177 protein-coding genes, 1 other RNA gene and 1 pseudogene are annotated in these 201,857 nt (G+C 40.6%); 84 read left to right on the forward strand and 95 right to left on the reverse strand.

The window, feature by feature from the left end; all coding sequences use genetic code 11:
• The 3 genes from QVH07_RS15100 to QVH07_RS15110 form a co-directional block, all read right to left on the reverse strand.
• Positions 1-1,279: phage tail-like protein (locus QVH07_RS15100; RefSeq protein ID WP_493340810.1), on the reverse strand; the 1,279-nt coding region annotated here is incomplete at its 3' end.
• Between the two features lie 74 nt (positions 1,280-1,353).
• Entirely contained in the window at positions 1,354-2,919 is a 1,566-nt protein-coding gene (locus QVH07_RS15105; protein ID WP_290001960.1) for a T9SS type B sorting domain-containing protein, read from the reverse strand.
• A 455-nt stretch (positions 2,920-3,374) separates the two neighbouring features.
• Positions 3,375-4,097, reverse strand: coding sequence for a nitroreductase family protein (locus QVH07_RS15110; RefSeq protein ID WP_290001961.1), 723 nt, complete (start codon positions 4,095-4,097; stop codon positions 3,375-3,377).
• A gap of 96 nt (positions 4,098-4,193) precedes the next feature.
• On the opposite strand from QVH07_RS15110, the gene QVH07_RS15115 reads away from it, so the two are divergent.
• Entirely contained in the window at positions 4,194-5,678 is a 1,485-nt protein-coding gene (locus tag QVH07_RS15115) for a DUF5687 family protein (RefSeq protein WP_290001964.1), read from the forward strand.
• On the forward strand, positions 5,675-6,370 hold the full coding sequence (locus tag QVH07_RS15120) for an ABC transporter ATP-binding protein (RefSeq protein ID WP_290001967.1): 696 nt from the start codon (positions 5,675-5,677) through the stop codon (positions 6,368-6,370). The genes QVH07_RS15115 and QVH07_RS15120 overlap by 4 nt, the downstream gene beginning before the upstream one ends.
• Before the next feature lie 14 nt (positions 6,371-6,384).
• Here the strand turns inward: QVH07_RS15120 and QVH07_RS15125 are convergent, their stop codons facing one another.
• From QVH07_RS15125 to ssrA, 3 genes are all read right to left on the reverse strand, one after another.
• Positions 6,385-6,681 carry a hypothetical protein gene (locus tag QVH07_RS15125; RefSeq protein WP_290001970.1) on the reverse strand — a complete coding sequence of 99 codons (297 nt, stop codon included), beginning with the start codon at positions 6,679-6,681 and terminating at the stop codon, positions 6,385-6,387.
• A gap of 5 nt (positions 6,682-6,686) precedes the next feature.
• Positions 6,687-6,887, reverse strand: a complete 201-nt coding sequence (locus QVH07_RS15130) for a hypothetical protein (protein WP_290001971.1) — start codon at positions 6,885-6,887, stop codon at positions 6,687-6,689.
• Between the two features lie 169 nt (positions 6,888-7,056).
• Positions 7,057-7,458: a transfer-messenger RNA gene (gene ssrA / locus QVH07_RS15135) on the reverse strand.
• Between the two features lie 204 nt (positions 7,459-7,662).
• On the opposite strand from ssrA, the gene QVH07_RS15140 reads away from it, so the two are divergent.
• Both QVH07_RS15140 and QVH07_RS15145 read left to right on the forward strand, forming a co-directional pair.
• Positions 7,663-8,808, forward strand: a complete 1,146-nt coding sequence (locus tag QVH07_RS15140; protein ID WP_290001974.1) for a DNA polymerase III subunit gamma/tau — start codon at positions 7,663-7,665, stop codon at positions 8,806-8,808.
• Between the two features lie 47 nt (positions 8,809-8,855).
• Positions 8,856-9,377: a hypothetical protein gene (locus QVH07_RS15145; RefSeq protein ID WP_290001979.1), complete on the forward strand. Its 522-nt coding sequence runs from the start codon at positions 8,856-8,858 to the stop codon at positions 9,375-9,377.
• On the opposite strand, the gene QVH07_RS15150 is transcribed toward QVH07_RS15145, so the two are convergent.
• The 4 genes from QVH07_RS15150 to QVH07_RS15165 all read right to left on the reverse strand — a co-directional run bounded on the left by QVH07_RS15150 (position 9,374) and on the right by QVH07_RS15165 (position 13,876).
• Entirely contained in the window at positions 9,374-10,360 is a 987-nt protein-coding gene (locus QVH07_RS15150) for a DUF3078 domain-containing protein (RefSeq protein ID WP_290001982.1), read from the reverse strand. The two genes, QVH07_RS15145 and QVH07_RS15150, sit on opposite strands and share 4 nt — an antisense overlap.
• A 24-nt stretch (positions 10,361-10,384) precedes the next feature.
• Entirely contained in the window at positions 10,385-11,935 is a 1,551-nt protein-coding gene (locus tag QVH07_RS15155) for a lytic transglycosylase domain-containing protein (RefSeq protein WP_290001983.1), read from the reverse strand.
• Between the two features lie 65 nt (positions 11,936-12,000).
• The gene (locus QVH07_RS15160; RefSeq protein WP_290001985.1) at positions 12,001-12,645 is read right to left on the reverse strand and encodes an O-methyltransferase; all 645 of its coding nucleotides are present in this window, start codon (positions 12,643-12,645) and stop codon (positions 12,001-12,003) included.
• Positions 12,646-12,649: 4 nt separating this feature from the next.
• Positions 12,650-13,876, reverse strand: a complete 1,227-nt coding sequence (locus QVH07_RS15165) for a M16 family metallopeptidase (RefSeq protein ID WP_290001989.1) — start codon at positions 13,874-13,876, stop codon at positions 12,650-12,652.
• A 128-nt stretch (positions 13,877-14,004) separates the two neighbouring features.
• On the opposite strand from QVH07_RS15165, the gene QVH07_RS15170 reads away from it, so the two are divergent.
• Positions 14,005-15,294 (forward strand): aminopeptidase P family protein, encoded by a 1,290-nt coding sequence (locus QVH07_RS15170; protein WP_290001991.1) that lies wholly within the window; start codon positions 14,005-14,007, stop codon positions 15,292-15,294.
• Positions 15,295-15,349: 55 nt separating this feature from the next.
• Here the strand turns inward: QVH07_RS15170 and tsf are convergent, their stop codons facing one another.
• The 8 genes from tsf to QVH07_RS15210 form a co-directional block, all read right to left on the reverse strand.
• The gene (tsf, locus tag QVH07_RS15175) at positions 15,350-16,180 is read right to left on the reverse strand and encodes a translation elongation factor Ts (RefSeq protein WP_290001996.1); all 831 of its coding nucleotides are present in this window, start codon (positions 16,178-16,180) and stop codon (positions 15,350-15,352) included.
• A gap of 147 nt (positions 16,181-16,327) precedes the next feature.
• Entirely contained in the window at positions 16,328-17,092 is a 765-nt protein-coding gene (rpsB, locus tag QVH07_RS15180) for a 30S ribosomal protein S2 (RefSeq protein WP_290001997.1), read from the reverse strand.
• A gap of 38 nt (positions 17,093-17,130) precedes the next feature.
• Entirely contained in the window at positions 17,131-17,517 is a 387-nt protein-coding gene (rpsI, locus tag QVH07_RS15185; RefSeq protein WP_290002000.1) for a 30S ribosomal protein S9, read from the reverse strand.
• An 11-nt stretch (positions 17,518-17,528) separates the two neighbouring features.
• Complete coding sequence (gene rplM / locus QVH07_RS15190) at positions 17,529-17,972, reverse strand: 50S ribosomal protein L13 (protein ID WP_290002003.1); 444 nt, start codon at positions 17,970-17,972, stop codon at positions 17,529-17,531.
• 176 nt (positions 17,973-18,148) lie between these two features.
• On the reverse strand, positions 18,149-18,859 hold the full coding sequence (locus QVH07_RS15195) for an RluA family pseudouridine synthase (protein WP_290002006.1): 711 nt from the start codon (positions 18,857-18,859) through the stop codon (positions 18,149-18,151).
• A gap of 43 nt (positions 18,860-18,902) precedes the next feature.
• Positions 18,903-19,994 (reverse strand): sensor histidine kinase, encoded by a 1,092-nt coding sequence (locus QVH07_RS15200; RefSeq protein ID WP_290002008.1) that lies wholly within the window; start codon positions 19,992-19,994, stop codon positions 18,903-18,905.
• Between the two features lies 1 nt (position 19,995).
• Positions 19,996-20,685 (reverse strand): response regulator, encoded by a 690-nt coding sequence (locus tag QVH07_RS15205; RefSeq protein ID WP_290002010.1) that lies wholly within the window; start codon positions 20,683-20,685, stop codon positions 19,996-19,998.
• A 133-nt stretch (positions 20,686-20,818) separates the two neighbouring features.
• The gene (locus QVH07_RS15210) at positions 20,819-21,616 is read right to left on the reverse strand and encodes a DUF3108 domain-containing protein (RefSeq protein WP_290002012.1); all 798 of its coding nucleotides are present in this window, start codon (positions 21,614-21,616) and stop codon (positions 20,819-20,821) included.
• A 178-nt stretch (positions 21,617-21,794) separates the two neighbouring features.
• Here QVH07_RS15210 and recA point away from each other — a divergent pair, with 178 nt between their 5' ends.
• A complete protein-coding gene (gene recA, locus QVH07_RS15215) occupies positions 21,795-22,823 on the forward strand; it encodes a recombinase RecA (RefSeq protein ID WP_290002014.1) in 1,029 nt (342 codons plus the stop codon).
• Positions 22,824-22,889: 66 nt separating this feature from the next.
• Here recA and QVH07_RS15220 read toward each other — a convergent pair whose 3' ends face one another.
• The gene (locus tag QVH07_RS15220) at positions 22,890-24,137 is read right to left on the reverse strand and encodes an ABC transporter permease (protein ID WP_290002016.1); all 1,248 of its coding nucleotides are present in this window, start codon (positions 24,135-24,137) and stop codon (positions 22,890-22,892) included.
• A 129-nt stretch (positions 24,138-24,266) separates the two neighbouring features.
• Between QVH07_RS15220 and queA the strand changes: the two genes are divergently transcribed.
• From queA to QVH07_RS15245, 5 genes are all read left to right on the forward strand, one after another.
• Complete coding sequence (gene queA / locus QVH07_RS15225; RefSeq protein ID WP_290002017.1) at positions 24,267-25,316, forward strand: tRNA preQ1(34) S-adenosylmethionine ribosyltransferase-isomerase QueA; 1,050 nt, start codon at positions 24,267-24,269, stop codon at positions 25,314-25,316.
• Positions 25,317-25,361: 45 nt separating this feature from the next.
• Positions 25,362-26,030 (forward strand): 2-C-methyl-D-erythritol 4-phosphate cytidylyltransferase, encoded by a 669-nt coding sequence (locus QVH07_RS15230; protein WP_290002019.1) that lies wholly within the window; start codon positions 25,362-25,364, stop codon positions 26,028-26,030.
• A 128-nt stretch (positions 26,031-26,158) separates the two neighbouring features.
• Positions 26,159-26,947, forward strand: a complete 789-nt coding sequence (locus tag QVH07_RS15235) for a LiaF transmembrane domain-containing protein (protein ID WP_290002020.1) — start codon at positions 26,159-26,161, stop codon at positions 26,945-26,947.
• 30 nt (positions 26,948-26,977) lie between these two features.
• A complete protein-coding gene (locus QVH07_RS15240; RefSeq protein WP_290002022.1) occupies positions 26,978-28,015 on the forward strand; it encodes a sensor histidine kinase in 1,038 nt (345 codons plus the stop codon).
• Positions 28,012-28,743 carry a LytR/AlgR family response regulator transcription factor gene (locus QVH07_RS15245; protein ID WP_290002024.1) on the forward strand — a complete coding sequence of 244 codons (732 nt, stop codon included), beginning with the start codon at positions 28,012-28,014 and terminating at the stop codon, positions 28,741-28,743. The genes QVH07_RS15240 and QVH07_RS15245 overlap by 4 nt, the downstream gene beginning before the upstream one ends.
• A gap of 26 nt (positions 28,744-28,769) precedes the next feature.
• On the opposite strand, the gene QVH07_RS15250 is transcribed toward QVH07_RS15245, so the two are convergent.
• A complete protein-coding gene (locus QVH07_RS15250; RefSeq protein WP_111322787.1) occupies positions 28,770-28,991 on the reverse strand; it encodes a DUF2795 domain-containing protein in 222 nt (73 codons plus the stop codon).
• 79 nt (positions 28,992-29,070) lie between these two features.
• Positions 29,071-30,318: a DUF349 domain-containing protein gene (locus QVH07_RS15255; RefSeq protein ID WP_290002033.1), complete on the reverse strand. Its 1,248-nt coding sequence runs from the start codon at positions 30,316-30,318 to the stop codon at positions 29,071-29,073.
• Between the two features lie 129 nt (positions 30,319-30,447).
• On the opposite strand from QVH07_RS15255, the gene ettA reads away from it, so the two are divergent.
• Positions 30,448-32,127 (forward strand): energy-dependent translational throttle protein EttA, encoded by a 1,680-nt coding sequence (gene ettA / locus QVH07_RS15260; RefSeq protein WP_290002034.1) that lies wholly within the window; start codon positions 30,448-30,450, stop codon positions 32,125-32,127.
• Positions 32,128-32,631: 504 nt separating this feature from the next.
• On the opposite strand, the gene QVH07_RS15265 is transcribed toward ettA, so the two are convergent.
• The 3 genes from QVH07_RS15265 to QVH07_RS15275 form a co-directional block, all read right to left on the reverse strand.
• On the reverse strand, positions 32,632-34,995 hold the full coding sequence (locus tag QVH07_RS15265) for a tetratricopeptide repeat protein (RefSeq protein ID WP_290002040.1): 2,364 nt from the start codon (positions 34,993-34,995) through the stop codon (positions 32,632-32,634).
• Positions 34,996-35,720: 725 nt separating this feature from the next.
• Complete coding sequence (locus QVH07_RS15270) at positions 35,721-36,674, reverse strand: glycosyltransferase family 2 protein (protein ID WP_290002043.1); 954 nt, start codon at positions 36,672-36,674, stop codon at positions 35,721-35,723.
• Between the two features lie 104 nt (positions 36,675-36,778).
• Complete coding sequence (locus QVH07_RS15275; protein WP_290002047.1) at positions 36,779-37,456, reverse strand: class I SAM-dependent methyltransferase; 678 nt, start codon at positions 37,454-37,456, stop codon at positions 36,779-36,781.
• A 308-nt stretch (positions 37,457-37,764) separates the two neighbouring features.
• On the opposite strand from QVH07_RS15275, the pseudogene QVH07_RS17740 reads away from it, so the two are divergent.
• Positions 37,765-37,972: pseudogene (locus QVH07_RS17740) on the forward strand (hypothetical protein); the annotation flags it as partial.
• A gap of 13 nt (positions 37,973-37,985) precedes the next feature.
• Here the strand turns inward: QVH07_RS17740 and QVH07_RS15280 are convergent.
• Positions 37,986-39,218, reverse strand: coding sequence for a metallophosphoesterase (locus QVH07_RS15280; RefSeq protein WP_290002050.1), 1,233 nt, complete (start codon positions 39,216-39,218; stop codon positions 37,986-37,988).
• Positions 39,219-39,428: 210 nt separating this feature from the next.
• Here QVH07_RS15280 and QVH07_RS15285 point away from each other — a divergent pair, with 210 nt between their 5' ends.
• Complete coding sequence (locus tag QVH07_RS15285) at positions 39,429-40,745, forward strand: pyridoxal phosphate-dependent aminotransferase (RefSeq protein WP_290002056.1); 1,317 nt, start codon at positions 39,429-39,431, stop codon at positions 40,743-40,745.
• Between the two features lie 111 nt (positions 40,746-40,856).
• Here the strand turns inward: QVH07_RS15285 and QVH07_RS15290 are convergent, their stop codons facing one another.
• Both QVH07_RS15290 and QVH07_RS15295 read right to left on the reverse strand, forming a co-directional pair.
• Entirely contained in the window at positions 40,857-41,153 is a 297-nt protein-coding gene (locus QVH07_RS15290) for a four helix bundle protein (protein WP_290002059.1), read from the reverse strand.
• 82 nt (positions 41,154-41,235) lie between these two features.
• Positions 41,236-42,156, reverse strand: a complete 921-nt coding sequence (locus QVH07_RS15295) for a zinc dependent phospholipase C family protein (RefSeq protein ID WP_290002061.1) — start codon at positions 42,154-42,156, stop codon at positions 41,236-41,238.
• Between the two features lie 206 nt (positions 42,157-42,362).
• On the opposite strand from QVH07_RS15295, the gene rpsT reads away from it, so the two are divergent.
• From rpsT to QVH07_RS15335, 8 genes are all read left to right on the forward strand, one after another.
• Entirely contained in the window at positions 42,363-42,617 is a 255-nt protein-coding gene (gene rpsT / locus QVH07_RS15300) for a 30S ribosomal protein S20 (protein WP_290002062.1), read from the forward strand.
• Positions 42,618-42,710: 93 nt separating this feature from the next.
• The gene (gene radC / locus QVH07_RS15305) at positions 42,711-43,406 is read left to right on the forward strand and encodes a RadC family protein (RefSeq protein WP_290002065.1); all 696 of its coding nucleotides are present in this window, start codon (positions 42,711-42,713) and stop codon (positions 43,404-43,406) included.
• Positions 43,407-43,409: 3 nt separating this feature from the next.
• Positions 43,410-44,027, forward strand: a complete 618-nt coding sequence (locus QVH07_RS15310) for a DUF1684 domain-containing protein (protein ID WP_290002067.1) — start codon at positions 43,410-43,412, stop codon at positions 44,025-44,027.
• A 93-nt stretch (positions 44,028-44,120) separates the two neighbouring features.
• Entirely contained in the window at positions 44,121-46,535 is a 2,415-nt protein-coding gene (pheT, locus tag QVH07_RS15315) for a phenylalanine--tRNA ligase subunit beta (protein WP_290002070.1), read from the forward strand.
• A 1-nt stretch (position 46,536) separates the two neighbouring features.
• Positions 46,537-46,821 (forward strand): hypothetical protein, encoded by a 285-nt coding sequence (locus QVH07_RS15320; RefSeq protein WP_290002074.1) that lies wholly within the window; start codon positions 46,537-46,539, stop codon positions 46,819-46,821.
• 1 nt (position 46,822) lies between these two features.
• Entirely contained in the window at positions 46,823-47,107 is a 285-nt protein-coding gene (locus tag QVH07_RS15325) for a cell division protein ZapA (protein ID WP_290002077.1), read from the forward strand.
• Between the two features lie 59 nt (positions 47,108-47,166).
• A complete protein-coding gene (gene rny, locus QVH07_RS15330; RefSeq protein WP_290002078.1) occupies positions 47,167-48,732 on the forward strand; it encodes a ribonuclease Y in 1,566 nt (521 codons plus the stop codon).
• Between the two features lie 122 nt (positions 48,733-48,854).
• Positions 48,855-49,586, forward strand: coding sequence for a zinc-dependent peptidase (locus QVH07_RS15335; RefSeq protein WP_290002082.1), 732 nt, complete (start codon positions 48,855-48,857; stop codon positions 49,584-49,586).
• Between the two features lie 48 nt (positions 49,587-49,634).
• Here the strand turns inward: QVH07_RS15335 and sucD are convergent, their stop codons facing one another.
• On the reverse strand, positions 49,635-50,516 hold the full coding sequence (gene sucD, locus QVH07_RS15340; protein ID WP_290002087.1) for a succinate--CoA ligase subunit alpha: 882 nt from the start codon (positions 50,514-50,516) through the stop codon (positions 49,635-49,637).
• A gap of 231 nt (positions 50,517-50,747) precedes the next feature.
• On the opposite strand from sucD, the gene QVH07_RS15345 reads away from it, so the two are divergent.
• The 4 genes from QVH07_RS15345 to QVH07_RS15360 are packed head-to-tail and all read left to right on the forward strand — an operon-like array spanning position 50,748 to position 54,250.
• Positions 50,748-51,926 carry a hybrid sensor histidine kinase/response regulator gene (locus QVH07_RS15345; protein WP_290002089.1) on the forward strand — a complete coding sequence of 393 codons (1,179 nt, stop codon included), beginning with the start codon at positions 50,748-50,750 and terminating at the stop codon, positions 51,924-51,926.
• The gene (locus QVH07_RS15350) at positions 51,926-52,567 is read left to right on the forward strand and encodes an ABC transporter ATP-binding protein (RefSeq protein ID WP_290002093.1); all 642 of its coding nucleotides are present in this window, start codon (positions 51,926-51,928) and stop codon (positions 52,565-52,567) included. The genes QVH07_RS15345 and QVH07_RS15350 overlap by 1 nt, the downstream gene beginning before the upstream one ends.
• Complete coding sequence (locus QVH07_RS15355; protein WP_290002095.1) at positions 52,554-53,786, forward strand: ABC transporter permease; 1,233 nt, start codon at positions 52,554-52,556, stop codon at positions 53,784-53,786. Before QVH07_RS15350 ends, QVH07_RS15355 begins: the two co-directional genes overlap by 14 nt.
• A 35-nt stretch (positions 53,787-53,821) precedes the next feature.
• The gene (locus tag QVH07_RS15360; RefSeq protein WP_290002100.1) at positions 53,822-54,250 is read left to right on the forward strand and encodes a hypothetical protein; all 429 of its coding nucleotides are present in this window, start codon (positions 53,822-53,824) and stop codon (positions 54,248-54,250) included.
• Here the strand turns inward: QVH07_RS15360 and QVH07_RS15365 are convergent, their stop codons facing one another.
• Positions 54,251-55,072, reverse strand: coding sequence for an aminotransferase class IV (locus tag QVH07_RS15365; RefSeq protein WP_290002101.1), 822 nt, complete (start codon positions 55,070-55,072; stop codon positions 54,251-54,253). It abuts the gene before it with no gap.
• 119 nt (positions 55,073-55,191) lie between these two features.
• Here QVH07_RS15365 and QVH07_RS15370 point away from each other — a divergent pair, with 119 nt between their 5' ends.
• A complete protein-coding gene (locus QVH07_RS15370) occupies positions 55,192-55,614 on the forward strand; it encodes a hypothetical protein (protein ID WP_290002104.1) in 423 nt (140 codons plus the stop codon).
• Here the strand turns inward: QVH07_RS15370 and QVH07_RS15375 are convergent.
• Genes QVH07_RS15375 through QVH07_RS15385 form a run of 3 tightly spaced genes read right to left on the reverse strand, consistent with a single transcriptional unit; the run spans position 55,611 to position 57,239 of the window.
• On the reverse strand, positions 55,611-56,057 hold the full coding sequence (locus QVH07_RS15375) for a c-type cytochrome (RefSeq protein WP_290002107.1): 447 nt from the start codon (positions 56,055-56,057) through the stop codon (positions 55,611-55,613). The genes QVH07_RS15370 and QVH07_RS15375 overlap by 4 nt on opposite strands.
• Positions 56,057-56,707: an SCO family protein gene (locus QVH07_RS15380; RefSeq protein WP_290002109.1), complete on the reverse strand. Its 651-nt coding sequence runs from the start codon at positions 56,705-56,707 to the stop codon at positions 56,057-56,059. The genes QVH07_RS15375 and QVH07_RS15380 overlap by 1 nt, the downstream gene beginning before the upstream one ends.
• Positions 56,700-57,239: a CopD family protein gene (locus tag QVH07_RS15385; RefSeq protein WP_290002110.1), complete on the reverse strand. Its 540-nt coding sequence runs from the start codon at positions 57,237-57,239 to the stop codon at positions 56,700-56,702. The genes QVH07_RS15380 and QVH07_RS15385 overlap by 8 nt, the downstream gene beginning before the upstream one ends.
• A 120-nt stretch (positions 57,240-57,359) precedes the next feature.
• Here QVH07_RS15385 and QVH07_RS15390 point away from each other — a divergent pair, with 120 nt between their 5' ends.
• From QVH07_RS15390 to QVH07_RS15400, 3 genes are read left to right on the forward strand one after another with little or no spacing between them, the layout of a single operon-like run.
• The gene (locus QVH07_RS15390) at positions 57,360-57,698 is read left to right on the forward strand and encodes a hypothetical protein (protein ID WP_290002111.1); all 339 of its coding nucleotides are present in this window, start codon (positions 57,360-57,362) and stop codon (positions 57,696-57,698) included.
• Positions 57,695-58,681, forward strand: a complete 987-nt coding sequence (gene meaB, locus QVH07_RS15395; RefSeq protein ID WP_290002114.1) for a methylmalonyl Co-A mutase-associated GTPase MeaB — start codon at positions 57,695-57,697, stop codon at positions 58,679-58,681. The genes QVH07_RS15390 and meaB overlap by 4 nt, the downstream gene beginning before the upstream one ends.
• A gap of 11 nt (positions 58,682-58,692) precedes the next feature.
• Positions 58,693-59,433, forward strand: a complete 741-nt coding sequence (locus QVH07_RS15400) for a PdaC/SigV domain-containing protein (protein WP_290002118.1) — start codon at positions 58,693-58,695, stop codon at positions 59,431-59,433.
• Here QVH07_RS15400 and dnaA read toward each other — a convergent pair.
• Positions 59,430-60,854 (reverse strand): chromosomal replication initiator protein DnaA, encoded by a 1,425-nt coding sequence (gene dnaA, locus QVH07_RS15405; RefSeq protein WP_290002121.1) that lies wholly within the window; start codon positions 60,852-60,854, stop codon positions 59,430-59,432. The genes QVH07_RS15400 and dnaA overlap by 4 nt on opposite strands.
• 274 nt (positions 60,855-61,128) lie before the next feature.
• Between dnaA and QVH07_RS15410 the strand changes: the two genes are divergently transcribed.
• Together QVH07_RS15410 and scpA are read left to right on the forward strand one after the other, a co-directional pair.
• The gene (locus QVH07_RS15410; RefSeq protein WP_290002123.1) at positions 61,129-62,508 is read left to right on the forward strand and encodes a methylmalonyl-CoA mutase family protein; all 1,380 of its coding nucleotides are present in this window, start codon (positions 61,129-61,131) and stop codon (positions 62,506-62,508) included.
• On the forward strand, positions 62,505-64,616 hold the full coding sequence (gene scpA, locus QVH07_RS15415) for a methylmalonyl-CoA mutase (RefSeq protein WP_290002129.1): 2,112 nt from the start codon (positions 62,505-62,507) through the stop codon (positions 64,614-64,616). Before QVH07_RS15410 ends, scpA begins: the two co-directional genes overlap by 4 nt.
• A gap of 47 nt (positions 64,617-64,663) precedes the next feature.
• Here scpA and QVH07_RS15420 read toward each other — a convergent pair whose 3' ends face one another.
• From QVH07_RS15420 to QVH07_RS15470, 11 genes are all read right to left on the reverse strand, one after another.
• Complete coding sequence (locus QVH07_RS15420; RefSeq protein ID WP_290002132.1) at positions 64,664-65,533, reverse strand: SDR family oxidoreductase; 870 nt, start codon at positions 65,531-65,533, stop codon at positions 64,664-64,666.
• An 88-nt stretch (positions 65,534-65,621) separates the two neighbouring features.
• Positions 65,622-66,038 (reverse strand): DUF2141 domain-containing protein, encoded by a 417-nt coding sequence (locus QVH07_RS15425; RefSeq protein ID WP_290002134.1) that lies wholly within the window; start codon positions 66,036-66,038, stop codon positions 65,622-65,624.
• A 31-nt stretch (positions 66,039-66,069) separates the two neighbouring features.
• Complete coding sequence (locus tag QVH07_RS15430; RefSeq protein ID WP_290002137.1) at positions 66,070-66,513, reverse strand: nuclear transport factor 2 family protein; 444 nt, start codon at positions 66,511-66,513, stop codon at positions 66,070-66,072.
• 48 nt (positions 66,514-66,561) lie between these two features.
• Positions 66,562-66,882, reverse strand: a complete 321-nt coding sequence (locus tag QVH07_RS15435) for a 2Fe-2S iron-sulfur cluster-binding protein (RefSeq protein ID WP_290002140.1) — start codon at positions 66,880-66,882, stop codon at positions 66,562-66,564.
• A gap of 15 nt (positions 66,883-66,897) precedes the next feature.
• Positions 66,898-67,902, reverse strand: coding sequence for an NAD(P)/FAD-dependent oxidoreductase (locus tag QVH07_RS15440; protein WP_290002142.1), 1,005 nt, complete (start codon positions 67,900-67,902; stop codon positions 66,898-66,900).
• A gap of 77 nt (positions 67,903-67,979) precedes the next feature.
• Entirely contained in the window at positions 67,980-68,426 is a 447-nt protein-coding gene (locus QVH07_RS15445; RefSeq protein WP_290002144.1) for a MarR family winged helix-turn-helix transcriptional regulator, read from the reverse strand.
• Between the two features lie 74 nt (positions 68,427-68,500).
• Positions 68,501-69,463 (reverse strand): ABC transporter ATP-binding protein, encoded by a 963-nt coding sequence (locus QVH07_RS15450; RefSeq protein WP_290002146.1) that lies wholly within the window; start codon positions 69,461-69,463, stop codon positions 68,501-68,503.
• 5 nt (positions 69,464-69,468) lie between these two features.
• Positions 69,469-70,497 carry an iron ABC transporter permease gene (locus QVH07_RS15455; RefSeq protein WP_290002147.1) on the reverse strand — a complete coding sequence of 343 codons (1,029 nt, stop codon included), beginning with the start codon at positions 70,495-70,497 and terminating at the stop codon, positions 69,469-69,471.
• Positions 70,490-71,647 (reverse strand): ABC transporter substrate-binding protein, encoded by a 1,158-nt coding sequence (locus tag QVH07_RS15460; RefSeq protein WP_290002148.1) that lies wholly within the window; start codon positions 71,645-71,647, stop codon positions 70,490-70,492. Before QVH07_RS15460 ends, QVH07_RS15455 begins: the two co-directional genes overlap by 8 nt.
• A gap of 188 nt (positions 71,648-71,835) precedes the next feature.
• Positions 71,836-72,261, reverse strand: a complete 426-nt coding sequence (locus QVH07_RS15465) for a nucleotidyltransferase substrate binding protein (RefSeq protein ID WP_290002150.1) — start codon at positions 72,259-72,261, stop codon at positions 71,836-71,838.
• A 22-nt stretch (positions 72,262-72,283) separates the two neighbouring features.
• Positions 72,284-73,732, reverse strand: a complete 1,449-nt coding sequence (locus QVH07_RS15470; RefSeq protein ID WP_290002152.1) for a S1C family serine protease — start codon at positions 73,730-73,732, stop codon at positions 72,284-72,286.
• Positions 73,733-73,964: 232 nt separating this feature from the next.
• Between QVH07_RS15470 and QVH07_RS15475 the strand changes: the two genes are divergently transcribed.
• From QVH07_RS15475 to QVH07_RS15500, 6 genes are all read left to right on the forward strand, one after another.
• Positions 73,965-75,131, forward strand: coding sequence for a 1-deoxy-D-xylulose-5-phosphate reductoisomerase (locus QVH07_RS15475; RefSeq protein WP_290002155.1), 1,167 nt, complete (start codon positions 73,965-73,967; stop codon positions 75,129-75,131).
• Complete coding sequence (gene rseP / locus QVH07_RS15480) at positions 75,131-76,447, forward strand: RIP metalloprotease RseP (RefSeq protein ID WP_290002158.1); 1,317 nt, start codon at positions 75,131-75,133, stop codon at positions 76,445-76,447. The genes QVH07_RS15475 and rseP overlap by 1 nt, the downstream gene beginning before the upstream one ends.
• A 134-nt stretch (positions 76,448-76,581) precedes the next feature.
• Positions 76,582-79,059, forward strand: coding sequence for an endopeptidase La (gene lon / locus QVH07_RS15485; RefSeq protein WP_290002369.1), 2,478 nt, complete (start codon positions 76,582-76,584; stop codon positions 79,057-79,059).
• Positions 79,052-80,032, forward strand: coding sequence for a type IX secretion system protein PorQ (porQ, locus tag QVH07_RS15490; RefSeq protein WP_290002161.1), 981 nt, complete (start codon positions 79,052-79,054; stop codon positions 80,030-80,032). The genes lon and porQ overlap by 8 nt, the downstream gene beginning before the upstream one ends.
• Before the next feature lie 9 nt (positions 80,033-80,041).
• Positions 80,042-81,439 carry an ATP-dependent protease ATPase subunit HslU gene (hslU, locus tag QVH07_RS15495; protein WP_290002164.1) on the forward strand — a complete coding sequence of 466 codons (1,398 nt, stop codon included), beginning with the start codon at positions 80,042-80,044 and terminating at the stop codon, positions 81,437-81,439.
• Positions 81,439-82,158 carry an SDR family NAD(P)-dependent oxidoreductase gene (locus tag QVH07_RS15500; protein WP_290002165.1) on the forward strand — a complete coding sequence of 240 codons (720 nt, stop codon included), beginning with the start codon at positions 81,439-81,441 and terminating at the stop codon, positions 82,156-82,158. The genes hslU and QVH07_RS15500 overlap by 1 nt, the downstream gene beginning before the upstream one ends.
• Here the strand turns inward: QVH07_RS15500 and QVH07_RS15505 are convergent.
• On the reverse strand, positions 82,155-82,652 hold the full coding sequence (locus QVH07_RS15505) for a SixA phosphatase family protein (protein WP_290002167.1): 498 nt from the start codon (positions 82,650-82,652) through the stop codon (positions 82,155-82,157). The two genes, QVH07_RS15500 and QVH07_RS15505, sit on opposite strands and share 4 nt — an antisense overlap.
• A gap of 87 nt (positions 82,653-82,739) precedes the next feature.
• Between QVH07_RS15505 and QVH07_RS15510 the strand changes: the two genes are divergently transcribed.
• On the forward strand, positions 82,740-82,931 hold the full coding sequence (locus tag QVH07_RS15510; RefSeq protein ID WP_290002170.1) for a cold-shock protein: 192 nt from the start codon (positions 82,740-82,742) through the stop codon (positions 82,929-82,931).
• Positions 82,932-82,966: 35 nt separating this feature from the next.
• On the opposite strand, the gene QVH07_RS15515 is transcribed toward QVH07_RS15510, so the two are convergent.
• Complete coding sequence (locus QVH07_RS15515) at positions 82,967-85,588, reverse strand: mechanosensitive ion channel family protein (protein ID WP_290002172.1); 2,622 nt, start codon at positions 85,586-85,588, stop codon at positions 82,967-82,969.
• A 231-nt stretch (positions 85,589-85,819) separates the two neighbouring features.
• On the opposite strand from QVH07_RS15515, the gene QVH07_RS15520 reads away from it, so the two are divergent.
• From QVH07_RS15520 to QVH07_RS15530, 3 genes are all read left to right on the forward strand, one after another.
• Positions 85,820-86,248 (forward strand): Hsp20/alpha crystallin family protein, encoded by a 429-nt coding sequence (locus QVH07_RS15520; protein ID WP_290002175.1) that lies wholly within the window; start codon positions 85,820-85,822, stop codon positions 86,246-86,248.
• A gap of 163 nt (positions 86,249-86,411) precedes the next feature.
• On the forward strand, positions 86,412-87,911 hold the full coding sequence (locus QVH07_RS15525; protein WP_290002176.1) for a S1C family serine protease: 1,500 nt from the start codon (positions 86,412-86,414) through the stop codon (positions 87,909-87,911).
• A gap of 187 nt (positions 87,912-88,098) precedes the next feature.
• Positions 88,099-89,241, forward strand: a complete 1,143-nt coding sequence (locus QVH07_RS15530; protein ID WP_353890995.1) for a serine hydrolase domain-containing protein — start codon at positions 88,099-88,101, stop codon at positions 89,239-89,241.
• A gap of 3 nt (positions 89,242-89,244) precedes the next feature.
• Here QVH07_RS15530 and QVH07_RS15535 read toward each other — a convergent pair whose 3' ends face one another.
• The 5 genes from QVH07_RS15535 to QVH07_RS15555 form a co-directional block, all read right to left on the reverse strand.
• On the reverse strand, positions 89,245-90,192 hold the full coding sequence (locus QVH07_RS15535) for a tetratricopeptide repeat protein (protein ID WP_290002181.1): 948 nt from the start codon (positions 90,190-90,192) through the stop codon (positions 89,245-89,247).
• Positions 90,193-90,237: 45 nt separating this feature from the next.
• Positions 90,238-91,767, reverse strand: a complete 1,530-nt coding sequence (locus tag QVH07_RS15540) for a SulP family inorganic anion transporter (protein ID WP_290002183.1) — start codon at positions 91,765-91,767, stop codon at positions 90,238-90,240.
• A gap of 116 nt (positions 91,768-91,883) precedes the next feature.
• Positions 91,884-93,155 carry an NDP-hexose 2,3-dehydratase family protein gene (locus QVH07_RS15545; RefSeq protein WP_290002185.1) on the reverse strand — a complete coding sequence of 424 codons (1,272 nt, stop codon included), beginning with the start codon at positions 93,153-93,155 and terminating at the stop codon, positions 91,884-91,886.
• Positions 93,148-94,083 carry a glycosyltransferase 61 family protein gene (locus QVH07_RS15550; RefSeq protein ID WP_290002186.1) on the reverse strand — a complete coding sequence of 312 codons (936 nt, stop codon included), beginning with the start codon at positions 94,081-94,083 and terminating at the stop codon, positions 93,148-93,150. The genes QVH07_RS15545 and QVH07_RS15550 overlap by 8 nt, the downstream gene beginning before the upstream one ends.
• A gap of 67 nt (positions 94,084-94,150) precedes the next feature.
• Complete coding sequence (locus tag QVH07_RS15555) at positions 94,151-95,047, reverse strand: NAD-dependent epimerase/dehydratase family protein (RefSeq protein WP_290002188.1); 897 nt, start codon at positions 95,045-95,047, stop codon at positions 94,151-94,153.
• 216 nt (positions 95,048-95,263) lie between these two features.
• Here QVH07_RS15555 and QVH07_RS15560 point away from each other — a divergent pair, with 216 nt between their 5' ends.
• From QVH07_RS15560 to QVH07_RS15580, 5 genes are all read left to right on the forward strand, one after another.
• Entirely contained in the window at positions 95,264-96,037 is a 774-nt protein-coding gene (locus tag QVH07_RS15560) for an MlaE family ABC transporter permease (protein ID WP_290002191.1), read from the forward strand.
• Between the two features lie 4 nt (positions 96,038-96,041).
• A complete protein-coding gene (locus tag QVH07_RS15565; RefSeq protein ID WP_290002193.1) occupies positions 96,042-96,788 on the forward strand; it encodes an ABC transporter ATP-binding protein in 747 nt (248 codons plus the stop codon).
• On the forward strand, positions 96,785-97,768 hold the full coding sequence (locus QVH07_RS15570; RefSeq protein WP_290002195.1) for an MlaD family protein: 984 nt from the start codon (positions 96,785-96,787) through the stop codon (positions 97,766-97,768). The genes QVH07_RS15565 and QVH07_RS15570 overlap by 4 nt, the downstream gene beginning before the upstream one ends.
• 144 nt (positions 97,769-97,912) lie before the next feature.
• Positions 97,913-98,446 carry an RNA polymerase sigma factor gene (locus QVH07_RS15575; RefSeq protein WP_290002197.1) on the forward strand — a complete coding sequence of 178 codons (534 nt, stop codon included), beginning with the start codon at positions 97,913-97,915 and terminating at the stop codon, positions 98,444-98,446.
• 1 nt (position 98,447) lies between these two features.
• Positions 98,448-99,272: an anti-sigma factor gene (locus tag QVH07_RS15580; RefSeq protein ID WP_290002198.1), complete on the forward strand. Its 825-nt coding sequence runs from the start codon at positions 98,448-98,450 to the stop codon at positions 99,270-99,272.
• A gap of 167 nt (positions 99,273-99,439) precedes the next feature.
• Here QVH07_RS15580 and QVH07_RS15585 read toward each other — a convergent pair whose 3' ends face one another.
• Entirely contained in the window at positions 99,440-102,577 is a 3,138-nt protein-coding gene (locus tag QVH07_RS15585) for a WD40/YVTN/BNR-like repeat-containing protein (RefSeq protein WP_290002200.1), read from the reverse strand.
• A gap of 78 nt (positions 102,578-102,655) precedes the next feature.
• Positions 102,656-103,999, reverse strand: a complete 1,344-nt coding sequence (locus tag QVH07_RS15590) for a DUF6600 domain-containing protein (protein WP_290002203.1) — start codon at positions 103,997-103,999, stop codon at positions 102,656-102,658.
• A 363-nt stretch (positions 104,000-104,362) separates the two neighbouring features.
• Here QVH07_RS15590 and QVH07_RS15595 point away from each other — a divergent pair, with 363 nt between their 5' ends.
• The gene (locus tag QVH07_RS15595) at positions 104,363-105,493 is read left to right on the forward strand and encodes an endo-1,4-beta-xylanase (protein WP_290002205.1); all 1,131 of its coding nucleotides are present in this window, start codon (positions 104,363-104,365) and stop codon (positions 105,491-105,493) included.
• Positions 105,494-105,582: 89 nt separating this feature from the next.
• Positions 105,583-105,981 (forward strand): hypothetical protein, encoded by a 399-nt coding sequence (locus QVH07_RS15600; protein WP_290002206.1) that lies wholly within the window; start codon positions 105,583-105,585, stop codon positions 105,979-105,981.
• Here QVH07_RS15600 and QVH07_RS15605 read toward each other — a convergent pair.
• The 12 genes from QVH07_RS15605 to QVH07_RS15660 form a co-directional block, all read right to left on the reverse strand.
• Positions 105,978-106,976, reverse strand: a complete 999-nt coding sequence (locus tag QVH07_RS15605) for a Gfo/Idh/MocA family protein (RefSeq protein ID WP_290002207.1) — start codon at positions 106,974-106,976, stop codon at positions 105,978-105,980. The two genes, QVH07_RS15600 and QVH07_RS15605, sit on opposite strands and share 4 nt — an antisense overlap.
• A gap of 4 nt (positions 106,977-106,980) precedes the next feature.
• The gene (locus QVH07_RS15610; protein ID WP_290002208.1) at positions 106,981-108,018 is read right to left on the reverse strand and encodes a zinc-dependent alcohol dehydrogenase family protein; all 1,038 of its coding nucleotides are present in this window, start codon (positions 108,016-108,018) and stop codon (positions 106,981-106,983) included.
• A 12-nt stretch (positions 108,019-108,030) separates the two neighbouring features.
• Entirely contained in the window at positions 108,031-109,419 is a 1,389-nt protein-coding gene (locus QVH07_RS15615; protein ID WP_290002209.1) for an ADP-ribosylglycohydrolase family protein, read from the reverse strand.
• 17 nt (positions 109,420-109,436) lie between these two features.
• Positions 109,437-110,468: a serine hydrolase domain-containing protein gene (locus tag QVH07_RS15620; RefSeq protein WP_290002210.1), complete on the reverse strand. Its 1,032-nt coding sequence runs from the start codon at positions 110,466-110,468 to the stop codon at positions 109,437-109,439.
• Complete coding sequence (locus tag QVH07_RS15625) at positions 110,465-110,977, reverse strand: DinB family protein (protein WP_290002211.1); 513 nt, start codon at positions 110,975-110,977, stop codon at positions 110,465-110,467. The genes QVH07_RS15620 and QVH07_RS15625 overlap by 4 nt, the downstream gene beginning before the upstream one ends.
• Positions 110,978-111,183: 206 nt before the next feature.
• On the reverse strand, positions 111,184-113,619 hold the full coding sequence (locus QVH07_RS15630; protein ID WP_290002212.1) for an ABC transporter permease: 2,436 nt from the start codon (positions 113,617-113,619) through the stop codon (positions 111,184-111,186).
• Between the two features lie 323 nt (positions 113,620-113,942).
• Positions 113,943-114,791, reverse strand: coding sequence for an agmatine deiminase family protein (locus tag QVH07_RS15635; RefSeq protein WP_290002213.1), 849 nt, complete (start codon positions 114,789-114,791; stop codon positions 113,943-113,945).
• Positions 114,788-115,330 carry a hypothetical protein gene (locus tag QVH07_RS15640; RefSeq protein ID WP_290002214.1) on the reverse strand — a complete coding sequence of 181 codons (543 nt, stop codon included), beginning with the start codon at positions 115,328-115,330 and terminating at the stop codon, positions 114,788-114,790. The genes QVH07_RS15635 and QVH07_RS15640 overlap by 4 nt, the downstream gene beginning before the upstream one ends.
• 167 nt (positions 115,331-115,497) lie before the next feature.
• Complete coding sequence (locus QVH07_RS15645; RefSeq protein ID WP_290002216.1) at positions 115,498-116,385, reverse strand: cytochrome c; 888 nt, start codon at positions 116,383-116,385, stop codon at positions 115,498-115,500.
• 162 nt (positions 116,386-116,547) lie between these two features.
• On the reverse strand, positions 116,548-118,011 hold the full coding sequence (locus tag QVH07_RS15650; protein ID WP_290002218.1) for a metallophosphoesterase family protein: 1,464 nt from the start codon (positions 118,009-118,011) through the stop codon (positions 116,548-116,550).
• 4 nt (positions 118,012-118,015) lie between these two features.
• Positions 118,016-118,546, reverse strand: coding sequence for a TIR domain-containing protein (locus QVH07_RS15655; protein WP_290002221.1), 531 nt, complete (start codon positions 118,544-118,546; stop codon positions 118,016-118,018).
• A 17-nt stretch (positions 118,547-118,563) separates the two neighbouring features.
• Complete coding sequence (locus QVH07_RS15660; RefSeq protein ID WP_290002224.1) at positions 118,564-120,033, reverse strand: Gfo/Idh/MocA family protein; 1,470 nt, start codon at positions 120,031-120,033, stop codon at positions 118,564-118,566.
• Positions 120,034-120,617: 584 nt separating this feature from the next.
• On the opposite strand from QVH07_RS15660, the gene QVH07_RS15665 reads away from it, so the two are divergent.
• Together QVH07_RS15665 and QVH07_RS15670 are read left to right on the forward strand one after the other, a co-directional pair.
• The gene (locus QVH07_RS15665; RefSeq protein WP_290002229.1) at positions 120,618-122,012 is read left to right on the forward strand and encodes a vWA domain-containing protein; all 1,395 of its coding nucleotides are present in this window, start codon (positions 120,618-120,620) and stop codon (positions 122,010-122,012) included.
• A 4-nt stretch (positions 122,013-122,016) separates the two neighbouring features.
• A complete protein-coding gene (locus QVH07_RS15670; RefSeq protein ID WP_290002231.1) occupies positions 122,017-123,021 on the forward strand; it encodes a hypothetical protein in 1,005 nt (334 codons plus the stop codon).
• Between the two features lie 112 nt (positions 123,022-123,133).
• On the opposite strand, the gene QVH07_RS15675 is transcribed toward QVH07_RS15670, so the two are convergent.
• The 7 genes from QVH07_RS15675 to QVH07_RS15705 form a co-directional block, all read right to left on the reverse strand.
• On the reverse strand, positions 123,134-125,818 hold the full coding sequence (locus QVH07_RS15675) for a tetratricopeptide repeat protein (protein WP_290002233.1): 2,685 nt from the start codon (positions 125,816-125,818) through the stop codon (positions 123,134-123,136).
• Positions 125,819-125,820: 2 nt separating this feature from the next.
• The gene (locus QVH07_RS15680; RefSeq protein WP_290002236.1) at positions 125,821-126,486 is read right to left on the reverse strand and encodes a hypothetical protein; all 666 of its coding nucleotides are present in this window, start codon (positions 126,484-126,486) and stop codon (positions 125,821-125,823) included.
• A 193-nt stretch (positions 126,487-126,679) separates the two neighbouring features.
• A complete protein-coding gene (locus QVH07_RS15685) occupies positions 126,680-128,164 on the reverse strand; it encodes a sodium:solute symporter family protein (protein WP_290002237.1) in 1,485 nt (494 codons plus the stop codon).
• The gene (locus QVH07_RS15690; protein WP_290002241.1) at positions 128,164-129,096 is read right to left on the reverse strand and encodes a dihydrodipicolinate synthase family protein; all 933 of its coding nucleotides are present in this window, start codon (positions 129,094-129,096) and stop codon (positions 128,164-128,166) included. Before QVH07_RS15690 ends, QVH07_RS15685 begins: the two co-directional genes overlap by 1 nt.
• Complete coding sequence (locus tag QVH07_RS15695) at positions 129,093-130,094, reverse strand: sialidase family protein (RefSeq protein WP_290002244.1); 1,002 nt, start codon at positions 130,092-130,094, stop codon at positions 129,093-129,095. Before QVH07_RS15695 ends, QVH07_RS15690 begins: the two co-directional genes overlap by 4 nt.
• A gap of 34 nt (positions 130,095-130,128) precedes the next feature.
• Positions 130,129-131,316 (reverse strand): alpha/beta hydrolase family protein, encoded by a 1,188-nt coding sequence (locus tag QVH07_RS15700; RefSeq protein WP_290002247.1) that lies wholly within the window; start codon positions 131,314-131,316, stop codon positions 130,129-130,131.
• 12 nt (positions 131,317-131,328) lie between these two features.
• On the reverse strand, positions 131,329-132,759 hold the full coding sequence (locus QVH07_RS15705; RefSeq protein WP_290002248.1) for a PhoPQ-activated pathogenicity-related family protein: 1,431 nt from the start codon (positions 132,757-132,759) through the stop codon (positions 131,329-131,331).
• Positions 132,760-132,870: 111 nt separating this feature from the next.
• On the opposite strand from QVH07_RS15705, the gene QVH07_RS15710 reads away from it, so the two are divergent.
• Genes QVH07_RS15710 through QVH07_RS15720 form a run of 3 tightly spaced genes read left to right on the forward strand, consistent with a single transcriptional unit; the run spans position 132,871 to position 137,783 of the window.
• Positions 132,871-134,970: a glycoside hydrolase family 97 protein gene (locus QVH07_RS15710; protein WP_290002249.1), complete on the forward strand. Its 2,100-nt coding sequence runs from the start codon at positions 132,871-132,873 to the stop codon at positions 134,968-134,970.
• Positions 134,971-134,995: 25 nt separating this feature from the next.
• Complete coding sequence (locus QVH07_RS15715) at positions 134,996-136,084, forward strand: sugar-transfer associated ATP-grasp domain-containing protein (protein WP_290002253.1); 1,089 nt, start codon at positions 134,996-134,998, stop codon at positions 136,082-136,084.
• A 52-nt stretch (positions 136,085-136,136) separates the two neighbouring features.
• Entirely contained in the window at positions 136,137-137,783 is a 1,647-nt protein-coding gene (locus QVH07_RS15720) for a sulfatase family protein (protein ID WP_290002372.1), read from the forward strand.
• A gap of 204 nt (positions 137,784-137,987) precedes the next feature.
• On the opposite strand, the gene QVH07_RS15725 is transcribed toward QVH07_RS15720, so the two are convergent.
• From QVH07_RS15725 to QVH07_RS15750, 6 genes are all read right to left on the reverse strand, one after another.
• Positions 137,988-139,061, reverse strand: coding sequence for a serine hydrolase domain-containing protein (locus tag QVH07_RS15725; RefSeq protein ID WP_290002256.1), 1,074 nt, complete (start codon positions 139,059-139,061; stop codon positions 137,988-137,990).
• A 1-nt stretch (position 139,062) separates the two neighbouring features.
• Entirely contained in the window at positions 139,063-140,382 is a 1,320-nt protein-coding gene (locus tag QVH07_RS15730) for an aminotransferase class I/II-fold pyridoxal phosphate-dependent enzyme (protein WP_290002258.1), read from the reverse strand.
• Between the two features lie 51 nt (positions 140,383-140,433).
• Complete coding sequence (locus tag QVH07_RS15735) at positions 140,434-140,901, reverse strand: hypothetical protein (RefSeq protein WP_290002261.1); 468 nt, start codon at positions 140,899-140,901, stop codon at positions 140,434-140,436.
• Positions 140,902-140,985: 84 nt separating this feature from the next.
• Positions 140,986-142,143 (reverse strand): sialidase family protein, encoded by a 1,158-nt coding sequence (locus QVH07_RS15740; RefSeq protein ID WP_290002262.1) that lies wholly within the window; start codon positions 142,141-142,143, stop codon positions 140,986-140,988.
• 53 nt (positions 142,144-142,196) lie between these two features.
• The gene (locus tag QVH07_RS15745) at positions 142,197-142,388 is read right to left on the reverse strand and encodes a hypothetical protein (protein WP_290002263.1); all 192 of its coding nucleotides are present in this window, start codon (positions 142,386-142,388) and stop codon (positions 142,197-142,199) included.
• 135 nt (positions 142,389-142,523) lie between these two features.
• Positions 142,524-144,002, reverse strand: a complete 1,479-nt coding sequence (locus tag QVH07_RS15750; RefSeq protein ID WP_290002264.1) for a sulfatase family protein — start codon at positions 144,000-144,002, stop codon at positions 142,524-142,526.
• A gap of 137 nt (positions 144,003-144,139) precedes the next feature.
• Here QVH07_RS15750 and QVH07_RS15755 point away from each other — a divergent pair, with 137 nt between their 5' ends.
• From QVH07_RS15755 to QVH07_RS15770, 4 genes are read left to right on the forward strand one after another with little or no spacing between them, the layout of a single operon-like run.
• A complete protein-coding gene (locus QVH07_RS15755) occupies positions 144,140-145,357 on the forward strand; it encodes a sulfite oxidase (RefSeq protein ID WP_290002265.1) in 1,218 nt (405 codons plus the stop codon).
• On the forward strand, positions 145,358-145,849 hold the full coding sequence (locus tag QVH07_RS15760) for a cytochrome C (protein ID WP_290002266.1): 492 nt from the start codon (positions 145,358-145,360) through the stop codon (positions 145,847-145,849).
• A 50-nt stretch (positions 145,850-145,899) separates the two neighbouring features.
• Entirely contained in the window at positions 145,900-146,259 is a 360-nt protein-coding gene (locus tag QVH07_RS15765) for a SpoIIAA family protein (RefSeq protein ID WP_290002267.1), read from the forward strand.
• 30 nt (positions 146,260-146,289) lie between these two features.
• Complete coding sequence (locus QVH07_RS15770) at positions 146,290-147,138, forward strand: ThuA domain-containing protein (RefSeq protein ID WP_290002268.1); 849 nt, start codon at positions 146,290-146,292, stop codon at positions 147,136-147,138.
• A 230-nt stretch (positions 147,139-147,368) separates the two neighbouring features.
• On the opposite strand, the gene QVH07_RS15775 is transcribed toward QVH07_RS15770, so the two are convergent.
• Together QVH07_RS15775 and QVH07_RS15780 are read right to left on the reverse strand one after the other, a co-directional pair.
• Complete coding sequence (locus QVH07_RS15775; protein ID WP_290002269.1) at positions 147,369-147,560, reverse strand: helix-turn-helix transcriptional regulator; 192 nt, start codon at positions 147,558-147,560, stop codon at positions 147,369-147,371.
• The gene (locus QVH07_RS15780; protein ID WP_290002270.1) at positions 147,557-147,949 is read right to left on the reverse strand and encodes a hypothetical protein; all 393 of its coding nucleotides are present in this window, start codon (positions 147,947-147,949) and stop codon (positions 147,557-147,559) included. Before QVH07_RS15780 ends, QVH07_RS15775 begins: the two co-directional genes overlap by 4 nt.
• A 291-nt stretch (positions 147,950-148,240) precedes the next feature.
• Here QVH07_RS15780 and QVH07_RS15785 point away from each other — a divergent pair, with 291 nt between their 5' ends.
• Positions 148,241-149,134, forward strand: a complete 894-nt coding sequence (locus QVH07_RS15785) for a hypothetical protein (RefSeq protein ID WP_290002271.1) — start codon at positions 148,241-148,243, stop codon at positions 149,132-149,134.
• 268 nt (positions 149,135-149,402) lie between these two features.
• On the opposite strand, the gene QVH07_RS15790 is transcribed toward QVH07_RS15785, so the two are convergent.
• The 9 genes from QVH07_RS15790 to QVH07_RS15830 form a co-directional block, all read right to left on the reverse strand.
• Complete coding sequence (locus tag QVH07_RS15790) at positions 149,403-151,619, reverse strand: T9SS type A sorting domain-containing protein (protein WP_290002272.1); 2,217 nt, start codon at positions 151,617-151,619, stop codon at positions 149,403-149,405.
• Between the two features lie 135 nt (positions 151,620-151,754).
• Entirely contained in the window at positions 151,755-152,105 is a 351-nt protein-coding gene (locus tag QVH07_RS15795) for a GtrA family protein (RefSeq protein ID WP_290002273.1), read from the reverse strand.
• Positions 152,092-152,241 carry a hypothetical protein gene (locus QVH07_RS15800; RefSeq protein WP_290002275.1) on the reverse strand — a complete coding sequence of 50 codons (150 nt, stop codon included), beginning with the start codon at positions 152,239-152,241 and terminating at the stop codon, positions 152,092-152,094. The genes QVH07_RS15795 and QVH07_RS15800 overlap by 14 nt, the downstream gene beginning before the upstream one ends.
• Complete coding sequence (locus QVH07_RS15805) at positions 152,238-153,419, reverse strand: glycosyltransferase (RefSeq protein WP_290002277.1); 1,182 nt, start codon at positions 153,417-153,419, stop codon at positions 152,238-152,240. The genes QVH07_RS15800 and QVH07_RS15805 overlap by 4 nt, the downstream gene beginning before the upstream one ends.
• A gap of 3 nt (positions 153,420-153,422) precedes the next feature.
• Positions 153,423-153,977, reverse strand: a complete 555-nt coding sequence (locus QVH07_RS15810; RefSeq protein ID WP_290002279.1) for a hypothetical protein — start codon at positions 153,975-153,977, stop codon at positions 153,423-153,425.
• The gene (locus QVH07_RS15815) at positions 153,974-154,795 is read right to left on the reverse strand and encodes a hypothetical protein (RefSeq protein WP_290002281.1); all 822 of its coding nucleotides are present in this window, start codon (positions 154,793-154,795) and stop codon (positions 153,974-153,976) included. Before QVH07_RS15815 ends, QVH07_RS15810 begins: the two co-directional genes overlap by 4 nt.
• Entirely contained in the window at positions 154,792-157,800 is a 3,009-nt protein-coding gene (locus QVH07_RS15820) for a glycosyltransferase family protein (protein WP_290002282.1), read from the reverse strand. Before QVH07_RS15820 ends, QVH07_RS15815 begins: the two co-directional genes overlap by 4 nt.
• 21 nt (positions 157,801-157,821) lie before the next feature.
• A complete protein-coding gene (locus QVH07_RS15825; RefSeq protein ID WP_290002283.1) occupies positions 157,822-158,901 on the reverse strand; it encodes a mannose-1-phosphate guanylyltransferase in 1,080 nt (359 codons plus the stop codon).
• A gap of 24 nt (positions 158,902-158,925) precedes the next feature.
• Entirely contained in the window at positions 158,926-159,801 is an 876-nt protein-coding gene (locus tag QVH07_RS15830) for a glycosyltransferase (protein ID WP_290002285.1), read from the reverse strand.
• 180 nt (positions 159,802-159,981) lie between these two features.
• Between QVH07_RS15830 and QVH07_RS15835 the strand changes: the two genes are divergently transcribed.
• From QVH07_RS15835 to QVH07_RS15860, 6 genes are all read left to right on the forward strand, one after another.
• The gene (locus QVH07_RS15835) at positions 159,982-161,331 is read left to right on the forward strand and encodes a sigma-54-dependent transcriptional regulator (RefSeq protein WP_290002288.1); all 1,350 of its coding nucleotides are present in this window, start codon (positions 159,982-159,984) and stop codon (positions 161,329-161,331) included.
• Positions 161,332-161,473: 142 nt separating this feature from the next.
• On the forward strand, positions 161,474-162,016 hold the full coding sequence (locus tag QVH07_RS15840) for a heme NO-binding domain-containing protein (protein WP_290002290.1): 543 nt from the start codon (positions 161,474-161,476) through the stop codon (positions 162,014-162,016).
• Positions 162,013-166,077 carry a PAS domain S-box protein gene (locus QVH07_RS15845; RefSeq protein WP_290002293.1) on the forward strand — a complete coding sequence of 1,355 codons (4,065 nt, stop codon included), beginning with the start codon at positions 162,013-162,015 and terminating at the stop codon, positions 166,075-166,077. Before QVH07_RS15840 ends, QVH07_RS15845 begins: the two co-directional genes overlap by 4 nt.
• A gap of 2 nt (positions 166,078-166,079) precedes the next feature.
• On the forward strand, positions 166,080-166,574 hold the full coding sequence (locus tag QVH07_RS15850; RefSeq protein WP_290002296.1) for a cupin domain-containing protein: 495 nt from the start codon (positions 166,080-166,082) through the stop codon (positions 166,572-166,574).
• A gap of 209 nt (positions 166,575-166,783) precedes the next feature.
• Entirely contained in the window at positions 166,784-167,170 is a 387-nt protein-coding gene (locus tag QVH07_RS15855) for a response regulator (protein WP_290002299.1), read from the forward strand.
• Positions 167,171-167,178: 8 nt separating this feature from the next.
• Positions 167,179-169,887, forward strand: a complete 2,709-nt coding sequence (locus tag QVH07_RS15860) for a DUF4184 family protein (RefSeq protein WP_290002301.1) — start codon at positions 167,179-167,181, stop codon at positions 169,885-169,887.
• A 108-nt stretch (positions 169,888-169,995) separates the two neighbouring features.
• Here QVH07_RS15860 and QVH07_RS15865 read toward each other — a convergent pair whose 3' ends face one another.
• Positions 169,996-170,844 carry an N-acetylmuramoyl-L-alanine amidase-like domain-containing protein gene (locus QVH07_RS15865; RefSeq protein ID WP_290002303.1) on the reverse strand — a complete coding sequence of 283 codons (849 nt, stop codon included), beginning with the start codon at positions 170,842-170,844 and terminating at the stop codon, positions 169,996-169,998.
• A gap of 134 nt (positions 170,845-170,978) precedes the next feature.
• On the opposite strand from QVH07_RS15865, the gene QVH07_RS15870 reads away from it, so the two are divergent.
• On the forward strand, positions 170,979-172,547 hold the full coding sequence (locus QVH07_RS15870; RefSeq protein ID WP_290002307.1) for an L-serine ammonia-lyase, iron-sulfur-dependent, subunit alpha: 1,569 nt from the start codon (positions 170,979-170,981) through the stop codon (positions 172,545-172,547).
• 10 nt (positions 172,548-172,557) lie between these two features.
• Here QVH07_RS15870 and QVH07_RS15875 read toward each other — a convergent pair whose 3' ends face one another.
• From QVH07_RS15875 to QVH07_RS15885, 3 genes are all read right to left on the reverse strand, one after another.
• A complete protein-coding gene (locus tag QVH07_RS15875) occupies positions 172,558-173,082 on the reverse strand; it encodes a hypothetical protein (RefSeq protein ID WP_290002310.1) in 525 nt (174 codons plus the stop codon).
• Between the two features lies 1 nt (position 173,083).
• On the reverse strand, positions 173,084-173,593 hold the full coding sequence (locus QVH07_RS15880; protein WP_290002311.1) for a hypothetical protein: 510 nt from the start codon (positions 173,591-173,593) through the stop codon (positions 173,084-173,086).
• Positions 173,594-173,896: 303 nt separating this feature from the next.
• Entirely contained in the window at positions 173,897-174,337 is a 441-nt protein-coding gene (locus QVH07_RS15885; RefSeq protein WP_290002313.1) for a hypothetical protein, read from the reverse strand.
• Between the two features lie 442 nt (positions 174,338-174,779).
• On the opposite strand from QVH07_RS15885, the gene QVH07_RS15890 reads away from it, so the two are divergent.
• The gene (locus QVH07_RS15890; RefSeq protein ID WP_290002314.1) at positions 174,780-176,078 is read left to right on the forward strand and encodes a tyrosine-type recombinase/integrase; all 1,299 of its coding nucleotides are present in this window, start codon (positions 174,780-174,782) and stop codon (positions 176,076-176,078) included.
• Positions 176,075-176,758: a hypothetical protein gene (locus QVH07_RS15895; RefSeq protein WP_290002316.1), complete on the forward strand. Its 684-nt coding sequence runs from the start codon at positions 176,075-176,077 to the stop codon at positions 176,756-176,758. The genes QVH07_RS15890 and QVH07_RS15895 overlap by 4 nt, the downstream gene beginning before the upstream one ends.
• 32 nt (positions 176,759-176,790) lie before the next feature.
• Here the strand turns inward: QVH07_RS15895 and QVH07_RS15900 are convergent, their stop codons facing one another.
• Both QVH07_RS15900 and QVH07_RS15905 read right to left on the reverse strand, forming a co-directional pair.
• The gene (locus QVH07_RS15900) at positions 176,791-177,795 is read right to left on the reverse strand and encodes a hypothetical protein (RefSeq protein ID WP_290002317.1); all 1,005 of its coding nucleotides are present in this window, start codon (positions 177,793-177,795) and stop codon (positions 176,791-176,793) included.
• Between the two features lie 91 nt (positions 177,796-177,886).
• Positions 177,887-179,122 (reverse strand): hypothetical protein, encoded by a 1,236-nt coding sequence (locus QVH07_RS15905; RefSeq protein ID WP_290002320.1) that lies wholly within the window; start codon positions 179,120-179,122, stop codon positions 177,887-177,889.
• A 149-nt stretch (positions 179,123-179,271) separates the two neighbouring features.
• Here QVH07_RS15905 and QVH07_RS15910 point away from each other — a divergent pair, with 149 nt between their 5' ends.
• The 16 genes from QVH07_RS15910 to QVH07_RS15985 form a co-directional block, all read left to right on the forward strand.
• Complete coding sequence (locus QVH07_RS15910; protein ID WP_290002323.1) at positions 179,272-180,750, forward strand: type I restriction-modification system subunit M; 1,479 nt, start codon at positions 179,272-179,274, stop codon at positions 180,748-180,750.
• Positions 180,750-182,828 (forward strand): GmrSD restriction endonuclease domain-containing protein, encoded by a 2,079-nt coding sequence (locus QVH07_RS15915; protein ID WP_290002326.1) that lies wholly within the window; start codon positions 180,750-180,752, stop codon positions 182,826-182,828. Before QVH07_RS15910 ends, QVH07_RS15915 begins: the two co-directional genes overlap by 1 nt.
• Positions 182,825-184,288, forward strand: coding sequence for a type I restriction-modification system subunit M (locus tag QVH07_RS15920; protein WP_290002329.1), 1,464 nt, complete (start codon positions 182,825-182,827; stop codon positions 184,286-184,288). Before QVH07_RS15915 ends, QVH07_RS15920 begins: the two co-directional genes overlap by 4 nt.
• Positions 184,281-185,459, forward strand: coding sequence for a restriction endonuclease subunit S domain-containing protein (locus tag QVH07_RS15925; RefSeq protein ID WP_290002332.1), 1,179 nt, complete (start codon positions 184,281-184,283; stop codon positions 185,457-185,459). The genes QVH07_RS15920 and QVH07_RS15925 overlap by 8 nt, the downstream gene beginning before the upstream one ends.
• 30 nt (positions 185,460-185,489) lie before the next feature.
• Positions 185,490-185,849 carry a hypothetical protein gene (locus QVH07_RS15930; protein WP_290002336.1) on the forward strand — a complete coding sequence of 120 codons (360 nt, stop codon included), beginning with the start codon at positions 185,490-185,492 and terminating at the stop codon, positions 185,847-185,849.
• 82 nt (positions 185,850-185,931) lie between these two features.
• Positions 185,932-186,411, forward strand: a complete 480-nt coding sequence (locus QVH07_RS15935) for a hypothetical protein (RefSeq protein WP_290002340.1) — start codon at positions 185,932-185,934, stop codon at positions 186,409-186,411.
• Between the two features lie 236 nt (positions 186,412-186,647).
• A complete protein-coding gene (locus QVH07_RS15940) occupies positions 186,648-188,417 on the forward strand; it encodes a putative endonuclease domain-containing protein (RefSeq protein ID WP_290002342.1) in 1,770 nt (589 codons plus the stop codon).
• 2 nt (positions 188,418-188,419) lie between these two features.
• The gene (locus QVH07_RS15945; RefSeq protein ID WP_290002346.1) at positions 188,420-190,255 is read left to right on the forward strand and encodes a DEAD/DEAH box helicase; all 1,836 of its coding nucleotides are present in this window, start codon (positions 188,420-188,422) and stop codon (positions 190,253-190,255) included.
• A 27-nt stretch (positions 190,256-190,282) separates the two neighbouring features.
• Positions 190,283-193,936, forward strand: a complete 3,654-nt coding sequence (locus QVH07_RS15950; protein ID WP_290002349.1) for a DEAD/DEAH box helicase — start codon at positions 190,283-190,285, stop codon at positions 193,934-193,936.
• The gene (locus QVH07_RS15955) at positions 193,936-194,616 is read left to right on the forward strand and encodes a coiled-coil domain-containing protein (RefSeq protein ID WP_290002352.1); all 681 of its coding nucleotides are present in this window, start codon (positions 193,936-193,938) and stop codon (positions 194,614-194,616) included. Before QVH07_RS15950 ends, QVH07_RS15955 begins: the two co-directional genes overlap by 1 nt.
• A gap of 1 nt (position 194,617) precedes the next feature.
• Entirely contained in the window at positions 194,618-197,581 is a 2,964-nt protein-coding gene (locus tag QVH07_RS15960) for a type I restriction endonuclease subunit R (protein ID WP_290002354.1), read from the forward strand.
• 167 nt (positions 197,582-197,748) lie between these two features.
• A complete protein-coding gene (locus QVH07_RS15965; RefSeq protein ID WP_290002355.1) occupies positions 197,749-198,093 on the forward strand; it encodes a helix-turn-helix domain-containing protein in 345 nt (114 codons plus the stop codon).
• On the forward strand, positions 198,090-198,401 hold the full coding sequence (locus tag QVH07_RS15970; RefSeq protein WP_290002358.1) for a hypothetical protein: 312 nt from the start codon (positions 198,090-198,092) through the stop codon (positions 198,399-198,401). The genes QVH07_RS15965 and QVH07_RS15970 overlap by 4 nt, the downstream gene beginning before the upstream one ends.
• Positions 198,398-199,882: a DNA primase family protein gene (locus tag QVH07_RS15975; RefSeq protein WP_290002361.1), complete on the forward strand. Its 1,485-nt coding sequence runs from the start codon at positions 198,398-198,400 to the stop codon at positions 199,880-199,882. The genes QVH07_RS15970 and QVH07_RS15975 overlap by 4 nt, the downstream gene beginning before the upstream one ends.
• Position 199,883: 1 nt before the next feature.
• Positions 199,884-201,308 carry a DUF6965 family protein gene (locus QVH07_RS15980; RefSeq protein WP_290002364.1) on the forward strand — a complete coding sequence of 475 codons (1,425 nt, stop codon included), beginning with the start codon at positions 199,884-199,886 and terminating at the stop codon, positions 201,306-201,308.
• Positions 201,309-201,435: 127 nt separating this feature from the next.
• On the forward strand, positions 201,436-201,857 hold a 422-nt coding region (locus QVH07_RS15985; RefSeq protein WP_290002366.1), incomplete at its 3' end, for a terminase small subunit.

Below are 201,857 nucleotides of genomic sequence, written 5' to 3' on the forward strand. Positions count from 1 at the left end.
GTCCAGTTTCTCCTTGTATTCCTTGAGCACCAGTTGCTCCAGTTTCACCTTGCGCTCCGGTTGCTCCGGTTGGTCCGGTTGCTCCAGTATCCCCTTGAGGTCCGGTAGGTCCAGTTTCACCTTGCGCTCCGGTTGGTCCGGTTGGTCCGGTTGGTCCGGTTGCTCCGGTATCCCCTTGAGGTCCGGTTGCTCCGGTTGCTCCAGTTTCACCTTGCGCTCCGGTTGCTCCGGTTGGTCCGGTTGCTCCAGTTGCTCCAGTTGCTCCGGTATCCCCTTGCGCTCCTGTTGCTCCGGTTGGTCCAGTTTCTCCTTGTATTCCTTGAGGTCCGGTAGGTCCAGTTTCACCTTGTATTCCTTGAGCACCAGTTGGTCCAGTCGGTCCAGTATCCCCTTGAGGTCCTTTTTCACCCTGTGCTCCCTGCGGTCCGGCAGGTCCAGTAGCTCCGGGATCGCCTTGATCTCCTTTTTCACCCTTTTCACCCGGAGGGCCCTGAGGTCCTTCCGGTCCTGTTGAAGTAGGGAGGGTTACCGTATTTCCTTCTGAAATGGAGAGTTGGTCGCCATTTATAGAAAGCGTTTGTAATTCGTTTGTGATGGATCCATCTACAGTATCAGTGTTGCCGAAATCATCGGTTATGGTAATCGTACCATCACCATTATCGGTTATTTGAGTACGTCTGGCATCAAAATTCAGGCTTATTCCCGCGGCATTAGTGAAAGTGAAGGTGCCGTTACCGTTATCAATTAAATCATTATTGGCATTGAAAGTGACTGCAGTGCCGTCTTCAGAAGTGTAAGTGAAGGTCCCATCACCGTTATCCACAAGGGTGGTGATGGTTTGAAGATTTTGGACAATTTCCTCCAAGTCAAGAGGTTGGAAGTCAAGGTTCTCATCTAGGAATCCAATAGTTCCATCATCTGTAATAGTGAGACTGCCCTGTAATTTCAACTCTACATCGCCAATCTCATTGTTGATGGCATCTAGGTTTTCTGTATCCAGAACCTTATTCCAGGCGTTATTGCGCCAGAAATAAAAGCCAGGCTCGATATTCTCGCCCTGATTGATATTAAAAACCAATAGCCCATCTATTGGGCCACCGGGCAGCAGTGCTGCATCATCGGGAGAGTTTAAGGATAACCTCGGGATTAAAATTCCTAGGTTTTCCGATTCAATATGAAGAATAGTGGACGGGTGTGGATTTTCTGTCCCGATCCCTACCTGGGAATATGCGCTACCGAATAGCAGCACCAGAAACCCGGAGAGTAGTAATTTTTTCATTTCTTCTTATTTAGATTTAATCTTCACTTTCAGTTTTTTATATACTTCGGCCTCTCGGCCAAAGCTTAAGTCTTTTAATCTTCTCTGATTATTTGAATCCAACCCTTGAAGGTTTGGTCACTACCATCTTCTTCCACCACTTCGAGAGTATAGAAGTAAGTTCCTGCTACTAGACCTTCGCCCTTCCAGTCATTACCATAGTTATCAGTTTCTAGAAGCGTGTCGCCCCATCTATTGAAAATGGTAATCTTGTTGGAGATGAACTTATTTAATCCTTTGATTTCAAACTGGTCGTTGAAACCATCATTGTTTGGAGTGATTACATTAGGAATGAAAAAGGCCTTCACTTCATTTTCATCCGTATCCACGTTGTCTTCTAGATTTTCATCCTCTTCGAAGGATTCTACTTCAGCCACATTGATTATTCGACCTGGGTCGCTAGCTCTCACTCGAAGTCTGAAGGTCGCTTCATCTCCTCCAATGAATTCAGGGATCCGGATAATTACCGTTTGACCGATCACTTCAACCTCAAAATCTAAGAGACCGAAGATGGATTCACCTTCAACAGAAATATATTCTAAGCCAGCTGGTAGATTGTCTACCAGGACGACATCTGTCGCCACCACTTGGCTATTGTTTTGAAGAGTAAGCTCGTATTCAAATTCATCACCTTCCCAAATAGATTCTCCGAAGGACGTTTTGGCAATACTCAAATCGGTTTTGCCCACCAAAATACCAAGAGTGAATACTCCATCCCCTGCAAATTCCACATCGGCAGTTATGATTTGTTCATTGGTATCGATGACACCGCCTTCACTAACCCAAAGCTGCTGTGCATCATCCCAACTAACAATGGACATTTGGTTTAGCTCACCAAGAATAAAAGCTGGAGTGGTTACGTCTCGCCAGGATAGCGTGAGAGCCATTGGGGTTTCACCCGTATTTAGATTCTCTAGTTCCCAGTATTCTGCATCATCGATGAGCCGAATGTTTCGATCAATTTGATCTCTCGGGTATTGGCCATCTGGATCCTCGAAAAAATACCGCCCGTGTAAATTGAGATTGTCTCCGCCAGCGGCAGGAGCGGCTCTAAGAAATCTAAGAAACTGCTCATCCCCTACAGGAAAGAAAAAATCTGAATCGGTCTCAGTGCCGACTTTGCCATCCACAAAACTCTCGTCTGAAGAATTTTGTGAAATACCACCTATCCCAAAACCAAAAACAGGATCGCTAGGGTCAGAAACCACAATCCCAGAGTTGAACTCTCCCGAGCCGAAAACACGGAGATTATTTTCAAGAGAAAAACCTTGACCGTTATCAAGATTCAAATTCCAAAATTGAAATTCACTTGACCCCGAAATTGATTGATTAGATAATCCCTCCAAACGCGTGAGCCCTGAACTTAAGTTTGGGGAAAACCCAAATAGACCATTATTAGTCAGATCGGATTTGAGAATTAGAGTTCCATCATTGATAAATCTCCCAGTAGTCTGATTTTCAAGAGTGAAAGCAGAATATAAAACAGCACCTTCTTTGACATAAAGATCTCCGGAGTTCACAAGTTGAGCCTGGGCAGAGTATGTGAAAACAAGAACTGCCGAGGTAATAAATATGAAGCGTTTGATGACTTCTGAAATCATAGATGAAATAAAGATGGTCTCGATAGGTTTACTTTAAATACACTAATCTTCATTCGATGGCATGAATAATGCCGAACAGTATATTTCCAGAATTATTATTTGAATATGCCAAAATTCTATATATAAATAACTGAAAATCAGAAGATTATATTTAATTGTTTTTTAAACAAAATTGGTGATTAAGCTTTAATTTCGATAATTAAAAATCAATTAGAAGCCTGAAATTCAGTGGGTCATGGCCATTTTCTTAGAAATTGAATTTCAAATCAAGATCCACTTGACTAAGCATCCAAAATTTGATTTTTAAACAACCAAAAATAAAAAGGGTTTAAGAAATTATATAAGAAATTCAAGACTTTTTCTCTGATAAAACTCAATAAAATGATTTATGGATTGAGTAGATTCCCAAAGAAAATTGGGTTGGTAAATCCACAGTATTAAATAGGGGGATTAACTTAAATTTCTTTTATCAGTGAATCTGAATTGACCCTAAATCGATCTCCATACACTCCTTCAGGAAGGCCTCTTCCGCACCCTATGATCATACAGATCTCTGATCCTGACGGAAGGTCAAGTAGCTTTTTTATTCTTTTGGAGTCATAACCCTCCATTGGACAGGTGTCATATCCTATAGCCTTCATACCCAGCATGAAAGTCATAGAAGCAAGTGCTGCGGATTTGTGAACAGAAACTCTGACATCTGATTCGCTGACTTCTCTGACCATTGGCCTTTTGAAACCGACAAAAAATGCTATTAATTTTTTGATTAGGGACCATCCGGGAAACTTTCTGTAAAGTTTTGGAATCAGGTTTCCGTAATAACTAAGCGCCTGCTTTTTTTTCTTTTCAGACTGATTTTGTGTAGCATCTTTTATGTATTCGTAATTAGCTTTAGCTCTGGATTTCCAGGCATCTCTTCTTGTTAAGACTACCACTAATTCTCTGGCGGTAGTTGCTGCTTTTTGCCTCATACAAAGCTCCGCGAGTGGTCCTTTAAAGGGAGAAGTCTCCGGAATTCGGATGAATTGATATAACTGGAGGTTAGAACTATTTGGTGAAAGAATAGAAGCTTCAAGGGCCTTTTTTACCAGATCATGATCAAAGGGGGTTTCGGTATCAAAAATTCGTACAGATCGCCTGGATTCAACTATATCAAAAAAGCTATTGTCCTCGCTCATAAAATTCATTGATGTTTTTGTCTGACTTATGCCGGGAAATAAGGTCACATTCCCTATATTTTGCCTCGAATTTAACTCAAATAATTCTTTGTGCTTATGATTTTTGAATTGATCCGGCTTCAGTGGCTAAAGGCTTTTAGGTCTACATCCTTCGGGAAAAGTGCAGCTATCTCAGCCGTTTTGATATTTCTGGCGGCCCTACTTCTATTGTATGTGCTATTGGCAGGACTTTTCCTATCTGAAATAATCGATAAAGTAGCGGAAGGTCAGGACCCTCTTGAATTATTGAATTCATGGCTTATTTATTTCTTTTTGGGTGAATTTATGTATCGATATTTCATTCAAAAGCTGCCTGTCATTGAGCTGGAAAGTCTTTTACATTTACCAATAGGTAAGCGTAGAATCATTCACATGCTTTTGGTGAGATCCTTCGTCTCTCCTTTAAATATTATCGCCTTGTTACTATTCCTACCTTTTTCCATTAGTCATGTGGCTGAGGTGAATGGGGGAATAGGTATGCTGGGATGGCTTGGTCTTATATTATCCTTCAGCTGGACACTTCACTGGTTTATGCTTTGGTTCAAACAGCGGTTTGAAGATAGCTTTATTGGGCTGGTGGTTGTCTTTGCTGTGTTGTTGATGGGGGGAGGACTTAGTTATATGGGGTGGTTTAATGTTGGAGAATGGGTAGCACCTATGTTCACTCTTGCCTCAACCAGCCTGATTCCATTTTTTGTCTTTTTGGCATTGTGTATAGGAATGTACTTCATTACTTATAATTATTATCTCAATAATGCCTATCTAGAGGATCTTTCAGAGGAGGAAGAAATTAGATTTGCGAACCAAAGCCTTGGTTTTCTCTCTAGATTTGGAGATGCCGGAGAGATGGCAAATCTGGAATGGAAATTAATTATCAGACATAAGAAAAGCAGGACTTATCTGATGCTCTCTGCTTTCTTTCTTCTTTATGGATTGATATTCTATACCAACCCAGTTTATCAGAGCGAAGGAATAAACTTCATTTTCATTTTCGTCGGGGTATTTATCACAGGAATTTTCATGATCCAATATGGGCAGCTGTTTCTAAGCTGGAACTCGGCTAACTTTGACTTTTTTGTCAATCGAAAAGATGGTTTAGAATCCTTGGTCAAAGGAAAGTATTTACTATTCGTAGCGATTTCCATTCTGTGCTTCGTTTGCTCGGTGCCTTATGCCTACTTTGGTTGGAAATTTTTATTCATTCACTTTGTGACATTTCTCTTTAACATTGGGATTTTAATGCACGTGATCATTTATCTGGCCCTTTGGAAACCTAAGCCAATGGATTTAAATAAGGGTGCCATGTTTAATTATGAAGGTGTAGGAGCAGCTCAGTTTCTGATGATCATTCCAATGATGATTTTACCTTATGTCATTTATCTTCCTTTTGCATTTTTAGTCAGTGAATATGCTGGATTAATTGCCTTGGGCGTACTTGGGGCTGTAGGAATTGTATTCTTTAAGCCTTTGATGGCTATTAATTTAAAAAGGCTGCTTGCGCAGCGATATGAAATTTCATCATCATTTAGACAAGAAGTATGATTAAAGTAGAAAACCTTAGGAAGCAATATAAAGAGGCCGTTGTATTGGATGTTGAACAACTGGAAATCCCCAAACAAGAATGTTTTGGCTTGGTTGGAAATAACGGAGCTGGAAAAACAACTCTCTTCCGAATTATGCTTGACCTGGTTCGGGCTACATCCGGATCCGTGACTATGGATGGGGAAGATGTAAGTAAAAATGAAGATTGGAAGGCTAAAACAGGTGCCTATCTGGATGAACATATGCTTCTAACCTACCTGACACCTGATGAATATTTTGAAACGCTTCGCAAAATTTATCACATGTCAGAGGCTGACTTAGAGCTCCATCTGGAAAAATTCACTGAGCTTTTTAACGATGAAATAAGAGGTAAAAAGAAATATATTCGGGACCTCTCTAAGGGAAACCTCAAAAAAGTAGGAATTGCTGCCGCTCTCTTAGGTAGTCCTGAAGTAGTTTATCTTGATGAGCCGTTTGAAAATCTAGATCCTAGTTCTCAAATCAGGCTTAAAAAACTTATTCTTCAGGAAAAAGAAGTCTCAGAAACTACATTTTTGATCTCTTCCCATGACCTAAACCACGTAACCGAGATTTGTGACCGTATAGTCTTGCTGGAAAAAGGTAAAGTAATCAATGACCTTCGGGATAGAAATGCTATGATGAGCGAGCTGGAGGCTTACTTTACAGGATGATTTCTTACAAATTTTTAATTAAAAAGGTTTCTAAAGAAAAGCTGAATCAGGGTGAATTTACCCGGTTGGCCTAGCAATGAAGCATCGCTCCTGAAGATTTCCTTTTGGTTCAAAACAACCCGTATTCGTTGTGCTAACTCAATTTCAGGAAGGTTTCTGAGTAGCTTTAACGCTTTAAAAGAAGAAATCCCTAAGTCAGGGATTCCTTCGCCTTGAACGGCAATGCCGATTTCATCATTATTGCTTAACACAGTTATTTGGTGAGTTTCTGAAGAAACTTTTAAATCGGCCTCTAAATGAATTAAAGACATGGAAACTACTTTTCGCTGGTAGAGATTTTGAGCTTGCCATTCATCTTCCAAGTTGTGAAAGTTTCGCTATCTCCGACCTCTTTTGGAACTCCCAGACTGAAATCCTCAAAATGATAAGTGATAATGGCTCCTTTTCCAGTAAGCTTTTCATAAAGGCCAATGGCTAAATCTGGCCATGATTGAATGTTTTCTTGTGTCTTTGACATGTTAAATAGTGGTTAGTTCTTATAAAACACTAATAGGCCAAAGGGCTGATTGTTACTATTTTTTTGGATTTCCCGGCATGCAAAAGAAATCTAGATTATCTTACTCATTATTGATTACCCTTGAACCAAAAAAAATAAACCCTTGCCAATCAACTGTTTGACAAGGGTTAAGTGGAGCTGGCGAGATTCGAACTCGCGTCCAGATAAGGAAACACCGTACCGTCTACATGCTTAGTCATCGATTGGTTTTCGACCGGATTATGGCGGATGACACGCCTTGCACCGGCTTAGCGATTAAATCTTAGGCCCAGTTAATCACATCCTGAGCAGCAGTCCCATCTGTCGACACCTCAAAATCCACCCCGAAAGGACAGAGGGTGGGGAGATGTGGCCGGGGAATTCCGTTTGGGAACTCAACCCTTTAAGCGATCTATCCTATTAGGCTAGATTATGCTGCCATGGCGTAATTAGATTCGCCAATTATGGTTTGTATGAATGGTTCAAGGCCGTACATACTCCGGCCTGCATGCGAGCCCGTTATTCACACTTACTGTCAATACCGGTCAGCCCCATTAATCAGAAGACAAAGTTAGCCTTATTTTGGTTCCGATGAAGAGGTTTGTGATCATCATAGATCTCGATCTATTTTCAGTTTTCAGTCGACTGCAATCCACAAACTTCATAAATCCATCTGACTATCAATGCCTTGACAAAAAGCTTCGGAAAAGACACTGATTATGGACGTTGAAAAGTCAGTTTTTTATATCTTGCGGCGATGGAAAATTTTGTCGTTTCGGCAAGGAAATACAGACCGCAGAATTTTAAAAGTGTAGTAGGCCAGGAGCATATTACGACCACTTTAAAAAACGCGATCAAGAATAATCACCTGGCTCAATCCTTTCTTTTTTGTGGTCCGCGAGGAGTGGGAAAAACCACCTGCGCCAGAATTTTAGCTAAAACTATCAACTGTAGCAACCGCACAGATGACTTCGAGGCCTGCGGCACCTGTGATTCGTGTAAAGCCTTCGGGAACAATGCCTCTTTTAATATTTACGAACTAGATGCAGCATCAAATAACTCCGTAGATGACATTCGGAACTTAGTGGATCAGGTTCGATATGCCCCACAGCAAGGAAGCTACAAAGTATACATCATTGATGAGGTTCACATGCTTTCTGCTGCGGCATTTAATGCCTTTCTGAAAACCCTAGAAGAGCCTCCGAGTTATGCAATTTTTATCCTTGCCACAACTGAGAAACACAAGATTCTCCCCACTATTCTTTCCCGATGCCAAATCTTTGATTTTAACCGGATTCAGATCCGAGATATTTCAAAACATTTGGCCTACATCGCGGAGCAGGAAAAAGTTGAATTCGAAGACGAGGCCTTAAGACTTATCGCTACTAAAGCAGATGGAGCTTTAAGGGATGCACTATCCATTTTTGATCTCATTGTCACCTATTCTGCCGGTAACAGGGTGACTTATGCAGAAACTATTGAGAATTTACACATCCTGGACTATGATTATTATTTCAAAGTTGTGGATGCTTTTCTGGCCGAGGATGCGAGTCAGGTCATGTTGATTTTTGATGAAATTCTTAAGAAAGGCTTTGATGCTCATAACTTCCTCGTTGGTCTGGCCTCTCATTTAAGGGATTTGTTGGTGGTAAAAGACCCGGCGACAGTTGAGCTACTTGAAGTTTCTGAGGATGCCCAAAGCAAGTATTTGGAACAATCCAAAAATGCTACTGTCTCATTTTTACTTTCTGCTCTGAATATCATCAATCAGGCTGATGTGAATTATCGAATGAGCAAAAATCAGAGGCTTCACGTAGAGTTGGCTTTGATGAAGGTTTCTAAACTTCAGCGGGCTTTTAAGCTCACAGCTTTGGCGGCAGCAGAGGCAAAAAAAAAAGCATAGACAAGCCGGTTTCTCAACCTCAAACATCCAGTAAGCCAAAGCCAGCTTTGGCCGGAGGCCAAAAACCACGGCAAAAAACTCTAAGTATTCCAAAGAGTCTCTCAGAAACAAAAAAACTTCTTGAGGAAGAAAGCCAAGAAAGTCCGAAGCCTCTTGAAGTCAAAGAAAAACCACAATCAGAGGAATCTGCTCCAAAAAAAATAGAGCTCAATCAGACCTTATTGGATGATTTGATTTCTCAGATTAAAGTCAAATGGGAGAAAGAAGAGAAAAGCCTTGATCTGGCTGTAATCAATCAGGAACTCAAATTGAATGGCTCAACCGTAACCATAGTGGTAGTGGGTCATGTTCAGGAAGAACGAGCAAATAAGATGATTCCTGAGTTGGTTGGTTTTATTAAGGAAAAGGGAAATGTCCGAGAGATTTCTGTAAAAGTGGAGGTGAAGGAGGAGCAGGATAAAGATCAGAAGAAGATTTTTACCGATTCGGAGAAGCTTGAATTCCTCAAACAAAAGCATGGAGCTCTTGCCGAATTACAGAGAAGATTTGGTTTAGATACCGATTACTAAAAATCAAGGGAAATGCCGAAATTTATAAGATTTTGGAGTTGTATGGCCTGTTTTGAAGTTCCGTCATCTTGTTCTATAAATACTTCCTCATCATAAATTATTACGGTTTCAATTCGCGTGGAAATAAACTTATTTACTTTGAGCTGGATGGTAGAATTAAAATTCACAACCATATTTCCAAATCTCTCATAATTAGAAAAGAGATTTAGGTTAGCCTTCCAGGTGACATTCTCCATGATCTTAAAATTTGATATGGAGGTGTTGAGGGAAACACCTGCTTCTGCACGAACATTCTCCCCGGGGGTCACACCAAAGGCACCTGCCTGACTTAAAGAATCATCCATGACAATGGTAAATCGACCGGTGAAAGGAGAGAGAATCATTGAAACCTTACTTTCATTCTCGTAGGTTTTCCGATAATTCAGACCTGTGGAAGATTGAAGATACCCTGGTGCTAGGAAGTCTGAAATTTTGTCCCTGGTTTCCACATCTCCAGTTCTGCGATATTTAAAACCTTCAAGGAGTTGAGTTCTAAAATCTAATTGGGTGGATAAATAATATACCTCCGATAGCTCTCTACCGTAATTACTCACGAAAATGAAGTTATCGTTTGTTTTCCTGGTCTTAAAGTTCCTGTCCTCCTGTCGGTTAAAGCCCATATTGAGGTTCAGCTGAGTATCCCAGACAATCTTTTCTTTTTTGTAGTTGGCGAAAAGGGATAGGCCTGAATTCAGGGCGAAGGAACTGGCTCCACCCGCTGCCCAATTGCTTAAGGTGACTTGCTGGATATTTAAGTTATAATTTCCCCCTGTGCTCCAGAAATTTTCCTTTTTGGGTTCTTCAATAAGAAGAGAATCTCCCAACATGAGCAAGGTGTCCCCATTTATCAGCACTGTATCCGGGATAGCCTGGATGTCCTGACCGAACGTGGAGGAGAGGCCCAAAACAAATGAAATGGAAAGTATTGCTAGAAACTTCTGCATTAAGGGAAAAAGCCATTGCTTTATTTAAGGCGCGAAGATAACCAATTTCTGACCTATGCTGATCAGATTATCGCTACCTATTTTATTCCAATTTTTAAGTTCATTCACCGAAACCCCGTACTTTCTGCTAATCGCAAAAAGAGTTTCACCTTGCCGAACGGTGTGATACGTTTGGGTTGGTTGTGTAGGTGTCTGAGCCACCACTTCGGGTTCAGGTGTAGCTCTAGTTTCTGCCACTACCGTTCTGTTTCTAACTGGATCAGGATCTATTTTGACTATTGGAATTTCTTCTCCTCGCTTTCTATGCTCCTGAAGGTTTAAGACCATTCCTACTTTCAAGTCCTTGTCTTTTCGGATTCGGTTTTTGTTTTTAAGGGAACTGAGCTTAATACCATACTTCTGAGAGATGTCCCAAAGTGTTTCTCCCGGTCTTACAATATGTGTTTCTACCTCCGCCTTCGTTTTTTTCTTTTTGGTGTAGTAATATTCACCAGCTTCTATTCTTTCTCCTTTTTCGAGGTCATTTAACCGACGGAATTTCTTCTCTCTAATCCCGAGCTTGTCAGTGAAGGTTGCTTGGGTGGTTGTACTTTTGGCTTGGACAGCTTTGATGTCATTTACCTTAATCTGATTTACTTCAGAAGCCTTACCTGTATTTCCGGTTACCCTCGGGTAGCTATCTGCCACAGAATACTTCGGGTAGTTTTTGGGTTCAGTTTTCTTCGGCTCCGAACGAATAATTGCTGGCTGCGTTTCTAGCTGACCCTCTGAAATGTAAACCAGAGTATAGGTTTTACCGGATGGGATTTTCCCATTACTTGTCCATGTATTGTATTCCTCAAGGTGATCTTCGGTAACATTGTATTTTTTGGCCAAAGCTGCCAGAGTTGTCGGTCCGTTCACTTTCACTTCTACTAGTCTTCGGTTACTCACAAATTGCCCGATTCCACTTTCGAAGGCCACTTTATGAGCTAGGAATTTTTTGAAATACCAATGCGTATTTCGATCCACGTTTACTACTCTTTGACCATTGTATTTGTCACCAAAGTATTTTTTTGCACCACCTAAACCCATTTGATAGGATACCAAGGCACACATCCAATTGTCGAAGTAGTTATTATGCTTTTTAAGATAAAGGGCTGCTCCCTTGGTGGAGGCGTTGATATTCTTCCTTTCATCGATCTGCCGATCAACTCTCAGGAAAACCTCTTCAGCAGTGCCCTGTTTGAATTGCCAGAATCCTACTGCATTAGAGGTGGACACCGCATCGGAAATCAAACTGCTTTCCTGGATCACCAGATATTTCAAATCTTCTGGGGCATTATTTTCTCTCAAAACCCGCTCAATAATGGGCATGTAAAGATTCACCCTATCCAGTTTAACCTGAAAATGCTTTTGACTTCTGTATTGGGCATCCACATCCAGCTGGATTTCTCTTCTCGCCTGAGGATTGATTCGAACGAGTAAATCAGCAAATTCCATTTCTGCTGGAACCTGCGGTATTTGCGCGAAAAGTTCCGCAGTAACCAAGGAAAAGAAGAGAATGGTCAGTAGAAATCTTTGGATATATTTCATTGAAAAAAGGCTTTAACTCAGAGCTAGCCTTCACTTCGCAAAAATGATTCCCAAATTTAAAAAAATCACCTTTTTCTTAGCATCATTAGTCCATCTCTTATAGGTAGGAGTGCATTTTCAACCCTAGTATCGTCCTGAATTTTCTGATTGAATTCAATGAGCGCCAAGGTGTCCTTATCCGATGAATTGACTTCTTGGGAAAGCACTTTTCCAGACCAAAGGACATTATCTGCCAGGATAAAACCACCCGTCGGGATTTTATCAATGAGCATATCGAAGTAATTACTATAGTTCAACTTATCCGCATCAATGAAGACTAAATCAAATGGACCATCCAACTCGGGAATAATTTCTAGGGCATTCCCCAGGTGATAGTCGATCTGAGAGGACATTCCACTTTCTTCAAAAAATCCCTGAACCATGGTTTCTAGTTCATCATTGATATCAATAGTGGTTAGGGTACCGCCTTTAGCAAGTCCCCGAGCTAAGCAAATTGCAGAATAGCCAGTATAGGTGCCGAGTTCTAGAATTTGCTTTGGCCGGATCATTTTTGAAATCAATTCCAGAAACTTACCCTGGAAATGTCCTGAGATCATCCTGGGAAGCAGGACCTTGGCTTGGGTGGTTCTGGAAATTTTTTTAAGTAGTGTATCCTCTCCAGAAGTGTGATCTTCGCAGTATCGGCTCAAATTTTCATCTATGAAATCCATATGATTAATGAGGTAGATAGGTGAGGGTGCTCAGTAAATTTTCGTCAAAAGTCTCTTGAGCAATATCCTGAAGTTCTGATGCCTCTGTTTTTCTAATCAGATCAAAAATATGATCCAGAGAATCAATTTTTCCATGGTCGAGAAGGCTCTTTCCATAGACCAGCATTAAGGCGACATAGTTCTCCTCGGCCATAGCCATCTGACCAATGACTTGCTCTTTTGCCATATGCAACTGCTGGGTTCCAAGCCTTTTATTCCGAAGGTTGGACATTTCTTTCAGTACCAGGTTTTGAGCTTTGGAAAGGGTTTTCTTTTCCGTTCCAAAATAAATCCCAAAAAAACCGACATCAGAAAAGGGTTGATATGAGGACTCTATGCTATATACGAGCCCGTGCTTTTCACGAAGGGTCAAATTCAGTCGACTATTCATACTCGGACCACCTAAGATATTATTCAGAAGGAAAAGTTTATATCGATTGGGATCATGTAATGAATAGGTGGGTCTTCCCATGGCGCAAAGAGACTGCGTCACCTCCCTTTGGATGGTCTGGTTCTTAGGAGCATATGATTGGAAATGACTTCTCGCATAAAGACTTTTTTTAGGCTTGATTTCACTCAGCGGGCCTTCGATTGCCTTTAGAGCTTTGCGAAAGCTAATATTTCCAACTACCGAAAAAACCAGCTGCTCTGTATCCAAATGAGTCCCGATGAAATCAAAGAAATCATTTTGGGTGAAATTTCCCACGGTTTCCTCAGAACCTAAAATATTCCTACCCAGTGCATGATTTTCAAAGACGAGTGCATCCAGTTCATCCTGAATAGAGTCATCAGGAGAATCACGGTACATAGCCATTTCTTCAAGAATCACCTGCCTTTCTTTTTCTATTTGTTTTTCAGGGAAAGTGCTATTAAAAGTGATGTCAAAAAGTAACTCGGCGGATTTTGGATAGTGATCCTTTAAAGTGGACGCATAAAAGCACACCTTTTCTTTAGTGGTGTAGGCATTGAGTTCCCCGCCAAGGGATTCCAATCTGTTAAGGATGTGGAAAGTCTTTCTTTTTTTCGTGCCTTTAAAGGCCATGTGTTCCCAAAAATGGGCAAGGCCTTCCTGTTCTTTGGTCTCATCTCTACTTCCAATATTCAAGATGAATCCGCAATGTACCAAGCGGGTATGCAACACTTCCTGATGTACAATTCGAATTCCGTTTGGTAGTTCTTTGATGTTAACCATTTCTTTTGAATAGGGAGTCAAAGCTAAGCAAAAATGACCTCTTTTAAAGGGCTGGGAATAATGTTAAGTTTGTACAGCCCGGTGGAAGAAATTCCATCCTTCTGTTTAATTCATTAATAATACAATCCATGAAATATATACCACTTCCCAAGGAGCTCTATGTGAAAAACCGCAGCAAGCTGGCTGATAAACTTTCGCCAAAAAGCGTAGCCATTCTGAACTCAAACGACATTATGCCTACCAATGCTGATGGTACAATGAAATTCAGGCAGAATAATGACATTTTTTATCTATCAGGTATTGATCAGGAAGAAACCATTTTGCTTTTGGCGCCTGATTGCCCCGTGGAGGATTACAGGGAAGTTTTGTTTCTAAGAGAAACTAATGAGCACATTGCTGTTTGGGAAGGGCATAAATACACAAAGGAAGAGGCCTTCGAGGCTTCAGGTATTAAGAATATCCAATGGCTATCAAGCTTTGATCAGATTTTTAATACTGTCACCGCTCTCTGCGAAAATATCTATCTGAATACGAATGAGCACTTGAGAGCTGGAGTGGTGGTGCAAACCAGAGATGCCAGATTCATTGATCGCTGCAAAGCACAATTTCCCCTGCATGAATTCAATAGATTGGCACCCCTAATGCATGAGCTAAGAGCTGTTAAAGAGCCGGAGGAAATAGCACAGCTTCAGAAGGCCTGTGATATTACCGAGCTTGGCTTTCGCAGAGTTTTGGGTTTTGTGAAGCCAGGCGTCACCGAATATGAAATTGAAGCTGAGTATTTACATGAATTTGTGAGGAACCGAAGTAAAGGGTTTGCCTATGAACCTATAATCGCAAGCGGTTCAAGCGCATGTGTTTTACATTATTTGGAGAATAATAAGGCCTGTAATGATGGTGAGCTTCTGCTTATGGATGTTGGGGCAGAATATGGAAACTACAATGCAGACATGACCCGGACCATTCCTGTAAATGGAAGATTTACGGATCGACAGAAAGCGGTTTATAAGGCTGTTTTGAAGGTAAAGGACGAAGCTAATAAAATTCTTTCACCTGGAATCTCCATTCAGGAATACCATAAGGAGGTTGGTCTGATTATGCAGGGAGAACTATTGGCTTTAGGTCTTATTTCTCAGCATGATGTAGATAAGGAAGACCCTAAGTGGCCTGCCTACAAAAAATATTTCATGCATGGTACTTCTCATCATATAGGGCTTGACGTTCATGATGTAGGAACTATGCATGAGCCGATTTCTGAAAACATGGTTTTCACGGTTGAGCCAGGAATTTATATTCCTGATGAAGGTTTCGGAATCCGTCTGGAAAATGATGTGGTGGTAAAATCCGGTGGGAATGAGGATCTTATGAAAAACATCCCTATCCATCCGGATGAAATAGAAGACCTGATGAATGGATAAAAGAAAAGCTCTCCCGATTGGGAGAGCTTTTTTATTGTTCTTAGGATATTTTCGATTATCCGATAGATACTCTTTTGAAAGCAGAAACAGTCATTCCTTTGCTCACACTATCAAGGTATTGTGCTATAGACTTTTTGCTGTCTTTTACGAATGCCTGGCTTAGCAAAGTATTCTCTTTGTAGAACTTGTTAAGCTTGCCCATAGCAATTTTCTCAAGCATAGCTTCTGGCTTACCTTCAGCTTTTGCCTGCTCCATACCAACAGCGATTTCTCTTTCTACAATTGAAGAATCAACTCCATCCTTGTCAACGGCTACTGGGTTCATAGCAGCAATTTGCATAGCTACGTCTTTTCCAGCTTCAGTTGCATCTGTTCCGCTAGTGTTTGTCAATCCTACCAAAACGCCCAACTTACCATTTGAGTGGATATAAGGAACTACACTTTCAGCGTTTACAACCTCAAAGTGAGAAATGGTAATTTTTTCTCCAATTTTTCCGGTCATTTCTACGATCTTCTCAGCAACAGTGATTCCTTCAAAAGGAAGAGCCATGATTTCTTCTACGGTATTTGCTCCACCTGCTACAGCTGCCTCTAGAAGAGAATTAGCGAACGCTCCGAACTCTTCATTTTTTGCAACAAAGTCAGTCTCACAAGTTAAAGAAAGAAGTGTTCCTTTAGATCCATCTTCGGAAACAGAAGTTACAACCACACCTTCTTTAGTTTCTCTATCAGCTCTGGAAGCAGATACTTTCTGTCCTTTTTTTCTGAGGATGTCCACGGCCTTTTCGAAATCGCCTTCTGCTTCAGTCAAAGCCTTCTTGCAATCCATCATACCGGCGCCGGTCATTTGTCTCAATTTGTTTACGTCTTGTGCAGTAATTGCCATTTTTTTATCGGTTTATTTTACACGGAAATTTTATCGGACTAAGCTCAAAATGAGTCTCAGTTTTATTTTATTAGGTTTTAAACAAAAAAATTGAACATAGACCATAGCCTGATGTTCAATTTTTTTTCAATCAAATCATGCAGTGGATTATTCCTTTGTCTCTGCAGCGTCTAGTGCCTTTTTCTCTGCTTCTTGCTCAGAGAGTTTTGCTTCTTCTTTGTCCTTCTTACGCTCAGAAAGACCTTCTTCGATAGCAGCACCGAAAGCTTTAACTAGTAAGGAAACTGATTTGAATGCATCGTCATTGGCAGGAACTGGGAAATCTACCTCATTTGGGTTAGAGTTTGTATCCACCAATGCGAAAACAGGGATACCAAGCTTTTTCGCTTCGGCAATTGCAATGTGCTCACGTTTGATGTCGACTACAAAAAGAGCAGCTGGAAGTCTAGTTAGATCGGCGATACCACCGAGCACATTTTCCATCTTTTCTTTCTGACGGCTAAGCATCAATCTCTCCTTCTTCGCCAGATTCTTGTAAGCATCCTCTTTGGTCATTTTCTCCAAAGTAGACATCTTCTTCAAGGATTTTCTGATTGTTGCGAAGTTGGTAAGCATACCACCTAACCATCTTTCAGTAGTGTATGGCATATTGAGTCTGCGTGCTTCTTCAGCAACCAAGTCTTTGGCTTGCTTTTTAGTAGCAACGAACATTACTTTTTTACCGGAACGTACGATTTGCTTCACTGCGTTAGATGCTTCTTCGAGGCAGGCAAGCGTTTTATTTAGATCGATAATGTGGATCCCGTTCTTCTCCATAAAGATATATGGAGCCATTCTTGGATCCCACTTTCTCGTTAAGTGTCCGAAATGAACACCAGCATCTAGTAAGTCTTTGTATTCTAGTTTGGCCATTATTATGTATGTATTCTATTGATAAAGAATGATTCTGATTATCTCTTAGAGAACTGGAATCTTCTTCTTGCTTTTCTACGTCCTGGCTTCTTACGCTCGACCATTCTAGGGTCACGAGTAAGGAAACCTTCTTTCTTCAATGCTGGTCTGTGCTCTTCGTCAAATTCACAAAGCGCTCTGGAGATCGCCATTCTAGCTGCTTCAGCCTGACCTTTGATTCCTCCACCGTCTACATTGATTTTGATGTCGTAGTTACCATCCACACCCACTAGGGCTAGAGGCTGCTTCACTACGATCTGGTGCAAATCAAATGGGAAATAAACATTCAATTCCTTATTGTTCACACTGATATTTCCTTTGCCTGGAGTCATGTAAACTCTGGCAACTGAAGTTTTTCTTCTACCGATTGTGTTGATCACGTCCATGATTTATTCGATTAAAGGGTGATAGTTTTTGGCTGCTGTGCTTCGTGTGGATGCTCAGCTCCTTCATATACATATAGGTTGCCATAAAGCTTTCTTCCCAATCTGTTCTTTGGAAGCATGCCTCTCACTGCTTTTTCCACCAAAATAGCTGAAGATTTATCCTTCAGTATTCTTGGAGTAGAGATTCTCTGTCCACCTGGGTATCCTGTGTGTCTCACATAAACTTTTGAGTCCCACTTATCACCAGTTAGACGGACTTTGTCGGCGTTGATCACGATCACATTGTCACCGCAATCCACGTGAGGAGTGTAGCTAGGCTTCACTTTCCCTCTCAAGATTTTTGCGACTTCACTCGCCAATCTACCTAGAACTGCAGACGAGGCATCCACTACGACCCACTGTTTGTCTACGGTTGCGGCATTGGCTGAGATGGTCTTGTAACTCAAAGTATCCACTGCGTAACTGTTTAATTTTTAGCTTGTTAAATATATTTTCCCCTCAAAAAGGGACACAAAGATAGAAGTAATATTTTTTTCATCCAAAAAATACTGAATACTAAGTCCTAATTTTCATTGGCTTAGCTATCCTGAGACTCCCAGTCAAAAAATTTTCTTTTGATTTAGACGCAAATTTAAAGGGATTTTTCCAGTTGCTGGACTAAAACACGGAAGTCTTTTGGATAGGGGGCTTCTGTAAAAATGCGTTCTCCTTCCATTCCATCAAAGGCTATAGAAAATGCATGTAAAGAGACTCTTTGCATAATCGGTAATTCTTCAGTTTCCTTTTTAAGATTAAAGCGCTTTTTCAAGGAAGAAAGAAAGAGTGGCTCCCCTCCATATAATGTGTCTCCACAAATAGGAGCTTTGAGATATGCCAGATGTACCCGGATTTGGTGCAAACGTCCGGTGAGGGGCTTGCATTCTACTAGGGTATGGCGATGGTATTGTTTTAAAGTCTGCACAAAGGTTTGAGCAGGCTTTCCATCTTTAGCCACTTTAGCCACACCTTTATTATTAGAAAGAAGGTTTCTGTCGACAAGCTCGTTTTCGAAATTTCTCGATCCATGAATTACAGCATGATAAATCTTTTCGACTGTCCTGTTTTCAAATTGTATGGCAAGATTTCTATAAGCATCTGGATTTCTTGCAATCACCAGACACCCGGAGGTTTCTTTATCCAGCCTATGGCAAAGCTGTGAATTCTCATCATGCTTTCGAGCTAGGTCAAGGATATTTTGTGCTTCATGCCTGTCATCTAAACTGCTCAGATAAGGTGGCTTGTTAATCACGAAGTAATCCTTGTTTTCAAATATGATAAGTGATTTGAAATCTACTTTTTTCATTCAGAAGGAAAAATGTACTAAGGCCTGCGAAGTTAGCTAAGAATTAGTTAGGATTGACTTCTCTGCTTATTTCGTTTTCTGGAGCTTTATCCTCCTTTACCAAAGGGAGAGAAAAACTAAAAATCGAACCTGTACCAACGGTCGAACTTACTGAGATTTTACTTTTATGGCCTTCCAAAACATGTTTTACTATGGCTAGCCCGAGTCCAGTACCACCTTTTTCCTTGGATCGGCTTTTTTCCACTCTATAAAAACGTTCAAAAATACGCTTAAGGTCCTCTGCGGGAATTCCCCTTCCATTGTCCTTCACCGAAACCTGAATACTTGATTTTCCTGATTTCAACTCCACCTCCACCATCGCTCCTTTTTTCTTGTTATTATAGTTGATAGCGTTAAATAGGAGGTTTTGGATCACTCGGTAAATTTTATCTTCATCTCCATAGGTCAGATGATTGGCTTGCTCATCATATTTGAAGGTTAGCTCGACCCCTTTTTTTGAAGCTTTATGTTCTAGTTGATCAATCACCTCATTTGCCAGATTTTTAAGATTGAATTCTCCAAAATTAAAATGAATATCTCCGGTTTCGATTTGATTAAGTGTCAAAAGGTCCTTCACCAGCTTGTCCAAAGAATCCAGATTTTTGGCGGCACGCTTAAGAAACTTCATCCTAACCTGCTTGTCATCAATGGCCCCATCTAATAAGGTATGGATGTAACCTTGAGTGGCAAAAATGGGGGTTTTCAGCTCATGAGAAATATCAGCTACAAACTCCCTTCTATACTCTGCGTTCTTTTGGAGGGTGTCAATTTCCTTTTGCTGAGCAATTGCATAATTATTGATCACCTTGTTGATTTTCCGCAAAGGAGAAACCGAAGCATTGGAGCCTTTTTCCTGGTACTCAGAGAGATTTTTTTTCTGAATTTTCTCAAGTAGACTATAAATATTTCCGATTTCCCGGAATACCAGAAACTCTAGTGTGATGGTGATTAAAAGATATGAAGCCGAAAAGGCCAGACCTGATGCCACCAAAATCAAGGTCAGCGTTGCGTCATCCATTAATGATAAAAATGCCGCCACCATAAGGGCGATGACAACAGATAGAATTAGGGAGATGCCACGAGATGACCCAAGCATATCAACTCAGATCAAATTTATACCCTACACCTTTGACAGTCTTGATATAGTCATCGCCGATTTTCTCTCTCACCTTTCGGATATGCACATCGACAGTTCGTGCCAAAACGAATACATCAGCTCCCCAGATATTCTGGAGGAGTTCATCTCTGGAAAAGACAGTATTTGGATTTTTTGAAAGGAAATAAAGTAGCTCAAATTCCTTTTTCGGAAGAGAAATCTGTTTCCCTGCCTTATTCACTGTATAACTACCTCGATCAATGATCAAATCCTTTATTTGAATTTTGGTCTGCTCTTGTTCTTTCTTAGCCTCTCTACGGAATAAAGCTGAAATTCTACTCATCAAAGCTCTTGGTTTGATAGGCTTGGTGATGTAATCATCTGCTCCTACATCGAAAGCAGCCACCTCTGAGTATTCTTCCATCCTGGCAGTCAGGAAGATGATGAATGTGTTTTTAAGCTCCGGGATCGAACGAAGCTGTAGACAGGTTTCCACCCCATCTTGCTTGGGCATCATGATGTCTAGTAAAATAACATCCGGCAGAAATTTTCCTGCAATTTTTACACCCTTGATGCCATCTTCGGCAGTTTCTACCTGATAGCCTTCCTTTTCAAGGTTATATTTAAGTATCTCGATAATGTCCGGTTCGTCATCTACTACCAGAACTTTAATCTTACTTTTCTTCCCCATGGGTTTACGCCTGTTTGGTTAAAAATAGAGAATTTTGGACAAAAGATTTGCCTTGGACTTTTTGATCACGAAAGAAAAACAAAAGCAGGAAGTGAAGGAAATAGAATAGATTAACATAATGTTAACCTATTCTTCAATAAGGATTCTTCAGACCTTTCGCAGAGACCAAATCAAGGTCCAGAGAACCCACAAATAAGTTGGCCTTAATTTTTACTGGAATCTTGTTTTCATCTTGAGTAACCCAAACCTTGATTGGGTAATCCCCCCGGAAAATCTTGTTTTTTGGAATTTTAGGACTGAAAACATAAGTCTCTTGAATTCCAAAAACCGTTTCAAGACTTTCTCGACCCTCATATATGAGTTGGATCTTATATACTTCTTTATCAAAGAATCCCTGGATTACAATGGTTTCACCACTTTTTAGAGCTCTAAGATCCTTGCTCCGCAAAAAATAAAAACCACTGACAATATCCTGAACTTGACCTGGAAGATTAAAAAATCGTTTTTCTTTGACATTTTTGTTGTCGCGGTCATACAGAGTGGTGTAAGCCACTTTGGCCTCCTGGCCAAAGTCAATTACCTCATGCTTTCTGTAATTTCCCTCTTCGATATGTCTGTATGACTGAATAGGAAGCATAGTTTTTGGGTTCAAAATCGAACCCCAATTATCCTTCACTTTGCCGAAAACTTTGGCAGCACCTTTGGTTTTTCCATAGGCGTCGATACGCATGTGTTCTCGATTATTGACATACTCGGGCTTTCTGTTAATTTCAAGCTTTGCATCAGCAAGATTTAACCACCCATAACTCACTTCAAAATCTAAAACCTCACCATAGGTAAAGGGGAGGTCCTCTCCCTGGGAATTCTGGGCAAAAGCCGTTTTAATGCATAGTAAAAGAGCAAGGAAAAGAATTGTGGTGTGTTTGGACATTTTTACTTTGACAATCTCTGACAATTACGTGAAAGTCCCGGAGTAAGATTCAAAAAGCTGTAGTATTAGGCGCGGAAAATTACGAATTTAGGGATGTAAAACAATAGACCTTTACCATCTTGGTTCTGGGGAGGGGTTTGATTAATTTCACTGAACTATTCTTAATAAAAATTAACTCATGAGTAATAACGCAGAAAAGCTAAAAGCTTTACAACTCACAATAGATAAACTCGAAAAAACTTACGGTAAAGGCACCGTAATGAAGCTAAGTGATAATCATGTGTTGGATATTCCGGCGATTTCCACAGGTTCATTGGGTTTGGATATGGCACTAGGAATTGGAGGAATTCCCAGAGGTAGAGTAATCGAAATTTACGGACCGGAATCTTCTGGTAAGACTACGCTGACCATGCATTGTATTGCTGAAGCCCAGAAGGCGGGTGGTCTGGCCGCATTTATTGATGCGGAGCACGCATTTGATAAAACGTATGCTGAGAAGTTGGGTATTGATATTGATAGCCTGCTGATTTCCCAGCCTGATAATGGAGAGCAGGCGCTTGAAATCGCCGAGCATCTGATCAGATCTGGTGCGATTGATATTATTGTGATTGACTCGGTGGCAGCTTTGGTTCCAAAGGGTGAACTGGAAGGAGATATGGGAGACAGTAAGATGGGCCTTCAGGCTAGACTTATGTCTCAGGCATTGCGAAAGCTTACCGGAGCGATAAACAAGACCGGATGTTCTTGTATTTTCATTAACCAACTCAGAGAGAAAATCGGGGTGATGTTTGGAAACCCTGAAACGACGACTGGTGGAAACGCTTTGAAATTTTACGCCTCTGTTAGATTAGATATTCGCCGAATTGGCCAAATCAAGGAAAGTGCGGATAACGTTTTAGGTAATCGAACCAAAGTAAAGGTGGTAAAAAATAAGGTAGCTCCTCCTTTCAAAATCGTAGAGTTCGATATCATGTATGGCCAGGGGATTTCTAAGGTAGGAGAGATTTTGGATCTAGGAGTTGAGTTCGACATTATCAAGAAAGCCGGGTCATGGTTCTCGTATAACGGGGAGAAGCTTGGTCAAGGACGGGATGCTGTCAAAAATATATTATTAGATAACCCGGAGCTCATGGATGAACTAGAAGCCAAAATCAAAGGCGCGGCAGGTTTGATTCCTGTGGATCCGGAAATGGAGGCTGAGGATTGATAAAAAGAATAAGCAACAAAAAAGGGAGATGATTTCATCTCCCTTTTTTGTTGTTCACTAACAAGTTTAAGCCCGAATAGCCTCGACAGGATCGAGTCTAGCAGCCAGTGTGGCGGGTACTATTCCAGAAACAACTCCAATGATGGAAGACACCCCAAGACCTAAGACTATATTTTTAAACGATAGAACAAGATCCAGACTTCCCAACTGTATAAAGCTGAGGAAATAAACTAATACAATTCCAGTTAGTCCACCGATTAAACTTAGACAAACAGCCTCAAAAAGAAACTGAAAGAGAATGAAGTAATTTTTCGCTCCGAGGGACTTTTGAATACCGATGATATTGGTTCTTTCTCTGACAGACACAAACATGATATTTGCGATTCCAAATCCACCTACCAGAATGGAGAATCCACCGATTACCCATCCAGCCGCAGAAATCACATCAAAAACGGATCCGATAGCATTCTGAACAAACTCGGTTTTATTAAGTGCAAAATTGTTTTCTTCTTTTGGCTTGAGCCCTCTCTTAGCCCGAAGTAACCCGGCCATCTCATTTTCCAAAGCCACTAATCCAATATCCTCCTCGCTGCCCTTTGCCGCGATGGTAGGCTCCACTCCTCTACGCCCACCCACGTAATACATTTTACCGAAGGCCCCAAAGGGAATGAGCGCTGTTTGATCTTTGGAGGAAATTTCGAACAACCCTCCTCCTTCTTTTTCAAAAAGACCAACCACGGTAAATTTCATACCTCGGATTTTTACCTGTTTTCCAATGGGGCTTTCATTTGGAAAAAGGGTGGTAGCTATCTCGTTGCCTATGATGGCGACATTTCGCGCAGCCTGGATCTCAGATCCAGTAAAAAATCTGCCTTGCTGTAAAGGTACATCGAAAACGTCCGGATAAGTATCTACGACTCCGGTAATTTGTGTTCCTTCAAATGCACTGGAACCAGCTTTAACAGTTGTTCCGGCGGAAACAGAAATGGTTACAGCTTCAGCAGATTTTAGTCTTTCCTGAAAAAATTCATATTCTTCGAATGATCCAGGAGGCCTTCTGAAATATTTCCACCATGGATAGTCTCTACCGTCATTAGTAAAGGGAAACCTCCCTACGTTAATTACATTGGTTCCTAAGAAATCGAAAGAAGATTTAATGTTATTTTCAAGGGAATCAACCAAGGTGAAAACCGCGATAATGGCGAAAATACCTACCGTAACTCCAAGTAGAGATAGGACTGTTCTGGTGAGATTCGTTCTCAATGCGCTAAATGCGAAAAGGAAGCTTTCCCAGATTAGGCTGAAGGTTTTCATCGTCTAACAATAGTTGGTTTGAAACAATTTGTCAAGTTAGCGGAAATTCGGCATTTTTCTTACTATCTTTGCACTTTTTAGAGAAGCAAAAAGTAAATTTCAGTACTGAATTTCCACTAAAATATCTATATGAAATTATCAAATTTCAAGTTTGAAGTCCCCAAGAAACTAGTCGCTCACTATCCAGCTGAAAATAGAGATGAATCAAGGCTTATGGTCCTCCATCGTGAAACAGGAGATATTGAGCATAAAGTTTTTAAGGATATCACAGATTACTTTGGCGAGGGAGACGTATTTGTTACGAACGACACCAAAGTTTTTCCTGCGAGGTTATACGGCAACAAAGAAAAAACAGGTGCAGAGATAGAGGTTTTTCTACTGCGTGAATTGAACCCTGAGTTAAAACTTTGGGATGTTTTGGTCGATCCGGCCAGGAAAATTCGTGTGGGAAATAAACTTTATTTCGGAGATAGTGATCTGGTGGCGGAAGTTATAGATAATACCACTTCCCGAGGAAGGACTATTCGATTCCTTTTTGATGGAACTGAAGAAGAATTCCACAGAACTATCGACTCTCTTGGAGAGACACCTTTGTTAAAAGAGTTTATCGATAGAAAGGTGGAGCCGGAAGATCGTGATAGATATCAGACCGTATTTGCCAAGAATGTAGGAGCTGTGGCTGCCCCAACCGCGGGTCTTCATTTCACCCCACATTTGCTGAAAAGGCTTGAGCTGCAAGGAGTAGAAGTTACTCCCATTACTCTTCATGTGGGCTTGGGAACTTTCAGAAAGGTAGAAGTTGAAGATTTGACCAAGCATAAAATGGACTCTGAAAATTATTCCATTCCTGCCAAGACTGTTGAATTGGTGAATAAGGCATTGGATAATAAAAAACGAGTGGTTTCTGTAGGAACAACCTCTCTTAAGACCGTCGAATCTTCAGTCACGGCTAATGGACGATTGAAAGAGAGCTCAGGATGGACGGATAAATTTATCATTCCTCCTTATGAGTTCAAGATTGCTAATTCGCTTATCACCAATTTCCACTTGCCAGAATCTACGCTGCTTATGACAGCCGCTGCTTTTGGTGGATATGATTTGGTTATGAAAGCCTATAAGGAAGCCATTAAGCAGAAATACAAGTTCTTCTCCTACGGAGATGCAATGTTGATTTTATAATATTTAGCCCCGAAAGGGGCTTTTTTTATCCCAAACCAAAAAGAGTTGAAAAAGTATGCTGTGATCGTGGCCGGAGGTAAAGGCACCCGAATGGGTAGAGAGCTTCCCAAGCAGTTTTTACCCTTGGGAGGTAAACCCTTGCTGATGCATACTTTAGACAAATTCCAGGCTTCAGATCCGGACTGTGAGCTTATTTTGGTTCTTCCGAGCTCCGAGTTTGAACTTTGGCGTTCCCTTATTGAAAAACACTCATTTGATGTTTCACATTCCTTGGTGAAGGGTGGGCAAAGCAGATTCCAATCTGTTAAAAACGGAATTTCCTCCATTTCGAGCGATGAAGGCTTAGTTGCCATTCATGATGGGGTACGGCCTTTCGTGACAAAAACAGTGATTAAACACGCTTTCGAGACTGCGCAGAAAGAAGGAAGCGCGATTCCCGTGGTCACCCTTAAGGACTCCATCCGAAAAGTGGAAGAAGGGAATTCAATTTTTCAAGATAGAAATCAATTCAGGCTGGTTCAAACTCCTCAGACCTTTCGGTTGGAAGAAATTAAAAAGGCCTTCGAAGCCGAAGAATCGGATTTTTTTACCGACGATGCTACTGTCTATGAGCATAGCGGAAAGCAAGTTACTTTGATAGAAGGAAATCGGGAGAATATAAAGATTACCACTCCCGAAGATTTAGACTACGCGGAATACCTTTTGAGAAAATAGGAGGAATAGCTCATTCATTTACCGACTTTTTCCCCGGGTTGACCGACTTTTTTCTTTTGATCACCTATTCATACTCAGGAAGACTATAGCTCTGAAGTAAGTTTGAATATCATTAAACAAAAAAAGACATGCCAGCTAACAGATCTTCAAATGACTCAGGATTAATTTTCGGATTCATAATTATTGCTATTGGGGTTTTAATACTCCTGAACAAACTTGGTTTTTTTATTCCCGGATGGATATTGTCCTGGCCCATGATTTTGGTGGCCATAGGAACATTTACCCTGGTGAAACACGGGTTTAGGAGTTTCTTCGGTTCTATTATGTTGGGACTTGGATTGTACTTCCTTTTCGAAAGAGAATTTGGTTTTGACTTTGGAATCGAGCGATACATATTTCCAGTGGCCTTGATACTACTCGGGCTCTATTTTGTCACTCAAAGGAGAAAAGAGAATAAAATCCTCTCCGACATTGATTCCCAGATCAATAAAAGCATGAAAGAGGCAAAGGACTCTATGAATAGTTCTCTAGGAGGAGAAAAACAATCTAATCCATTCACCAGTGCAGGTTCCACTTTTAATGATAGGCTGAACATCGATGCGATTTTCAGTGGGGTCGATAAGCGTGTGATGTCAAAAAACTTTCAGGGAGGTAAGCTTACCGCCGCATTTGGCGGGATAGATATAGACTTTACCCAGGCAGATTTTAAAGGAATTGCGACCCTGCAAGTAGATGTAATCTTCGGTGGAATGAAGCTCGTAGTACCACCTCACTGGGATGTCCGCACTGAAGTTTCTAACATTGCGGCTGGAGTGGAGGACAAGAGAATCTACAGAGATTCTGAAGTTGATCCAGAGAAGGTTCTGCTTCTGAGAGGAACCGTTCTATTCGGAGGTTTGGAAATCAAATCATTTTAACGAGATTCCAAGAGGCTAAAATTTAAAGACTTGTTTTCAAGAGCTTTTTCTAAACCAACTACTGCCAACTGGGTCATCCAGGGAGCCAATCTAATTTGGTTCCTTGGAACTTTCCTTTTACTTAGTTTCTATGGGGTTGAAACTGAGTATGCATTGGCTGATGCTATTCTTTTCACCTTAGTCTTTTTTGGGGGAGTTACTGTTCTCGACAGGATTTTTAGCTTTTATATTCCCAAAGGAAGTAATAACTGGCTTTTGCTGGCTTTACCCTTAGTAATAAGTGCACTCGGTATTTTGATTCATTACTATTTGCTAGGGTTTTTTATCTCTGATACAGATTTTTTACAGATTCAAAAATCAATGGTAATACTTCGCTCCGCAATCCTTTGGGTGACCTTCACCCTGGTCACTCTAATAGCTTTGGTGGTGGCCAAGCTAGAGCTTCAGGAGGAATCTCAAAAGAGAGAAAATATGATGAAAGACCTGTCTAAGGAAGCCGAACTCGCTCAACTTAGACAGCAACTTCAGCCTCATTTTCTTTTTAATAGCCTTAATTCAATTAATGCTTTGGTCATGTCAAAGCCTGACAAAGCCCGAGAAATGGTCATTCAGCTCTCTGACTTTCTCAGAGGGACTATTCGAAAGGATTCTCATGAGCCTGTTACCCTCAAGGAGGAATTGGGATATCTGCAGCTTTACTTGGACATAGAAAAGGTTAGGTTCGGGCATAGGTTAGATGCAGATTTTAAGGTAGAGGAGGAAGCTGAGAATCTTTTGGTTCCTCAGCTCCTAATCCAGCCTCTTTTGGAAAATGCCATAAAGCACGGTTTGTACGGAGTTACCGATGAGGTAAGGATTCGCTTTGAAGCCAAGAAGCAAGGAGGTTATTTAGAGATAACGCTGGAAAATCCTTACGACAAGGAACATACTGCACAGAGTGGTGCTGGTTTTGGCTTGAGTTCTGTGGCTCGAAGATTATTTTTACTTTATGGGAGGAAAGATCTTTTAAGCACTGAAAAACTATCGGAGGTTTTTAGGGTGAACCTCAAAATTCCTCAATCAAAATGATAAGAACGCTGATCATAGATGATGAACCTTTGGCCGCTGGGGTAGTGGAGGAATATCTCACTTCATTTCCGCAGTTTGAGGTTTTGGGAACCTGTCATAATGGATTCCAGGGATTGAAAACCATCCAGGAGCTGAAGCCTGATTTAATCTTTTTGGATGTTCAAATGCCCAAGATCACTGGCTTTGAAATGCTTGAACTGGTCGATGATCCTCCGGCTGTAATTTTCACCACAGCTTTTGATGAATATGCAGTTAAAGCTTTTGATGCCAAGGCCATAGATTATCTATTGAAGCCTTTTTCAACGGAGCGATTTTCTCAAGCTATCGATCGCTTTTTAGACCAAAGGAGTGCGGGACAGTCTACGGATGAGTCGGAGACGATCACAGCTTTGGCAGAAAAAAGTAGTCGCTTAGTCGTGCGCGTGAAGAATGAAATCAAGGTGATCGCCACTTCGGAGGTTATATATTTTGAGGCTCAGGATGACTATGTGGCTATCCATACAAAAGATGGAAAATATCTGAAAAAACTAACGATGAAATCCCTTGAGGCATCTCTGTCAGAGAGTCCGTTTGTAAGGTGTCACAGATCATATATGGTAAATATGGATCAGATTTCTAAGATTGAGCCTTACGAAAAGGATCATTACATCCTGAAGCTAAAAAATGGAGAAACCATACCCGTTAGCAAATCAGGCTACTCCCGGCTTCGGCAAGTTTTGGGGATATAAAAAAGTCCCTCGAAAGGGACCTTGATTTAATATTCGTCTTCGTTAAAGAAGAAGTCATCTTTGGTAGGATAATCCGGCCAAATTTCTTCTATGGTCTCGTAGGGCTCACCATCATCTTCCAGTTCCTGAAGGTTTTCAACGACTTCCATCGGGGCTCCCGATCGGATTCCATAGTCGATCAACTCATCTTTTGTGGCTGGCCATGGGGCATCTTCTAAATATGAAGCTAATTCAAGTGTCCAGTACATAGTTGTTAATTTTTAATCGTTCCGGATTTTTAAAGTGTGCAAAAGTATAAATTTTTTGAAATATCTAATCTTCTACTGATTATTTATATGAAAGTTGTCTTAGAATATAGTTTTTTACGTCAACTTTCCTCTTTAAACCAGCTAATTTTTTCATCATGGCTATTTCAAAATCTTTGGTCTGAACGCGAAAGTTTTCAGAATTGTTCTGAGCGTTTTCTAGTTCACTCTGGTCCCTTCTCAGTAGGTCTTTAAGAAGTGCGGTTTTAAGCCTTTTCTGTTCATCCTCAGACCTTTCATGAAAGTCTTCATATTTGCTATTAATTAGTCTTTCTAAAAAAGATTTTTCAAAAACGATATCCGTGAAAAACTGATAAGACTTTGAAGCCATTTTAGCTTCTCTTGGCTTTCTATGTGGAAGCTTTTTCCAATCCTGCTGGATGGCCTTGGCATTTTCGATGACTTCCCGGCTGCTCGGTTGACCCGCCAAATCTTTCATTTTTTGGCTTAGCTCCTCTACTTTTTTCATTACTTCTCGAGGATGCAAGGTGGTACCCGGATTCAATGCCCGCTTATATCTTGAGAAAATTCTATTATTCAGTTTGGAAAACTCATCCCAAAGCGGTTGTCTTCGTTCTGCTGGGACTTTTCCTGAAGCTTTCCATTCTTTTTGAATTCGCTTAGAAATTTCAAACGCTTTTTTGGCATCTGTCATCGCAAAGGCATCACGCGCTTGCTGGACCAAAGATTCATAAACCTTAATATTTTCGTCCGCCTGGAGTGAAAGTCCTTCGTAATAATGTCTTCGGCTTTCAAAGAAAGTTTGAACCGCAGTTTCGAATTCATTCTCGATTTCCTCCTCCAGTTCCTTATCTACAGGGCCGGTTTTGATCCATCTAAGCTTTAAATCTTTATAAAATTCTGTGGTTGCTTTCCAGTCAGTATCATGCATCATGGACTGAGCTTCCTGAATAAGAGCCTTCTTAAGCTCCAGATTCTTAGCTCGATTACCCGCGATGATTTCATTTAAGTATTTCTCCTGAGCTTCTAGGTCTTCGATCAAAGGCACAAAATCACCTAAGGCATCAGCAGTTTTTAGGGAGTCTTTCAGATGAACAAGTTTCATCAGAAATGAGCCCTTATTTTGGTTTTCCTCAATGTCAGACTTGAGCTTTTCTACTTTTTCCACAAGCATGGAAAACCGATTTTCAAAATAGGCTAAGGTAGAGGCTTCGTCTTCCTTTACTTCTCCAATTTCACGATCTTCTTGCCCCAAAAATCCCTTCAAAAAAACTTTATTGTCTTTAATATATCCGTAGGGATGCTCCATTTACTCGATAATATTAGTTGGTGGTTTTCTATGTTCGCAAATTAATTAATTCAAATGCACTTATCCTAAGAAAGGGCTTTTTTTGCCATCTTTGGCTTTAAGGCCAAAATCAGAACTAAAAAATAACCTATGAGTGCAGAAAAAATCATCTTCTCGATGGCTGGCGTATCCAAGATATATCCGCCACAAAAGAAAGTCCTGAATAATATTTATCTCTCTTTTTTTTATGGTGCCAAAATTGGCGTACTCGGTCTTAATGGTTCAGGTAAATCTTCCTTGTTGAGGATAATTGCCGGAGTGGATAAGGAATTTCAGGGAGAAGTGGTGTTCTCTCCGGGCTATTCTGTGGGCATGCTGGAGCAGGAGCCACAGCTTGATCCCTCGAAAACAGTGAAAGAAGTGGTGGAGGAAGCTGTTTCCGAAACTGTGGGGCTTTTGAAAGAATTTGAAGAAATCAATGAGAAGTTTATGGATCCTGAAGTTATGGAGGATCCAGATAAAATGAATGATCTTATCGAGCGTCAGGGTGAGGTTCAGGAAAAACTGGATGCAGCAAATGCATGGGAACTGGATGTGATGCTTGACAAAGCAATGGATGCTTTGAGGCTTCCTCCGGCTGAAGCCAATGTGGCCAATCTTTCAGGTGGTGAAAAAAGAAGAGTTGCACTCTGCAGGCTGTTACTTCAAGAGCCTGATGTACTGCTTTTAGATGAACCAACCAACCACCTGGATGCGGAATCAGTGCTTTGGCTGGAGCAACATCTCCAGCAATACAAAGGGACCGTAATCGCAGTTACTCACGACAGGTATTTTCTTGATAATGTGGCTGGGTGGATATTGGAACTGGATAGGGGAGAAGGAATCCCATGGAAAGGAAATTATTCCTCCTGGCTGGATCAAAAGCAAAACCGACTGAAGCAAGAAGAGAAAACCGAGTCAAAACGTCAGAAAACTCTTCAGCGAGAGCTTGAATGGATTCGAATGACTCCCAAGGCAAAGCAGGCTAAAGGTAAAGCCAGGTTAAGTGCATATGATAAATTAGTGGGTGAGGAAGCAAAAGAAAAGGAAGCAAAATTAGAACTCTTTATTCCACCTGGACCTAGGTTAGGATCAAAAGTGATTGAAGTGAATGGAGTATCCAAAGCCTTCGGTGATAAGCTACTTTTCGAGGACTTGACTTTCGCTTTGCCGCAAGGCGGGATAGTAGGAGTAATAGGTCCAAACGGAGCTGGTAAATCCACACTTTTCAAGCTCATAACCGGTCAGGAAAAGCCTGATTCAGGTAATTTTGAAGTCGGAGAGACCGTTCAACTTGCCTATGTAGATCAGGGGCATGATAACCTTGATCCTTCCAAAACAGTCTATCAAACCATTTCTGAAGGAAACGAATTTATAAAGCTTGGCAATAAGGAAGTCAATGCCAGAGCTTATGTTTCCAAGTTTAATTTTGGAGGATCGGATCAGGAAAAGAAGGTGGGTGTTTTGTCCGGTGGTGAGAGAAACAGAGTTCATCTGGCCATGACCTTAAAAGAGGGAGGAAACCTTTTACTACTCGATGAGCCAACCAATGATCTGGATGTGAATACGCTAAGGGCACTTGAGGAAGCGCTTGAGAATTTTGGTGGATGTGCAGTGATCATCTCTCACGACCGTTGGTTTCTGGATAGAATTTGTACCCATATTCTGGCTTTTGAAGGAGATTCTCAGGTTTACTGGTTTGAAGGAAACTTCACAGACTATGAGGAAAACAAAAAGAAGCGGCTTGGGGATGTGACACCAAAAAGAATTCGGTATAAGAGTTTGAAGTAAATCAGAAATCTTACATTGTTCGTCATTGCGAACATAGTGAAGTAATCTTTGCGCAGTGTTTAAAACCTCCAAGATTTATGGTCTTCGGAGGCTTTTTCGACTTATACGTGTATATTTTTTTGTGTTTCTACTAGAATATGACACAAGAGCTCTTGGATATATGATGGGTCCGTACCTCCTTCCAAAAGATGGGAAGCGAACTAGTGTCTAAGCCAATGAAGTGTGACGGTTTTTTTTAATCACTGCCTTCTTCGCCGCTGACTTTAGCACTTCTTGGCAACTACTTCCTCTACACATTTTGCCTTTCTTCATCTGTTTTCAAATAGTCAATGTATCGTCCTTGGATGCAAGGTTACTTAAAATCACTTCATACTCTTTTGAAGTGATGAATGCTTTCCTCTTGCTTAGAAGAGACTCTTAATTTTCCGCATCGTTATAGGAAGAACTAATAATGGATGTTTTCATGGAATTAATTGGTTGGTTTGGGTTTGCTCTTTTCAAATTTCAATTTATTTTTTTGGAATTCGCAAAATTTAAGTTTCCTCTAGCCAGCTTATTGGATGTGTCTAATTTCAAAGCTTGGTTACAAGCTTCAATAGCTTTGTCATACTTTTTGAGCTGATTGTATGCTGCACAAATATTATTAAAGGCTGCACTACTAGGCGAAATTTCATTTGATCTCTGTGCGGCTTTTATACAAGACAAAAAATCTCCGTTATTATAGAAAGTTAAACTTAAATCTAAAAAATCGTCTGCAGATGAATTCTTAGGATTCGAATCGCGATTTTGTATTTCAGCAGCATTAATTGCGTCGGACAAGTTGTTTTTTGCAAGTTCAAAATCTGATTTAAGGTTTAATGCCTTAGTGTAAGCTTCAATGGCTTTATCGTATTCACCTAATCTAAAGTGCGCAATTCCAATGTTGTTATATGCTTCCGGATAATTCTTTTTTAAACTTAAAGCTAATCTTGCTGCAGAAATGGTTTTTTCAAATTTGTTAGATCTAAAATAGTGGAGGCTCAAATTAAGATATTTTTCCGCTGATGGTTCCATGAGTGCTTCTTCTTCCAAAATCATAGAGATGGATTTCTTATTTTGAGCTACATTTAAATAGTCCCTGGCTATCCTATTATTTGGTGATCTATTCAAGATACTTTCAGCTAAGTTTTTTAATTTATCCCATTCTTCTGCTTTGTGATGGAGATTTAATAATAACACCTGTGCATGCGTATAAGTAGGTGAAATTTTAAGGGCTTCTGATAACAGTTTCTTAGCTTCTTCAAATCTATTGTTTTCGTTCAAATATTTGGCATAATAATATAAACCACTGTGACTACTAGGGTTTAATTCTAACGCTCGTTTAAAATAGTCTTCCGCCTCAATTTTATCTCCCATTGCATTGGTTAAAATACCTAGATTAATATGTAATGTAGCATAATTTGGGTTTAGGAGAAGTGCTTTTTTGTAGTAGCTCTCAGCCTCAGCATATTCTCCTTTAGCCATCAGTGCCAATCCGTAATTCATCAAGCCGCGCCCATTGTTTGGACTCTTGATGGTAACATCCTTCCATAGACTAAGCGAATTGTTCCAAACTTTATTTCGTTGTCGTACACCATAAACATTAGCTGCTAAAAAGATAATCATTACAAGAAAAATGATAGTCTTTACCTTCTGATTTTTTAACGTAGAGTATAAATATTTTTTCAAAATATAGTTTACGCCAAATACAAAACTGATTGTCAATCCGATATATGGAATAAAAGTACGATGGTCATTTAATACTTCAGCAAAGGGTATAAAAGAAGATGTTGGTAACAAAGATATAAAAAACCATAAGAAGCCAAATGAAATGAGGTGAGTTTCCTTCTTGTTTGAAGCTCTTAATGCCACATAAACCAGTAAAGTAATAATTACAATTCCAAGTATTGCCCTATAGTCTAAAATAGAAGTATAGACCACCCAATCCGTATCGGCAGATAAATTATAAGGAATAAAGTAGGTGGCGATATAGTGCACCATGACCATTGGTTGAGTTATCAAGTAATTAAGCGTGCTCAATCCCCCTGGATTAAAGGTCATTGGCCGCATTTTTGTATACAATAAGTAAAAAATAATCGTTAAAATAAATGCTGGCAATGCTTTATAAAAAGACTTTAATGTTTTTTTGAATTCTTCTTTTCTATAAAAGTGCAAGAGATCAACCTGCTCTTCAAATATTAATGAATAGAGTAATAGCAGCGGAGCAAAAACAAAGGCCATCTCTTTAGCGAAAAAGCCAATCAGGGGAAATAAAAGATAGATATAATATTTCCTCCAAATTCCACCGCTGAGAAAAACCACAAATCCGGCAAGTAGAAATAGTGCAGCAGTAATTTCTGCTCTTTGAATGATGTAATTTACTGTTTCTGCATTTGCACAAAGAAAACCAAAAATTGTGGCACATAATAGTGCCCAATACTTGTTATCTTCTGAATAGTTGATTCGATCTAATAGCTTTTTGATAAAGAGACCTATTAAAAAACAGGTGATTAAGAATGTTAGAAATATATGGATATGAAATACTTTGGTATCAAGACCATCTCCAAGTTTGTAATCAATTGCATTTTCTAATGTTGTTAAAGGACGGTAGCTTTGATTAGAAGGTAATGAGCTAAACGTAGTTGCATCCGTAAAAAAAAGCTTGAGATTGATTTCATGAATAGCACTGTTGTTTTCAATCGTATGACTATCATCAAAGTGAAATGAATTTGAAAAATGATTTGAATAGGCAAATATCAATGTAGCTAATGAAATAACTACCAGTATTAGAAAACCCACATTTTTGAAATACCTTGAGTTGTTTTTGTTTGAAGTGTTAATACCTTTCATTTGGATCGAATAGTAATACATACAAATAACTCAAATTGTATGGATATCTCCATGGAACTCGAATTTTATCATAAAAATTTAACTGGAAAGAGTTTTTTTTAGATCAAATAGGCATAGGTCGAGCTTTTCAGCCAAGGTCAGAATACAAGAATTACTCTATGCAATGGAGGTAGGTCATGATTATACCCTTGGGGAAGAGGATATTCATCGCTTTGGAAATTTCAAACACTTTTACAGTTTCTTCGACCTGAAGCCAATCCTAAAACTGGGTGGTGAAAAGGGCCGAAAAGGGTATATGATTTACTTAGATCATATAGGTTTGGGAAATGGGTTAATTAAGTGCACATGGGCCACAGTTCAACTTGATCTAGTAGTGCTGTCTCGGTTCCTGAAAATTTGGATAGGAAATACTAGAAGGTGAGCCATTGAATACATTGCAAGAAATTCACTCTCAAAATTCTATCATGTGCTTAAGTTCAAAGGAGCGAATAAGCAGGGTTTTTCAATTAGTTCTTATCAGAAATTTTTGGTCAGACCGAAAAAAATGCCGTAGACCTCTTTCTTATATAGATGTCAGGATGTAGGTTCAATCTGTTGTACAGTATTGGGGTGAGCAGGTACCAAACTAAGAAGAAACGTGTACTCCTAATTAGGAGACTTTTGATAGCCTGTCCCGATGAATATTTAGAGGAGCTTACTTCCTGGCCAGAGGAGACAATTATTTTTTATAATTTGTTAAGTGGTTTGAACTTTTTGGGAATACTATTAATATCTATACTAATGGCTTGTAATAAAAATTGTATGCCCAAAATTATTGGTAAAGCTGCAAGCATTATGGTGCCAGAATTATTCGCAGTGTTTTCCATAATCCCCATTATCCATCTATAACCACCAAAAAACAAACCAAATAAAAGTAGGGGAATAGAAATTAGAAAATAGATTGAGGCCATATTAAAATTATAAATATAATATTTGTAAAAGATTCTTTTAACTAATCCCTTCAAGATTTTCATTGGAAAATTTAAAATAACCCTATTTATGTTAAGATTACTAGTCTCATCACTATAAATTGCAGAAATATAAACATCTTCAACAACTTGGTTTAAAAGATTTAAATTTATGAGCATGTCGGTCTCAAAAAAATATCTATTATCAATTTTATTTAGGTTTAGTTTACTTAGAGAATGCTTAGAAATAGCACAAAATCCATTTGTTGGGTCCATAATGTCCCAATAACCTGAAGCTAATTTTATAGTAAAAGATAAAAAACTATTACCAAAAAGTCTTATTTTGGGCATTCTTTTTAGTGCTTTGAAATCATTAAAGCGATTCCCTTTTACATAATCAGCTCTATCATAGAGTAAAGGGTTAATTAGTTTTGTGATTTCATTTGGATTCATTTGGCCATCTCCATCCAATTTGATTATTATATCACTTTGTAGCTCTAGGGCTTTTTTAAAACCACTAATTACAGCTCCTCCAACACCTTTATTTTTTTTATGAAATATAACCTGAACTATACCTATATCCATTTCCTCTACTAAGGTACCAGAATATTCGGGACATGCATCGTCTACAACTATTATTGTGTCGATAAACTCTGGTATTGAGTGAATAACATCTTTAATTTGCTTAGATACTTTATAGCAAGGAATAACAACAGTTATTATTTTATTCATTTTCATAAACATTTCCAGTTATTGTCCCAATTCTGATTTCATTTATATTTTGTTGTTTTTGCTAACGTTTTACGAATCTGCGTTTTCAGAGAGTTTAGCTGTTTTTAAGAGTTTTTTTGAGCAGTGAATAGTTCAAACAGAACCACGGGGAATAGCAATTTAGTTAAAGAGAATATTTTCATCTTCTTTTTGAATGTCTCTTTAATTATAGAAATATTTGTCACGTGGTAATCCCCTGTAAATCTACTCCCAGCAATCTTTCGGCCAATTTTGTAGAATATATTTTCCGTAGGTCCAGATATTAAAATTATTCCATTTGGAGATAATAATCTATGAAATTCATCTATATATGGCTCTAGGTCCTCAATGTGTTCTAGTACATCCAGAGCAAAAATAATATCAAACGAATTATCCATCAAATTGTGAGTCAGAATATCTCCCTCGATAAAATTGATAGTCCGTGGAAACTCTATTTTACTTTTCACCAATTCTAGTGGAGCAAACTCAATATCACATGCTGTGACTGTATAATGTTTTTCTGCTAACATGTAACTTAAAACTCCTGAACCACATCCAAAATCAAGAATTTTATCCACTGATTTATGTTTGTTTGCAAAGTTATAAGCGATTTTGATCCTTTCCCAAAACAGCCAATCGATAAATGGATTTTTATGAGTGTAGGCAGGCAAAGCAGCTTCTCCTATTTCGTAACCGTCACCTTCTTTAAGGATTCTCCTAAAAGCATTTTTGAACCTTTTTTTTGAGGTGTTAAACTCTTTCATTTCAAATTTTCGTTAAGACAGGTCTTTCGCTCTAGGTATAGATTATAATGTAAACTAGATTCGTTAATATTCTAATGATAGTTCTCGGCTTCTAATTTCGTTTTCACAGAGGTATGCTAAAAATACGTTACGTTGGAATATTCACCAAATCGAATCCTATTCCTATAGTTGAATTAAATATTTTTTAAGGACGAAAAATCATGTACCCAATCATAAGGGCCCTCGTTTGGTAGATTCATTTCTGGTTATCTTTGAACCTTCAATTCTTCGCCTTAATCGAAGTTGGAGATTATTTTCTAAAATGGTAATTCCTGGATAAAACCACTACCTACATTTCAACTTGGAAAGGGCTATTCTCAGGTCCATTGGTTTGAGGGGAATTTCTCAGACAATGAGGAAAATAAGAAAAAAAGACTCGGAGACGTGGCACCGAAAAGAATTCGGTCTAAGAGTCTGAAGTATGAAAGGAAAATAAAACCCCTTCAAGAAAATTATCTTGAAGGGGTTTTATTTTAATGAGCGAGATATTTCAACTGACCTTCTTCTTCAATTTCAGCACCGTTATTTCAGGCCAAATTCCCACTCGACCAGGAAAGGCCAGGAATCCAAATCCGCGATTGACGTGGAGGTAGCGCCCAAATTCTTCATAGAGTCCCGCCCATTTGGGATAGCGCAAAGAGACTGGACTCCATTTTAGAAAGCCTGGAATTTCAATTCCAAACTGCATTCCATGGGTATGACCACTTAGTGTTAAGTGAATGAATTTGGAGAATGATTTTACCTGCTCATCAAAGTGAGAAGGATCGTGGCTCATGAGGATTTTAAAGCTATTATCGCTAAGGTTTTCTGCGGCTTTTTCGAGGTCACCATGCTGCACGAAGCCTTTCCCCCAATTCTCTACACCGATCAGATCAATACTCGCATTGGCTTTTTGAAGCTGGACGTTTTCATTCCTCAAAAGCTTGAAACCCAATTCTTCCTGAATCTCGTAAAGGCGTTCCATATTTGCCACTTTGGCTTCCGGGCTAGGCCAGGACATGTAGTCCCCATAATCATGATTACCAAGGATGGAGTATTTACCCATTGGAGCTTCAAGTTTCTGGAATGATTCAATCCAAGGCTCCATTTCCTTAGAAGTATTATTCACTAAATCCCCTGTAAATAGAATCACATCCGAACCTTGCTCATTAATCAGGTCAATTCCATATTCGATCTTTTTCTTGTTGTCGAAACTTCCGGAATGAATATCTGAAATTTGAGTGATAGAAAACCCATCAAATTCTTCCGGCAAATCATCAAACTCAAGGGTGTGACTAATTACTCGATATCGATATTTTCCAATTAGGACCCCATGAAGAATCCCAACGAAAGGAACCGCGGAAACTGCCAGGGCCAATTGGCTAATGAACTTCCTACGATCAGGAAGAAAATCTCCATTCCTTGTACCTGTGGCAGATGTGAATAAACCCCTAAAAAAACGAATGACATCCTCTCCAAATAACAATAATAAGATGATCAGCTTTGGCACCAATGAAAGAATGAGCAAAGAAGCCATGGTTGAAAAACCTGAGCTGGACGTCCCTCGATTAAAGGTCAAAAATGCATAGGCGATGAAAACATAGACTGAGATCGAAAAGAGCCAGAAAGCCAGCTTTGCCCAGATGTTGTTTGGGAAGGATGTTTTTATAGCTTGATATGAGTAGAGATCAATTATGAAAAGAAATCCCAGAAAAAGCAGGATACGGATAATGACAGAGATCATTCAGTGGTTCAGTCGAAGTGGTAATTAAAATCTATGGTTCAATTAGCTACGCCCTCATCATCAATGGGTTGAGATGAATTGCGCAAATGAAAAAGCATTTTAGGAATACAAAGGTTTCATTTGGGGGGATAAAATTTTCTATTGTAAGCTTTTTTAACCCTATACCTCCGATTTCGGAGAGTATTTTGTTTCTTTATTTTTTCGCAGACCATGAGACAGAAATTATTACGACCGGGTGCCGAAGAGCTCTCTTATGAAATCAGAGCTATTGTAAAGAAGGCGAAGCAGATTGAAGCCATTGGTTTTCCGATGACCTGGGAAAATATCGGCGATCCCATCCAGAAACATAATCGAATTCCCAGCTGGATGAAGGAGATTATCTCGGACTTGCTCAAGGAGGACGAGACTTATGGCTACGCTGACTCAAAGGGTGTTTTGGAAACCCGGGAATTCCTAGCAGAATTAAATAACAGTCATGGGGGGGTACAGATCAGCGCGGAAGATGTACTCTTCTTTAATGGGTTAGGAGATGCTATCGCAAAGCTTTATCAATTTCTTACCCCAACTGCTAGGATTATTGGTCCATCGCCAGCTTATTCCACACACAGTTCTGCGGAAGCCGCTCATGCCAACACAGCTCCAATTACTTACAAACTCGATCCGGATAATCAATGGTATCCCGACTTAGAGGATTTGTATATGAAGGTGAGGTATAATCCTTCCGTTGTTGGAATTCTGATTATCAATCCCGATAATCCGACAGGGATGGTTTATCCCAGAGAAGTTTTGGAAAACTTCGTCAAAATCGCTGAGGAGTTCGACCTTTTTTTAGTTATCGATGAGATTTACCAAAACATCACCTACAACGGTGCCAAAGCCATTCCTCTTTCCACTCTGGTAAAGGAAACCCCCGCGATTTCCTTAAAGGGTGTTTCCAAAGAATTTCCATGGCCTGGGGCCAGATGTGGTTGGATGGAGTTTTATAATCGAAACTCATCAGAAGAATTCTCAAAACTTTGCCAGACTCTGGAAAATGCCAAAATGATTGAAGTCTGTTCGACCATTCTTCCTCAGCTAGCAATTCCGAAGATTATGAGCCATCCATTATATGCTGAGTATAGACAGGAAGCCAATAATCAAATTGGTAATAGAAGTCGCTGGATGGAAGAAATTCTGGGGGAAATCAAAGGAATCAGATTTAATCCTACCCGTGGGGCTTTTTATAACACCGTGGTTTTTGAGGACGGAGTACTGAATGAAAACCAATCCTTGCCTTTGGAAAGTCCTGAACTTGAAGATTTGGTCAAAGAATGGGTCGGGTATAAGGATATGAAACTGGATAAGCGATTTGTTTATTTCCTGCTTGCGTCCGAGCGAATCTGCGTGGTCCCCATTTCCTCCTTTTGTTCCGAACTACTCGGATTTCGGGTGACCTTGTTAGAAGAAAATGAGGAAGTTTTTAAGGATACCTTTAGAAGGCTAGGTAGGGCGATTGAGGTTTATTTACGTTCAAGCTTGAAAAAGTAGGCAGTTTCAGTTCTCAGTTGGCAGAGGTATAAAATTTCACTTTCTATTCGATCCGAATTTTTCAGGATTATCTATCATGTATCCAAGAAGTTTACCCACCTCGTTAGCAGTTTAATTCAGTATATGATACTCAGTATCGCTTAGGTAACCACAATCTTTTGAAAATTGAAGCCAAATTTGTGTTTCGGTATTTTCGGCACCTGAATCACTAAGTTTAGAAATGAAATGCGCAGGATACCTTCTTTTTCTGTAAGCTTCACCTATGTTGCTGCAAACTGATCTGCTCGACCTTTTAATTTGATCAATAAGTGAATACTTTTCTTCTGCGGGAAAACTCTTACTCACTTCAAAAATCTTCATGGCAAGGTAATAGGCTTTCTTGTACGAAATTAGATCTCGGTAATCCATTTTAAATTTTTTCGAATGTTTTCATTTAGTTAAATGTTGCTTACTGAGACTGTCCTCTACAATCTGATATAGATCGGCTTTTTCATCTTTCTAAACCACCGTGTTTTCTCACCTGCAAATCTGGATCCACTACCAAGTCCTCCTCTTCAATATTTGAACCCTCAAATGAGCTTAAATCCGGTTGTCCGGCATTGATCCAGGCAGTATACCAGAAGTCTGCAATCATTTTGATAGACTTTTTCATTTGTCTTTCTATTTGGCCATCCAGGGCCTTTTCGTAAGCTTGGGAAAAGGCTTTGGAATAAACCCGAACCGTAAGTCCATTTCGCTCTTCAAAGCTAAATTTTTCATCCTCAGCAAACTCACCTGTAAGTCTTCGCTCTATGCTCAGAACCGAGTCTACCTGATCATGTGCTTGCCATACGGCCTCCCAAATCGCTAATTGAGGCTTCTCTACGTATTCGGCCTTACTAACCCAAAGGGCATAGTTTTGTGAATTCAGTTCTGGTATTCGGCTTTCCCAAAACCCATGAATTCCCTCCTGACCAGTGAGTTGCCCGTTATAGTTTTTGGTCGTGTGCAAGGGTACATTTAGATCTGCCAAATAATGGCCTAAGTCGGCTGATAGTCTCAGGATTGCATTGGTATTCTTTTTTTCAAAAGCTTTGGTGAGGCTTAGAAAAGTTTGGTACGCCGCCCAAGGACCTATTCCCTGAGCTCGGAGAGAATCTTCAGAATATAGTTCTAAGGCTTGATTCCAATAGAGAGGCAGAGAATACCTGATACTATCTGGGTAATGATCCAAATCGATGTAATGCTTCTCTGCTTCACCTTTAACTGCATAGCGTCTTCGGTCTGGATTTACAGCCTTGGTTTTAATAAAATCCTGATTGATTTTGTAGAGAACCATCATCTCCGGTGGGAGAGAATATGTTGCCACTTGATTGATCAGGGAGTGGGCATAAAAGCCCCAAAAAATGAAAGTGAACAAAAAAGCATTCATCCTAAATAGCAAAAAATGAACTATAATTTACGGGTTCTGCTTTAAATTTCCAGCTTTTTGAACTCCTTACTTTAAATTGATAGTGTTAATTGTCCGTTGATTTTCAGAGGAATGTTTGAATTTACTTTGGCAGTATTAATTATTTACAATAACTTTGCACTCCCAATCAGTATAGGGTAAGAAAAGTAATTCAATAAAAACTAGATATGGCAAATCACAAATCAGCTCTAAAGAGAATTCGTGCAAACGAAGCCAAGCGTTTGAGAAATAGATATCAAGCGAAAACTACTCGGACGTTCATCAAGAGACTTAGAGCTTGCACCGACAAGATCGAGGCTCAGGAGCTTTACAACAAGGTTTCTTCTATGTTGGATAAGCTGGCGAAGAAGAATGTGATCCACAAAAACAACGCGAACAACAAGAAGTCAAGATTGGCTAAACTTGTAAACTCGCTTGGATAAGCTGCCTTGCAATGAAATTAGAAGCCCCGAAATCGGGGCTTTTTTTATGCTCAATATTTCTGTATTTTTAGTTACATCATTTTTTCATTTCATATGCAGAATTTTTCATCAATTAAGATTTCTAAATTGGCGGAGGAGGATCGGCCAAGGGAAAAACTTTTACTAAAAGGTAAAACCAGCCTTAGCGATGCCGAATTAATCGCAATTTTAATTGGATCAGGTACTCCCGAAATGAGTGCTGTGGATTTGAGTCGTATAATTTTACAATCTATAGATCATGACCTTAGCAAGCTCTCTCGATTGAGTATTCAGGATTTGAAAAAATTTAAAGGAATAGGCGAGGCTAAAGCTATTTCGATTGTTGCGGCTTTAGAATTGGGAAGAAGGCGCAAAGATTCCGAACCTGTCAAAAAACCCAGGATCACCTGTTCAAAAGATATTTATGATTTAATGAAAAGTGAGCTTTATGATGAGCCTGTGGAACATTTCTATCTTGTACTTTTGAGCCGATCAAACCAGGTGATCAAAAAAGTTCATATTTCAAGAGGGGGTACGGCGGGCACGGTAGTTGACTCAAAGCTTATCTTTAAATCGGCCCTGGAGTATTTGGCCCAATCCTTAATTCTCGTGCATAATCACCCGAGCGGAAACCTCAAACCTTCGCATCAGGATATAAAACTTACCGAAAGACTTATCAAAGCAGGTAAGGAATTGGATTTGCCCATCCTTGATCATGTTATATTTGCTGATGATGGCTATTTTAGCTTCGCAGACGAAGGACTGATTTAATACATGAAACCAAAAACCATTTTACTGCTCGCCGTCCTGATAGTGATCGTGGCGGCAGTAACCTATACCCTTACCGCAACTGAAGACCCGGAGGACTACATTGAGAGCATTGAAGATGAGCGGGAGAGGCAATTTAAATTCATTCGATTTAATGTGGATTCGCCGCTCACCGAAGAGCAAAAGAATAATTTCACAGAGCTAAAATTTTATCCTATTGATCCCAAATACAAGGTGATCGCCAGGATGGTGCCGATTGAGAACAAAAAGGTGCGGAATGTCCCCATGACGGATGGGACTACAGAGCGATACATTGAACACTCGTATGCGGAATTCACCATTGATAATATTCCTTTGCGTTTACTTTTACTTCAAGACGTGAACGAATCCGATAAGCGAAATTTCTTTGTGGCCTTTGCAGATGATACAAGTACTGAGGAGACCTACGGTGGCGGCCGTTACATTAATGCTAGACAAACGGGTAAGAACAGTATCACTATTGATTTTAACCTGGCATACAATCCATACTGCGCTTACAATACAGATTATGCTTGTCCGATCCCACCTCGGGAAAATTTACTGAATATCCCCATTTATGCCGGCGAGAAAAATTATGAGGAATAAGGCCAAAGAAGGTCAATTCCTTTAAATTTGTCCCTTATTTCTATTTGGCCTCGGCCAAAGCTGACCTGCCTTTACAGGCAAAAGAAATTCAATATGAAGATTTCAATCAATCGATTAAAAAAATATATCCCTCTAGATCAGGATTCTGAAAAGATCAGTGATATGCTTACTCAGTCTGGTCTTGAAGTGGAGGGGTTAGACAAATTCGAATCTATAAAAGGAGGGCTTGAAGGGGTTTTAATCGGCGAGGTCCTGACTTGTGAAAAGCATCCTGATGCTGATAAGTTAAGCCTTACGACTGTCGATATCGGAGAAGAGAGCCCAGTTCAAATTGTTTGTGGCGCACCGAATGTTGCCAAAGGCCAAAAAGTTTTGGTGGCTACGGTCGGATGTATGCTTTATCCAAAGGACTCTGAGGGTTTCAAAATCAAAAAGGCTAAAATTCGAGGACAGGAATCCTTTGGAATGATCTGCGCAGAAGATGAACTCGGTCTGGGCAGCAGTCATGATGGGATCATGATTTTGGATACCGACTTAGCTAATGGGACTCCAGCATCTGACTTAATTGATGTTGGGATGGATGAAATCCTGGAAATTGGATTAACCCCTAACCGTGCAGATGCAGCTTCACATCTAGGAGTAGCCCGTGACTTAAAAGCCCTTCTCGGAAAAGACTTGGAGATTGATCCGGCGCCTGATTTAGAGATTGAAGCAAAAGGTCCAGCAATTTCGGTTGAGGTTGAGGACTCAAAAGATTGTCCCAGATATGCAGGAGTGGTAGTGACAGATTTAAAGGTTGCACCTTCTCCATCTTGGCTACAAAACTTCCTTCGAAGTCTGGATTTGGAGCCAATTAATAATGTGGTAGATATCACTAATTTCATTCTTCACGATTTGGGGCAGCCGCTGCACGCTTTCGATGCAGAAAAGATTTCTGACGGAAAGATTAAAGTTGGGAGGATGCCAAAGGACACAAAATTTGTGACTCTGGATGAGAAAGAAAGAAAGCTTTCTGGTGAAGAACTGATGATTCAGGATTCAAAAGGCGGGCTTTGTATTGCTGGGATTTTCGGAGGTTTGAATTCGGGAGTTTCAGACTCCACAAAAACTATTTTCCTGGAGTCGGCATATTTCTCTCCAGATATAACGAGAAAAGGAGCTCAATTCCATGGCCTGAAAACAGATGCCTCGTTCAGGTTCGAAAGAGGAACTGATCCAAATATGCCGGTCTATGCTTTAAAAATGGCTGTAAAGCTTTTGAAAGAAATAGCTGGAGGAAAGGTCTCAAGTGAGATCATTGACATTTATCCAGATCCGGTTAAAGACTTCGTCATAGAAGTGGACTATGGTAGAATCAATCGACTTATTGGTAAAACTATCACACCTCAGGAGGTGAAGACTATACTAGAAGGATTGGAGATCGAAGTTAAAGATGAAACTGAATCAGGATTCACAGCCGTAGTTAAGCCTTATCGGGTGGATGTAACCCGAGAAGCTGATATTATTGAAGAGATTCTAAGAATTCATGGATTTAGCCAGGTTGAGCTTTCAGAGCATCTGAGCACTGATTATTTGGCGGAGCATCCGGTGAAAGATTTGGACCAACTTCAGTTCAAACTCAGTGAATTTCTGGCAAGCCGTGGGTTTTCGGAGATAATTACCAACAGCCTGACCAGCTCCAACTATTCCGAGAAATCAGACTTTCTGGACCCTCAGCTCAACGTAGAAATTTATAACAGACTTAGCGAAGACCTAGATGTGATGAGGCAAACGCTTCTGTTCACAGGTTTGGAAGTTTTGGCTCATAATATCAACAGGAAACAGACGAACTTGAGGTTCTTCGAATTTGGCACTACCTATAAAAAAAGCGAGAAGGGCTATTCTGAAACCTCCAGATTATCTATTTTCCTATCCGGAAATAAGTCTGAAGAAAGCTGGCTTGGGGAGTCAAAACCGTTCGCATTCACTGATATTTACGCCACAGTGAATGATGCCCTTGGCAAGCTAGGAATCACTCCGTCTACGGTGGATGTGATAGAGTCTTCTCCGTTTGATTATGGCTTAATTTTGAAACTTGGTGAAAAGGAACTTGGAAGATTTGGCTTGCTTGACAGCCAAAGTTTAAAGCAGACAGGTGTTCGGCAGGATGTATGGTTTGCAGAGTTAGATTGGCAATTGATCGGTAATAAATCCAAGGGTCTGAAAAAATACGAGGCCATATCGAAATTCCCGGAAGTTCGCAGGGACTTATCTCTGGTTATTGATAAATCCGTTTCATATCAGGAAGTGGAAGCCATTGCTAAGAAATCTGGTGGGCGACTATTGAAGAGGATCAATGTATTTGATGTTTATCAAGGCGAAAAAATTGCTGAGGATAAAAAGGCATATGCTTTAAGTTTCTATCTGCAGGATCAGGAAAATACTTTGACTGATAAGGTAATTGATAAAACTATGAGTAAATTAATATCAGTATTCGAGAAAGAAACAGGAGCTCTTATCCGAACCTGATATGATACACGACGAACTGCAAAAGCTTGAAAAGTTAGCCACCAAGATTAAAGGAAGGATGGCTGAATTAAAATCCGAAAATGAGGAGCTGAAAAAGTTAAATTCCGATTTAGAGGGGCAATTGCAAGCGAAAGAGCAGGAAATCGAACACTTTAAAAATAAGATTAAAATTAGTAACATTGTGGATAACCGTAGGATGAACTCTGATGATTCCACGGAAATGAAAGACTTAATCGATAATTATATAAAAGAGATTGATCATTTGATCACTCATTTGTCAGAATAAAATGGAGACACTATCCATACGTTTGAAAATTGGCACTAGAGAGTATCCCATGAGTGTAACCATGGAGGATGAGGCTAAAATTCGGCATGCTGGCAAACTAATAAACGATAAACTGAAGAAGTATAGAGAGGAGTATGGGTTGGATGATAGCCAGGATTTATTGGCTATGGTTGCATTTGATTGCATGGTAGAATCCCTGGAATCAAATGAAGTGAATGCTGAAGACAGCGCGAAAATTCAAGAGAGCCTTACCCAAATAAATACACTCCTTTCTGATTCTTTGTAATACCCTTTCATTTTCAGGATAAGCAGGTTGATCCACGGGTTTTCATACCAAAATAACCCATGGGAGAGACAATATATGTAATCATAGCCGGCGTAGTAGGACTACTGGCTGGTTTTGGTCTTGCCTCCGTTTTGATAAAAGGCAAGAATAAAAAGATGGAAGAGGCTGCTAAAGAAAAAGCTGCAGCACTAATTAGAGAAGCAGAGATAAATGCTGAGTCGATTAAGAAGGATAGAATTTTCCAGGCAAAGGAAAAGTATCTAAAGCTTAAGTCGGAGTTTGAGGAGGAGATGTCCAAGAAAAAGAACATCATTCTTACCAATGAAAACAAGATTAAGCAAAGGGAGCAGCATACCAGCAAAGAACTGGAAAAGCTAAAACGAAAGCAGGCAGAACTGGACAGCTCTAAGGAAAATCTTCAAGCCCAGCTTCAGGCTGTTCAATTAAAGAAAGAGGAACTTGAAAAAGTCACGAATCGCCGTATAGCGGATTTGGAAAAAATTGCTGGTCTGACTCGTGAAGAGGCTAGGGAAGAGCTAGTGACTATGCTCACCGAAGAAGCCCAGTCCAAGGCTTCCTCACAGATCAAGGACATAGTGGACGAAGCGAAATCCACTGCAACCAAAGAGGCTAAAAAGATCGTGCTTAACACTATCCAGCGGACAGCCACTGAGCATGCCGTGGAGAATTGTGTTTCGGTTTTCAATATCGAAAGTGACGATATCAAAGGGAAAGTCATTGGTCGTGAAGGGAGGAATATCCGTGCCCTTGAAGCAGCCACCGGTGTGGAAATCGTAGTGGATGATACTCCCGAAGCGATCATCATTTCGGGCTTTGACCCTGTCAGAAGAGAGATAGCTAGGCTTTCATTGCATAGACTCGTACAGGATGGAAGAATTCATCCAGCCAGAATCGAGGAGGTTGTAGCCAAAACCAAGAAGAACATTGAGGATGAAATCATGGAGATTGGTGAAAGAACCTGTATTGATCTTGGCATTCACGGCTTACATATCGAATTGGTGAAGATGGTAGGAAGAATGAGGTTTAGATCTTCTTACGGTCAGAATCTATTGCAGCACTCACGGGAAGTGGCGAATCTTTCAGCTACCATGGCTGCGGAGATGGGGCTTAACGCAAAGCTTGCAAAGCGTGCAGGATTGCTACACGATATAGGTAAGGTATGGCATGAGGAGCAGGAGCTCCCTCACGCTATTTTGGGGATGGAGTTGGCCAAAAGATTTAAAGAGCATCCTGAGGTATGTAATGCCATTGGAGCTCACCATGATGAAATTGAAATGACCTCAATGATCTCTCCAATTGTCCAGGCAACTGATGCAATATCTGGCGCCAGACCAGGTGCGAGACGAGAGATTATGGATAGTTATATCAAGAGACTGAAAGATCTGGAAGCTTTGGCTTTGAGTTTTGAAGGAGTGAATAAATGCTTTGCCATGCAGGCAGGCAGAGAGCTTCGAGTCCTGGTAGATGCAGAAAATGTGGATGATGGAACTGCAGGACAGCTTTCATTTGACATTTCGCAAAAGATCGAAAAGGAAATGCAATATCCTGGACAGATTAAGATTACGGTAATCCGAGAAATGAGAGCAGTGAATTACGCGCGATAGTTTCATCTAAAAAATAGTAAGGCGATTAGCAAATTTGTTAATCGCCTTTTTAATTTTCATTCATGCATTACCTGTTTAGTCCACTTTCTATTTTTGAATTTTTTTATAACGCATTTGAGTCAATGCGACTTGCCTTGTTCCCCAGGAAGGTTGAAAGGTCAGATTTGCAGATCTTAGAAAAGCATTTCCCGTACTATGCCCGGATGAATCCTAAGTTCAAAAAGGAGTTTGAACGAAGGCTACAATACATTCTTTCCAGTAGGAATTTTCATCCTCGAGGTGGACTGCAAGAAGTGACAGAGGAAATGGAAGTGCTTATTGGAGCCACGATCACCATGGTGATTTTTGGTTGGAAAAAGGTGCGCCTTCCTCACTTCCGGAAGATACTGATTTATCCTAATCAGTATTACAGCAGTATAACTAGGACTTATCACAAAGGTGAAGTTAATCCCAAGTTTGGGATAATAGTTTTGTCTTGGAGAGCATTTTTGGAAGGGTTGGTGGATGAAGATGATGGAATAAACTTAGGGGTTCATGAAGTGGCTCATGCACTAAAATTAGAAAACCAGATTAGGCATAATGATGAATTCAACTTCATCTCAGCGAGCGTTAGTCAAGACTATCGGGCCCACATGGCTTTAGAAAAAGAGAAAATGAAAGCGGGAGAGGATTCTCCGTTCCGAGAGGCCGCCTTGATTAATGGTGATGAGTTTTTTGCAGTGGTGTTGGAGAATTTCTTCGAAAGGCCAGAAGTGTTTTCTGAACAAAGACCTGAGTTTTTTAAAACTATGACCTTGCTGATGCAGCAGAACCCTTTGGTAGTAAGTCCGAGGGTTAAAGTGGAGAAGGCATAAAAAAACCGCCCCGATTTTATCAGGACGGTTCATTTTAGTTCAATTTTCTTAAGCCCCTACACCAAGAGCTTTTGCCATGGTAGCGCCGATTTCAGCAGGAGATTCAGCTACGTGAATGCCATTCTCGCGCATGATTCTCATTTTGGCTTCAGCCGTATCGTCAGCTCCTCCGATGATCGCACCAGCGTGTCCCATTCTTCTACCCGGAGGTGCGGTCTGTCCAGCGATAAATCCGACCACAGGCTTCTTGTTACCGGTTTCTCTGATCCATTTTGAAGCTTCTGCTTCGTAATTTCCACCGATTTCACCGATCATCACAATGGCATCAGTTTCTGGGTCTTCCATAAGAAGTTGAACTGCCTGCTTGGTCGATGTTCCGATGATGGGGTCACCACCAATTCCGATTGCTGTCGAAACTCCAAGACCAGCTTTGGCTACCTGATCCGCAGCTTCATAAGTAAGAGTTCCCGACTTAGATACGATTCCTATTCGGCCTTGCTTGAAGACGAAACCTGGCATGATTCCTACTTTGGCTTCGCCTGGCGTGATCACTCCTGGACAGTTTGGACCGATAAGTGTAACACCTCTTTCCTTGATGTAAGGCTTTGCTTTGATCATATCTGCCACTGGAATTCCTTCCGTGATGGCAATGACCACTTTGATACCTGCATCTGCAGCTTCCATAATGGCGTCAGCAGCAAATGCTGGTGGAACGAATATAATCGAAGTGTCTGCGCCAGTTTTTTGAACAGCCTCTTCTACAGAGTTGAACACTGGGCGGTCAAGGTGAGTATTTCCTCCTTTTCCAGGAGTTACTCCACCGACCACATTGGTGCCATACTCTATCATTTGCTGGGCATGAAAGGAACCTTCAGAGCCTGTAAAACCCTGAACAATTACCTTTGAATCTTTATTGACTAGTACACTCATGATGCGTTGATTAAAGTTTGCACAAAAATAGAAGAAACAACCCTCTGACAAAAGAAAAGCCCAACATTCTGTCTTGAATTCACTTACTTATTTTCATTTGAAATCAAAGCTTAGGTTCTGAGACAAATTCCTATTACCATTCCAGCAATAAACCAGGTTTGACCCTGTATAAACTCAATATTTTTGTATTTTCCAGCACTTAAATTTATCGCCTGATAACCCAACCCACGGATGTTTAGCCTAAAGATTTTAATAGTAGAAGACGATTCTGTTTCAGCTTTGCTTCTGCAAAGAGCTCTAGAAAAAAATAATCATCAAATCATTGGAATAGCCGATTCTGGCGAAAAAGCGCTAGATATTTTGGCAGCTAATCCGGCCGACATCGTGATGATGGACATCAATCTTTCAGGGGATCTAGATGGCATTAAAACCACGGAGATAATCAATGAAAAATATGATATCCCGGTAGTGTATTTGAGTGCGAGCTCGGATGCCGAAACACTGAATAAAGTGGTGGGTACTAATCCCAGTGCTTATGTGATCAAGCCATTCAATATCCGGGAACTGAACATGGTTATTGAATTGGCGATTTTCAAAGACAGGAAGGAAAAGGAGCTTCAGAAGCTAAATAATGAGCTTGAAGAAAAAGTCAAACAAAGAACAGTGGAGCTTTATGATGCGAATAAAGAGTTGACCAAAGCGCTGGAGAAAGAACGAGAAATCAATGAGTTAAAATCAAGGATTGTATTGAATGTGTCACATGGATTTAAAACTCCCTTGACATCTATTCTAAGTTCGGCTCAACTCTTACAAATGTACGCTGATAAGGATCATCCCATGAAACCGAAAATTTCCAAACACGCAACCAAGATCGAAAACTCTGTTCGAACGCTAAATAACTTGCTAACCAGCGTTCTTTTCTTTGGTAAGGCCGATGAAAACAAAATGGAGTATAAGCCCAAGAAGATGTATCTGGGAGCTTTCGTAAAAGAGCTGATGGCAGGAATCAAGGCAGGAATCGAAAATGATGTGAAGGTGAAAGTGGAGCTCGGTGACTTGCCGAAGACCATCACCACTGACAGTGAGCTCCTTTATCAAATATTCGACAACCTTCTTTCTAACGGCACCAAGTATTCTAAAGATGGACAGGAAGTTTTATTCAAGCTTGATTTTCAAGATGATAAACTGATAGGAACTGTGATCGATAATGGAATCGGGATTCCTAAAGCTGAACAAGGCCAACTGTTTGAGCGGTTTTTTCGTGCAAAGAACGTAGGAATCGTGGAGGGTTCAGGTCTTGGCCTTTCGATTGTTAAAAAGTGTATCGAGGTGATGAAAGGAGAAATTACATTCAAAAGTGAACCCTTAGTCGAAACCGTTTTTAAGGTTGTTATTCCAGTGAACAAATAATGTTGTTAGAAGCTAAAAATTTGGAGTTTTCCTATGAGGAAAACCAAAAAATAGAATTCCCTGATTTTGAATTAGAAAGTGGAGAATCTCTTTTGATTCTTGGCAAGTCTGGAAGTGGTAAAACTACTTTGCTAAATATGTTAGCAGGGCTTTTGAAGCCCAAAAGCGGTGAAATATCCATTGATGGAAAGGATATTATTGGATTCTCACAAAAGCAAATGGACCAATTCCGGGGCAAACATATCGGTCTTATTTTTCAAAAACCACATCTTCTCGCTCCACTATCTGTGAAGGAGAATTTAGAGGTGGTCCCATTTTTTGGAAAGACCCAGGGAGAAAGCCCTGCCCGCATCCTCGAGGAGCTAGATATCAAGAATAAAGTCAATAGTAAAGTAAGGACTCTAAGTGAAGGTGAGGCTCAGAGGGTTTCTATCGCTAGAGCTTTGATGAATAAGCCAAAGTTAATTCTGGCAGATGAACCCACTTCAAGTCTGGACGATGAAAATGCAGAGCGGGTTATCAAATTGCTTAAGGATCAAGCACAAAGGATTGGAGCCGGTTTGATCATAGTGACTCACGATCAGAGAATCAAGAATCATGTTTCAAAATTTATAGAGGTTAAGAAGAATGAATCTGTTTAAAATCAGTCGTAAGTATCTTTATTTCAAGCCTCTATCTACCGGTTTGAACATACTGCTTTTGTCTTTTGGTCTTGCGATTATCACTATGCTACTTTTGGTTCGAGACCAGTTTGAAACTGTAGTCAGTAAGGATGCCGAAGGGATTGATTTGGTGGTCGGTGCTAAAGGAAGTCCACTTCAGTTAATTCTTTCTGGTGTTTATCACGTGGATTTTCCTACTGGAAATATTCCTATAAAAGAGGCTGTTGGATTACAGCGAAATAGACTGGTTAAGGCTGTTTTACCTATGGCACTCGGTGATAATTATAAGGGGAATAGAATAGTAGGAACCAATCATGACTATTTGGATTTTTATGAAGTTCAGTACCAGGAAGGGGAGAGCTGGACTGAGGCTTTCCAAGTGGTGGTGGGTGCTGAAGTCGCCGCTAAGGAAGGGTTGAAGGTTGGAGATAGTTTTGAAAGTAGCCATGGTATTAGTGAGGGAAGCCATTCCCATGATGAGCATTCATTGGTTGTGGTAGGAGTTTTAGAACCGTCAGGTAAAGTAATAGACCGGCTGATCCTAACCAGTATAGAAACTGTTTGGTATTCACATGACGAGGAAGGAGAGGATGGCCAGCATAATCATGATCACGGTGAGGTTACGTTAAATGGTATTCCTGATGGTGATGAATCAAGAGAGCTAACCACCCTTTTACTCCAATTCAGAAATCCCATGGCTGCAGTGCAGCTTCCAAGGTTCATAAATTCCAGAACTTCCATGCAGGCCGCGTCACCAACTTTTGAGATGGCACGCTTATTCGAGCTTTTGGGTGTAGGGATTAAACTTTTGCAAGGTTTAGCCTTTGCTTTGATAGTCATAGCGGGTCTTGGGATTTTCATTGCTTTATATAATTCACTAAAGGAGAGAAAATATGATTTAGCCGTTTTGAGATCAATTGGGGCTACCAGGTTTCAATTGCTTCAGCTAATTCTAATTGAGGGAATTACACTGACCTGGATTGGAGCGCTTTTAGGCTTGGCTCTTGGGCATGTATTTCTATTTATTTTATTGAAAAGTACTGATCAGGGACTGGCTGCTTCCATACAGGCCTGGACATTTTTACCAGAAGAATTGTGGATTTTGCTTTATGCCACTGGGGTAGGTTTATTCGCGTCCATCATCCCAGCGGTCACTGCTTATCAAACAAGCATTGCAAAGCAGCTAACAAAATCCTAAATAGTGCGTAAATTTGTAGGACTAAAATAATTGTGATGAAAAGAATACTCGTCAGTCTGATCTTAATAGCAGGGATTTCCTTTGGAGTAAGTGCTCAGGATAACGTCTGGAGAAGTTTATCTGAAGTTAGTTATAAAATTAGCGAGGATGAGTGGGGCGAATTATATGTCCCTGTTTTTTCGGACAACATCAAAGATCTGGAAGGAAAAGTAGTGGAAGCGGATGGGTATATCATACCATTTGAAGGGATGTTTAAACCCGAGCATATCATTTTGTCAAGCCTCCCAATTGCCGAATGTTTTTTCTGTGGATCAGGAGGTCCTGAAACTGTGATGGAAGTGATGCTTACAGACCCTATCAAGTATACCTCAAATCGGGTTAAGGTGAGAGGTAAACTGACATTAAATAGCGATGATCCAGAAAAACTAATGTACATCCTTACGGATGCACAGCTTTTGGATTAATCAGCTCACTAACTCATTTTCCAGATTTCTGAATTTTCTTAAAAGATCTAAGGAGATTGGTCCCGGTTTTCCGGTTCCGATTTTATGATTATCAATCTGAACTACAGGGAGTAAAACCTTTGTGGTGCTGGTGATAAATGCTTCGTCCGCCTGAAGGGCCTCCTCCATACCCAAATCTCGTATTTCCTTCATATCAGCCAGCTCAAGAATATGGTGCCTGGTGATGCCTTCTAAAATTTGCTTTGAAGGAGTGATGAGCTTACCGTCTTTTATGATGTAAAAGTTGCTTCGTGAACTCTCGCTGATCATGCCATCCTGGTGATAAAGTACATCCTCAGCGCCAGCCTCTTTCCAAATTTTGCTGTGCCAAACGGGATAGGCGTAATTTGTGGTTTTAATTTTCGCCAAAGGTCTCACATGTTCCAAACCTAGAAGTTTGATACCCTTTGAATATTTTTCTTCACTAGGTAGGAAAAGCTCCTCTGCAAAAATGAAAAGGCTGCCTTTCCCTGGAGAGAAATGATTCTCAGATAAACCACCAGTCAAGATCATTCTAAATCCTCCAGTGATCATATCATTTTTATCAATGAGCTCAAGAATCACTTGGCTTAACTCTTCCCGACTTAAAGCTAAACCGAGATAGGTTGCTTCTGCTGAATTAATAAACCTATCCAGATAATGATCCAGAAACAAAGGCTTAGAATTACTCACTCTGAAAAAATCAAAAATCCCATACCCTCGGATTACAGCTAAATCCATAGGGTGAAGTGTGGCATTTTCTGTTAGGATTATTTTATCCCGGGCAAAGCAATATTTCAGCATGTGTGAAGTGTTTATTCGACTTCCTAAAATAGATATAGAAGTTTTTACTCACGAATTTTTGAGGCTAAATAGCTTTAAAATTTTCCAAGGCTTAACTTCGTAGAATAAACGAAAATACCATGAAATTTAGTACTGGATTCTTATTTGTAGCTATGATCTTCCTAAGCTTTGCCTGTGGGCCAAATGCAAAGGAAGAAAATCAAAAATTAAGAGATGAAATTATTGCTGTACATGACGAAGTGATGCCACTAATGGGTGAGCTTAAAAGTCTGGAAAAAGAGGCTAATTCAAAAATAGAGGAGCTTGAAGCGGCTGAAATGCCTGATAGCACCAAGATCACTGATTTGAAAGCTTTAGCCTATGATCTAAATCAGGCCTACGAAGGTATGTTTGTTTGGATGAGGCAGTATGAAGTGGAGGATGGTGACTTAACTGATGAAGAAGTCAAAGCTTATCTAGATGATCAAATGATCCAGGTCAACAAAGTAAACGATGATATAAAAGCTGCGATGGATAAGGCAGAAGTTCTCTTGTCCAATTAAAATTCTGGCTCCTCTCTTAGGTACTCCTCTACCTGAGAGGAGCTGATTACCCCCTCATTCATTCCCCAGATATTATACAAATAGGTGCTTATTTGGGCAATTTCTAATGGTTTTAAGCTTGGGTTAGCCGGCATAGCCTGGTTGTAAATCTCTCCATTAACCAGGATTTCACCCTTCTGACCATTTCTCATAATCCAGACAGTTCGGTGTATGCTGGCTTTGAAGTAGTCTGAGTTTTTTAATGGAGGGATAAGTTTCCCTAATCCTTCTCCATTTGACTGATGGCAATTCCCGCAATAGGTTTCATAAAGCGTTTTGCCGGGGACAGCATATTTCATTACCTCCGGATCGGAAATTTTGGCAAGCTCATTTTCATCATTGTTTGATTTGGGAGAGCATGCAGCTAAAGCTACCAAGGCCACAAAAAACAATCTTGAAAACATTATTCTAGAAGCTTTGGAATATCATTCATGAGCCGGTCCACCTGATCACTTTTGGTCCCATCATAAACTCCGCGAATGTGCCCTTCCTGATCTACCAAAACAAAAGCTCCGCTGTGAAGAAAACCTCCCGGTTCGTTCTGATCTGCCATGGCAGTGGTCAAGTAGCTGGTCTGTCCAATCTCAAAAATTTTCTCCTGCTCACCCGTTAAAAAATTCCAGGTGTTAGCATCGTTAATTCCAAGCTTGGTCGCATAATCATATAGCACTTCCTGAGTGTCATAAGTCGGATCGATAGAATGGCTTAGGATTAGGAAATCCGGATTGTCCTGGAATTTTTCGAATACCCTAAGCATCTCCTTTTTCATAATTGGACAAATCGTAGGACATGAAGTGAAAAAGAAATCCGCTACGTAAACTTTACCCGTTACGGATTGCTTACTGACGCTTTCTCCCATCTGATTGATAAACTGGAAATCCGCTATTTCATGGTAAACAGTATCCATTCGGGTTTCCCCATTTTCTTCAACCTCATCTACATAATAGTTGCCAAGAATAGGCAAACTGGCATCTTCTGAGGAACCATTAGAGGAACATGAAAAGCTAAGAATACCTGCTATCACAATGAGGGTTAAGTACTGAATTCTATTCATTATTAGTTCTATATTTTTTATAAAGTCGGATCGAAATCATAAGAATCAAGGCGAGTCCGATCAGGCCCACCAGGCCCCAAATCATATCCAATGTACTTTTCAAAACAATCAAAAATACAATGGCAAAAAGGAGCAGAGTCGATGCTTCATTCCAAATTCTTAACTGGTTCGAAGTCCAACGTGTTTTGCCATTTTGTAGTTCCTTGAATAGGATATGGCAAAATAAATGATAGGCGTATAATAGAAATACGAATCCCAGTTTTGCCTGCATAAAACCGAGTTCCAACCAGGACCATCGGTAACTCAAAACCCAAAAGCCGAATATGAGTGTAAGTAGGGCGGATGGCCAAGTAATGATATACCATAATCTTTTTGCCATCAAATCAAGTTGGGGCTTTAGAATCGATCGTTCATTTTCTGGCTTTGCCAAAGCCTCAGTTTGATAGATAAATAGGCGAACGATGTAGAATAGCCCGGCAAACCAGGTGACGACAAAAATGATATGGAGTGACTTGATATATTCGAATATCATTTTCAGAATTTTGGGCTAAATTAAGGCCTAATCCTTACAACCCCTACCTTTTTGAAAAGCAGCCGAGTTATTTTCTGGATTATCGTTTCTTTAATATCCATCTTAGTTATCTATATGGTTATGGAAAGCTTCTCTCAACCTGGATTAGAGAAGTTTGAGGGTAAAATCGAAGAGTTGGATTTTTATAGAAATGAAAACAATACAGGGCCAATTGTCAGAATTTATGCAGTAAAGGTTCTGGACGCCAATGAGGAATTAATGAAAAGCTATGGAAATTCCATGCCACATAGTAAGTACGGAACCACCCGAGTTTATTTTCTTTCCGATGCTTTAAAAGGGCAGCCTGAGTTAAGGTCGACTAGCCCATTTTTATCTGGAGAATTTCAGGCTGAGGTCTTGGCAACCTACACAAAATCAAGCATGGGTAGTACCAGCCTTGTAAAGCGATACGTTGAATGAAAAAAAGAAAGAGTTTAGAAGAGTATAAATCAGGAATACTTAAGGGTGATCGCTCATCATTGGCTCAGGCCATTACGCTCGTGGAGAGTACTTTGGAGGAGGATCGGAAACTGGGTAGCCAATTAGTTCAGGAGCTTCTGCCAAAAACAGGAAATTCCATTCGAGTGGGTATTACCGGTGTCCCTGGCGTAGGCAAAAGTACTTTTATTGAAAGTTTTGGGATGTTCCTCTTAAACTCGGGCAGGCATGTGGCTGTACTAGCCATAGACCCCAGCAGCCAGAAGGGAAAAGGAAGTATTCTTGGAGATAAAACTAGAATGGAGCAATTGGCTTCTGATCATCGCGCCTTCATTCGCCCCAGCCCTTCGGGCAATTCACTTGGAGGGGTAAGCACCAAGACCAGAGAAGCCATGTTGCTTTGTGAAGCAGCTGGTTTTGATACGATTCTGATTGAGACTGTGGGAGTAGGTCAATCAGAAACGGCAGTGAAAAATATGGTAGATTTTTTTCTGTTGCTGATGCTTTCCGGTGCTGGAGATGAACTTCAGGGGATCAAAAAAGGAATTATGGAAATGGCTGATGGTTTGGTGATCAATAAGGCGGATGGGGAAAACGTGAAAGCTAGTAAACTTGCCAGACAGCACTACCTACAAGCCTTGCACCTTTTTCCACCGAATGAAAATAATTGGTACCCCAAAGTGGAATTGGTTTCATCAACAGAAAGAACGGGTATGGAGGAAATCTGGAAAATGATCAAAGCATTCGAGGAGAGCACAAAATCCAATGGCTTCTGGTCAAAAACCAGGGCAAATCAAAGATTTAAGTGGTTTGAGGAAAGTGTTCATCATATGCTATTTGAAGAGTTTTCAAAAAATGAAGGGGTTCGAAAACTTTTAAAAGAACACGAAAATGAAGTCGCAAGTGGGAAAATTAGTCCCCAATGGCTTGCCCAAAGAGCTTTAGAATCTTTTCTCAACAATTAGTAAATATCAAAATGAAACAGGTCATCATTCTTTTCTGCTTTATCATTCTCTCTTCCTGTATGTCAGATAAAGACAGTCAGAAGTACTACTTCTCAACCCAAAGTCTTTCGAAAGAAGGCTGCGCTGGGGCAAACTGTGCAAAAGTGAATTTCTCATGGCCACATCTAGAAAATCATCCGGATAGCTCAAAAATTAATTCGATGATTGAGGCTAAATTAGAAAACTATATTCTTTCTGCTGATTCCACACCTTCAGGAGATTTTGGTGCGCAGAGCTTCTTGGATGAATATCTGCAAATAAAAAAGGAGTTTCCTGATATGAGCGGAGAATGGTTCATTGATGTAAAAGCTGAGGTTCTTTTTGACAGCTTAGGCCTTGTCACCATTCAATTTTATAATGAAGGTTATACAGGAGGTGCTCACGGCAATTATTCCTGGGATTTTTTGAACTTTGATTTGGAGACAGGTAATGAGTTGAAAAATGAAGACCTCATTTTGGACGAGGAGGCTCTATTGAAAATTACTGAAAGAAAGTTTCGTGAGTTTCATGAAGTTAAGGATGGGGTAGATCTAATTTCAACTGGATTTTTCGATATACCAGAGTCTGGATTTTTCCTTCCTCGAGCTATGGGCTATTCGGGAAGTAATTTTAAGCTGATTTATAATTCATATGAGATTGGTCCCTATGCACTAGGTCCCACAGAATTAGAAATAGACTTGAAGGAATTAAAAGGAATAGTCAAAATGGACTAATACGAGCGCATCTTGAATTTTTTCTTAAGCTCGTTAACGGAATTTCTGAAATTAGAATCCGTTTCCATGATGTCATTAACGGTGTGGACTGCATGAATCACAGTACTGTGATCTCGCCCTCCAAAGTGATATCCTATCGATTTCAAAGAATGGTTGGTGAATTCCTTGCAAAAGAACATGGCAACCTGACGCGCCGTCACAATCTCCTTTTTCCGGGTTTTTGCCTTCAAATCATCCAATTCGATTCCAAAGTATTCTGAAACGGTTTTTTGGATAAAATCCACCCCAACTTCAGTTTCAATGTCCTTGATGATATTCTTCATCACGGTCTTTGCCAAATCGAGACTGATTTCTACCCGATCAAGAGATGCGTGGGCTATAAGCGAGATCAAGATACCTTCCAGCTCCCTCACATTTGTGTCCACTGTGTAAGCAAGATATTCCACCACATCATCAGGAATGATAATTCCTTCTGACTGCATTTTTCTTCTGATAATTGCCACTCTGGTTTCAAAGTCAGGCATCTGAAGATCAGCAGTAAGCCCCCATTTAAACCGAGATAGTAGTCGCTCTTCAAGGCCTTTCAGATCTCTGGGAGGACAGTCAGAAGTCATGATGATCTGCTTCTTATTTTGGTGCAAGTGATTGAAAATGTGGAAGAACATTTCCTGGGTTCTATCCTTTCCAGCCAAGAATTGGATATCGTCAATGATAAGCACATCCACTTGCATGTAGAAATTCGTGAAGCTCTTCACATTTCCGTCCTTAATGGAATCCATGAACTGATTCACGAATTTTTCTGAAGAAACATAAAGCACGAACTTGTTGTCCACTCCATTTTTAATCTCATTTCCTATGGCCTGAACGAGATGGGTTTTACCTAAACCTACCCCTCCATAAACCATGAGTGGATTAAAAGATGTGATTCCTGGTTTTGTAGCCACCGCAAATCCAGCAGATCTGGCCAGTCTGTTACAGTCTCCTTCAATGTAGGTGTTGAAACTATAATTCGGATTCAGGTTACTCCTTGTAAGTGCTTCAGCATTAAGAGAAGGAATCTCAAAAGGAGTAGTGGATTTTTCTTCTTTTGGCCCAGGTTTCCCATTTTTGGCACCTTGGTTACCCTGCGGGTAAGAAACCACATAAGGCTGATTTGAAGAATTGCCTTTATCCACCACCACGGCATACTCTAGTCGTCCGCCTTGTCCAAGTGTAGTTTTTATTGCTTTTTTCAGTACCTGAACGTAGTTGTCCTCCAGCCATTCGAAGAAAAACTGGCTTGGTACCTGAATAGTCAGCGTGGTACCCTCTAGTTTGATTGGGTTTATGGGCTTGAACCAGGTAGAGAAGCTTTGCTCATTCACGTGTTCTTCGATCACGCGAAGGCATTCATTCCATACGGCATTAGCTTCTGCACTCATTTGAGGGATCTGGCAAAAATGGTTTTATGATAAAAAGAAGGGCTTCAAAATTGAAGAATTTTGACAGAAATAAAAATGATTTGTAAGCTTAAAATGGAAAAAAAGTTTTTCACTATCTGAATTGATTTTCACAGAGCATTAAACTGAAAAATTAGGAATATAAAACTGGGATGTTTCAGTTTTACCCGTGAAATAAAATAGCCTTCATTTATGGAAAATTTGAATCGTGAAGGGATCTATTGACTACTTTTGAATAGATAGTAAACTTGAAAAAATGATTGAGTCTGATTTTTATGGCTTTGCGAAGCAAAGTAAAAAGGAGTGGTTAGAATTAGTCAGCAAAGATCTTCGAGGAAAGGATTTTGAGGAAGCTCTGGTTTCTAAACTATGGGAGAAGATCAAAGTTGAGCCCATGTACTTTCTGGATCAGCCTGATTCTGAAATGCTTTTTCACCCTGAATCTGAAATCCCCGGTATGCCTCCGAGGGTATGGACTAACCTGGCCTCAGTGGAAGTTTCTGAGGAGAAAATTGGAAATGGGAAAGCTCTGAAGCTTTTAAACCAAGGAGCCGAGGGTTTGATTTTCTTAGTCAAAGCTGACACAGATTTCAAAATACTTTTAAAAGATATCCAACTCGAATTTGTAGAAATATTTATTACGCCTCTTTCTGAACCCGGGAGAGTGATCTCAGACTTTCAGCATTTTTTGGACAATTCCGAATTCCCAAAGACAGATTTAAAGGGTGGGTTACTTTGGTCACCCACAAGCTCTGCCATAAAAACTGGCCAAGCCCCAGATTATGATCTAGCAAAAAGAGCTATCGAAATTTTTGAAGATTACCCTGATTTTAAAGCTCTGACAATAGACTTTTCTAGATATGCTGAGGCTGGTGGAAATGGGCTTCAGGAATTAACCTTTGGATTGGGAGAAATCATAGAGACTCTTGATCAGATAGGTGAGCTAGGAAATAAAATTCTTTGGCAAAACCTGATATTCCATTTATCCAGTGGCTCTGAATATTTTGCTGAAATCGCGAAGCTCAAAGCTGCGAGAGTGCTGATTTGTGAATTGGCGAACCTTTATGGGTTGGAATATAAATTAGAAGATGTTCACCTTTTGGTAAGTAATAATCATTTTACCAAAACCCAGTTGGATCCTTATTCAAATTTAATCAGGCAGACTTTTGAAGGAATGGCTGCGATACTTGGCGGAGTAAACTCGCTTTGGATTAAGGCTGAAATAGGAAACAGAAATCAACAGCTTTTTGAAAGAATGGCAATCAATGTATCTACCATCCTGAGAGACGAAAGTCAATTGGGTAAAGTGATGGATCCATCTGCAGGGTCATATTTTATTTCAAAACTTACCGAGGACATTAAGGAAAAGGTTTTGGATTCCTTGAAGAGTTTAGAGCAAAATGGTGGATGGCTTTCCTCTTTCGAAAAGGGAATTCTTCAAAGTGAAATTCGTGAAACTCGCGAGCAAATCCAGAAAAAAGTGCTTGATGGAGAATTAACCAAGGTTGGAGGTAATAAGTATTTGCTTCCTTCTCAAGCTAATTCACCACAGGAATTGGAAGATTTTGAAGAGACCCAACTTCAACTCAAGCCTTCCAGAGCGAGCTATTTGGTAGAAAATAAAAAAGAATCATGAGACCTAATCTAGGAAAATGGCAAAAAGCGGCCACAAGCAAAAACCCAGAACCTGAGGTCTGGACAGCTCCTGAAGGGATTGAGGTACCATCCATTTTTGGAGCGCAAAAGGAAGAAGCAATGCATGAAGGATATATTTCCGGAAAGCCACCTTATTTGCGTGGTCCATATAGCACCATGTATAGTCTTCGGCCATGGACCATCCGTCAGTACGCCGGGTTTTCCACTGCTGAGGAGTCTAATGCTTTCTATCGTAGGAATCTTGCCGCTGGGCAAAAGGGACTTTCTGTTGCCTTTGACCTGGCGACGCATAGAGGTTATGATTCGGATCATCCGAGAGTAGTTGGGGATGTGGGAAAAGCCGGTGTTGCCATAGACTCGGTGGAAGACATGAAGATTCTTTTTGATCAAATCCCTTTAGATCAGATGTCGGTTTCCATGACTATGAACGGAGCAGTAATCCCTGTTCTCGCGTTTTACATTGTGGCAGCAGAGGAGCAGGGGGTAAGTGCAGAGAAGCTGAGTGGAACCATTCAGAATGATATTCTTAAAGAGTTCATGGTTCGTAACACTTACATTTATCCTCCTCAGCCTTCGATGAGGATCATTGCTGATATTTTTGAGTACACGGCTCAGAACATGCCTAAATTTAATTCTATATCAATTTCTGGTTACCACATGCAGGAAGCAGGAGCAACTGCAGATTTGGAGTTGGCTTACACACTTGCAGACGGACTAGAATATTTAAGGACTGGAATCCAGGCAGGTCTTGATATAGATAACTTTGCCCCGAGGCTTTCTTTTTTCTGGGGAATAGGAATGAATTACTTTATGGAGGTCGCTAAGCTTAGGGCAGGAAGGTTGCTTTGGGCCAAAATCGTAAAAAGCTTCAATCCAAAGAATGAAAAATCCATGGCTCTCAGAACGCATTCCCAGACATCTGGATGGTCTCTGACAGAGCAGGATCCTTTTAATAATGTGACGAGGACTGCAGTAGAAGCTTTGGCTGCTACCATGGGACATACCCAATCTTTACATACCAACTCTCTGGACGAGGCGGTTGCGCTTCCAACAGATTTTTCTGCCAGAATTGCGAGAAATACGCAAATCATTATGCAGGAGGAAATGGGAATTACCAAAGTGGTAGATCCCTGGGGTGGGTCGAAATACGTTGAATATTTGACTGATCAACTCGTGGAGAAAGCCTGGTCCCTAATCCAGGAAGTGGAGGACCTAGGAGGGATGGCAAAGGCAATTGAAGCTGGTATTCCGAAGCTTAGAATTGAGGAGGCTGCAGCTAAAAAGCAGGCCAGAATTGATAGTGGGAAAGATATTATCGTTGGGGTAAATATGTTTCAGGTTGAGGATGAGGATGAGATTGAAATCCGGGAGGTGGATAACCAAACGGTAAGAACTGATCAAATCAAACGCCTTGAAAAGCTAAAGTCTGAAAGGGATTCAGGAGAGGTGAAAAAGGCTTTGGATGAAATTGAGGCTGGAGCGAGGAGTGGAGAAGGAAATTTATTGGCTTTGGCAGTTTCTGCAGCCAGAAAAAGGGCTACTTTAGGAGAGATATCAAAGGCAATGGAGAATGTATTTGGTCGGCACAAGGCTGTGACCCAGACCATTTCAGGAGTTTACGCATCGGAAGTGAAAAATCAGGATTCATTTAAAAGAGCAACCGAGCTTTCTGATCAGTTTGCAGAGACTGAAGGAAGAAGACCCAGAATCATGGTGGCAAAAATGGGTCAGGATGGACATGATCGGGGAGCAAAGGTCATTGCAACAGGATTTGCTGATTTGGGTTTTGATGTCGATATCGGACCTCTTTTTCAAACTCCAGAAGAAGTAGCAAGGCAGGCGATTGAGAATGATGTCCATATCGTTGGAGCTTCCTCTTTAGCTGCTGGTCATAAGACCTTGGTTCCTCAACTGATTGAGGAGTTGGAGAAACTTGGCCGGGACGATATCATGGTCGTGGCAGGTGGAGTTATTCCTCCAAAGGATTACGATTTCCTTTATGATTCCGGAGTATCAGCCGTTTTTGGACCGGGAACGGTTCTCTCCGAAGCAGCTATTCAGATTTTAGAGAAACTGATTAAGAAATAAAAAAAGGCCATTTGATATCAAATGGCCTTTTCCTGTTTATCTGTTTTTTACCCTTTTGGACCGTCCCATTCAGAAATACCCATTCCTTCAAGTCCCGCCTTTCGAATAGGTTCAGTGGCATCATTCATAGCTTGAAAACCAAAATCTAAACCTGCAATGGTTCGAATAGGCCTTTCACCAGCAGGGGAATTGATCAAATCTTCAAAGATCTTCACTACCACCATAGGATCTGTCGGGGCATTTTCATCTTCGAAGAGGCTTTTGACCTGACCTTCGAATCCAGCAAAGAACTCTCCCACATGCTGATATGCCTGAGCGATCTCCTGATCTTCCCCATACACCATTGCACCAAAGAAATTGGTGTCAAATGGTCCCGGTTCAACTAAAACTACATCAATGCCCAGCGGGGATAGCTCGTACCTCATGGCCTCACTCATACCCTCCAGACCCCATTTGCTGGCATGATAAACTCCGAATCCAGGAAATGCACCCCTTCCTGCAGTGGAGCTGACCTGAATGATAAGGCCTGATTTTTTTGCTCTCATTTTAGGTAAAACTGCATTGGCAACTCTAGCGGTCCCTACGATATTTAAATCCAGCTGATCTAAAATTTGCTTTGAAGTAAAGGCTTCCAAAGGACCGCCAAAACCACGTCCGGCATTGTTAATCAAAACGTCCACCTCATCGATGTGATTAATGGCGTTTTTTACAGACTCATCAGAAACTACATCTAGTTCAATTACCTCTATTGAGTACCCATTGTCTTTGGCAAAAGATTCAAGCTCCTTAGCCTTCTCTGAATTACTTCCTTTCACATTTCGCATAGTAGCATAAATGTGGTGTCCTTTCTCAGCCAAATATTTAGCCGCATCAAAACCGAAACCGGAGCTACATCCGGTAATCAAAATTTTCTTCATGTTAAAAAGATTATGGTTGTCCCGCATAAAATAATAACGGACTTCTATAAAAACTTATAGACCGGAATAGTTCAATTCTGAGGTTAAATCAGAGCTCAATTATGATATGCATGTTCTCTGCTAATTTGAACCGACAATCCTCAAACTTTGGGGGGCCAAATGTGGTGCTTGGATTATTAGAAAACCCATACTTTTCAGTAGGAATAGGAACCAGTTTTCCCACATCTAGTTTTCCGTTTTCATTTTCATCCTGATAAAGGCTCACTGCATATTCTCCGGCTTCCAGCCCATCAAAGACAGCGAAGAATTCTTCAGATTCTATGGGAATATGTCGTCCCTTAAAACAGTCCTCCAGAAACTGCTCCTCTTTATTCATGATGCAAATACTCATATGCCCCTTTGCCTCTTTTATGTTCCTAACTTCAATAGTGAGGCTAAATTGATCTTGTGCCAAAGCCGAAAAGGTGGATAAAAAGATTATTAGAATCAGCGGAAGTTTTTTCATATTACTAGATAGAAATCTCTTGACTAAGAACTTATTGAGAAGGGAGCATATTTCGAATTGCCGCTATTTTCCATTCTTTTTCAAGTTTTTGGACCAGAAAAGCACTCCACATTTTTCTGACCACTATCTCTTCATTGATGATTTCATACTTGGCATCGACAAGAGCAACATCCTTAGACAGGAATCTTATTTTTTCCACAGTAAGTTTCCTTTCACCAGGGTTTGATGTGGAACTACGAAGCATACCTTGGACAGATTCCTCTTTACCACTTCTCCAGTTTCCTGAGGAGACAAGCTGATCAATATCTTCCGTTAAAATTTTATCTAGAAGAACTGTATCCATGCTCTCACGAGCTTTAGAATATTGGCTGATTAAATGAATGATATCGCTGGATTCTGATTTTTCTTTATCGCTTATTTGGCCGAAGGCAAATGAGCTTAGAAGGAAGAAAAACAGGAGTAGAGAATGTTTCATATAACCAAAATAGCAAATAAAAAGCCATCCTTAAGATGGCTTTGATATTTATTGGTCTTCCCCTCTGAGCTTGATCACTGCTCCCTCGAGCATATCGCTTACCCGAATTTGGCATGCCAACCGTGACGTATCGAAGAATTCAGGAAGATTTTCCAGCTGATCCAATTCAGCATCGGTCGCTTCCCCAAGCTCAGCATCTCCTTCCAGAATTTCGCAGTGGCAAGTTGCACAAAGAGCCATACCTCCGCAGGTAGCCAGGATGGGATATTCAAGTGCCTTGAGCATTTCCATAAGGCTAAGGCCCATATCGGTAGGAGCTTCATGCTCTACCCGATTTCCTTCTTGATCTTCAACGGTGAATTTTACCATGGCGCAAAAATAGTATTAAAATGCATTTACGCCATTTACTGTGGTGTATTTGAAGCTCAGTTTCTGATCAGGATACACATATTTAAAGGCTGAATGCATCATGATGGCGGCTTCGTGGAAACCACAAAGTATTAATTTGAGCTTACCGGGATAAGTATTGATATCTCCGATGGCATAGATTCTTTCCACTCCAGTAGAGTAATCTCTGGTATCCACCTCGATTGCGTTCTTATCTATACTTAAACCCCATTCCGCGATAGGTCCTAATTTTGGGCTCAGGCCAAATAATGGGATCAAATAATCTGTATCAATCTCGGTAAGTTCTTTCTGCTTATTTTGTAGTACCACACGATCAAGATGACCATTTCCAGAGATCTCCTTGAGATTAGAAGAAAGGATTAAGTCAATCTTTCCTTCCTGAGCTAAGTCAAAAACTTTTGAAGCTGAATCCGGAGCGCCGCGGAATGTTTCATTTCTGTGTACTAGAGTAACTCTCTCGGCTACATCAGCAAGAAAAATGGTCCAATCCAAGGCGGAATCACCACCACCGGCTAGAACCACTCGCTTGTTTCTGAACTTTTCAGGATCTTTCACCATGTAGGTTATCCCCTTGCCTTCAAATTTTTCAAGGTTTTCCAAGGCTGGCTTTCTAGGCTCGAAACATCCTAAACCACCGGCAATGATTATTACTTGGGCATGAACTTTTGTTTTGTCACTGGTGGTGACAATGAATGAACCATCTTCTTGTCTATCAAGATGATCTACTCGCTCTCCCAGGGTGAATGTAGGCTTAAAAGGTTTTGCCTGATCCATTAGATTATCTACCAATTCCTGAGCATTGATTTCAGGATATCCGGGGATGTCATAAATGGGCTTCTGAGGATAGATTTCAGAAAGCTGTCCACCCACCTGTGGCAAGGCATCGATGAGGTGACAGCGCATTTTAAGAAGTCCTGCTTCGAATACTGCAAATAGACCTACAGGTCCGGCTCCGATGATGCAAAGGTCAGTAGTAATCATATTCTTTTTCATTTAAGAGAAAAACAGTCAAGTTTTCTTTTTGTTCGCTTAATTATAATTAGTGCACGAATTAAATTTTATTCAATTTTTTCGCCTCCCAAATTCATATAAATCGTATCGAGAATTCTTTTAAATTCATCGAAATCCTCCGCATCCAGATTCTCCCAGGCCTTTTCCCTGATTTCTAAAATCTGCGGTTTTAAATCTCTTACCTTACTCACTCCCGATTTGGTCAGATGAAGTTGAAAACTTCTTCTGTCCTGGGGATGAGGAACCCTCTCCACATATTCTTTTTTGCAAAGCAAATCCAGAATTCGGGTGAGTGTAGGATGATCTTTGAACACTAGGTTTGCCAGCTGAGTTTGACTCATGGGGCCATTTTCAGAAAGATTCTTCAGCACAATCCACTGGTCCACGGTGACATCAAATTCCCCGGATTTGAACCTCTGTTGGGCATACTGCTTTACTTTTCTGGCCGTGCGGTCAAGCAAAAAGGAATATTTGGCAAACTGCTCTTGTGTCATACAAATAATTAGTACAACAAATATATAAAAAATGTTTATCAGAATGATAAATTGAAGATCTAGGTCTTCACCTTTTAGTCTTTGATATCATCGATCAAAGCTCGAATGGAACGAAAGGTTTTACCTTGATGGCTAATTTTGAATGGGTCTTTTTCCACGAAAATGGTATCTGCAACCTTCTTTAAATTAGCCTTAGTAAGAGCCTTCTCTACCCAAAATTTCAAAGATTCCGGACCCTGAACATTGATTTCAAGTTTTTCTGAGGGAAAAACAATTTTTCCCTTTTCAAGATCAAAGTGGAAAGATTCCCCAGGGATCAGCTTTTTTATTTGCCCAGCTATAATCAAGTCCTCAGGAGGTCCTTGGATCATTTGATCCTGAGAAATAAGAAGCCAAAACTCCTGAGCGGATTCAATTGCCAATTCAATATTATGGGTCACCACGAGCACTGCTCTACCTTCTTTCATTGCCAATTCGTATAGAAGAGCCATAATTTCATGCCTTCCTAGCAGGTCCAGATGAGCGGTGGGTTCATCGAGGATGAGGATTGGGCTTTCCTGTGCCAAGGCTCTGGCAATCATGGCTTTTTGCCTCTGCCCATCACTTAGCTCAGAAATCCTCTCTTTACGAAGTTCCTGAATTTTGGTGAGGGTAAGGGCTTTGTCCACAGCCTGATAATCTTCCTGGGAAAGGCGTCCGTGCCATCGCAGGTGAGGAGTTCTTCCCAAAGCAACTAGTTGTTCGACTGTGAGATTTCCGGGCATAGAATATTCCGTCAAAACAACCGAGATTTCCTTTGCAATTTCTTCTTTAGAAAGCTCATTGAGATTTCGGTTTCCTAGCAAAATCTCACCTGAAACTGGCGAAAGTTGACCTAGTAATCCCTTTATCAAGGTAGATTTTCCAATTCCATTTCTACCTAACAGACAGGTGAGTTGGTTTTTCTTTAGCTCAAAGCTCAAGCCTGAAATGACTTTTTTCTGGCCTGACTTTCGTGGATAACCTAGGTGAATATTTTTTGCTTCCAGCACTTCCATTCGTCCTAAAATTCTTTGCTGAAATTTTTTCGAATCACCAGACCGATGACGACTGGGGCACCTATTAAAGAAGTGACTGCATTTATGGGTAAGGACTCAGCCATACCCGGCAACTGGCTGACCGTGTCACAAAGCAAAAGCAAAAGAGCACCGGTAATGGAAGATGCGACAAAAAGCACTTTATGATCTGCGGTTTTCCAAACTATTCTAGCCAAATGAGGAACTGCAATTCCGACAAATGCGATAGGGCCACAAAAGGCCGTAATACTCCCCGCCAAAATTCCTGTGCTGATTATCATTAGCCATCTTAATCTGATGGGGTCTATACCCATACTTTGCGCATAGCGCTCACCGAGCAGCATACCATTGTAGGCTTTTACGGAGGTAATCACCGGAATAAGCCCAAGGGCGAGCATACCAGAAAGTGCATATACTTGTGCCCAACTCATACCCCCAAGCGATCCCATACCCCAAATCGTAAAGAGCTTAAGTGCTTCTGCTCCGGCAAAATAAGACAAGACTGAAATGATCGCCGAAACTCCTGCACCGAACATTAAGCCTACTATCAGTAAGGTCATACCATCTTTCACTCTCCAAGCGACCAGGCTAACCAATAAAAGAACCAAGGCCCCACCAAGACTTCCTGCAATGACAATGGACCAGGGACTAAAAACAGCTCCATCCGACATCATTCCAAAAGCCGAACCTAGAAGCATCAGGAAAGCCACACCCAATCCTGCGCCTGAACTGATTCCCAAAACATAAGGGCCAGCTAAAGGATTTCTGAAAAAAGTTTGCATTTGAAGCCCACTGACTGATAAACCAATTCCTGCCAAGATAGCCACCAAAGCTTTCGGAAAACGGAAATTCAATACAATTTGGCGAGTAGATTCTTTTTCCCAATCATTTGATATCAAACCTGAGATTATTTCTGAAAAGGGAATGGAAATAGAACCATAGCTGATATTCAAAAGGAACCCGAATAGTAAAATCACGATTCCACCGAAAAAAAGCCATAGAGTGGATCTAGTCATTTTTCAGGCTTTGGTAAAAATATAATTCATAGTCAGGGAGGATCTCCGGGTGCATGATCTTAATTAAATCTTTTAAAATCAGATCTGGTCTCATGTACCCCAACTCAAAATACTCCAATCCGCCTGTTGGGCCTTTTTTCAAGGTGTAGGTATAAACATTTCCTGATTTAAAGGCCTCAAAGTTTTTATATCTGGGGTCAGATTTACCCATTTCTTCTAGACTCGGAAAATCTGCAGAACCAATCCAATAATCAGCGTTGATTCCATTTTCAAGCACAAATTCGTAATTCAGTTGTAAGCTTCCGGTTCCATTCTGGTTTTGAAAAACATAGGATCCGCCGGCATCTTGTAAGATTCGGGCGCCCCAGCTATCATTTCCGGGAGCATACCAGATTTCCTTATACATAATTCCACTGAGAACACTAGGCCTGTCTGAAGTTTCTATTCCTGCGGCTAAATCCTTTGCTTGAAAATAATCGGATTTGATTTCATCAAAAACCTTTACCGACTCCTCAAATTTTCCGGTTAGAATACCAGTGAATTTGATCCATTCGGCTCGACCAAGTGGATGCTGTTCCACATACTCACCATTGATTACAGCAGGAATTCCAGCATTTTTAAAAAGGTCAAGGTATTTCAAATCTTCTCCCAGGGTTGAGATAACTATTAGATCTGGTTCCATGGAAATGACGACTTCCGGATTTGCATAGGGTCCAGAACCTAAATCTTTCACAAGCCCCTGATCAATCAATGCCCTTGCCTTTTCAGAAGATACTAAATCAGTGTTTGGGAATCCGACTAGTTGGTCTGAGATTCCAAGTAAGTCAAGATGTGGAATATGTGTAGTAGAAGTGAGAATCAGCCTTTGAGGATCAGGAGAAATGACCACATCGAAATTCCCAATGGGTAAATCTCTATTCTCTTCTAAGACTAAATAATTGAACGATTTATCTGCCCCGGTCCAAGGTTGATTGACCTCGAGAATGTAAAATTCATCGCCTTTTTTGATTGAAAAGCCTTTGGCAAATTCTAGTTCAATGGTTTCCAATTCACCTTCTTCAACCACTTTAGGCTCTGAACAGGAATTGATTCCAATCAACAGTAAAAAACAAAGGAATACCTGAAAAACGGAAAATGTTGAGACTTTCATTCGTGAGCAAATTACAATGCTGGATAAGGGTATTCCAAAAAAAATTCAATTTGTATTTTCCCCGGAAGTCTTAATACTTTTATTCTGACTGTTTCGAATTACTTTTCAGGTTCATTCTGATAATTCAAATTGTGGTCATAGACCAATTCAAAAAAGTTAAGGCCTTGTTTCGAATCCAAGAAAAAATTCTAAAGGATCTTCCTCATGTTTTCCTCAAATCGGTGAAAAAGATAAACGTAATTTTTTTCTATTTTTTTCAGAAGTTGATCCCCAGGCTCCAGATCATAGACTGGATTATATTTAATCCGGTCTATGATCATATCAAGCCAAGATTTGCCATCATGAATCAGTTCGGCATGAAAAGCTTCCACGGTCAGATCTCTTGAGCCTGAAAAAGGGCCTCGCCCATGACGCTCGAAGTATTTCTCCATGACCTTCAATGCTAACTCATGGGCCACTTCAAAATCCACGATCATTTCCCTAGCCTGGACTGGATTTAACTCTTCGGCATGAGCTTTTTGAGCCAAAACCCATAAGTCATCCAATGCTTTACTGAATTCATCCAGGCAATCTTCACATGTCTTTGGTACGGACTTCATAATGGTTTTTACCATAAGTTACCAAAATTTACCAAAGCTACCTTACCGTATATCGCTGCATGAAAGGTTGACCATTTGGGGCCACTCCCTCAAGTAAAAGTTTACCGCTAAAATCTTCCAGGTATTTCCCAACTTCTTCCGGATCGCGGGCCGGATCATCATTTATTCTGGTCAAAACAAATCCGTTTCTTAAACCTAAATCTCGAAGGTAACCTCTGTTTAATGCCGTAATTTTCACACCGAAATAAATTCCTAGCCTATCCTTTTCTATGGTGTTGACCGCTTCAAGTCTTGCGCCTAATAAATTGGAGCTATAATATTCCCTCTTGAGAACACCGTTTCCGCCTTCCAGATTTTGAAGGTTTAAGGAGGCAGATTTTGGCACTCCGTTTCTTAAGAAATCTACTTCTACCTTGTCTCCTGGATAATAATATGAAATGGCTTCCTCAAAGCTTCCCATTCCGGTGATGGATTGACCGTCTATGCTAACAATCACATCATTTTTTTGGAGCCCAGCTTCCTCGGCAGATCCATTACGAAGCACATAAGTCACTATTACTCCATCAAGGGTATTGATATTTAATTCCTCGGCTAGTTCTGGCGTAATTTCAACTGCTTCAATTCCAGGGATGGCCTTTTGAACTTCACCATAGCGAATCAGATCATTGGCCACTTTCATGGCTATGTCCACAGGTACTGCAAAACCATAACCTGTGTACGAACCTGTTCTCGAAAGGATGGCCGTATTGATTCCTACCAATTCACCTTCCACATTCACCAAAGCACCCCCAGAATTTCCGGGATTGATGGGTGCGTCAGTTTGGATAAAGCTCTCCAAGGGAAAGTCACCTCCCAGAATATTTATCTGCCTTTCTTTGGCAGACACGATTCCTGCAGTTACGGTAGAGGTAAGATTAAATGGGTTTCCCACTGCAATCACCCATTCACCGATTGCCAGATCTCGGCTTGAGCCTCTTTTAATGGCTGGAAGTGATTCCGCTTCGACTTTTAGAACAGCGATATCGGTATTCTTATCTGTCCCAACGAGCTTAGCCTGGTAAGTTCTCTTTTTGTGAACCACCTCAATTGTTTCCGCTCGATCAATCACATGGTTATTTGTAATGATATATCCATCTTCAGAAATAATGACTCCAGACCCTGTGCTCACTTGCTGCGTGGGTCCATTACCAAAGAAGTAATCAAACATTGAATACCTCCTTGGGTCAGTTCCTGAGAAATTTTTAATAAAGACTACAGATTCAGTACTGCCTTCGGAGGCCTCAACAAACGAAATTGGAGGGTTCGTCCTGGTAGAGGGCAATGAAACGGGTGATTTGGATTCTGTTGAAACCAGGCTAATTTCAGTTTTTTCAGGTTCTGAAATCGTGGTTTGTAATGTTTCTGGCACCAAAAATAGTGTCCAGGTAGCAGCTCCGGCTAAACCAGCCAAAAATGCTAATCCGATGTTTTTGATGGTTTTCGTCATAACTATATTATCGCTAAATCTAGTTTTGGGTTCAGACTTAAAGCTCAATTCACAACTTTTAGCATTCCATAAATCCATGGAACTAGCCTTATTTGTACAAATTTTCTACCAATGCATAAAATCTGACGATTTGTACAAGGAAAAGTCTTTTCATCTTGTAATTTTGTCAGCCTATCTTTAAAACCTTCGCCGATTGGCGCTGTTACTTACTCAGCCTTAGTTTATTTCCCAAATGAATAATCCAAAAAGTGTAGCCATCTTAGGCTCGACAGGAAGCATTGGAACCCAGACCCTGGAGGTGGTGAGGCAGCATAGAGAAGAATTTCAGGTGGAGGTTTTAACTGCGCAGAATAATTATCAGCTTCTGATCACCCAGGCTTTGGAGTTTGAGCCAAATGCTGTCGTCATCGCAAATGAAGATCATTACCCCACAGTTAGGGATGTGCTTCAGCCTAAAGGGATAAAAGTTTTTGCGGGTACCAAGTCCATTTCTCAGGTTGTGGAAATGGATTCCATTGATGTGGTTTTGACTGCCTTGGTAGGGTATTCGGGTTTGATTCCTACCATTAATGCGATTAAAGCAGGTAAAAATATTGCTCTTGCAAACAAAGAAACTTTGGTGGTTGCCGGTGAGATAATTACCGCTCTAGCCAAGGAGTATGGGGTCAATATTTATCCCGTCGACTCGGAGCATTCAGCGATTTTCCAATGTCTTGTCGGAGAATTTCATAACCCCATTGAAAAGATTATTCTGACCGCGTCTGGAGGACCTTTCAGGGGAAGGGATCGAGAATTTCTTTCAACAGTGACCAAAGCTCAGGCACTTAAACATCCGAATTGGGATATGGGGGCAAAGATCACCATCGACTCGGCTTCCATGATGAATAAAGGCCTGGAAGTAATAGAAGCCAAATGGCTTTTTGGGCTTAATAAAGACCAGATCGATGTGGTAGTGCATCCACAAAGCATCATACATTCTTTAGTACAGTTTGAAGATGGTTCGCTAAAGGCACAACTCGGCCTGCCTGATATGCGTATTCCCATTCAATTCGCTTTGAGCTTTCCGGATCGGTTGAAAAGTGACTTCGAGCGATTTGATTTTGCTAATTTCGCAGCACTGAATTTCGAAGAACCCGACATGGATACCTTCAGGAATTTGAAACTGGCCTTTGATTCGTTGGAAAGAGGAGGAAATGCACCTTGTATTTTGAATGCGGCAAATGAGGTTGTGGTGGAAGCATTCCTAAAAGATGAGGTTGGCTTTTTGGAGATGTCAGATGTGATTGAAGCGGCTTTGGCCAAAGTTGAATTTGTAAAAAATCCAAGTTTGGAGGATCATATCCAAACAGATGCGAAAGCAAGAAAACTAGCACAAGAACTATTATTAAAAATTAGCTAATGGATACATTAATTATGGTTGGTCAGCTACTATTGGGATTATCCATCCTTGTAGGGCTGCATGAATTAGGGCATTTGCTGACCGCCAAAATGTTTGGTATGAGGGTTGAGAAATTCTCTATCGGCTTCCCACCAAAAATCGCCGGTTTCCAATGGGGAGAGACGGAATATTCTATAGGGGCCATTCCCCTTGGAGGATTTGTGAAAATTTCCGGTATGATCGATGAGTCCATGGATAAGGAGCAAATGAACTCCGAGCCCCAGCCTTATGAGTTCCGATCTAAGCCCGCATGGCAAAGATTGATCGTTATGCTTGGTGGAATCATTGTAAATGTGATTACGGGTATTGTGATTTTTGTCTATCTCGTCTATCAAAATGGAGAGACTTATTTTTCCAGGGATCAGGTCATGGAGTATGGAATCGTAGCCTATGATATAGGTCAATCCATAGGATTAAAGGATGGAGATAAAATTATGGATATCAGTGGAGAGCCGTACGAAAAGCTCAGCGAACTGAGTAGTGGTGATGCTCTCCTGGCGGAAAACGGTTACTACACAGTAGAAAGAGATGGAGAGATTATTCGGATTGATATTCCGAGAGGATTTATAAACTCCTTTGGTGAAAAAGAAGACCTGAATAACTTCATTGATCTGAGATATCCATTTGAACTGGCAAGAGTGGATGAAGGGGGAAATGCCGAAAAAGCAGGATTAACCGTTGATGATAAAATTTTGACCGTAAACGGTGAGGAAATTAATTATTTCAACGACCTCCAACGAACTCTGGCAGAGGTGGCTGGACGACAGGCGAGCTTGGTTTATCTTTCAGGATCTGATACAGTCCAAACCAATGTAGATGTAACCGAGCGAGGTACCATTGATTTGGTAGCAACTCCTTTAGTTGAGCCGGTGGTTCGCAAATATGGGTTTGGAGAGGCTATCGTAAATGGAACGGATAGAGCATTCAGCGTGGTAGCAGTTAATGCCAAGGCCCTAGGTAAGATGTTTACCGGTGAGGTTTCCACCAGGAATGTTTCTGGCCCTATTGGTATGGCTTCGATATATGGAGACACTTGGGATTGGGCAAGGTTTTGGAGTATCACAGGACTTATCTCCATGATTTTGGCTTTCATGAACTTATTACCTATTCCGGCTTTAGACGGAGGTCACGTGATGTTTTTGCTATATGAAATGGTTTCAGGAAGAGCTCCTTCGGATAGATTCCTTGAGAATGCCCAGAAAGTTGGAATGGTACTGCTATTGGCTATAATGGTCTTTGCGATAGGGAATGATATTCTGAAATTGTTTACCAGCTAATAAGATAAGCTGACAAAGTGGCTACCTTAGCCCTTTGGCATAACCCTTGACATTTATTGAAGAACCTCCAGAAAACGGAGGTTCTTCTTTTATTTTAGCTTAAAATGCGACAGCATGACTGTCAATATGTCTATATGAGTCAATTTGATAAATCCTTATTTCCTAATCTTATGGTGGGTGAGTTTGCTTCGGAGGGAGACCTTATCCAGCTTATCACTGATGATGAAGATGAGGACCAGAGTAAAGAGCCGGTTTCAGACGAGTTACCCATACTTTCGGTACGTAATACAGTTTTATTTCCAGGGGTGGTAATACCTATCACTGTAGGCCGGCAGCGTTCTATCAAGTTGGTAAAAAATGCCCAAAAGGGGAATAAGCTTATTGGAGTTTGTGCGCAAAGAAACCCAAATAATGATGACCCTTCATGGGAGGATATTTATTCGGTAGGTACTCTTGCGAAGATTGTGAAAATGATCGTTTTGCCTGATGGAAATACAACCATTATAATCCAGGGTAAGAAGCGGTTTAGCATTAAGGAGCATATTTCTGATGATCCTTATTTCCTTGCCAAAGTTGAGTATCTCAATGAAAGCTTTCCAAAGAGCTCCAAGAAAATTGAGGCCTTAGAGGAGTCTCTTAAAGATGCAGCTACCAAAATCCTGCATTTAAACCCGGACATTCCTCAGGAAGCTCAGGTGGCTTTGGACAATATTGACAATACGGCGTTCCTTACACATTTCCTTTCTTCCAATGTCAATGCATCGGTTGAATCCAAGCAGAAACTTCTGGAAATAAATGATGGCCTAGACCGTGCTACGATTTTATTGGAACTCATGCTGAAGGATATCCAGATGCTGGAGATCAAATCTGAAATTCAAAAGAAAGTTCACACGGATATAGATCAGCAGCAGAGAGACTACTTTTTGCGTCAGCAGATGAAGGTTTTACAAACTGAGCTGGGTGAAGAAGGCCCGGAGCAGGAAGTTGAGATGCTTCGAAAAAGAGGAGAGGAGAAAGATTGGCCAGCTGAGGTCGCTAAGCATTTTAATAAAGAGCTCGACAAAATACTTCGCATCAATCAGCAAGCGGCTGAATATCCGATTGCATTGAATTATGCCGAGACTATGGTGGATTTGCCATGGAATGAGTTTACTCAGGATAATTTTGATTTGAAGCATGCCAAAGAAATTCTCGATGGGGATCATTTTGGACTGGATAAAGTCAAAGAGAGAATCATAGAGTATCTGGCTGTTTTGAAACTGAAAAACGACTTGAAAGGTCCGATTCTCTGTCTTTATGGACCTCCAGGCGTGGGAAAAACCTCGCTAGGTAAATCTATAGCTGCCGCTTTGGGAAGGAAATACATTCGTATGTCCCTCGGCGGCCTACATGATGAAGCAGAAATCCGAGGTCACAGAAAGACTTATGTGGGAGCTATGCCGGGTAAGATTATCCAGAATATGAAAAAGGTTAAGATTTCTAATCCTGTTTTCGTACTGGATGAGATCGATAAACTTTCCTCCGATTTCCGGGGAGATCCTAGTTCGGCTTTTCTTGAGGTTTTGGACCCCGAGCAGAATAGTCACTTCATGGATAATTATCTTGAAGTAGACTATGACCTGAGCAAAGTTCTCTTCATCGCCACGGCAAATTCACTTGACACTATTCAACCGGCACTTCGGGATAGAATGGAAATCATTCAAGTTACCGGATATACTCAGGAGGAAAAGGTCGAAATAGCCAAAAGGCACTTAGTGCCGAAGCAGAGAAAAGAGCATGGGCTTAAGGCAAAGGATATTCGATTCAGTAAAGCGGCACTTGTAAAACTGATTACTGATTATACTCGCGAATCCGGGGTAAGAAACCTTGAAAGAGCAATTGGAAAAGTCATCCGAAATGTGGCCAAGTCCATCGCCATGGAAGAGGAATACGATCCAAAGATTGATCCTGAAGCAATAAGAAGAATTCTTGGTACTGAAATTTTTGATCGCGAGACCTATGAGGATAATTCTACCGCTGGAGTGGTGACGGGTTTGGCCTGGACTAGCGTCGGTGGAGAGATTTTATTTATTGAAACCAGTTTAAGTAGGGGAAAAGGTAAGCTTACCCTTTCGGGGCAATTGGGAGACGTGATGAAGGAATCTGCGGTGACAGCTTTGTCCTATTTGAAGTCCAGGGCTGAATCACTAGAAATCGATCATAGAATATTTGACCAGTATGACTTACATGTTCACGTTCCCGCAGGAGCGGTGCCAAAGGATGGCCCTTCAGCTGGTATTACCATGGTCACCGCAATGGCTTCTGTGTTTACACAGAGAAAAGTCAAAGCTAAGCTGGCAATGACAGGAGAAATAAGCCTGATCGGAAAAGTCATGCCTGTGGGAGGAATCAAAGAAAAGATACTAGCGGCAAGGCGTGCTGGAATCAAAGAGGTGATTCTTTGCAGAAAGAATAGAAGAGATATAGAAGAAATTGACGAACAATATCTCAAAGGAATAAAATTCCACTTTGTGGATAGAGTTGATGAGGTTTTGGACATAGCCCTTTTGGATTCAAAGGTAGAACGACCTTTGAAATTCAATTTGGTAAGCGAAGAGTCGAAACGTGATTAAGCTGAGAATTTTGAGCTTGCTTTTCTTGCTGCCGTTGGCGAATGCCTTCGCTCAGACTCGAGAGCTAGCTTTTCAATTCTTAGATCAGCCTAGTTTCACAAGACTATCCTCCTTGGGAGGGGTCAATGTCACTTCTAATTCTGAGCTTCTTTTCTTCATGCAGAATCCTGCGAGTCTTAATGAGGAAAATTCAAATGTGGCATCTTTTCATTATTTGAATTTTCCTGGAGGGATCAATTGGGGAAGTGCGGGATATCAATGGAGTCCTGGTTTTGCAGGTGAATTTGCTGTCGGGCTGCAGTTGGTATCCTATGGTGAGTTTGAAGGATTTGATCGCTTTGGAGTATCCACAGGAGATTTCTCTGCTCAGGAATTCAATCTTCAGCTGAGTTATTCACGGGCCAAGGGAGTTTTCAATTATGGCGCCACGTTGAAACTTATGGGTTCCATTTTGGAGAGTTATCAGGCTTATGGACTTGCCATGGATTTAGGGGTGGTTTACGATCACCCAAAAGAAGATTTGAGAATTGGTTTTGTGGTAAAAAACCTGGGTTTGCCTATCAGTGGGTATTTGCCTGATCAAAAATTGAGGTTACCATCAGATGTTAGATTTGGCGCTAGCTTCAAGCCAAAGTATATGCCAGTAAGGTTTTCATGGACCTTGAGAAATTTAAATTCCATGGAGAGAGGAATCGAGGAACCAGACAGCTTTGGCCGACAGGCGTTGGAGAAAATGGTATGGGGTGCGGAGATCATCCCTTCTGAAAACTTCAGTCTACAGATAGGATATAATCTACTGGTGAGAAGACAATTCAGTGGAAACTCAGGGGCTGGCTCAGCAGGTTTTTCGGGAGGCTTCGCCTTTCGGGTAAAAAGCTTTGAACTATCCTACGCCAGGTCGTTTTATAACGTAGCGGGTGCATCAAATGTATTTGGTGTCTCCACAAATTTGAAAAAGAAAAGATCATTTTAATCTAAAGATATGAGTAAGGAATTATCATTAACACCGCGTCAGATCGTATTTGAGCTTGATAAATATATCATCGGTCAGAAGGATGCTAAAAGAAATGTGGCGATTGCCTTAAGAAATCGAATTCGACGTCTCTTGGTGACTTCCGAAATCCAAAAGGACATTGTGCCAAACAATATTCTTATGATTGGTAGCACTGGTGTAGGTAAAACGGAAATAGCTAGAAGGCTTGCCAAAGTCGCTAATGCTCCATTCACGAAAGTTGAAGCCTCTAAATTCACCGAGGTAGGGTATGTAGGTAGAGATGTGGAAAGTATGGTGCGAGACCTAGCGGAGCAAGCCATAGCATTAGTTCGGGAGGTAAAGAATGAAGAAGTAAAAGAGAAGGCAGAGCATTCGGTGGAAGAGGCGATCCTTGATATTTTAATCCCACCAGTGAAAGGTGCAGGATTCAGGCGTACAAACGCCACCGTAGAGATAGGAGACGAAACGCCGACCAATGATGAAGAGCTGAATGAAAGAACAAGAGAGCGATTCCGGGAGAAACTTAAAAAAGGTGAATTGGATGATCGTAAAATCGAAGTGAGTGTAAAAGCTTCAGCACCAGCAGGGATGGGCATGATTGGGAATGGAATGATGGATGAGGCAAGTATGCAAGGTCTTCAAGATATGATTTCCAACATGATGCCTAAGCGTACCAAGAAAAGAAAAATCCCAATTTCTGAGGCCAGGAAGATTCTTTTGGAAGAAGAAATGTCCAAGCTTATTGACTTTGATGAAGTAAAGGAAGAAGCCGTAAAACTTGCTGAGAACAATGGTATTATTTTCATTGATGAGATTGATAAAATCGCATCAAAATCAGGAAAAGGTGGTAGTGGGCCAGATGTGAGCCGTGAGGGGGTTCAGAGAGATTTACTTCCAATAGTGGAGGGTTCTGCAGTGAATACCAAGTATGGTGTGGTAAATACAGATCACATTCTTTTCATTGCGGCAGGAGCATTTCACGTAGCAAAACCATCCGATTTAATTCCTGAACTTCAGGGTAGATTCCCGATCCGTGTGGAGCTTCAAAGCTTGACTCAGGAGGATTTTGCCAGGATTCTTAGGGAACCAAAGAATGCACTAACTAAACAGTATCAGGCACTTTTCGAAGTAGAGGATGTGTCACTCGAGTTCAATGAGGAGGCAATAGATGAAATAGCGAGATTGGCTTATTTAATCAATCAGGAGGTAGAGAATATTGGTGCGAGAAGGCTTCATACGGTCATGAGCCATCTTTTAAATGATTTCTTATTTGACGTACCGGATACCATTGAGGCAAACTCAAAGATCATGATCACCAAAGAAATGGTTCAGGAAAGATTATCGACCTTGGTTAAAAACAGAGATTTATCTCAATACATTCTTTAATGAATAAACTTCTAATTATCACCGGTCATAGTCAGGGTCTGGGGAAGGCGATTGTGAAGCTTTTCCTTGAAGACCCTGACTTTGAGGTGATAGGAATTTCACGGAAAAGTTCGGGCATCAAAAATGATCGCTTGAGGGAGATTTCGTTGGATCTATCGGACCTGGATGCTGTTAGAAACAATCTGGAGTCAATTTTCCCTGATGACACGTTCACCGAGGCATATTTGATTAATAATGCCGCTTGGATAGGTGAAATCAAGCCATTATCTAAGATTGATCCTGCCAATCTCATAAAGGTTCAGAATATTAATTTCATTTCTCCGAGCATCCTTATTGGAGCATTTTTGAGGAAGTTTTCTAAACCATCCATCCAGAAAACGATCTGCAATATCAGCTCAGGTTTGGCTTACAGGGCGGAGTATGGACTTTCAGGTTATTGCACGAGCAAAGCTGCATTAGCTATGCAAAGTGAGATTCTGGCTATGGAAGTGGATTCTCAAACTCGTGTGTTTAGTGTGGCGCCCGGAGTAGTAGACACTCCAATGCAGGATAACCTGAGGGATACTAATCCAGAGGATTTTCCAAAGCATCCAAACTTTGTGAAATTGAAGGAGTCAGGCAGTCTCGTGAGTCCAGAAGCGGCAGCAAAAAAAATAAAGTATATGCTCGACCATGGGGATGAATTCCGAGAAGTAGTTCAGGACATCCGCAAGTTTTAAAGTTTAAATTCTTTTTTTGGGTAGTCGAAAAACTCTGCGATTGCATTGTTAGGTCTTAATTCACTCCAACTATCAATATCTGCTTTTAGGCAAAATTGACCGGACGTAGGCAAGTTTCCGATGTCATAACCAAAGTCTTCTACAAAGTCATTGAATCCAGGATTGTGACCAAATACGAGAAGCGTTTCAATCTGAGGATTTACTTTTTGGATCTCTTTTAAGATACCGTCTGAGCTAGCATGATACAGGTTTCTGGTGGTTACGATTTTTTCAAGAGGGAAGTCAAGCCCATTTGCTAAAATCTCCGCGGTATGCTTTGCCCGTAGGGCGGTAGAGGAAAGAAAAAAGTCAGGCGATATACCTCTCTTTTTTAATCGTTTTGCCATCTCTGGAGCATCTCTTTTACCTCGACCGGCAAGTGGGCGGTCATGATCAGCTAGGGAAAAATCCTTCCAGGAAGATTTGCCGTGACGTACCAAAATAAGTTTCTTCATTTAAGAGAAAAGAAAAGATAATTTTGTTTCTATTGTTCAAATATTTACTTTTATGGCCTATTTAATTACAATTTATTTTAATTCATTATGTCTACCGGAACAGTAAAATTTTATAACGAGGCTAAAGGCTTCGGATTCATCGTAGACGACGAGTCACAAAGCGATGTATTTGTTCACGCTACCGGACTAGTTGATCAGATCGGCCAAAACGACAAAGTAACTTACGACGTCAAAGATGGCAAAAAAGGTTTAAACGCCGTCAACGTCAAAAAAGCATAAAGCAGTTTTGAAGTTCTAGTACAAATCCTCCGAAGTTATTCTTCGGAGGATTTTTTATTGTCTTTTTGATCCTTTTCATCTTCAGAAGTGCTCTCCTCTGTGGAGGAATCCTTAATGTCTTTTGGAGCTAAAATCGCCTCTTTGACTTCAAGGGCTTGAATTACATTATCCAAATTACCAGGAACGGACTTTAGATAAAGATCTCTTTGTGGGAATGGAATTTCGATATTGTTCTCCTTGAATGCTTTGAAAATATCATTCATAACTTCAGATCGAAGATCCAGCCATATATCCATATTACCGACCCAGAAAAGTAGGCGGAAATTCACGGAGTTGTCCCCAAACTCCTGCATGAAGACTTTTGCTGGCGGATCTTTAAGAATTAAATCCCTCTTTAGGACTTCCTCTAGTACTTTTTGTACCGTTGGCATATCTGAACCATAGGCTACCCCAATAATCAATTCAATTCTTCTACGTTTATCTGAAAGAGTCCAATTAATAAGGCTTTGCGATAGCAGGTCTCCATTCGGTAAAATAATCTCAGAACCGTCATAAGCTCGGATTTTGCTCGCTCGAATTCCCACTTCCTGTACAATTCCCACCAATTGACCTACCTGAATGTTATCTCCAATTTGTACAGGTCTCTCGAAGGCCAGGATGATACCTGACACAAGGTTATTTATGATTGTTTGTAAACCAAAGCCAATACCTACGGATAAAGCACCTAGAACGATGGTTATCTTATCAAGAGGAATCTTAGCAACTGCCATAGCAATAAAGAAACCTATGGTGATGATGGCAAGTCTGATAAGAAGAATAGAGCTCCCTAATCTTTTGTTCCTTGAACTACCTGTTTTTTGATCAAATACAGATGCGAAATAGGCGATATTATTAGCCAGAAAAAAGCTTACCATAAGGATAATAATAAACAGAAGAATGGTCGAAAATTCATATTCAAGGTTTCCTAGTGTCCTGGGTTGAGTGAGGAAACTGACTAGTGAATTCCCAATGGTTGAGAACCAGCCAAGGTATACCGTAAGTGCATAAAACCATAAAACAATGGCAAAAATACTTATCACTTTTTCGACCCTATTTTGTATCTCCTGAAAATCAAAGTAAGAAGTGAGCACATCATCTTCTTTTTTGGATGATTCAAGCCAGATGTAAACAAATTTTAGGAAAACCTGAACAAATAAATAAAGGCCTATACCCCTGTAGAAATTGCTAACTCCTAAAATACTGAATGTTTTTGCTAAGGTTGGCCTTCCAAAGATGTTTACACCAAAAGAAAATAAGGCGAAGGTTAATAGAAAAACAGAAAGGGCTTTCAGTACCCTGGATCCAACAAATAAATGCCTATCCGTTTCTTTATACATAAGAATGGCAAGGGTAATTCCTGAGGCTGAAACAAATAAATCAAAATACCTTTCGTCAAAATTCATCCCCCAGGCAAGACCGAATGTAGGTGCCACCAAATAGACCGGGTAAAAAATGGCTAAAAGCCAAAATACTTTTTTTGGAAATCTCTGATAGGCAATCCAACCGGAAAGGGTGACAAAAACCAGGGATAATAGACTACTGAATACAATAGTGGGGTTTTCTATAAATGTAAAAATGAAGGGTATGGTGATTATAATACAAGAAATAAACAACTGATTTTGAATCAATTTAATCCTTTCTAAAATTTGCTCTGCGAATTCTTTTCGTGCTATCACATTTTTAATGGCCCTTTTCGAGAAAAAGTATATTAAGCAAACTACTAACAGAGATGAGGTTAAAAACAAAGATTTTTTTTCTACGAACCTGATTAAAACAGAGCCATTTATTGGCACGGATTTAATGAAATTTGTTAGAAAAGAATCTTCTATCTCATAAGATGGTGCTTCCCAGATATAATTAATTTCTTTTTTCCACGATCGCCTCTGAATATTTCTTTCGCTTTGATTTACTGATTCTCTTAATCCTAATAATTGAATACTTAAATCTGAAACTCTGGACTGATACGAGGCTATTTCTAATTCCTGGGTAATTAATAAGCTATCTAAACTCCGCAACTTGTTTTGAATGGATCTCAACTCTCTATCGATTTCAGGTAAGGTCTCGCTATTTTTTAAGGTCAAACTAATTATGGTGTCTTGCCTTATCTTATCCAACTTGTCGCCAGCTTCTACCAGGTCATCCACTCTTTTCGAAATCCTATCTTCAAAATTCTGCTGCTCCTCTTCAATTAAATTCAAAAAATTTTCAATACCATTAATGAAACGATTGTTTCCTTTCTCTTCATACTCAATCACGACTTCGGCTAATTCGGTCATCGTATTTTTTAAAACAGGTATTCTGTCATCCATCTCAGAAAAGTCAGGCTTTGCTTTTAGAAGCAAATTCACATTGCCTAATTCAATGGCATATTTCTTCGATTTGGTTACGATCTGATTAAGTAAAAGCCCAATTTTCGGAATGTTTTGTCTTGTGTCCTGCTTACGAACGAAAAGAGTATCAATGGCTTGGTTAGTCCCAATTTCTTGGTTTTCAATTATAGTGGAATCCACTTGACTGAAAATACCAGTCGTATCTCCTGTCTCTTGAGCTTGAGCTTGAGCTTGAGTAATGAGGAAAAATGAGAAGATGAGAGAAACGATTTGCTTTTGAAGACGCATCGGGTGTGGATAAATTTATTTAAGATGTCACCAATCTCTTTATAATGCAAATTGACAATATCATGATTGAGTTTCGAATATGACATTAGAAAAGGCTTGAATAAAATAACCGGTCAAAATGTCTGAATTAAGCTGTGATTTTAAGTAAAAAAAGACAGAATGTCCGATAAAATGGGTTGGAACAGAATTTACATATTGGTTTCCGTGTTCAACCATTAAAAAATTCAAACCATGAAACTTGTAAGATATAATCAATTAAACAGTCCAAAAACTGATACGTTTTATAACATGATCGATCAGTTTTTTAATGATTCATTTCCAAACGGTGAAGGACAATTTAATCCTGCAGTGGACATTGCTGAGGATGAGAAATCCTATGAAATAGAGCTTTCCATTCCAGGTGCCAAGAAGGAAGATTTCAAAGTCGATCTCACAGATGGTAGCCTAACTATCTCAGGAGAAAGAAGAAGAGAAGAGAAAACGGAAGGGAAGAATTTCCACAGAATTCAAAGTCAATACGGTAAGTTCCAGAAAACTTTCCAGCTTCCGGATGATGCGACTTCCGAAAATATTTCTGCCAGTTATCAGGATGGAATTTTGAAGATTTTAATTCCTAAAGAGGAAAAGAAAATTCAGAAATCTGTAATTGAGGTGAAATAATTTGAAGAGTGGGGTAACCCACTCTTTTCTTTTTTTGTTAAATTCATGACACCTTCAAAAGCGGTTAATTGATGTTAATTTGAAGGATTTTTCAAATTATGAAAAACCTATTTCTGATCGGTTCGCTTTAATATACGTTGTTACTGAAAAAAAATTAAAACCTATGAATAAGAGACAATTCTTCTTTGGGATGATTTTGGCCTCCTTAATGGGAGGTTTGGTTGTGTTAGCTGGACTGAGGTTTTTCGTTCAGCCGGAAAGCGGTCAAACCTTTGATGAGAAGCAGCAGGCCAGTTTTGTAAACCTGCTTTCTGATAAGGATTTCACCATACCAGACGGAATTAACTTCGTGGCATCTGCAGAAGTAGTAACTCCTGCCGTGGTCTATGTTAATAGTAAAGTGAACTATAACAGACGAGGTAGATCTGAACTTGAAAGATTTTTCGGGATGCCCCCCAGAGATTTGGAAGATCAAGAAGAGGGTATGCCACCTCAAGGGATTAGCTCAGGCTCTGGTGTGATCATCTCTGCGGATGGTTATATCGTCACTAACAATCATGTGGTGGAAGGTGCAAATGAGGTAACCGTATCGCTTGAAAATAATAAGCGATACATAGCTACTATAGTTGGAACTGATCCGACCACAGATTTAGCATTGTTGAAAATAGAAGATACTGGATTGCCTTATGTGAGGTTCGGTGATTCAGATGAAACTCAAATTGGTGAGTGGGTCCTTGCAGTGGGTAACCCTTTTAATCTGAATTCTACAGTAACTGCAGGGATTATTTCAGCAAAAGCCAGAAACATTGGGATCCTAAGAGGTGTAGAAAATGACTTGCAAATTGAGTCCTTTCTTCAAACTGATGCCGTGGTTAATCCAGGAAATTCCGGAGGAGCTTTAGTAAATCTTTCAGGTGAACTTATTGGAATAAATACAGCCATTGCTACCCGAACAGGTACTTTCAGTGGCTATTCATTTGCAGTGCCGAGTACTTTGGTGAAAAAAGTAATGGACGATCTGATGGAATATGGAACCGTGCAGAGAGGATTATTAGGCGTTCGGATTAATAATGTAAGTCCAGAGCTTCAGGAAGCTTTAGATCTTGACCTTTCTGTTGATCAGGGTGTGTACGTGGCAGGAGTAAATGAAGGAAGTGGAGGAGCTGAAGCTGGCCTCCAAGAAGGTGATGTGATTATCGGTATCGATGGTCGTGAAACCCTAAATGTTGCAACTCTTCAAGAAATGGTAGCTAGGAAAAGACCTGGTGATCAGGTTGAAGTGGATTTCATCAGAGATGGTGAAAAAATGTCGGCTAAAGCTACTTTGAAAAACTTCGATGGAGATACTAAAATAGTGATTAAAGAGCAACCACAAGTATTTGAATTTGCCGGTGTGACCTTCGAGGATATCGATGAGGACCTCAAAGAAGCGTTGGATTTACAAGGTGGAGCCATCATTGATTCGGTTACCAATCCGGAATGGAGAAGAGCGGGAGCAAGAGTAGGGTTTGTGATTACTTCTATCATTAGTGAAAATGGAAGAATTAGAATAACTTCTCCTGAACAGTTAATTGAAGAACTGTCAGATCTTGAAGATGAAGAGATTGTTGTTCTGGGAACATTCCCTGATGGAACTGAATATTACTTCGAGGTGACACCATAATTTCCTTTGGGAGGAAATTTAAGGCCGGCTTTTGCCGGCCTTTTTTTATGCATTGATTATTTCTAATTTGAGGAAACTAAGTTCCCAAATGATGAGAAAGTTATTTCTAACTCTATGTTCCTTGCTGCTGACCATTTTAGTAGTATCAGCTCAGGTTAATCAGTCCAGGTTGCAAAAACTTGACGCAATGTTAAATCAAGCGATAGAGGAGCAACAAGTACCTGGACTCGTTGCGATGGTGGTCAAAGATGGCGAGGTAGTATATCACGAAGCAAAAGGATTTTCTGATGTGAATTCAAGGACTGAAATGAGTAAGAATTCTATTTTTAGAATAGCATCTCAGACCAAGGCGATCACTTCCACCGCTGTTATGATTCTTTGGGAAGAGGGGCATTTTAGACTTGACGATCCTATTTCCAAATACATTCCAGAATTTGAAAACCCGACCATACTTCAAGAATTTGATGATTCTGATAGCTCTTTCACCTCGGTTGAAAGTGAAAGCGAGATCACCATCCGACATTTACTTACCCATACTTCGGGCCTAGGATATGGAGTGATTGATGGTGATATACGTATGAAGAAGATTTACCAAAAAGCAGGAGTGGTAGATCTGTTTACTACTCAGGATGTTACTATTAAGGAAAGCGTAATGAGGTTGGCAGAATTACCCTTGCATCATGAGCCAGAAGAGAAATTTACATACAGTGAAGGTCTGGATGTGTTGGGATACTTTATTGAGGTTATTTCGGGTAAGCCATTTGATGAGTTTTTAGAAGAAAGGATTTTTGATCCTTTGGGAATGGATGATACCCGATTTTATTTAAATGAATCTCAGGGAGAGAGACTGGTCACTGTTCACAATTTTTTAGAGGAAAGCTGGAAACCTTACCCTGTCACGTTTTATGATCCGGATTATCCCAAAACTGGTGCTAAAGCCTTCTTTTCTGGAGGTGCAGGACTTTCCAGCACCACAGCAGATTATGCTAAATTTCTACAAATGTATTTAAACGGAGGTGAACTAAATGGAGTAAGGATCCTAAGTCCCACCACCATAGAGACCATCATGTCAAATCAGGTAGGCGACTTGCTTGGTGATGGAGGAAAAGAATATGGCTTGGCCTTTGGGCTTGTGGATCAAAAGGGAGTAGCGATTGGAGGAATTGGAGGTTTGGGGACTTTCGACTGGGGTGGATATTTCAATACCCAGTATTTCGCAGACCCAAATGAAAACTTAATTGGTTTGATTTTTAAGCAAACCAGTGGTGCTGGAAATGGTGACCAAACTGGCTGGAAATTCCGTCAGATGGTCTTTACCCTTGTGGAATAAGCTTTATTTTTTTGCTTCGAAATACTCAATCAAATCACTTTCGGCTGCTAAATATCCAAAGGAAGTGAAGGAAGAAGCATCTATCATTTTCCACATTAAATCCCTAGCCCTGGAGGTATCGCCATTATATAAAAACCAATTCGCCACGCCATACCGAACCGCATGATTTGAAGGGTCATCCGGTCCTTCCTGAAGCAAGGAGTCTACGAGGATCCAACCTTTGTATAACTCACAAAGGTCTGCATAGCTTTGATTTTCTATGACAGTGCTATCTGAATGAATTGGAGCCAAAAGTGAGTCGGCCTTGGAGGGGTTATGTAAGCGCTGCTGAATCATGAAAAGCCAGTGAGTGCTCGAAACTATATTATCATACCGAGAACCACTTTCCCTGCATTTGAGGTACGCCTCATAGGCCTTTTCATAGTCATGAGTAAGATAATAGGCCAATCCCAGATGGTAATAAATATTTCCGTGCAAAGTACTCACAGGAATATTTAAGGCATTTGGCATACCATCTGGCTCCACTTCATTTTCTGTCCCCTGAATCAGCTGAGCGGCTTTTTCCAAATCAGCTATGGCTTTATCATATTCCCTTAGGCTAATAAACCTGTGTCCTCTGTGTCGATAAAGTTTAGGCTCCTTTGGAAATTTGGTAATGCCATCGGAATAAATATTTATAGCCTCCTCATATCTTCCTAAATACGCTGCTCTTCTGCCGTACCAAATCAGATTTTCCACGTTTTGAGGATCCGACTCATAGTTTGACTTGGCTTCTTCGTATTGTTCTAGAAGCTTTGCCGAAGGCTCGGAAAGCTCAAAGGTTTTCCCCAAGGGAGTGGTGTAACTCGCTTTGGCAGATATAGTCAAATCAGAGGTTTCTTCCAATTTCTGGCTTTGGCCACATGCAAAAAGAAGGGAGGAAATAAAAAGAACACCAATTATCCGAGTCATAAAGTGAGAATTTAAATTTCCTAAATATAGAATCTTCCTTTCATTTTAGATTTTATCCACCACCAGCTTATAGTTGGGGTCTTCAATAACATTCACATCCACCAGTTTATCAGCGTTAGCGATGAGCTTGCGGCAGTCTGGGCTAAGGTGCTTTAAATGAAGCTTTTTACCCACCTTCAGGTAGCGTTCGGTGATTTTGTTTAGAGCCTCTATAGCCGACATATCGACTACACGACTTTCCGCAAAATCGATAATTACCTCCTCAGGATCGTTCTGCAAATCAAATTTTTCGGCGAAGGCCGTTACAGAACCAAAGAAAAGTGGGCCATACATTTCGTAGTGCTTGATGCCATTTTCATCCACATATTTTCTCGCGCGGATTCGCTTGGCATTATCCCAAGCAAAAAATAGAGCCGCCAAAATCACGCCGACCAAAACAGCCACCGCTAAATTATGAAGAACGGCAGTGATCAAAGTAACCAATACCATTAGGAATACATCCGATTTCGGCATTTTGGTGAAGGTTCTTAAACTGGCCCACTCAAAGGTTCCTATTGCCACCATGATCATCAGACCTGTGAGTGCTGCCATAGGTACCTGTTCGATCAGACTACTTCCAAACATGATAAACACCAATAGCATAACCGAGGCCACAATTCCTGAAAGCCTTGCTCTTGCTCCGGAAGAAATGTTGATTAAGCTTTGCCCGATCATGGCACATCCACCCATTCCTGAAAAAACACCTGAAAGCATATTTGCAATTCCCTGAGCCACAGCTTCCTTATTACCTCTACCTCGTGTTTCTGTGATTTCGTCAATAATATTCAAGGTCAAAAGACTCTCAATCAAGCCCACTCCGGCCACAATAGCGGCATAGGGAAATATGATTTGAAGGGTTTCAAAATTTAAGGGAACCGCTGGTAAATGAAAAGGGGGAAAGCCGCCCTGAATACTTGCCATGTCGCCCACAGTTTTGGTGTCTAATCCCAAAAACTTCACCACTGCGAAAATCACCAGGATCGCAGTCAGAGAGGAGGGGACCACTTTGGTCAGCTTTGGCAAACCCCAAATAATCAGCATGGTCAGCAAGACGAGGCCTAAGAGAATGTATAATGTGCTCCCGGTGAGCCAATCTCCCGCTGCATCCTTAAATTGATCCAGCTGGGACATGAAAATAATGATGGCCAGACCGTTGACGAAACCGAATATTACTGGGTGTGGAACCAATCTCATCAGCTTTCCAAGTTTCAAGGCACCTGCAGTAACCTGAAGAATACCAGCCAGTACCACTGCGGCAAAAACGTATTCTACCCCATGATCAGCCGCAAGGGATACGATTACAACGGCTACTGCACCAGTAGCACCTGAAATCATTCCAGGTCGACCTCCAAGGATGGATGTCACCAGCCCCATCATAAAGGCGGCATATAGTCCAGTAAGAGGTGATAAACCAGCGATGAAGGCAAAAGCAACTGCTTCAGGGATCAATGCCATGGCCACAGTAAGACCGGATAGTACCTCCGTTTTATAATCTACCTTTTGGCTAAAATCGAATAGGTTTAGATACTTTTTCATAGGAATAGGTTTGAGCAATTCCAGATTATTTGGAATTGCTAGAATAGGTTTAGCAAAATGAAGCCGCGAAGTTACGAATTTTGGACTACACCAAATTTTATTCGGGAAGCCTTGCCCTATTTTTTATCAAAACTCAAAGGATGAAGTAAATGAAGAACCAAGGAGCTGATACATCTCAACTGAAATGAACAAATGTTTGATGCGTTGAGATATGCCCTTAATTCTAATGATGTAATCCAAATGCCCTTAGTGTCGGGAACTTTTTTTTCAACCTGAATCACCTGATAAGTAGAGTTATTTCTGAAGAACCTCCCACCCTCATCACATTGGATAATCTCGTATTTAGTTTCTCCAACTTGGAATGGAGATTCGGGGTTCGGGTCTTCGGGGGTAGAAAGGTAGCTAGGGTACAATGCTATTGGGGTAGAAATTCCGCATTCATGATCAAATCGAACCAAAAAATTCAGTTCACCGGATTCCTGAGTGTAAAGAAGTTGAACCAGCCCTTGGCCTTCAACTTTGTATAGGGGCTGTGACCAAGCTTTTACCTCTCTATTTGTGGCTGAAAAATGAAACATCCCTACACTTGAAGCCTGCCCCTCTAATGCTTTTACGCCTTGAGAATTAACTTCCCATTTTTTTAAATCCTCGAGTGGAGTCATTTCATATTTTTTCAATTTCGATAAATCGCCTTCTGGAACAGTAATATTCACAGAGCTGTTGTTTCCGTTTTGCCAAAAACCATCCCAATCAAAAACTGCCAAAAGAGATCTTAGATCTGCATTGAGTAAATTATCCTTAAGGAGCACGTCTTGAATAGAACTCAAGGATGCCCAAACCATATTTTCTTCTGTAGCGATAGGACCTGTGCTGAGCAAATAGTGATGGGTCTTACTTTTTTGATAATACTTACTTCCAAGGTCATGCTGCATACTATGCCAAATCAAGTGACAGCCAGGATAGAAGCTGGTAAAATTTTCCACATAAGCGGTTGCCTTTCCTCCATGAAGCTGGAGATAATTGGCCGGTGTACTCTGGATGGTCGGGCCCAACTGAATTATTCCTGAATTTCCTGGTTCTACTCTTGCTTGAAGAAGGGTATAAATCTCATCACCTGATTTAAAGAAAATTAGCCCTGTAAGAGCACTCTGGGGCTGATAGAGCATCAGCTTTTCATCTGATGGATTTATCCTATTTTTTAATCCCATCACTTGAAAAAAGCCTCGACTTTTATGGGAAAGCACGCCTTGGAGAATAGACCATTGTTCTTGTTCGGACAAAGCTATTTCCTTTAATTCATAGTTTGATTTGGTCTTAGTCTCATTTATGAATTGAATTAATTCGTCACCTGTTTGGGCAGAAAGTATATTTTCGGGTAATCTATCCATTGATTAAATAAGTTAAAATATGCTCGGGATTTAAACTTGGCGATATTTGACCATCATGGGGAATTATTTTTAGCTCTAGATCAAATGCGTTAGCTAGCTTAATCTGAATAGCTTCATTTTTAAAATCAGCACTTTCCTGCATAATCACCTTCGCTTCAGGTAGCATCCAAATCATATTCAATAGTTCTGCACCGCGAATCCCAATCAAAACTTTTGCCTTAGAAAATACATCAATTTGTAATTTTAGAGACTCATCTCCTGGAAAAAATCTTCGAGCATTATATCCTTGACTCTTCAAAAAATCATTGATTTCTTCACCATTTTTTAGTTGTCTTCTCTCAGTTCCATAGTTGGGTAACCACCTGGCTTCTTTACCTTCCGTTGATTTGAGTATTGATGGAGGCCTGGACCTTTCTATAACTATGATTTCTTCTCTCGATTGATCTGATTTTGCCCAGAGTTTTAAATGCAAAATGGTTCCTTTTAAGTCTTTTTTGACTGGGCTGCTAAAGCTGCCATACTCATCGAGATATCTATCCCACCTTGGAATCAAAATTTTATCAGCTTTTACCCTGAACTTATGATAAGTAAAAATAGATGCGTGCTCACCTCTCAGGGCTAGCTCTAATTTCAATAATTGCCTTCGGATTTTCCCGCGGACTGATTTCCAATCTGCTCTTGGTACCTCTATTCCCTTCTCTGTCAATTTTTCAAAAGAGTATCTGACCTTTAGTTCATCTAGATATTCCATCAGAATCGCATCGGTCAAGGGATTGCACGAATCAAAAACCAATTCTTTGGAAGAAATTATTTCTTTGTTTTTTCTGAGATAGGTTACAATGGGTAAAAAATAACCTAGCATATAATGCCAGTAATTCCCAAGATCACCTCCTCTTTTGGTATCCGCTATGAAATAGAGCTTCTTCAAAATTTTCTAAGAGGTCAAAGACAAAAGGTAATCAGGGAAATTGAAAAAGAGGATTCTACCTGACTTCTTATTTAACATACTTTCTCCAGTTGTGCTGCTCCTTAAATCCCAGTATCTCCTTGATTTTTTTGTTAGAAAAAAGTGCTTCATGTTTTTCTAATTCCCTCTTAATTGGCACTCCCGGGAAAAAGGTTTTTGCCAGTTCCTTACTCGGAATGATTGCTCCATTATGGTCATTTCCAGCATTGAAAACTTCGAAACCAAGACCATCTTTTTGAATGCATAAATCCACGATTTGTCCAAGATCCCTGGCGTCAATGTAGCAAAAGGCATTTCTGCGCCTCACCTCTGGATGCTTGAAATAATATGGAAAAAGCTCCTGATACTCATGAGGCTCGATGACATTTCCTATTCGAAGGGCATAGATGTCAAAGCCTGAACGACGCTGGAATGCACGAGCCGTTTTTTCATTGACAACTTTAGAGAGACCGTAGCTATCCATGGGGTTTATATCATATTCCTCATCAAGGGGAAGATAGTCAGGATCGGTTTTGCCGTCGGAGAAACAAATCCCATAGGTCGTTTCAGAGGAGGCTATAATTATCTTTTTGATTCCAAGTTTGACCGCTGCTTCGATGACGTTATAAGTGCCTATGGTATTTACTCGAAAAGTTTCATTGTCCGGATTGATAAGAATGCGCGCCACGGCAGCAAAATGGACCACGGCATCAAATTTAGGCACTCCCGTACCTGGCTCTAATTCATCGAAACCTGCATAAGAACTCATGGCATTGAACATTTGACCTGAATCTGTGATGTCTGCAATCAGGTTGTCCACTCCTGGATGTTCCAGTGGTTTGAGATCTACATTCATTACTCTGTGACCCCGGTCCAAAAGGTAAGGGATAACATGCTTTCCTGCTTTGCCTGAGCCTCCGGTGAAAAAAATGCGTTTAGCTTTCATAAGTAATCCATTTTGTTCGAGACCAAAGATAAGCCTTAATCAAAACTCCTTCTTTTCTAAAGCTCGATTGATAAGAGAAATTTTATGATAGAAATCACTTCTTCCTTGGGTTGATAGGGTTTTTTGTGAATTAGGTTATTTTTAACCTAGATGAATCTGATTCCGGTATAATTGTGCCTGAGGGCAGTGAAAGATTTTAGTGTAAACTGAAAAGTCATGGCATCGCAAAACATTCTAAATACACCTTTTTTGCAGGAGGTGGGTGAGATAGCCCGCTTTACGGGAAGGTTTTTTCGTGAAGTGACCAAGCCAAGGCAAGAATGGGAGGAGTTTATCAATCAATGCTATTTCATTGGGTACAAAACCTTTACCCTAGTAGGCATCACCGCATTTATTATGGGACTGGTTTTGACCATACAATCACGACCTACTTTGGTGGAATTCGGTGCTGACGCCTTACTTCCTTCGATGGTTTCTGTTTCATTGGTAAGGGAGATTGCACCGGTGATTACCGCTTTGATTTGTGCGGGAAAGATTGGCTCAGGGATTGGTGCGGAATTAGGCTCTATGCGTGTGACTGAGCAAATAGATGCCATGGAAGTTTCAGGTACCAATCCATTCAAATACTTGGTTGTAACCCGCGTTTTGGCTTCAACAATCATGGTTCCGGTTCTTTCCAGTTTGGCCATAGCCATTTCTCTTTATGGAGGTTTTTTGGGAGCGAATCTTAAAGGGGATGTTAGCTGGGCGCTTTATTGGTATCAGGCTTATAAGGCCTTGGTTTTTGCAGATTTTGTTCCAGCGATAGTCAAGACTATTTTCTTTGGCTTTGCCATAGGCATAGTGGGATGCTACAAGGGATATACTTCAAAAAAGGGAACAGAGGGAGTTGGGAGATCCGCAACTACAGCGGTTATTGTAGCCTCACTTTTAGTTTTCATTTTGGATTTGATTGCGGTTCAAGTGGCCGATGTGCTGGGTTTTACCTGATACTATGGAAAGCTTTGAGTCTATAATAGAAGTCGATAAACTGAACAAATCCTTTGGTGAAAATCATGTGCTAAGGAATTTTTCCCTGAGCCTTAAGCAAGGTGAAAATCTGGTGATTTTGGGAAAGTCAGGTTCAGGTAAGTCGGTTTTGATCAAATGTGTCATTCGTTTGATTGAGCCTGATACAGGAAAAATTACCATTCTTAATCATGATATCAGCCTTTTAGATCAAGATGAAATGGACCTTCTTAGAGCTGATGTGGGATTCCTGTTCCAAAGTAACGCCCTATACGATTCGATGACTATACGTGAAAATCTGGAGTTTCCCCTCCGTAGGCATTGGAGCAAAGAAGAACGGGAGGCGAAAGCAGAGGCTGCTGTGAAGGAAGCTTTGGAGGATGTTGGTTTGGCCCATACTATTGATATGATGCCTTCCGAGCTTTCCGGGGGGATGCGAAAGAGAATAGCATTGGCACGAACGATCATTCTTCAGCCAAAAGTCATACTTTATGATGAGCCAACTACAGGTTTGGATCCTATCACCGGAAGGGAAATAAGTGAGCTAATGAATCGGATTCAGAAAAAGTACAATACGGCTTCTATTATTATTTCACATGATATGAGCTGTATAAAAATGACAGCTAATCGGATAATCATGCTTATCGAAGGAAGGAATTACGCTGAAGGTACATTCGAAAATCTAATCAAAAACAACGATCCCAAGGTTCGGGATTTCTTCGAAGGACTATGACTAAGGACAAAAAAATATCCAATACAAAGCTTGGAGCACTTGTGCTGGCGGGCTTGCTATTTCTGGTTTTTTCGCTCTACATGATAGGAAGAAATCAGAATATTCTGGGAACATCCATGCACGTGTATGTAGATATGGAGGATGTGAACGGACTCCTTCCGGGAAATAATGTCCTCTACAAGGGAATGAATGTTGGCACAGTCAGCGATATCAATGTTCTTGATGAATCCAGGATTCAGGTGGATTTATTGATTCGAAGAAAAATGACTCCTTTTATTTTAAAAAATGCAAGAACTACCATTAACACAGATGGATTAATCGGTAATAAAATTCTTCAAATTCACCCTCAGGAGGGAGATGCACCTCCGATTGAAGAGGGAGATGTTTTGATTCCCTTGGAGCAAATTGGTACTGAAGACATGCTTCTTCAATTGAACAGTACTGGAGACTATCTTCAGAACACACTCATGAATCTATCTGAGATTACTGAGAAACTCAATCAAAATGAGAATCTGTGGAATACGTTGTCGGATACACTTCTTTTAGTGGAGATGAAAGATGCGATTCGATCATTCAGAAGGGCAGGGGACCAGGCCAATCAGATGGCTGCTGCAGGGAAGGAATTATTGGAAAACATAGAGAAAGGTGATGGATTGACAGGAAGACTTATCAGTGATACCACCTTGACTTCAAGAGTGGAAAGGAGTTTAGACCGACTAGAATCCACCACCATGGAGACAGAGGCCGTACTAGAGTCTATTAGCGAACTTATAGATGGGGTTAAAGCTGGAGAAGGAACAGCCGGATTGATAATGGAAGACTCACTATTTCGGGCAACTCTAATGCAAACCCTTATTAACCTGGAGTCCAGCACGGAGAAATTTAATACAAACATGGAAGCCATGCGTTCCAATTTTCTTTTCAGAAAATATTTCAAAGACCTCGAAAAGGAAGAGAAAAAAGCTTCTAAAGGGAATTAAAATAAAGTCGAACTGATTTTGACTTTGATTTTTGGGCTCCAATGTCCTTATCCAGCTTAAAAAAATATTCCCAAAAACAGATAACCTTAAACATTTGGTAGGCATTCTTATTTTTAAGAGATTGACGTTTCAATCTATCAGTTTTTGCAGGAAGAAGAAATTTTAAAAGGGCTAAGGGCCAGGGATCGCAAGACCACAGAATACCTTTATGAAAAGTACTCAAGGGCGCTTTTTGGGGTAATCCGAAGAATGATAGCAGATGAGGATATTTGTGAAGAAGTATTTCACGATGCGTTTATCAAAATCACCAGGAAAATCGATCAGTACGACGAGTCCAAAGGGCGTTTGTATACCTGGATGGTGAATATTTGCCGAAATTCGGCCATTGATAAATTAAGATCTAAAGAAATTTCTCAATCAACTAAGACCGAAACCATCGATCACTTCGTATTTGGTATGAAAGGCCGGTATGGTACCTTGGATCAGGTCGAAGGTATCGGGGTGAAAGAGCTGATGGAATTGTTAAATGAAGACCAAAAATTTGTCATCGAGTATATTTACTTCAAGGGATTTACCCATATGGAGATTTCTGAGGAGTTTGACATTCCATTAGGAACGGTAAAATCTCGTGTGAGAGCTGCAATCCAGGTATTGAAAAAGAACATTGAACGAATCTAGCGTGAACATTCAAGAATATATCGAATCAGGCAAACTGGAGCTTTTCCTTTTGGGGGAGCTTACTGAGCGTGAGTGCGAGGAAGTGATTGCTATGGCTAAGGCCCATCCGGAAATTCAAAAGGAACTGGATTCGCTGGAAAAGACAATGTTTGCCCTAGACGAACTTACTGGTAGTACTCCATCGAAAGGGGTTAAAGACAAGATTTTCCAAACGCTCGAGGAAGACTTTTTCAATGAAAATGAGGCTGGACAGGCCGTTATTACTCCAAAAGAAGATAGAAAGGTAAAGACTCTCCCTTGGAAAGCTTTTGCGGTAGCAGCATCGTTTTTGGCCATTCTGTCTTTTGCTTCAGCGATTTATTATGCGAGTAAATTCTATGAAACAAACCAGAGATTCACCGCACTTCTTCAGGATCAGCAAGTGATGGCAGATAATCTGGATCAGGTCCGGCTCCAAAATGAAGAAGCGAATTCACGACTTGATCGCCTTGTGGCAGGAGATTTTCAAAGGGTGGAAATGGTTGGGGAGACACTGCCCATGCAAACGGATGCCAAAGTGGATGTTTTTTGGGATAGACAGGCTCAAGAGGTATTTGTGGCTGTGAATAATTTGAACTCCCTTTCCGCGGACTTTGATTATCAGCTTTGGGCCATTGGAGAAGATGGGCCGATAGGGATAGGTTTGGTTGATCCCGGTGAAAAATTCACTTTACAACAAATGCAGGCAGTAGCTGATGCGGGGGCTTTTGCCATTACCATAGAACCAAAAGGAGGTTCTGAATCTCCAAACTTGGAAAAACTGGTGGTATTAGGCGAAGTGGCCTAAGCCACATCAGGGGAACTACGCTTTAAACCTGACTATGGCTATTGGAAAAAGCTTTGGGCAACTTTCCATTGAACTAATCTCTATTCCTAGGCTGGCTTTTTTTTACCGATTCTTCTCGAAGAACCAGTGAAAGCCTCTAGTTAAGTTGAAGATCAATTCTATTAAACCTACTTCCCAAACAAAACACCAACCCCCATCTCACTGGCCATTTTATTAAATGCCGGTACCTCGGTTTCGATTAAGGCTTTTCCTTCTTTCTCCAATTCTAGCCACTGCTCCCAAAGTTCGGCATGGCGTTTCTTGGACCCCTCAGTGAGTTTTGGAATACTGCTATTAGATTGATTAATCATAAAGAGGTAATTCGCGGTAAACTTGTTCGGGAAGTTTTCTACATCATCATAGGCCTTGCTTCTTCGCTGTACCATCTTTTCATCCCAGGCTTTTAAAGAAGCCATTAATTCTTCACCTGCTGATTTTAATTCAGCCATCCCTTCCATGTCATCCAGTTTTCCCATAAGAGTTTGAAGCTGATCCTGATAGGCTTTGGCTTGGTTTACCATGCCATGCATCACACGGATTTCTTCTTCCCGGGCACTCATGAATTCATCGTATTCCTGGTACTCGGTCATGGTAATCTCGAAGTCAGGATTCGGATTGACTTTGGCGGTAGCCGAAACTTCGCCGGCATCGGTAATCAAGGTGACTTCATAGTCTCCGGGGATCACTCCATGCCCACCATAGCCAGCTTCGATATAGGCTGTAGGGATTCCAGGCATTCCATCATGACTAAGGTTCCAGACAAACCGATTCAAACCGGGCTTTTTACTTAGCATAGGTTCTGGAGATGGACCGCCTGCATAGCTCTGAAAATCCTTATCCTCTTTGGAGGTAAAGGAGCGAATCACTTTTCCAGCACCATTTTTAATCTCCAATTTGACTTCCGTAGAATCGTCGAAATCTTCTGGTAACTGGTAGTAGATTACAGCACCAAAGGCAGGATTCACCCCTTCGAAAGGATCAGTCCCATCAAAATCAGAAATATCGCTAGAGGACATAGGACTGTAATATGGAGCCAGAATAGCATCATCTGGGGTGAAAATCTTCAAACTCTTATCATTATCATCCAACTCTCTAAGCAAGTTTAAATCATCCAGAATCCAAAAAGATCTTCCAGAGGTAGCTACTACCAAATCATTATGGGCAACTTTCAGATCAGTGATAGGGGTGACGGGTAAATTCAATTGTAGGGGTTTCCAGCTCTGACCTCCATTCTGGGAGAAATAAACCCCTAATTCCGTTCCGGCAAAGAGTAAATCTGGATCACTTGTGTCTTCCCGGACCACTCTGGTAAATGCATCTTCAGGAATCTCTCCTGAAATATTTTCCCAGGATTTTCCGTAATCCGTGCTTTTATAAAGTCCAGGAGTATAATCATTGAATTTATATCTGGTCGTGGCAATGTAAACAGTGGCCGGGTCATTCGGCGAAACTTCTATGGCATTGATCAGGCACTCCTCAAGTCCTGCAGGGGTGATGTTTTCCCAGTTCTCACCACCATCCCGAGTCAGATGAACTAAACCATCGTCACTTCCGGCATAGATAAAACCTTTTTCATGTGGAGACTCGGCGAGATATGAGATGGTTCCGTAATTCTCGGCCCCGACCGCCTCATTCGTATATGGAATTCCGCCCTTACCTTGTTTTTCCTTTTCATTTCTGGTTAAGTCCGGGGAGACCAACTCCCAGGAAATCCCACCGTCTCTGGAACGTTGCACATATTGGGAAGCATGGTAAAAGGTTCCCGGTTCATGCTGAGACCAGATGATCGGAGCATTCCAGTTATATCGATATCGCATATCACTGGCATCCCTACCCAGATATTGAATGGGATCAATCATGACTTTAGTAGAACCTCCAGACTTCATGTCCAAAAGCTCAACCGTTCCTAAATAACTTCCTCCCATCACATAGCGAGGATCATCCGGATCAAAAGCTAAAAATGCTGATTCGCCACCTGCAGCATGATTCCAATGTTCTTGGGAAATTCCACCCCGACCTATTCCTATGCTGGAGATCACCACGGAGGAATTGTCCTGCTGCCCACCGTAAATTCGGTAAGGGAACTGATTATCTGTATTGATTCGATAGAATTGGGCGGTGGGCATATTATTCTGTGGGGTCCAGGTTTCTCCTCCGTCAAAGGAAATGGAGCCTCCACCATCATCTGCCAAAATGATATTTTTTGAGTTTTTAGGATTAAACCAAACATCGTGGTAATCCCCGTGTGCACCGTCCAATCTTTCGAAAGTTCTACCTCCATCGATAGACTTCAGCATGGGAGCACTCTGAACGATGACGGTGTTTTCATTTTGAGGGTCTGCGAAGACCTCAATATAGTACCATGCTCGTTGGGTCAATCTGTTTTCCTTATTGATTAAGGTCCAGCTTTCCCCTGCATCGTTTGAAACAAAAAGTCCTCCGGTATCGGCATAGGTATCACTTTCTATAAGGGCATACACTTTATTGGAATTGGCTCGTGAAACGGATACAGCCATTTTGCCTTTTGCTTCCGGCAAACCATTATGAATCATTTTCCAGGTTTCACCACCATCGGTGGTCTTATAAAGCCCCGATCCCGGGCCACCGGAGATGACTTGCCAGGGTTTCCTTTGATGCTCCCAAAGTGCGGCATAAAGAACCTCAGGGGTATTCATATCCATGCTAAGCTCCACGGCTCCTGACTTCGCATCCAGGTAAAGAACCTTTTCCCAAGTCTCCCCACCATCGGTTGACTTGTATACTCCACGCTCTTCATTGGGCTCAAAAAGTGCACCTTGAGCAGCCACGTAAACTATATCCGGATTAGTGGGGTGAATTTGAATCCTTGAGATGTGCTGAGTTTCTTCCAGGCCAAGTTTTTTCCAGGTTTTACCCGCATCGGTGGATTTATAAACTCCATCACCGTAGGAGGTCATCACTCCTCTTGGGGCATGCTCTCCCATGCCAACGTAGACGATATTTGGATTGCTTTCGGCGACTGCTACTGCACCAACCGAGCCTGTACCAAAGTAACCGTCCGAGATATTTTCCCAGTGCTGTCCAGCATCACTGGTTTTCCAGACTCCACCTCCTGTGGTGCCAAAGTAGTAGGTCAGTGGATCATCGACTACCCCGGTGGCAGTCACGGAACGTCCGCCTCGATAGGGGCCGATGTTTCTGTATTTGAGAGGTAATAAGTTTTCTACTTCTTGAGCTGAAGCAAAAAATGAGGCTAAAAGAAAAATAAGGAGAATGACCTTCTTCATATTGACTTGGTTGATGGTTAAGGTCACTCAATAAAAGAAAAAAGCATGACTAATTCAGCCATGCTTTTTGATTTGTTATTAGTTTCCTCGTCCCGAACCTCTGGAAGATGATCGAGAAGTTCGACTGCTTTCCCTGCTGCTGTTCCTTGAAGAAGTTTTTGCCTTTGGGCTGGAAGTCCTGCTCCTTGAGCTGCTGGAACTCACTTTCGGAGAGCTTGTTCTGGAAGAGGATCTGCCCACACTCGAACGCTGAGTTCTTTGTGGCTTCGAGACACTGGACCTGCTTTGCGAAGACCGAGAATTCACTTTTGGAGAAGAAGACCTATTGGAGGCAGAACTTCTTTCCCTGACACGCTGATTTTGACTTGGTCTAGTCACATTAGAATTTGCTCTGTTTGATCTTGTGCTTACACTGTTTCTATTGCCACTATCAGAACGTCTGGAAGCACTTGGTCTTTGAACATCAGTTCTCGAAGTACTTTTTCTCGCGGTATTTCTTTGATTTCCATTGTAAGGCTTCACATCAAAATCTCGCTGAGGACTTGAACTTCTCACACCTGAATTTCGGTCGGAGGTCCTGCTACTTGTGCTTCTTCTTACTTCATTTTGAGCCCTGGAATTTTGAGCAGAGTTTGAACTGATTCCTCTCTGTGAGGGGGTTCTGGAGCTTCTGCTTTCCATCCGAGACTCTGTTCTAGCCAGTGGTCTACCATTCTGCGAAACTACCTGACGACCTCTGATTCCATTATTTTGAGTTCTGTAGGTCGGTACGCGGTTACTCGTAACTCTTTGGACCTCTCTTCTTGAAGGGCCTGCGATATAGCGATTATCATTATAAACTACCGTATTGTTTATGATGGTAGTCTGATTATAGATTCTCACACGATTTCTTCTTGGCGGGCAATACCTGAAAACATCATAAGCATATAAGTTTGCCCTTGGCAGGAAGATAAAGCTGGAAAATGGAAGCCCGATGGAGACATTGATGGAAAATCCAGGTCTCAAAGGAGCCCAGCCGTAATATCCGCCTCCAGTCCTCCAACTGACCCATGCAGGGCCCCATTCATATCCGGGAACCCATGCCCAGCTCCTGTAGAACTGATCATAGTACCATCTTCCGTAGTGAAAAGGCGCCCAGCCCCAGTCATAGTAGGATACCCAGGTATTTCCAAATTCCGTCATTACCCAGTGCCCTTCTGTGGCATAAGGGTGAAAATCCGGGCCAACTGCAGGAAGCCAGACATATCCATGTCTTGAATCCCTCACCCAGTCACCATAAGGTAGGAGTTCGGAATAGAAGACATCGAAAGAAATTCCTCGATTGAAATTTAGATTAGCTTTAGATTCAGTGCCAAAGCCAAAGAAAACCAGGGTGAGCAGTAAGGGTACAAACCATCTGCTGTTTTTAGTGAGCCTTTTCATAATAGTTTGGTTTAGTAGTGGAAAATGTGGTGGTGGTTTTCCTTTACCTTATAGATGCAAAGTTCTATGCGGTAGTTGCATTAGACACGACTAAAATCAGACCAAAGTTCTGCAATTGATTAAAAAAATAAAATAATATTCCAAAAAATTGGATTAAAGTAAATTAATTAGAGAATATCCAGGGTTAATATTTAAAATAAAATAAAAAAATAAATCCCTTTAATAAAAAAATAATAAAAGTCTGATTTTTAGGATTGAGGCCATTTAAGTAAGATTTGGCCTTGGGCTAAAGACTAGACGAAACTTTCTTTGAATTCTGACTCATTCTCGAGAAAAAAATTAAATTATTCTAAAATTGAAATGATGAAAAATCCCTATTCAGTCAGACGTCTCTTGCTATTAGTTGTACCCGTATTTTTACTTTTCTCATTTCATCAGGATGATTCCCCTTCTTTAAAGGGATTGTTTGAGGAGAGTTTTTACATAGGTGCTGCCTTGAATTATCGAGAAGTAAATGGTACTGAAAGTCGGGCACTTCCGGTTTTGCAGAAGCACTTTTCAAGCATTAGTCCTGAGAATGGGCTGAAGTGGGTGCGAGTGCATCCTCAACCTGATCTTTATGATTTCGAGTTCGGAGATCAATATGTTCAATTGGGTGAATCGCTTGATGCATTCGTCATCGGCCATACTTTAGCCTGGCATCAGCAGGTTCCGGATTGGGTTTTTGAGCAAGAAGATGGTACTCCTAAAACTAAAGCCCAACTATTAGCGACTTTAGAAGATCACATCGAAAATGTGGTGGGGCGATATCGAGGAAAGATCCAAGGATGGGATGTAGTGAACGAAGCGATTGAAGACAACGGTGAATTCAGAAAATCGAAATGGTTTGAAATAGCCGGGGTAGACTTTATCAAAACAGCTTTCCGAAAGGCCAATGAAGTAGATCCAGATGCAGAACTCTATTATAATGATTACAACGTTTTCAACCCGAAGAAAAGAGCCGCCATTTTGGCTTTAGCCAAGGAGCTTCGTGCTGAAGGGATGCGAATAGATGGGATCGGGATGCAAGGTCATTATATGCTTGATAGGCCTTCAGTTGCGGAAATTGAAAAGGGAATTGTTGAGATTCATGAGGCCGGTTTTAAGGTGATGATTACAGAATTGGATGTGGATGTTTTGAAACGACCAAGGGAGGCAATCGGTGCCGATTTGGCCAAGTCTTACGAATTTCAAGAAGAGTACAACCCGTATTCTGAAGGTCTTCCCAAAAGTGTGGAACAGGAGCTTACAGCACGTTACAAGGAAATTTTTGAAGTGTATAAAAAGCATTCGGATAAAATCAGTCGGGTTACTTTCTGGGGGATACACGACGGTGCGAGCTGGTTGAACAATTGGCCGGTGAGGGGTAGAACGAATTATCCATTAGTCTTTGATCGGGATATCAATCCCAAGACCCAGATATTTAATGACCTTGAGGAATTAATGAAAAAATAGGGGATAGCCACCGCAGCTTCTTTTTTTAGTTAATGGCCTTGAAAGGCAGAATAAACAATCTTGGTTCATATCAATAATTTCTTTTTACCATGCTTTTAGTCATCACTCAGGGCGAACTTGAAAACTTGATTCGAAATTTTTCTAAAAAGAAAATAAGAATTGAATTTCTCGGGGAGAATCAACTGAAGCTCAAGACATCTGGAGTCAGCCTGCTCCTTTTTCTTGTCGAAGTGAAGCCAAGGCAGGTGTCGTTTGCCTATAAAATGAATACGGTGGTAAATTTTTTTGTGGAAAAATTCTTGAAGTTAGATAAACCCGGAATTTCTTGGGATAGGGATCAGCTTCAAATTAAAATCGATTTGGATCAGGTTTTTCTGGATGACAAGTCAAAAGATATTTACCTGAGGCAACTAGTGATGGACGAAGAAAAAATGATCATAGATTTTTATTTGGCGCAGCCAAACCCTGAAAACCCCACTGAAATCTAGCTGACCGGAGGTTTTGCCACCTGATCCATGACCCAATTGGCACGAGCTGCTGATTCGCCTTTGCTTGGGCAGATGCCATCACCTCGAAGTTCTGACACTATCGTTTCGATCAAAGGTTGCTGAATATGCTTAGGCAAAGCATAAATCTCCTTATGCCAATTCTTTCCTTCCCTTCTAATTTCAAATTCTCCTTTCCCAAAAGTCTCAAACCTGATCTCGCCCTTACGTCCAATGATGTGAATTTGATCCGTTTCGGCTCCTTCCACAGTTGTAAAGCACCAGTTTCCGGACCCCAAAACCCCATTTTCAAAAACGAAGTTGCCCACCACAATATCTTCAGCTTCGTATTCTCCTGCCTGGTTGGCAGAATAGCCTGAAGCATGCTGAATAGGGCCGAAGAAAAAGTCCAATAAATCTAGCTGATGGGACGCTAAATCATAGAAATAACCACCACCAGCTATTTCAGGGATCACCCGCCAGTTGGTTTCAGAATCAGCCACCAGAGTGGATTCCAGAGATTGCTTCAGATTGATATGAACTGTCCTGACACTTCCTATTTCTCCCTGATCCAGCAATTCCTTAATCCGCACAAAATGAGGCAAAGCCCGACGGTAATACGCCACAAATAAAGGGACACCATGCTTTTTGCAGACCTCAATCATTTTCCGGCATTCGCCAAAGTTTCGAGCCATGGGTTTTTCCACATAAACCGGTTTGCCGGCTTTGGCGGCTTTTGAAGTCATCTCCAAATGGTATTTTGGAGGCGTTGCAATGTAAATGCTATTGACTTTAGGGTCATTGATTAAGGCATCTGCATCAGAATACCATTTAGCTATTCCATGACGTTTTGCGTAATCCTCAGCTTTTTCAGTATTCCTTCTCATCACCGCTTCAATGCGGCTGTTAGGTATGAGCTGCATGGCTGGAGCGGATTTCACTTCGCAGACATTGCCGACTCCGACTATTCCCCAGGAAATTTTAGAAAGAGTTTTCATTCTCTTAAAATCTATTGATCATCAACATTCCAGTATCTCGAAAATCATCCATCCTTGCTAGTTCCTTTCCAGCTTCTTCCAGACTGATGGATCTGCCGATCAAAGCTTCAGGTTTTAGCTTTCCCTCTTTTATCATTTGAATCATTTCCGGATAAGCATGAGCCTGCATTCCATGACTTCCAAGAATTTCCAGTTCTTTAGCCACCACCAAATGCATGGGGATTTGAGGATTCGATTGGTCTCCGGCAAGCAACCCAATCTGAATGTGTTTACCTCTTTTTCGGAGAGAGGAAATTGAATTCCAACTTGTCACTTTGCTTCCAAGGGCATCAATGGAAACATGAGCTCCACTCTTGCTAAGTTCGGAAATCGCCTCAGCCACATTTCCAGCTTTTGCGTTTATGGTGAAATTCGCCCCAGCTGCTTTGGCCATGCCAAGTTTCTCCTCAGAAATATCCACCGCGATAACAATTGCTCCCAAAGCTGAGGCAATCATAACCGCTGATAGTCCAACCCCTCCGCATCCATGAACGGCCACAAATTCTCCTCCTTTCACCTTGCCTTGGGCCACGACCCCACGAAAAGAAGTGGCAAATCTGCATCCAAGTGATGCGGCTGCATCAAAACTGATTTCATCATCAAGAGACACCAGGTTTGTATCGGCACGATACACAGCCACGTACTCCGCAAATGAGCCCCAATGGGTAAAACCGGGCTGAAATTGATAATCACAGATTTGTTGATTTCCACTCTGGCAAGTGGGACAGGTTCCACATGCACAGACAAAGGGTACCGTAACCCGATCACCTTTTTTCCAGTTTTTGACATCTTTGCCTACCTCAGTGATGATTCCTGCAAATTCATGCCCAGGAACATGTGGTAATTCTATATCGGCATCATGGCCCATCCAACCATGCCAGTCACTACGACAAAGACCAGTAGACTTCACTTCCAGAATTATCCCATCCACAGGGCACTCTGGGTCTGGGACAAGCGATACTTTTGGCTCTTGCTGAAAATGCTCATAGAGAACTGCCTTCATTCGATTTAGAATCTAATCTTGAGGGATGTACCAAACATTTTTGACCAGATCAACTCCACCATCCATTCTCTCCTGCACCATTCGGTCAACAATGAAAACTCCTGTTTGAGCCATATTTTCAAAGCTGTCTATACCGTCATTTGGAAAGCCTCCTCGGGTTCTGTGAATGTTAAAAGTCTCCGAAAGATCATTTCCAAAAGCCTTTTCCACGCCTTCCTTTCCTATCATAAACCCAAGCAGCCCTCCCCAGGTGGCTGTAGGATTATCTGAATCCCAACCTGCTAAAACTCCGATTTTTATGGTCTCTACAATGTCCCCTTCTCCATAGAAAAGACTGACCAGGCTAGCACCGAAGTTGATTCCTCCGGCAAAGCATCCATGGCAAACCGGATCTTTTTCATACCAATCATATCCTGCTTCCTGATTGATTTGGTACTTGATGTGGAGGCTATCCCTAGTTGTTTCCCAGGCAACTCCATCCTCATAGCTTTGCTTTACGAAATCATACATGCTGGCCACCGCAGATCCTTCTGGCAATGTTTCCCTCCCTTCCTCGGCAAGCCACATCACCTGATCCTTCATGGATTGACTTTGATCCACAGAAGAAGCGAGTGAGTACATGGTCACATAAAACTGTGCTGCCCATTCCGCATTTTCTCTCGCCGTGGTTCGGATAGGAAGCTCCGCGATTTCTCTAGCTAATTCGGGCTTAGTTGGTGCAAAGAATCCAAAAATCTCCGTAGTCAACTGCGCATCAATCATCTCATAATCCTTATTGTTTTCCGGATCGCTGGTCTCCGGAGGGATCAAACCTTCTTCTCTCATCAAATCATGAGCGGTTTGATTGGATACCCAAAGAAAATTCTCTGGAGTCTCTTCATCGCCAGTCGTAAATGGGGTGTTTTCATCCGAATAAATATGCTTCAGCCATCCGTCTCGTATTTGCTCGCCTGTGAGCTGAGTTGTCTGGTTGGTATACATGAGCCACTGATAGATATATTCGATATCCGTATCATCATCTGCACCCCAAGGTTCTCCCTTTTTGGTCAGAACAAAGTCTATTTTTCGATCTTGGGCCGTCTCTTCCCAGATGGCCGGCTCGTCAGGCCCACCCCAGTTTTCACGGGTGTAAAAACCTGCCCCTCTACCATCGATTCCCTCACCACCTATTTTATCCATTTCAGTCACTAGACCGGTCCAGTTGGCTATACACTGCCCCAACCAAAACCCGTAGAGCTTATCGGCATATTCGGTACGGGATATTTCCAAGTCATTTTCCCCTGGCGTATATTCAGCATAGTTGAGGTTAGGGTCTTTAATTCCGGTGATTTCTTCCTTTGGGCCTTCACAGGCCAAAGCTAATCCTGCGATAAATAGCAGTTGGGTGATCTTAAATTTCATAGATAAGGATTCTTTTTCTACTTGTAATTTAACCAATCTGCCGCAGGTTGTGGGTCATCCATAAATGTACCGACGATTTCACGCAATGGGATTAATCCATTTTCGCTATTCGTGAGGTACACGACTGCATCTTTTGTTGAAATATTTGCGGTGAAAAAGCCTCTGAAGGTCCAATTATCTCCCCATTGGAATATCTGTGGTCCATTTTCCGTAATTTGAATTCCCACACCCAATCCCCAAAATATTTTTGGATCATCCTCTTTGGGTTGGGTTGTTTTCACTGGGGTAAACATCAGTTCTCTAGTTTCATCGGAAATGGCATCTCCAGATAATAAAGCCTTCAAAAACTTAGCATAATCTCCTCCCGTAGTTTGCAGGGAAGCAGCAGCATTCTCCTGATCGATTCTATTTTTTTCTCTCGACTCTCCATTCTTCTTGTAAGAAATACTGTAATTATCTTCAAAATCTGGACGGAATACGTAGCCGGATCTCTTCATATCCAGGGGACCAAAAACATACTCCTGAGCTATCTCATCCAGTCGTTTTCCTTTCAGGTGCTCTACCACCCTTTGGAGCCAAACATAACCTTCTCCTGAGTAGCTATATTTCTCTCCGGGTTCAAATAGGAATTTGAGTTTTTTCTTTCTCCAATTAGGCAATCCACTGGTATGGCTTAGAATCATTTTGGCGGTCACGCCTAGGTGTCTTTTTTCATTGGCTACATCAGGATATTCATAGTATTCGTGTAGAGGTCTGTCCAGTTCAAGAGTACCTTCTTCCACCAGTTGCATCACGATGTAAGCAAAAATTGGTTTGCTTAATGAGGCAGCTGAAAAGACCGTCTCCTGGTCTACGGTTTCAGTATCGTTTTTCTTTCCCTGGCCAGTTTCCAACTTAATCTCTCCACTTTCTATGTAGGTCAAAGAAATTCCTGGAATTTCATTTTGCTCCATGATTTCGGCCAACTCCACTGCCTGTTTTAACCCTTGGCTTTGGAGACAAAAAATAACGGAAAAAAACAGGCATATTCCTGCAAATATTTTTCTCATCTCCACCAACCGTTTTGTTTTCTGATGAATACCATCTGCCCTGTATGGTATGCATTATGTGAGGCGATATTCGCTAAAGAGGGTGCCCAGCCCTTCATCTGTTCTTCATTGAATTCACGTGTGACTTCTTCTATCCCGGTTAAAATCTCATCCAGTTCTTTCGTCATTTCTTCAAATTCCTCCTGAGTAAAGGCGGTGAAGGTCGCATCATTATTGCCATCGAAAGGTGGAACTTCTTCTCCTTTCATGGACTTCAACATCCGTCCATTCCAATAAACCAGGTGAGAGACAAGTTGGGAGATGGAGTGATTTTCAGAATCGTCCTTCCAATTGGCCTGATCTGCGGTAAGGCCACTCACGGCGACTGTGATGGACGGATACCAATTCTCCTCGTTATGGGAATATTTGATGTTTTGTTCTAGGAGAGGTTGGATTTCCTGAGCTTTCAGGAGGTGGGGTATGCTTAGGCATAGACAAAGCAGGATATCCAAAAAAGATAGCTTTTTCATAATAGTGTTAGGTTTAGTGCTTATGAATATAAGTTTTTTTCATGTAGTCAATTCGAGCGGAGGGAGAAATCTCTAAACCACTAAACTTCTCCAATCTCCATGTAAATCCTTGCAGGAGATTTTCTGCCTGACTGACCTAGCAGAAGAAGCGTGGCAATCTATTTTAAAGGGTTTGTGAAGACACCAACCATGACTGGTAAATTAAATCACCTCTCCAAAGTCCCATTACTCGCTTCCTTCAAAGCAAGAACCGGATTAGCTCTGTAGCTTCTGATAGCCTGAATCAGAATTAAACTGAAAGCTAGAAGGCCAAAGGCCAACAAAGGAATGGCTAGAATCCACCAACCAATGGAAATTCGGAATGCATAATTCTCAAGCCAAATCTGCCCGAGAAAATAAATAGCCGGTAAGCTAAAGACCCCTGCAATCAGTAAAGAGCTCAAAGTCCCATTTGAAAGGATTTTCACCACGTCGGAAAATTCAGCACCAAGGGTTTTTCTGATTCCTATTTCCTTGACTTTGGAAGCTGCAAGGAAATAGATAAGCCCAAAAAAGCCCAATGCTGCTACCAGAATGCCCAAAGCTGAAAAGATCTGGAAAACAGAATAGAAGTTCTGATCTTGCTGGTACTGGCGATTATAAAACTCATCCAGATAGAAGAAGTCAAATGGATTACCTGGGAAGGATGCCATCCATGAGGCTTGAATTTGGCTCAAAAGCTCGGCTTCATTCTCAGCATTGTACTTGATATAAATAAACCCATCTGCCTGCTTTCCTTTCTCAAAAATGATAGGCTTATAAGCCTCTTGAAGTGAGAATTGATGGAAATTCGAAATGACACCCACGATTTCCGGCTGAGTCTGTCTTCGGTAAAATATACGCTCGCCTATGGCATCTTCCGGGCTTTCAAAGCCCAGAAACTTTGCGGCTTCCTGATTGATAATCACCGCATCGCTATCTTCACTTTCCGGGGAAAAGCCTCTTCCAGCTAATATTTCAATCCCAAACTCATCTATAAAATTCCCATCCAACTGGGTGAAAGAGTAGTTGAATGAAGACTCCTCCGGATCAGATATCCTTCGAACATATCCTTCTGCCTCTCCCCGAATGGTTTGGCCAGGAATAAAATTGGCACTGCTGACCCCATTCACCTGAGAACTTTGACTTAGCTCATTTTTAAATGAAATAAGCCTCTCCTGAAGCTGAAAATCCTCATTTTCTACACTTGGCCCACTCAATACCAGTGTTTTTTCCAGGTTTAAACCGGGATCGGATTTTTGCATAAACCTGAGTTGAGAAGAAATTAAAAGGGTAAAACCAATTACAAAAACCGAGATGGCGAACTGAAAAATCACAATGGGACGCTGAATCTTTAGTTGTCCCTGAGCCTTTGCGCTTAAGCTCTTTTTTGAGCTCCTTGAGACATACCAGGCAGGGTAAAAACCTGAGATCAGGATGGCTCCGGCAACTATCGCCAGAATAATAGAAAGATTCAATCCTCCGATCATTTCACCGAGTAAATCGATGGAGGTAAGGTTAGTAAGGGTGGGATTGATCAGAATGATAAGGATCAAAGCCAGACCCAATGCAATCAGATTAATAAAAATGGCCTCGAAAAAAAGTTGTGCAAAAAGCTGTGTCTTTCCTGCCCAAAAAATCTTTCTCAAGTTCACTTCCTTGTCACGCTGAAGTAATCTAGCCGTAGCAAAATTAATGTAATTACAACCGGCCACGATTAGCACCAAAGCAGCTAAAGCAGCAAGGAGAATAAGCAGCTGCTCGCTACCATTTGCCTTGAACTCATTTAAAAAATCCGACTTCAGGTGAATATCAGTCAAAGGCATTGAATAATGCTTATAGCCTGAATCGGCAAAGGTTGTTTCTCCAAGATTAGTTAGCGTCTCTTCTAGGGCTGTAGCCTGACTGGGATCGGTGAGTTTTACATAGGTATAAAAGGATTCTCCCCAGTTGGGGAATTCTCTTTCCGGATTAGCAAAAACTCCAAGGGAAATAAGCAGGCTGAAATCCAAGTGAGTGTTTCCGGGTACATTTTCGATTACTCCCGCAACGGTATAGTTTTTAAATTCCTCATATCCATTTTGGCCGTAAGAGCCATAAACTCCATTGATTATGATGGCTTTGCCAAAAGGGTCCTCATCCCCAAAAAGCTTTGTGGCAACCTCCTCAGTTAGGATCACCGCCTGAGGGGTTCTTAACCAATTTTGCTTTGATCCGGAGAGAAATTTAAAATCAAAAAACTCAAAGAAATTGTTTTCAACTCCCATCATACCATCCTGCGATAAGATGGTTTCACCGTACTGCAGGCTTGTGTTTTGCCCATTCAGATGCATCCGCAAAACGGATTCAGCTCCGGAGAACTCACTACTGAGGCTTTGTCCCACACGGGAAAAGGTACTGGCTGAAGTGCTAATCTCTCCATTTGGTAATTCAACTTCCTGATAGACCCTGTAGATCCGGTCCGCATCCGAATAAAAAGTATCATAACTCCTCTCGTAAGACCAGTAGCTAAAAATCAAAAGGCAGGAGGCCAAACCAATACTTAATCCCAAAATGCTTACGATGGAATAGAATGGATGGAATTTGATCCCACGCAGGGTGGTTTTAAGGTAGTGGAAAAACATGGTTTGGTATTTGGATCTTATTTACTGTACCAAAAAATACCAAAGTCCTGCCAATTCTAAAGGCTGATTTTAGGACTTGAAGGCCGTTTTTATAATGAGTTTGAATGGATTAACGGTCGAAAATGTCCGTTTTTGGGAATTTCATTCCTCTCTTGGCTTGAACCAGGATTGAATGTGAAGAAGTGGTTTGAGGATACACAAACGAAGGCAAGGAAAAACGTGGGCCTTTTGTCATTTCGACCAAAGGGAGAAATCTCTTACGACAATTTAATTCGAACCTGGGTCTAAAAAGCGCATGAAATCCTTTTCATTGTTAGCATCTGTTAGGCCAGAGCTTTAATCGTCCATGTCGCACAGTTCAGGAGTCCCCCATATTTTGCTATTTCGTTAATGTTGATTGGTTCAATGATTCTTTCGGGAAAAACTGATTGAATGACATTTAAAGCTTGTTCATCCTTGTTTCTAGGTACCTCAAAAATTGGGAATAAAATTAAATCACCAATTTCGAGGTAGTTCACATAGCAACCTACGGCAGTATGTTTATGCTTTTTGTCTTGGTATTCGAACCAAGGCATTTCCACGAAGGTTAAGCCAGTATTCTTAATCATCCTTTCAAATCCTTTCTTCCAGTAGAGATATTCGTTTTGGAGTTCATTCACCATGAGAGTGCTATTGTTAATGAATCTCACATGACCGTCAGAGTGTCCAGTCAGATCGTTGGTAATGTCAGGAATCAATAAAACTTGAGTGTTCAAGAGTCTTTCCAATTCTCCGATCAATTCGGATTGATCCCAAGTCGGATTTTCTTTAAAAACCCGAGTTGTCAAAATGGCTTTATCAGTACAGTTTACAACATTACCTCCGTCCAAATTGATTGATGAGTTTTCAGCTTTCAGTCCATTGTGCTTGATTATGTCCTGAGAGTTTGATTGTAGATCTAGATCATTTTTTAGATAAGAGGGCTCATATCTGAATTGGATGAATTTGTCTTCGCTGATTTGAATGGGCATATAATCCCGACACCAATTATCTTTCGTGTTAGACAGAAATCTATAGTTGATCTGATGCTTATCCAGAATTGGTTTTATACGATCAAATGCAGAACGAAACTCATAATTTGTTCTAATGTGCTCACTGAAATAAACTGTGTCTTTCTCTTTGTCAATAATCATTTTAGAGAAGCACAGTTGTCTTGAATTTCTTTTTTCAGGGTGTTTGAAATTCGTAATTTTTCCAGATTCACCAAGTAGCGATAATGATTCAAATGAAAATCTCGATGTGTAACTTTGTTTGGAAGATGTCGAAAGGTTTTAATTATTTCTAAGTCTCTTGGGACGCAATCGTGAAGAGAGACGATTGTTTTTGCTGAAACAGACCCAAAGGATTCAAATATTCTTTTCAATGCATTTATTGGTCCGTTCGTGTACTCATCGTTTATTGCTACTCCTCTTATTAATATTCCCCCGTCTTGAACTTCGTTTCCTTGAAACGTAATATCAATCCCTTGATTATGAAATCTCCATTCTCCGGCCTCTCTCTTATGACTGTGTGTATATTCATCTGGATGATGAGTCGGATGAAAGTAGTAAAACTCAATTTCGGTCAGTCTAAATTCGTCTTTGTTTACACGAAGAACTTTTCTATTCAGAAGTTCACTGGCGATCTGATCAAAGGATTTCGAGACGTTCGTATTATCTATTTCAAGTTTCATCGTCATTGCAGATCATGCACCCCAACGGTCACGGCTATGCGTAGCGCGGGATTTAAATGTTCTTCACTTTCGGTTTAGCAATTGGTTTATTTAAGGCAATTACTTTCATTTAAGCGCATTCGCCCGCATTACGCATAGTTCTTGTTATCCGTATCTTTTACGTTCTTTTAATGCCTATTTTCTTCAATCAATCGCTTCGTATAGGCAATTACACTTTCAATTTCGCTATCTGTTAGTAATGGAAAAATGTGTTCTGAGCCAAAAGGAGTAAGGATAGTGTCTCCATCAACCGTTATACCAGATGTTAAAAACTTCTTGTAACTACTAGTTCCATAGTTTATTGCATTACTGATATCTCCTGCATCTTCTCCAATCCCGTCTAAAGATGCTCCATGGCAGGATGAACACAAGGTTTGAGCTATTAATTTACCTTGTAGCAATTCCTTACTAAGATTGGGCAGTGAATGACTCCTATAGTACATTACTTCATCTTCCGCAGTATGATAACTTGGTTTTCCATCTTTATCTGTTCTCCAGTAATCGGCTGGCAGCTTAGCCGTCACAGAATCTCTAAAACCTACAGGTGGAATGGGTGTTGGATTACCTTTTTCCGGAATTGTCCTGAGAAATGCAATCAAAGCGTCCATATCTCTTTTACTTAAGAATTGTGATGTTTTCGAGGGCATCAGGAATAGATTACGTTCAGGGTGCTTACCATCTCTCAATAATTTTTCGAGCTGCTCATCACTCAATTTAGGCATTGTGAGTGATATGTTTGTGGCCCATAAACCGTCAAGCAATGGAATGAAGTCTCCAAAATTAGCCCCAGTATAATTAGGCATGTGACAATCATTGCAAGCAAACAAATTTGCTAGACGTTTACCATGTAAAATTTTCTCCTGATCGGTGGTGTAATCTGAACCATCAAAACTTACAGAAGAAATGACAGGGCTAGAGTAGTTATCATTATCGTTTTTCTGTTTTGTATTATTACCACAAGAGAAAAAAATGATACTTGTTACGATAAGAAGTATGTAAACATTAATTCGATTCATTGTCACATTTATTTATTGCAGATAACGTCTACGGCTATGGTCCTGGCGTGGTTTGCTCAGCGAACCTGTCCGCGTTATATATTGTTTTCTTTAAAGGTAGGGGAGTTTAAATTTTTAGCCAAACTTAAGCGCTTGGCTATAGCCAATATTATACCACGTTTTTTAATATTGATTTGGCATTCTTGCATATAAATGAGTTCTGAATATATGTCCATCTTCAAAAAACATCTTGCATTGAATTAGCATTGGTCCCCAATACGTTAATTTGGCAGTGAAATGCTTATTTTCTTGCCTTGTGACCTCAATTACTTTGAATCTTTTTCCCGCTGTATAAATTACCTTAGTAGGAATGTCTTTATCTAATTTTTTTTCACCGTATCTATGTTGAACAATCCAAATAATTGCTTCATATGCTTGATTGTTGACAAGCGAAGGTAACACTTTCAAAACAGGTAAATTTCCTCTAGATTCTTCGTATTGTTTAATTCGTAGTTTATCTTCTTCTTCGTCAGCTTCTTGAAAATTCCGAGCAGTATAATTGTTGGCAATTACAGGTGTGTTATTTTTTGCGAAAAAATGCCGATCATCAATTTTCATTAATTCCCAGTTCCATCTTGTAGGAATCATTAGATTATTATCTGTGTCATACATCCTTAAGCCTCTAGTTTCAATTCTAATTCTAGATTGCTCCCCTTTTGGATGCCATTTAACAGTAATTTTGTTGTAAGAATTAATACAATTTGGATTATTAGGTAATTCCTTACTACCGATTGAACCACCTGAAACAATCATCATTGGGATATCCTTATTATTTTTATATGCAGGAATAATGTCTTCTGTGAAAGTATGAGGGTCATGTTTATGTCCGTGAAGAACTATGTGGAAACCAAATTTTTTTAATTCAGTTAGTAATTTCTCAGAATTGTGAACTGCATCATATCCTCTTGCTGATTCAGCTAAAGCTGGAATTAGAACAGGATGATGATGAATCAAGGCGATTTTTATTGAGTTGTTTAAATCATTTGAATCAATAGATTCTAATTCTTTAATCAAATTTTCAATGTCACTAATTGAAATTCTACCTCTTTTCTCATCTTGAGTTCCTTTTTGTACATAAGTTGAAGAATTCAAGCATGCAATGATATAACCTTTGTCTTTTGAAAAGTTATGTACCATTTGACATTTGAATGGTTCCTCTCGTTTTATTGAAGTGTTATATATTCTATTATAGAACTCAATATACTGCTGAAACCTCAATCCAAGATCTTCTTCTTTGTAATTTACATCATGATTTCCGGGAACAACGAAAACATCTTTCATTGATAGATGTTTTAATGAATCCACTAAAAGTAGGTCTTTAATAAATTTTTCTGCTAAAGCGAATTCATTTACATTACCTGTATCTACGAAATCTCCTGTTAAGCAAATAATCGTCGGACAATTATGATCTATTTCATTAAGGTCGAGACTAAGTTTTTCAATTAAAGTTGGATAATCTTTTTCTAAAGGTACATCACCATCAGTTGAAGCAGGAATTTTAAATCTATGAGTATCTCCGAAATGTAAATCGGATAAATGAATAATATTTACTTGACGTGTAATATCGGGATGCTCTTCCTGTTTCATATTTTTAATTTAATCTTCTGTTAGGTAAATTTAAATAAGTGACCAAAGATTCAAAGCCTGAAGAATTCTGAAGATTCAATATTTGATTGTCATCAATATCATTACTAAAATCAAAATGTTTACTTATTCTAAGTCTATCATACGGTATATTTCTTTTTTTAAAATTCAATAGTGCTACTCTTTTTTCAGGACGTCTTATTAAAGACATTCTAATCATTCTTTCTTCTTCCGTAAAATTGAAGCTTCTTCTACCTTCCAGCTCATTAAAATTAGAAAACAAAATAAGACAATCGGAAGATTCAATACCGTATTTTACTTGTTCTCTCCAGTTTTGTCCAAATTCTATTTTTTCAGGTGCAAACCAAAACTCATCTTTAACTGATTTTAATAATTCACTATAAATTTGAATAACTATTCTTAAATCTTGATTATGATAAGCCAAAAAAATCATAAGTTTTTGTATTAATGTTGTATAACGTGTGCTATCAGTCATATTTATGACTGATAGCCATAAAATACAATGGCTATCAGTCATGATTGCTTTATTTTCTATCACCCCATTCCAAAACCATCTCGATACTCCCGAGTCACAAACTGATTGGCTTCTTCCAGGTTGGTGATGCGCATATTCTCTCCATCCCATAGAAGCTTCTTGCGGGCGAAAAATTCTTGACGTCCTTGCTCATTTTCTCTTCTAAGCATATAGCTTCGGATGGCTAGGTTACCCATCAGCACAGTTTCGGTCATCGGTCCGGCATAGTCGAAGGAAGAGGTTAATCCCTTATGCTCCTCAGATCCGAATCCTGCTTTACAGGCTTCCACCCATAGTCGCTGATGTCCATACTCTCTTTCGAAACCTTCCTCTGACTGAGGTCCATCTTCTCTGGTTCCATCATTCAGATATAGCCTTGGCATCAGGGGAGAAGAGTCATTGATATTAGTGGAGATGATTCCTTTTTCACCGATGAAAAGCACTCCATTTGCAGAGCCAGCACCTCCTATATCCTCATTTGCTGGGATGATATCCGGGTGAGAAGGACGAATGCCTCCATCGCTCCAGGTCATTTCTATTCTTGATTTGCTCTTAGCGGTTTCATCGAAATGCAAAGTGATAAATGAGGAAGCAGGACATCCCTCAGGATGATAGTCAGGAGTCCACATCTGACTGAAAACAGATCCCACGCTACACTCGGCATCGGTTGGGTATTTTAGTCCCAGGGTTCGGAAAGGAATATCGATCAGGTGACATCCCACATCTCCCAGGGCTCCTGTTCCATAATCCCACCAGCCTCTCCAGTTGAAGGGGTGAAGATTAGGCGTAAATGGTATTTCAGGCGCAGGCCCTAACCAAAGATCCCAGGCCAAATCGTCGGGCTTTGCTCCGGGCTCTGCAGCAGGAAATGCTCCTCCCTGTGGCCATACGGGTCTGTTGGTCCATACCTGAACCTTGCTTACAGCTCCGATTCTATCCTCATCTACCCACTTTTGCACTAGCTTCAGCAAAGGATTGGAACCACCCTGATTTCCCATTTGGGTTACCACTTTTTTCTCTCTGGCCAGCTCGGTAAGCATTCTGGCTTCTGAGATATTATGGGTCATGGGCTTTTGCACATAGACATGCACTCCACGGTCCATGGCGTACTTGGCTGCTGGTCCGTGCACATGATCCGGAGTGGAAATGGTCACCGCATCTATATCGGTTTCCTTATCCAGCATTTCCCGGAAGTCTGCATAGAGCTTGGCATCGGGAAATCTATCCACTGATCTTTTGGCGGAGCCTGAAAAATCCACATCACAAAGTGCAGCTACTCGCTCTCTGCCTCCCACGGAAGCCAGCTCAATATCTGAGGAGCCCTTGCCCCCGGCACCTATAGCGGCGAGTACGAGTTGATCAGATGGGGCGGTATAGCCCACACCCCCGAGCACATGGCGGGGAACGATAAAAACAGAGGAGGCCAAAGCGGCATTTTTGATAAAGTCTCTCCGGGACTGACCGGATGAGGGTTTATTAGGTTTTTGCATGGATTTATTGTTTTTCGGTTTTTAGCAATTCTAAAATAGCGAATTCTGTCCCTAGAAAAAGTATTTTAATGTAAAAGCGGTATGAGCTATAGATGAACACTTGGTTTTTAGTACGAAGGGCCAAAATATTTGGATCAAAGCAGCATGACCGAGCGAATATTTTGTGTGAAAAAAGAAAAAGTAAACCTGCCAGGAGGGAAGGGGAGATGCTTTAGATGGTAAAATGGAAAAGTGTGACAAAAGCCATCAGGGTTGATTTTACCCATAAATTGCCTGTGCTTTTACTAGGGATCAGGGCAAAAAGCGATAATTTTTTTGGGGACCAAAAGGCGAGTAGCTAAAGGTATCCAGCAGAATTCTAAAGTTTTGGACTTAAAAGAGAATTCACCATATCGAAGAGCTAAGCCTTTCATAATTAAGTTGTTAATACTATCTTTTTTGCTTTTCATACATGAAATCCAGCTGATAATTTTTATCTTAAAATATGCTTTGGGGTGATGCACCCGACCTAATCCCGCAGAAGGAAGAGATGAGATGATGAGGTCGGTATCTCTTGGTTTTTTGACAACACTAAAAGTGATGAAATGAAAAAGATACTTTTTATTCCAGTGTTCATTATTTTTCTCAGTCAGGTACTTGCTCAATCCTCCCCGGGCATATCTCCTATTTATTTTATTTACGACGCCAGTGGCTCCATGTGGGGTCAAATCGAGGGTAAAACCAAGATGGAAATTGCCTCTGAGGTTTTGTCTGAATCTGTAGAAAAGCTCCCGGAACAGCAGCAGTTGGGACTGGTGATTTACGGTCACAATCGGGAGGGGGATTGCCGGGATGTGGAGTTTATGGTCAATCCAGAGGGAGGAACAAAGGCTGAAGTGATTGAAGCGGTAAATTCGGTAAAGCCATTGGGAAAAACCCCTTTGGCCTATTCGGCAAATTTGGTGATAGATCAGCTTCGGGAGTCCAAGGCTAAAGCCACCATCATTTTGATTACCGATGGAATAGAGTCCTGTGATGGGAATATTTGTGAAGTTGTAACCGCTGCCCAAGAGGAAGGAATTGATTTTAAGCTTCACATTATTGGCTTTGGTCTGAAGGATGAAGAAACAGCTCAATTGAAATGTGCTGCCAAGGCTGCCAATGGAACATATAACAACGCAGAAGATGCAGTTGATTTAGGCGATTTATTGGCTCAGGTGACCAACAAAACCATTGATGATCCGGCAGAAAATTTTTCTGTCTACGCCGTCAAGAATGGAGTGCCCGTAGATGCTTGGGTTAAGGCCTATGATGTGGTAAGCAAGCGGGAGCCAATACTAGCGCGGACCTATCGGGACACTGCTTTTTTTTACTTACCTCCGAGCCGCTATAATTTTGAGGTAGTCCCTTTGGAAGGTAGCGATGTGGACAAAATTGGCCTTTCTGATATTCAGAGTTTTGAGGACAGTTTGAGCCATCAGACCATTTCTTTTGATGCAGGGCGACTGTCCATTACGGTCACCAACAATGGGCAGAATTGGGATTCTATCGTAAAGCTGATTAATCAGAATGGAGAGGTGATCGCTTCGGAAAGAACGTACTCCAGCCAAAAGGAAGTGGAGGTAAACCCGGGCAAGTACAAAATTTCGGTGCAGGCATTAAAAATTGAAGGGCTTGGGACCCTGAAGGAAGTTGAGGATGTGGAGATCCTTTCGGATCAAAGCACTCCCTTTGAGGTGGGTTTTGAGACCGGAACCTTTAAAGTTCTTACCTGGGTGAATGGGGAAATCATAGATACCATAGTCACTTTGGCGGAAGCCGAATCAGGTAAAAATGTAGGGGGAGAAAGAACCTATACCGATGGAGCTGATTTTATGCTGACTCCGGGAAAGTATAATGTAAAGGTGGTACCTCTAGGGGATCATAAGGAAAAAGCTGCTCAATCTTTTTCCATAGAGATAAAACCTGGAGAGGAAGTACTAAAAGAAATACAATTCTAAATCCATGCGAAAAGTCTTTAAGCCTGCGCCTATTCTGTTTTGCTTTTTATCCTTAGTGGTATTTTTCTTTGTAGGGATTTATTTGGCCGTTCTAACGGGAGCCGGAGATGGGCAAATGCTAGCTGCTGGAGCAATTGTCTTAATGTGGGGTGTGATTTCAGCTGGAATCGCCTTGGTACTTTCATTGTTTTTTGCATTTAATTTACCCCACAGAATCATAGTCAAAGCTAATTGGATCTTACTTGGATTACTTTTGGTCTTTTATGCCATCACTCATTATAGGTATTCGGTAAGGCAAGAGGAGCAGGAGCAAAGAAGAATAGAGGAAGAGAAAGAGCGGGAACGAAGGCAAACTAAACCGGCAGAACCGGTAGGGATGTGGAAAGATCAAGAACATCAGAATTACCTTTTGACCAGCCTTTCGAAATTTGCTCCAGAGGATAAAGACCAACTGGGTATTGGATTTTTTAAGCCTGACTTTTTTCAATTTCAAACGCTCTATTTTTATGGTGGAGTCAATCTTGAAAAGAGCAGGATGGATCATATGCCTCAAGACAGCCTGTGTTTTTCCCCAGCGGGGGAGCTGGCTCCGACTATTGAATACGCACCGCCATGGCTAGTTCCAGAGTATCTGAAAATGGATTACCAGGTTTTATTTTTCAAGGTTTTGGGTGTGGGATATGATTTCGTCAAAGTGGAAGTAAATAAGACGAATGGGCAAACAGCCTTTCTGGACAAGTCCCAAGGGGAATTTTTGAATTGGGCGGAGTTTTTACTCAGCATCCATAGCGTTGAATTTCTAGATCCAGAGACTGGAAATGTTCATCTTAAGCCACTTTCCTATGCCAGCACGGTGAATAAGAAGTTTGATTTCATGCAGCCGTTGCTTGTTGAGGAAGATTGGATGTTTGTAAGGTTACTTACAGATGGGATGGTCGAACAAGGGAAAGGCTGGATTCAATGGAAAAAAGACGGGGAGCTGATGATTTCCTATTCTATTTTTGGGTGATATTTATTGAATTTTGGGATCAAAACTCCGGCAAGGTTTTCTTTAAAAAAAGGAATTATCAGCGGTTTTGTGCCGCTATTTGATCCAGTTTCACTTGCTTTTCCCATAGCAGTCATTCCAAATCCACGCCGTTTTCCTGTAACACCTGAATTGCAGTATTTGCATACTCCAGCAACTCGGGATGTTTAGGAAATTTCTTTGCAATCTCTCTTACCTCTAATGCCAGTGAAATAGATTGTTCTGGTACTTTCTGTAAGTATAGTAAACTTAAATTAATCGCTGTATTGGCGACACGGGGCAAAAATGTAAGTGGATTCTCTAGGGCAAACTCTCTCCTAATATGCAAGGCTTCTTCATAGTTTTGTAATGCGGGTTCGAATTCATTTTTTTTGGCATGTAAAATGGCCAAATTGTTCAAAGTCCCAGCGAGATCGGGCAAATAGGTCCTGGGGTTCTCCTCAGCAAGTGGTCTTCTGATCCGCAAGGTTTCTTGGTAGTTTTCCAGGGCGGCCCCGAAGTCATTAGTATCAGCCTGTAAATTGGCCAAATTGTTCAAAGTCAAAGCGAGATAGGGCAAATAGGTTCTGGGGTTCTCTTCGGCAAGGGCTTTATAAATCCGCAAGGTTTCCTGGAAGTTTTCCAGGGCGGCCCCGAATTCTTTAGTATCAGCTTGTAAACTGGCCAAATTATTCAAAGTCCGGGCGAGATCGGGCAAATAGGTCTTGGGGTTCTCTTCGGCAAGGGCTTTATAAATCCGCAAGGTTTCCTGGAAGTTTTCCAGGGCGGCCCCGAATTCATTTTTATTTTTTTGTAAACTGGCCAAATTGTTCAAAGTCAATGCGAGATTGGGCAAATAGGTCCTGGGGTTCTCTTCGGCAAGAGCTCTTCTAATCCGCAAGGTTTCTTGGTAGTTTTCCAGGGCGGCCCCCAATTCATAAGTATCAGCTTGTAAAACGGCCAAATTATTCAAAGTCCGGGCGAGATGGGGCAAATAGGTCCTGGGGTTCTCCTCGGCAAGGGCTTTATAAATCCGCAAGGTTTCTTGGTAGTTTTCCAGGGCGGCCCCGAATTCATTAGTATCAGCTTGTAAAACGGCCAAATTGTTCAAAGTCGCAGCGAGATCGGGCAAATAGGTCCTGGGGTTCTCTTCGGAAAGAGCTCTTCTGATCTGCAAGGTTTCTTGGAAGTTTTCCAGGGCGGCCCCCAATTCATTTTTTTTGGCATGTAAACTGGCCAAATTGTGCAAAGTCAATGCAAGATCGGGCAAAAAGGTCTTGGGGTTCTCTTCAGCAAGAGTTCTATAAATCCGCAAGGCTTCCTGGTAGTTTTCCAGGGCGGCCCCGAATTCATTAGTATCAGCCCGTAAATTGGCCAAATTGTTCAAAGTCCCAGCGACATCTGGCAAATAGGACCGGGGGTTCTCTCGGGAGAGTGCTCTTCTGATCCGCAAGGCTTCCTGGAAGTTTTTCTGGGCGGCCCCCAATTCATTAGTATCAGCTTGTAAATTGGCCAAATTGTTCAAAGTCTGGGCGAAATCGGGCAAAAAGGTCTTGGGGTTCTCTTCAGCAAGAGCTCTATAAATCCGCAAGGTTTCCTGGAAGTTTTCTAGGGCGGCCCCGAATTCATTAGTATCAGCCTGTAAGAGGGCCAAATTGTTCAAAGTCCCAGCGACATCTGGCAAATAGGACCGGGGGTTCTCTCGGGCAAGTGCTCTTCTGATCCGCAAGGCTTCCTGGAAGTTTTTCTGGGCGGCCCCGAATTCATTAGTATCAGCCTGTAAGAGGGCCAAATTGTTCAAAGTCTGGGCGAAATCGGGCAAAAAGGCCTTGGGGTTCTCTTGGGCAAGGGCTTTTCTGATCCGCAAGGCTTCCTGGTAGTTTTCCAGGGCGGCCCCGAATTCATTTTTATTTTTTTGTAAACTGGCCAAATTGTTCAAAGTCAATGCGAGATTGGGCAAAAAGGCCTTGGGGTTCTCTTGGGCAAGGGCTTTATAAATCCGCAAGGCTTCCTGGTAGTTTTCCAGGGCGGCCCCGAATTGATTAGTATTAGCTTGTAAAAGGGCCAAATTGTTCAAAGTCCCAGCGAGATAGGTCAAATAGGTCCTGGGGTTCTCTTCGGCAAGGGTTCTATAAATCCGCAAGGTTTCTTCGTATAGGGTTTGGGCATTTGCAAATTGATTGTGATTTTGTAGAAATAAGGCGTATTCGAATAGAATTTCAGGGCTGTGGCTTGCATCTAGGGCTTTTTCGTAATATTCACAGGTTTTCTCGAACCAATCGGGTTCACTGTAGAAGGTTTTCCAGAGCTGAGCTTTTATCAAAAATTCGTTTGCCTTGCTTTCTAACGTATCATTTATTTCGGTTAATTCATTTTCCTTCTTGCTTCTTGCTTGCTTTAGTTCTTCGACTTCGCTGCTGATTTCTTCGGCTTTCAATATCGCATCAGCTTCCCGAAATTCACCTTTGTCAAAACGTGCCTTTGCGATTCTTAGGCGTTCTGTGTCGACTTCTATTCTGGTAAAAGTTTCATATAGACGAAGTACATCTGATTTAAAATCCTCTATCTTTTTTTCCTGATCTTCTATTTCGGAATCAATTTTCAATAAGTCAATTTTAAACTCCTGATCATCGGGATATTTCGCGATCCGTTCCTGCAATTTGACCTTCCTTGATTTGAGGTTCTTCAGATGGGCTTCAAGTTCCTTGTAGTCGGTTGCTTTGCTGTAAATGTTGACGATCTTGTCGCCGGCTATATTATCTCCTCTTCCAGAATGCGTTTGGTGAGTTTCCTTAGCCATGGCTATTTCCCAGTTTTCTTATCACCTCCGACATTATCACCGGTTCCGCTGTGGGTTTGATTGATTGAATTGTCAGTGATCGTACTGTTATTCATTCCCTGATAGGTTTTGTTCCTGTTCCCGGTAATATGTGCTGAGTTGGCATTTTGACTATCGGGGGTGTCTCCCCGCACTAATTCTTTAAAATCGCTGGTTGCAAGTCGATCGAGTTCTTTGTTGAACTGGTTCCAGAGGTTGTCAAAATCTTTGAAAGAGGGATAGAAATACCCTCCATCTGCAAGGAGTTTTTTGAAATCTTCCAGCGATTGTAGGTCTTTGAGGTTGTTACCTGTATAAGGTGGGTCAGCTTTGAAATAGACAAAGAGAAAAGGTTTGTTTGTGCTTTTAAAAGTACGTTTTGCATTTTCAAACTCCGAGAAAGTGTACTCCCCAACTTTGGTGTAGGCAAGCACTACCACGATGTCGGCATCTCTTACAAACTTATTGTACTCGTCTTGCGAATGTGTCCGGGACATTTTTGTAGACATGTTTTCCCAAATATCCAAGTATAGAAATATCTGTTTTTGCTCAAACAATTCCTGGCATTTGCGATAGATATGGATTTCAAACTGTTCACGCTCTTCTTTCAATTCGTTTGAAGAGGCCAAAAAAATTCTTAATTTTTTCATGACTGAGAGATTTTTGGAGTCAAAAGTGTCTGGTATTTTTTGGGCGAGTTAAAAGAAACTTCCCCAAGTAATTCTATTTATATATCCATTTGAAATTCATAGAATAAGGTAGCGATTTGAATGGGCTATGGCAAACATTTAACCTGTCGTTTTTAGTTTATTTACTTAAAAATCAGTGACATAGAGAAAGGTTTTAGCTATTTCTCTGATACCATCGCAAACTCATCAACACAAAACCCACCACAAAAATGGTCAGCGTACCCATGACAATGGTCATATTAGAATGAAGAGGCTGACTCCAAGGGCTTGTGCTTCCTGCCAAGCTTAGAAGAGCAGGCAAACTCATCCAGGAGATAACAAGAACTCCCGCCAAAACAGCGATTGCTGCTTCATTGCTTCTGGTGCTTCGGACAATAATACCTAGCAGGAATAAGCCGAGAATCCCTCCACTAAAAATAGAAGCCAAAGCCCACCAGGCATCCAAGGCACTATTTACTCCATTGAAAGCCAAACCTACAAGAATTGCCAAAAGTCCCATGGCCAAGGAGGAAAGCCGGAGTACTTTGAGATCATTTTTGCTGGAAAGGCTGGGCTTCAAATACTTTTTGACATGATCGGAGAGAATTATCGTCGCCGAGCTATTGATACTGGTGGAGAGCGTGCTCATACCGGCAGCAAAAAGGGAGGCAATCAATAAACCAGTTAAGCCAATGGGCAACTCCGTTACGATGAAGTGAGGAAAGACGCTATCCGCCTGAATTCCTTCAGGTAAAAGTTGTGGCTGAGTCTGATAATAAGCAAACAGAGCGGTCCCAATAAAAAAGAAAAGGGCAGAAACCGGAATATAAAGCAGACTTCCCAGCCAGGTGGATCGCCTGGCATCTTGATCACTTTTAGCAGTGATGTATCGCTGTACGTAGCTCTGATCGATCCCAAAGTTTTGAAGATTGATGAAAAGGCCATAGACCAAAATCATCCAAAATGTGGAGCTCCCAAAATCCCAGTCATAGCTTCCCAGACTGAATTTCTCATTGGCATCTGCTATTTCAAAGAGTTGAGAGGAACCTCCTGGTATTTCCCAGAAAATCATTCCGAGACAAATGATCGCTCCTCCAATTAAAATCAAGCCTTGGATTGCATCTGTCCAAACCACGGCTTCGATCCCTCCCAGCATGGCATAGATGACTACGATCAGTCCAGTCATAGCGATCACCCAGGCGATACTCCAGCCAAAGAGGAAGTGCATGGGTAAGGCAAGCAGGTATAGAATAGCTCCCATGCGGGCGAGCTGGGTGAGTAAATAGCAAGTGGAGGCATAAACTCTCGCCCATGGTCCAAAGCGTTCTTCCAAATAGAAATATGCCGAATCACTAGAAATGCTCCGATAGTGTGGGACGAAGTATCGAACTGCAATCCAAGCTGCCAGAGGAATAGAAAGGCTAAAAACAAAGCCATTCCAATTGCTTAGATAAGCATTGCCCGGTAAGGCCAAAAAGCTGATACTACTCACGAAGGTTGCGAAAATTGACATGCCTATGGCCCAGGCAGGAAGCCTTCCACCTCCGGTGGTAAAGTCTTTAGCGGTTCGCTTTCGAAAGGAAAATGAGACACCAAAACCTAAAATCAGCAGTAGGTAAAGAATAAAAACCAGGGTATCCCAAACCGGCAGCTCAGCCATTATTCCTCCAAGAATTTGTGGATTTTGGACTTGATTCTTTCAAACTTCTTAGGGAATGTCTGTCTTTCCTCTTCGGTAAAGCTCCTTTGGGGAGGGGATAAAATTCCACCAGACAAATGCGAAAGTTTTATGCATTCTTTCAGCCCTTTGAGATAGGAGGAGGGATGGGATACGTGATGGTATAGCTCTTGGCTGATTTCCCAGATGAGGTTTTGGTATTCCTGAGCTTCTTCTTTCTTGCCTTGGATGAAGCTTTCATAGCATTTGACATAGACTTCAGGAAAGGCATTGGCCCCACCACTCACTCCACCTGAAAAGCCGTGCTGAAGTGCCTCAAACAATCGCTCTTCCGGCCCTATCAACAGGATAAAGTCTGTATGAGGTCTGAATGTCTCGCTTAATTGGGAAAGATATTCTTTGCTGTCTGTACTGTCTTTGACTCCTAGGATATTGGGATGGGAAGATAATCTCTGCACTGTCTCAATTTCCAAGGTGGTTTTGGCATGGGAAGGAATATTGTAAAGCAAAAGCGGTAACTCCGTTCGATTGGCTAGGTCCCGATAATACATTTCCAGATCCTCCTGACTGATATTCATGTAAAAAGGCGGGGCAGCTACCACAGCGTCTGCACCATAATTTTTGGCCATTTCAGCTAGCTCAAGGCTATTTCCCATCGAGCAATCAGTAATCCCCACCAACACAGGAACTCTATGATTCACGAGTTTACAGGTTTCCCGGATCATCTGAATCTTGATCTTTTGTTGCAGTGAAGGTGATTCTCCGGTTGTTCCTAAAATGAAGACACCATGCACTCCCGCATCAATCACATGGTTCAGTATTTTTTCCAGAGAAAAACTGTCCAGGGTAAAATCCGGCAAAAGTGGAGTGACCAGTGGGGGAATTATCCCGGTAAAAGTGAGTTTTTGATTCATAGGCTGAGGTGTACGTACTTGATTTTTTTCCGCTGATAGGTATAGGTCAGATGGATGCTTCCATCTTTGGCTTGTATAATGGCTGGATAGCTAAACTCACCGGACTTTTCATCCTCCAATACTAAAATCTCCTCCCAATTGAGACCATCAGCTGATCCCAAGAGGCTTAGCTTATTCCTACCCTTGGGAATTAAATTACAGACCAAAAGGTGGTAGCCATCTTCTAAGGTCACTGCATCAATTCCAGAACCATTATGCACCAATCCGGTAGAACTTAATTCAGTCCAGGTTTTACCATTGTCTTCTGAAAAAGCCGTTGCAATAACACCTTCCTGAGTTCTGGTGAGAATCTGTAGTTTTTCATTCCCATGAAAAAGTACAGTTGGTTGAATAGCCTGAAAAGGACCGGGAACTTCCACCTTTGTCCAGTTTTCAAGATCAGCATTTGTGAATTCCATATGGCTTGTCCAAACTCCATTAGTTTCAAAACTGGAGGGATGCATCAAGTTTCCATCCGAGAGCTTTACGCTTTTATTTTTTACCGGGCCTAAAAATCCCGGAGGGGTTTGAATACCCTTTGACCAGGACTTTCCTCCATCGTTTGACTTTTTATAGAGTCCCCACCATTCTCGAGGATTTGGCCCTTCTTTGTAGAAAAGCAGGATTTCTCCATCTGATTTTTGATATAGGACAGGATTCCAGGTTGGATTTCTGAAGACCTCATTTTCAATTCCATCGGCTACCAAAGTAGGGGTGGACCATCCTTTTTGATCTCTCACAGAGGTATAAATACTGACATCCGGGTGACGCTCATAGGTGCCACCAAACCAAGCCGCTAAAATCCCATCCTCCGTTTCGATCAAGGTTGAGGCATGGCAGGAAGGAAATGGAGCCGAATCATAGATAAATTCCTCAACCAATACTTTTGGGGAGATTTGCTGTGAAAAAACCATCTGGTAAAAAAAAGTAAGACCAATCCATAAAATACTTCGCTTCATTTTCAATGCTGTTTAGTTAATGGGTTTTAGAGAATTAAAAACCCTTCTCGACAAAATCCAGAAAAATACTCCAGTCCTCCCAAGTCAAGCCATGCTCACCTTCCCGGATATGGTAGCCCAAAGTTTTTGACGATACCGGGCCGTTCAGTTCTTCCCAGGTGGTTTTAAAAGGACTCTTCTGACCATAAATTCTAGAAAAGACCTCACTTCCGATCTGTAGACTAAGATATTCACCTTTTGGATCAGCCCATTCATCAGCTTTTGCACTCGCATAATAAACCGCTCTCGGAGCAATTAATGTTGGAAGCATATGCTGATCCAGAGGAAGTGATTCTTCAGCACCATTATACTTTCTGAAATTCTCTGCGAACCAATGTGTGAATCGATTATTGATAATCTCTACTGTTTCCCCAAACTTCCTTTTTGACAAAGCGGCCCCTCCACAGCCAGACTCATTGGCATACGTGATTGCCCAACGAGGGTCATTGGCAGAAGCCCAGAGAGCAGCCTTCCCTGATCTGGAATGCCCAACCAAAACGGATTTTTCAGCATTAATTCCTTCATGCTGCTCAAAGTAATCCATGGCTCTTATGGCTCCCCATCCCCAGGCTCCCAAAGCTTTCAGTCCATCACTTTGTTCCATTTGCTCTGGATAAAGGTTGTTCAAAATCCCATTCACATACCTTGTCGTATCATCGGGAGCTACCACTTCTGCATGAAAAGAAGCTGTCGCAAAACCCCTTTCGATCAACTCAGCTACCGGCCAGTATCCTTCTTCAGCAAGTGAGCCATCTTCAGCAGCAGGTCTATGATTTATCAATAAAATGATAGGGAAGGGACCCTTGGCCTCCTTGGGTAAAAAGACATTTAGTCGCATCACATGGGAGCCTTCTCCACGCTGGATTTTGATATCTACTTCTTCAAGCTTGGCAATGGAATTAAATTCATGATCATCTCTTTCATTCACTTCGAAGCTGACTTTATCAAAGTCTTTTGGAATTTGACCGTAAACTTCAGATTCAAAAAGGTTGAAAATTTCCGGTCTTCTGAGATTTTCCCAATCCTTCTTTGAATCGATGACTTCACCCTTTTCGCTTATGAAAATGGAAGGAAGATGAAGGCGAGGAACCTTGCTTTCATCATAATTGACTTGAGATAGTGCCATCTTTGATGTGAGTAAAATGGGTAAAAAAAGAGTTAGGATTATGAACCGGGTTTTCATGATTTCTAAGATTTAGTTTGCCTCAGCTGCCACTTTTGAAGGCTCGAAAGGCTCAAATGGATAAGCTGTGGGTAGAATTTCTATCCCGGAAGTAACTTTAAGCGGAGTTTTGCCAGCGAAAGTCAATTCCACAAAATATCCTCGAAAACCCTCCTCGGGTTCTTCCATTATAACTTTCAGCTCTCCTTCAGCTGGCATGGAAATTTCTTCAGCAACCCAGTTGGGACCGAACTCATCCACCCGAAAGTCTCTGGAAAGCGGATTGTAAGCCGACCATAGTTTCACCGAGATAGGCAATTGCTCTGGATTTACTTTGACAAGAATTTCATTACCCTCAATTTCCCAGGAATATTCTGGTCGCTTTTCATTTTCTAATACTGAATTGTAAAATGAAATCAGATTTGGAAGCGCATCTGACTCACTGAGATCATGTCCGAAATTTGGGACGTACTGAACGTGCTTTTCTCCCTTGAGATCATTCCAATAAAACTCCCAGCTATCGGGCTGAAAAAACTGATCTCCTGCTGCATTGATTAGAAGTTTGGGCAGGTCTAACTCATCGATAAAAGAGTAGGGTTCCGTAATCTCCAGTAAGCGATCAAACTCCTTAGTTCCTATCCAATCCATGATTCCTTCCTGTACATAATTATCTACCGCAGGTGCCCAGAATCCATAATTACGCCAGTGGTGCATAAAGGAAGGCTCCAGATTCAGCATATCGATCACAACTGGTGCGATAGCAACCACCCGATCATCGGTGGCAGCTGTGGTCCAGGTAGTCCAGCCCCGCTTTGAGGCTCCTGCCACAAAAAAGTTATTTAAATCCTTCTGGTAATTTTCTTTGACCACTTCTTGAATGGCATCCATGGCTAGTTTGGCGGCTTTAGTCATGGGGAATCGGGCTAGCCAGATCGCATCTTCATCTTTGGCTCCGCCTACCAAAAACTTCCTCCAGCCATAGGCAATGATGGCATCCTCATAGCGCTCGCCTTCCGGATCCCCTGCAAATGTCAAAGGTTGAAAAGGTACATTGTGGATTTGAGCGACGATGGAATTGGTCTGAGAGGCTGCTGCTTTTAGCAGGGCATCAGGCTCCTGAGGCATCTCAGTTTCCCGGCTTCCTCCTCCGATCCAGAGCATTCCGGTTTGATGTGGGCTATCCTTTGGCACCAAAACAGAAACCCAGTGCCACCATCGGGTTTCATCCACTTCGGCATCACTTAGCCAACGCTGTGAGTACATTTTCAGGACATGAAAATCCATCTCTTCCCCGGGGACTGTATGTACGATTTCATAAGAAAAGTCGGGAGACTCTGATTGGACATAAGCTTCCAAGAGGTCCTGCTGAGGTATAGGTTCCTGTGCTACATTTTCTTCAGGGCCTTGACAGGCAAAGCCGGCGATGGCAAGAATTAGGGCAAAGAAATAAGATTTGAATTGCATTTTTCTGGCTCTGGGTTTATGGTGATTAATCGGTAAAAACAGATAATTTTAGCTTCGGGCCTAGAGTTACTGGCGTCCATGCCTGATTTGAATTTAAAAAAAATGACAAGGATGAAATTGAAATACAGCTATTTAATCATTTTTCTTTTTGCATTTGTGCCACTTTTCGGCCAGCAGCTTCAGTCGCCCAATGGAGAAATGGTCATGGATTTCTCACTGGATGCTTCCGGAAAACCTACGTACCAACTCAATTTTAATGACCGCCCGATCATCCTTCCAAGTACCCTTGGCCTCGATCTGAAAAATGAGGAAACCGACCTGATGGATGGTTTTGAAATTAGCAGTACGGAAACCAGCAGTTTTGACGAAATATGGGAGCCGGTTTGGGGGGAGGAAGATGAGATTCGTAATCATTATAATGAGCTCGAGGTTGAGCTGACGCAAAGTTCCACAGGTAGAATCATGATCATAAGATTCCGGGCTTTCGATGAAGGATTAGGCTTTCGATATGAGTTTCCCCTACAAGAGAATATGGGCCATTTCGTAATCGCAGAAGAACTCAGCCAATTTGCAATGGCAGGTGATCACACGGCCTTCTGGGTTCCTGGAGATTATGATACGCAGGAGTATGATTTTACCACTTCCAGGCTAAGTGAAATTCGCGGGCTTATGCAGGAAGCTATCACTCCAAATGCTTCACAAACCCCTTTTTCTGAAACGGGTGTGCAGACTGCTTTGATGATGAAAACCAGGGACGGTTTGTATATCAACCTTCATGAAGCAGCCTTGATTAATTTCCCCGCCATGCACCTTGAGTTGGATGATGAAAACATGATTTTCACTTCCCTTCTCACTCCGGATGCCCAGGGGGATAAAGGGTATCTTTATACGCCAAGTACTACCCCTTGGAGGACAATCATCGCTGGTGAGGATGCCGGGGTAATTTTGGCTTCCCGAATGACATATAACCTGAATGAACCTTCAAAAATCGAAGATACCTCCTGGATTAAGCCTATGAAATATGTTGGTGTTTGGTGGGAAATGATTACCGGACAAAGCTCCTGGTCTTATACCAATGATTTTAAGGCCATCAAGCTTGGAATGACCGATTATAGCAAAGCCACTCCAAATGGTACCCATGGAGCCACCACTGATAATGTGAAGAAGTATATTGATTTCGCAGCAGAACATGGCTTTGACGGAGTCCTGGTAGAAGGCTGGAATGTGGGCTGGGAGGACTGGTTTGGAAATTCCAAGGATTACGTTTTCGATTTTGTTACCCCATATCCTGATTTTGACCTGAAAGGTGTTTCGGCTTATGCCAAAGAAAAAGGTGTACAAATGATTATGCATCACGAGACTTCCTCATCGACCCGGAATTATGAGCGACATATGGATGAAGCTTATGCTCTGATGAATGAGTTTGGCTATCCGGCAGTGAAGAGTGGATACGTGGGAGATATGCTTCCGAGAGGAGAACATCACTATAGCCAGTGGATGGTGAATCACTACCAATATGCCTTTGAAAAGGCTGCGGAATACGAGATCATGGTTAATGCTCATGAGGCCGTTCGACCAACTGGGGTGGCCAGAACATGGCCGAATTTAATTGCAAATGAGTCTGCAAGAGGTACCGAGTATCAAGCCTTTGGAGGGAACAAAGCTAATCACGTGACTATACTACCATTTACCCGGCAAATCGGTGGGCCGATGGATTACACTCCTGGTGTTTTTGAAATGGATGTTTACAACGGTTCACACGTGAATAGCACCATCGCAAATCAGCTTGGGCTATATGTGACCCTTTATTCCCCACTCCAAATGGCTGCTGATTACCCGGAAAATTATAATCGTTTCTCAGATGCGTTTCAGTTCATCAAGGATGTGGCTCTGGATTGGGAAAAGAGCGTTTACCTGGAAGCGGAACCGGGACAGTATGTAACTATCGCCCGCAAGGCGAAAGAAACAGGGGAGTGGTTCATTGGAAATTCTAATGGTCTAATGTCCAGAACCGGTGAAGTAAGTTTTGATTTTTTGGAAGGAGGTAAATCCTATATTGCTCAAATCTATGCGGATAGATCCGATGCTCACTTCAAGGACAATCCTCAGGCATACACTATTACAGAAATAGAAGTAAGCAATGAGTACGTCCTCAGACAGTTTTCAGCTCCGGGAGGAGGATATGCGATTCGAATTATTGAGAATCGTTAAATTACCAATCAGTCTTAGCTAATTTATGGGTTCAATTTTTTCAAGTTTTAAATCTCAGGTCAAAAAGTTTTCTGAAGACCGGTATTATCAAAAGAAAGGTTTGGAGCACCTGGCTGTGGCTGAAAAAGCCATATTCTCCATATTAAAAACTCTTCCCAGACACCGCTTATCTACCCAAACTGAAAGATTAATCGAGAGCTATGCAAAAGAAAAGCTAGGCTCCATAAAACAAGCACCTTATTTAAAAGCTTATGCTGTTTTTCAGGGAGAATTTAAGGAGGGTTGGATTCCGGATAATTATTTTGAGCGGTATGTGTTACCAAGAACTAATGGATTTCATAGGACAATAAGTGATCTAAGGCAGCTAGCAAAACGGATTTTGAGGAGCGACGAAATGCCTGATTTAGGCTATTTTGTAAGAGGTTCATGGACTACGGTGGAAGGGATTCCGATGGCAAAAAATCAGATTAAAGATTACTTTTTTTCAAGTGCAACCGAAGTAATAGTGAAATTAAATGGGTCTATGAGGGGCGTTGGATTTTTCCGCTTGAATGCTGAGGAATTTAGTAAACTCAGGGAGCATGAATTGACAGACTTTGTGGTTCAATTACCGATTAGACAACATGCTTGGTTTAGTCGATTTACAATGGAGAGTGTAGCCACACTCCGAATTACAACAGTGAAACCTTATGGAAAACCAGCAAAAAAAATGGCGGCTTTCATGAGGTTTGGAAGGGACGGTGTAGATAGAATTACCGCTACCTCACGGCTGGTTGTGGGAGTAACTGCAGAAGGTTATTTGGTAAAATACTCTATAGATAGTAATTGGGAGCTTTTAACTGAACATCCTGATTCCGGAATATTATGGGAAAGTAACCAGATTCCGGATTTTGATCGAATGGTCAAACGATGTGAAGAGTTACACGATCAGGAGGGGACCATGGAAATTCTTGCCTGGGACTTAATACTGGATGAGGAAAATAAAATTCAAATAATGGAATGGAACACGGGTTATCCGGGTATTGTCCATTCCGAGATGACTACAGGACCTAATTTTCTTGAGACGGATTGGTCCGACTTATGGAAAAATCAGAAACGAATAAGACATGAATAGAATCTTCAATTATAAATCCGTTTTAGGTCTGGGAGCTTTATCCCTATTCTTTATGGCTTGTACACCTCTTCAGGAAGCACAGAATCAGGAGAGACCCAATATCATCTTCATCATGTCGGATGATCATGCCTATCAGGCCATTTCAGCTTATGATGATAAGCTCATAGAAACTCCGAATATTGATCGAATCGCCGAGATGGGTATGCTTTTTACCAATGCTTCGGTGACAAACTCCATTTGTGCACCCTCCAGGGCCACAATTCTCACAGGAATGCATTCCCATTTGAATGGGAAAATTGATAATCACTTCCCGTTCGATACAACCAACGTGACTTTCCCTCAGCTTTTTCAGGATGCGGGTTATCAGACAGCCATGTTTGGAAAGCTGCACTTTGGGAACAATCCAAAAGGATTTGATGAGTTCAAAATTTTGCCCGGTCAGGGCTCTTATTATAATCCCGACTTTATCACGAAAAATGAAGGGGAGATTCAAGTGGAAGGTTATGTAACCGATATCATTACGGACATGACTCTGAACTGGTTAGAGAATGACCGGGTGGAAGAGGATCCCTTTTTGCTTTTCTACTTACATAAAGCTCCCCATCGTGCCTGGCTTATGGCTGAGCGGCATTTGGAGGAATTCACCCACAAATCTTTTCCTGAGCCAGAAACGCTTTTTGACGATTACTCGGGAAGAACTTCCGCAGCAGCAGAAGCTGAAATGAATATCAATGAGCACATGAGTTGGGCTGGAGATCATAAAATTTCCCCAGCCGTAATGGAGGAGCTTGGTCTACCGACTATAGGATATGACCAACCTAGATATGAGAGAATCTGGAACAGATTTACACCTGAGCAGCGGGCCAATTATGATAGTGCTTATTCTGAGGTGGAAAAGGAGCTAATTGGGACGTATCCGCATATGACTGAGGAGCAGATTGCAAGCTGGAAGTATCAAAGATACATGCAGGACTATTTGGGTACAATCAAGGCGGTAGATGAAAATGTGGGTCGCCTTTTGGACTACCTTGAAGAAAATGATATGATGGAAAATACCATCATTGTGTATACCTCAGATCAGGGTTTTTATCTTGGAGAACATGGTTGGTATGACAAGCGATTTGTGTATGATGAATCCTTCAAGACTCCTCTTTTAGTGGCCTGGCCTGGGAAAACTCAGCCCGGAACCACCTCAGATGCATTGGTGCAAAACCTTGATTTTGCGCAGACATTTCTGGATGCGGCAGGAATTCCACAGCCAGAAAATATGCAAGGAGAAAGCATGGTGCCACTGCTAACCGGCAATGAAGAAGCCTGGGACAGGGAAGAGGTCTATTACCATTACTACGAGTATCCTGCAGAACATATGGTAAACAGGCACTATGCCATTATCACGAAGGAGTATAAATTGATTCACTACTATTTTGTAGAGGATGAATGGGAGCTTATCGATCGAATCAATGATCCCTTAGAGCTAAAAAATGTCTACGATGATCCTGCATATGCAGAGGTTCGGGCCGACCTTCATAAGCGACTAGATGCCTTGAGGGAAAAATATAAGGATAGTCCGGAATTGAGCCAACGGTATATCGAAACCTTCCTGGAAGATGCTGAGGAAGGAAAAGTCTGGGGTATGACTCCTGAAAGAGTTCAAAGGATTAAGGATAGAAGAAAGGAGATTGAGGAGGCTTTAGATTAAAAAATCGTTCCATTAATAATCCTCTGATTATTAGAAGCGATTGATTTCTGCGGGAAGGTGGTCACGGCAGCGGGCCAATGGATGGCCAAGCGGGAGGAAGCTTTGCCGGGACTTGATCTTTTGGTGCTTTTGCATCAAGGCAAAAGCACGAAAAAAGCAAGAGATAAATTTTGCATCCCATTTGGTTTGATAATTGGATACTTCCTAGAACTCACGCAAAATCTTGGAAAAAACAGGAGCAATTCCGGATCCTTTCCAAATAGAAGAATAATTAGCCGACATGTAAAGGTCCAGTTGTGGCATGTAAACAACCTGGGTGCCCCAAAATCCAGTATGGGTATAAGCCAGCATGTCATTGATCTGGATCCTATACATACCCATTTGGTAATCCATCCCTGCCCGCGAAGAATAAGTCACAGGCTCAAGCATGATTTCTAGGGTTTCGGGCTTTTCGAAGATTTGATCTGTAAAAAGAGCTTCGAAAAATAAGACGAGTTCTTCCGTGGTAGAAAGTAAACCACCTCCTCCGTAGTAATCTATGGTTGGGCTGAAGCCGTAAGTGTCTATTCCTTGAAAATATTGATGAATTCTCAATTCATCAGTTTTGGGGTCTTTCCTTTCAAAATCTGTCCTTTCCAGGCCAAAGGATTCCAGTTTAAGTAGTTCCTTAATACCACCATCTAAATCTTTCCCGGTATATCTTTCGATGATCTCACCGAGAATAAGATATCCGGTATCAGAATATCTGAATTGCTCACCGGGAGGACCGATTGGCTCTCCCTGATCCACGCACAGCTGAAATTGCTCCGTTCTTGTCCATTCGTAATCTGGGTTTTCCAAAACTCTTGGGAAAAAGTCTGGAGCATTGGTATGGTCAAAAAAACCAGCCGAATGCCTTAATGTCTGTCGAATAGTAATTTTATCCACCTCATAGTCTTGTGATAAAATTGCCTGGTGCTCTTCGCTGATATGGGGAGAAATGGGATCGTCAAGATTCAAAATTCCTTTTTCCATTAGCCTGAGAATTGCGGCAGCCACATAAGTTTTGGTTACGCTGGCCATACGAAATGTATTCTCTGGCATTAGTTCGGAACCTTCTTCAATAGAGGTGACTCCTGCAGCGCCAGACCACTGTGTTTTTCCATCTCCGGATTTAATTGAGAATAGAATTCCGGGCATTTCATCAGACAGCTCATCTTGAAGTATTTTTTGGTAGTTCTGAGCAAAGCCGGCCTGCACAGAAATTAATAGGGCAACTAGTAGGAGTTTAGCTTTCATATTAATCTGCTTTTGATTTCACAAAACCTTTCAATCTCTCCATGGCTACGTCGAGTTCATCAGGATTAAGACTTGTAATCACTAGTCGGAAAAGCCCTCTTTTGGAATGCCCAAAACCATCTGCAGGAGTGATCAAAATATTGGTGGAATCGTATATTTCTCTCCAAAGTTTGGTTTCACCTTCCTGATTTTGCTCTGGTAAAAGGTGTGATAAATCCATCCATACGAAAAGCGAACCATAGGAAGGATTGAACTTTATCCCAACTTCATTTAAGGAATTTCTTACCGTTCGATATGCTTGGTTCAGAGCTTGTGATTGATTCGCGAAAAACTCATCAAGAAACTCCTTGTCCTCCAGAATTTCAGTAAGAAACCACTGGGTGTGATTCGAGATGGAGTGACTAAGTCCTGCATTTCTGTAGGCATTAATTAAGTTTTCATTAAGGGAATGAAGCACCCCAATCCTAAATCCAGAAATTCCGAAGTCTTTCGAAAAGGAATACCAATAATGAAGAAGTGGGCTCTGATATTCCTTCATGATTTTCCCAAAAGAGTAAAATGAAATGGGATTGGGATAATCATGCTTCAGCTCATCCTGATCGATTTGAATTCTACTCATGCCGTAGATTTCATTCACGATTAAATGGACCTGATTTTGAATACACCAATCTGTAATCTCTCTGAGCTGACTTTCCGAATAAATCATTCCTGTAGGATTGTCAGGAGAAGTCAGGATCAAGATTTTAAAATGACTGCCTGAATCTTCAATTTCCAACTTTGCTTTATCCAGTTGATCAATTGAAATCGGAATTCCATTTTTCAGTTCATCCAACTCATGATGCGTCTGAAGATCAAATCTTTTGACATCCGGAACCACGCCAATATCAGCTGTGTACACAGGGTAGCTTGGAGCTGGAATTACCGCGGTATCTCCCGGATTTGCTAAAAGAAATGAGGTCATTTCTATCACCCCAGTCGCTCCACCAGAAATTGCCAGGCTATCCGCATCAATGGGGCTTTTTATAATACGCTCTCCTAAAAAATCCGCAATGGCTTTTCTGAAATCCTCAACACCAGCTGGATCACCGTAACCCGCCACCCAATCTGGAATTTCTTTGGTTTTTGTAATCTCCTGTATTTTTTCTTTGAGCTGCTTCCAGCAAAGCTGATTTTCGGCCACATTCATTGGCAAGGCTCCATCTGGATTATCAACCGGATGATAGAGATTATCCATTGCTTCGAAATAAACTTCAATGTCTACCCGAGCCGAATTTTCAGCTGCTTTTTTTCCCTTTTCAGAAAGGAAAGAATCTTGATTCATGGTTCATCGTTTCGTGGATGAATCCAAAATAGAGAATATATCCCGGAGGATTTAGCTAACTTTTTTAATAAGTACTTTTTCTATATTAGGCTGCTCAGTAATTTTTTTAGTGGAGAACGGTTTCGCTTCATCCCCTTCTGCTTTCCAGATAAACCATCCCACAGAAATCAAGGCAAAATTCTTGATGATATATTGGCCGACGAGAGTGGGAGTGAGCCAGGTTTGCCAGGTAGCTTCAGGAAGAAGCAGAGTGGGTAAAAAGGTCATTCCCATATGTGCTAATAAAATGTAGAACGCCGCCTTTGTGAATTTTGGGAACAACCAAATCAAGCCTAAGAGGCATTCAAAAAGCCCAAAGCCAAGGCAAAAGATTTGAAAATTAATAACCGACCCAAAGGTCTCAGCAAAGAGATTTTGGACCAAACTTTCTGCAGGTGAGATTCCGATTACTTTTAGAATTCCAAACCAGAAATAAATAATGAAGAGTGAGACTCTTCCGAAATAGGTGGGGTAGCGCATTTTGGGTGATTTTATTCCGAAACGTATGGCTATTCTTTTCCCTGCCCAATGACAAAAATCAGTTTCTGACTATTTTATTTATTCTCAATACGATTTGAAAATGATCTCTCCATAATTATCCCTTTCATAGAGAATACCGAGTTTACTCTGTCCGAAAAAAACCAAGTCGCTGTAGCCGGTCCAAGACCCACTTTCCAGATTTTTCTTTGATTCAACCAGGATATTCTCTTTCCAAGTTCTGCCCAGGTCCTTACTGAATTTTATGGTCAGATTGTTCCTTTGCGTGGGGTGATCATTATTCGAGTGTATGAGAATGGTTTTCCCCTCTCTATCCCGAAAAGATAATATAGAGCTCTGACACACGGGATCAGTTAGATTCTCATCAAAATACTCTTCAGACCAGCTTTTTCCTCCATCTTCCGAGAATGCAATAATCCTCTGGCGAATATCTCCCTTTTGGTTTCGGATGCTCATAATCATACGGTTATCAGGAAGCTCAGCCGCAATGGATTCATTAGAGCCGGGGATACTGATGGATTCAGATAAATGAAAGCTTTCACCATGATCATCCGTGTAAAAACCATGTGCCTGATAATCCGACCAGTCTTGTTCGGGACCACCTTTGGAGTGGTTGGCAGCAACGAAAATTCTACCCCTGAACTTACCTTCTTTAAATTGAAAGGCATGCCCGGGTGTATTTGCATAATGTCTCCAATCTTCTTTGAATTTATAGTTGGGATTAAACTCTGGTTGATTGGGTCTGTGAGTCTGGGTTGTGATGTTGACAGGTTTTTCCCATGTTTTTCCTAAATCAAGAGACTTTATCATCCAGACCTCCCGGATTCCATTTCCGGTTCGAACCTCATATTCATGATTATTTCCGGTATTATAGAATAGATAGATTACACCTTCTGGGTACTGACTATCAAAAAGATCCACGACGGGAGCTGGGTTACCTGCCTGAAGAGAATCGTAATCCACCAGCGTTTGGATTTCTGACCAGGTTTCTCCTCCATCCGCGCTCCGTTTCATCACGAGATTGATATCTCCAAAATCATCCGTTCCATTCACTCTGCCTTCGGCGAAAGCCAGTAAATCTTGATTTGGAAGAGAAATAATAGCCGGAATTCGGTAAATAGCATGACCTTCCTGGCCGCCCTTATAAACGATGGTTTCTTGAGCTTTGGCCGTAAGGCCAATGAAGAAAAATAAAAGAAGAAAGACTACAAAGCGAACCTGCATAGGAGAAATTAGATATCTCCATTCAAAATGCAGATTAGTTTTTTTTATTCAAACTATACACGACTGACTGCCCGGAAAGGGAGCATAAAAATATTCCGAACCAAGTCAAATGAAAGCTCGATCGCAAATCCTAAAAGCCGGAAAGGCAAGAGGAGTAACCAAACGATGGGATAAAGAATCAGGGCCAAAAGAGCAATGGGCCAGCAAATGATAAACAGAATCAACCAAACGAGAAATGTCAGCATAAAGTAATATTTGCTCAGAAATCTTCAAATCTTATTCCAAATCGGAAAATCCTATCCTCAGGCTTTTTTAGAGGTTTTATCTTCCAAGACATGTCCGAAAAAGAACATAAATATTAAAGAAGTGGACAGCCCGATTTACTTTTCCTCTATATCGTAAAAGTACTTTTGGCGAGTGTATTCTGGCTGCCAGCGATCTATTTTTCTTTCAATTTTTGTGTGGTCGTATTGCAGCGGAAGGATGGTCTCAGCTGTCCATGCTACCGTGTCACCAGCTACCATCTGCTCATTCTGCATGATCTCCTTTAATTCCTGTATTCGATTGGAATACTCAGGTTGTTCAGCCAGATTATTTTGCTCAAATGGATCCTCTTTTAAATGAAAAAGCTGGGTAAAATCCCGCTCCGGATATCGGATGAGTTTCCATTCCTCATCCCGAATGGCTCTAACGGTATGTCTGTAAGCCGTGAATATATGAGCTCTGGGATTCTGCTCGGGATTATTCATGGTGCTGGTAAGACTTTTTCCATCGATATCCTGAGGCTGCTCTAATCCTGCCAATTCTGCCAGAGTGGGGAAAATATCAAAGAGATAGGTGAAGGATTGATTTTCTGTATCCTTTGGTATTCCGGGACCTGAAAAAATCATCGGAACTTTAGTCGAATGTTCATACATATTTTGCTTCCCTAAAAGCCCATGTGAACCAATGGCCAGTCCGTTGTCTGCTGCATAAACTATAATGGTGTTATCATATAAACCTTGATCCTTGAGGAGTTGGATTAGCTCACCTACTTTTTGATCAAGGTGGGTGATTAAGGCATAATAATCAGCAAGGGCCATCTTAACCTTCTCAGGGTCTCGGGGCCAGGCCAACAGGTTTTCATCCCGAATGTTGAGCTGATCAAATTGGAATGGGTGTAGAGGGAGAAAGTTTTCTGGCAGCGTAATTTCCTCTGGAGAATATCTGTCAATAAAATCTTCTCTTGGAGAATAGGGGTCGTGGGGAACAGTAAAGGACACATAGGCAAAAAATGGATTTTCATTTCCAGACTGCACATGAGTGTTAATGAAGTTCTTGGCTGCATCCGCGAATAAATCGGTTGAATATCCTTTTTCTTCAGGAGCTGAGAGCGTATCACCCTCGGTCATATCCCTCAGGGAGATGGAATAATGATTGGCCATCCCACCGAGATATACATTTTCAGCATGCTGGAAACTTTTCTCAAAAGCTGATTTTTCGTTGTGCCATTTTCCTGTCCCAAAGGTGCTGTAGCCAGCTTCAGCGAAGTGCATAGGCATGGTAAATTCCCCATCCAGCTTATCCAAAACTTTAAATAAACCTTTTCCTGACATCAGCATGGCCCGGCTCGCAGCGCAAATTGCACCATGATTCCCTCCCATGACATAGGCATTGGTGAACCTGGTTCCTGACCTGGCAAGTGCGTCTATATTGGGCGTTTTGAGGTTTGGGTTTCCAGCAACTCCAAGTGCATCTGCTCTTTGATCATCAGTGAATATGAAGAGAATATTGGGTTTTTGATTTTGTGATTTTTCTGGCTTTGGCCCGCAGGACCAAAGCAAAAGAAGTGGGAAGGAAAAGAGAAGAAGCTTTTTCATAGTTCAAAAAGTAAAGATTTTTCGGGAAGTGGGAAAGCTGAGCCTTTCCTTTACAATGAATACAATTAGATTAAGGAGATTAGGAAACATTTATTAATTTCTGCCTGGTTAAAATTCTGTTTAATCGAATCAAAATCATGAATCGAAGAAAATTCATCAGCAAAACGGTGCTTGCTTCCATGGCCTCGGCCCTGGGTATGGATATTGTTTTTGGAAGTCGATTACCCAAAGGTCTCCTGCCACTGGGCCTTTCTAAGCAGGATCCTTTTGAGCTTTTCAGCAAGGATAAGGATATGATTTTACTGAATGATCGACCTTACAACATGGAAGCTCGACCTCATCAACTGGATGATGACATCACTCCAAATGAATACATATTTGTAAGAAATAATGGGCTCATTCCGAATGAAGTTGATGTAGAAAACTGGACCTTAAGCATAGATGGTGAGTCCGTGATTTCACCCAAGACTTATACTCTTTCTGAACTGAAAACCAGATTTACTTCCCATTCATATCAGCTTACTTTAGAATGTGGTGGGAATGGACGGTCAGAATTTGATCCACCACCGAAAGGGAATCAGTGGTCTCTAGGGGCGGTTTACTGCGCAAAGTGGACAGGAGTGAGGCTAAAGGATATTTTAGAGGATGTGGGAATAAAATCAGATGCAGTTTATATAGGATATCATGCTGCAGATTCTCATTTGAGTGGTGACCCTACCAAGGAAGCCATTTCCAGAGGAGTTCCCATTTCTAAGGCTATGATGGAGGAAACCTTAATTGCCTATCAGATGAATGATCAGGATATTCCCTTGGTTCATGGTTATCCGCTACGGCTTGTAGCAGGCGGCTGGCCTGCATCTGCTTCCGGAAAGTGGCTGGAAAGAATCAGCGTTCGAAACATAGTTCACGATGGAGAGAAAATGGGCGGCACTTCCTATCGAGTTCCTTGCAGTCCGGTAGCACCGGGCGAATCCGTGGCAGATGAAAATATGTGTATCATAGAATCTATGCCGGTAAAATCTCTAATTACTTATCCCAAAACAGGAGCAATGATTTCAGATAAAAAACTGTCTATTAGAGGTCACACCTGGGCTGGCGAGAACAGTGTAATTAAAATGGAGTATTCTATCGATTTTGGATCCACTTGGAAAGAATGTGATTTGAAAAAGGCACCCAATCGGCTTGCTTGGCAACGCTTCTCAGCGGAAGTGGAGTTTCCGCAAGAAGGGTATTATGAAGTCTGGGCGAAGGCTACAGATTCCGATGGAGTTTCTCAGCCTATGTTGGTGCCGGGATGGAACCCTAAAGGCTACCTAAATAATGCTTGTCACCGAATTGCAGTAAAAGTCAGCTAAATGAAAAGCTCACCCAAAAAAGAATTTTCAAATCAACTTGACCTGATCAATGGATTGATCCTAAGCATTTTTGTTGTGTTGTTACTTTTTTTAGGTGTTTTGGGCTATGCCATATTTGATCCCAGCTTCAGTAGGTTTTCAGGGTTCTTCAATGCTGATTCAGATGAGAAAAATGAGTTTCTGGCAGAGGTAGAATCTGAGGAAGTGGTGGATGGAATTCATGTAGAAACAGGTTTTATTGATGCCCCGGGGATGGTAGCCACTATTCAAAACTGTACTGGTTGCCATTCTTCCAGCCTGGTTATCGCAAATAGAATGAATGAAGAAAGGTGGATAGAAACCATTCGTTGGATGCAGGAAACGCAGAATTTATGGGACTTGGGTGAAAATGAAAAAGTTATCGTGGATTACTTGGTGACCAATTATCCTCCGAAAAAGATTGGCAGAAGAGCAAATCTGGAAAATATCGAATGGTACGAGCTTGAAGATTAATCAGAACTCTGGCTTTCGATATTTACCTAAATTCCAAAGTGTTTTTAAATATGAAAGTTGAGTTTTTTAGGGAGAAAGGAATAATCCAGTACACCATCGATGGGAAGGTAGAAGAGGGAGCTCTTATAGAACTTTTAAGCATTCAGAAGACTCTACCGAGGGAAGGGAATTTTAGCATTCTAGCAGTGGTTCCTAATTTTTCAGGCTACCAATCATTAAATGCGATTTTACTGGCCATTCAAGCTGATCTAGGTTGGATAGGTAGAGCGAAAAAATATGCTCTGGTTTCTGACCTTGGTGCTTTGAAGACCTTCATCAGTGTTTTGGGAAAGTTAGTACCATCGATGAAAGTGAGAGTTTATTCTTTTGCTCAGGAAGACGAAAGTCGAAAATGGCTGGAAGAGGATTGAAAGTTTATTTGTGAAGCATATTTTAGCCCCATGAAAAAATTCTTCAAGATTGCCGGAATTTCTCTGCTAATTTTAATGGTGTTGCTGGGAGGGGCCCTTGGTCTTTTCGTTTATAAAGTGAAAAATGGTTTTCCGGTCAGTTATGAAACTGATCCCCCAGAACTCACCATTCCATCCGAGGGGAGGAATGTCTTACTTTTTTCAAAGACCACCGGCTTCAGGCATGAGGAATCTATCTTGGCTGGAATTGCAAAATTTGAGGAATTGGCCACTAAAGAGGGTTGGTTTTTATATCAAACTGAATCTGCTGGAATTTTTAATGTGGAGCAGCTTGGCCGATTTGATGCAGTGATTTTCAATAATTCGACTGGAAGGGTTTTGACCGATGAACAAAGAATTATTCTTAAGGAGTATGTTGAAAGTGGAGGAAAGCTCATTGGAATCCACGGTGCGGGAGATGATTCCCATCATTGGGATTGGTACGAGCAGAGTTTGCTTGGCGCAAAGTTTTCTCATCACCCTTTAAATCCCCAGCTCCAGGAAGCCGAGGTTAAACTTGATGAAGGAGCAGAAGCAGCTTTGGCCGAAGGCCTGGAAAATAACTGGGAGCATACCGATGAATGGTATATTTTCTTTGAAAACCCAAGGGTAAAAGGATTTGACATTCTTTATACCATAAATGGTGATGAGATCATTCCAGATGGAAATTTGCTTTGGATGAAAGATAAAAATTGGGGTATGGGTGAGGATCATCCGGTGGCCTGGTCAAAGAGGATAGGGGAAGGCAAAACTTTTTATACCTCCATGGGGCATCATGCCGAAGTTTGGGAGCAGGAACCATTTATCGAGATGCTGATCAATGCAGTGAATTGGGAATAAAAAAAGGGGCTTTCGCCCCTTGTTGGTTTAGTTTTCTGAAATTTAATTCTCGCTGCTTCTTTTAGAATTTATGAAGTCGTAGAGAATTCCGGCGAGGGCACCAAGGCAGATTCCAAGGCCGATCCAAAGTTCAGGGAGCCCTGTGATAGATCCTATGGTGCTACCGACTGCAAGGCCAAACCCTGCACCGGTCACGGCTAATAATTCCTTTTTCTTTTTTTCTGGCTGGTTTATTCGTAGATAAATATCTCTTCTATTGTCCTTTCAAAAAGCTGGGACATTTTGAAGGCTGTTGGCAAACTGGGGTCGAATTTTTGTTTCTCGATGGCATTTACTGTCTGTCGTGAAACCCCTATGAATTCGGCCAATTGTTCCTGAGTGAGTCCTTTTTCCACTCTTAAGTCTCTTACCCGATTTTTCATTTGTACCTGCGCATATTGATGAAAAGTGCGGTCATGTAGCAAATCCCTATAAAACCTACCAGAAGGCCAATCTCAGCATCCATTGGGATTAAATCTCTTTGATCTAGCAGTGAATAAGTCAGCCCAACCACCACTGTCAATCCAAGGGTGATAGCCATGGCTTCCAGATGTAGTTTACGCTCCAATTCATCGAAGTGATTGAATAAATCTCGATTGGCCAGGATCATCATGACACCGTTGGCCAGATTGACCAAAATGGCAAATACTGTGAGGAACATATGGTCGTCCCAGATAAATACAGGTCCGAATGTGGCGATGGCTAAAGTAGCTACCCAGGTCCATGTCCAGAGGGCAAGCTTTCTCACTCTTTTTTGTCGTTCTAATTTCATTGTCTCCATTGTGTTTATGTAAAGTTCACTTGACAAATGTAAATAAGACTTTACAAAAGTCAAGTTTTATTTACATTTTTTTTCGCAACTAAGTCTGAGCGGTGGTGCTGATTAGTAAAGAATCAGTCGAAATATGTTCGAAATGAGGATATGAGGTAGGAATTCATGGGTTGTTTGATAGCTGATAGAATTGTTGTGATCTTCTCTAAATCAAAAAAAATCAGTAACAAGCCAGACCGGAGAAATGATTAAATTTGAAATGCTACGAAAATATTTTCAATATCGACTCCTATGAATAAGTATCTCTTTTTACTCTTTTTCGCCTCAGTATTTTCCATTTCCTTTTCAAGTATTGCTCAAAAGTCAAAAAGGGTGGAACCCGGAATTATGTACTATGGAGGCGAGACATTGTATTCCCCTAAATTTGGATTTACCTCGGAGATTCCTGAAAACTGGGTGGGTACTTTACCAAGAGAAACTGAAGTCTTTCTATTGAACTTATCCACTGGTCAATTTGGAGAAATCTTTGTTTTTGCGAGACCAACGGTAGATCTGGAACAGCTAGCTGAAGAATGGAAAGCAGGGGTAGACGTGACAGAAAATCTCAGGCTTCAGGCTGAAGACCCTCAAATTTTTGATAATTCTTTAGCCTCGGAGGTGAAAGTAGTTGGTAACTATATACCTGCGAAAAAAAGAGCATTTGCCATGGTTCGTTGCGGTGATAGGGGTACCTGTATTACTGTTTTAGCAGTGGCAGGAGAAGAAAATTATTCCGAAGTCTCGAAAGTAGCAGAGGAACTTTTGAGCAATGGTTCTTTTCAAGAACCTAAAGAAATCGATCCCTATTTGGATTTTGACTGGAAAGAATTTCTATCGAACAAAATGTTAATGGTTTACAATGATTTCAGGGGAGGCAGACAAATGACAAGGGTAAATCTTTGTGAGGACGGTTCTTTCAATGCAAAGGTCAAGAAAAAAGGGATCATGAAAGAATTTAATCCGGAGTACAAAGGAAACATGACAGGTTCCTGGTCTGTGGAAAGTAATAACTCAAAGGCTATCTTGAACCTGACCTTTTCCAAAGAGGGCCTGAACCCATTGACAATTCAATTAGAATTAAAAGATGAAGAGCTGTATGTCAATGAGGAAAGATTCTATGCCAGCCAATCAGAAACGTGCAAGTAAGGTTTATCTTACAAAATCAAGAATCAAAATATTGATGACCTCCATAGCAAATAATCTCCTGGGGTCAGCTTGGACTTGATTGCAGAATTTCAAGTTAGGGTATTGTTGTAAGGTCGCTATTGCATCAGTCATAACTTCAGTTTTCGGAGGTGTCAACTTTTCTAAAAGTCAATAGAGCCAATTTTTTACCTGTTTATGCCAGATAAGATTATTTGAAGTATTTTTTTGCTTATGCTGCTCAGAAACCTCCTTTCTGGAGGTTGAACCACTAACGTACTAATAACTTAGTGGTAAGAAGCTCTTTATTGGAAGAGATTCTAAGTATATACAGTCCTTTTTTCACATTAGGACTCAAGATCAATTGAGTCGAATTAGATCCTGCTTTTGTCTCAATGATTTGATTTTGGATCAATTTACCGGAATCCATACTCAACAGACCCAAATCCATAGGACCTCCTGTTGCTGATTCAAACACCAAGGTAGTTTGAGTAGAGAAAGGGTTAGGGTAGGCTCGAACTTTCAGAGGATTGGTGTTAACCAATTCCTTCTCACGGCCAAAATTGATTGATTTAAGCTGGACTTGTAGTTGATCCTTGCTTTCTACGGTGAAGGAAAGAATGACCAGGTCATTCAACTGCACAGGAGTATTTATCTTTGGTGATTGAAAAGATGAAAGCGGCAAGCTGTAGATTTTGGAGTTTGTACTAAGAGCTACAGTATAGGAATAATGCTCTTCAAATTTTTGGACGGATTTTTTGATTAAACGAATGGTTAGATTTCCAGTTCCTGAAGCTTCAAAATTCAGGTAATTGAACCCAGTCAAATCCGCAGGTACTCCCCCACCCTTGATTGTCTTGTAGACAGTGGCATAATCTGAACCGCTAGATTCAAACTGCACATTTCTCCAGATGGGATAGGTTCCTTCTTTGGCTTGGAGTTCATTTTGATTCTGAATATCAAATATCCTAACCTGACCGCCTGATGGAACAAATGAAGCCCAAAGACCATCACTTTCATAAATGTAATCCTGCTTAGTCGAGGAGAGTAATTCCAGAGAAGTCTCTGCATAATCCTGAGCATCCCATTCGATTTTCTGAATTCCCATTGGAGTTAAAGCTACCTCTTTTGTTTCTGTCAGCATTACATTTGAGCTTTCATTCCTTTTGGACGTGGAGATCAACTGCACAGAGGATTGATGGGTTCGGTTCCAAATAGTCAATTCTACCTTGCTGGGATCACTAGATTTCCTCACAGATTTGCTGATGAAAATACCGGGTTGAGTTTTCGCAACAGTTTGGGAAATATTTCCGGTAGACTCGAATGAAGCAATTACTGCTTCTATCATACGCTGAAGGACTTTTGCATCCGCACTCCAAAACTGAAAATTGAAAAACTTCTCTTCAGACTGATAGTCCTCCAGCAACCAGGCAGATTGAAGGTGGAATTCTGAACTAGTTTGATTAAATCCAACAGAAAAAGAAACCGCATACTCATTGAGACCAGAAGGTGGATTTAGCAAGCTTCTGATGAGTTTGTAATTTCCAACTTGAACACTGTCTATAGCCAAAACTTCAGATCCTTTAAGTCGGTCACAAACGTACTTGGAGTGCTCGTATATCACTCCTGAGGTCTCGGTTGCAAATAGAGTGGCAAAGTTGTTTCCCTCCTTGAGGTAATCCACTGATACCACTTCCTCTGCATTGGTTATCTCCAAGAGCTCAGTCGGGCTGGTGATGTATCCGGTGAATTCCTCACCCAGTTGATCTTCATTGGGGATAAAAAAATCCAGCGTGAATCCTTGGGTTCTGGCAATTTGATAGTTTTTAAGGCTGGGCTGTCGTTGGTAGTTCAATGCTACATTCCCATTTTGATATTTAGAAAAGATCTGCTCGACTACAGCAGTTCCCAAACTTTTACTTTCCAATCCTCCGTCATTTCCGGAGCTTACTCGGAGATTTTCTTCTCCGATCAATTTTACATCTGAAGCTGTTCCATTAGTCAGTGGATAGGAACAAATACATATCGGCAAATCATCTTGGGGATCAGAAAATTCAATGGTAATTACCCCTGCAGTAGGAAGATTGCTAATGTGGAAATTATAGGATACTTGATTGGAATTGGGGACTCCTGGAGGGTTGAATGGGCTTCCCGAGTTATTGTTTCCAAATGTCCAATCCAGCCTGGTGGATCCATTGGTATCTGTGATCCAGCTTTTGGTCACTACTGGAGGATATAAGATAGGAGCACCCCAACCAAAGGTGAAAGTTCCTTCGTAATTTTTTGTAAGCGCATTCAAAAAATAGCTGCTTACAGGACTAATATTATCAGCAAACTCGGTAATTCTTTGTCCGTTACCATTGTTTCTTTTATAGATCTGTGGGCAGCGCTTATTATCGACTTCTTGGGCAAAGGTCGAATGTGAGATGCATACAAAGATTACCCACTTAATTACAAATAGGAACGGTTTTACCAGGTGATTTTTCATAATTGATCTTTCTATCTATGCCAAAAAGATCAAAACACGATCCTATTTTTTAAATATTTGATAATCAAGTATTTGAAAAACAACCTAATTCCATTTTCAGGAAATAAGGGGCTTATTTTCCAAAAATTGGAATAATCACTTTTTGAAAGTGAAGTATTTTTGCAAAAGAAAATTGACAGTCAGGACAATTACCGTAGATACAATTTTAGCCACTGTGGGTTGGGCATTGAAGAAGACGATTAGGCCTTTAAGAATGAGATAATCGCTTCCCAAGCCTTGCGAAACCACCAAAATGTATTTGAAAAACTGCTTTCCGGTTTTTTTCTTGCCCGCATCTATAGTTTTGAATGCAAAGTTTTTGCTCAGCCAAAAACCAGTGGGAATAGTGGCAAAAAATGAAATAATCAAGGCTAAGGTGTAGGAAGCGATATTGTAATCACCGACAGTGAGTCCGCTTTTGGGTAGAATAAACTTAAAGCACCGCAAAAAGGAGAATATTCAGTGCGGTATTGAGGGCTCCCACAGCCAGGTAAGCATAGACATCATAGGCCAACCACTTTTTGAAAATAGGATAAAATAATTGAAGGAATGCTTCAATCCCTTTGCTCAAAGATAGGTTCATGATTTTCTAGGCAAGAGCTTTTGAATATGACTTATGTACCATTGTGCCAGTTCGTTCATAGGAAGACCCTTGGCAGCTTTGAAGTTTTGATCTTCAATTTTCTTTCTCTCTTCCGGATTATCAATCAGAGAAGCTACTGCAACGGCCAAGCTTTCAGCATTTTCTGTTTCAAAGTAAGCTCCGCCGTATCCTTCTTCTTCCACTACTCGCTCCAGATCATCAATTTTGGGAAGGATACAAGCTCTGCCGTAGCTTCCTGCCTGATGTAGGATTCCTGAGCTGCCTGTGGTGGTAGTGTAAGGGAAAATCACAAAGGTGCTGTCCCAGAAGATTTTGGATACCATTTCCTCAGGGATGTAGCCGGTATACTCCACATTGGGGAGGTGTGAATACTTTTTCTTCAATCCATCGATGTAGCCTTTGACATTAGGATTGTCAGTGCCTGCCACGGTTGATTTGAATTTCAGGTTGGGGTACTTTTTCTGAAGAATCTCCATGGCATCGATCATAACTTCTGCCTTTTTATAGGTTCCAAATTTCCCAAAAGCCATCAAATTGATCTCTTCGGGTTCGTCAGGGAGGTAGTTTCTTTCAGGGAGTTCGAAGTTGCCATGAGGTAGCAAAACCACATTTTTTGCTTTGTATTTCTCCTTTAGGATGGTCACATATTGTGAGATTGTCACCCCGACCAAATCTGCTTTCAGGATGAATTTGGTCAGTTGCTCCCCAATCCAAAGGAAAAGTTGTCCTTTAAACTTGCTGTCTGCCATACCGATGGTGTCCAGTTTGACTGTTTCTGTGATATTGTGAAGTATAACCACAGAGGGGATTCCCAGTAGCTTGCACATCCAAGGAGTCAAAAGTCCCAAAGCTGCAGGAATTTTTCCTGCTCCGAAAGTCATGAATTGTAAATTGAGAACCACTGCATCCGGCTTCAGCTCTTTAAGCTTTTTTCGGAGGTGGAGTACGGTAAACCAATTGTCAAATTTCCAGCAGGGAATGATATCCAAGCCTTCTTCTGCATAGCGGGAATATTGAGCGTCATCCTCGAGATGATTGGTCAGAATGTAAATTTTATCGATTCCTTTCTTTCCCAGAAAACTTCGGGTCAGGTGGTACCCGTATTCGTTCAAAGTCACCTGGCTGGGAGGGTATGGAGTAATGAATGCTAGTTTCATACTTTATGGATTGAATGGTTTTTCATTGATAATTTTTAAGGCATCCAACCGCCAATTGTCTCCTTGAAAATACAGAGCCATGGCGATTGAGGCCTCAGTTTGAATGCTGTCACCTGCGGGAAGGTGGTATTGAAATACGGCAGCAGAGTCGATTAGCTGACAAGCCAAGCCATCCCTGGACCAATTCTTAATAATCACATGGTGGCTTAGGTCTTGTCTTTTGACACTTCCGGAAAGCTGACCGGGATAGGCTTCTGCCAGACTTTGATAAAACCTCTCGGTAAATCTGTCCTTACCGGGTTTGAGATAATTGCTTTCGTAGATATAGTTGAGATGGGCCCAAATCGCCTTGAGGTCTTTTTCCAAAGTAGTCAATTGCCCTGGAGTAGGTTCCACACTGGACTGCACTTCCAGATTCAATTGAGTCTGGTGATTAAATGCCCTTTCGTCAAATCGAAGAAAATAGGGTGGTTCTGGTTGGATTTTTTGAAGAGTCGCCAGAGAAAACAGCAGGATTCCCACCAGGACAAAAAAGGATATAAAAATGTATCGGGTCATGGCCTAATGAGGGTTAAAGTTTCAGAAAAAACCTGGGCCACATTTGCGTGAATACTCGCTCCTGCAAAGCGCTCTGACGATAAACGAACTCTGACAAAACCCTCTCTTGCCACTTCCTCAATAATCCAGGTTTTACCTGAAGTTTGAATAGTAAAGGTGAGTAAGGTTCCGTTGGGAATCTGATTCTGAAAGGCGTCCTCTAAAGGACCTGCCTGCACGGTAAATTCGTTTTGAATCTCATCAAACTGAATGATCATCGGGATGGATTCGGGCGTGCCGGCGGTGATATAAAAACTGGAGAGTTGGGTATCGGATTCTCCTGCGAAGGTTCCGACTTTCGCTCCCTGACTAATATATCTCTCCTCAAAAAGCTCCCCATTTTCCAAAGGAATCAGGTTTCCTCCTTTCCCAAAGGAATAGCGCATTTGCTGCTGTACGAGGCTGCTGTCCGTATTCAGGGTTTTTGGGCTTCGAATGTCTTCCAATTTCCCATTACCAAGTTCGGGATTGAGAAATACCGGAAAGGCAAACGATTTTCCCTCAAGTTTCAGAACGATGAAGGCTTGCCCTTCTACAAAAGAGCGGTATTTTGGATAGGCTACCTTCAGTTCTCCCTCTTCGATTGAATAATCGGTCACTATTGGCTGGGAACTCGTCTGAATGAGGACTGACCAGTCACCGGGCTGAATTCTAAACTTCATCATCCCGTCAGTCTCTCTCCATTCCTGAATCGGATTGATCCAAGTAGGTTGCTCGACTTCGGGGGATTGGCAGGAAAAAAAACAAACCAACAAGAGTAGGAATAGGGTCTTTTTCATTGCAGATAGATTTCAGGTGAAATAAAGGAATGAGGCAAAAGCTGGATATTTTGAGCAGAATTCCAGCTTTTTACGATAAGGCTTCGCTCTTGCCCATTGATCTGAAGGAAAATCGGGATATCCTCTACCACGATACTCTCCAAGGCCTTTTTCTCCAGTTCTACTCGGAAGCTTGTGCCCAATCCACTGCGGATGGACCGAGGGTGCGTTTCCAAAGCTATATGGATGATCCTACCCAGACTGTCCCGTTCTGCTATTAGAACCCCAGGAATCGTGATCTCGGTCGTGAGCGGATTTTCCATTTCGATTTCAAGAAAGTAAGAATCAGAGTTTTCTTCCTTGATTTCAAATCCTGTCCGAATTCCCCGGATATAGCCCCGCTCTGTCACATCTGTTTCTGCTTTCAGGGTGATGCTTTGTATGGGATAGACTTGAGAGGAATCCTTTGCCAGAGGGATTTCGAAAAATGTCGTGGCTTTAGGGGCCAGATTGTAATGCATTTTTCGCTCAGGATAAAAGATCGCCAGACTGTCATTTTCAAAAGTCACTTCAGCTCTCAAAGCAATGGTGATAGGATTGTTGTCGGCGTTGATGAGTTCTCCGGTGACAAAAGTCAATCCTTCTCTTTCTACCAGATTGGCCTGATAAAATGCTGCAAAAGGCTTTTTGATTCGGTCGTCTTTTACTGTTGGGAAAGCTGAAATGGCTCTTTTGCCCATTTTTTTAAACAGGGTGTAATCGTAGGAAATTACTTGATTTTCAGGGATTTCTAATTCCAGCTTGGGTGGAATGATCGACCAGTGGTTTTCGTTTTTCTCTAAAGCAAACTCTTCTTCCAAATACCTCGGTCCCAAAGAGGTCCTCCAAGTGGTGTTGACTTGGTATTTGATTCGGTCTTCGCCAAGCTCCAAGGTGTCAATGTCCAGTTGATTGAGTTTGGCATAAGAGGGAAGAAGGCCACCATCTTTGACTGATTTTTCTAGTAGATATTGGTCTAGACTATATTCTGGGCCCGGTTTGAAGAAGGAAAATGCCTCCTCGAATCGCTGAAAGTCTAAATTGTCATAAAATGCATAGACTGTAGATTCTGGGTCTTTTCGCTGATCCACAAGTAGCATTTCGTAAATTAAATAGGTCAAAAAGCCCGAAAAAATTAAAAAAGGCATCCAAGCGGAAAGGAAAATCACAGGCTTGGGGTAGCGCTCTACCTTTTCAGGAGAGATCAGTTCGGTCTGAGATTTCTTGAATTGGAAGAGATAAAGAAAAGTCAACAAAAGAGCTACTACCACTGTGGTGAAAGGAAGAATCCCCCAGGCCATTTTCAGGAAAGGGTGAATCTCCTTGGGCTGTATGGGCTGTATGGTAGAAATATTTCCTTTTTCCCAAACCATGATTCCATTTTCCAAACGGATGGTCCGGTTCCAGCCCGTATAAAACAGAAGAGGGTCATAGTATTGGTCATTACTGAATACATACTTCAGTTGGTATTTCTCTGCATCTGTTAGGAAGTCCGTCAGGCTGGCCATTCCTTCTTCGAAAAGATACTTGGCATTTTCCAGTCGTTCCACAGCCCGGGTTGTCATTTCAGGAAGTCTTCTAGCTGAGTGGTAATTTCCATCAATAGTGGCAGCCAGGGTATTGGCACTAAGCCAGGCCATCTGATCTCCAAAACCCAGGGTTAAGTATCTCCAACGCATGTGATCGTCCCGGTTTAGGAAATTGAGAATAGGTTCGATTTTCACTTCTCTGGGCTGGAGCGGGCGAAAACTGGCCAAATGAAAGATGTAAATAATAAATAGCAGATAAGAAAAGCCACTCAATCCGGAAAGGAGGAAATGGGAAGTTTCTCCAAATTTCCCTACCCAATAATGACGGACTGGTCCTGCTAGAAATGATACAAGAAAATGGCTGAGGTACGGGATGGCAATTATTGAAGCCCAAAAGCCGAATCGATCCAAGGTAAGAATATTGAAGGCTGTCTCACCTAGCATGAGCTTGGGAAGGGGAGTGGTCCCCCCGCTGCCCAAAAGCAAGCAGAGGAAAAAGGAGACTGCCCATCCTAAATGTCTTTTGTGTCGGGTAATCAGGAAAGATATAGCGGGCAATAGGGCTAAAATCAAAAGTAAAGGGATGATATAAAAAACCAATCCCGAGCTGGTCACTTCCAGAAAATTGTCGCGGGAGCCATGAGGAATGGAAACTTGATTGATGGGATCAGTTCTGCTCCAGTACCAGTATGGAAAAATCAAACCAACTGCCAATACTATAGCAATGATTCCGAATAGTAGGATTTCGACTTTCTTCTTCCAGGCTACAAGTAAAAGCTGAGGAATGAATTTTCCGAAAAGTCTTTCTTTTGCCAAGCTCTCCTTCCAGTCTACCAAGGCCATCAGCATGGTTGGAGCAATGAAAAATACCATTCCAAAAATCGCGGTAACATGATGAGAACTGACCACTACCGCAATAAAGGCTAGAGAAAGTACCAAATATCTTGAATCTGAACTTTTTAAATATTGGTATAGGAAAGGAATGGAATTGAGCAACAAGGCCAAGCCTGTCAAGGTGGGTACCTGTCCGTAGACATGGAGTGTTTCGACCAAAGAGCTTAATACAACAGCAAGAATTGCTGCTACTCCCGCTGTTCTTTTGTCATAAAACATCTTGGTGAAACGATAAACCCCAATGATCAGCGCTTCATAAACAACGATTGCGAATATGGCAAAGGCTATTTTGAAAGGAAAGAGCTTGCCCAAAAAAGCTACTACCTGATGTACTAAAGGGGGGTAACTTACCGTGAGAAAACCCGTGTACCAGCGGTATTCCCATGGCTCAAACCAAAAGCGGGAATAATGGTCAGCAAAAAAGATATGCACGAAGGCATCGTAAGTCTGAGGTAAAGTAAAGTAGACAATTATGCCATGAGTCAACAAGCCAAGAGAAAGGGCTACTAAAAGCAACCTTTTCCCTATGAAGTCTTCCCAGAGCATCGTTTCTTGATTTTTCAAGTTAAAGGAGCTGGATATGTTTTAAATATAAAGTTCTCCCTTGACTTCTTTCACCCGCTCAACGTATTCTTTGATCTGCTGCTCATCCTCTTTCTTACAAATCAACAAAGCTTCTGGAGTGTTGACAATTATCATGTCTTTAAGTCCACCTATTACCACTACTTTTTGTTCATTGCTGTGGACTAAACAGCCCATACTATCCACAAGAATTGTATTTGAACTGTTGCTTGCATTAAGTGATTCGTCTTTATTTAAGTTTTCCCATGCACTGTTCCAAGTGCCTAAATCGTTCCAAGTGAAGTCCGCTGGAATAATATGTACATTTTCAGCCTTTTCCATAATGGCATAGTCGATTGAAATAGATTGACAGTTGGCATAAGCATAAGGAACAGCTTGCATTTCTTGAGGCGTGTTCAATAGAGAATAAATGTCTTGAAACACATCATAAATTTGAGGGGCATAAACCCCGAAGCCATCAATAATATCAGATGCCTTCCAGATAAAAATACCTGAATTCCATAAGTAATTACCTTCCTCCAAGAAAGCCAAGGCCTGCTCTCGATGTGGTTTTTCAGTGAATCGAATAACTGGATTGACGTCTTCTTTGGTATTTTCGTATTGGATGTAGCCATAACCAGTATTCGGATGTGAGGGCTTAATCCCCAATGTTACAAATGCATCATTCTGGCTGGTGAATTCTAAAGCCTTTAGACAGCTCTCTGTGAAAAGATCTAAATTTCCGATCAAGTGATCACTCGGTGCTACAATAAGGTTGGCATTTGGATCCATCTTCTTCAACTTGAAAGAGATATAGGCGATGCAAGCTGCTGTATTTTTTCGCTCTGGTTCTGCTACTATATTTTGTATAGATAGTTTAGGTAATTGATTTTGAACGATTGAAACGTATTCTTGAGAGGTCACTACGAAGATGTTTTCTTCTGGAATGAATGAGGCAAATCGCTCATAAGTTGACTGGATAAGGGTATTTCCTGTGTTAAGAATATCCAAAAATTGTTTAGGATAGCTGGATTTGCTCATTGGCCAAAATCTGCTTCCAACTCCTCCGGCCATAATTGCGACGTAATGATTTTGATTTTTCATGGTTGTATTTTTAAGATTGATGGATTAAATGGATTGAACCGAGATGTTCTTGGTTTTACTAGTGTAAATTTTTTGTGGCTTGGATTTTAGATGATACTGATAGTATAGCCCCAGAAGCTGAAGAGGGATCCTGATTGTGTCTTTGAGTTTAAGTCTGGAATCGCCTACTTCGGTCCATTTTAAAAGTGGGTATTCTAATACTCCTCGCTGAAGTGTGGTCTTACCGAATTTTTCCTGAAGTCTTAGAAAAATCTCCACATCAAATAGCCAAGGAGTTTGGAATGGATTATTGAAAAGAAATGGAACTAAATTTCTCTGAAATATTTTTGCACCACATTGAGTGTCTTGGAAATTGGCCTTTAAGATTGACTTGATAATTTTCTTGATCATCTTGCTGGCAAAAGAACGGCTATCGTCTCTGTTGATAGCTGCACCCAACCGTTGAATTCTACTTCCGACCACAGCTCCGAATTTTGGATGAGCTTCTTTGAACTTGGCCATCTGAAGCCATTCCTCCGGTACTGTAGCCAAGTCTGCATCCAGAAATCCAATCAGCTTGGAATCGAAATTTTTATGCACGAAAAGCATCCCATGACGAACTGCCTCAGCTTTACCTCCATTTTGTGGCATATTCAGTACACAGACATTTGATGGAGATTCTGTTTGCAATCCTCTTAATACCGCCAGTGTTTTGTCTTTACTTCCGTCATTGACTAGGCAAAGTAAAACCTCAGGATGTGCAAGGGCGAAAGATTTAAACTGCTGGTAAGCAAAACGCTGCTCCTCATTGTAGCAAGGAACTACGATGGCATATTGATGTTGAATCTCCGGTTGGTACTTCAAAGCATCTTTCAAAAGCTGATTGAGTTGAAGAGAGTTTTTCGTTTCGGTTGTAATCATTACTGTTTCGATTTCGGTGTGCCAACTTCCATTCAAAACCATCTCCAATTTTTTAAATAATTGAAAATCAGATAAATAGAATTTTTCAGAAAGAATATATTTCCAGATTTTGGAAAAAATTCCAATTTATGAACAGTTCTGGAATAGATTTCCTATCTTCCATAGAATCAAATGATTGCTATGGCACAGTTCAAAATATTCATTGTTGAAGATGATCCTTGGTATGGACAGATTCTTCAATATCACCTTAGTTTGAATCCTGATTATGAAGTCAAGCTTTTCGAAACGGGCAAAGAATGTCTGGCCCGGCTTCATGAAAAGCCTGACTTGGTCACAGTTGATTTTTCATTGCCTGATATATCAGGAGATAAGCTGTTTCAAAAAATAAAAGCCTTTGATTCTGGGATTCCCGTGGTAGTGATCAGTTCTCAGGAAGATATATCAGTGGCTGTCGGTTTACTGAAAGCGGGGGTAAATGATTATTTGGTAAAAGATGAAGCGACAAAGGACCTTCTTTGGAATTCGGTTATTAAGATCAGGGAAAACCAATCCTTAAAAAAAGAAGTAGAAGTACTTAAAGAGGAACTTGGACAGAAGTTTTCATTTGAAAAATCAATAATCGGCAAAAGCGCAGCGCTCACTAGGGTATTTGGACTGATAGAAAAAGCCATCAAAACCAGTATCAATGTTTCTATCACAGGTGAGACAGGGACAGGAAAAGAGGTAGTAGCAAAGGCGATACATTATAATAGTGATCGGAAGAAAAAAAGTTTTGTTGCGGTAAACATGGCCGCTATTCCTAAAGACTTGATCGAGAGTGAGCTTTTTGGGCATGAAAAAGGGGCTTTTACTGGAGCTGTCGCCAGAAAAATCGGAAAATTTGAAGAAGCGGCTGGAGGAACGATCTTTTTGGATGAAATAGCAGAAATGGATCTTAATCTGCAATCAAAGCTCCTTCGTGTACTGCAAGAAAGAGAACTGACTCGAGTGGGTGGAAATGAATCCGTCAAATTGGACGTGCGGATCATCACGGCTACCCATAAAAATCTTGCTGAGGAAGTGAAAGCAGGTCATTTCAGGGAGGACTTGTTTTTCCGTGTTATGGGTTTGCCAATCGAGTTGCCTCCTTTGAGGGATAGAGGGACAGATGTCTTGATCTTGGCAAAGCATTTTGCAGATGAATTTGCCAAGACCAATAAAATACCTTCAATTACTTTTACTCAAGAGACAAAAAATAAACTTCTCAATTACCCATTTCCAGGCAACATCCGGGAATTAAAGGCTGTGGTGGAATTGGCAGCTGTAATGGCGGATCAAGGAATAATCGATGAAAAAGACCTGAGTTTTTTCAGTACACAAAAAGAGAAAACCCTTTTTCTGGAGCAAAAAACTCTAAGACAGCATACTTGCGATATTGTGCAGCATTATTTAGTGAAGCATCAGGGAGACGTATTGGAAACCGCGCGGATTTTGGACATTGGAAAAAGCACGATTTACAAAATGATTCAGGAAGGGGAGGTAACTACTTGATTTTCCAAAAAATGGAATTATTTTCCATTTTTTGGAATAAAAAAGAATTGATTAGGTGAAAATATGCCAATTTAATGTATGAGAGGGGTTTTATTAATTGGCTCAATTTTTCTCTTTTCATTTCTTTAAAATACTAATTTATATGTACGGACTAGTCAATAAAGCCATTCAGGATCTCATTACAACCAATTTTGGCGAGGAGAAGTGGAAGGTGATCAGGGAAAAAAGCCAAATCGATATAGACTATTTTATCAGCACGGAGCCTTATGATGACTCGGTCACTTATCAGTTGGCTACGGCAGCTTCAGAGGAATTGGGTGTAAGTGTAGATGAGGTCTTGTTTTTGTTCGGAGAATGGTGGGTATTGGAGACGAGTTTGAAAAAATATGGAGGCTTAATGAAGGCTGGCGGAAGTTCTGTAAAAGAATTTTTGACTAATCTTCCTGTATTTCATGATCGGATCAAGATGATCTATCCTAACCTTACGCCACCTGAGTTTAAAATTGACGAAGAAGCTGAAAATAGCTTGGTTGTACACTACTTTTCCACAAGGGAGGGCTTAGGTGGATTCATGAAGGGTTTGCTCTCGGGAATCGGTAAAATGTATAATACACCTGTGCAAATAGACCATATCTTTGGAAAGAGCTCTGGCCAAGAGCATGAAGCATTCAAAGTAAGTTGGTGAAAAATCAATTAAAACATATTTCTATAAGTAGCGACCAAATGAACAGGACTTTTCCTTTTCATTTTGGTTTTGATGAAAAAGGACAGATTCTCTTTTTAGGTCCCAGTTTAGAAAAAATGTTTGGGGATCTAAGGGGGCAATTTTTCACAGACCTCTTTGAGTTTGAGAGGCCTAAACTTCAGGCTTTTGATGTATCCACATTGGCGAAGTCTAGAGAACAGACATTTCTTTTCCGGTCAAAATTCAGGAACAAGGTATTATTTAGGGGGCAATTTGATTATTTCAAGGATGCGGGATTTTTGATATTCCTGGGGACACCTTGGTTTTCCAGTATCGAGGAGGTCTCTAAAAATGGCCTTTCTATTTCAGATTTCGCACCCCTGGACCCTTTAATAGATTTACTTCACTTGATCAAGAATCAGGAGCTGGTAACAGATGATCTCAAAGAATTGGTTCAGACTATTAATACTCAAAAGCAAGAATTGGAAAAACTCGCTTACGTGGCGAGCGCCAATGCAGATGGGGTCCTTTATACAGATTCGGAAGGAAAGATTACTTATGTTAATGAGGGATTTCTTTACGAGACAGGCTATTCCAAGTCTGAGGTAATCGGCAAGACTCCTATTGAGATTGGTCGTGGCCCAAAGACTGAAAACGATAGAGTAGAAGCTATGCTTCAGGCTTTCTTCAAAAAGGAACCCTTCAAGCTGGAGCTCAAAATGTATCGTAAGAATGGGAGTTTTTTTGAGGCCAGGATTAACGGGCAACCCATCCTAAATACACAAGGAAAGTTTCTTCATTTTTTCTCACAGATTGAAAATGTAACTGAAGAAAAAGCTTCTAAGAAAAGAATCCGGGACTTTGAAGATACTTTTAGGAAGGTCCTCGAGTTTTCAGGTGATAATGTTTGGGAACATGATTTCATCTCGGAGAAGACAGTTTTTTCAAACAAGAAGAATAATTTCCTTGGGTTTGAATTTGAGCAAGAAACAGACCTAGCTAAGCTTTGGTATGAATCCGTTTTGGAGGAGGATATCTCTTTATTGAAAGAGAATGATCAAAAATACCGTAATGGATTGATCTCCTCCCATCAACTGGAATATAGAATCAAGTCCCAAGATGGTAAAATAAAATGGGTAAAAGACCGGGGAATCGTAATCGAAAAGGATGAAAACGGGAAGCCGCTTAAGGTCATCGGAACGCATTCGGACATCACTGAGCAAAAGAATGCTCAAGAGGAACTTCTCAATGTCAACAAAAAATTGGGCAGTGTACTGAATGAACTCAAGGATGTAATCTGGTCAGTGACCTACCCTGACTTAAATGGGATCTTTTTTACCCCTTCAGCAGAGGAACTCTTTGGCTTAGACATGGATACCTTTATGAGGGACAATTCTTGGTGGGAAAAGGTGATCTATAAAGAAGATCTCCATGTATTGAGAGAGATAATCTCCGAGGTAGAGGAAAAGTCAGAGTACGAGAAGAAATACAGAATCCAAACTCCTGAGGGGCAAATTAAATGGGTCCAGAATAAAGGTAAGCTCATATTTGAAAATGGAGTTCCGGTTCGAATGAATGGAATCCTGGTCGATATCACCGATAAGAAAAAGACTGAGGAATTACTCGAGGCTCAGGAGGAGCTGAAGAATATATTGATCGAGCTTTCCTCTACTTATATCAATATGGATCTGGATGAGGTGGATTTGCAGATTCAGAATTCTCTTCACCAGATTGGGGAGTTTGTCGGTGCAGACCGAGCTTATATTTTCAAGTATGATTTAGATGCTAGTACCACCTCCTGCACCTACGAATGGGTACAGCAGGGTATTTCTGAGGAAATCGCTAATACCCAAGATGTGCCTTTGGAATTTATTCCCCAATGGCTGGAGGCTCATGAAAAAGGGGAGCCTTTCTCGGTAGAGGATGTAGCGCTCCTGGATCAGCAGGGGTTGAAAGAATTGAAGGATGTTCTTGAGCCACAGGGAATCCAAAGCCTCATAGCCATTCCCATGATGTATAGAAAGGAGCTTTTGGGCTTTGTGGGCTTTGATTCAGTCAATAAAAAGCATACTTATTCCAATAAGGAAATTGAATTGCTTTTCGTATTTGCCCAGATGCTGATCAACGTTCAAATGCGAAAGCAGTCTGAGACTCGGCTTTTTCACCAGGAAGAAAAATTTCGGAATATCATCTCCAATATGAATTTAGGACTTCTAGAGGTTGATCTGAACGAGAAAGTACTTCATGCTAATCATACTTTCTGTGAAATGGCAGGTTATCCTTTGGAAAAATTAGTTGGGTACAAGGCAACTGATTTATTATTGGATGAGGAATCGAAGGAGAAACTTTTGAGTAAATCCAAAAGCAGAATTGACGGGATCTCAGATTCCTATGAAATGAAATATCAAAGGCCAGATGGGGAAATACGCTGGTGGTACATTAGCGGAGCTCCCAACTACAACGATAAGAACGAATTGATCGGTTCGATTGGAATTCATCTCGATATTACCGAACAAAAGCGATTGGAAGTCGAGCTGATCCGTCAGCGTGAAGAGGCTGAAAAGTCAAAACGGGCCAAGGAAATATTTTTTGCAAACATGAGCCATGAAATCCGTACTCCAATGAACGCGATCGTAGGGATGAGCGAACAAATGGCTAAGACCCAACTGGACGAAAAGCAAAAGGTTTTTCTCTCCACGATCCATAGTTCGGCCAATCATCTGACAGTGATCATCAAGGATATCCTGGACCTTTCCAAGTTGGAAGCGGGGAAAATGACCTTGGAATCTATTGGGTTTAGCTTAAGGGAGATCCTACATAAGGTTATTCAAATGATGAATTCAAGAGCTGAGGAAAAAGGATTGATTCTGGAAGTAGCGTCCTATGATCTGAGGCTAAATCCAATCCTTATGGGTGATCCTTACCGAATCAATCAGATTTTGCTCAATTTGATATCAAATGCAGTCAAATTTACCGAAAAAGGCAAGGTTCAAGTTTCCTGCAAGATGCTCAAAGATTCCCCTGATTCACAGGAAGTGGCAATTCAAATATCCGATACGGGAATAGGGATGGATACTTCATTCTTTCAGGGAAATATTGAAAAGTTTTCCCAGGAAGACTCCACGATCACGCGGAAGTATGGAGGTACCGGTCTGGGTTTGAGCATTACTAAGGAGCTGGTAGACCTGATGGATGGAAAATTCGAAATTAAGTCCAAGAAAGGGATTGGAACCCAGGTTATTGTGAAATTTACCTTAGCAAAAGGTACCGAAGCTGACTTACCAGTCGATATTCCTTTCGAAGTGAATTTGCATAAACTGAAAGGAAAGCGAGTCCTTATTGTCGATGACAACGAGTTTAACAGACTGGTTGCGACAACCGTCCTGGATCAATTTGAAATGGAGCTTACCACAGCAAACCATGGTCATGAAGCTGTCAGTATATGCAGAGAGAAGGATTTTGACCTGATTCTTATGGATATCCAAATGCCTGTGATGGACGGAGTCAAGGCCACACAAATTATCCGGGAAGAGCTGAAAAAAGGAGTCCCAATAATCGCCTTGACAGCTTTTGCGATGAAAGGAGATGAGGAGAAATACCTCAAAAAAGGAATGAATGGCTTTCTAGCTAAGCCTTTTCAGGAAAAGGATATTCTAAAAATTCTTGGTCGTGTATTTGATTTCGAGGCTAAGGATAGTGTCAAGCCTATTATCCATCGGGATGCGAAAAAGCGGCTTTACAGCTTGGATGAACTGGAGTCTATAGCCAAAGGGAATAAGGAGTTTGTAGATAAAATGATCAAACTTTTCCAAACTAATGCCCGTGATGGTATGGATCAATTGAAATTAAGTTTTGATGGCTATGATTTTACCCAAGTCAAAAAAATTGCGCATAGGATTAAACCTTCGATCAAAATGATGCGGATTTCGGAAATCTCAGAGGAAGTAGCCGAGCTTGAAAAAGAAGTGGAGGTACAGCAGGATTCGCCTCGGATGAGATTTATCATCTCCCATATGGAAGAGGTGCTCAACAAAGTATTGGAAGACCTAAAAGAAAAATAATCATGAGACAAAAAGAGGAAGTATTTGCCCATGCTGAAAAACTGATGGAAAAGCTGGGATTCAAAATTATAAAGGAAGACCGAAATCGACCCTGGGGAGGTTTTTTGGTAATAGATGAAAGTCAAGCACCGGCTTTTGCCAAGCAGTTTTTCCCAGAAGAGGATTTCGAAGCTCTGAAAATATCCGAAAAGCTCAGTCCCAAAATTTTGCTAGTAGCACCGGAGAAAAGACTCAGTTGGCAATATCATTTTCGCAGAGCTGAAATCTGGAGATGCATCGATGGGGAAGTGGCTGTAGCTACTAGTCTCACAGATGAAGAATCAGAAATCAAAAATCTAAAAGAAGGAGACAAGATCAAGCTCCAACAAGGCGAGCGTCATCGTCTAATCGGAAAGGAAGACTGGGGTGTAGTCGCTGAAATCTGGCAGCATACCGATGCATCCAAACCTTCGGATGAGGAGGATATCGTTCGGCTTCAGGATGATTTTGGTAGATAGTAGCCAAATTTTTATTCCAGAAATTGGAAAATGTTTCCAATAATCGGAATGTTTTAATTCTAAAAGTGCCTCAGATGAATTCTGGGGCACTTTTTTGTTTTGGCACCTAAATGGAAATAGATGGTTTAGAGCTTAGTGATTGAAATCCGGCAAAGAAGGAAAAAGAACAGGCTCATTTGATTAAGAAGAAATAAACTAAAACCAATAAAATGAAAGATTTAAAAAACATGAGGGCCTTTATCGTAGACGACGATCCATTTTGGACTGCGATTCTTCAGCAACTTTTGGAAGGTATGGGTTTTTCCAAGATTTCAACATTTGAAAGTGGAGAGGCTTGTTTGGAAAACATTCATCTCAATCCCGCATTGATCTTTTTGGACTATCAAATGGGAAAAGCAAACGGATTGGATGTATTGCAGCAAGTGAAATCGTATTACCCTGGAATTGAGGTAGTATTCTGTACTGCACTTGAGGATTTGGAAGTAGCCATCAGCGCGATTGAATTCGGCTCTGCGGAATACCTTTTAAAGGCCAATGCTACAGAAGATACCTTGTCAGAGATCATCGAAAGTTTTCAAAAAACACAAACTATATAATCTACACCATGCCCTTTACCTTCTCCCATCCTGCCGCAATTGCACCTTTCATTAAGCATTCTGAAAAGCTCTCAGTATCTGCCATGGTGATTGGGAGTATAGTGCCTGATTTGGAATTTTACTTCAAGTTGAGGCTGGATGAGAATATCGGGCATAAATTAGAGGGGATTTTCCTCTTCGATTTTCCGGTGGCTTTACTTTGTTTCTTTTTGTTTCAAAGTTTGATCAAAATCACCTTATTTCAGTTTAGTCCTGCATTTATTCAGCGAAGAATCTCTTTCATAGCGCTGACTAATACGGATTGGAAAAAGGCAAGCAGAATCTGGATTGTTCTTCTTTCAATCGCATTAGGGCTTGCATCTCATCTGATTTTAGACTCAATGACTCATTATGACGGAGGACTGGTAAGTCGCCTTTCATTCCTATCCGGCACTATTCACTTGGGAGTGACTTCCATGCCTCTTTATCATGTACTCCAGCTTGGATTTAGCCTTTTGGGATTGGTATGGGTGACCCTAAAGCTGATCAAGCTGCCGCTATATCCCAAAGTTTCTTTCCGAAAGAGTATTTTCCCTTTTTGGCCCTTGCTTTTGGGAGCTGCGGCTTTGGCAGTCATTGCAAGGATTTATTTCTTCCCTGATTTTATTTCAGTTTGGGATGGATTCATGATGCTGGTTGGTGCTGGACTCTATGGCCTTATATTTTCTTCCTTGATTTTCTGGGCATTCAAAAAACTAATCTCAGGGAGTGACAGCGAGTTCGATAAACTTATCGATGCCGGAAGTATTGATCCAATTTTCGAAATCAGATCCTTTCCTATAGAGAAGAATCAATCGCTTTCCTTTTTCGGCCAAAGTATAATGGAAGTGGATAGCTTCGTTGATGAATCCCAAATCATTGTCAACCAAACCAGTGGCATCAAGATAGACAGTTTTAAAACCACTTCCGATAATTTCGTCAAGATGAACTCTAAGGCTTTCCGAAGCACTTCCCTTGGCCTCTCCACTCAAACTCAACTTAAGGGCGGGATGATCCATACCAGCAGCTTGAAAGCTTTTGATCTCTATTTTCATTTTCTTCCTTCTTTGGGGAAATATATAAATCCTAAAGGGAAACTGATAGGGATAATTCTACTAATTTTCTCTTTTCTTTTTATCTCTTCTCCTTTAAAAGCTCAGGAAGGACTTGCTCCTTCAGACAGAGAGGAATTTATTCAAGAGGCGACGAAGCTTCGTTCTGAAGAGCGATTTGGGGAGGCTATTGCCGAGTTGGATAAAATCCTTGCGGCTAATCCAGAGGATGCGCAAATCCTTTTGTTCAAAGGGGATCTTTGCCTTCAAAACAAAGAGTTTGATAGAGCAGTAGAGACGTATGACGCCCTTTTACCGCTAAACTATGAACTGACTGTAGTTCGAATTAACAAGTCTTACGCCCTATTTATGGCTAAAAAACCTTCCAAAGCGCTTCAGGTTGCACAAGAAGCCTGGGCTCAAGATTCCCTTCATCAGGGAGCAATCGTCAATCACTTCAATGCAATGCTTTGGAATTCCAAAACAAGTACAGCCTCTGAGTTTTTGGATGTGAATAGAAATTTACTCGAGCAGGATCAATACTTGGTGATGAAGGCAAGATTAGCCACAAGCTCTGGTGATTTTCGATCTGGGTTGAGTTTTTATGATTCTTTGGTGAATGCTTTTCCTATTTCTCATTACATTCTGGAGTATGGAGAGGTATTGATTGGCAAAAAGAGATGGAAAGAGGCTCAGTCTCTTGTAGAGGAAAAAGGGTCTGAATTGAGTGATTCTCAGCGTGGAAAATTAGAAGGCTTATTGAATCAGGCTAGCCTACAAATTGCCGGTCTACAGTTGGGGTATTTCGAGGATATCGGAGGGAACTCAAGAATGGAACAATCTTTATTTTGGGAAAATGAAACTACCGAGCCTGTTCAGGTTGGCTTAAGAGTGGGAGCAAGTCAAGTTTCCTCTGCTGAAGGTCAGAAAACCAAGGCTTCTTTTATCTCTGGAAAAGTTGGCTATAAATGGAACCCTACTTTGGAAACTCAGGCTGAGCTTACTCTGCAGCAAGTTTCTCCTGAGGTCGGAGACTCATACCGAGGAGTTACTGGCCGTCTCGCTACAAATTATCAGCCCAATGATCGAAGAATGATAGGTCTATTTTACCAATCAGACATTTTGAATTTCACAGCTGATCTGTTAGGAAAAGATATCAGAAGTCAGGATTTTGGGTATGTGACCCACATCATGCTAGATGGTCGTACTGGAATTTTTTCACAAGGTAGCTTTGGTACTTTAAATGATCAGAATTCTAGAATACAGTTTTTTGGATCTATTTATCGTGTATTGCGCACAGAGCCCACTTTAAAAACCGGCTTGAATTTTTCAGGTGTAGGCTACAGTGACTCTGAAACTACGCTCTATTTCGCACCTGATCGATTTTTGAGTACGGAGCTGTTTTTGGATTACAGCACCCCGATGCCACTGATCTCTAAATTGGCTCTTCAGGTACAATTGGCAGCCGGGCTGCAAAAAATAGAGGAACAGTCTTGGGATTCCACATTCAGGGGTCAGGTGGAATTAAATTACAGAGTCTCTGGGTTTGATTTGGGGTTAAGAGGTCAATTTAGTGATGTAGCGGCCACATCGGGTACAGGGTATCGTTTCCATTATGCCACCTTAAGGATTCAAAAGAAATTTTAAAAAAGAAAGTTGCTTATCACCCTTTATTGAGAAGTCTCTTTTCCTTCGGAACAAGAGGCTTCTTTTTTTGATATCCCGAGTAAAAAAACTCAAACAGGATTAAGCTTTTTAGTTGCTGGTCAGTCGAGAAACCATAATACCAGATTGATTTTTATTTCTGGCTAGATAGTCGCTCAAGGGTAATTCAGAGATTTCAACTTTCATGCTGCCTGAGCTCGCATGAAGCAGGTGAATACGATTTTGATACTCTATTGCAAAACCAACATGAACCATGTCCAGATTGTCAATGGATGTGGTGATCGCAATAAGGTCTCCTGATTCGATTTTTTCTTCAAGTTCTTCAACCTGCTCTTTTGGTATGAAAAAATAATTTCGTTCAGCGATGATAGCTTCTGCTTTCTTAATTTCTTCCACATTTTTCGGGTCTGAAAGCTGAGGATAGAATTGTGGATTTGAGGACATAAAGCCTGGATTATTTTCGTAGGGCTCTCCTCCGATTTTTTCGGTTACATCTAAAAACAAACCTTTTTCACCATTGGTGAACATCCAGTCTGAAAAATAATGAAGTCTGGAGGGATAGCCCTCGTTTTTACCTGATCTGTAGCGGATCAACTCTAGTTCTCTCTCGAAAGCTTCAAAGGTGTATTCCTCCAGTTTGGCAAGTCTGGTCAAGGCAATCACAGATTCCAGGTAGGTAGTACAGTCGAGTTCTACCATATTGATGACTAGCTTTTCTGGACCAGGGAGCTCAAGGGTTTTGGCTACGTATTCAGTACCCAAAAACCACTGACCTATTTCTACAGCCAACTCGTTTGTCGACATGTCTTTGGTATCCATGGATTCCAGCTTTTTCAAACTTTTTTCTACGATCTCACGGCTCTCAGGCGTACAGACTGTTTGGGCCTTCAGATTAAAGACTAAAAAGAAAGAGAGAAGTAGAAAAGGGATTTTCAGCATGGCTTTAGGGCTATGATCAAATGTAATTAGGAATCCAGAAAGGGCAAAAAATGGATAACATGACTTTCAGTGCATCAAAATTTCAATACAGCGCATTTTTCTTAAATTATACCTCATTCAAAATTAGGGAAGGTATGAGTTATCCAAGCATATTCAATGATGTAGTAGGTCCGGTGATGCGTGGCCCGTCAAGTTCACATTGCGCAGCGTCTCAACGGATTGGAAGGATTTGTCATGATATCATGGGAGGTAAAATTTCAGAAATCGATATTGATTTTGATCCGAATGGATCTTTAGCCACCACACATAAAGATCAGGGTTCGGACATGGGACTTTTCGGAGGATTCCTCGGCTGGGAAGCTCATGATGAGCGATTGGTAGATTCGGAAATGCATCTTGGCGCGGCCGGAATTTCTTTTAAAATCAGTATCAAAAAACTAGCGAATGATCATCCCAATACCTACCAGATTTCCCTCCGAAACCCATGGGAGAGCCATCAGGTCATCGCACTTTCTACGGGAGGTGGAATGATTGAGTTGATTGAAATTGATGGGGTGGAGGTTTATTCTCAGGGCGATTCACATCTTAGTTTGATTTATGCGGATAGAAATGAAGCCTTGTTGTCATACCTTAAACATGTAGGTTTATCTAATTCAATACAACCCACTTCGAGTGATAGTAATTTTATAATGCTTTCGACTTTCGATGAACTCGAGTCAACAATTCTCGAGGAGATCAAACAATTGGAAGGCGTGAGTGCTGTAAAGCAAATCAGACCGGTGGTTCCAATTTTGGCTTCACCTGACATGAAAGTTCCTTTTATTACGGTGGAGGAAATGCTTCAGTACAACAAAGACAAGGACTTATCTCTATGGGAGCTGGCTATAAAATATGAGAGTATACGCGGAAATATTTCTGAATCGGAAGTGCTTGCTAAAATGGGAGAAATCCACAAAATCTTGAAGGAGGCAGTAGACACGGGGCTTAAAGGCACAAAATTCGAAGATAGAATTTTGGGTCCCCAATCTGTAAAGTTCAAATCCATGATGGAGGAAAAAAAGCTCGTGGATGGAGATGTGCTAAACCGAATCATCATGTATGTGTCCGCCATTATGGAAGTGAAAAGTTCAATGGGTGTCATCGTTGCAGCACCTACAGCAGGTTCCTGCGGGGCTATGCCGGGTGCGGTGCTAGGCGTTTCGGATTCCTTAGGTTTATCGGATGAGGAAACGGTTAAAGCCTTAATGATTGCTGGTTTAATAGGAGTATTCATCGCGGCTCATTCTACTTTTGCTGCAGAAGTGGGTGGATGCCAGGCTGAATGTGGTTCCGGGGCTACTATGGCCGCCGCTGCCCTGGTTTTTATGGGAGGGGGTAATCTGAATCAAAGTTTATCCGCTTCTTCTATGGCTTTGCAAAGCTCACTTGGGATGATATGTGATCCTATCGGAAATAGGGTAGAGGCCCCTTGCCTAAATCGAAATGTGATGGCTGCTTCCAATGCACTATCATGTGCTAATATGGCCCTTGCAGATTATGATCATCTGATTCCCCTTGATGAAGTAATTGAGACCATGTACGATGTGGGAAAAAGCATCCCAAATACACTTCGATGCACGAATTTGGGTGGGCTTTCCATCACCAAAACTGCTAAGGAAATTGAAGCCAGGCTAGAGAAGAAGCAGTTTTTTAAGAGTTGCTAGCGGGGTGGAGTTATCCGCATTTGTTGAAAACCCGCTTTAGCTCTTCTTCTGTAAGTGAAATAACATGTTGGGGATTAGGAATGATTAGCTTGACCTCTTCCAATGCACAATTACAATACTCTAAAGATTGTTCTTCGGTTAGACCTTGCCCCATTTTGCTTTCTTGACAACTTTTAATGAATAATTCCTCTGATTCTTCGGTCCATGGCTGCTCTATTTTGACCAGAAGAAGCTCATCAATGCAATCGCTGTTTTCAAACATACTTACGATTTCATGTTGCTCCAGCTCCATTGCTTCCTCTACATCAGGGTATTTGATTAAAGAAGATTCAAGTAGACAATTACAGTATTTTGAAGGATCTGAGACTCCTTCATTCTCTAGGAAGCCAATGCAATTGGACTGAAATGAAATCATATCTGTTTCTGTCCATGAATGAGTTACTTCGGCCTCAATGCTATTTTCCTGACTGGATTTCTGATTACAACTAATCGCCAAACAGATTAGAAGTAGATATGTAATTTGAGATAATTTCATTTCAATATTCTACATTAACAATTTCACATCGGATTCTTTCAGTACTTGCTTGTTGCCTAGAAACAAAGTCAGAAATTATGGAGCCAGCGGTTGAAGCACCCCAAATAATGTCTCCTTCAGTTCCCCCTATGGCGCTTCCAAGCATTTGACCTGCGGTGGCTACAACGGCGCGGGTCTGCCTTGCCTTATGTTCATTTTCATCAAGTCTTTCAATGCCAATTATTTCGTCTACTTCAATTTTTTTCCCTGCAATGGGTACTACTCTCGTACTCCGTGCATAATCAAAGACCCTGATCACATTTCTATGATCCATAAGCCCAGTGATTTTACCTTGAAAATAATGGGGTCTTTTGCCCTTTGCTGCATGGGCGATTACTACCAAATCGCCTAGAAACAGGGTGTCAGTTTTGATTTCTTCTCTTGAAGCATTGAAATGATGGACAATAAGCTCTTGAGACTTAGCTGAATTTGCCCAAATGATCAGCGTGATCAGCAAACATAAATTTCTCATAAGGTGCTAGTTTATTTAGATAAAAATAGAAATTTTTATAACTACGATATGTAATGAGTATGATTTTTAATCTCTGAGAACTCATCTGGCAAATCTCTTGAACGAGTATTCAAGCGGGGTACAATTTAGGTATGATCTGTTTCGAACTAGTTGAATTGAAAATTCAATATCCTGTTTAAGTTGTCTTTCATCTATCCTGCACTATACTAGACTACCCATTATTTCTACTTGAAAAATAATTCTTGAAAGCCCTATTCATAGTTTTCTTTGGCTTTTTCTTGTCCAAATTGATGAATATACTTCCTAGTAAGAAATCGAATTATAGCCCAATGCCTGTAGTTGAAGGATGCGTATGGTGTAGGTTTCCACTACCTCTAGTCCCGAAAAAAGCTGGTCTTCGGAAACCCCAAGCCTTCTCATTGCTACACTACAAATGCTGACCCGAACTTTACCTTTATATTTTTCAAAATAATTTTCAAGTTCGGATTCCTTCACCATTGTTCTGACAACTGGTCCCTTCACTACGATTTCAAAATTTTCTATTTGTACACCATTTTCTATGAAGGTGTCATATACTGATAATGCGCTTTTTAGGCCATCCTCGTCCTTTACTCCGAAGGCATAGTCGGGCGTTTTATTGAGGTCTGCAATGGTTTCTTTTTCAAGGACTGATTGAGCTACGCTTCTTTCAAACGAAAGTGCCGTGAGGGCGAAGGCAAATATGCATGTTATTGCTAGTTTCATTATTGATAAATTTATGGGTTTAGCCAATTAGAGGAATAGGTTAAAAGTAAGGTTTTTGTTGGATAAGAAAAGTTCGGAAAAAAAGTCTCAATTGGTATGATTTAAAGCCTTTAAATCTGTTGCATTGATACTCCCCAATATCATCTTCTTCGCTTCTTTATTTGGACTTGGCTTCTCGCCCGAATCTTACAAACAAAAAAACCTGCTGAAATAAGATTCAACAGGTTTATTCTGATTCATTGCTCCTCCTCTTGGGCTCGAACCAAGGACCCTCTGATTAACAGTCAGAATTTTGGTTATTTTTCTATATGTGGTTTCTTTATTAAAACCTCTAAAAACAATGAAAATACTCCATTTTACTGATATTCCTTAATATCTATTTATGTATATTTAGATAATTATTTGTGCAAATGGTGTGCAAATTTAATTCTGATGATTACGAATGGGTTACAAAAGAGGAAAGGCTAAGGGTCAGGTGAGGGTAAGCTTGTATCAAGATACACGAAGAGAAAAGTACAATGGGCTATTCCCGACTAAAATCCGTGTTTATGACTCTTTGACAAAAAAGGCAAGGTTGTACACCACCGATTTTGATTTGAGTAAGGATCAATTTCGAAGAATCGTTTTCCCTAAAATGGGTGAGAGGCTAAAGAAAGAAGAGAAAAATGTAAGGGAACAATTACTAGCTCTGGAGTCCCATTATTCTGAAAAGGCACATGACCTTGCTCTTTTTACTTTTGATGTTTTCGAGGGAGCCCTTAGTTTAAAATCTGGTGAGGTGATGGATGTTTTCTTTCAACTTGAGAAATACAGACAAGAATTACTTTCCCAAGGTCAAACCAAATCAGCGTCTCAGTTTGACTTAACTGCGAAATCTCTCAAAAATTTTCTCAAAGATTCCGGACGAAGTTCTTCAACCTTGCTTTTACCTGAAGTCACGGTTGGGTTTCTTAATTCTTATGAAAACTGGATGATTGATTTCAAGGACAAGTCTTCCTCTACTGTGGGCGCATATCTCAGAAATGTGAGGACAGTATTTAATGTTGCCATCGATCTGAATATTGTCAATAGGGAATTGTATCCTTTTGGCAAAAAGAAGTATCAAATCCCATCTTCCTCTAAGGTCAAAAAGGCTTTAAATGCCGAACAGCTTGAGGCTTTGTTTGCAGCGGAACCAGCTAATGATCAACAGGCTAAGGCAAAAGCGTTTTGGTTTTTCTCCTTTGTCTGTCAAGGAATGAATATGAAGGACATTGTTTTCCTGGAATGGGATAGGGTAAGTGAGGAAGGTATTCAATTCGTTAGAGAAAAGACCAAACGAACAAAAAAAGCCAACTCCAAAACTATACATGCACCATTGACTCCTTTTGCTGAGGGGGTAATCAAGAAATATGGCACAGGAGGTACAAAAAATAGCACCTATGTTTTTCCTGTATTAAAAAGTGATATGTCATTATCAGAGAAAGAAAAAGCCAAGGATAATTTTATTCGGTTCATCAATCAGCATATTCTTCCAATTGCAAAATCTGCAGGTATTAAAGAAAGAGTTTCATCCAATTGGGCGAGGCATTCATTTTCGACCTCAGCCATCCGTAATAATATTAGCATGGTCTTCGTAAAGGAAGCTCTTGGCCATTCGGACATAAAAACCACTCAGCGTTATTTTGCGGGATTTGAGGATTCTTCAAAAAAAGAGACCATAGATTTAATCACAGGTTTTACTTCGAAAGACAAAAAATGATAGACCCAGTCAAATACCCTTACAACTTTGATCATCACGAAATCGAGCGTGATATCAATAATATGATTCGATTTTCAAAGCATGACGAGGCTCTCAACACACTAAGGGACGTTGGGCATAAATGGGAGAATGCTAAATGGGAGTTGTTTTCTCAGAAAAGTCTTATTTCTATGATTCTTTTGAAGTCCCTTGATTTACCTAAAATCGATGGGAAGGACTTTCTGGAAAATTGGATAGAGGAGCAAATTACTAGAGTTACAAACCTTTTGGCGGAGAAATCTCCTACAGCTGATGGTCCCGAAACAGAGCTCAAAAATCATTTTAATACACTTCCGATGAGTATGGTCATAGAACATTTTCGCCCATTGAAAGAATTAAAGAATCTTAATGGAGATGTCTGGATGAGCGAAAAAGATTTTGATGTATTTATCCGACGTTCTTTTTCGGGAGAGTCTAATCTTGATAAGCCTAAAATCAAACTTGGAAGCAAAGGAAAATACGCTGTTGTAAAGCTTTTTCACAAGTTCTATGAGAAGTCTTTGAATGCAGATGTTGAGCAAAATAATCGAACAGAAAAGTTTATTGAATTGCTGCAAGATGCATTTCAAACTTCGAATTTTGACAAAATTTCGCATAATTTCAAGGCTAGAAAAAGCAAGTATGACTGGGGTTGGTCTTAATCATTTTTCTATAACTAATTAGATATTAAATCTTATAAATTCAAGGGGATTTCCTCTCCACGTTCTCTCGCACGCTCCCTAATATCCATATGGAACTGAAGTAGTTTAATCTCCAAGAATGGATTAAAATCTCTTTCTAATTCCAATAGCTGATCGGTTTCTTCTACGGATAGGGCATAGTACTTTTTCACAAGAATGGGCTGGATTTGAAAGAATCGGTTTAAAAAGAAACCTACTTGCGAGAATTCTTCTCCACCAAAATCCAACTCATCCACGCAAAAGCTTTGCCCATACTTTTCTGCAGGGATATCAAAAAGTTTGTCTATCCCTGAGAACCTAATTGCAGATTCAATCTCAAAAATTCCTTCAAAATGATCTTTTGCATTCTCAATCGTTAACTCTTTTAAACCCGGATGGAAATTTGAGATTTCCTCATAGATGTTGACCATAAGGTCGAAGACCAGGTAAATTTCCAAAAACTGTAGTTGCTTTAATTCTTGTCCAGTATCCAAATAGTCATCTTCATAATGTTTAAAGCAGCCGTAGTAATCATGAACCCATTTCACCACATCACTGTAAATAAATGGTTTTTGGAAGGAGTCATACTCCTTCATAGCATTATCAACCTGCAATGCCCAAACCTCTACTCTGCTATGCTTTAAGTCTTCTAGTCGATGCTTGATGGTTTTTAAGTAAATCCTTAACCCAGGACTAATTTCTTCATTTAAACCCATAACTCTTCGACATTCCAGAATTTCGATTATTTCATGATCATTTAAATCGCTTTTGGGGTTTGACAGGAATCTTAATGGGATATAGTGCTCACTTTTGTTCCCTGAAAAAATATAGACCGTTCTGTTGAATTCAGGATTGCAGGACAGATAATTGCAGTATGTAGGTTCCACCAAAAGTTCTGAGTCGTCATTCTCCTTGAAAAACTCAAATGCGTAACCCAACTGACTCAGAAACTCTTCATGATCCCATGAGCCATGAGTCTCTTGAGAATTCAGTAATTGGGAAATGAATTCGATATCCATTTCCTTGATACCTTTTATTATTGTTTTCAGATAGGGTTCCATGTCAATAACAAAATGGCAAACAAGCGATAATCTGGGTTTATTTGACTCTCTAAAACTTCTTTTTTGCAAGATTATAAGTCAAAGCAAAATAAGGTTGTGCATCGAATTTATTAAAGGTCGGAGCAGCGGTTGAAGCTGCTGGCACAAATAATCTTCCGTCAAGCTGTTCTACTGAACCTGATAGCTCCTTTACCTTTCCAAAACTCACTCCTCCATTAATACTGATCTTACCTTTTCTTCCTAGTAAAAAACCCAATCCGGCTGCATAGTTGACTCTTTCATCAAAAATGGAAACTCCGATTCCGATTTGAGGTCCGACGCTCAGGAAACCAGAAAGTTTGTAAGTTAAGTGGGCAAAGCCAGCAATGACTACATTCCAATCAGGGGCGTCTTCCTCAAAAACCTCTCTTTTTCCTTGAGTAGAATCCCCCAGATAATATTGTTTGTCTGTAAGCCCACTAAACATGAATCCCGTAGAGAAGTCAAAACTCCATTTGCCATAGTTCACAAATTCAATATTTCCCTTGTAAACCGTGTCTTTTTTGTAAGTATCAATGACCGAGATATTCAGGTCAATTCCATCTTTTTTTGCTGTAAAGCCTTTTGATTGAACAAAGTCTTTTGCATCTAAAGATTCGGTGATGAATTTGGCTATACCTTCAAAATCATTCTTTGCTAAAAACTCCTTAATTTTTTCATTTTCAATGGACGTTTCCAAATAACGTTCATTTATTTGTCCTGAATTGATTCGTGAATTCAACCAAAGCTCAGTTTTATTAACTATTGTTGATAGAGTCAATTTGTAATTCGAAGTTCTCTTCAAAATCACTTTAGGGTCGCTGGTGCCAAACTTATCACGAACTAACTGCGACACCATTTCGTTGGACGGACTGAATTTCGTTTCTTCGTATATTTGAAAGGAAACTAAAAGCAGGCGATTTAAAAATTCCAAAGCCTCTTCAAAGGAGTCCAATTCAACAGAATCAAAGTTTTCTTTCATTTTATATGAAAGTTCGTTGGTGTCTGGCAACCCTAGTACAGCTAATTGAGAAGGTCTGTTTGATACAAGATTGTAGGGTTTTTGGTCTAAGTAAATCTGAACATGCGCCGAGTTTATTTTTCCAAGCTGTATTAAATAGTTATTATCAGATTTAAGTTTTCGTTCGCTATTTTTCAGTTTTTTAATGGAGTTACTAGCCTTATCGTACTCCAGTTTTATAGTCTGCTGTGCGAAAGAATTAAGTGTAATTATGAATAATAGGCTTAAAAGGATTAAATAACGCATAATGGAAAAATTGGGAAGTTTTCAAGTTGCGCATTTCCATGAATTGATAAAATACCCAGTACTGGGTATTTTTTGGATTATTTCTTTTGTTCATCTTTCGACTAGGCTTAATTTATCTAAAGTTTTAAACCCAACGAGATTTCATTTTTATGTCAGAAAAGCTGAGCATATCCCAGCTGGAACAATACCTTTCTAAGGCTGCCTGGATTCTTAAAGGACCAGTAGATGCCTCAGATTTTAAAGTTTACATTTTCCCAATGCTTTTCTTTAAGCGGATTTCAGACGTTTACGATGAAGAATACCAGATAGCACTAGAAGAATCTGAGGGTGATGTCGAATATGCTTCATTACCTGAATTTCACCGATTTGAAATTCCTGATGGTTGTCATTGGAAAGATGTTCGAGAGCAAACTGTAAACGTAGGGCTGGCCATAGAGCAAGCACTTCGAGGAATTGAAAAAGCAAATCAGGAAAAGCTTTATGGAATCTTCGGTGATGCTCACTGGAGTAACAAAAACAAGCTATCTGATAGACTTCTTGTTGATCTCGTTGAGCATTTTTCCCTGTACAATCTGTCCAATAGTAATGTTGATCCAGATTTACTAGGAAATGCCTATGAGTACCTGATCAAACACTTTGCTGACCTTACCAATAAGAAGGCGGGTGAGTTTTATACACCAAGGTCTGTCGTTCATTTATTGGGATTGATTCTCGACCCTCATGAAGGTGAAAGCATTTATGATCCAGCCTGTGGAACAGGAGGGATGCTGCTGGAATGTGTGGATCATCTCAAGGATAACTCAGAGGATTATAGAACATTAAGTCTTTTTGGACAGGAGAAGAATTTGACCTCAAGCTCTATAGCCAGAATGAATATGTTTTTGCACGGTATTGAGGATTTTCAAATTGCACGAGGAGATACCCTTAGGGAACCTGCATTTTTTCAGGCCGATGGGCTTCGAACGTTTGACTGTGTAATTGCCAATCCGCCCTTTTCCCTGAAGGATTGGGGGGCTGGAAATTGGGTGAACGATCCTTTTGGTAGGAACATAGCTGGTGTTCCCCCTAAAGGGAACGGGGATATGGCCTGGGTTCAGCATATGATTAAATCTATGAACAGTACTGGTCGGATGACTGTGGTTCTTCCACATGGAGCATTGTTTAGGAAGGGTGCAGAAGGTAGGATAAGAGAAGAATTACTGAGACAAGATTTGCTAGAGGCGGTGATCGGGCTAGGGCCAAACATTTTTTATGGGACACAGCTGGCAGCATGCGTTTTGGTATTCAAGCAATTGAAAACTGAAGAAAAAAGGGACAAGATTCTCTTTATCGATGCCTCAGACCAGATCAGAGTTGGAAGAGCGCAGAATTTCCTTGAGAAGGAGCATGTAGATCAGATTTTCTCCTGGTATAACGATTATGAAGATGTAGAAAACTATGTCAAAGTCGCCAGCATGGATGATATAGAAGAGAATGGCTTTAATCTTAATATCCCTTTGTATGTAGAGAAGATTATTGAAGATAACCTACCCACTGTTGAGGAGGCATTGGCTGATTTGAAAGAAGCCTGGAATGCAAGTCAAGAAGCAGAGGAGAAATTCAAGAAAGTTTTAAATAGATTTATTTAATGGAAAAAAAGATATCAGAAATACTTCAGTCAATTGATAATGGAGAGTATAAGATTCCTGAATTTCAACGAGGGTATGTCTGGAACAGTAATCAGGTAAAAGGTTTTTTTAGGTCTCTTTATTTAGGATATCCAAGTGGTTCTTTTTTGATCTGGAAGACCAAAGACCCTTCGAAAATTAGGGGTAGTAATTCTGAGTCAAATCTAGCTTTTCACCAATTAATTTTAGATGGGCAGCAGCGTCTAACTACCATTTACACAATTTTCCGTGGTCAAACGCCTGACTGGTATGAAGGAGTATCTCTACGAACAGATTTGTATTTCAATCTTGAGTCAGAAGAGTTTGAGTACTTTATGCAGAAAAAAATGAGTAATAATCCAGACTGGGTTAATGTCTCGGAGTTTTTGAGTGAGGGAGGGGTTAATACTTTCATAAATAAAATTCATGAGTTATCAGAGTCTATCAGAAATTATTACTTATCGAAGATTGTCATTTTAAATAAACTAGATTCTATAAAAAACTACACTTACTACATCAAGGAAATTACCGAGATGGATTTGGATAAGGTGGTAGAGATTTTCAATCTGGTAAATAAGACTGGAACAACGCTTAATGAAAGTGATTTAGCTCTTGCAATAATCACTTCGAATTGGCCTGAGGCAAAGGATCGATTTAGAGCGGCTTCAGAGGAATTTAAGAAGTATAACTATGAATTTTCGTTTAGAAACTACACAAGACTCTTAAACATATTCTGTCTTAGCCGTGGTAAGTATGTTGATGAATTGAGTAATGTAGAAGCCGAATCTTTTGAGAAGGAATGGCTTGAGATCAAGAAGGTTCTTTCTTATTTGATAAACGTTTTGAGGGATAAAGCTTTTATAGACTCGTCCGACAGTTTTAGCTCCCTTTATGTCTTCTATGTATTGGCTTATTACCTGAAAATCAATGGAGGACAATTCAATTCAGAGGAAGAGGCTAATAAGGCTATTTACTGGATGTTTACAGCACTTTTGTGGGGTAGGTTTAGTGGGTCATCAGAATCTTTTTTGGAAAAGGACATGAATGCTCTTAAACAAGAAAATTCTATCGACTCACTAATAAAAGAAATGCATCTATTTAGAGGTTCCAATCTCCTTTTAAATTCTCAGGATATCAGTATGCAAGGAGTAAGAAGTAGAATCTACAACTTGTTTTATTGTGCAATTAGAGCTCAAAATGCCAAAGATTGGACAAACCCTGTAATGAGTCTTTATTCAAAGAGTGTAGGCTATAACAATAAGCTACAACGACATCATATTTTCCCGAAAGCGTTTCTTTACAAAAAATACAATTCTAGTAATTCGATTCATAAGGCAATGGTAAATGAGATTTCAAATATTGCTTTGATCACTCAGAAGTCTAATTTGGAAATACTCGATGATGACCCTAATAATTATTTGCCGAAGATTGAGCCTGAGCAATTGAGGAAGCAGTTTGTTCCTACTGATTCTAAATTATACAGTATTGAGAATTATGAGCTATTTCTGGAGGAGCGAAGGAAGAATTTAACCAATGGAATCAATAAGTTTCTTAAATCCTTTTTCGAGGATCAAACGATAGAAACCATTAATCAAGACCTACAGCATTATGATGATGAAATTGAAAAAATTGAGTTCGGTCTCCGAGATGTTATTTCTTCCAAACTTGAGTTGGCGTGTGAGTTAGATGCTTATCAAGAATACATTCCTGAACATATTAAAGTCAAAGTAGAAGGAAGGGTAAAAAACTGGTTGGGTAAGAATCCTGGTGAAGATAAATCTCAATTTGCCGTGTTGAGGAGAAAAATGGATTTCTTCGATCTTCAAGAATATAAGGATGTAGTTGTCTCAAAAATCTGTTACCCAATTTTTGAAGATACCTTTGGCAGCAAGGGTGTACTTGAAGTTAGGTTTAATCAATTGGCTGAAATAAGGAACTCAATAAGACATAGTAGAGATGTCACAGAGGCAACCATAAAGGATGGGGAAGCAGCAATTAGCTGGTTCAATTCAATCATTAAACCATTCATCCGTAATTCAGATACAGAGGAACTAGAATGACCCAGCAAGAACTAGAAAAATACTTATGGGGTGCGGCTACCTTGCTCAGAGGTACCATCGATGCTGGAGATTACAAGCAGTACATCTTTCCATTGCTGTTCTATAAGCGCATTTGTGATGTGTATGATGAAGAGTATGAGAATGCTTTAGAAGAAAGTGGCGGTGATATAGAGTATGCTGCCTTTGCAGAGAACCATCACTTTCAGGTGCCGGAAGAAGCACATTGGGAAAAGGTGAGGGAATCCACCACTAATGTGGGTATGGCTCTACAAGATGGGATGAGGGCGATTGAAAAGGCAAATCCTGATACCCTTTATGGTATCTTTGGGGATGCTTCCTGGACTAATAAGAATAGACTCAGTGATGCTGTCCTAAATGACTTGATAGAGCATTATTCTCAGCACAAACTGAACCTCAGTAACATCCCTGATGACAAGCTGGGTAATGCCTATGAATATCTGATTAAAGAGTTTGCAGACGACAGTGGGCATACAGCTGCCGAGTTCTATACGAATCGAACGGTGGTAAAGCTGATGACCATGATCATGGACCCACAGCCAGGGGAAAGTGTCTATGACCCGACTTGTGGTAGTGGAGGCTTATTACTTAACTGTGCACTTCATCTAAAGGAAGAAGGCAAGGAATACAGGACCTTAAAACTCTATGGGCAAGAGATCAATTTGATTACCTCGGCCATTGCTCGAATGAATATGTTTATGCATGGCATAGAGGAGTTTAGCATCGTTCGAGGGGATACTTTGGCGAACCCGGCTTTCTTGGAAAATGATTCCTTGAAGAAATTCAATGTGATCTTGGCCAATCCGCCTTACTCCATTAAGGCTTGGGACCAGAAGAGTTTTGTTAATGACCCTTATGGTAGAAATATTTGGGGAACACCACCACAGGGCTGTGCTGATTATGCTTTTCAACAGCATATCCAACAGAGCTTAGATATTGAGAATGGACGATCTATTTCTCTTTGGCCACACGGTGTACTATTTAGAGACTCCGAATCCGAAATGAGGAGGAGAATGATTGAGGATGATTTGGTTGAATGCGTTATCAGTCTTGGGCCAAATCTATTCTACAACTCATCAATGACTTCATGCTTGTTGATTACAAACAATAATAAGACGACTGATAGAAAAGGTAAGGTGCTTTTTATTCAAGCTGTAGATGAAGTGAGAAGTGAAAAGACCATGAGCTATTTGGATCCTCATCATATCGATAGAATTCATAGAGCATATCTCAATTTTACAAATGAAGAAGGCTTTGCAGCTGTAGTTGAAAATGGGGTGGTTTTAAAAGATGCCCATGCACGTTTGAGTGTTCAGCTCTTCGTACAAAAGGAAAAAAGTGAGGAGGTCAACTTTCATGAGGTACTTACAAATTGGGAGGACAGCTCAAAAGGGTTGACTGAATCGATGAAAGAACTTTTTAATACGCTGGCTAATGATTGAGGAGAAGTTAAAAGAGAAAATGCTGCAAATCGATAAGTCAAGTTGGAAATTGACTACGCTTGGGGAGTTAGCAACTGAAATATCCAAAAGAGTTGATAACCCGAGCCAATCTCAGTATGATCGATTTGTAGGATTGGAACATTTTGTATCTGGCGATATTAAAATTAAAAAGTGGGGTGCTACAGATAATTTAGCCTCATCAGCTAAGGCCTTTCAGGCTGGGGATATACTGTTTGCAAGGAGAAATGCCTATCTGAGAAGAGCTTCTTTGGTTGAATTTGATGGATGTTGCTCAGGTGATGCTTTCGTTATTAGAGAAGACCGTGAAAAGGTAGTCCCTGGTTTTCTTGCCTTTTTGATGAATTCAAATGGCTTGTGGGACTTTGCGAATTCAAATGCTGCAGGGACCATGTCTAAGCGTGTTAAATGGCGAGACCTCGCCAACTACGAATTCCTCCTTCCACCACAAGACCAGCAAGCCAAATTAGCCGAATTGCTTTGGGCGATGGATGAGGTGATTGAGAAGGAGAAAGATGCTCAAGAGGCCTTAATAGTAACAAGAAAAGCTTTACATAAGATAGATTTTGCAAACTATAGACGGTCGAAATACAAAATCGATGATTTTGTGACAAAAGTTGGTAGCGGAGTTACCCCAAAGGGAGGGAGTAAGGTCTATATAGATTCTGGTGTCATGCTAATTAGGAGTCAAAATGTACTATTTGGTGAATTTGATTTTGACGACGTGGCTTTTATATCTGACGAAATTGATGAGAAAATGAAGTCATCAAGGGTCCTAAAAAATGATGTTCTATTAAATATCACTGGCGCATCAATTGGAAGGAGTTCTGTTTATGTATCGGATCGGCCTTCAAATGTGAATCAGCATGTTTGTATAATAAGAACGGCTGATGGCCTAGATCCCACTTTTCTATGTGAATTTATAAACTCCAGCTATGGTCAAAATCAGGTCCAAGTGATGCAAGCAGGAGGAAATCGTGAAGGACTGAATTTCACAAGTGTTAGGCTAATGCGAATTCCAGAGTACTCTTATGAAGAGCAATTGGAACTTCGATCTAAGTACGTGAAAATTATAGAAGGAATCTTTGCAACTAGGCAACACATCTCAGAGTCACAATCCCTTCAAAAGAGTTTAATCAATCAGATTTTTTAGGGTTCTCGACAAACCGTAGCCAGTTGAAGAATGAGCAAGAAGCACCTTATAGATCGGATAAATACACAGTTTGGGGAAAACCTTAACGCAGGAAACACCTGCTTTTCAAGTATAAATAAATCCAAGCAAGTATGGTGGGCGAATATCCATCTATCCAAATTTGCCGACGAAGTTCACTTGTTGCTAGCCGGCACAGGCCATTTCCTTTGGGTCACTTTGCCCAAAGACTTTGTCCATAATTTATCCGAGACTTTTAAAATACGAGAAGATAAAAATGCAGTGGATTTGGAGATTTCAGCAGATAAAGACTCAAGGTATTTGATAGATGTGAAATCAGGCGGAACTGGTTTTGATTTCAGAAAGTACGTGAGGGAGGAGGTTGGCTATTGAAAGCGGTAGAAGGTCCATCTAATATATGTGGAACTGAAATCATTTATTAAAAAGAGGTTTAATTAGTTAGGTTTTTTAGGGTATGCTATTCGAAGGGCCATATAATTACACCTTACAATTGTCCCGTAATGGTGGAAATATAGAGAAGTTTCAAGAGGGTAAGAAAGTGAAATTTAGCAAATCTGTCACCTTAAACAAGCTACCTAAGATTTATGTCATTCTGGATGGAAAAGAGGTCCTTTATGTAGGATTTACTAGCCAAAGCGTTGGTAGTAGGCTTTCTGGGGGTTTAAAAGCAGATGGGAAAAATGGGTACCATGGCTATGGATGGAAGGGGTTGGAGAAAGTTGAGCTAAAAATATTCGTTTTTGAGCCCTATTCTGAAGATGAACAGACCAAAAAGCAACAAAGATTATTTGCCGAAGCCGTGGAGGCCGAATTAGCCTTTCTCATTCGTAGTAAAACCGATTCCTGGCCAAAATACCAAAGCGAGATTCACTTTAATAATGTATCACCTAAGCAGGTGAGAGACGTTGCGAAAGTAATCTACAGTCATTTATGACAGACTTAACAAATTAACTTTTGCATCTCGAAAGATTTTTTAACCGGATATATAAGCAAGCACTAAAATGTGGGAAGGATTTAGTATTATCTTTTTTATCCAGCCATTTTATCATGCTTTTCATATTTCCTCCTTGCGGTCCAAAAATAGGTTTAGTACAATTTTTTGAAAGCGAAACTGCTCCGATTGAGAATTGGTTCCAGCGCATATTTTCAAATCCGAATTAAATAAGAATCATGTCTGAAAGGAAACTATCTTTTTTGCAAAAGGAGTATAGACAATTCTTTTTGGAAAGACTTGCTCAATTCGGAGTAAACAGTCCTGCTCGATTGAGTAAAGAAGAAAAAAGTGAGTTTTTCACTGGGATAAAGCAGGGTTGGAAAATAAAGAAGCTAGAGTTTGCAAAGAGAACAAGGCCAAAAGCTAAACCAACCAAAAAACAAGGTTATGCAAAATTAATTGTATCCAGGCCAGCGGTAGCCCTTGAGCCGAAAAATTTTTACAATAGTAAGGGTTCAACTATTGATCATCCTGAAGAGGATAAGGAGATGGTGGAGAAAGTCCTTTCAGAGAAAAACCCCGATCAAAGCGATGACCTTAGGATTAATTTTAATCCCAATCAATTTTTTGAACAAGAAGAACCATATTCCTACCCGGTGGTAAAGATGCCAAAGGAGGGCTCCTATCTAAAATTGCCGAGAAAGGGTCGTGCTTTAGGGAAAGGCTTTAAGGAAGACGATTTTCATAGGGCCATCATTGCCCATATTCCCGAAATGGATGTTGTTGTTGATGTTCACTTGGCTATTCCGTACTACAATAAGCCCTATGAGCCAGATATAGTATTGGTTGACAAAGATTTAAATCTCTACATAGATATTGAAATTGATGAGCCCTATGATGGTTATTATCGCTTTCCTCGTCATGAATCAGGAAAAGATGAAACCAGAGATTTATTTTTTATTGAAAGTGGCTGGGTTGTAATAAGGTTTACAGAGCGTCAAGTACATCTGCAAGAAGCTGAATGCATAACCTATATTAGAGATGTTCTTGATTCCATTTATACCTATCGCCTTGAGCAACATTCGGAATGTCTACCAGAAAGGCAATGGGATTATCAACAATCCGTTCGCTGGGAAAAAGCGCATTACAGAGAGAAATATCTGGGAATTGAGTCTTTTGGAAAACAGAAGGTTATCAAGGAATTGGTGGTAGAGATAGATGATGTCGATGAAATAGAAAACAATCTTAACCGAACAAGAAAACATCAAGCACAAAGCTTGTTAGAAAATATTGCTTTCGAGGATGAAACACATAAATATCATCACCCTAAAGATGAAACAGGTAATGCTGAATATATATCAGTAACTACTCTCATCGATAGATTTTTCCCTTTTGACCTTGATCGATATATCACCGGAAAGGCACGAAAAGAAGGAAGAACCGAAGAAGATGTTCTGGAGGAATTTTTAAAGAATAGGGATGAGGCAGCTGAAAAGGGAACCCACTTGCATGAGCAAATAGAGAACTTCTTGAAGGGCGAAGCATATGAATCTGACTTCAAAGAATTTGATATGTTCAAAGAGTTCTACAAAGATATTGTAGTTTCAAGAGGATTTATATTCGTCGAAGCAGAGAAGAAGATTCTCTTAGAGAGATATAATATTGCGGGAACCGTAGATGCACTTTTCAAAAAACCGGATTCCGAAGAATACATGATTGTAGACTGGAAACGGAGCAAAAAATTAGTAATTGATGGGTATCCGAAGAAATATGGTTATGGATACGGATTATCAGAGCTGAGTCATTTGGACAATTCGAGCTACTACAAGTACGCTCTCCAGCAAAATATCTATCGCAACATCTTGCAGAATAATTATGGGCTATCCATTTCTTCGATGAACCTGATAGTCTTACATGAAAATTTCGAAAAGTATCATAGAGTAAACCTGGAAGTACTTGAATCAGAGGTGGAAGTAATTTTTAAATCTATAAATCATAAAATTTAACTATGTCAGTACTTAGTGAATTTAAGCAAGCAATAGCCATACAACAGAGCAAAGAGAATGAGGCATTTGAAGAACAGATGAGTTTACCTGTGGACGAAAGGGTGGCTAAAGGAATTACCATGACCAATCTACGAGTGGAATTTGACTTTTTTGAATACCCACCAAATGATTGGTGCCCATATATAGAGGCACCACAAAAATTCATAAGATCGGCAAGAATATTTACCGACAATAATATTTCAAAATTTAGAGAAGGTGGACAAGTAATCCTTAGTAACGGAGCAAAGACATTTAAGATGGATATAATGGTGGATACTATAGATGAGTTCATTTTGGCACCTAATGATTTTGACGTAAAATTCTGTTATATCGATTCGAGGAACTACAATCCAAATAACTGGGAAATAAATATTCGAAAAACTGATCTCACTCTCAAACTACTAACTGCTACTGCAGGAAATCTGGAATCAGACAGCGTACGACTATCAAAGATTGAAACTTTTATGGCCGGGAACCTTCAAAATAGGGCTGTATCAAATCTTGAATTTTCTGGACTGAATTCATCGCAGAATAGGGCAATAAATAATAGCCTGAATTCAGAAAACTTCCATTTAATTCAAGGTCCTCCAGGTACTGGGAAAACGACGACTATTGCTCATATAGCAAAAATTTTGGTGGATGCTGGTAAGAAGGTATTTGTTACAGCACCGACGCATACGGCTATAAATAACTCCCTGAATGCAATATCATCTGTGATCCAGGATTCATCTAAAGTGGTTAAAATTGGCGAGAAGTATCAGGCCGCTGAAATTCTTGATAACGGTTACGTAACTCGGATGACTAGGCTTACCCGTGGAAGTTATGAAACCTCATTTGAGCTTAGCCAAGAGGGAATTGTAATAGGTGGGACTCCCTACGGCATGTGTTATCCAGCTTCGAAGAGACTGCATTACTGGGAGTTTGATGTTGCTTTGATAGACGAAGCAGCACAGATGAGTATACCATTGGCTGTTGCTGTAATGTCAAAATCAGATAAATTCATCTATGTGGGAGATCACAAACAGCTAGACCCAATAATTCCATCTGGAACCGGATTGTCTATGTTTTCTGAGTCAATATTCAGTCGTTTGGTGAAGTTATATCCGAATGATACATCCTTACTGAATATCTCTTATCGTCTGAATGATCAGCTTATCAGAATCCCAAATACACTATTTTATAAAAATCAATTAGTCTCTGGCGCAGGAGAGACTAACTCTTCAAGTGAAATACGGAGTTCTAATTATTCTGAGGTTCTAAATCATTCAGATAATAAGGTCTTGTATTTACACAAAGAATTTGACTCTCAAGGCCGATCTCCATACGAGGCGAAAATTGTGGCGGAACTGGTAAGAGACCTAGTTTCTAATGGGGTTGAACTGAAGGACATAGGAATTCTTTCCCCTTATCGTGCTCAGGTTAGAGAAATTAAAAAAGCACTTAATAGAACTATTGGAGATATTGATACCGAAGAAACGGAAGATTTAATTATTGATACCGTAGATAGAATACAAGGTCAGGAAAGAGATTACATCATCTATAGTATGTCTAATTCTCATCCATTAGAGTCTAAAAGGAGGCTCGATTTTTTCTATAGTCCGAACCGACTAAATGTTGCCATTACAAGAGCAATGAAAAGGTGCATTGTCATTGCAAACTATAAGGTTTTTGATATCATCGATGAAGACTTGGTTGACTTGGTAGAATATAGTAGTCTTAAACCAAGCCTTGATATATTCAAAGAGTATTACAGGTTATCTTCGAAAATAGAAGAGGAGGCGGAAGAAGATGAATGGTAGAGACTTTCCCATCAATAACTGAATGAAATGATAAAGCTTACCGGAGCGTATTATTTGGATGAATTACAAGAAGTATTTCGGTCCCATGTGGATAGCGATTTATTGGAGTCATTTTATGCGCAAAATGCCGTAGCAACACTATCAAATCATCCGCCATTTATTAAGAAAAGTGAAGTCCCACCCTTGCTAAAGGTTGCTTGGAATATCGTCAATCGGGGGGATGTAACTAGGGCGTCCATTAGAGTTGGGGAGTATTTGCTGAAAAAGCAATTCCTTGAAAATTCTGGCTTTGATTATTCAAGACCAGATATCAGAGCCCATTTTACTCTGAATAGTCAAGATGATTGTTCAAACCTTCAAGTCCTCTTTAAGGATTTTAATTCTTTGGATGACAAAGAGGTTGTTGAGATGGGACAGATGTCCTATAAGATATTCTGCTATCTGAGAAAATCAATACACTACAATCACATTCAAAAGACTATGATTCTTAGTCTTATGGCCCAGCCGAGATCAACTTGGTTTAGGATTCATGGTGTATCTGAAGAGGAAGAAAATCTTCTAAACGAGGATTTAAATGATATTTTCAACTCTTTGAATCATTTGAAAAAAGATGAAGAGCAAGGTATCCCTTTATTGATTCAGGATGCGACGAGTAACTTTACCAAAATTTCAGTCAATAGCTCCGAGGCAGGAATCACTCTTTCGTATGAAAGTGTTGATGAGGTGTCACCCTTGAATTTTAAAATTCTCACTGACCGGCGGGTTCTTTACAAAGTGCTTGGGGAAGTCATTTTGTCAGAGGAAGAATTGGGTAATGGGGAGCGATTGGAGGTTCAGTCATTCGTTTACTCTTCTCAGGAACAGAAAGAAGCACTACTTTATTTCCTTCAAAATATTTTTAGAAAATCGGACTTTAGACCTGGTCAAGAAGCCATCATTAATCGAGCTTTAGTTGGTGAGGATGTAATTGGTTTATTGCCTACCGGTGGAGGTAAGTCCTTGACTTTTCAGCTATGTGCACTTCTCCATCCTGGTATTACCATTGCAGTTGATCCCATTAATTCCTTAATGAAGGATCAGTATGACAAACTTATTGATAACGGTATTGGAAACTCCACTTTCATAAATTCATTCAACACCAAGGATGAGAGGCAGGAAAGAATGGACAACTTAAAGCAGGGTCGATACTTGATCTTATTTGTCTCTCCTGAAAGGTTTCAAATGGAAAATTTTAGACAATCTTTATCTGTTTGCAAAAGCCTGAATGTATTTTTTAGCTATGCAGTTATTGATGAGGCTCACTGTGTTTCTGAATGGGGCCATGATTTCAGACATGTTTACTTGAATTTGGCAACTAACCTAAGGAGGCACTGTGCACCTAAGAAAGGAAAGTTGGCGATTTTTGGATTGACAGCGACCGCTTCTTTTGATGTCCTTGCAGATGTTCAAAGAGAGTTGGATTTGGAAGAAGATGCTATTGTGAGCTTACCTGCGGCCGCTATAGATAGGAAAGAATTGAACTTTAATATTATTCCTATTCCAAATGATGGAATACCAAAACAAAGATATAATGAAAGGGAAATAAGTATTGGGGGACTAAAATATCCAATTTTAAAAGATTTCCTTAGGAATTTGCCTTCTGAGATTAATGAGTTAGAAAGGGACTATGGTTATCTAGGAGAATCGAACGATTTCTTCGACGCTATAAACTCAAATTATAAGAATGCAGGAGTAATATTTTGTCCAACTAAATCTAATCTACTACCTAACGGAGTATTGCACCTTGCATATGGATATGAGGGGAATGGGGGAGCCTTGTCTGACCTCGACTTCCTTGAAATAAGAACCTTCTTTGGCTCTGGTGGGGATGACGTTGTTAGAGATAACCGGATTGAATCCGCCGCTGATGAATCCTTTACGAATCAAGAGGACTTCATTAAGAATCGAGCAAACCTTATGATTGCCACGAAGGCGTTTGGGATGGGAATTGATAAACCTAATATCCGATATTCTATACACTATTCATTCCCCAATTCTGTAGAAAGCTTTTATCAAGAAGCTGGAAGAGCTGGCCGAGATGGCAACCCATCTATATGCTCAATTCTTTATCATCCCGATGATATTCTAACAAATTACGATTTCTACAAGAATGCCTTTAAGGGAATACAAAGAGATAGGTTTATTGTTGAGGAACTATTGACTGAAGTGAAATATGAAGACGGTTTTTTTGCCAATGTCCTGAAGCAAATAATAGTTGACCGATACCCTGAAGTCCAATCAGTAAAGCTCTACAAGGACCGTTATGTCTACATAAATGGAGCTTGGAACGCAGACTCCTCAAAACGGGTGAAAATTGGATTATTAGATTTAGAACGAAACCTGAGAAGCTACGATAATGCGACCCAAAATTTTGAGGTTGACAGGGCTGAAAAGATTCTTGAATATGCTCGAAAAACGCTCAGGGAAAGCTGTCCAAATAATGATTATTTAGGATGGTTTCAAACCAAATCTTCAGATGGAATCAAGACCTTGATTGAAAGTGGGACAAAAGATGAATATGTTTTAAAAATTGGTTTTACCAATGGTGTAGTCAGCGAGATTAATGAAAGGATTATTGGATCGGGTTACTCCGATTTTGAAGAGAGGATAATTAGGGCTGCCTATACATTCAGTAATAACGAGGAGGAGTTTATAGGAAATTTAAATTACCAATACAGTAAGTTCCAAAGGCTAAAATATGGTCGGCTTAATAAAAATTTCAATCCAGGCCAAGACTTGAAAGAGTTTTTGAGTTCAAATTACTTCAGAATAAGAAATTCTCAGGATACCCAAAGAGCCATCTACCGGCTAAATATCTTAGGGATAATTGATGACTATGTGATTGATTATTCCACTCAGATGATTGAAGTCCGTTTTGAGGCAAAAACTAGCAGAACCTACAAGAATAATTTCAAAGCTTATTTGAGACGCTACCTTGGGATCGAAACGACTAATCTCTGGTTGAAAAAGGTAGATGAAATTAAAGAGGATTCAATATTAGCTAAGGTGTTATATGTATTGATCGACTTTATCGAGAATGAAATTTCAGAAAAGCGAAAGAGGTCGATTGATTACATGAAAGAGCTCTGTGAAATCCATTTAGCGGAAGGCGAAAGAGAGTTTCGTGACCGAATGATCCGATATTTCACCTCCAAGTATGCAAGACAAGATTACCTGCCCAGAGATACCGAGAAAGGGACGAAAGAGAATTGTGAAATTGTTAAGAAGTACATCGAGTTTATTGACAATCCTCCAGATGGTTTGGGAGGTCAAATTGATAATGCTAAGCATTTAAGGGGGGCTTGTGATAACCTCAGAATTAATATGACAGAAAATGCAAGTATTGACTTGTTAACGGCTTTTAGTCTTTTTGCCTTAGAACTAAAAGAAGAAGACACCTTGGAATCCGCCAGTGATAAACCTATGGTCAGTAAGGCCATTCAATTATACAGAAAGGGGTTTAAAAGGATGGTGTCAATAGATTCATGGGATAATGTGAAGTCTCTGCTAAATCAGTTTAACTATAAAGTGCTTGACTTTAATTCTCACATTAAGAGCCTAATGGATGACCTCCATTCTGAGCTATTAATTCAAAGAACAAATATGAAATTGAAGGAATTCATGGATAAAATATCAGCCTAATGTCGAAGATATCAGAAATACAAGAGGAATTTGAGACCCTTATTGACCAATTGGAGCAGCTCAAATCGATTAATGAAATTACTACGTCAAACAGTAATTCAGCCAAGAAAACCATTAAGGAAGTCGAGAAATTAATCAAGTCTATTGATGAATTGGTGGTTGGGTTGAATAAGGATTTTGACTCAAGACACGACTTATCTCTTAAAAGCCAAAAGGAATTGAAGGAGGTTATCAGTGCCTTACAAAATGTGGTAGAAGACCATCAAAAAAGTCTTGGTTCAATTACTACCGATTTCACAAATAGGATTGAGGATGAAGTCAAATCCTTGCCTAAAAAAATTAATTCCACAGTTCAAAATGTAATTGACCATATAAACAGTTTGAAGGCTGAAGTGGAAAATGAAATCCTTGTTCATAGAAGATCCACCAGAGAAGAATTAAATGAATTGAGAAATCATTTTATCCAAGAAATGGATACACGTTTTAAAGAATTAGAGCATAAACAGTCGCAGTTATTCGAAGAAAAGTTTTCAGAAATCTCTACCCACTTCAATAGCGGAATCGAAGAATTGAATTCAGACAATGAAAAGAATCATAAATTCTCAACGAATTTGATCTATGGCCTTTTTGCTCTTTGTGGAATAATGATGATTATTTTGGGCTATATGGTTTTTAGGTGAAATGGCATTCTCCGAACTAAATAGTGTCGAATATTTGATAATTGACAAACTAAGTGGTGTCAACCTCAACTCTAACGTCCTGAAGGATCCAAAAATCAATTATGGTCTTTGGACATACATTCCATCTAAGGAATTAAAAAGGAGTGTTAATGAAGTCCTCCTGGAAGGTGAACTCAAGACGGCTTTAATTAACCTAAACCCACAAATTGCTCAGAATACTGATTTGGCAGATGAAGTTCTTTATAAATTGAGAGCTGTTTTACTCGCTGTAAATCAAGTGGGACTAGTAAAAGCCAATGAAGAGTTCTTCAAATGGATGGCAGGAGAAAAGACCATGCCCTTTGGCCCTAACAATCGACATGTTCCTATTCGGTTAATTGATTTCGAAAACCCTACTAATAATTCTTACATTATAACCAATCAATTAAGAGTTCATCATAGAGAAACCAAGATACCAGACGTAGTTCTTTACCTCAATGGGTTACCTGTCGTAGTAGGAGAAGCGAAAACACCTATAAGGCCATCCATAAGTTGGCTGGATGGTGCGCACGAAGTAAAGGACATATATGAAAATGCTATTCCCCAGCTTTTTGTACCCAACATTTTATCTTTTGCCACAGAAGGTAAAGAGTTGTATTACGGAGCAGTTCGAACACCACTGGAGTTTTGGGCGCCATGGAGGTTAGAAAATGATGATCACACTATTTCAAAGAAAATTGGACTTAGTGAAGTTGGGGAAGAGCTAATTGATCTTTTTAAGCCTGCCAGACTTCTGGATATTTTATTAAATTTTTCACTTTTCACCACTAATAAGAAGAAGCAACGAATTAAAATTCTACCGAGATTTCAGCAGTATGAGGGTGCGAACAAGATTGTAGACAGAGTACTTGAGGGTAGAATAAAGAAAGGACTTATTTGGCATTTCCAGGGATCAGGGAAGTCGCTATTAATGGTTTTTGCTGCCCAGAAACTGAGGAGAAGTCAGGATTTGAAAAGCCCTACGGTAATGGTATTGGTGGACAGAACAGATTTGGACACTCAAATTAGTGGGACATTTAATGCAGCAGATGTTCCTAATGTGGAATCCACAGATAGCATAACAGAACTACAACAGTATTTAGAGCGGGATACCCGAAAGATTATTATCTCAACCATCTTTAAGTTTAAGGACGCAAAACCGAATCTGAATACCAGAGATAATATCATTGTTTTAATTGATGAGGCCCATCGTACTCAGGAAGGCGATTTAGGGAGAACCATGAGGGCTGCGCTGCCAAATGCGTTTCTTTTTGGTTTGACAGGAACCCCAGTGAACAAAGCTGATAAAAATACTTTTTGGGCTTTCGGTTCTGAAGAGGATGAAGGTGGATATATGTCAAGGTATACCTTTCATGATTCCATAAGAGATAAGGCGACCTTAAAGCTTCATTTTGAGCCAAGGTTGGTAGATATTCATGTGGATAAGGAGAGCTTAGATAAAGCATTTGGGGACTTCAAGGAAGGCAGCGCATTGACCGATGAGGAAGCAGATGCCTTAAATAAGAAATCAGCAAAACTTGCAGCTTTCCTGAAATCTCCAGAGCGTGTATCAAAGATAGTTGAGGATATTGCAACACACTTCAAAGAGAAGGTAGAACCTCAAGGCTTTAAAGCGATGATAGTGACTCCTGATCGTTTTGCTTGCGTTCAATACAAAGAGGAGCTTGATCAGTATTTTCCGCCAGAGGCGAGTAAAGTAGTTATTTCTACTTCTGCTAATGACACATTTGAGTTTAAGCAAAAGTGGGCTGTTGACAAGAGCCAGCAAGAGAAAATTGTTGATGAATTTAATGACCCTAGGTCTGAATTGAAATTCATCATTGTTACGGCCAAACTTTTGACTGGTTTTGACGCCCCTATTCTACAGACAATGTATCTGGATAAGTCTTTGAAGGACCATACCTTGCTTCAGGCTATTTGCAGAACAAACAGGCTTTTCCCAAATAAGACCTTTGGTAGGATTGTAGATTACTTTGGGGTATTCGATGATGCAGCAAAGGCATTAGAGTTTGACGAAAAAAGTGTAGCTAAGGTAATTACTAACTTATCTGAATTAAGAGATCAATTACCGGCTACGGTCCAGACCGCCCTTAAACATTTTTCTGGTGTCGATAGAAACCTCCAAGGATTTGAGGGGCTCGAAGCTGCTCAAAATGCGATAAATACTAACGAAAAGAAGGATGCTTTTGCCAGGGACTTCAAATTTTTAACCAGACTCTGGGAATCTCTTTCACCTGATAATATTCTCGATTCATACAATGAAGATTACAAATGGTTATCTCAAGTTTATGAGTCTGTAAGACCTGCATCAGATAATATCGGTAAGCTATTATGGATGACCCTGGGTCCTAAGACACTGGAGCTTATGCATGAGAATATTCATGTTGGAGAAGTTCATCAGCTTGAAGAATTTGTGCTCGATGCGGACGTTATTGAGAACATTTTCAATAATCCTGATCCAAAAGAAGCGAAGAAATTAGAGAAGATTCTTGTAAAGAGATTTAAGAAACATGCCGGTAATCCGAAATTCAAGAAGCTAAGTGAGCGATTAGAGGAACTCAGAGATAGGGCAGAGCAAGGTTTAATTACTTCAATCGAATTCGTGAAGGAGCTATGTAAAATCGCTAAAGAAACAGTTCAGGCTGAAAAAGAGCTTGAGTTACAAGTCCAGGAGAAATCCCCAAAAGCAGCATTGACCGAACTGTTCTTAGAGCTCAAAACTGATCAGACACCAGCGGTAGTTGAACGCATTGTTGAGGATATTGATGCTGTAGTAAGAATGGTAAGCTTCGATGGCTGGCAAAAGACAAGCTCAGGAGAGCGTGAGGTTCAAAAACATTTAAGAAAAGTACTTTGGACCAAGTACCAAATAAAAGATCAGATTCTTTTCGAAAGAGCGTATGCTTATATAAAGGAATATTATTAGACCTGTTTGGAATAAAGTTGGAATTCAGCTTGGTTTTCAAAGATAATCCGTCCAGGTTTTACCTATTTCTTTACCCTCTTTACCTTTCTTTTTACCCACTTTACCTCGCATCAAATAAGACTAGTAGTAGATAGTAGTTTGCGGCTGTTAACTAATCGCAAAATACTATGCCACTAGACAAAATTACATTTAACAACCTACCAGATGCAGTCCAGCTTATCTATGAAAGCCAAAAGCGTCTATTAGACCTATTTGCAGAGCAGCAACCAACTCTTGATTCCGAAACTATTTATAGCATTGAAGAGGCTTCTAAATTTTTGCATTTAAAGAAGCCCACACTCTACAGTTATGTAAATCAGAAGAAAATACCCTTTCACAAACGTGGAGGAAGACTTTACTTCTTCAGGAGTGACCTGATCTCATGGATTAAGTCTGCAAATGAGAAGCCATTTGACCCAGCAGAAACAGCTCGTCAGATGTTGGTGAAAAGAAAGAAAGGAGGGCTGAAATGAAAAAAATCCAATGGCCCTCCCTTCACAGTTCTTTTGGGGAAAGAATGAGTGAAGATATAGATTTTAAGGCTCAAATAATATTCGTATTTGATTATTTGAAAGTAACGACAGCAATTGTCTCAATGATAGAACAAGCCTTCGGGATGAAGCTAAAAAATACCTGCCCACACATCCGGCATCCTTGGATAACAAGACTCCTTAGGGAGGTAGTAAAGCAACCATGGAACAAAACTGACTTTGATGCTTGGGGTTTAACCACCATTGAATATAAAGGTCTATCGAATGATCAGTTAAACTTATTTCAATGATGAGAGCGATAAAATTAAGTCCTGAATTTGATAATCTTCATTATTGCATGGAGATTAAGAAACACGTAGATGATTTGGTTAAGCCGCAAGCCGAGCAGCATGATAAGATTTTAGACAAGTTGCTAGATCAGTTTGAAACCTTAGACTTTGAGAAATTGGCCAACCCTAATCAATCTGAAAACTTCAAATTGATTAATAAGCACTACATCGTTTTAGCCATTGAGAACACATTTCGTTTGGCTGAAAAAAACCGTTGGGGCTTGTGCAAGAACCATGATTTCATTTTTCTCTACAATGGTGCCTATTGGGATGAACTTGATAAAGAGGGATTCAAAAAGTTTTTAGGAAGAGCAGCTGAAAAAATGGGAGTCCCTACCTTTTCAGCACGATACTATAAGTTCCGAAAGGAGCTCTACGAACAGTTTTTAGGAACGGCTCACCTTGAAGCCAAACAACCATTGGCAGACAAGGTTTTGATAAACTTACAAAACGGTACGTTCGAGGTAAGCCCAAACGGTACACAAATAAGACCTTTTGACCGTCGGGATTTCCTTACCTATCAATTACCTTTTGAATATGATCCTCAGGCAAAAGCACCCATATTCGAAGCCTATTTGAACAAAGTACTGCCCGATATAGAACGCCAAAAGATTTTAGCTGAATACCTGGGCTTTGTTTTCGTTAAACATGGGAGCAATAGACTAAAAGAAGAAAAGGCATTGATCCTATATGGTACTGGGGCAAATGGCAAGTCAGTATTCTTTGAAATTGTAAGTGCCTTATTAGGTTCTCAAAATACTAGTAACTATTCATTACAAAGCCTTACCAATGAAAATGGCTATTTCAGGGCGAAGTTAGCTAATAAGCTGGTGAACTACGCAAGTGAGATCAATGGAAAATTGGAGAGTTCAGTATTCAAACAATTGGTTTCTGGTGAACCCGTTGAAGCCCGTTTACCTTACGGTGAACCCTTCACCCTGAAACAATACGCCAAACTCATTTTTAATTGCAATGAGCTGCCCAAAGATGTTGAACATACAAATGCCTATTTCAGACGGTTTTTAATTATTCCCTTTGATATTACCATACCTCCACAGGAACAGGATAAACAGCTACACTCCAAAATTATTGAGCAAGAGCTTTCAGGTGTTTTTAACTGGGTTTTGAACGGCTTAAACAGGCTTTTGGAACAAAAGAGATTTACAGATTGTGAAGCGGCAAAACTAGCCTTAGAACAGTATAAATGCGAGTCTGATAGTGTAAAAATGTTAATGGAAGAAAAAGGTTATCAAGTCACTGCTGATACTTACACTAAAGTGACCGACCTATACAATGAGTATAAATCTTTTTGCATTGATGATGGATTCAAGCCTGTGAACAAGTCTAATTTCAGAAAAAGGCTTTCGAGCTACGGGGTTTTGATTGATCGCAAAAATGTTGGCTGGATAGCCTATTTGTCAAACGATAAAAGACCTTATTAATATGAACACGGAACATCCATACATATTAGAGAGAGGGAGTAGAAAATACCATTGTCCCGGATGCAAAAAAAGGCGTTTTGTAAGGTACGTTGACACCCAAACGGGTAATTATCTACCTGAATATTTTGGGCGTTGTGACCGTGAAAGTAAATGTGGCTATTTCCTTAACCCTTACCAGGAAGGCTACACTAGTATGGACTGGGCTCATCATGGAAAGAAACCATTCCATGAATCTTTGTCAGCCAAAGAGGTGAAAAAGGTGAAAAAAGTGAAATCTCTAAAAAAAACTTTTTTTTATCCTGTAGAAACACTCAATCTTACTCGCTCTGGATATGAAAGGAACACTTTTATTCAAAACTTACTACAAAATATTCCATTCCCTTTTGAATTGGAGGATGTAGAAAAAGTTATTTCCCTGTACCATTTAGGTACAATCCAGAATGGCTACCGGAGAGGAGCAATTACCTTTCCATTTATAGATTCTCACTGTAACGTAAGAACTATTCAGGTTAAACAGTTTGATAAACAAAATCATACCACGAGTACGGATTTTTTACATTCCATAATAGAAAAGTACTACTCCAGAAAAAATCAACAATTACCTAAATGGTTGGAGGACTATTCTAATAATGAAACAAAGGTCTCCTGCCTATTTGGAGAGCACCTTTTAAGCAAATACCCTTATAACCCCATTGCACTGGTTGAAGCTCCTAAAACGGCTATTTATGGAGCCTTGTATTTTGGTTTACCTGAACATTCATTAGAATTGCTTTGGTTGGCAGTTTATAATTTGAGTAGTTTGAATTTCGAAAAATGCAAGGCTCTGAAAGGTCGAAATGTTTATCTATTTCCAGACCTTTCCAAGGCAAGTGTAGCTTACGACTTATGGGTCAGAAAGTCGAATGAAATACAAATGCTTCTTCCTGAAACGTCCATGTATGTCTCTGACCTACTAGAACGATTAGCCACGAACCAAGACAAAAGCGAGGGCAAAGACCTTGCAGACTATCTTGTTAAACACGATTGGCGAATTTTCAGAAAGCAGAAATTAAAAAAAGTAACAGACCTTGAACCTGAAACTAATGAAACTTCAATCTGTGATAAAAGTGATAAAAGTGAAGTTATCAAAAACACCTCTATTCCTAGCCTTTTAGCGTTGATTGAAAAGCCAGAAGACTGGGGAGAGGATATTGCAGAACTTGAAAATTTCTTCAAATCGTTCAACCAAGCTCTTAGTCCTACAAAGCTAAATAAAGCCACCATTATCCAAGATTACTCAAGGTTTATAGATGGTCACCTATCAATTGTCAAGGTAAATAATGGCAAAAGAACTTTCAAACCCTATTTAGATAGATTACTACAATTAAAAATGATTATTGAATCGGATAGATCATTTCAATTAGAAAGAGGGATAATTAATTCTTAGCGGACCCAGTGAAGAAATAGTTGTTTAATGCGTTCACTTCTTTCACTTTTTTCACCTCTATAATATTTGATTTAAAAGGAGATAGATTATAGTCCTTTATTTATTAAGAAAACGAAACCAACAAAAAATGAAAATCTTTAAAGGACTAAAGCCCGATTACCTAACAGACAGAGAATTCCTTTTTGCAAACTATTACCTCGGTGAGGCAAATCTGAATGCCACAGAAGCAGCGAAGCTTGCAGGATACAGTGAGCATACAGCTAGACAGCAAGGCTCAAGACTGTTGTCAAATGTTAACATCAAAAGCTACATTCAGTCCCAAGTAGCTGAGGTCTTAGAGAAAGAAGGAGTGACCCAGGAAAGAGTGCTGCGAGAAATTATTTCCTTAGCCTTTGCAAGGATTTCAGATTTGTATCAAGATGGCTGGACACTAAAGCCCGTAAGTCAAATACCAAAGGACAAGATAGGAGCCATTGATGTGAAGATTACCGAATCCAATAATGGAAAAAGAAAGACTGTTACTGTTTCAAATAATTCAAATGCTAAGAT

The organism is Algoriphagus sediminis (assembly GCF_030403435.1).
In the GTDB taxonomy this organism is placed as follows: domain Bacteria; phylum Bacteroidota; class Bacteroidia; order Cytophagales; family Cyclobacteriaceae; genus Algoriphagus; species Algoriphagus sediminis.

Excerpts from the sequence above, each read along its gene's own strand:
- QVH07_RS15615 (WP_290002209.1), bottom strand. The coding sequence starts at position 109,419 with ATGAAATTTAAGATCACCCAACTGCTATTTATCGCAGGATTAGCTTTG.
- QVH07_RS15380 (WP_290002109.1), bottom strand. The coding sequence starts at position 56,707 with ATGAATAGAATTCAGTACTTAACCCTCATTGTGATAGCAGGTATTCTT.
- QVH07_RS15700 (WP_290002247.1), bottom strand. The coding sequence starts at position 131,316 with ATGAAAACCCGGTTCATAATCCTAACTCTTTTTTTACCCATTTTACTC.
- QVH07_RS15760 (WP_290002266.1), top strand. The coding sequence starts at position 145,358 with ATGAAAAGCTCACCCAAAAAAGAATTTTCAAATCAACTTGACCTGATC.
- QVH07_RS15855 (WP_290002299.1), top strand. The coding sequence starts at position 166,784 with ATGAAAGATTTAAAAAACATGAGGGCCTTTATCGTAGACGACGATCCA.
- QVH07_RS15785 (WP_290002271.1), top strand. The coding sequence starts at position 148,241 with ATGAATAAGTATCTCTTTTTACTCTTTTTCGCCTCAGTATTTTCCATT.
- QVH07_RS15205 (WP_290002010.1), bottom strand. The coding sequence starts at position 20,685 with ATGGGGAAGAAAAGTAAGATTAAAGTTCTGGTAGTAGATGACGAACCG.
- QVH07_RS15455 (WP_290002147.1), bottom strand. The coding sequence starts at position 70,497 with ATGACTAGATCCACTCTATGGCTTTTTTTCGGTGGAATCGTGATTTTA.
- QVH07_RS15515 (WP_290002172.1), bottom strand. The coding sequence starts at position 85,588 with ATGCGTCTTCAAAAGCAAATCGTTTCTCTCATCTTCTCATTTTTCCTC.
- QVH07_RS15600 (WP_290002206.1), top strand. The coding sequence starts at position 105,583 with ATGCTTTTAGTCATCACTCAGGGCGAACTTGAAAACTTGATTCGAAAT.
- QVH07_RS15320 (WP_290002074.1), top strand. The coding sequence starts at position 46,537 with ATGATACACGACGAACTGCAAAAGCTTGAAAAGTTAGCCACCAAGATT.
- QVH07_RS15460 (WP_290002148.1), bottom strand. The coding sequence starts at position 71,647 with ATGAAAGTCTCAACATTTTCCGTTTTTCAGGTATTCCTTTGTTTTTTA.
- QVH07_RS15690 (WP_290002241.1), bottom strand. The coding sequence starts at position 129,096 with ATGAATCAAAAACTCACTTTTACCGGGATAATTCCCCCACTGGTCACT.
- QVH07_RS15915 (WP_290002326.1), top strand. The coding sequence starts at position 180,750 with ATGGAAAAAAAGATATCAGAAATACTTCAGTCAATTGATAATGGAGAG.
- QVH07_RS15925 (WP_290002332.1), top strand. The coding sequence starts at position 184,281 with ATGATTGAGGAGAAGTTAAAAGAGAAAATGCTGCAAATCGATAAGTCA.
- QVH07_RS15870 (WP_290002307.1), top strand. The coding sequence starts at position 170,979 with ATGAGTTATCCAAGCATATTCAATGATGTAGTAGGTCCGGTGATGCGT.
- QVH07_RS15475 (WP_290002155.1), top strand. The coding sequence starts at position 73,965 with ATGAATAATCCAAAAAGTGTAGCCATCTTAGGCTCGACAGGAAGCATT.
- QVH07_RS15420 (WP_290002132.1), bottom strand. The coding sequence starts at position 65,533 with ATGAAGAAAATTTTGATTACCGGATGTAGCTCCGGTTTCGGTTTTGAT.
- QVH07_RS15375 (WP_290002107.1), bottom strand. The coding sequence starts at position 56,057 with ATGTTTTCAAGATTGTTTTTTGTGGCCTTGGTAGCTTTAGCTGCATGC.
- scpA (WP_290002129.1), top strand. The coding sequence starts at position 62,505 with ATGAGACCTAATCTAGGAAAATGGCAAAAAGCGGCCACAAGCAAAAAC.
- QVH07_RS15725 (WP_290002256.1), bottom strand. The coding sequence starts at position 139,061 with ATGAAAGCTAAACTCCTACTAGTTGCCCTATTAATTTCTGTGCAGGCC.
- QVH07_RS15125 (WP_290001970.1), bottom strand. The coding sequence starts at position 6,681 with ATGTCTTTAATTCATTTAGAGGCCGATTTAAAAGTTTCTTCAGAAACT.
- QVH07_RS15555 (WP_290002188.1), bottom strand. The coding sequence starts at position 95,047 with ATGAAAGCTAAACGCATTTTTTTCACCGGAGGCTCAGGCAAAGCAGGA.
- QVH07_RS15365 (WP_290002101.1), bottom strand. The coding sequence starts at position 55,072 with ATGCTGAAATATTGCTTTGCCCGGGATAAAATAATCCTAACAGAAAAT.
- rny (WP_290002078.1), top strand. The coding sequence starts at position 47,167 with ATGGGAGAGACAATATATGTAATCATAGCCGGCGTAGTAGGACTACTG.
- QVH07_RS15620 (WP_290002210.1), bottom strand. The coding sequence starts at position 110,468 with ATGAGAAAAATATTTGCAGGAATATGCCTGTTTTTTTCCGTTATTTTT.
- QVH07_RS15705 (WP_290002248.1), bottom strand. The coding sequence starts at position 132,759 with ATGCAATTCAAATCTTATTTCTTTGCCCTAATTCTTGCCATCGCCGGC.
- QVH07_RS15150 (WP_290001982.1), bottom strand. The coding sequence starts at position 10,360 with ATGCAGAAGTTTCTAGCAATACTTTCCATTTCATTTGTTTTGGGCCTC.
- recA (WP_290002014.1), top strand. The coding sequence starts at position 21,795 with ATGAGTAATAACGCAGAAAAGCTAAAAGCTTTACAACTCACAATAGAT.
- QVH07_RS15780 (WP_290002270.1), bottom strand. The coding sequence starts at position 147,949 with ATGAAATTAGAACGACAAAAAAGAGTGAGAAAGCTTGCCCTCTGGACA.
- QVH07_RS15110 (WP_290001961.1), bottom strand. The coding sequence starts at position 4,097 with ATGAGCGAGGACAATAGCTTTTTTGATATAGTTGAATCCAGGCGATCT.
- QVH07_RS15885 (WP_290002313.1), bottom strand. The coding sequence starts at position 174,337 with ATGAAACTAGCAATAACATGCATATTTGCCTTCGCCCTCACGGCACTT.
- QVH07_RS15105 (WP_290001960.1), bottom strand. The coding sequence starts at position 2,919 with ATGATTTCAGAAGTCATCAAACGCTTCATATTTATTACCTCGGCAGTT.
- QVH07_RS15605 (WP_290002207.1), bottom strand. The coding sequence starts at position 106,976 with ATGAAAACTCTTTCTAAAATTTCCTGGGGAATAGTCGGAGTCGGCAAT.
- QVH07_RS15945 (WP_290002346.1), top strand. The coding sequence starts at position 188,420 with ATGTCAGTACTTAGTGAATTTAAGCAAGCAATAGCCATACAACAGAGC.
- QVH07_RS15900 (WP_290002317.1), bottom strand. The coding sequence starts at position 177,795 with ATGGATATCGAATTCATTTCCCAATTACTGAATTCTCAAGAGACTCAT.
- QVH07_RS15430 (WP_290002137.1), bottom strand. The coding sequence starts at position 66,513 with ATGAAACATTCTCTACTCCTGTTTTTCTTCCTTCTAAGCTCATTTGCC.
- QVH07_RS15950 (WP_290002349.1), top strand. The coding sequence starts at position 190,283 with ATGATAAAGCTTACCGGAGCGTATTATTTGGATGAATTACAAGAAGTA.
- QVH07_RS15920 (WP_290002329.1), top strand. The coding sequence starts at position 182,825 with ATGACCCAGCAAGAACTAGAAAAATACTTATGGGGTGCGGCTACCTTG.
- QVH07_RS15840 (WP_290002290.1), top strand. The coding sequence starts at position 161,474 with ATGTACGGACTAGTCAATAAAGCCATTCAGGATCTCATTACAACCAAT.
- QVH07_RS15295 (WP_290002061.1), bottom strand. The coding sequence starts at position 42,156 with ATGAATGCTTTTTTGTTCACTTTCATTTTTTGGGGCTTTTATGCCCAC.
- pheT (WP_290002070.1), top strand. The coding sequence starts at position 44,121 with ATGAAGATTTCAATCAATCGATTAAAAAAATATATCCCTCTAGATCAG.
- QVH07_RS15970 (WP_290002358.1), top strand. The coding sequence starts at position 198,090 with ATGAAAAAAATCCAATGGCCCTCCCTTCACAGTTCTTTTGGGGAAAGA.
- QVH07_RS15695 (WP_290002244.1), bottom strand. The coding sequence starts at position 130,094 with ATGAAGCGAAGTATTTTATGGATTGGTCTTACTTTTTTTTACCAGATG.
- QVH07_RS15265 (WP_290002040.1), bottom strand. The coding sequence starts at position 34,995 with ATGAAAGGTATTAACACTTCAAACAAAAACAACTCAAGGTATTTCAAA.
- QVH07_RS15390 (WP_290002111.1), top strand. The coding sequence starts at position 57,360 with ATGGAAAGCTTCTCTCAACCTGGATTAGAGAAGTTTGAGGGTAAAATC.
- QVH07_RS15385 (WP_290002110.1), bottom strand. The coding sequence starts at position 57,239 with ATGATATTCGAATATATCAAGTCACTCCATATCATTTTTGTCGTCACC.
- QVH07_RS15675 (WP_290002233.1), bottom strand. The coding sequence starts at position 125,818 with ATGGCTAAGGAAACTCACCAAACGCATTCTGGAAGAGGAGATAATATA.
- QVH07_RS15370 (WP_290002104.1), top strand. The coding sequence starts at position 55,192 with ATGAAATTTAGTACTGGATTCTTATTTGTAGCTATGATCTTCCTAAGC.
- QVH07_RS15960 (WP_290002354.1), top strand. The coding sequence starts at position 194,618 with ATGGCATTCTCCGAACTAAATAGTGTCGAATATTTGATAATTGACAAA.
- QVH07_RS15670 (WP_290002231.1), top strand. The coding sequence starts at position 122,017 with ATGCGAAAAGTCTTTAAGCCTGCGCCTATTCTGTTTTGCTTTTTATCC.
- QVH07_RS15755 (WP_290002265.1), top strand. The coding sequence starts at position 144,140 with ATGAATCGAAGAAAATTCATCAGCAAAACGGTGCTTGCTTCCATGGCC.
- QVH07_RS15895 (WP_290002316.1), top strand. The coding sequence starts at position 176,075 with ATGATAGACCCAGTCAAATACCCTTACAACTTTGATCATCACGAAATC.
- dnaA (WP_290002121.1), bottom strand. The coding sequence starts at position 60,854 with ATGAGTGCAGAAGCTAATGCCGTATGGAATGAATGCCTTCGCGTGATC.
- QVH07_RS15505 (WP_290002167.1), bottom strand. The coding sequence starts at position 82,652 with ATGAAGAAACTTATTTTGGTACGTCACGGCAAATCTTCCTGGAAGGAT.
- QVH07_RS15655 (WP_290002221.1), bottom strand. The coding sequence starts at position 118,546 with ATGACTGATAGCCATTGTATTTTATGGCTATCAGTCATAAATATGACT.
- QVH07_RS15810 (WP_290002279.1), bottom strand. The coding sequence starts at position 153,977 with ATGACCCGATACATTTTTATATCCTTTTTTGTCCTGGTGGGAATCCTG.
- QVH07_RS15255 (WP_290002033.1), bottom strand. The coding sequence starts at position 30,318 with ATGGAGCATCCCTACGGATATATTAAAGACAATAAAGTTTTTTTGAAG.
- QVH07_RS15585 (WP_290002200.1), bottom strand. The coding sequence starts at position 102,577 with ATGAAGAAGGTCATTCTCCTTATTTTTCTTTTAGCCTCATTTTTTGCT.
- rpsB (WP_290001997.1), bottom strand. The coding sequence starts at position 17,092 with ATGGCCAAACTAGAATACAAAGACTTACTAGATGCTGGTGTTCATTTC.
- QVH07_RS15535 (WP_290002181.1), bottom strand. The coding sequence starts at position 90,192 with ATGACTCGGATAATTGGTGTTCTTTTTATTTCCTCCCTTCTTTTTGCA.
- tsf (WP_290001996.1), bottom strand. The coding sequence starts at position 16,180 with ATGGCAATTACTGCACAAGACGTAAACAAATTGAGACAAATGACCGGC.
- QVH07_RS15290 (WP_290002059.1), bottom strand. The coding sequence starts at position 41,153 with ATGGATTACCGAGATCTAATTTCGTACAAGAAAGCCTATTACCTTGCC.
- QVH07_RS15435 (WP_290002140.1), bottom strand. The coding sequence starts at position 66,882 with ATGGTAAAATTCACCGTTGAAGATCAAGAAGGAAATCGGGTAGAGCAT.
- QVH07_RS15665 (WP_290002229.1), top strand. The coding sequence starts at position 120,618 with ATGAAAAAGATACTTTTTATTCCAGTGTTCATTATTTTTCTCAGTCAG.
- QVH07_RS15630 (WP_290002212.1), bottom strand. The coding sequence starts at position 113,619 with ATGTTTTTCCACTACCTTAAAACCACCCTGCGTGGGATCAAATTCCAT.
- QVH07_RS15345 (WP_290002089.1), top strand. The coding sequence starts at position 50,748 with ATGTTTAGCCTAAAGATTTTAATAGTAGAAGACGATTCTGTTTCAGCT.
- QVH07_RS15155 (WP_290001983.1), bottom strand. The coding sequence starts at position 11,935 with ATGAAATATATCCAAAGATTTCTACTGACCATTCTCTTCTTTTCCTTG.
- QVH07_RS15445 (WP_290002144.1), bottom strand. The coding sequence starts at position 68,426 with ATGACACAAGAGCAGTTTGCCAAATATTCCTTTTTGCTTGACCGCACG.
- QVH07_RS15520 (WP_290002175.1), top strand. The coding sequence starts at position 85,820 with ATGAAACTTGTAAGATATAATCAATTAAACAGTCCAAAAACTGATACG.
- QVH07_RS15640 (WP_290002214.1), bottom strand. The coding sequence starts at position 115,330 with ATGAAACTTGAAATAGATAATACGAACGTCTCGAAATCCTTTGATCAG.
- QVH07_RS15335 (WP_290002082.1), top strand. The coding sequence starts at position 48,855 with ATGCGACTTGCCTTGTTCCCCAGGAAGGTTGAAAGGTCAGATTTGCAG.
- QVH07_RS15790 (WP_290002272.1), bottom strand. The coding sequence starts at position 151,619 with ATGAAAAATCACCTGGTAAAACCGTTCCTATTTGTAATTAAGTGGGTA.
- QVH07_RS15740 (WP_290002262.1), bottom strand. The coding sequence starts at position 142,143 with ATGCAGGTTCGCTTTGTAGTCTTTCTTCTTTTATTTTTCTTCATTGGC.
- QVH07_RS15830 (WP_290002285.1), bottom strand. The coding sequence starts at position 159,801 with ATGATTACAACCGAAACGAAAAACTCTCTTCAACTCAATCAGCTTTTG.
- ettA (WP_290002034.1), top strand. The coding sequence starts at position 30,448 with ATGAGTGCAGAAAAAATCATCTTCTCGATGGCTGGCGTATCCAAGATA.
- QVH07_RS15525 (WP_290002176.1), top strand. The coding sequence starts at position 86,412 with ATGAATAAGAGACAATTCTTCTTTGGGATGATTTTGGCCTCCTTAATG.
- QVH07_RS15645 (WP_290002216.1), bottom strand. The coding sequence starts at position 116,385 with ATGAATCGAATTAATGTTTACATACTTCTTATCGTAACAAGTATCATT.
- QVH07_RS15880 (WP_290002311.1), bottom strand. The coding sequence starts at position 173,593 with ATGAGAAATTTATGTTTGCTGATCACGCTGATCATTTGGGCAAATTCA.
- QVH07_RS15510 (WP_290002170.1), top strand. The coding sequence starts at position 82,740 with ATGTCTACCGGAACAGTAAAATTTTATAACGAGGCTAAAGGCTTCGGA.
- QVH07_RS15500 (WP_290002165.1), top strand. The coding sequence starts at position 81,439 with ATGAATAAACTTCTAATTATCACCGGTCATAGTCAGGGTCTGGGGAAG.
- QVH07_RS15890 (WP_290002314.1), top strand. The coding sequence starts at position 174,780 with ATGGGTTACAAAAGAGGAAAGGCTAAGGGTCAGGTGAGGGTAAGCTTG.
- sucD (WP_290002087.1), bottom strand. The coding sequence starts at position 50,516 with ATGAGTGTACTAGTCAATAAAGATTCAAAGGTAATTGTTCAGGGTTTT.
- QVH07_RS15440 (WP_290002142.1), bottom strand. The coding sequence starts at position 67,902 with ATGATTACTACTGACCTTTGCATCATCGGAGCCGGACCTGTAGGTCTA.
- QVH07_RS15805 (WP_290002277.1), bottom strand. The coding sequence starts at position 153,419 with ATGAAACTAGCATTCATTACTCCATACCCTCCCAGCCAGGTGACTTTG.
- QVH07_RS15410 (WP_290002123.1), top strand. The coding sequence starts at position 61,129 with ATGATTGAGTCTGATTTTTATGGCTTTGCGAAGCAAAGTAAAAAGGAG.
- QVH07_RS15980 (WP_290002364.1), top strand. The coding sequence starts at position 199,884 with ATGAACACGGAACATCCATACATATTAGAGAGAGGGAGTAGAAAATAC.
- QVH07_RS15710 (WP_290002249.1), top strand. The coding sequence starts at position 132,871 with ATGAAATTGAAATACAGCTATTTAATCATTTTTCTTTTTGCATTTGTG.
- QVH07_RS15850 (WP_290002296.1), top strand. The coding sequence starts at position 166,080 with ATGAGACAAAAAGAGGAAGTATTTGCCCATGCTGAAAAACTGATGGAA.
- QVH07_RS15165 (WP_290001989.1), bottom strand. The coding sequence starts at position 13,876 with ATGGTTAACATCAAAGAACTACCAAACGGAATTCGAATTGTACATCAG.
- QVH07_RS15560 (WP_290002191.1), top strand. The coding sequence starts at position 95,264 with ATGGCATCGCAAAACATTCTAAATACACCTTTTTTGCAGGAGGTGGGT.
- QVH07_RS15450 (WP_290002146.1), bottom strand. The coding sequence starts at position 69,463 with ATGGAAGTGCTGGAAGCAAAAAATATTCACCTAGGTTATCCACGAAAG.
- QVH07_RS15625 (WP_290002211.1), bottom strand. The coding sequence starts at position 110,977 with ATGAAAAAGCTATCTTTTTTGGATATCCTGCTTTGTCTATGCCTAAGC.
- QVH07_RS15310 (WP_290002067.1), top strand. The coding sequence starts at position 43,410 with ATGAAACCAAAAACCATTTTACTGCTCGCCGTCCTGATAGTGATCGTG.
- QVH07_RS15220 (WP_290002016.1), bottom strand. The coding sequence starts at position 24,137 with ATGAAAACCTTCAGCCTAATCTGGGAAAGCTTCCTTTTCGCATTTAGC.
- QVH07_RS15610 (WP_290002208.1), bottom strand. The coding sequence starts at position 108,018 with ATGAAGGCAGTTCTCTATGAGCATTTTCAGCAAGAGCCAAAAGTATCG.
- QVH07_RS15595 (WP_290002205.1), top strand. The coding sequence starts at position 104,363 with ATGAAAAATCCCTATTCAGTCAGACGTCTCTTGCTATTAGTTGTACCC.
- QVH07_RS15400 (WP_290002118.1), top strand. The coding sequence starts at position 58,693 with ATGAAACAGGTCATCATTCTTTTCTGCTTTATCATTCTCTCTTCCTGT.
- QVH07_RS15195 (WP_290002006.1), bottom strand. The coding sequence starts at position 18,859 with ATGAAAAAAGTAGATTTCAAATCACTTATCATATTTGAAAACAAGGAT.
- meaB (WP_290002114.1), top strand. The coding sequence starts at position 57,695 with ATGAAAAAAAGAAAGAGTTTAGAAGAGTATAAATCAGGAATACTTAAG.
- QVH07_RS15130 (WP_290001971.1), bottom strand. The coding sequence starts at position 6,887 with ATGTCAAAGACACAAGAAAACATTCAATCATGGCCAGATTTAGCCATT.
- rpsT (WP_290002062.1), top strand. The coding sequence starts at position 42,363 with ATGGCAAATCACAAATCAGCTCTAAAGAGAATTCGTGCAAACGAAGCC.
- QVH07_RS15955 (WP_290002352.1), top strand. The coding sequence starts at position 193,936 with ATGTCGAAGATATCAGAAATACAAGAGGAATTTGAGACCCTTATTGAC.
- QVH07_RS15765 (WP_290002267.1), top strand. The coding sequence starts at position 145,900 with ATGAAAGTTGAGTTTTTTAGGGAGAAAGGAATAATCCAGTACACCATC.
- QVH07_RS15170 (WP_290001991.1), top strand. The coding sequence starts at position 14,005 with ATGAAATATATACCACTTCCCAAGGAGCTCTATGTGAAAAACCGCAGC.
- QVH07_RS15860 (WP_290002301.1), top strand. The coding sequence starts at position 167,179 with ATGCCCTTTACCTTCTCCCATCCTGCCGCAATTGCACCTTTCATTAAG.
- QVH07_RS15685 (WP_290002237.1), bottom strand. The coding sequence starts at position 128,164 with ATGGCTGAGCTGCCGGTTTGGGATACCCTGGTTTTTATTCTTTACCTA.
- QVH07_RS15565 (WP_290002193.1), top strand. The coding sequence starts at position 96,042 with ATGGAAAGCTTTGAGTCTATAATAGAAGTCGATAAACTGAACAAATCC.
- QVH07_RS15875 (WP_290002310.1), bottom strand. The coding sequence starts at position 173,082 with ATGAAATTATCTCAAATTACATATCTACTTCTAATCTGTTTGGCGATT.
- QVH07_RS15975 (WP_290002361.1), top strand. The coding sequence starts at position 198,398 with ATGATGAGAGCGATAAAATTAAGTCCTGAATTTGATAATCTTCATTAT.
- QVH07_RS15570 (WP_290002195.1), top strand. The coding sequence starts at position 96,785 with ATGACTAAGGACAAAAAAATATCCAATACAAAGCTTGGAGCACTTGTG.
- QVH07_RS15770 (WP_290002268.1), top strand. The coding sequence starts at position 146,290 with ATGAAAAAATTCTTCAAGATTGCCGGAATTTCTCTGCTAATTTTAATG.
- QVH07_RS15865 (WP_290002303.1), bottom strand. The coding sequence starts at position 170,844 with ATGCTGAAAATCCCTTTTCTACTTCTCTCTTTCTTTTTAGTCTTTAAT.
- QVH07_RS15650 (WP_290002218.1), bottom strand. The coding sequence starts at position 118,011 with ATGAAACAGGAAGAGCATCCCGATATTACACGTCAAGTAAATATTATT.
- QVH07_RS15590 (WP_290002203.1), bottom strand. The coding sequence starts at position 103,999 with ATGAAAAGGCTCACTAAAAACAGCAGATGGTTTGTACCCTTACTGCTC.
- QVH07_RS15940 (WP_290002342.1), top strand. The coding sequence starts at position 186,648 with ATGTCTGAAAGGAAACTATCTTTTTTGCAAAAGGAGTATAGACAATTC.
- QVH07_RS15750 (WP_290002264.1), bottom strand. The coding sequence starts at position 144,002 with ATGAAAAAGCTTCTTCTCTTTTCCTTCCCACTTCTTTTGCTTTGGTCC.
- lon (WP_290002369.1), top strand. The coding sequence starts at position 76,582 with ATGAGTCAATTTGATAAATCCTTATTTCCTAATCTTATGGTGGGTGAG.
- QVH07_RS15735 (WP_290002261.1), bottom strand. The coding sequence starts at position 140,901 with ATGCGCTACCCCACCTATTTCGGAAGAGTCTCACTCTTCATTATTTAT.
- QVH07_RS15730 (WP_290002258.1), bottom strand. The coding sequence starts at position 140,382 with ATGAATCAAGATTCTTTCCTTTCTGAAAAGGGAAAAAAAGCAGCTGAA.
- QVH07_RS15930 (WP_290002336.1), top strand. The coding sequence starts at position 185,490 with ATGAGCAAGAAGCACCTTATAGATCGGATAAATACACAGTTTGGGGAA.
- QVH07_RS15835 (WP_290002288.1), top strand. The coding sequence starts at position 159,982 with ATGGCACAGTTCAAAATATTCATTGTTGAAGATGATCCTTGGTATGGA.
- radC (WP_290002065.1), top strand. The coding sequence starts at position 42,711 with ATGCAGAATTTTTCATCAATTAAGATTTCTAAATTGGCGGAGGAGGAT.
- QVH07_RS15235 (WP_290002020.1), top strand. The coding sequence starts at position 26,159 with ATGCCAGCTAACAGATCTTCAAATGACTCAGGATTAATTTTCGGATTC.
- QVH07_RS15325 (WP_290002077.1), top strand. The coding sequence starts at position 46,823 with ATGGAGACACTATCCATACGTTTGAAAATTGGCACTAGAGAGTATCCC.
- QVH07_RS15465 (WP_290002150.1), bottom strand. The coding sequence starts at position 72,261 with ATGGTAAAAACCATTATGAAGTCCGTACCAAAGACATGTGAAGATTGC.
- rseP (WP_290002158.1), top strand. The coding sequence starts at position 75,131 with ATGGATACATTAATTATGGTTGGTCAGCTACTATTGGGATTATCCATC.
- QVH07_RS15120 (WP_290001967.1), top strand. The coding sequence starts at position 5,675 with ATGATTAAAGTAGAAAACCTTAGGAAGCAATATAAAGAGGCCGTTGTA.
- rpsI (WP_290002000.1), bottom strand. The coding sequence starts at position 17,517 with ATGGACGTGATCAACACAATCGGTAGAAGAAAAACTTCAGTTGCCAGA.
- QVH07_RS15200 (WP_290002008.1), bottom strand. The coding sequence starts at position 19,994 with ATGCTTGGGTCATCTCGTGGCATCTCCCTAATTCTATCTGTTGTCATC.
- QVH07_RS15425 (WP_290002134.1), bottom strand. The coding sequence starts at position 66,038 with ATGAAAAAACTTCCGCTGATTCTAATAATCTTTTTATCCACCTTTTCG.
- QVH07_RS15280 (WP_290002050.1), bottom strand. The coding sequence starts at position 39,218 with ATGATCTCTGTCATTATCCGTATCCTGCTTTTTCTGGGATTTCTTTTC.
- QVH07_RS15530 (WP_353890995.1), top strand. The coding sequence starts at position 88,099 with ATGTTAAATCAAGCGATAGAGGAGCAACAAGTACCTGGACTCGTTGCG.
- hslU (WP_290002164.1), top strand. The coding sequence starts at position 80,042 with ATGAGTAAGGAATTATCATTAACACCGCGTCAGATCGTATTTGAGCTT.
- QVH07_RS15115 (WP_290001964.1), top strand. The coding sequence starts at position 4,194 with ATGATTTTTGAATTGATCCGGCTTCAGTGGCTAAAGGCTTTTAGGTCT.
- QVH07_RS15355 (WP_290002095.1), top strand. The coding sequence starts at position 52,554 with ATGAATCTGTTTAAAATCAGTCGTAAGTATCTTTATTTCAAGCCTCTA.
- QVH07_RS15470 (WP_290002152.1), bottom strand. The coding sequence starts at position 73,732 with ATGACGAAAACCATCAAAAACATCGGATTAGCATTTTTGGCTGGTTTA.
- QVH07_RS15285 (WP_290002056.1), top strand. The coding sequence starts at position 39,429 with ATGAGACAGAAATTATTACGACCGGGTGCCGAAGAGCTCTCTTATGAA.
- QVH07_RS15270 (WP_290002043.1), bottom strand. The coding sequence starts at position 36,674 with ATGAATAAAATAATAACTGTTGTTATTCCTTGCTATAAAGTATCTAAG.
- QVH07_RS15935 (WP_290002340.1), top strand. The coding sequence starts at position 185,932 with ATGCTATTCGAAGGGCCATATAATTACACCTTACAATTGTCCCGTAAT.
- QVH07_RS15275 (WP_290002047.1), bottom strand. The coding sequence starts at position 37,456 with ATGAAAGAGTTTAACACCTCAAAAAAAAGGTTCAAAAATGCTTTTAGG.
- QVH07_RS15825 (WP_290002283.1), bottom strand. The coding sequence starts at position 158,901 with ATGAAAAATCAAAATCATTACGTCGCAATTATGGCCGGAGGAGTTGGA.
- QVH07_RS15360 (WP_290002100.1), top strand. The coding sequence starts at position 53,822 with ATGAAAAGAATACTCGTCAGTCTGATCTTAATAGCAGGGATTTCCTTT.
- QVH07_RS15160 (WP_290001985.1), bottom strand. The coding sequence starts at position 12,645 with ATGGATTTCATAGATGAAAATTTGAGCCGATACTGCGAAGATCACACT.
- QVH07_RS15745 (WP_290002263.1), bottom strand. The coding sequence starts at position 142,388 with ATGCTGACATTTCTCGTTTGGTTGATTCTGTTTATCATTTGCTGGCCC.
- QVH07_RS15545 (WP_290002185.1), bottom strand. The coding sequence starts at position 93,155 with ATGGATAGATTACCCGAAAATATACTTTCTGCCCAAACAGGTGACGAA.
- QVH07_RS15815 (WP_290002281.1), bottom strand. The coding sequence starts at position 154,795 with ATGAAAAAGACCCTATTCCTACTCTTGTTGGTTTGTTTTTTTTCCTGC.
- QVH07_RS15350 (WP_290002093.1), top strand. The coding sequence starts at position 51,926 with ATGTTGTTAGAAGCTAAAAATTTGGAGTTTTCCTATGAGGAAAACCAA.
- QVH07_RS15250 (WP_111322787.1), bottom strand. The coding sequence starts at position 28,991 with ATGTACTGGACACTTGAATTAGCTTCATATTTAGAAGATGCCCCATGG.
- QVH07_RS15140 (WP_290001974.1), top strand. The coding sequence starts at position 7,663 with ATGGAAAATTTTGTCGTTTCGGCAAGGAAATACAGACCGCAGAATTTT.
- QVH07_RS15965 (WP_290002355.1), top strand. The coding sequence starts at position 197,749 with ATGCCACTAGACAAAATTACATTTAACAACCTACCAGATGCAGTCCAG.
- QVH07_RS15720 (WP_290002372.1), top strand. The coding sequence starts at position 136,137 with ATGGCTTGTACACCTCTTCAGGAAGCACAGAATCAGGAGAGACCCAAT.
- QVH07_RS15715 (WP_290002253.1), top strand. The coding sequence starts at position 134,996 with ATGGGTTCAATTTTTTCAAGTTTTAAATCTCAGGTCAAAAAGTTTTCT.
- QVH07_RS15800 (WP_290002275.1), bottom strand. The coding sequence starts at position 152,241 with ATGAACCTATCTTTGAGCAAAGGGATTGAAGCATTCCTTCAATTATTT.
- QVH07_RS15775 (WP_290002269.1), bottom strand. The coding sequence starts at position 147,560 with ATGAAAAATCGGGTAAGAGACTTAAGAGTGGAAAAAGGACTCACTCAG.
- QVH07_RS15910 (WP_290002323.1), top strand. The coding sequence starts at position 179,272 with ATGTCAGAAAAGCTGAGCATATCCCAGCTGGAACAATACCTTTCTAAG.
- QVH07_RS15245 (WP_290002024.1), top strand. The coding sequence starts at position 28,012 with ATGATAAGAACGCTGATCATAGATGATGAACCTTTGGCCGCTGGGGTA.
- QVH07_RS15210 (WP_290002012.1), bottom strand. The coding sequence starts at position 21,616 with ATGTCCAAACACACCACAATTCTTTTCCTTGCTCTTTTACTATGCATT.
- QVH07_RS15540 (WP_290002183.1), bottom strand. The coding sequence starts at position 91,767 with ATGAAAAAGTATCTAAACCTATTCGATTTTAGCCAAAAGGTAGATTAT.
- QVH07_RS15905 (WP_290002320.1), bottom strand. The coding sequence starts at position 179,122 with ATGCGTTATTTAATCCTTTTAAGCCTATTATTCATAATTACACTTAAT.
- QVH07_RS15635 (WP_290002213.1), bottom strand. The coding sequence starts at position 114,791 with ATGATTATTGACAAAGAGAAAGACACAGTTTATTTCAGTGAGCACATT.
- queA (WP_290002017.1), top strand. The coding sequence starts at position 24,267 with ATGAAATTATCAAATTTCAAGTTTGAAGTCCCCAAGAAACTAGTCGCT.
- QVH07_RS15660 (WP_290002224.1), bottom strand. The coding sequence starts at position 120,033 with ATGCAAAAACCTAATAAACCCTCATCCGGTCAGTCCCGGAGAGACTTT.
- QVH07_RS15680 (WP_290002236.1), bottom strand. The coding sequence starts at position 126,486 with ATGAAAAAATTAAGAATTTTTTTGGCCTCTTCAAACGAATTGAAAGAA.